Below are 228,894 nucleotides of genomic sequence, written 5' to 3' on the forward strand. Positions count from 1 at the left end.
AGGGGGTCACCCAGGTGCGTGTCAAGCCACCTCACTCTCCTTCCCCCCCTCCCCCCCCCCCTCCCCCCCCCCCCCCCCCCCCCCCCCCCCCCCGGCCCACCCCCCCCCTCCCCCCCCCCCCCCCCCCCCCCCCCCCCCACGGCCGGGGTCTACGTCACCTGAACGTGCGCCCGGCGACACCCGGGCAGGCCGCGGCGCCGGTCACCCGAGCGTCTCCGCGAGCACCCTCGCCGCCCGCTCCACCTCCGCGAACCCCAGATACAGCGGCGTGAACCCGAACCGCAGCACATCCGGCGCCCGGTAGTCACCGACGACGCCCGCCGCGACGAGCCGGCCCATGACCTCGCCCGCGTCGGCGCACCGCAGCGCCACCTGGCTGCCCCGCTCGGCGTGCGCGGCCGGTGTCACCGGCTCGACCCGCCCCGCCGGGACGTACGCGGCGACGCACTCCAGGAAGAAATCCGTCAGGGCGAGTGACTTGGCGCGCACCGCGGCGACGGAGACGTCCGGCCGCGACCACACGTCCAACGCCGCCTCCAGGGCCAGCATCGACAGGATGTCCGGCGTCCCCACGCGACCGCGCAGCGCGCCCTGCGCGGGCTCGTAGGCCGGGCGCATCCCGAACGGCTCGGCATGCGAGTTCCAGCCCGGCAGCGGCGAGTCGAAGGCGGCCTGGTGCTCCTCGCGCACGTACAGGTAGGCGGGCGAACCCGGGCCCCCGTTCAGGAACTTGTACGTGCAGCCGACGGCGAGGTCGACGCCGTGCTCGTCCAGCCCGACCGGCAGCGCGCCCGCGCTGTGGCACAGGTCCCACACGCTCACGGCGCCCGCCGCCCGGACCGCCGCGGTCAGGCCCGGCAGATCGTGCAGCCGCCCGGTGCGGTAGTCGACGTGGTTCAGCAGGACGGCGGCCGTACGGGAGCCGACCGCCCCCGCCACCTCGCCCGGCGCCACCGCGCGCACCGAGCACCCCGTCATTCGGGCCGCGGACGCGGCGATGTAGCCGTCCGTCGGGAAGGTGGCGGCGTCGACGAGGACCTCGTCCCGCCCCTCCCCGGCCAGCCGCACCGCACCCACCAGCGCCTTGAACACATTGACGCTCGTGGAGTCGCCGACCACGATCTGGCCGGGCGCCGCACCCACCAGCGGGGCTATCCGGTCACCGATCCGCTCGGGCGCCGTCCACCAGCCGGACTCGGTCCAGGAGCGGATGCGCAGCTCGCCCCACTGGCGCCGCACCACGTCCTCCACGCGCCCGGGAACGTGCGCGGGCAGCGCGCCCAGCGAGTTCCCGTCGAGGTAGACGACCTCGTCCAGGACGAACTCCTCGCGCACCGCGGCCAGTCGGTCCCCGGCGTCGAGCTTCCGCGCCCGCTCGTACAGGTCAGGGGCGTCAGACATGGGACCTCGCCGTCCACAGCTCGGGGAACACGTTCTTCTGGGCGCGCTTCTCCAGCCACGCCACACCGGCGGAGCCACCGGTGCCGGTCTTCGCGCCCATGGCACGGCGGGTGGCCACCAGGTGGTCGTTGCGCCAGCGCCACACCAGCTCGGCGACGTCCGTCAACGCCTCGCCCAGGCGCGCGAGTTCGGCGCTCTCGTCGCCCGCGTACAGCGCCGTCCAGACGGCCTCCACCTCGGGCGAGGGCTCGTAGCGCCGGGAGACGTCGCGGTCCAGGACGGCCCGCGGCACATCGTGGCCGCGGCGCGCGAGGAGCCGCAGCACCTCGTCGTAGAGGCTGGGCTCGTGCAGCGCCTTCTCCAGCTCCGCGTGGACGCGGGGCGCGCCGCGGTGCGGCACCAGCATCGACGCGGACTTGTCGCCGAGCAGGAACTCCATCCGCCGGTACATCGCCGACTGGAAGCCGGAGCCCTCACCGAGTGAGGACCGGTAGGAGTTGAACTGGGCCGGGGTCAGCCCCGACAGCGGCCGCCATGAGGCGTTCAGGGCCTCCAGCTGGCGCACCGAGCGCTTGAGCGCGGCCACGGCGACCGGCACGTCGTCCGCGGCGACGGCGCGGGCCGCCGTCTCCCACTCGTGCACGATGACGGTGAACCAGAGCTCCATCACCTGGGTCGTCACCAGGAAGACCATCTCGCCGGGGTCGTCCGAGCGAAGGTGCTGGAGGTGGGTGAGGACATCGGCCTGGACGTAGTCCTCGTAGGGCGTGGTGCCCGCGAAGTCGAGATGCGGCGCTGCGGTGGTGTCCGCTCCATGATCCGCGTCGTGGGACATCGCTGTCTCCTGATATGTACTCCGGGTAGCGGTCCGCCCTGCCGTTACCGGCACGGGGCCCCGGTCCCCGCCTCGCATCCTTCCCAATGGTCCCCCGGAACGGCAAGGCCCGCCTGACCACAGGCGGGCCTCACGCACAGTGACCGTCAGCCGAGGGTCTGCGCCGCCGCCGGCGAGGAGTCCTTGAGGAACTGCGAGCAGCGCTCGTACTCCTCCTGCTCACCGATGGACCCGGCCGCGCGGGCCAGGGCGTGCAGGGCGCGCAGGAAACCGCGGTTCGGCTCGTGCTCCCACGGCACGGGCCCGTGCCCCTTCCAGCCGCTGCGCCGCAGCGAGTCGAGCCCGCGGTGGTAGCCGGTACGGGCGTACGCGTACGACTCGACGACGCTGCCCCGCTCGAACGCCTCGTCGGCGAGCTGCGCCCAGGCGAGCGAGGAGGTCGGGTACTTCGCGGCGACGTCCGCCGGGGGCGTCCCGCCCGCGAGCAGCTCGCGCGGCTCCGGGTCGTCGGGCAGGTGGGTCGGGGGCGGTCCCCCGAGCAGGTTCTCGTGAAGGCTCATGGTTTCCAGTCTGCGCCATCCGGGCGGCTGCTCTCCACGCCGGAGCTCAGTCACGCCCGGTGACGGTGCGCACGGCGCGCACGAGCGCGTCGATGCCCGCCTCCGCCTTGGCGCGCGGGCAGCCGACGTTCAGCCGGACGAAGCCGGGCGCCCCGTACGTGCCGCCCGGCATGACGGCGACCTTCTCCTGCTCGACGAGGACCCGCTGGAGCTCGTCGTCCGCGGTGACGCCGAGCGGCCGCAGATCGATCCAGGCGAGGTAACCGGCTTGCGGGACACGCCACTTGAGCTCGGGGAACGCCGCGTCGAGACGCTCCTCGACCATGCGCAGGCTGCCGTACGTGTACGCGCGCAGGGCGTCCAGCCAGGCGCCGCCCTCGCGGTACGCGGCGATGTGGGCGGTGAGCGAGAGCACGGCGGGGGAGGCGAGGCCCTCGCCCGTCTCCATCCGGCGGACGAACGCGGCATGGTCGCCCGGGTCGCCGATGAACCCGTAACTGCCGCTCAGCGCGGGGAAGTTGAAGGACTTCGTGGCGGAGGTGACCAGCGCCCAGCGCAGGCCGTCCGCGTACCGCGTCCACGGCAGGTGCGTGGACCCGTCGTGGGTCAGGTCGGCGTGGATCTCGTCGCTGATCACCGCCACGTCGTGGGCCCGCGCGAGGTCCGCGAACTGCCGCAGCTCGGTGTCGCTCCACACGCGCCCGGTCGGGTTGTGCGGCGAGCAGAGGAGCAGGACACGGCTGTCGGGGCGGGCCAGCTCCCGCTCCAGGGCGGCCCGGTCGTCGAGGCCGACGGTGCGCAGGTCGCGCCCGAGCCCGGTGACCGCCTTGCGGAAACCGTCGTAGGTCGGCGCGTGCACGACGACGCCGTCGCCGGCCCCGGTCCACATGCGCAGCAGCTGCGATATCTGGTTGAGGACGGAGGGGCCGTACACGAGCCGGTCCGTGTCGACCTCGGTGGCGTACCGAGTGCGGAACCAGTCGCGTATCGCACCGCGGAAATCCTCCTGCCGCCAGTCCGTGTAGCCGAACACCGCATGGGCGAGGCGGGTGTTGAGGGCGGCGAGCACCTCGGGCGCGCACGCGAAGTCCATGTCGGAGATGGTGAAGGGCAGCAGGTCCGGGGCCGGGAAGCGGTCCGTGATGCCGTCCCACTGCACGCACCAGGTGCCGTGCCGGTCGACAGGGGTGTCGAAGTCGTACGTCATGGGGAACACTCACGGACCTCCGGGCGGGGCACGGGCATGGCACGGGCCCGGCACCCCCGGGAGGGGGAGGCCGGGCCCGCACACGGTCTTGTACGGGTTACTTGATGCGCGTACCCGTCGAACGCAGGCTCTCGCACGCCTCGACGATGCGGGCGGTCATGCCCGCCTCGGCCTTCTTGCCCCACACGCGCGGGTCGTACGTCTTCTTGTTGCCGACCTCGCCGTCGACCTTCAGGACGCCGTCGTAGTTCTCGAACATGTGGCCCGCGATGGGCCGCGTGAACGCGTACTGCGTGTCGGTGTCGAGGTTCATCTTGACCACGCCGTTCTCCAGCGCGGTGCGGATCTCCTCCAGGGTGGAGCCCGAGCCGCCGTGGAAGACGAAGTCGAACGGCTTGGAGCCGGCCGGCTTGCCGTACTTCGCGGCGATGCCCTCGTTCAGGTCGGCGAGCAGGTCGGGGCGGAGCACCACGTTGCCCGGCTTGTACACGCCGTGCACGTTGCCGAAGGAGGCGGCGAGCAGGTAGCGGCCCTTCTCGCCCAGGCCGAGCGCCTCGACGGTGCGCACCGCGTCGTCGACCGTGGTGTAGAGGTTGTCGTTGATCTCGTGCGAGACGCCGTCCTCCTCACCGCCGGTCGGGGTGATCTCGATCTCCAGGATGATGTTCGCGGCCTTGGCCTTGGCGAGCAGCTCCTGGGCGATCTCCAGGTTGTCGGCGAGGGTCTCGGCCGAGCCGTCCCACATGTGCGACTGGAACAGCGGCAGGCCGCCGGCCTCGACGCGCTTGGTGGAGATGTCGAGCAGCGGGCGCACGTAACCGTCCAGCTTGCCCTTGGGGCAGTGGTCGGTGTGCAGCGCGATCTTGTTCGAGTACCGCGCGGCGGCGACGTGCGCGAACTCGGCCAGCGCCTGGGCGCCGACCACCATGTCCTTCACACCCTGGCCCGACAGGTACTCGGCGCCACCGGTCGAGATCTGGATGATCCCGTCGCTCTCCGCCTCGGCGAAGCCCTGGAGGGCGGCATTGAGGGTCTGCGTCGACGAGACGTTGATGGCCGGGTAGGCGAACTTCCCCGCCTTGGCCCGGTCGAGCATCTCGTTGTACTGATCCGGGGTTGCGATGGCCATCTGTCGACTCCTCGTGAAGCGCGCGATTGCGGGTTTGGGTTGTTCAGGTGTCTCGACCGGTGGTCCGACCCTCACCAGGCACCATGGGGTGACATCATCGTCGCCCCCATCTTTCCAGACTTGTGCGAGTGCCGGGCGGCTGCCGGGGCGCGGGCTCAGTCCAGGCCGAGCTCGTCCTTGGAGAACGCGAAGAGGTACGGCACGCCGGCCCCTTCGGTGATCTTCTCGGCGGCCCCGGTGGCCCGGTCCACGATGGTCGCCACGCCGACGACCTCGCCGCCCGCCTCACGGACCGCCTCGACGGCGGTCAGCGGGGACCCGCCGGTGGTGGAGGTGTCCTCGACGACGAGCACGCGACGGCCCTTGATGTCGGGGCCCTCCACCCGGCGCTGCATGCCGTGCGCCTTGGCGGCCTTGCGGACGACGAACGCGTCGAGCCGCTTCCCGCGGGCGGCGGCGGCGTGCAGCATCGCGCCGGCGACGGGGTCGGCGCCCATCGTCAGACCGCCCACCGCGTCGAACTCCAGCTCCGCGGTCAGGTCGAGCAGCACCTGCCCGACGAGCGGGGCGGCCTCCCCGTCGAGCGTGACGCGCCGCAGGTCGACGTAGTAGTCGGCCTCCAGACCGGAGGAGAGCGTCACCTTGCCGTGCACCACGGCCTTGTCCTTGATCTGCTGGAGCAGCGCGTCGCGCACGTCGTTCGTCGTCATGGCTACGAGCTTAAAGCCGCCGCCACGACCACGTGGTGCTGGCCTCCAGGGGCTCCACGGCGGTGACCAGACGCGGCGCGGTGTTCAGTCCGTTCGGCGGGCCGGTCTGCGGTTCCACGCACACGGCCGCCTCCTGCTCGTCGTAGACGACGGCCCACGGCTCGCGGCTCCTGACGTTCACTTCGAGCGCTCCGGGCCAGGTCAGCGTCACATCGACACCGTCGGGCATGCCGAAGCAGTCGTCCCAGGGGCCGGGCTGTACGTCGATGCGGCGGCCGGTGGGCAGGTGGTCGGCGCCGCGCTCCTCCTGCCAGGCGGCGTCGAAGGCGATCTCGACCTGGGGGCCGCCCGCGATGTCGAGGGTCCGGTTGAACCAGGGGTGCCAGCCGGCCTGCGCCGGGAACGAGTCGCCGTACGTCTCGATGCCGAGCGTCAGGGTCAGCGACTCCTCGGTGAGGGCCACGATCTGCGTGACGCGCCCCGGGTAGGGCCAGGGCTCGGCCAGGTCGTACGTGAAGACGGCCTCGCTCTTCCCGGCCCGCGCGGTGGTCCATTCGGCGTCGCGGGCGAAGCCGTGGATGGCGTGCGGCGGGGAGTTCAGCGGCATCTGGTGGACGCGCCCGCCGTCCCGGAACCGCCCCTCCTCGATGCGCCCGCACCACGGCACCATCGGGAAGCAGCCGTAGCGCTCCCCCTGGCGCAGCAGTTCCATGCCGGCGATCTTCAAGCTGCTCACCCGGCAGCCGTTGCCCGGCGCCACGGTCACTTCCGCGTCGCCCGCGGTCAGCGTCGTCTCCTGAGTCGTCACGACCACTGACCCTATGCGGCCACCGCCTACTGCCGCCTGCGCAGGGCCCGGCCGACGACGATCGCCGAGGCGAGCGCGAGGGCGGCGGCGGGTGCGGCCCAGCGCAGTGTGGCGCTCGCCGTGACGCCCTCCGGCGCGGGCACCGGCGCGTACCGGCCGCGCGGCGGCGCGTGGTCGACCTCCTCGGCGCTGCGGCCGATCATCGTGCGGCGGGCGTGCCCGGCGACGGGCTCGGACGGCAGCTCCCCGGTGCCGCCGTCGGAGGTCCCGGGGTACGTCTCCTCGTCGGACAGGGGGTCGAGGGCGGGTGGCGGCACCTCGGCGTCGTGGACGGACCCGCGCCGCGGCCGGGCCTGAGCCTCGTCGACCGCGTCGGCGGCGTCGATCCCGTCGGTCTCGTCCCCGGCGAGGTCATCGGTCTCGTCGATCTCGTCGATCTCGTCCATCGCGTGGATCTCGTGGTCCGGCTCCTCCGAGCCGGGCTCCTGCCCCGCCGACCCGAGGTTCCCAGCGAAACGGTTCAGCAGCCGGTGGCCCGCCGCGGCCACGGCCGGCCCCGGGAGGTCGGCCACGCGTCCTTCACCGGAGGCGGTGCCGGTGAAGGTGAGCGCGGAGCCGCCGTCGGCCGCGGTGACCCGGGCGGTCAGGGCGAACCGCACGCCGCCCGCGCCGCGCGCCTCGGTCCCCTCGCCGGTCATGGCGAACGAACCATCGGCACCCTCCACGACGCGGACGCTGCCGCGGTACGTGATGGTGTGCCCCTCGATACGCACCTTGAGGCGGCCCCCGTCGCCCGACGCGTCGCGCTGGAACCCGGGCAGCGCCCGGGCCACCCGGAGGGGGTCGCAGAGGACCGCCCGCAGGGACTCCGCCGGAACCGGAACGAACACCTCATGCTCCATACCACCCGAGCGTAGCGACTCCGTCGTGGTTGCGGGGGCCGCCCTGGCATCTGCCGGGGGCCGTCTTCTCTCGGGTGCGGGTCCGGTGGGGGCTGGTCGCGCAGTTCCCCGCGCCCCTGAAAGGCGCACTGCGTGCGCCCTCATGGGGCTCGGGGAACTGCGCGAGAAGCTCCACCGGCCCGCACCCGGCGACAAACCCCACCCCCACGGCGCTCACCCCCCATAACGCGGATGCACAAGCGTCGACGGCGCATACCCCCGCCCAGGCCGAACCACCCGCACCCCTTCCACGGACGGCGGCAGCCGCCCCCGCTCCCCCACCACGAATCCGGCCGCCCCGCCATCACCCTGGTACGCCACCACCCGCAACCCCGCGGACCGCACCGTCGCGGCGACCGTCCAGAACCGCCCCGACACGTCCCCGCCGTGCACCACCACCCGGCCCCGCCCGCTCAGCACCCGCCGCACGAGCCCGTAGAACTCCTGGGAGTACAGCTTCGCGCTGTCCGTGCGGGCAGGGCCGGGCAGATCGCAGATCACCACGTCGTAGGGGTCCTGGGCGCGGGACCGGGCGGCGTCCCGGAGCAGCGCGAACACGTCCCCGGTGGCCACCCGTACCCGCGGGTCGCTCAGCGCCCGCCGGTTCAGCGCGCTCAGCCCGGGATCGGTCCTGGCGAGCCGCACCACCCCGGGGTCGGTGTCGACGACGTCCACCCGCCGCACCGCCGGATCCCGGAGCACCTCGCGCACGGCGAGCCCGTCGCCGCCGCCGAGCACCAGGACCCGGGCGCGCGGGCCGCCGCGCAGCGCGGGGCCGACGAGCGCCGCGTGGTAGCGCGCCTCGTCGCGGCCGCTCACCCGCAGCCGCCCGTCCAGGTACAGGTCGAGGGGGCCCCGCTCGCCCCCGGTCAGGACGACTTCCTGCACCTCGGTCCGCTCGGCGACCCGGACGTGCGCCCCGAACATGGCCTGCCGCGCGGCCCGCTCGAAGTCGTCGACGAGGACCCAGGCGGCGGCGAGCAGGATCAGCACCGTGAGGTTGGCGAGGAGGAGCAGCCGGCGGCCCCGGGCGCTCAGGTCCCGCCGGAGCAGGCCGAGTACGAGTGCGCCGCCCGCCACCGCGTTGACCGCGCCTGTCAGCAGGGCGCCCGTCAGCTGTCCGAGCACGGGCAGCAGCAGGAAGGGGAAGGCGAGGCCGCCGACGAGGGCGCCCACGTAGTCCGCCGCGAACAGGTCGGCGACCGCGCCGCCCGCGTCCTGGCGTCTGATCCGCTGGATGAGCACCATCAGCAGGGGCACCTCGGCGCCGATCAGGACGCCGATGCCGAGCGAGAAGGCCACCAGCAGGCAGCGCGGGCCCTCGGACCAGACCGCGCCCCGGCCGCCGCTCCAGGCGAAGACGGCGTACATGGCTATCGCGCTGCACCCGCCGACGAGGGCGAGCGCGGTCTCGACCAGGCCGAATCCGGCGGCGGCGCGCGGCCGCAGGCGTTTGGCGGCGAGCGAGCCGAGCCCCATCGCGAAGACCATGACGGAGAGCACGACGGAGGTCTGGGTGACCGAGTCGCCCAGGAAGTACGAGGCGAGGGCGACCAGTTCGAGTTCGTAGACGAGGCCGCAGGCCGCGCAGACGAAGACGCAGACGAGCACGAGGAACCGGCCGGTGCCCGGCGTCACCGGGAGAGGGGCCCGGCCGGGCTCACCCCGGGGCCGGGGCAGGCCGGGCCCCGAGGGCGGTGCGGACACGTGCGGTTCGATCACGCGGGGAACGCTACGTCACCGTTCGACCCCGTTTCGTCACCCACACGTGTGGAACAGGCGCACCGTGCGCATAATCCGCCGCCCCCGCGACCCTGGGCCCGGAACCCGATCTAGAGGGCGGCGACGGCGGGCATCCGCGCACCCATCCGGCTGCGGGTGGCGACGAGTTGGCCGTCCTGCGGATAGGCGTGCCAGGTGCGCCATTGCACCTGGCCCTCGTGGTACTGGGCGAGCATCGCCGTGAAGGCGTGCGGGCTGCCGGGGAAGACGCCCGCCAGCCCGTTCGGGTGGTCGGCGACCAGGGCCAGCAACTCCTGGGCGCGTCCGGCGAACTGGCCCTCCGTCAAATGTTCGACGCGGGCCGCGAATTCGTACTCCCAGTCGCCGACGCGCTTCGCGACGCCGAGCGGGAGCGGGGTGCTGCTGCCGGGGATACAGGCGACGGTTTCCGAGCAGTTGCCGTGCTCCTCCTCGAGGAGCACCTGGTGGGAGGCGCCGAGTAGCCTCAACTGGAGCTTTGTACCGGCAAGTTCGAGGTCGAGCGTGGCGAGCGCGGGGAGCGGCTCGCGGCCCAGGGCCCAGGCCAGATCGGCCGCACTCGTGTCGGTGTAGGCGGTGTTCAGGGTCGTGAGCATGGGTCGGCTCCGCTGCACGCAAGGGGAGATGGGGCCGGCTACGTCAAAGGGACCGGCTCGTGCCCACGCGAAGGCGTTGAACACGCAGTACGAGGGCTGAGTTGACGGTTAAAGGGAATCATGGGCGGCGACGCCCTCACAGCGTTTTTACCCAACTTCGGAGGGTTTCCATCCCCCCGAGGGCTCCACAGTTCAACTGTTCAACTGCCGCCGTCACCTTTCGCGCCCAACTCACCACCTGCCGGGTGTCAAGGGGAACGTGCGTACGTGCGGCCCGCGCGGACCGACTGCCCCGTGTCAGTCGCCTCCGTGCGGGCCGCACGCCCCGGGTGCGGCGTCAGCTCCCGCCGCCGCACCCGCCCCCGCCCCCACACGACGAGCCGCCCCCGCACGAGGAGGAGCTGCCGCCGCACGAGGAGCTGCCGCCGCACGACGAGTGGTGCCCGCCGTGGTGCCCGGAAGAACCCGATGAACACGAGGAGCCGCCGACGACACCGCCACCGGTGCCCCCGGCCCACCAGCTGTTCCTGCTGCCCCGCGAAGCGCGCGCGCCTTTCCTGAGGGACGTACGCGGACGGCCCCGCCCGCCCGACCTGAGCGCCGGGACGACGACGACGGCGGCGATCACTGCAACGAAGACCACGATGACGACTGCTCCCATCACCGGTCCCCCTTCCTCTTCCCCCGAATCCCCCGAGGGGCGCCCCGAGCGGGCGTGACAGGGGGATGCCCTCGCCCGCGCACGGCCAAAGCAGAGTTGAGGAACTCCAGAGGTTCGGCGCAGGATGGCCGCCATGACCTCCAGCGCGCGCCCCCTGCTCAACCGCCGACTCGCCGAGTTCGGGACGACGATCTTCGCGGAGATGTCGGCCCTCGCGGTACGGACCGGCGCCATCAATCTCGGCCAGGGCTTCCCCGACACCGACGGACCCGAACAGGTGCGCGAGGCGGCGGTGCGGGCGCTGCGCGACGGGCGCGGCAACCAGTACCCGCCGGGCCCCGGCGTCCCCGAGCTGCGGGCCGCGATCGCCGCGCACCAGGAGCGCCGGTACGGTATCGCGCTCGACGCCGACCGCGAGGTCCTGGTGACGGCGGGCGCGACCGAGGCCATCGCCGCCTCGCTGCTCGCGCTGGTCGAGCCCGGTGACGAGGTCGTCGCGTTCGAGCCGTACTACGACTCGTACGCGGCCTGCATCGCGATGGCGGGCGGCACCCGGGTCCCGGTGACGCTGCGCCCGCACGACGGCTCGTTCCGCCTCGACCTCGACGAGCTGCGCGCCGCGGTCACCCCCCGCACCCGCCTGCTGCTCATCAACACCCCGCACAACCCGACCGGCACCGTCCTGACCCGCGCCGAGCTCACCGCGATCGCCGAGCTCGCCGTCGAGCGGGACCTCCTCGTCGTCACCGACGAGGTCTACGAGCACCTGACCTTCGACGACGCCGAGCACGTGCCGCTCGCCACGCTGCCCGGGATGCGCGAGCGGACGGTGACGATCGGCTCGGCCGGCAAGACGTTCTCGTTCACCGGCTGGAAGGTCGGCTGGGTCACGGCCACGCCCGAGCTGGTCACCGCGGTGCGCTCGGCCAAGCAGTTCCTCACCTACGTCGCCTCCGGCCCCTTCCAGTACGCCGTCGCCGAGGCCCTCGCCCTCCCCGACTCCTACTTCGACGGCTTCCGCGCCGACATGACCGCCAAACGCGACCTCCTCGCGGCGGGCCTCGCCGACGCCGGGTTCACGGTCTTCCGCCCCCAGGGCACGTACTTCGTGACGACCGACATCCGCCCGCTCGGCTTCGACGACGGCTTCGCCTTCTGCCGGGCCCTGCCCGAGCGCTGCGGGGTCGTCGCGGTCCCCAACGCCGTCTTCTACGACGACCGCGCGGCCGGCGCCCCCTTCGTACGGTTCGCGTTCTGCAAGCGGGACGACGTACTCGCGGACGCCGTAGCGCGGCTCAAGCGGCTCTAGGACCGGCCCCAGGGCCTGCCCCGCCCGAGGCCCGCCCGGGGGCTCGCCCGGGGACCCGGACGGGCCCCGCCGCTCGTCTGGCGGCTCCCAACTCGCGGGCCCGGCACGGGTATCGCAGGGTTCGGATGTGACCGAGCCTTCCGCAACCGTCCTCGACGGCCCCCCGGCCACCCCCGCCGGACCCGGGGCCCTGCCGCGCATGCTCGCGTCCGGGGCGGGCGGCGCCGTCGGTCTCTTCGCCGCCGCCCGGCTCACCGGGATGGTCGCCGTCACCGTCGCGGCATGGCTGAGCGGACAACGGCCCCTCACCCTGCTCGGCCGGTCCTGGGACTCGCTCTGGTACCTCCACATCGCGGGCCACGGCTACGGCCGCACCCTGCGCTTCGAGCCCGGCGTCATCCACAGCGACCTGGCGTTCTTCCCGCTCTACCCGGCGCTGATCCGCGCGCTCCACCTGGTCCTGCCGGTCGGCGCCACCACCTGCGCCCTGCTGCTCGCGTGGGCGGCGACGCTCGTCGCCGCCGTCGGCGTGTACCGCGTCGGCGAGCTCCTGCACAGCCGGGCCGTGGCCGCGCTCCTGGTCGTCCTGTGGGGCCTGCTCCCGCACTCGGTCGTGCTGTCCATGGCGTACACGGAGCCCCTGCTGACCGCGCTCGGCGCATGGTCGCTGTACGCGCTGCTGAAGGGCCGCTGGCTCTGGGCCGGCTCCCTGGCCGCGCTCGCCGGACTGGCCCGGCCGAACGGTTTCGCGGTCGCCGCCGCCGTCCTCGCCACCGCCGGGTACGAGATCGTCCGGCGCCGCGGCCGGGTTCCCCCCAGGCTGTGGACGGGCGCGCTGCTCGCCCCGGCGGGCTGGGCCGCGTACGTGCTGTGGGTCGGGTTCCGGAAGGGCGATCCCCTCGGCGGGTACTTCACGGTGCAGCGCGGCTGGGGGTCGCGGTTCGACTTCGGGGCCGGTTCGGTCCGGGTCGCGCGCCGGATGCTGCTGCACGGGGACCGCTTCGTCTTCCCGGCGACGCTGGTCATCGTCCTGGTGGCGGTGCTGCTGTACGCGCTGCTGCTCCTGGACCGCCCGCCCCTGCCGCTGCTCGTCTACAGCGGCGTCCTGCTCCTCGTCACCGTCGGCGGCTCCGGCTTCTTCGAGTCCAAGCCGCGCTTCCTGCTGCCCGCGTTCCCGCTGCTGCTGCCGCTGGCCTGTGCGCTGGCCAGAACGGCGAGAACCCGGCCTGCGCACACCCTCCTGGTGGTGGGCGCGCTGGCCGGGCTCTCGGTGACGTACGGGACGTATCTGATCGCCTACGCCCGTATGCCCCTGTAGCTGTGGCGGCTGCGGGGAGCCGGTCTCACTCCGAGTCGTCCTCGGGCTTCTCCTCGGCCGAGTCGACCTCGGCCTCCAGGCCGAGCTGCTCCACGAGCCAGCGGTCGAACTCGATCGCGGCGCGCACCCAGCTGACGGTCGACGACACGAAGTGCTCCAGGGAGACACCGGTGCCGATCAGCATCTGGGCCTCGCCGATGAGCCGGACCGTGCCGTCGTCGTGCGTGTGGCTGTAGACCTTCGGCCACAGGGTGCGCCGGTTCCAGTCGTCGATGGACTCCAGGAGCTGCGGCTTCAACTCGATGCCGTGCGGCCGGTCGTAGAACGTCCGCACCGAGAAGACCTGCTGGTCACCCTCGCCGCGGAACATGAAGTACGTACGGAACTCTTCCCACGGCGCGGCGAGGTCACCCTCGTCGTCCAGGACGTACTTGAGCTCCATCTGCTCCAGGAGCTGCTTCACCAGATCCTGGTCGGGGATGACGGGGCCTGCCGGTCCCGCTCCCTGCTGCGGTTCGGGCTGTCCCCCGAAATTGGGAATCGAGGACGGGTCGATGCTCACGCGCTTGGTCCCTTCGTATGGCTGAGGCCCATCCTCTCCCATCGGGCCCCCCGGGGGGCAAGCCCGGCAGCTCGTCTGCCGGGTTTTCGCCGTTCGCCGTCTGCGGACACCCCGGGGGACGGGCCCCTACAGCGTCTTGTCGGTGACGGGTCCCACGATCAGGCCGTCGCCGAACGCGTCCACCCGCACCGTGTCCCCGTCCGTGACCTCACCGGAGAGGATCTCCTTGGCGAGGCGGTCGCCGATGGCCGTCTGCACGAGGCGGCGCAGCGGGCGCGCGCCGTAGGCCGGGTCGTTGCCCTCCTCCGCGAGCCAGGTGAGCGCGCTCTCGCTGACGTCGAGCGTGAGGCGCCGCTCGGCGAGGCGCTTGGCCAGCCGCTCCAGCTGGAGCCCGGCGATGCGCCGCAGCTCGTCCTTGTCCAGGGCGGAGAAGACCACCAGGTCGTCGAGGCGGTTGAGGAACTCCGGCTTGAAGGAGGCCCGGACGACTTCGAGGACCTGCTGCTTCTTCTCCTCGGCCGAGGTGAGCGGGTCCACGAGGTACTGGGAGCCCAGGTTCGACGTGAGGACGAGGATCGTGTTGCGGAAGTCGACGGTGCGGCCCTGGCCGTCGGTGAGACGGCCGTCGTCGAGGACCTGGAGCAGGATGTCGAAGACCTCGGGGTGCGCCTTCTCGACCTCGTCGAGCAGGACGACCGAGTAGGGCCTGCGGCGGACCGCCTCGGTGAGCTGGCCGCCCTCCTCGTAGCCCACGTAGCCGGGCGGGGCGCCGACGAGCCGGGCGACGCTGTGCTTCTCGCCGTACTCGCTCATGTCGATGCGGATCATGGCCCGCTCGTCGTCGAAGAGGAAGTCGGCGAGCGCCTTGGCCAGCTCGGTCTTGCCGACGCCCGTGGGTCCGAGGAAGAGGAAGGAGCCGGTGGGGCGGTCGGGGTCGGCGATCCCGGCTCGGGTGCGGCGCACGGCGTCGGACACGGCGCGGACCGCCTCGGTCTGGCCGATGAGCCGCTTGCCCAGCTCGTCCTCCATGCGCAGCAGCTTCTGCGTCTCGCCTTCGAGGAGACGGCCCGCGGGGATGCCGGTCCAGGAGGCGACGACGTCGGCGATGTCGTCCGGGCCGACCTCCTCCTTGACCATGGTGTCCTTGGCGACCTCCTCCTCGACCTCGGAGGCTTCCTCCAGGTCCCGCTCCAGGGAGGGGATCTCGCCGTAGAGCAGCTTGCTGGCGGTGTCGAAGTCACCGTCGCGCTGGGCGCGCTCGGCCTGGCCGCGCGCCTCGTCGAGCTTCTCCTTCAGCTCACCGACGCGGTTGAGGGACTTCTTCTCCTTCTCCCAGCGGGCGGTGAGGCCGCGCAGCTCCTCCTCCTTGTCGGCGAGGTCGCGCCGCAGCTTCTCCAGGCGCTGCCTGCTGGCCGGGTCGGTCTCCTTGCCGATGGCCAGCTCCTCCATCTTCAGCCGGTCGACGGCGCGCTGGAGTTCGTCGATCTCCACGGGGGAGGAGTCGATCTCCATACGGAGCCGGGACGCGGACTCGTCGACGAGGTCGATGGCCTTGTCGGGCAGGAAGCGGGAGGTGATGTACCGGTCGGAGAGCGTGGCGGCGGCGACGAGCGCGCTGTCGGCGATCTGCACCTTGTGGTGGGCCTCGTAGCGCCCCTTGAGACCGCGCAGGATCGCGATGGAGTCCTCGACGCTCGGCTCGGCGACCAGCACCTGCTGGAACCGGCGCTCCAGGGCGGGGTCCTTCTCGATGCGCTCGCGGTACTCGTCGAGGGTGGTCGCGCCGACCATGCGCAGCTCACCGCGGGCGAGCATGGGCTTGAGCATGTTCCCGGCGTCCATGGAGGAGTCGCCGCCCGCGCCGGCGCCGACGACGGTGTGCAGCTCGTCGATGAAGGTGATGACCTGCCCGTCGCTCTCCTTGATCTCGGAGAGGACGGTCTTGAGCCGCTCCTCGAACTCGCCGCGGTACTTCGCCCCGGCGACCATGGCGCTCAGGTCGAGGGAGACGAGCCGCTTGTCCTTGAGGGACTCCGGCACGTCGCCCTTCACGATGCGCTGGGCGAGCCCCTCGACGACGGCGGTCTTGCCGACGCCGGGCTCACCGATGAGCACCGGGTTGTTCTTCGTGCGTCGCGACAGGACCTGGACGACCCGGCGGATCTCCTGGTCCCGTCCGATGACGGGGTCGAGCCGCCCTTCGCGCGCGGCGGCGGTGAAATCGGTACCGAACTTCTCCAGGGCCTTGTACGAACCCTCGGGGTCGGGTGTGGTCACCCGGCGCCCTCCCCTGCTCTTCGTGAATGCCTCGGCCAGCTTCTTCGTACTGGCCCCATTCTCGGCCAGTACGTCACCCGCGGCACCGCCCTTGGCGGCGATACCGATCAGCAGATGCTCGGTGGAGAGGAACTCGTCACCCAGCTCCTTGGCCCGCTCGGCGGCGTCGGCGACGACGGCGAGCAGTTCGCGGTTGGGCTGGGGCGGCGCCACGGTCGATCCGGTGACGCTGGGCAGCGCCCCGACGACCCGCTCGGCCCCGGCCCTGACCTGCGCCTGGTCGGCGCCGACCGCGGCCAGCAGATCAGTGATGTTCTCGTTGTCCTGGCCCCCCAGGAGAGCAAGGAGCAGATGCGCCGGGGTGAGATCCGGGTGTCCCCCGGACACGGCCCGGCTGGTGGCCGCGTTGATCGCGTCGCGGCTCCGGTTCGTCAGCTCGGCGTCCACGTAACTGTCTCCTTCTCCTCCACGTCACGGGCAACTCTGACCTATTCAGCGTACGCAAAGTTGAGTCTATTCCGCTCAAGGTGGCGGGGCGACGGGAAGGATAGATTCCAGGCCATGGCCAAGAAGATCGACCTGGACGCCCCCGGCACCTCCTTCCTCAGCTTCTGGCGGGAACGGCACCTGTGCACCCTGACGACCCTGCGCCCGGACGGCACCCCGCACGTCGTCCCGGTCGGCGTGACGTACGACGCCGGGGAGCGGGTGGCCCGGGTCATCACGAACAAGGCCAGCCGGAAGATCGCCCACATCCTGGCGGCGCCGCCCTCCGCCCCGGCCCGGGCCGCGGTCTGCCAGGTCGACGGGCGGCGCTGGACGACCCTGGAGGGCACGGCCACCGTCCGCACGGACCCGGCGCTGATCGCGGACGCCGAACGCCGCTACGCCGAGCGGTACTCGCGCGCGCCGCGGCCCAACCCGGACCGGGTGGTCATCGAGATCGCGGTGGGCCGGGGCACGGGCAACGGCGTCTTCGACGAGTAGCCCGCCCGGGCCCGCGCACACGGCCCCCGGGCAGAAAACTGCAGCGGCGCCACCGTGTTCAGGTCCACGGTGACGCCGCTGCGGGGGGAAGCACCTGCGCGATCTACTGCGACGGGGGAATCGCGTCAGGCACTGCGGGGGGTGGCAGAGGTGGTACTGCTGTGCGGAACCTCGGGCTCCGCGTCGCCGACCAGCTGGTGATCACGCTGATCGAGGTTGACGAAGATCATCCCGTACCGGACGACGGTCCGCACCGGCTGCGGGGCGCCGCGGGGGCGACGCAGACACCGGTAGGCCCGGAGGTCGTCGTCGTCGTCCCGCACCACGATGATCGGCTCCCCGAACAGGGTGACCATGAGCGAGTCACCCGGGTTCGGGATGGCCGTCACGAGGTCGATCGTGTGCCAACCGGACCGGTAGGCGATCGCCATCTCGCGGCGCAGGGATCTGTCGTCGGGCGGGGTGATCATTCGACCGCACCTGTCGGAGCCGCGTTCCAGCCAAGGTCCGGGGGGGCCGCGGCGACCGATACGGGGCTCGCCGCGGGGGCGTCGTTCCATCCGAGATCGAGTGCGCTCAGCGCACCGACGGTCAGCCCGGCGGAAAAGGCGGCGATCACCACCGAGCGAAGCATGCGCTTCAACATAGTCGGCTTCGTCCTCACTTGGTAAGTTCCTCTCCCCCGGCTGCAACAAGACGATGTCTCAATCCGGCACGTCAAAGCCACAGAGTCGATGCATCATGTTCCTGCACGTTCAGGACCCTGGGGGGTGGAGATTGTTCTCAACAAGCACCAAACCGACACATCCTCACCCCACAGCTCCGCTCTGTGACCAAGGTGCGCGTCTTTACGCGGCTGCTCTGAGCGAGGGCCGGCTGGCACGGACGAAGGCAGAGAACACACCCTGCCTCCTCGAAGCCGCGTTGCTGCACCCGGATCCGGACGACGCCAGCTGGCTCCGCCCGGTCCCCCCCTCGGCGGCCCTCGCACAGTGGCTCCTTCCGCTGGAGCGCGAGATACAGGAGCGGCGGAAAGCCGCCGTCCAGCTGACCGATCTGTTCGAACCCTTCATGGCCATCACGGCGCGAACGGAACCGACCTCACACGCCATCACTGTCCTTGAGGGTGACACTCGCATCAACGCGGCAATAGAGCGCCTCACCGCGGAGTGCCGGTCCGAGGTCCTCACCGTGCAGCCCGGGGGCGGCCGCAGCGAGAACACCCTCAACGTGGCGCTGAAGCGCGGCCAGACGGTCCTGGACCGGGGCGTCGCGATGCGCACCATCTACCAGCACACGGTGCGCCACAGCCAGGGAACGCTCGCCTACGCGGCCCGGATCCACCGGGAGAACGTACAGATACGCACCCTCGAAGAGCTCATCGACCGCCTGATGATCTTCGACGGGAGCACGGCCCTCATCCCCGTCGGCGAGGAGCGTCAGGTCGCGCTGGAACTCCGCCACCCCGGCCTCGTCGACTATCTCGCCAAGGTGTTCGAGGATCTGTGGCGGCGGGCGACCCCCCTCCTGGAGGATCCGCCCTACCCCCCGGCCACCGACGGCATCACGGGCGTCCAGCGCTCCATCGCCAAGCTGCTGATCGAAGGGCATGTGGACGAGGCCATCGCCCGCCGCCTCGGGATGAACGTCCGCACCTGCCGCGCCCACATCGCGAAGATCGCGGCCTCGCTCGGCAGCGGGAGCCGCGCGCAACTCGGTTACCTCATAGCCAGGTCAGGGATCCTGGACCAGGAGACCGGGCCGCCGACCAGAGAGAGCAGCAAGTGACAGGCGGGGCGCACAGACACGGAGTCGAGGAGTTCTGCGACGCGGGCGCACAGCTCTACGCCCACGCGTTGCATTGGGGACGTGTGCGCACGGAGGCCACCGCGGACGCGCCCTGCCTGCTGGAGCACGGCCTGCTCAAGCCCGACCCGGCGGACGCCGAGTGGATGCAGCCGGTCGCGCCCGCGGTGGCGCTGCCCGCCCTGCTGAACAACATCGAGGACGAGATCGCCCGGCAGCGTCACCGTGAGGCACGGCTGGCCAGGGCTTTCGCGCCCCTGATGAACCTGGACGCCGAGCGCGCGGCCGTGCCCAACGCGCCGATGCTCAACGTCATCATGGGGTTCCGCCGCATCAACGCCGCCATCGCCGACGCGATGCTGGCCTCCTCCCAGGAGCTGCTCACCATCCAGCCCGGCGGCTTCCGGCCCCCGGATCTGCTCGCCGATGTTCGCCCGCGCGAACAGCAACTGCTCGCCCGTGGCTGTCGGATGCGCACGCTGTACCAGCACAGCACGCGGCACTCGCCGGCCGTGCGCGCCCACTTCGAGCAACTCGAAGGCGACGTACAGGTCCGCACGCTGGACGAGGTCACCGAACGACTCGTCCTGCTCGACCGCACCGTGGCGTTCATCCCGGCCAACCCCGACCGGACCGTCGCCCTGGAGATCCGCCACCCGGCGCTGATCTCGTACCTGGTGACCACCTTCGAGCGCCTCTGGCGGCTCGCGGCCCCCATGTTCCCCGTCACGGCCCCGGAATCCGCCCCGCAGGGCGACCCGTCGAGCCGCCAGCGCACCATCGCGGCGCTGCTCATAGAGGGGCACACCGACGCCGTCATCGCTGACCGCCTCGGGGTCAACATCCGCACGGTCCGCCATCACATCGCCAAGCTGGCCGCGACGCTCGGCAGCGAGAGCCGCGCCCAGCTCGGTTTCCTCATCGGACAATCGGGGATCCTGACCCAGGAGCGCTGACCGGCAGGGACTACTGCTGACCGGCGGGGATTACTGCTGACCGGCGGGGGCTACTTGAGGCCCGCCTCCGCGCACGCCTGCGCGTACTTCGCCGTGCAGATCTCCTTCACCTTGAAGATCCCGTCCTTGATCACGGTCTGCCTGATGTTGTCGCGGGTCAGGGCGACGACGCTGACGCTCGCCGTGCGGACCTGCTTCGTCGTCGGGCTGTCGGTCCTGTCCATCGCGAGCGCCTCGAACTCGATGGTCCGGCCCTGCGCGACCCGCACCGCCATCTCGGCGGCCGTCGCGGCCTCCTCGGGGTACGGCTTGTAGACGCTCATGTACTGATCGCCCGTCAGAATCCGCTGCACTGCCGCCAGTTCGGCGTCCTGACCGGTGATGGGGGGCATCTTCGTGACCCCGGCCTCCTTGAGCGCCGCGACCACACCGCCCGCCATGCCGTCGTTGGCCGAGTAGACCCCCGCGATGTTGGCGGCGCCGATCGTGGCGATGGCCTGTTCCATGTTGGCCTTGGCGTTCTGCGGCTTCCAGGCGACCGTGTCGTAGGACTTGGCGATGGTGACGGCGTCCGCCAGTTCCGCGCGGGCGCTCTCCTTGAAGTCGATGGCGTTCGGGTCGGTCGGCGATCCGTTGATCATGACGACCTTGGCGCTCTTGGTGGCCTTGTCACCGAGGGCCTGGACGAGCTCCTTGCCCTGGGTCTGGCCGACGAGCCCGTTGTCGAACCCGACGTACGCGTCCACGGGGCCCTGGGCGAGACGGTCGTACGCGATGACGTGGATGCCCGCGTCCTTGGCCCGCTGCACGGCGGCGGTGATCACCTTCGCGTCGACGGCGTCGACGATCAGCGCGTCCACCTTCTTGGAGATCATCTGGTCGACCTGCCGGTTCTGCAACTCGGCATCCTGACCGGCGTTGGCGTACTCCAGCTGCCCCCGCCCGTCGGTCAGTCTCGCTATCTCACTCTTGATGTGCGGGTAGTCGAACTTCTCGTAGCGAGCGGTCTCCTTCTCCGGCAACAGCAGACCGATCTTGACGTCGTTGCCCTTGCGCACGGGCGCGCTGGTGTCACTGTCCCCGCCGGGCAGCACACCACCGCAGGCCGAGACCGAGGCCACTAGGACGGATGCGGCGCCGGCAAGCGCGGCGCATCGCATTCGCGTGTTCATTACGGATACCTCCCTGACGTGGCCGCGACGGTGCGGCCGAGGTGGCTCGAAGCCAACTCGGCCGCCCAAGTCGCGTCAAGAGATGAAGCGACACCGCAACGAAACCGCATCCGTTACTTCCCCACATGAAGCCAGATACGGCGAATAACGGACATGTGTACCCGGCGGTAACACCCTTGGCGTCAGAGTCCGTCAGACTCCGTCGGACTCCGTCAGATCTGCGGTGCGGGGCGGCAGGCCGGGCAGAGGCCCGGTTCGAGGGAGCGGTGGGCCCGGTCGCAGCTGTCGCAGTTCTGGAGCGGGTGCCGGGCGGGTGGTGGCGGCAGGGCGGGGCGCCGGGACGCGGGCGGCCAGGGCGGCAGGCCGGCCATCAGGCGGTGCGCGACGAGGGCCGCCGGGCTGCGGATGGGGCGGTCATCGGGCAGCTCGCGGGTGAGGGCGTGATGCACGGCGGCGGGCGTCAGCTCCCGCTCCAGCCAGGCGACGACGCCGGGGGCGAGGCGTTCGACGTCGCGGGCGGAGAGGGCGAGACGGGCGTCGGCGCGGTGGAGTCCGGCCAGGACGTCGGTGGCGGCCTCCAGGATTCCGGGCCCTGGGGTGTGTTCCGGGTGAGGAACGGCGAGCGGGCGCGGCGGCTTCGGCTTCGGTTTCGACTCCGGTTTCGGCTGGGACTCCGACTTCGGCCCCTCCGGATGCGCGGCGGAGGCGCCCGGCTTGTTGCAGGAGACCGTACGCGTACGGACCCGCCCGTCGGGGGTGCGTCGGCGCTCGCGCCGCAGGTAGCCGTGGTGTTCCAGCTCGCGCAGGGCGGCGGCGATCCGGGTGGTGCCCTCCGGGAAGCGGGCGGCGAGCGTCCTGACGTCGGCGCGGGCCCCGGCCGGGAGGGACTGGATGTGGACGGCGAGGCCGATCGCGAGGCCGGAGAGTTCGCGGTGCTGGGCGAGGTGGTTGCCGATGACCGTGAACCGGGTGTGGTGGCGGGCGTTCTCGTGAGCGATGCCGTACCCGTCCGGGGGGTTGTTGGTGGCAACGCCGGACTGGGCGCGCGAAGGCGCGCTAGGGTTCTGGGTATCCATCAGGAAGGGTCTACTTCCTCGGTGGTCAGGCCCTCGATCGGGATCGCTAGTCCCGGCCGGGGGCCGACGTATGTCTGGGTTGATCTGTCGCGGTGAGCGTAGAGGCCGCAACCGGGCGTGGCGCAAGCTGAGTTGATGATGTTCACCCGACCGTGTCGGCCGGGCCCCGGGAGGAGTCGCGGGCGGCCTCGCGGACGCTGTCGCGGGAGGTGGGGAGGGGCTTGGTCCGGGTTCTTTCCCTCTCAGTCGTTCCTTTGGTGGTGTCGTCCATGCCACCGGCGCACGGGTTCCTGGTCACCGGCCGCCGTACGAGATCGAGTTCGGCCCAGACCGTCTTGCGGGGGCTCGGCCCCGCGACGATGCCCCAGCGGTCGGTGAGTGCGGCCACCAGGACGAGACCCCGGCCCGACTCGGCGTCGGGCGCCGCCACTTGGGGCTCCGGGAGGGCGTCGCCGCACGCGTCGGCCACCTCGACGCGCAGGGCGCCCCCGGTGACGTAGAGGCTGAGCCGGAAGTCGCGGCCGGGCAGCCGGGCGTGGGTGACGGCGTTCGTGGCCAGCTCGGCGACGACGTGCGCCGCCGCGTCGAGTTCGAGGGGTAGGCCCCAGGCCCGGAGCTGTTCGACGGCGAGCAGGCGGGCGAGGCGGGCTCCGCGGGGCGTGGAGGAGAGCTGCACGGTGAAGTGGGTCGCGGGGCGCGGAAGTTCGGCGGTCTTCTGGTTCACGTCACTCAGCGTGGCCATCGCCTCGTACGCTCACCAGTGACATGCCCGTCACGTACGGCGACTGTCCATGGTTTGTCCAGGGCTGTACAGGCTGTCCAGCGGGGCGTGGGGGTACGGACGCTGACGGGACACGGGCGGGGATCGGTGCACTGGAGGGGCGCGGGATGACGGAGACGGCGACGGACGGTGACGGCTGGGAGATCGAGCCCGGCGACGAGCAGGGTGCGGCCGTGATCGCCCTGGTGGGGCGCCAGTTGAGAGCGCGGCGCGAGGCGATGGGGCTACGGGTGCCGGAGCTGGCGGCCACGATGGGGTACGGGGAGGGGATCGTCTACAAGGTGGAGAGCGGGTCGAGGATCCCGCGCCCGGAGTTCCTCGACAAGGCCGACGAGGTGTTGGGGGCGGGCGGGTTCATCAAGGCGATGAAGATGGATGTGGCGGAGGTTCGGTACCCGAAGAAGGTTCGGGACATCGCCGGGATGGAGGCGCGGGCGGTTGAGCTCGCGGTGTACGAGAACCACAATGTGAACGGGCTGCTACAGACGCCCGAGTATGCGCGTGCGCTCTTCGAGATGCGGCTGCCCGCCTACGAGCCCGCCGCCATCGAACGGGCCGTCGCTGCCCGGCAAGCCAGGAAGACCGTCTTCGAGCGCTGCCCGGCTCCCGCGCTCAGCTTCGTCCAGGAAGAGGTGACGCTCAGGCGCCCGCTCGGCGGCAGGATGGTGTTGCGTCGGCAGCTCGAACACCTGCTTGACCTGGGACAGTTGCGAGCAGTTTCCATCCAGGTCATGCCGACAGCGCGTGAGGAACATGCCGGGATGCAGGGCGAGTTGCAGGTGCTGAAGTTCAAGGACGGGACGGCCGTGGGGCGCTCCGAGGGAGCATTCGGCGGGCGGCCGGTCACGGAGGCCAAACAGCTCCGTATCCTCGAACTACGGTATGGCATGATCCGGGCCCAAGCTCTCACGCCAGGAGAGTCGCTGGCCTTCATTGAGCAAGTGCTGGGAGAGACATGATCCGCAAGGTCTCAGTCGGGGAGTCGTCCGAACTGGTCTGGTTCAAGAGCAGCTACAGCAGTAGCAGCAGCGAGGCCGACTGCGTCGAGGTCGCCCACACGCCCGGCGCCGCCCACATCCGTGACTCCAAGAGCCCGGCGGGACCCCGGTTCACCGTCGGCGGCCCTGCCTGGACCCGCTTCCTGGAGGACCTGTGAACCCGTCCGAACTGGTCTGGTTCAAGAGCAGCTACAGCAGCGGCAGCAGCGATCCCGACTGCGTCGAGGTCGCCCACACCCCCGGCACCGCCCATATCCGCGACTCCAAGAGCCCGGCCAGGGCCCGGCTCACCGTGGGCGGCCCCGCCTGGGCCCGGTTTCTCGCGGGTGCGGTCGCCGGGCGCTGACCCGGGTGGTCAGCCCGCGTACTCGGTGAGGTCGATCGCGTAGAGCCGGAGGCCCCCGTCCTCGCCGGTGAAGCCCATCCCCAGCTTGTGCAGCAGCTTCGCCGAGGGCGAGTCGTCCGGGGCGGTGGCCGCGACGACCCGGTCGATGCCGCGGTCCTGGAGGGCGAACTCCAGCGTGGCCTGGGCCGCCTCCGAGGCGTAGCCCTGGTCCCAGAAGACCCGGCCGAGCCGCCACTGGATGCCGATGTGGCCCGCGAGCTTCGGCGGGGCGTCGGGGACGTACAGGCCGACCGCGCCCACCAGTTCGCCCGAGCCGAGGAGTTCGACGGCGAAGAGGCCGAAGCCCTCGTCGTCCCACTCCTCCTCCCAGCGCTCGATGTCCTCGGCGGTCTCGTCGAGGGAGCGCGGGGCGCCGTCGCCGATGCGGTGCATCACCGACGGGTCGGACTGGATCTCGGCGAGCGGTGCCAGGTCGTCGTCGGGCAGCCAGCGGCGCAGGAGGAGGCGGGGGGTGCGGATCTCGGTCATGGGTCCATCCTCCGGCATGGACCGGTGGGGCCGCACAACCCGGCCGGGGTGCCAGTTGTCGTACCGGGCATGACCTTACGCAGATCCGGCCGCATCGCGGCCACCCTCGCCCTCGGCGCCGCTGTCCTGCTCGGCGCCACCACGGCCTCCGCGTCCGCGGCCCCGCACCTCCCCGGCACCGGCACCGGCACCGGCACGGCGTACGCCGACGACCCCGCGCCCGCCGCGCCCGCCGGCCTTCAGGTGCTGTACGACCCGGAAACCGAGACCGCGGCCGTCAGCTGGAACGCGAACACCGAGGAGGACCTCGCCGGGTACCGGCTCTACCGGCGTCTCGTCGAGGACAACAACTGGACCCTGGTCAGCGGTACCGAGCCCCTGACAGCGACCGCCACGACCGACTTCCTCCCGTCCACCGGGGACGTGTACGCCTACAGCGTGCGGGCGGTCGACCGCGCCGGACACGAGTCCGAGCCCGGCATCGACGACTGGTACCTGCAGACCCCGGACTCCTCACCGCCGAGCGTCCCCGCCGACCTCACCGCGCAGGGCACCACCGCGGGCAACACCGTGCGCTGGCAGCCCTCGTCGGACCACGTGGACCACTACGAGGTGTGGGCCGCGCCGGAGGGGCAGGAGGACCAGGACGGACCGGAGACCGTGTACGGCGCCGGCTTCACCGACTCGCAGACCGCGCAGGGCGTGAGCGTCACCTACACCGTCGAGGCGGTCGACGCGTCAGGACAGCGCTCCGGCGTCTCCGCACCGGTGGCCGCCTCGCGGCCCGCGCCGGGCACGGCACCCAGGCCCTCCGGAGTGATGACGCAGGTCCGCGGGGATCGCGTCACCATCTCGTGGGATGCCTCCTCGGGCGACATGGGCCAGAGCTACCGCGTCTACGGCCACAGCTACCCCGGCCCGGCCGCCTGGTCTCTCCTCACTACCGTCCACCCCCACGGCGGGATGGTGGGTGTCCCCGTCTACTCCGGGCCCTTCTACGTGGTGAGCGTCGACGACGAGGGCAGGGAATCGGCCCCCGTCTACGCGTACGCGTACGCGAGCTGAACACACCACACCACGCGAGAGGGGCCCGGGGTTCACGAACCCCGGGCCCCTTCACCTGTTCCGAGCGGAGCGGCTACTGCTCCGACGACCGCTTGGGCCGCCACACCACCAGCGCGCTCGTCTGCTTGACCTCCTGGTACGGGACCAGGTCACGGCGGTACGAGGCGTGCACCGCCGCCTCACGCTGCTGCATGGCCGAGGCGGCACCCTCCACGGCGGCCGACAGCTCGGCCACCCGGGACTGGAGTGCGGCGACCTGGTTCTCCAGCTCGATGATGCGCTTGATGCCGGCGAGATTGATCCCCTCGTCCTGCGACAACTGCTGCACGTTCCGCAGCAGTTCGATGTCGCGGGCCGAGTAGCGGCGGCCACGCCCGGCCGTGCGGCCGGGCGAGACGAGGCCGAGGCGGTCGTACTGGCGCAGCGTCTGCGGGTGGAGGCCGGAGAGCTGGGCCGCCACCGAGATGACGTACACCGGGGTTTCCTCGGTGAGTTCGTACGGGTTGGTACGCCGCCGACCGGGGTGTCCGTCCATCTCTCTCAAGCTCCCTTCGCGGCCTGAAACAGTTCTGCCCGCACGTCGGTGTCCTCAGTCGCCTCGCGGAACGACTCCAGGGCCGAGCGGGCCTCGTCGGAAAGGTCCTCCTCCCGGGGGACGGCCACCTCGACCGTCACCAGGAGGTCTCCGCGGGTGCCGTCCTTGCGGACCGCGCCCTTGCCGCGGGCCCGCATCGTCCGCCCGTTCGGCGTGCCCGGGGGCAGCTTCAGGGTGACGGCGGGACCGCCGAGTGTCGGCACCTTGACCTCGCCGCCGAGCGTCACCTCGGTGAACGTGACGGGCACGGTCACCGTGAGGTTGTCGCCCTTGCGGCCGAAGACCGGGTGCGTGTCGACATGAACCACTACGTACAGGTCGCCCGCGGGCCCGCCCCGCTCACCGGGGGCGCCCTTGCCACGCAGGCGGATGCGCTGCCCGTCCGAGACGCCGGCCGGGATGCGGACCTGCATGGTGCGGGACGACTTGGCGCGGCCCGAGCCCTTGCAGACCTCGCAAGGAGTCTCGGCGATGAGGCCGCGGCCCTTGCAGTCCACGCACGGGTCGGTGAGGGAGAAACCGCCACCGCCGCCCCGCGAGACCTGCCCGGTGCCGACGCAGGTCGGGCACACGCGCGGCGTGCCGTTCTTGTCGCCGGTGCCGGAGCACGCCTTGCAGGGGGACTGGGACGACATGCGCAGCGGAACCGTCGCGCCGTCCACGGCCTCGGTGAAGCTCAGCGACACCTCGGACTCGATGTCCTGGCCGCGGCGCGGCTGGGTACGGGTCCCGGCCCCGGCGCCGCCCCGGTTGAACAGGCCGCCGAAGACATCGCCGATGCCGCCGCCGAACCCGCCCGAGCCGCCGCCGCCCTGGCCCTGGGCGCCGCCTCCGAAGAGGTCGCCCAGGTCGAAGTTGAACGAGCCGCCGCCGGGTCCGCCGGGTCCCGGACGGAACCCGCCGTTGCCGAAGAGGGCGCGTGCCTCGTCGTACTCCTTGCGCTTCTTGGGGTCCCCCAGGACGTCGTTCGCCTCGGAGATCTCCTTGAAGCGATCCTCCGCCTTCTCGTTGCCCTTGTTGGCGTCGGGATGGTTCTCCCGGGCGAGCTTGCGGTACGCCTTCTTGATCTCGGCGTCGGTGGCGTCCTTGGGGACGCCGAGGACCTTGTAGTAGTCCTTCTCGATGAAGTCCTTGGTGCTCATCGGCCTCGACGTCCCTCCTCACTCACATCAGTTATTACGCGGATCACGTCAGCCCTCGTCCGGGCCACCGCTCTCCTTCTCCGCCTCGGCCTCCGGGGCGTCGGCGGCGTCGGACGTGCCCGCCTGCGCGCCCGGCTGCGGCTCGGCCACGGCCACCCGCGCGGGGCGGATGGTGCGCTCGCCGATCCGGTAACCCGGCTGAAGGATCGCCACACAGGTCGTCTCGGTGACGTCCGGCGCGTACGAGTGCATCAGGGCCTCGTGGACCATCGGGTCGAAGGGCTCGCCCTCCTTGCCGAACTGCTGAAGGCCCAGCTTGGCCGCGACCGTCTCCAGCGACTCGGCGACGGACTTGAAGCCGCCGACCAGCTCGCCGTGCTCACGGGCCCGGCCGACGTCGTCGAGGATGGGCAGCAGCTCGGTCAGGAGGTTCGCGACGGCGATCTCCTTGACCTGCACGCGGTCCCGGTCCACCCGGCGCCGGTAGTTCTGGTACTCGGCCTGCAGGCGCTGGAGGTCCGCGGTCCGCTCGGCGAGCGCACTGCGTGCCTGGTCCAGCTGGGCCGTCAGGGCCACGTCGTTCGTCGCTTCCTTGCTCGCGTCCCCGGCCGGGGCCGCCGGGCCCTCCTGGGTGGAGGGCTCGGGGGCCTTCGGCGCGGCGTCATCAGCGGTGGCGCCGGAGGGGACGTCGGGCTGCTCGGCGCTCTCGCCGCCGAGACCCGGGGTCTCCTCCGTCATCAGGCAGCGCCGCCCTTCGCGTCGGGCTTCTCGTCGTCGACGATCTCGGCGTCGACGACGTCATCGTCCTTGGACATGTTCGGCGCCTCGGCGTCGGGGCCCGCGCCCTCGGCGCCACCCGCGGCCTGGGCGTCGGCGTACATGGCCTGGCCCAGCTTCTGCGAGACGGCGGCGACCTTCTCGGTGGCGGTGCGGATCTCGGCCGAGTCGTCGCCCTTGAGCTTCTCCTTCAGCTCGGTGACGGCCTCTTCGACCTCGGTCTTGACGTCGCCGGGGACCTTCTCGGCGTTGTCCGCGAGGAACTTCTCCGTCTGGTAGACGAGCTGCTCGCCCTGGTTGCGCGACTCGGCGGCCTCGCGGCGGGCGTGGTCCTCCTCCGCGTACTTCTCGGCCTCTTCGCGCATCCGGTTGACCTCGTCCTTCGGCAGCGAGGAGCCACCGGTGACGGTCATCTTCTGCTCCTTGCCCGTGCCGAGGTCCTTCGCGGTCACGTGCATGATGCCGTTGGCGTCGATGTCGAAGGCGACCTCGATCTGCGGGACACCGCGCGGGGCCGGCGGCAGACCGGTCAGCTCGAACATCCCGAGCTTCTTGTTGTACGCCGCGATCTCGCGCTCGCCCTGGTAGACCTGGATCTGCACGGACGGCTGGTTGTCCTCGGCCGTCGTGAAGATCTCGGACCGCTTGGTCGGGATCGTGGTGTTGCGCTCGATGAGCTTGGTCATGATCCCTCCCTTGGTCTCGATGCCGAGGGAGAGCGGGGTGACGTCGAGGAGCAGGACGTCCTTGACCTCGCCCTTGAGGACACCGGCCTGGAGGGCGGCGCCGATGGCGACGACCTCGTCCGGGTTCACGCCCTTGTTCGCCTCGTTGCCACCGGTCAGCTCCTTGACGAGCTCGGCGACGGCGGGCATACGGGTCGAGCCACCGACGAGAACGACGTGGTCGATCTCGGAGAGCTGGATGCCCGCGTCCTTGATGACGTTGTGGAACGGCGTCTTGCAGCGCTCCAGCAGGTCGGACGTGAGCTGCTGGAACTGGGCGCGCGTGAGCTTCTCGTCCAGGTGCAGCGGGCCCTCGGCGGAGGCCGTGATGTAGGGCAGGTTGATCGTGGTCTCGGTCGAGGACGAGAGCTCGATCTTCGCCTTCTCGGCGGCCTCGCGCAGACGCTGGAGCGCCATCTTGTCCTTGGCGAGGTCCACGCCGTGGCCGTTGTTGAACTGCTTGACCAGGTAGTCGACGACGCGCTGGTCCCAGTCGTCACCACCGAGGTGGTTGTCGCCGTTGGTGGCCTTCACCTCGACGACGCCGTCACCGATCTCCAGGAGGGACACGTCGAAGGTGCCGCCACCGAGGTCGAAGACGAGGATCGTCTGGTCGTCCTTGTCGAGGCCGTACGCCAGGGCGGCGGCCGTCGGCTCGTTGACGATACGCAGGACGTTCAGGCCCGCGATCTCGCCGGCCTCCTTCGTCGCCTGGCGCTCCGAGTCGTTGAAGTACGCCGGGACGGTGATGACCGCGTCGGTCACCTTCTCGCCCAGGTAGGACTCCGCGTCGCGCTTCAGCTTCTGCAGGATGAAGGCGCTCATCTGCTGCGGGTTGAAGTCCTTGCCATCCAGGTTGACCTTCCAGTCAGTGCCCATGTGGCGCTTGACGGAGCGGATGGTCCGGTCCACGTTCGTGACCGCCTGGCGCTTGGCGACCTCGCCGACGAGCACCTCGCCGTTCTTGGCGAAGGCGACGACGGACGGCGTGGTCCTGGCACCCTCGGCGTTGGTGATGACGGTGGGCTCGCCGCCTTCGAGAACGCTGACGACGGAGTTAGTCGTGCCCAGGTCGATGCCGACCGCACGTGCCATTTCGATTCCTCCAGCTGATACTTGAGTGGAACTGACTCAAGACTGCAACACCATCCCCCTCCTCGTCAACAGACATGAGCCGATCCCACTCAACTTTTATCCTGCGCTTATGGGCAGCCTTGGCTTCGTACGCCCCTGACCTGCTCTTCTACTGCCCCTCTACCCGCCCTCCAGCGAGCCGCGTGACGTAAGGAGCCTCCGTGGAACTGCCCCGGGTAGCTGTCGTGGCCGTCCTGATGACCACCCACAACCGCCGCGCCTCCACGCTCGCCGCCCTCGACGCCCTCGCCGCACAGCGCGATCTGCCGGCCGGTACGCACGTACGGGTGCACCTGGTCGACGCGGGTTCCAAGGACGGCACCGCCGAGGCCGTGCGCCGCGCCCACCCCGAGGTCCAGGTGACGGTCGTCGGCTCCGACGTCTACTGGGGCCACGGCATGCGCCTGGCCAGCCGCAACAGCCGCGCGGCCGGTATCCCCGAGCCCACGCACCAACTGTGGCTCGACGACGACGTCCGGCTCGTCCCGGACGCCCTGGCCCACCTCCTGGAGGTGTCGGCGGAGTTCGACGAGGAGGCCGTCGTCGTGGGCGCCGTCCGGCACGACGGCGCCACCACCCACTCCGGCCGCCGCCGCCACGGCCGCACCCTCACCCTGGTGGAGCCGGCCGACAGACCCGAACCCTGCGACACCTACGACGGCGACGTGGTCCTACTGCCCTGGGCCGTGCGCGAGCGCGTCGGCGACATCGACAAGGTCTTCCGGCACGGCATGGGCGACTACGACCACGGCTTCCGGGCGCGGCACGCGGGCGTCGCCGCCTACGTCGCCCCGCGCCACGTCGGCGACCGCCCGGCGGACCCGGCACCGCACGCGTCCCGCGAACCCGGCATCGGCGTGCGCGAGGCGCTGCGGCGGCGGGTGTCCCAGCCGGAGCTGCCGGTCCGGCAGTGGTGGGTGTACTGCTGGCGCCACGGCGGCGTCCGCGCGCCGGTGCTGATGGTCTCCCCGTACGTGGTGACCGTCGTGCGCGCGGTCACGGCCGGCCGCGCCACCCCGTAGAGCGTTACCCGTACGTCGATCGCTCTCGCGGAGTTCCCGGCAGGGGGGTGAGGGCGGAGTTCCCGGCAGGGGGCGAGGGCGGAGTTCCCGGCAGGGGGTGAGGGGGTTGAGGGGGTGAGGGGGTGAAGCCCGGCCCGTCGTCAGCGGCCCTCAACCCGGCAGAGGGTGAGGCAGGCCCGTCGTCAGCGACCGTCAGCGACCGTCAGTGGCCGTCAGTGCCCGTCACCCGGACGGCCGTGCGCCGCCGCGCGGATGACGGACGCGTACAGCTGCTCCGTCCGCTCGACCCACACCGCCTCCCCGTACCGCTTCGCGTACACCCCGCGGCAGTGCTCGCGCAGGGTGGGGAAGATCCGCTCGGCCGCGTCCAGAGCGGCGGGGAGCGGCGCGTCCCAGGCGGCGACCGTGCCGGTGCCGTCGGCCCGCACGGCGCGCGGCGCGGCCGATCCCTCGAAGGCGAGCACCGGCAGCCCCGCCGCGAGGGCCTCCGGGTAGACCAGCGGCACGGCGCCCGCGACCCAGCGCCCGGGCAGGACCAGGCCGCGGTAACCGGGCAGCGCCCGGCGCAGCGCCGAGCGCTCCAGGGCGCCGAGGAACCGTACGGACGCGGGCGCCGCCGCCCGGCACGCGTGCTCCAGCGGCCCGGCGCCCAGGACGTCCAGGCGCCGCCCGGCGGGCCAGCGGCGCAGCAGGTCGAGGATGTTCCCCCCGGGAGCGAGCCGCCCGACGCACACCCAGACGTCACCGCCGCCCGCGCCCGACTCCCCCGCCACCGGCACCCGCACCGGCACCGGCACGTAGTGGGGCACGACCGCGAGCCGCTCCGGTGGCAGACCGGCCCGCTCGTACCTCTCCCGGCTCAGCTCCGAGAGCACGATCACGCGGTCGGCGCGCCGCAGCAGCGGGTCCTCCCGCACCCCGCCCCGGGACGCCCGCGGGAGCGGCGGCGACGCGAGCCCCGCGCCCCGACGGCAGATGCGGCGGACCCCGGCCCACCGGTCCCCCGCGCCCTCCGCGTCGTCGGCCCCGTACACCGAGCCGTGGTCGTGCAGGGTCGCCACCAGCGGCCGGGTCCACTCGGCGGTCCAGGAGCGGCCGAACCCGGCGGGCAGGTGGTGGACGTGCACCACGTCCGGCGAGAAGGCACGCAGCGCGGAGAGCGGGCCGTCGCCGCGCCGGGTGGCCGCGCCGGCCGTCGCGGCGCACCGGACGAGACGGACCTCGTGACCGGCGCGGTCGAGGGCGGCGGCCTGGTCGAGGACGGCCTCGTCCGCGCCGCCGGACCCGGACGGGCCCCGGAAACCGTGGACCAGCGCGACCCTCACGCGAACACCGCCGCCCGTACGACGCCGGTCCGCACCAGAGCCAGCTCGCCCCCGAACTCGCCCGCCCCGGCCAGCACTTGAGGCAGCTCCGGCTCCGAGTCGACCTGGAGCAGCACCCGCTCGCCGGGCGCCACGACGTCCTCCCACACCCCGTCCAGGCGCCGCAGCCACGCCCCGTCGCGGTGCCCGAGCGCGTACGGCAGCACCCGCCAGTCCAGGTCACGGGCCGCGGCCCTGCGCACCCCGGCCCGGGGCCCGCCGAACGGCTCGAAGGAGACGATCCGCCCCCGGTAGCCGCGGCGCCGCAGCGCCCGCCCGAAGGCGCCGTCCTGCCCGCCGGAGTCCAGCACGAGGTCGATCTCGCAGTGGGCGATCTGCCGCACCAGCTCCCGCATCCGGCCGAGACCCGTCATCCGTCTGCTCCCTTGCGCGTACGTGTCCGTGTGCATGCCTGTTCCTGCGTACGTGGGGTGGGCGCGGATGCGGAGGTGGGCGCGGGTGGGCGAGTGGCGAACCGGGCCGGGGCCGCCTCCCGCGCCGGGCGCGCCATGACCGGGGCCGGGGCCGGGGCCGCCTCCCGCACCGGGCGCGCCGTGACCGGGGCCGAGGCCGCCTCCCGCGCCGGGCGCGCCGTGACCGGGGCCGGGCCCTGCGCGCCGGGCACCGCCCGCATCAGGCGTCGGTCCGCAGCACATCGGCCCCCAGCACATCGGCCCGCGCCCCAGCGGCCTGCGCCACGGCGGCCCGCGCCACGGCGGCCCGCGCGGTCCTGGTCGCCCGGGGCCGTCCGTGCCCCCCGTACACCGGCACCCGCAGCAGCAGCGCCACAGCCATCAGCGCGGCCCCGCCCAGCCACCACGCGGCCGACGCCGGCACGGTCCCGCGGTGCAGCAGTACGCCGGTGGCCGCGCCGAGCCCCGCGGCGGCGCCGAGCACCACGGCCACCCCGGGCACGGTGAGCCCGAGCCGGCGCAACCGGTGCGTGATGTGGTCCGGGCCCCGCCGCAGCACCCCGCGCCCGGCCCGGTGCCGGTCCACGACCACCAGCACCGCGTCGGCGGTGGCCACGACGGTCATCGCGAAGAGCGCGGCCGGCCCCGCAGGGCCCTCATGGCCGTCGTTCACGAGCAGCGCCGCGCAGGCCACCAGGAACCCGGTGAACATCGATCCGCAGGCGCCGGGCAGGACCCGGGCCGGATACCAGTTGTGGGTCAGGAATCCGGTGAGGGAGGCGGCGAGCAGGCCGAGGGCGAGGGCGAGCGAGCCGTTCCCGGCCGCCCCGGCGCAGACGCACAGGCCGAGCGCGGTGACGGCGCCGACCACGCCCATCGCCCCGTCGGAGTCGTCCGCAATGGCGAAGGCGTTCGTGACGAAGAGGATCCACAGCACCGCCAGCGCCCCGGCCACCAGGCCGAGTTGAGTGCCGTGCACCACCACGGTGGCCGCCCCCGTCTGCACGACGACCCGGGCCCGCGCACCGGTGGGCCGCAGGTCGTCGAGGAGGCCGAAGAGGGCGACGGCGCCCGCGGCGAGCAGCAGGGTACTGGTGGCGGAGCCCAGCGGGACGAGACCGGTGGCGGCCCCCGCCCCCGAGACGACGGCCGTGGCACCGGTCACCGCGACCCCGCCGAGGTACGGCGTGGGCCGGGTACCCGCCGGGCGCCCGCCGGACGGCACCCCGAGCCGCCCGTCGAACCGACCCCCGAACCGAGCCCCGAACCGACCCCCGAGCTGCCCGCCGGCCCGCCCGCCGGCGCGGAACGAGGTGTGCAGGGCCAGGGCACGCAGGGCGGCCGTCAGCGCGGCGGCGAGCAGCAGGGCGGTCGCCGCGGCGGCGATCCCGTACAGCACGCTCAGACCCGTGCCGGAGCGGGAACGCCGTCGGCCGCGACGGCCCCCTCGGCGCCGCCGATGTCGACGACCCCGCCGGGCGCGTCCGGCCGGGCGAGCAGCCGCAGGAGCGCGTCGACGACGCCCACCGCGTGCGTGACACCACCCGCGGCGTGCGTGACACCGCCCGGGGTCTGCGTGACGCCGCCCGCCATGTACGTGACGCCACCCGTGGTGTGCGTGAGGCGGGCCACGGTGACCGGGGGAAGTCCGTGCTCGCGGTGCGCGTCGAGCACGAAGGTCTCGTCGCTCTCGCACGACGGGACGAGCAGCAGCGGGCGCCCGTATCGGTGGGCGGCCTCGATGACGTGGCGGGCCTCGGCGGCGGCCAGGTGGATCACCGCGTCGCAGCGTCCGGTCAGCTCGGCGAGGAGGCGGGCGTCGAGGACGGAGCCGCGTACGAAACGCAGCTTCGGGTCGGGCCAGACGGCGGTGAGGTGGGCGTGCCTGCCGGTGGAGAGGTCGTCGAGGACGACGACGGTGTGGCCGTCCGCCAGGAGCGCCTCGGCCAGGTGCGGGCCGATGCAGCCCGCGCCTCCGGTGACCAGGTACGTCAGGGGTGCGGGTGCGGACATCGTGGGCCCCTCCGTTGTGGTGCGGTGCCCTGCCAAGCTATGCCGTTATGTCCCAATATGGCGCGAATAACACGATCTGCTTTTGGCGAGGGCGCGCGCGGACCCCCCTCAGCCACGCAGGGTCCCCTCAGCGACGCAGATCACGACCCCGGCGACTACATTGCGATCGGGTAAGTGGGTAGTCTCAGACGGACTGCATAAGTTACCGCTTAGTAATCAGTACTGGTGAGTCGCTGGTACGCCCCAGTACGTCAAAGAAGAGACCACCTCGCAGGCCCGAGGAGCCCCCAAATGCAACTCGCCGCGATCATCGTGTCGCTGGTTCTGATCGTGGTCGGCGTGGCCCTGTTCGCCCGCGCCCTCCTGCAGATCTACAACTTCATGCGGCTCGGCCAGAACGTGCCCGCGGGCACCCGCACCGACGAGCCCGTTCAGCGCACCGTCACCGTGGCCAAGGAGTTCCTCGGCCACACCCGGATGAACCGCTGGGGCATCGTCGGTGTCGCGCACTGGTTCGTGGCGGTGGGCTTCTTCTCACTGCTGCTGACGATCGTCAACGCCATCGGCCAGCTGTTCAAGGCCGACTGGCTGCTGCCGGTCATCGGCGAGTGGGCGCCGTACAACGTCTTCGTCGAGTTCATCGGCACCATGACGGTCCTCGGCATCCTCGTGCTCATCGTGATCCGCCAGCTGAGCCTGCCGCACAAGCCGGGCCGCAAGTCCCGCTTCGCCGGCTCCAACTTCGGCCAGGCGTACTTCGTCGAGGCCGTCATCCTCATCGTCGGCGTCTGCATCTTCATGCTGCACGCCCTCGAAGGCGCCCAGCACCACGTGGACAGCTACGAGGCGTCGTTCTTCATCTCGTACCCGGTGATCAACTGGCTCGAGGGCATGGACGTCTCCACGCTCCAGAACCTCACCTACTTCTTCGCCGGTCTGAAGATCGCGACCTCCTTCATCTGGATGATCACGGTCGCCCTGAAGACCGACATGGGCGTGGCCTGGCACCGCTTCCTCGCCTTCCCGAACATCTGGTTCAAGCGCAAGGCCGACGGCGGTACGTCGCTGGGCGCGCTGCTGCCGATGACCTCGCAGGGCGAGGCGATCGACTGGGAGGACCCGGCCGAGGACGCCGTCTTCGGTGTCTCCCAGGTCGAGCAGTTCTCCTGGAAGGGCCTGCTCGACTTCTCCACCTGCACCGAGTGCGGCCGCTGCCAGTCGCAGTGCCCCGCCTGGAACACCGGCAAGCCCCTCTCCCCCAAGCTCCTCATCATGTCGCTGCGCGACCACGCGCACGCCAAGGCGCCCTACCTGCTCGCGGGTGGCGGCAAGGACATGGAGGGCAACGAGAAGGCGACCGAGGAGCAGCTCAAGGACGTCCCGGCGGCGGCGATCGCCGAGGCCGAGCGCCCGCTCATCGGCACCCTCGAAGAGAACGGCGTCATCGACCCGGACGTCCTGTGGTCCTGCACCACCTGCGGCGCCTGTGTCGAGCAGTGCCCGGTCGACATCGAGCACATCGACCACATCGTCGACATGCGCCGCTACCAGGTGATGATCGAGTCCGCGTTCCCGTCCGAGGCGGGCACGATGCTCAAGAACCTGGAGAAGAAGGGCAACCCCTGGGGCCTGGCGAAGAAGCAGCGCCTGGAGTGGCTCAAGGAGCTCGACTTCGAGGTACCGGTCGTCGGCAAGGACATCGAGGACCTCACCGAGGTCGAGTACCTCTACTGGGTCGGCTGCGCCGGCGCCCTGGAGGACCGGGCCAAGAAGACCACCAAGGCCTTCGCCGAGCTGCTCCACATCGCGGGCGTCAAGTTCGCGATCATGGGCGGCGACGAGAAGTGCACCGGTGACTCCGCCCGCCGCCTCGGCAACGAGCCGCTGTTCCAGCAGCTCGGCCAGGAGAACGTCATGGCACTGAACATGGCGTTCGGCGAGGAGCTCGACGACGACGGCAAGGTGACCGCCGAGTCCCGCAAGCCGAAGTCGGCGAAGAAGATCGTCGCCACCTGCCCGCACTGCCTCAACACGATCGGCAACGAGTACCCGCAGCTCGGCGGCGACTACGAGGTCATCCACCACACCCAGCTGCTCCAGCACCTCGTCGACGAGGCCAAGCTCGTCCCGGTCACCCCGGTCGAGGGCCTCATCACGTACCACGACCCGTGCTACCTGGGCCGCCACAACAAGATCTACTCGCCGCCGCGCGAGATCATCGGCAAGGTGCCGGGTCTGCGCAACGAGGAGATGCACCGCCACAAGGAGCGCGGCTTCTGCTGCGGCGCCGGCGGCGCGCGGATGTGGATGGAGGAGCGGATCGGCAAGCGCATCAACAACGAGCGCGTCGACGAAGCCCTCTCCCTCAACCCGGACATCGTCTCCACCGCCTGCCCGTTCTGCCTCGTCATGCTGACCGACTCGGTCAACGGCAAGAAGAACGACGGCAAGGCCAAGGAGTCCGTCCAGGTCGTCGACGTGGCCCAGCTCCTGCTCGACTCGGTGAGGACGCCGTCCGACCCGCCCCCCGCGGGCGAGCCGGAACCGGCCGACGCGCCGGAGCCGCAGCCGGTCAAGTAACCGGCTCCTGTACGCCGTTGAGGGCACCCCGCGTTGCGCGCGGGGTGCCCTTTCCGCTGCCCGGGGCCGCCACCGCCCACCGCATTGGTTCCGCGTTCATACAACCTTCATCCGGTCTCGCCGGTCTGAGTCGCCGGTCGGAACACCCCCGATCATCGACCCGTCCGAGGAGCGTCATGCCCAGCGCCGTACCAAGATCCCTGCCCGGCTTCGCGATACGTGCCGGCTGCGCCGCCCTCGCGGCAGGGCTGCTGGCGCTCGGCACGGCTTCGCCCGGCCGGGCCGCCGACGGCGATCCCTCCGTGGAGTTCTCCTTGCCCAGTCACGAGGACGGGATCGTGACCGCCGAACCGTTCCAGGACTACTCCCATGGGTTCCTCGTCCAAGGACGCAACGCCGGTGCCCAGGACGTGAAGAACGTCACGGTGACCATCGACGCGACGGCCCTCAAGGGCCAGATGACCATGGAGAGTGAGTCCTGCACCAAAAAGGGCGACCTGGTGGTCGTCTGCGGGCCGGACAAGGTGAACCAGGGCAAGCCGGTCGCGCCGGGCGCCAAGTTCTACGCGGCCACCCTCAAGTTCACCGCACTGGATGGTGCCCGGCCCGGCTTCACGGGTGAGGTCCGGGTGTCCGCCGAGTCGGGTGGCGCCCTGATCGGGGAGAAGACCTTCAAGGCCGCCGTGGCGGACCTCGGCCTGTACTCCGACCGCAACGCCCCCGACGACGGCGGCTCCGCCCCCAAGCCCAAGCCCGGTACGACGGTCCAGCCCGTGGTGGGCTTCAGGAACTTCAGCACCCGCACCATGAACGACGTCTACTTCTCGCTCCACCTCACCCAGGGCCTGAAGTTCGCCGAGGAATTCAGCAACTGCACGTACGGCAGCCAGTACCTCCCCGAGGACACAGCCATGGTGTGCCACATCAAGGGGACCGTCGAACCCAACGCCGCCTACGACCTGGATGTGTCCGCGCTCAAGGTCGGCGCCACGGCCTGGGCCGAGAACTGGAGCGGGACCATCACCGACAAGGTCCTGACCGGCACCTCCCTCACCGACCCGCACCAGGGCACCGGACGCGAACTGAAGTTGACGAAACGTGCTCAGGGACCCGCGCTGCCGTTGAGCCTGGAGGTGTCCGGCTCGATCCTCGCGGACACCTTCAGGGACGCGGCAGCGGTGGGAGCCACCGTCGACGGCAAGCCCGGCCAGGTGGTCAGGGCCGAACTGGGCCTGCGCAACAGCGGACCCGCCACGTTCAAGAACTGGGGCGAGGAACCGGGGGACGACGCCACCAGCGGCCTCTCGGTGACCCTCCCCCGGGGAACGACCGCGGTGAACGTCCCGCATGACTGCAATCTGATGACCCCCTCCACCAGCGCCACCACGCGCTACTCGTGCCACCAGGACTTGAAGGACTTCTACTTCAACGCGGGCCAGACGACACCGTTCGTCTTCGACCTGCGCATCGACAAGCCCGAGGCCCTCGCCCCGGGGACCGCCAAGGTCATCTACGTGAGTGACAAGCACCCCAAGAACGACTCCGCGCCCATCACCGTGACCGTCGACGGCAAACTGGGCAACGGCTCCACTCCCCCCACAGGCGGTACCGGGGGCTCGACGTCGGGCGGCTCCACGGCCTCCCCCGGCACCAGTGACTCGCCGGCCTCCCCCAGCAGCGGCAGCTCCGCCACCACGGCCTCCGCCGGCACCGGCAACGAGCCCATGGCCGACACCGGAGCCGGCGCCCTCCGCTGGTACGCGGCCGCCGCGGCCGTAGCCCTGGCCGCGGGCGCCGCGCTGTTCACGGTCGCCCGCCGCCGCAAGGCCGGCCGCGCCTGACTCAGGTGTCAGCGCGTGCCGGGCAGCACCGGGCCCGGTGCTGCCCGGCGTCCGGGCGCTCGTTCGTACCCGGCGCTCGTTCGTACCGGGCGCCCGTTCGTACCCGGCGCTCGTTCGTACCGGGCGTGGGAGTGCGGCAGTTGACCCCTAGGGCCTGTCTTCGAACTCCCGTAGGGGATGTCACAGGTCAGCCGCAATGCCGGGTCCAAGCCCCCGGGCCAGGCATTCCCCCCGCCGAAAACAGGTACGTTCGATACGTGGCTGGATTCAGGAACGGACGCGGCCGGGACAACCGCGAAGCGCCGCAAGGACGACCGCAGCAGTACGGGGGCCATCAGTGGCCCCAGGGCGGCAACGGGCACGGTGAGCCGGAGTACTTCGGCGACCCCGGCACGCCCCAGCACCCGCAGGGCGGCTACGACCCGTACGCGGCGAACAACCCGGGCCACACCCAGGCGTTCTCCGTGCACGAGGACCCCTACACCCCGGGCGCCACGTACCAGGCCGGTGCCGCGGCGCCGGGCCCCGTAGGCCCCCGCCTGCACTGGAAGCAGCTTCTGCCCGGGATCGTCCTGCGGCCCGCCCCGACCTACCTCCAGATGCGGGACTACGCGATGTGGGCCCCGGCCCTCATCGTCACGTTCCTCTACGGCCTGCTGGCGGTCTTCGGTTTCGACGGCGCCCGCGAGGACGTGATCGACGCCACGCTCGGCACGGCGATCCCCTACGTCCTGTTCACGGGCGTCGTGATCACGCTCGGCTTCTTCGTGCTCGGCGTGGTCACCCACACGCTGGGCCGCCAGCTCGGCGGCGACGGCGCCTGGCAGCCCACGGTCGGCCTCTCCATGCTGATCGCGTCCCTCACGGACACGCCGCGCCTGATCGTCGGCATGTTCCTCGGCGGCGACGAGGGCTTCGTCCAGATCCTCGGCTGGGTGACGTGGCTGGCGGCGGGCGCCCTGCTCACCACGATGGTCGCCAAGTCGCACGACCTGCCGTGGCCGAAGGCGCTCGCGGCGAGCGCGATCCAGCTGATCGCGCTCCTGTCGATCATCAAGCTCGGCACGTTCTGACCGCTTCGGGGCCGACCTCCCTGCCCGGCCGGAACCGGGCAGGGACACGGATCACCGAGCGGTCGAGTTCTGGTACAGGAGGTCCTTCAGCGGCCGCGAGGTGTGCAGCGAGGCGCTGAACTGCGGGTAGTCCACCGGGTCCATCCCGGCCTCCTTGCCGCGCAGCCGGACCACTCCGGGCACCTCGGCGCTGGCCTTCCGGCCGTCCGAGGGCAGTACGGTCGCCGAACCGTCGCCGTTGTCGTCCCACAGGGAACCGACGGTCACGTCGGCCCGGTGGTCACCGGTCAGGTCGTTCATCAGCAGGCCCGAACCCCACCCCCTGCCGGACTGCCACCCGCCGGGGACACCCGGGCTCGCCTGATGGAAGTACTGAACACGGTCCGTGGTGTCGACACCCTCGGAGTCGCCGTACAGCAGCGTGACCGAGCCCTTCCCGTAGTACATCCGGCCGTCGCTGCCCCGGTAGTCCTCCTGCTGGGCGCCGACCGCCAGGTCCATCCTGCCGTCACCGTCGATGTCACCGAGCGCGACAGCAGCCCCGAACTTGTCCCATTCCTCCGAGTCGCCGGGTATGTTCCCCGACTCCTGCGTGAGGGTCTCCGTACGGTCCGAAACGCCCTTGGCGGAGCCGTAGTTGATGACGACCCGGCCGCCGATCGGGCCGTCCGCCGTGGTCCGCCCCCAATAGGCGCCGATGGCGATGTCGCCGAAGCCGTCGCCGTCGATGTCACCGATGGCCTGGCTCTCACCGCCGGAGAGCCGCTTGCTGCCGACCGCGGTCAGGCCGCTCGGCGAACCGGGCAGGTAGTAGTTGGTGTTGTGGTGGACGCCGGCCTCGTCCGCCTTGTCGCTCAGACCGTCCACGACCAGGTCCGTGCGGCCGTCCTTGTTGACGTCCCCGGCGGTGAGACCCAGGATCCCCGCGTCCGCGGCGCCAAGCAGCGGCAGAGCGCGCGAGGCGATCTCGCCCGGTGTGCCGTCGCGGGTGATACCGCCCTTGTAGATGTCCAGGGTGGCGGAGGAGGAGCCGACCACCAGGTCGGTCTTCCCGTCCCCGTCGAAGTCACCGGCGGCGAGCGCCGCCCCGAAGTGGTCGTGCCGGGTCGGGGCGGGATCCGCGAGGACCGTTCCCCTGCCGAGGCCGTCCGGGGAGCCCCACAGGATCTGCACCTCGCCGCTGTCGACGTCGCCGGGCACGTCCTCGCGCGGCGCGGAGACCGCAAGGTCCGCGAACCCGTCCGCGTCGAAGTCACCGGTCGCGGCCGACGTCCCGAACAGGTCGTACGCCTCCGAGCTCCCGGCTCCGTCGGCCGCGTCCTGGTCCACATAGGTGTGGCGCGCGGGTGACACCCCGTCCGCCCCGCCGTAGTACGCGACGACGGCACCGGCACCGGGGATCCCGTCGCTGCCCTTGCCGAAGACCGCGCCGCCGACCCGGGTGCCCGGCGCGCCGACCGCCAGGTCCTGCACCCCGTCACCGTTGAAGTCGCTGGGGACACCGGACCCCGCCGCGACCGCCGCACCGGGCGCCACGGTCAACAGCCCTCCCGCGACAGCGGCGACGACGGATGCGGCCAGTGCGGCGCGGCGATACCTGTGTTTCACGGGAGTTCTCCTGATGTTCAGGGGACAACAACACCGGCAAGACCGCTGGGGGACGGCGATGGTTGTCCTCTACAGGAACTCTCCCTGGCGCGCGGGGCGCTGGGTGCTGGGTGCTGGGCGCTGGCGCGGGGTGCGGGGCGCTGGCGCGGGGTGCTTTGGTGCTTCAGGCGCTCCGCATGGGGGGCAACCGCTCAGGCGTCGAGCACCTGACCGTCGCGCTTCACGACGGGCTCCTCGACACTCCACGGGAAGTTGATCCAGTCATCGGTCCGCTTCCACACGTACTCACACTTCACGAGCGAGTGGGACTTCTCATAGATGACGGCGGACCGCACCTCGGCCACCGTATCGAGGCAGAAGTCGTGCACGAGCTTCAGCGTCTTGCCGGTGTCGGCGACGTCGTCGGTGATGAGCACCTTCTTGTCGCTGAAGTCGATGACGTTCGGCACCGGGGAGAGCATGACCGGCATCTCCAGGGTGGTCCCCACCCCGGTGTAGAACTCGACGTTCACCAACTGCAGGTTCTTCACGTCCAGCGCGTACCCGAGCCCGCCCGCGACGAAGACGCCCCCGCGCGCGATGCTGAGGATGATGTCGGGCTGGTACCCGTCGTCGGCGATGGTCTGGGCGAGTTCGCGCACGGCGACGCCGAACTTCTCGTACGTAAGGTTCTCGCGCACGTCACTCATGTCGCTGCTCACCTGCTGCTCACACCTGGGTCCGATGGAAATTGAGGAAGGAACGGGAGGCGGTCGGCCCGCGCTGCCCTTGGTAACGCGACCCGTACCGCTCGCTCCCGTACGGGTGCTCGGCGGGCGACGACAGCCGGAACATGCACAGCTGCCCGATCTTCATGCCCGGCCACAGCTTGATGGGGAGCGTCGCGACGTTCGACAGCTCCAGCGTCACGTGGCCGCTGAACCCGGGGTCGATGAACCCGGCGGTCGAGTGCGTCACCAGCCCGAGCCGCCCCAGCGAACTCTTGCCCTCGAGGCGCGAGGCGAGATCCTCGGGAAGCCCGATGACCTCGTACGTGGAGGCCAGCACGAACTCACCCGGGTGCAGGATGAACGGCTCGTCGCCCTCGGGCTCCACCAGCCGCGTCAGATCGCTCTGCTCAACGCTCGGGTCGATGTGCGGGTACTTGTGGTTCTCGAACACCCGGAAGTAGCGGTCGAGACGTACGTCGATGCTCGACGGCTGCACCATGGATTCGTCATAGGGATCGATCCGGACCCGCCCGGCGTCGATCTCGGCCCGGATGTCCTTGTCTGAGAGAAGCACGTAGCGAGGATACGCAGAGCGCGCGGACCCACCCAATCGGCGGCCCCACGCGCTCCGGCTACTACTACAGCTCTTGCTACTACTACTGCTGTCGCTCTGCTACTACTGCTGCTACTGCTGTCGCTCTACTACTACTGCCGCTGCTGCTGTCGCTACCGCTTGCCGGATCCCACAGGAACGGCATGCCGCAGTCGAGCACAGCGCGGACACCGGATGAGCCGGCCGGGACCAAGACGGTCGGCCTGCTGCATCGGGAACGACGCGGTGCTGAACACGTGCCCTTCGGCACAACGGACGACGGTGCGTTCCATCGAGTCCATCAAAGTCCCGGAGTCCCTTCCCCACGAGCCATATGGCCAGTTTCCTGACCGACGACGAAAGGCCACGTTACGGGATGAAAGGGACGGCATTCCAGGCGGCACTCCGCCCCTGGACAACCCTCTGGCGGTGCCCCCACCGTACGCCCCAACTCCCTTCACCCGCAGTCACATCCACACCTCACAACGCAGCCGGGCCCCGGGGTTCGAGCGCCCGGGACCCGGCATGAGGTAGAGTGACGGCCAGTACATCGCCGCTTCGGCGGGCGTACTGTGCGGGTGTAGTTTAGTGGTAGAACATCAGCTTCCCAAGCTGAGAGTGCGAGTTCGATTCTCGTCACCCGCTCCACGACTAAGGTCCTGGTCAGAGACCAGGGCCTTGTTTGTTGTCTAGCCGCCCAGGGTGCTCCGTGCCCTCCCCGTGCCCTAAGTCGCCATTGGGACGCTGTTTCGCGAGCCGTTCGCGGCCCACTCCAGGAAAGACTGATCCGGGCATCTCGGATCACGAGACGTAATCCTTGTGACCTGGGTCACCGTTCGGGCGGTCAAGCGGGAACTCTCCACTCGACATGGACAGCGGTTCGCACAGCCATGTATGAGCAGCCAGCGTCAGAGCGGAGGTCCCGAAGAGAAGAACGTGCTGATGCTTCGCGTCAGACGTGACGCCTCGTTGAGCCCATGCCGCGCCGCCAAAAACACGTATACGGCCACAGGGAAGGCCAGTATCGCCAATGGCACCATCAGCTCCGCCGGCACACCTAGCCCCGCGAGGAGCAGCGAGAAGAGCGTTACGCAGAGTACCGACCACGTGCACGCCTTCGCCAAGCGGAGGCCGTCCACCCGGTCAGGTGCCAACGAGCCCTCTCCAGATTCCCCGCTCGGGAGCAGCGCCTCCGGGAGGATTTCCTGAAAGCGATCGGCAGCGATGCTGCTCGCGGCAGTCGCGGCAAGCAGACCAAGCTTCCGCGCCGCGCCCTCGCGATCCCGCAGAAGTTCGTCCGCCGCCTGCGTAAACGTCGTCTCCACCAGCCGTACGTGGCTCACGAGTTCCTTTCGCATTGCCCGGCTAACCCCGAACGCAGATGCAGCGTCTCCGGCGACCTCCCGCAGAGGGAGACCAACTCTCCAGACCTTCTTTCGGAGTCGCCCTGCATCCGTGTAATGGCTTTCCGCCATACCGACCAGATCCCCACTGGCCGAGAGCAAGCTGAGGAGTGGGTAGAGCGGCTCGTAGCACCGCGCGATGTGCTCCGCGCGCCATGTCGACCACACGAAAACGAGGACCAACGAGGCGCAGACGAAGACCCCAGTCGCCCGCGGGTCGCCCCCGGGTCCGAGAACGTAAGCAGAGTAGGACCCGCAAGACGTGGGGCCAACATCGAGGATCCCGCCAGGTCGACAAGCCGGGCGGTAGGTAACAACGGCTGTAACGCCCAGCACCACGAAGAAGATCAGCACTCGCCGCAGTCTCAGCAGATAGGGGGCCCATCGAAATGCAAGTGCCTTGCGGACACTGTGCGTATCGAAGGCGACACCCAGATCAGCGGCAGCCTTTTCCGCCCGCCCCACATGTTTCTCAACTTGCCGATTGTGCACTCTCTGTACTGGATGCCATCGCTGCGGCGATCCTGCACCACTCACCGTTCCCCCTGTGTCCTCGGTGAGAGGCAGCGTAGATGCAACGTCTGACAGCAAGACCGAAGATGGCTATTCCGGAGGCGTATCCACGTCCGCCGCTGCGGAAGCACGCGGCACGTCGGCCGAACTCCGATACGTATCGAGCTCGGGGCTGTGTTCGGACAGCCCCGAGCCGGTCTGCTCGTTAGGCTTCGCGAGCGCTCTGCGACCCAACGACCTCCGCTGCCTTGATCCGTTGGGCACGGACCAGGTCACTGATGCCGTCCGCGACCTCCTGCTGCCGCTCTCCGTCGGAGTGCTGGTAGGTCAGCGCAGCCTTCTCCGAGGACTGGCCGGCGCGGACCATCGTGTCCTTGAGCGTGGCGCCCGACTGGGTGGACAAGGTGTGGCCGGTGTGCCGGAGGTCGTAGAAGCAGAATCCCTCCGGCAGGCCGACCTGGCTGCGGGCCCTGCGCCACTTGCGGCCGAAGGTGGACCGGCGGAAGGGGGCGCCCCTCTCACCGACGAACAGGAGCCCGTCGGGTTCCTTCTCGGCGTACCAATCGAGGTGTCGCTTCATCTCGATGTACAGGAAGGCCGGGAGGAAGACAGTTCGCCTTCCCGCGGCCGACTTGGTGTCGCCTTCGACGCGACGCCCGGTGGTCAGTCGGGGCACCGGTGTACGACCGGCATTCGCTGACGTTCTCCGCCGGGAACGTGCAGATCCACGCGATCAGCGTGGCCCTGGAGATGGGCAAGCAGGGCAAGGCGCTGGAGATAAACCGCCGTACCAGCCCGGGACTGGTGGGTTCGCTGCCCAACTCCCGCCAGGGACACCACCACATGGATATCGCGCGAGCCTGGTTGTGGGACGGGAACCGGGGAAAGGCCCTGGCCGAACTGGAGACAGCCGAGCGGATCGCGCCCCAGCTCGTACGGAACCACCCCATCGTCCGTTCGACGCTTCGCAGCATCGTCTACGCGGAAAGAGCAGCCACGCGGGAGAAGTTGCGGCGCATGTCCGACCGCTTTCACCTGGACGGATAGGGGTCGTATTCCTCCGGCTCATATTCGAGGGTTGCCCTGTCCCTAACTTCAGGGCATGACGCGACGACGTTCTCCCCCCTTCCCTCGCAGGGATCCGGGTTAGGTACCGCAGCTCCCTTCGTTCCCCGGCTTGGCGACCTCGCCACCGACAGCGCCCGCGAGGACCGTGTGGGGGTCGTGGTCGCTCTCCCCGGTGAGGGCTCCGCCACGACCTACCACCTGCGCCCGCCCGGGGGCGGGACCCAGTGGTCCGCGCCCACCGACGGGACGACGCTCAGGCCCGTGCCGGTGAAGGCCACCCACGCCACGCTGCTGGCCGGCCGGGACGCGGTCTACGACCCGAGGGCCCAGCAAGGGTCGGTTCCTGTCGAGTTCCACTTCGATGACGGCTCGACCCTCGACGGCGCGCTCATTCTCACCTCTGCTGAGCTGGAGCGGTTGTACGCGCAGACCAGCCGCCTCCTCGTCGCCCACGAACGCACCCTCGGCGGCACCTCGTGACCGGGGCACGGCGCCGCCATGCCCGAAACGGCGCGTCCAGAGCCGCACGGTCCGACCACGGCGGCCGAATCGCGCTCACGTTCCTGGCCGTCGCCGGCCTGGTCGGCCCGGCCTGGGCTCTGCGTGAGCACGCCGGCCCGCTCCTCGAAAGCGGTGGCCACCGGCCCTCCGCCGCCGCAACGGACGTGAGCCTTCCTTCCGACCGCTGAGGCCGCTCCCGGCACCGAGCCGTCTGCCTGCGCTCGGCCGCCGGAGCCTCCCACGCTGCTCTCCCGTCGAGCGGCGCTGAAGAACCGTCCCGTGCAGCTCGGCTTCGGCTGCCTGGAGCGGGACGGCCTGCACCTCATCAGCCATCTGGAACATCCACGCGTGATTCTCCAGGGAGGGATCGTGGACATCCCGTACATCGTCATCGACCAGCTCGTCCCCGCGGAGCATGCGGTCGCGGTCGTCAAGGCCGGGGCCAGTGACCCGAGCCGATGCATGCATACTCCAGTATGCTTGGGCTCATGTCCTCAACGACTCGCATCACCGTCACGCTCCCCAGCGACCAGGTGGCGGAGCTCCGCAAGCTCACGGACAACGTCTCCGGCTATGTGGCGGAAGCCGTGACCCGCCAGATCAGACACCAGCTTCTGGGCGACGACCTCCGCCGCCACGAGGAAGAACACGGACACTTCAGCGACGAGGAACTCGCCGAGGCCCGTTCGAAGATCTTCGGTGCCATCGGCTCCTCCAAGGACGCGGACGCCGCGTGAGCGAGCGCATCGAAACCGTCGTCCTGGACTCGGAAGGGCTCTCCGCCTGGATCGCGCAGGACCGCAAGCTCCTCGCCATGCTGCAGGTCTTCCACGACATGGGAGCCGACCTCGTGATCGGGGCCAACACCATCGTGGAAGTCACCCACTCCCGCACCAACATGCCTCGCCTCAACTGGGCCCTGTCCCGTGTCAAGGTGGAGCCCGTCACCGAGCAGGCGGCGAAAACGGCGGCTGAGCTCCTCAAAGGCGCCGGGCTGCACGGGCACAAGTACGCCATCGACGCCACGGTCGCCGAGGTCGCGCTCCGCCAGCCGAAACCCGTCGCCCTGCTGACCTCCGACAGCGACGACATGACCAAGCTCTGCGGCAACCAAGTCCGCAGCATCCCCCTCTGACCAGCCGGCCCGTGCCCAGCCCAGAGCGGACAGCAGTGGTCAGATACGGCTCCCAGAGACCGGGAGCCATCCACCTGCCCGTTCCGAAACCGCAGGTCAGAGCTTTTCCAACAACGTAAGAACCGTTGATTCCCAAGCTGAGAGTTCGAGTTCGATTCTCGTCACCCGCTCCAATGGCACAACCAAGGCCCAGGTCGTCGACCCGGGCCTTTTTGTTGGTAGGGGCCAAAGCGACAGCAGCACCGTTGCGGGAGGTCGCGGGCCTCGCCGTATCCGTGGCTTGAGAGCCTCGGTCGGCCGGGCTCAACAGTGCGGACGATCAGTCCAGGTCCGCTCTGCCGTTTTGGGTTCGCGTACCGCCGCGGGCAGTTCGAGGCACAGGGCAAGGAAAGTTGCGAAGCCGCCTCCACTCGTCAGAACGGCACCAGCAAAGCCAACGCCTGCCCGGGATGTCAGCAGATAGTGCCCGCCGAGCGACCGACGACGGCTCACCCATCTCACGCGCGCCCCGTCTCCTGGCGGAAGCCCACAACGAGCCCCGCCCCAGCAAGGAGCCGCGGCTCAGACCTTCTCCGCTCTCACTCGCGGGTGCCCGGCAGTGAGTATCCCGACGTCTTCCACATCGGAGGTCAGGATCGTCACCCGGCCAGGATGCTGCAGAGCGGTCGCGCACAGCACGGCGTCGATGGCGTACTTGTGGCCATGGAGCCCCGCCGCACGCAACAAAGCGGCAGCGGACAGCGCGAGGGGCTGGGTCACCGGTTCGATGCTCAGGCGGGACAGGGTCCACTTCAGCGCGGCGTCGTTGATCTTCGGGTGGACCACCTCGACCAGTACGGCGGCCGAGGTGATCACCGGCAGGTCCGCGTCGCGAGCCGCCGTCAGCCACTCGTGGATCTCCCGGTCACGCTGTACGGCCTTCGCCAGGCCCTCGCTGTCCAGAACCAGGGCACCGCTCACGCGGCCGCGCCAGCGTTCGAGGCGCCTCCGGTCAGCCGGGCGCGCTTGGCCGTCACGGCCGCGGGGTCGGCCGGGCCGTGCACCGCGTCGAAGTCCGCGATCAGCTCGTCCAGGTTGTCCCGCTCGATCTGGCGCTGGGCCGCCTTCTCCAGGTACGCCGAGACGCCTCGCTTGCCGACCCGCTCACGGATCGCCTGCAGCGTTCCGGCGGTCAGGGTGACAGAGATACCGCTGGTGGGGCCGTCGCCGGGCGGGAAGTCAACGTCGTCGTCAGTCACACGTCGAGTATGCCATTGGGTATGGCATAGCGTGCGACGAGTGGACGCATCGCTGGGCCGCCAGAGGACGTGCGGTGCGTATGTCGCCGTCCAGGAGATGAACCCCGGCTCGGGCGCTGTCGGTGCTGTCGGCGCCGTCGATCCGGATGCCCCGGACCGTGGGGTGTGGGTGGCCGTAGCGGGGAAGGCGCACAGCGCGGTTGCCGACCGGTGGCGCAGGCGACGAGGGCCGGGCTGCCGGGCCAGTCCGGTATGGCCATGCAGGACCCCGTCGTCGTCATGGGCGGATGCAGGGTCCCCAGCGCAGCTCAGGGCTTCGGCGCCCCGGCCAACACGCGTGGGACGGGGGTTCGTTGTGCGGCCCTAATCCTCGTGCGGCGTTCAACGACACCCCAGTACGATCTTCCCGCCGCTCGTACACCAGTGCCCATCAAGGCGCCACGGCGGCATCCAAAGGGGAGGGACCACTTGACCACGTTCTTCGGCGCGAGACCCCGTGCGGTTCTCGCTTCTCTGGGGACTCTCGGCCTGGCGCTGGTCGCCGCCGCGTCGCCCGCGAGCGCCGCCGACGGCACGCCCACCACGCCGACCCACTTGTTCAACGGCTACCGGCACTGCTCGACCGACGCGGCCCGACCCTCGTACCGCGCAGCCCGCGACGGCCTCGTCGTCGAGGGGATCCCCGGTCTCACCGACGCCACCGGCAACGCCCTGGTCGGCGTCCGGTACCAGGTCTGGCCGGTCGACGACCCGACCCGGATCACGACGGTCACCCGGGACCGTCTTCGCCCCGGCTTCGAGGCCCCCGTCACCCTGCCCGCCGACGCGCTCGCCGACGGACAGACATACGCGTGGCAGGCGCAGTCGGTCGTCGGGGACGCGGTCTCGGACTGGTCCGCCCCCTGTTACGTCACGACCGACAACACCCGGCCGGCGAACGCGCCCACCATCACCTCGCCGAACTACCCGTCCGACGACGTGTGGCACGAGGGCGGCGAGCCGGTCGAGTTCGAGTTGGGCGCGGGCGGGGCCGACGACGTCGAGGGGTACGAGTTCACCTGGCAGCAGGACTTCCCGGTCATCGGCACGGACATCGGTGACTACGGCATTCCGCGGCCTGTCGACCCGTACTCCGACACGAGGTACTTCAAGCGTGCCGACGCGCTCGGCGGGTCGACCACGCTCAACCTGGTGCCGCCGACCGGCTCCGGCCCGATGACGCTGTGGGTGCGCAGCCTGGACCGCGCCTACAACCCGTCGGCGACCACCAGCTACACCTTCCGCGTCAGCTCCACCGCTCCCACGGTCACCCCGGCCGTCCCGAAACCCGAGTTCGGGGAGCCGACCGGGTTCACGCTCCGTCCCGACCCCGGCCTCCAGGCCAAGAGCCCGGTCGTGAGCTACTCCGTGGAGACCATGGGCGGTCAGAACGACAGGACCTTCGAGGTCAAGGCGGGGGCGGACGGCACCGCCACCGCCGAGCTCGCCCTGGACGGCCTCTACAGCAACCTCGTCAGCGTGACCAGCCGCAGCGCGAACGGATGGGTCAGCGACGCGGGTCGGTGGAGCATCAGTTACGACACCGCTCCCACCGTCACGTCGGACACCTACCAGGAGAACGAGTACAGCGGCGGCGCCGGCGTCCCGGGCACCTTCACGTTCACGCCGAAGGTGAAGGACGTCGTCAGTTACACGTACACCTTCAACAACGGTGAGCCGGAGGTGACGGTGCCCGCCGACGCCGACCACGCCGCACGCATCGAATGGACCCCCACATCGAGCGACTGGTACGACCTCACGGTCTACGCCACAACGCGGTCCGGCGTTCAACTGGCCTCGTACGACTACTACTTCACCGTGAACTGACAGCCGCCCCCGGGTCTCGGCTCACACGGCCGGGGCCCGGTCGGCGGAGCGCCGGGTCAGGCCCGCCCTCACCGAGCCGCGGTCACCGAACCACCGGGTGCATGTGGATCGCGGTCGGGGGCGTCTTCGTGCTGTCGGCGGTGTTCAACACCGTGGCGGCGATCCTCGCGCTCGTCGGCTGAGCCCACGAGCGCCCGCTCCACACCCATAGGGCGCCTGTCCGGCCCGGCGTGGGGCCTAGCACCCCGAGCCGATCACGAGCCGATCAAGAGCCCCGGCACGGTAGCGGCGGGCGCTAAGCCCCGCCGCCTCACGCATCACATCCCCAAATTGTTCAGATATTTGATTCACGGATACGTACATGAATCTTGACGCGTCCACGACACCCCCTTACCGTCCAGCAAGAGAGCGCTTTCTACCCGCGACTCATGGTGCCGGGAGAGTCGGTCCGGTTCAGGGACAAGAACCGGCCAACTTCGGCACCAGGAGCCATCGAGCACCCCACACATGGAGACCGCACCATGGAATTGAGACCTCTCGTCGCCTCCCTCGGCCTGCTGGCCGGCACCCTCGCCACCGTGGCCACCTGCACCACCGCGCAGGCCGCTGCGCAGGCGTCCACGACGGTGTACGTGGCGCCGGCCGGGACCGACTCGGCCGCCGGTACGCTCGCCGATCCGACGACGCTGGCCTCGGCCGTCAGCCGCGTCGCCGCCGGCGGCACCATCTACCTGCGCGGCGGGACGTACGCGTACGGGCAGACCGTGACCGTGCCGGACGCCGCCGACGGAACCGCCTCCGCGCGCACCACCCTCACCGCCTACCAGAGCGAGAAGCCGGTTCTGAACTTCAGCGCGCAGAGCGAGAGTTCGACCAACCGCGGGCTCCAGCTCTTCGCCTCGTACTGGAACGTCAAGGGCATCGTCGTGGAGCGCGCCGGGGACAACGGCATCTACGTCGGCGGCAGCAACAACATCATCGAGCGGACCGTCACCCGCTACAACCGTGACACCGGGCTCCAGCTCGGCCGGATCGCCTCCACCACGCCCAAGAGCGCGTGGCCCGCCAACAACCTCGTCGTGAGCGCCGAGTCGCACGACAACGCCGACTCCGACGGTGAGGACGCCGACGGGTTCGCCGCCAAGCTCACCACCGGGACCGGGAACGTGTTCCGGTACGCCGTCTCGCACAACAACATCGACGACGGCTGGGACCTCTACACCAAGACCGACACCGGCGCGATCGGGCCCGTCACCATCGAGGACTCGCTGTCGTACTCCAACGGCACCCTCTCCAACGGGACCGTGAACAAGAACGGCGACCGCAACGGCTACAAGCTCGGCGGTGACGACATCGCCGTCAACCACGTCGTGCGGCGCTCCATCGCCTTCGGCAACGGCCACCACGGGTTCACGTACAACTCCAACCCGGGCTCCATGGCCATCTCCAACAACCTCAGCATCGACAACGCGGAGCGCAACTACTCGTTCGACAAGGGCACTTCCGTCTTCAAGAGCAACACCTCGTGCCGCTTCTCCGTCGACGGGTCGAACGACAAGACCGTGGGCAGCGCCGACAGCTCGAACCAGTTCTGGACGGGCACCAACGGCTCCCGCTGCTCCTCCTACAGCGGCGCCCTCAAATGGTCGTACGCCTCGGACGGCAAGCTCGTGACGACGCTCGGCGGCAAGGTGGTGACCCTGTAACGGCTGCCGTGGGGGACCGTCGGGGACAGGGCCGAGCAGCCCTGTCCCCGACGGCACGGGCACACGCCGAACGCCGTCACCCTTGTCGCCGCCCGGCCCGTCTGCTTGACTCCCGCCGCCGAGGCCCGGCCGACCCGGCGTCACCCCGTGTGCGGAGGAGACCGATGGAGATCACGCGTAGACGTCTGCTGAGCGCGCTGGGCGCCACCGGCATCCTGGCCGCCGTGCCCACCGGGTGGGCGAGCGCCGCCGAGGTGGCGGACGGGGTCGCGCGGCTGATCGCCAACACCGTCGCCGTGTTCGCGGGCACCGCCGCGTCCAACTCCCGCCCGGAGACCGCGGGAAAGCTCGCCGCGATCGAGAGAACGGCCCGCGCGAACCTGGCGGCCATGGACGCGGCGTCCGGTGACGGTGAACTCTTCGCCGGGGTGCCGCTCGGCACCAGCGACCCGAACCTCAACACCAGCTACCAGCGGCTGTACGAGATCGCCCTCGCCACCCGCACGCCCGGCGTCTCCCCCGATCTGTACGGGAGCCCCGCGGTGCAGAAGCGCGTGCTCGACGGGCTCGCCTGGCTGCACACGCACTACTACGGCGACCAGTCCGCGGGCTACTACGGCAACTGGTTCTACTGGGAGATCGGCCTCTCCCAGCACATCAGCAGGACGCTCGTCCTGCTCGCCGACCTCGCCCCCGCCGAGCTGGTCACCACGTACATCACCGACATGGACGCCTATCTGCGCAATGGCAAGGACGGTGACGTCGACCTCGATTCACGCTTCCACACCGGCGCCAACCTCGCCGACATCACCACCAACCGCATCCTCCAGGGGGCGCTCACCGCCGACGAGGCCCGTATCCGCAAGGCGCTCACCGACCAGCTGACCGTCTTCGCGACCATCGACCCGTACGCCCTGCGGCACGGGGTGACGGACGGGTACTACGCCGACGGGTCCTTCATCCAGCACGCCTCCGTCGCGTACACGGGCTCGTACGGGAAAGGGCTGCTCAGCCGTGTCGTACAGACGCTGAAGCTGCTCGAAGGGACCGGGTTCGCGCACGGCGGCGAGCTGGTGCCGACGGTGCACGGGTGGGTGCGGGACGGGTTCGCGCCGCTGATCTTCGAGGGCTGGATGATGGAGGCGGTGAAGGGCAGGTCGGTCGCGCGGACCGGCAGCGGGTACGCCGACGTCGCCACGATCGTCGAGGCCGTCGTCGACCTCTCATCCCTGGCCACCGGGGAGACGGCCGACGCGCTCAAGGCGTACGTGAAGCATCTGCGCGCCACCTCGCGGGCCGCGCTCGACCCGGCCGTCTTCGTCTCGCCGCTGAGCATCGTCCGCTACGCCGACCTCCTCGCCGACGCCTCCGTGCCCGCCGCCGACCTCAACCCGGCCGCCCGCTGCGTCGCCTTCAACGCCATGGACCGTACGGTGCACCGCCGGCCCGGTTACGCGTTCACGCTGGCCCGCAGCTCGCGGCGGATCAGCAAGTACGAGTACATGAGCGGGGAGAACCTGCTGCCCTGGTTCCAGGGCGACGGCGCGCACTACCTGTACCTGTCGGGGCAGGACCAGACGCAGGCGTACGGCGTCGACTACTTCACCGCCGTGTCGCCGTACGGGTTGGCGGGTGTGACCGCGCCGGTCGAAGTGCGCTGCTCGGTACCGGAGTTGTACGGCGGCAAGCTGTTCTACGACAACCCGGGCCACCCCCTGGAGTTCACGGCGTCCAGTGAGTCCCAGAACCGTTACGTCTACTTCCCGACGGCCACCCAGGACCACTCGGGCGGCGCCGTGCTCGGGGCGTACGGCGCGGCGGGCTGGGTGCTCTCCGACGACGTGCCGTGGCGCGACAAGCGGGCGGGGATCCTGCCGGACGACTTCGTGGCGTATCGCGGCGCGCGGGCGACGAAGTCGTGGTTCCTGCTCGACGACGAGATCGTGGTGCTCGCGGCGGGCGTCGGGGACGCGCCGGGCGCGGACCGGGCGGTGACGACGACGCTCGACGCGCGGATCGCGGCGGCGGGCGACCGGATCGCCGTGACCGAGGGGCGCGGCTGGGTGCGGTGGGAGAACACGACCCGGGCCGCGGCCGTCGGGTACGTGCTGCTGGACGGGCCGGCGCCGAAGGTCCGGCTCGACACGGTGACGCGCAGCCGCCGCGTCGTACGGACCACGAACCCGGACACGGCCGTCACCCGGCAGGTGTTCTCGCTGACGGTGGAGCGTCCGGCGCGGGCCCGGCCCGTCTCGTTCGCCTACGCCCTGCTGCCGAACGCCGCCGCCGACGCGGTCCGCTCGTACGACGCCGTCCGCGTCCTCGCCAACACGCCCCGCCTCCAGGCCGTACGCCATGCCGGGCTCGGGCTGACCGCCGTCAACACCTTCGCGTCCGGCGCCCATCACACAGCGGGCCTCACGGTCGAGGGCCCGGCGTCCGTCCTGGTCCGCCGGGCCGGGGACGTCACGGTCGCCGTCTGCGACCCGACGACGCTGCGCGACACGGTGACGGTGGTGCTGCGCGGGCGGGCGCTGCGGAAGGTCTCCGGTGACGGCGCGGTGCGGGTGACCCGGGTGCCGGGCGGCACCCGGGTCGACGTGACCACGCGCCACGCGTACGGGCGCACCTTCACGGTGCGGCTTCGGTAGGCCGCTGTGGCATCGTTCGCGCGGGCCCCGTACAGCCTTCCGCCTACTCGTCGGACTCCAGGTCGCCCTCGGTCTCCAGGTAGACCTGGCGCAGGGCCTCCAGGATCCGGGGGTCCGGCTTCTCCCACATGCCGCGGGACTCGGCCTCCAGGAGACGTTCGGCGATGCCGTGCAGCGCCCACGGGTTGGCCTCGGAGAGGAACTGGCGGTTCGTCTCGTCGAGGACGTAGGTCTCCGTGAGCTTGTCGTACATCCAGTCGGCGATGACACCGGTCGTCGCGTCGTAGCCGAACAAGTAGTCCACGGTGGCGGCGAGTTCGAAGGCGCCCTTGTAGCCGTGGCGGCGCATCGCCTCGATCCACTTCGGGTTCACGACGCGGGCGCGGAAGACGCGGGACGTCTCCTCGACGAGGGTGCGCGTGCGGACCGTCTCCGGGCGGGTCGAGTCGCCGATGTACGCCTCGGGGGCGGTGCCGCGCAGCGCCCGTACCGTCGCCACCATGCCGCCGTGGTACTGGAAGTAGTCGTCGGAGTCGGCGATGTCGTGCTCGCGGGTGTCGGTGTTCTTGGCCGCGACCGCGATGCGCTTGTACGCCGTCTCCATCTCCGTGCGGGCCGACTTCCCGTCGAGGCCGCGGCCGTACGCGTAGCCGCCCCACACCGTGTAGACCTCGGCGAGGTCGGCGTCGGTGCGCCAGTCCTTGGAGTCGATCAGCTGGAGGATGCCCGCGCCGTACGTGCCCGGGCGCGAGCCGAAGATGCGGGTGGTGGCGCGGCGTTCGTCCCCGTGTTCGGCGAGGTCGGCCTGGGTGTGGGCGCGTACGTGGTTCTGCTCGGCCGGTTCGTCGAGGGACGCGGCCAGCCGGACCGCGTCGTCGAGGAGGCCGATGGTGTGCGGGAACGCGTCACGGAAGAAGCCCGAGATACGCAGGGTGACGTCGATGCGGGGACGGCCCAGTTCCTCGTACGGGATCGGCTCCAGGCCGGTCACGCGGCGCGAGGCGTCGTCCCAGACCGGGCGGACACCGAGGAGCGCGAGGGCCTCCGCGATGTCGTCTCCCGCCGTGCGCATGGCGCTGGTGCCCCAGAGGGAGAGGCCGACGGAGGTGGGGTACTCGCCGCCGTTGTCCGCCTTGTACCGCTCGACGAGGGATTCGGCGAGGGCCTGGCCGGTCTCCCAGGCGAGGCGGGAGGGGACGGCCTTGGGGTCCACGGAGTAGAAGTTACGGCCCGTCGGCAGGACGTTGACCAGGCCGCGCAGGGGCGATCCGGACGGGCCCGCCGGAACGAAGCGGCCCTCCAACGCGCGTACGGAGTTGTCGAGTTCGGCGGTGGTCCCGTCCAGGCGCGGGACGACCTCGCGGGCGGCGAAGTCGAGGATCTGGTGGACGGGCGAATCAAGCCCCTCCGGCGTTCGAGGAGCGAGGTCCGGGGCGGGCGAATCAAGCCCCTCCGGCGATTGAGGAGCGGGGTCCGGGGCGGAGCCCCGTGGCGTGAGGCCGGCCGACGCCACCGCGTCCGACACCGCGCCCGGGTCCCAGCCGGCCGCCTCCATGGCTTCCACCAGTACCCGGGCCGACTCCTCGGCCGCATCCGCATCGGTGCGCGTCGCCGCGGACTCGTCCAGGCCCAGCGCCTCCCGCAACCCCGGCAGGGCCTGGTTGCCGCCCCAGATCTGGCGGGCGCGCAGGATGGCGAGGACGAGGTTGACGCGGCCGGCGCCGGCCGGGGCCTGGCCGAGGACGTGCAGGCCGTCGCGGATCTGGGCGTCCTTGATCTCACAGAGCCAGCCGTCGAGATGCATGATGAACTCGTCGAAGCCCTCGTCCTCGGGGCGGTCCTCGACCCCCAGGTCGTGGTCGAGCTTGGCCGCCTGGATGAGGGTCCAGATCTGGGCCCGGATCGCCGGGAGCTTCGCCGGGTCCATGGCGGCGATCTGGGCGTGCTCGTCGAGGAGTTGCTCCAGGCGGGCGATGTCGCCGTAGGAGTCGGCGCGCGCCATCGGCGGCACCAGGTGGTCGATGAGTGTGGCGTGCACGCGGCGCTTGGCCTGGGTGCCCTCGCCGGGGTCGTTGACGAGGAACGGGTAGACGAGCGGCAGGTCGCCGAGGGCGGCGTCCGGCCCGCAGGCGGCGGAGAGGCCCGCGTTCTTGCCGGGCAGCCACTCCAGGTTGCCGTGCTTGCCGAGGTGGATCATCGCGTCGGCGCCGAACCCGCCGTCGGCCGAGGACGCCGCGATCCAGCGGTACGCCGCCAAGTAGTGGTGCGAGGGCGGCAGATCGGGGTCGTGGTAGATCGCGATGGGGTTCTCGCCGAAACCGCGCGGCGGCTGGATGAGGACGAGCAGATTGCCGCGGCGCAGGGCCGCGAGGACGATGTCGCCCTCGGGGTTGCGGGAGCGGTCGAGGAACATCTCGCCGGGCGGCGGGCCCCAGTGCCGCTCGACACCGTCGCGCAGCTCCTGCGGCAGCGTCGCGTACCAGCGCTTGTAGTCGGCGGCCGGGATGCGTACGGGGTTGCGTGCGAGCTGCTCGTCGGTGAGCCACTCCTGGTCGTGGCCGCCCGCGTCGATGAGCGCGCGGATCAGCTCGTCGCCGTCGCCGGAGGCGAGACCGGGGATCTCGGCCGTGTCCCCGAAGTCGTAGCCCTCCTCGATGAGGCGCTTGAGCAGGACGATCGCGGAGGCGGGGGTGTCCAGGCCGACCGCGTTGCCGATCCGGGAGTGCTTGGTCGGGTACGCGGACAGGACGAGGGCCAGCTTCTTCTCCCGCGCCGGGATGTGACGCAGGCGGGCGTGGCGGACGGCGATCCCGGCGACGCGGGCGGCGCGCTCGGGGTCGGCGACGTACGCGGGGAGGCCGTCCTCGTCGATCTCCTTGAAGGAGAACGGGACGGTGATGAGGCGTCCGTCGAACTCCGGCACCGCGATCTGGCTCGCGGCGTCGAGCGGTGAGACGCCCTCGTCGTTCTCCGCCCAGTCCGCGCGGGACGAGGTCAGGCACAGGGCCTGGAGGATCGGCACGTCGAGCTGGGTGAGGGCGCCCGCGTCCCACGACTCGTCGTCGCCGCCCGCGCTCGCCTCGGCGGGGCGGGTGCCGCCGGCCGCGAGGACCGTCGTCACGATGGCGCCGACGGGGCGCAGGGCGTCGATCAGCCCCGGTTCGGGGGCGCGCAGCGACGCCACGTACAGGGGGAGGGGGCGGGCTCCGGCGCGCTCGATCTCGTCGCAGAGGGCGTGCACGAAGGCCGTGTTGCCGCTCATGTGGTGGGCGCGGTAGTAGAGCACGGCGACCGTCGGGCCGTCGGCGGTGGACGCGGCGCGCTCCAGCGGGCCCCAGGTCGGCGCGGGCGCCGGCGGTTCGAAGCCGTGGCCGGTGAGCAGCACCGTGTCGGAGAGGAAGAGGGCCAGCTGGGCCAGGTTGGCCGGGCCGCCGTGCGCCAGGTACTTGTGGGCCTCGGCGGCGATGCCGACGGGGACCGTGGAGGCCGCCATCAGCTGGGCGTCCGGCGCCTGTTCACCACTGAGCAGCACCAGCCGCAGCCCGGCGGCGGTCAGCCGGTCGATGCCGTCCTGCCAGGCGCGCACCCCGCCGAGGAGCCGTACGACGACGAGGCCGACTCCGTCGAGAAGCTCCGGCAGCTCGGTCTCGACGTCCAGCCGGGAGGGGTTCGCGAAGCGGTACGTGACCGCGGCGTCGGTGGTGTCCGCGGCGTGGGCGGCGTGGGCGGCGTTCGCCGCGCGGGCGCTGAGCAGGTCCGTGTCGGATGTCGACAGGAGCAGGATCCGCGACGGCTGAGCGGGCTGCGTGAGCTCCGTGGGGTGCTGGGGCATGCGTCGTCTGGCCTTCCTCGGGGTGTCCGCGCCCCGGGTGGTCGTTGGACGGCGGGAGTTCCTGGCTCACCCTCTTCTCGTAAGAGGGCTCACAGTGGCGGGACCGCGCCGGAATCACACCGGGCTTCCTCCCCTGTCGCCGTCGCGGCGATGGCGGCGGGCCGGACAGGACCGCCGCGGCTCATCGTACGGGGCGGGGGCGTGACCTGGTACGGGATGCCCGTCACAGACGGTGGGTATGCTCCGTCGCATGCCCGCCTCCCCCATACCCGGTGATCCCGGTACGCCCGGAACATCCGGAACGTTCCGGGGTGACGCCTGCCCCGGCGCGCTGCGGCTGCACGCGGCGGACGACGGGTTCCTGGCCCGGGTCCGCATCCCCGGCGGGGTCCTCGACGTGGCGCGGGCGCGGGCCATCGGCGACGCGGCCCGGCGGCTCGGGGACGGCACGCTGCACCTCACGTCGCGGGGCAATGTGCAGGTGCGGGGGTTGCGCGAGGGGTGCGGCGCGGAACTGGCCCAGCTGCTCGGCGCGGCCGGGCTGCTGCCGTCCGCCGCGCACGAGCGGGTCCGCAACGTGGTGGCTTCGCCGATGTCCGGGCTCGACGGGGACGGGTTCGTCGACGTACGCGGGTGGTTGACCGGGGTCGACGCGGAGCTCTGTGCGAGTTCCGTCACTCCAGGGCTCTCCGGGCGGTTCCTCTTCGCGCTGGACGACGGGCGCGGGGATGTCGCCGGGCTCGGGCCCGATGTGCTGCTGCGCGGGGTCGCCGGGGGCGGGGCGGTGCTTGCCGTCGGGGGCGCGGAGTTCCGTGTGCGGTACGAGGACGCGGCGCGGGCCGCGGTTGTCGCGGCCGAGGTATTCGTCGGGGCGGCGCGGGGGGTTGCCGGCCGGCGGGTCTGGCGGGTCTCCGAACTCGGCTTGCCCGGGGGCGAGTTGGCCCGCCTTGTCGCTGCCCGACTGACTGAATCGGGGATCGAGGCCGGCCCCGTCAGGGGCGCGTCCGCTTCCGCCCGGGTCGAGACCAGCCCCGTCAGGGGCGCGGGGGACGCGTCCGCTCCCGCCCGGGTCGAGGTCAACCCTGCCAGGGGCGCGGGGAACTGCGCGACCAGCCACGACGCATCCGCACCCGACGACGAGAGCGCACCCGGCGCCGACGCCGAGGCCACGGGGCTCCGCCCCGGACCCCGCTCCTCAATCGCCGGAGGGGCTGAATTTTCCGAACCCAGCGCTTCCATGCGAGCGACCGGAGAGGCTGAATTTGCCGAACCCGGCACCTCCACGCGAGCAGCCGAAGGGGCCGAATTTGCCGGACCCAGCGCCTCCACGCGAGCGACCGGAGAGGCCGAATTTTCCGAACCCGGCACCTCCACGCGAGCAGCCGGAGCGGCTGAATTTTCCGGGCCCCGCGCAACGGACCGGGCCCTCCGGGTCACCGCCCCCCTCGGATCCATCACCGGCCCACAATGGACCGCACTGACCACGCTCGCCGCCCGACTACCACCCGGGGAGATCCGGTTGACCCCCTGGCGGGACATCGTGGTGCCCGGGGCCACGGCGGCGGACGCCGGGGAGCTGGCCCGGGCCGGGCTGGTGACGGATGCCGCGTCCCCCTGGGCCAGGACGGGCGCCTGCATCGGGCGGCCCGGATGTGCCAAGTCCCACGCCGACGTGCGGGCCGACGCCGAGGCCCGCCACCCGCGCCTGCCCACCTACTGGTCCGGCTGCGAACGCCGCTGCGGGCACCCCGTCGGACCGTACGTGGACGTCGTGGCCCGACCGGACGGCACGTACGCCGTCACCGACCCCTCTGCCTCCACCTCGACACCCATCTGAGAGAGCCGAACCCGTGTATGACTACGAGAAGGACGGCGCGGCGATCTACCGCGAGTCCTTTGCCACCATCCGAGCGGAGGCCGCGGAGGGACTCGCGGCGCTGCCCGCCGACGTCGCCCAGGCGGCGGTCCGCATGATCCACGCCTGCGGCCAGGTGGATCTCGTACAGGACATCGGCCACTCGGCCGGCGTCGTGGCGAAGGCCAGGGCCGCCCTGCGCGGCGGGGCGCCGATCCTCTGCGACGCGCGGATGGTCGCCAGCGGTGTCACCCGCAAGCGGCTGCCCGCCGACAACGAGGTGATCTGCACCTTGAACGACCCTGAAGTACCGGCTCTGGCAGCCGAGTTGGGGACGACGCGCAGCGCCGCCGCGCTGGAGCTGTGGGGGGACCGCCTCGACGGGGCCGTCGTCGCCATCGGCAACGCCCCGACCGCCCTCTTCCACCTCCTGGAGATGATCGGCAAGGGCGCGCCGAAGCCCGCGGCCGTGCTCGGCGTCCCGGTCGGGTTCGTCGGGGCCGCCGAGTCCAAGGACGCGCTGGCCGCGAACGAGCTCGGCCTGGAGTACCTGATCGTCCGCGGGCGTCGTGGCGGCAGCGCCATCACCGCCGCCGCGATCAACGCCATAGCGACCGAGGTGGAGATCCAGGCATGAGCGACGCATCCACGCCCAGGGGCCGGCTGTACGGGGTCGGGCTCGGGCCCGGCGACCCGGAGCTGATGACCGTCGCCGCGGTCCGTGCCATCGCGGGGGCCGACGTCATCGCGTACCACTGCGCCCGCCACGGCCGTTCCATCGCCCGTTCGATCGCCGCCGAGCACATCAGGGACGAGCAGATCGAGGAGCGGCTGATGTATCCGCTCACGGTCGAGACGACGGACCACCCGGGTGGCTACCGCGGGGCGCTGGACGACTTCTACGCCGAGGCCGCCGCCACGCTCGCCGCGCACCTCGACGCGGGCCGCACGGTCGCCGTGCTCGCGGAGGGCGACCCGCTGTTCTACGGCTCCTACCAGCACATGCACAAGCGGCTGGCGGACCGGTACGAGACGACGGTCATCCCCGGTGTCACCTCCGTCAGCGCGGCGGCGGCCCGCCTCGGCGAACCGCTCTGCGAGGACAAGGAGACGCTGACGATCATCCCGGGGACGCTCCCCGAGGACGAGCTGACCGCCCGTGTCGCCGCCGCGGACTCGGCGGTGGTGATGAAGCTGGGCCGTACGTTCACCAAGGTCCGCGCGGCGCTGGAGGCTTCGGGCCGGCTCGACGACGCGCGTTACGTCGAGCGGGCGTTCATGGCCGGCGAGCGCACCGGCCGCCTCGCCGACATCGACCCGGAGTCGGTGCCGTACTTCTCCGTCGCGGTCCTGCCGTCGCGGGTCGACGCGGAGCCCACCGAGGGGGAGCCGGGGGCCGGTCGCGGCGAGGTCGTCGTCGTCGGCACCGGCCCCGCCGGGGCGCCCTGGCTGACCCCGGAGTCGCGCGGCGCCCTCGCCAACGCCGACGACCTGGTCGGTTACACCACGTACCTCGACCGCGTGGCGGAGCGTCCGGGGCAGCGGCGGCACGGCTCGGACAACAAGGTGGAGTCCGAGCGCGCCGAGTTCGCCCTCGATCTGGCGCGGCGCGGGCGGCGCGTGGCCGTCGTCTCGGGTGGTGACCCGGGTGTCTTCGCGATGGCCACGGCGGTCCTTGAAGCCGCCTCGCAGGAGACGTACGCCGATGTGCCCGTACGCGTACTGCCCGGCGTGACGGCCGCCAACGCCGCCGCCGCGAAGGCCGGGGCCCCGCTCGGCCACGACTACGCCACGATCTCCCTCTCCGACCGGCTCAAGCCGTGGGAGGTCATCGCGGAGCGGCTGCGCACGGCGGCGGCGGCCGATCTGGTCCTGGCGCTCTACAACCCCGGTTCGCGCAGTCGTACGTGGCAGGTCGGCAAAGCCCGCGAGCTGCTGCTCGAACTGCGTCTGCCGGACACCCCGGTCGTCCTCGCCCGCGATGTCGGCGGCCCCGAGGAGAGCGTCCGCACGGTGCGTCTCGCCGACCTCGATCCGGCCGTCGTCGACATGCGCACGCTGCTGATCGTGGGCTCGTCGCAGACGCAGGCCGTCGTACGCGGCGACGGCCGGACCGTGACGTGGACGCCGCGCCGCTACCCGGAGGCGACGGCACCGGCGACCGCCTGAACCGCTACGGGCGCAACCCGGAGGTGGCGGCACCGGACACCGCCTGAACCCGTACGGGCCCTATCCAGCGGCGGCGTCGGACAGTGTCCGCACCCATGCCGCCGCCTCCTCGACGGTGGTCGCCACCGGCACGCCGCCCGGGACCTGCGGGCGGCGCACCATGATCACGGGGAGGCCCGCCTCCCGTGCCGCCGTCAGTTTGGGGGCGGTCGCGGCGCCGCCGCTGTCCTTCGTCACCAGCACGTCGATGCGGTGGCGGGCGAGGATCTCCCGTTCGCCGTCGAGGGTGAACGGGCCCCGGTCGAGCAGCAGCTCCATGTGCGGCGGGCACGGCGGCTCGGGCGCGTCGACGGAGCGTACGAGGAAGCAGGCGTCGTCGATGTGGGCGAACGCGGCGAGCCCCATCCGGCCCGTGGTGAGGAACACCCGCCGACCCGGTCCTCGTACGGTCCGTACGGCCCGCGCCGCCCCGGCCAGCGAGGTGACCTCACGCCAGTCGTCGCCCGCGCCCGGGACCCAGCCGGGCCGGCGCAGCGCCAGCAGGGGAACATGGGTGGCGGCGGCCGCCTCGGCCGCGTTGAAACTGATCGTCTCGGCGAAGGGATGTGTGGCGTCGATGACCGCGTTCACCGCGTGCTCGCGCAGCCAGGCCGCCAGGCCCGCCGCCCCGCCGAACCCGCCGATCCGCACCTCGCCGGGCGGCAGCCGCGGCGCGGCGACGCGGCCCGCGAGCGAGCTGGTGACGCGGGGCCCGTCCGGTGCGTGCAGGGTCCCGGCGAGGCGCCGGGCCTCGGTCGTGCCGCCGAGGACGAGTACGTGCATCGGGGAGCTCCATGGGTGACATGCCTGAGGCGAAGGGCGGGCGCGGCGCCCAACTCAAGCACACCGGTCTGCGGCCCGGCTGGACGACCGGGGCCTGTGCGACGGCGGCGACGACCGCCGCGTATACGGCGCTGCTCTCCGGCGCGTTCCCCGACCCGGTGACGATCACCCTCCCGAAGGGCCAGACCCCGGCGTTCGCGCTGGCCGTCGAGTCCCGCGACGGGGAGTCGGCGACGGCGGGGGTGGTGAAGGACGCGGGCGACGACCCGGACGTCACGCACGGGGCGCTGGTGCGGGCCACGGTGCGGGCGCTGCCCGCCGGGTCGGGTGTGGTCTTCCGGGCGGGCCCGGGGGTCGGCACCGTCACCCGGCCGGGGCTGCCGCTCGACGTGGGGGAGCCCGCGATCAATCCGGTGCCGCGGCAGATGATCCGGGAGCACGTGGCGCGGGTCGCGGCGGCCTGCGGCGGCACCGGCGACGTGGAGGTCACGGTCTCCATCGACCACGGTGAGGAGATCGCCCGCTCCACCTGGAACCCGCGCCTGGGCATTCTCGGCGGTCTGTCGGTCCTCGGCACGACGGGCATCGTCGTGCCGTACTCCTGCTCGGCGTGGATCGACTCGATCCGGCGCGGCGTGGACGTGGCCAGGGCGGCGGGCCGTACGCACCTCGCCGGGTGCACCGGGTCCACGTCGGAGAAGACGGTCGTACGCGAACACGGCCTGCCCGAGGACGCGTTGCTGGACATGGGTGACTTCGCGGGCGCCGTCCTGAAGTACGTCCGGCGGCATCCGGTGGACCGCCTCACGATCTGCGGCGGCTTCGCGAAGCTCTCCAAGCTGGCGGCGGGCCACCTGGACCTGCACTCGGGCCGCTCCCAGGTCGACAAGGGGTTCCTCGCGGAGCTGGCCGTGCGGGGTGGTGCGGGCCCGGACCTGGCGGCCCAGGTCTCGGCCGCCAACACGGGGCTCGCCGCGCTCCAGTTGTGCGCGGCGGCGGGCGTCCCCCTGGGTGACCTGGTCGCCGCGGAGGCCCGGGACCAGGCCCTGCTCGTGCTGCGCGGGGCACCGGTCGCGGTGGACGTCATCTGCATCGACCGCGCCGGAAACGTGGTCGGCCGAACCTGAACAGGAAGTACCCCGTCCGCGGGCCGACATCGAGCCCCTCCGGCGATCGAGGAGCGGGGGCCGGGGCGGAGCCCCTGGGGTCAGGGGGTGTGCCGGGGGCGCTCCGTGGAGTACAGGTGGCTGTCCCTGAACTGGGAGGCGGCCAGGGTGCGGCCCACCAGGATCACCGCCGTGCGCAGGATGCCGGCCGACTTCACCTGGCCCGCGATGTCCCCGAGGGTGCCGCGCAGCACCAGCTCCTCCGGGCGGCTCGCGTACGCCACCACCGCCGCCGGGCAGTCGGCGCCGTAGTGCGGGGTCAGCTCGGAGACGATCCGGTCGACATAGCGGGCGCCCAGGTGCAGCACGAGCAGCGCCCCGCTCGCACCGAGCGTGGCCAGGTCCTCGCCGGGCGGCATCGGCGTGGCCTGCTGCGCGACGCGGGTGAGGATGACGGTCTGGCCGACCGTGGGGACGGTCAGCTCGCGCTTGAGCGCCGCCGCCGCCGCCGCGAACGCCGGGACACCGGGCACCACCTCGTACGGGATGCCGTGCGCGTCGAGGCGGCGCATCTGTTCCGCGACCGCGCTGAACACGGACGGGTCGCCCGAGTGCAGGCGGGCGACGTCGTGGCCCGCCTCGTGGGCCGCGACCAGTTCCCGTTCGATGGCGTCGAGGTCGAGGTCGGCGGTGTCGATCAGGCGGGCGTCCGGCGGGCACTCGGCCAGGAGTTCGCGCGGGACGAGGGAGCCCGCGTACAGGCAGACCCGGCACGCGGCGAGGGTGCGCGCGCCGCGCACCGTGATCAGGTCGGCGGCGCCGGGGCCCGCCCCGATGAAGTACACGGTCATGGCTGTCCCGCCTCTAGAGTTCCGCTGTTTTCGTCACCGACCACTGCGTGACCGGCATCGCCTGCCGCCACCCCGTGAACCCGCCGACCGGCACCGCGTGCGCGACGGACAGCTTCACCAGTTCGCCGCCATGGCGCCGGTACCAGGTGGCGAGCAACGCCTCCGACTCCAGCGTCACGGTGTTCGCGACGAGCCGCCCGCCCGCCGGGAGCGCGTCCCAGCAGGCGTCGAGGAGACCCGGCGCCGTGAGTCCGCCGCCGATGAACACGGCGTCCGGGGTGGGGAGTTGGGCGAGCGTGTCCGGCGCGGGGCCCGTCACCACGGTCAGTTGCGGCACCCCGAGCCGGGAGGCGTTGCGTCCGATCCGCTCGGCCCGCTCCGGGTCGCGTTCGACGGCGTACGCACGGCACGAGGGGTGCGTGCGCAGCCATTCCACGCCGATCGAGCCGGAGCCGCCGCCCACGTCCCAGAGCAGTTCCCCGGGGGCGGGCGCGAGCGCGGCGAGGGTCGCGGCGCGGACGTGGCGCTTGGTGAGCTGCCCGTCGTTCTCGTACGCGGCGTCGGGCAGGCCAGGGGCCGCACCGAGGCGCAGGGCGTCCGCGGCCCGTACGCACTCGACCGCGATCACGTTCAGGGGGTCGCCCGGCGCGGCCGTCCACTCCTCGGCCACCCCGCCGTACGACGTCTCGGCCGCCGCGCCGAGCTGTTCCAGGACGGTCAGCCGGCTGGGTCCGAAGCCCCGGTCGGTGAGGAGCGCCGCCACTTCGGCCGGGGTGTCCGCCCCCGCCGACAGGAGGAGGATCCGGCGCCCGTCGTGCAGCGCGGCGGCGAGCCGGTCCGCCGGGCGGCCCACCAGGGTGACGACGTCGGTCTCCTCGACGGGCCAGCCGAGCCGCGCGCAGGCGTAGGAGAGGGCGGAGGGGTGGGGCAGTACCTGTACGGCGGCGGCGCCCGCGATCTCGGTGAGCGTCCGGCCGATCCCGTAGAACATGGGGTCCCCGCTGGCCAGGACGGCGAGGCGGCGTCCCGCGTAGCGGGCGAGCAGCCCCGGTACGGCGGGCCGCAGCGGCGACGGCCACGCCACCCGCTCCCCGGCGCACTCGCTCTCCGGTACCAGGGCGAGCTGGCGCGGGCCGCCGACGATCGCCTCCGCGGCCCGCAGGACGGAGCGCGAGCTCTCCGGCAGACCGGGCCAGCCGTCGGCGCCGATCCCGACGACGGTCACCGCGGCCGGGACGGGAGTCGGGGGAGCCGGGGGAGTCACTGCCTGGTACCTCGTACGTCGTGCGTCATGCTCGGGAGGGTTACGTGAAGTTACGGGAGCCGCACTCTATCGGGCGACATCGGCTCCCCCGCCGACACCCCTGGAGGGCCGATGCCCCGCACCGTTCTCACCGGCCGCCTCGCACCGATCATGCCGGGCCGCGACCTGCCGGCGACCATCGCCTTCTACGCGGCTCTCGGCTTCACCGCCGACGCCCACCACCCGGACGACGGCTACCTGATCCTCCTCCGCGACGAGGCCGAACTGCACTTCTTCCACGCCCCCGACACCGACCCGCTGACCACCGCGCACGCCGTGTACCTGCGGCTCGACGGGGGCGCGCCCGTGGTGGACGCGCTGTACGAGGAGTGGCGGGCCACGGGTCTGACCACCGACCCGTACGCGACGCCGCGCCTCGTCGAGCCCGACGACACGGTGTACGGAATGCGGGAGTTCGCCCTGGTCGACCTCGACGGGAACCTGCTCAGGATCGGCGCCGGGCTGGAGGCGACGGAGGGCTGAGCGGGGGCCCGCCGGGGGCCCTGCGACGGCCGGGCCCGACGCGCCGCCCGGCCGCGCGGTACCCGGAGCGGCCTCGCGCACGGTGTTACCTCGGCACCAGGTGACAGCGAGCGGGAGGTACGGGACGACATGACGAGATACGGGGCGGCGCGGGCCTGGGTCGTGTCCGCCGTGGTGCTCGGGGCCCTGGGCGTCTCGGTCCTGCCGGGGTCCCCGGCGCGGGCCGCCGACGCGGACAGCGACGCGGACACCGTGCACGCGGCCGTGGTCTGGCCGGTCACGGCGACCCCGCACATGACGGCGGCGGCCCTCGGTTCGGGGCCCGGCGCGCAGCCCGTCTTCGACGACGACACGCTGGCCGCCCTGTTCGCGGCGGGCGGGCGGCTGCGCGAACTCGTCGACGCGGGCAAGGGCCGTGAGGTCAGCTGGGTCGTCGACCCGGATCTGGTGATCGCCGCGCAGGCGATGGCGAACGGCTACCGCCTCGCGGACAGCGCCGACTCCAGCAACCCGCAGGACAGCACGCGGGGCACCGGGCAGAGCGTCGCGCGGTCCTGGCTGGCCGCGCTGAAGGACGCGGTCGAGGGGCGTGACGTGTGGCTGCTGCCGTACGCGGACACGGACCTGGCCTCGCTCGCCCACCACCCGGGCACCGACGCGGACGATCTGACGGAGGTCGTCGCGGGGATCACGGACGACGCGAAGGAACGGGTCGACCGGGCGCTCGGCACCGGGACCCGGCCGGGCCTCGGCTGGCCCGCCGACGGCGCGCTCGACAGCGAGATCACCCAACTGGGTACGGAGTTGGGGGTGACCCGGCTCCTCACCTCCGGAACGGGACTCGGCCCGGCGGGCAAGGACCCGGTGACGCTCGAAACCGCCGCCCCCACCGACACCACGGCCACCACCACCGACGGCGGGAGCGGGAGCGGGAGCGAAGACGGGAGCGGGAACGACGGGGACGAAAACGGGGACGGGGACGCGGACGGAGACGGGGGCGGCGGCAAGGTCACGGCGCTCCCCTACGACGCGAACCTGACGACGGCGCTGGCCCGCATCAAGGACCCGGGCCCGGACCCGGAGGTCTCCCCGTCGCTCACTCCCTCCCCCTTCCCGTCCGCGACGACCACCGCGACGCCCGGTCCCAGCCCGTCGGGCTCTCCCAGCCCGTCGGGCTCTCCCAGCTCGTCGGGCTCCCCCGGTCCGTCGGGTTCCGCGAGCGGTGACGGGGCCGGTGACACCCCCGACCCCGCGACGGTCGACCGGCTCGCCGCGCTCCTCAAGAAGAACACCCGCCCCGTCCTCGTACCGCCCCGCGACCTGTCAGGTACGGCGGCGCACGCGCTCGGCGCCGCGCTCGACTCCGGCACCGAGGACGGCTGGCTGGACCTGGAGGGCATCCGCACCGCCGACAACGACCCGGTGCCGGGCAAGGCGGCGGCGCCCGCGGCCTACCCCGCGCGGCTGCGTTCCGGCGAGCTGACCCCGGCGCAACTGACGGCTGTGGCGCAGGACTTGGACGGCCTCGCCACGCTCGCGAAGGTGCTGGCCGACCCGAAGGTCACCACGGCGTCCGTGCACGCGGCCATGGCGCGCTCCCTGTCGACGGCCTGGCGCGCGCGGGACGACGCCGCGCAGGAGACCTTCCAGGAGCGCACGTCCGACTTCCTGGCCACCTCCGTGGGGTCGCTGCGCCTCGTCCCGAAGACGACGCTCACCCTCACCTCCGGCGACTCGACGGTCCCGGTGACGGTCGACAACGGTTTGCAGCAGCCGGTGTCGGGGCTCGAACTCCGGGTCTCCTCCAGCGACTCGGAGCGGCTGCGGGTCAACGACGCGCAACTCGCGGTGGAGGCGGCGGGCTCCGCGACCCACACCACCCACATCGACGTCACCGCGAAGGCCAACGGCAAGGCGCGGATCACCGCCCGGCTCTACACGCGCGGCGACGGCAAGCCGTGGGGCGACCCGATGACATTCGAAGTGGACGTCACGTCGGTGTCGACGGGGGCGATCACCGTGGTGGCGGTGGGCGTCGTCCTCATCGTGCTGGCGGCGGCGTTCCGGATGCGCCGCGTCCGCAGGCGCCGGGGGGAGCGGCCGCCGGTGGAGTAGGCCACCGGGTTCCCGCGCCCCTCCTGTTCAGGCGGCCGTGGCGGTGGTGCGCCGCAGCGTCCGCAGGACCAGCCACTGGTCGCCCCACGCCATCACCGTGCCGAGGACGGCCATCAGGATGCCGATGAACAGCCCGCCGGCGGCCGCCCCCAGGGCGAACCCGGCCGCGCCGAGTGCACCCCGCACCGCGAACCGGACGCCGACCAGGCCGAGGGCGAGGAACCGGGTGCGCTTGTTCTTCCACAGGGCCTTCATCAGGCGCATCCGGGTCCGCAGCACCGTCAGCGACAGCGCGATGTTGAGGACCAGGACGACCGGGATCACCCAGTAGACGGCCGGAAAGGCGCGGGCGACATCGAAGGCCCCGGCGAGGCAGCCCATGATCGGGAAGTACCAGGCGGGCAGCCCCTGGAAGTCCGTCCCTCGCGCGATCTGCCGCGCCTGCTCGACCGTCACCTTGTTCGCGCCCATGTGCCGTGCCCCCTGGTTCCGTCTGTTCCCCGGCTGTGCCTGTGGTCGTTTCCGACAGCACTGAGCTTCGCGGAACAAGGGCACCGCCCGGCAGAGCGGGCTGTCCCGACCCTGCCGGTACAAATGTCACTTCACCGGGCGGCCGGGGTCCTGGCCCAGGCGGGGAGCCAGTGTTCGGGCCCGGCCGGTGGGTGGTAGCCGGAGGTCAGGTGGGTGCGCAGGGAGGTGAGGCCCGGGTGCGGGTTGTCGTCGCGCCACAGCACGGAGTGCGGGTAGACCGGCTCCGGGTGGCGGACGGGGATCGTGCGCAGGTCCAGGCCCGCGGGGTACGCGAGCGGGGTGCGCGGGCCCATGAACGTGGCGACCGTCGTCGAGTCCGCCACCGTCTGGAGCAGGTGGTCCGTGCCGAAGTTGGGCCCTGACGCGTCGATGGACAGCCCGAAGTCCGCGGCCAGTTCGGCGTAGTACGCGGCCCATTCGGTGCCCGGCGTCAGGCTCGGCATCCAGATCCGGTGCCCGGCGAGTCCGGCCGGGGCGACGCTGTCCGCACCGGCGAGCGGATGGCCGGGGCCGGTCACGAGCAGGATCGGCTCGTCGGCCACCCGCGTGCTGCGCACCCCGGACGGCAACTGGTCCTCGGGGACGCGGCGGGCCCAGAACGCGGCGTCGACGCTCCCCGTGCGGACGGCGTCGAGCACGGTCTTCCCCGCGGCGCCGAGGGCGACGATGTCCAGCGGCACGTCGGGGTGGGCGCGGTGGAAGCCCTGGATGAGCCCCGCGGTCATGGCGCGGGTGCCCATGACGTCGACGCGGAGCGGGCGCCGCCCCGGCCGGACCGACGCCGCGGCCTTCTCCAGGGCGCGCAGCACGGCTTTGGCGTGCGGCAGGAACGCCTGCCCGTCCAGAGTGAGCCGCGCGCCGCTCGGCACCCGCGTGAACAGCCGCACGCCGAGCTGCCGCTCCAGGGCGGCGACCCGCTTGGAGACGGCCTGCTGGCTGACGCCGAGCTCCTGCGCGGCCACCTGGAACTGGCCCTCGTCGGCGACGGTGACGAAGGTGCGTACGGCTTCGAGATCCACCTCCCCATACAACCACGGGTTGTACGACCACGGGCCTCCGGTTGTTTGCCCGGGGCCCGCCCGCACCGCTTGGATCGCAGGTCATGACGGAGATGCGGATGCGGCTCGGGCGGGATTTCGGCTGGTTGTGGGCGGCGTTCGCGGTGAGCACGGCGGGCACCTGGCTGGCCCTGGACGCGTTCTCGCTGATCGCGGTGCTCGTCCTGGACAGCGGTACGGCGCAGGTGTCCCTCCTGGCGGCGACCGGGCTCGCGGCCGGGGCGCTGATCGCGGTGCCGCTTGGCCCGTGGGTGGAGTTCCGCCGCAAGCGTCCGGCGATGATCGGCGCGGACCTGGTGCGGTGCGCGGCGCTGCTCACGCTGCCGGTGGCGTACGTCCTCGACGCCCTGGGCTTCACCCAGCTGGTGCTCGTCTCCGTGGTCGTCGCGACAGCCGACATCGTCTTCAAGGCGGCGAGCGGCGCCCATCTGAAGGCGCTGGTCCCGGCGGACGGCCTCCTTGTCGCGAGCGCGCGTTTCGAGACGACGATGTGGACGGCCACGGCGCTCGGCCCGCCGCTCGGCGGCGCCGCGATCGGGTTCTTCGGACCGCTGACGACGGTCGTCGGGGACGCCCTGACCTACGTCCTGTCGGCGCTCGGCGTCCGCGCGATCCGCACCCCCGAGCCGGCCCCCGCCAAGGGCGGCACCACCCGCTCCCGCCGGGCGGAGATCGCCGAGGGCTGGCGGTACGTGTGGTGCCACCGGGAGCTGCGCGCCCTCTTCCTGAACTCGGCCCTCAACAACGCCCTGATCATGGTGGGTTCCCCGCTGATGGCCGTCCTCATGCTCCGCGAACTCGGCTTCCCCGTATGGCAGTACGGCCTCGCGTTCAGCGTGCCGTGCCTCGGCGGCCTCATCGGGTCGCGCCTGGCACCCCGCCTGGTCGTTCGGTACGGGGCGCGCCGGGTGCTGTGGGTCAGCGGGGTGGCGCGGGCGTGCTGGCCGGTGGGTCTCGCGTTCACCGGGCCCGGGCTCGGCGGCCTGCTCGTCGTCATGACCGTCGAGCTCGGACTCATCACCTGCTGCGGCGTCTTCAACCCGGTGATGGCACGGGAGCGCCTCCAGCGGACCGAGTCGGACCGGGTGGCCCGGGTCCTCGCGGCGTGGAGCATCACCGGCAGCGTGACGACCGCTGCGCTGACTCTGGCGTGGGGTGGGCTCGCGGCGGCGTTCGGTACGCGGGAGGCGCTGGGCGCGGCGGGTGTTCTTCTGCTGGGTACGCCGGTGCTGCTGCGGCCCTGGGTTACAAAGTCCCCCGCGCCGCAGCCGTCCTGAACGCGTCGAACGCGGCCGGGGCGATGGTGAAGGCGCCGCCTTCGGGGTTCTTGGAGTCGCGGAGAGCTACGAGGTGGCCTCCGGGGGGTGTGGCGACCTCTAGGCACTCGCCGCCGGTGTTGCCGCTGTAGCTGGACTTGTGCCAGGTGGCGCCGTTGAGGGGGGCGCATTCAATGCACTCGCCGCCTTCGTTGCCGCTGTAACTCGACTTACGCCAAGCCGCGTTCATCAGATCCGGTGCGGTCCCCATAACGCTCCTCCATTACGCGGCTGATCAATACCGCCGAATCCTCTACGGAGAGGGCAGCAGCCTGCAAGCGAGCGTAACGGAACGACCCGTCCCTGAATGTGTCCGGGTTGGCGGTCGCGTGACCTTGGGCGAAGTCCTCGGTGTAGACGATTTCCGGGTCGCTCTCGAACCTCATCATCGTGAACGAGCCCGCCAGGCTTGTGTGTTGACCGACCTCGAAGGGGAGTACCTGAATGCTCACGCCCCGACTGTCGCGGAAACTCAACAAGCGCGCGAGTTGCCCCCACATGACCTCACTGCCGCCGACTTTGCGGTGCAGCACCGCCTCATCGAGGATCACCCAGATCTGCGGCGGCCTCTCCTGCTCCAGGATTCGCTGGCGTTCCAACCGAGCTGCCACGAGTTCGTCCAGGCGATCCGGCCGCGCCGAGCTGATCGACGCCCGCGCATACGCCTCGGTCTGAAGCAACCCGTACACAACCTGCGCCTGATACGTCGAGATGTACGCGGCCTTGGCCTCAAGCCCCGCGTACTCCTGGAACCAGGACGGCAACTGACTCCGCAACACCAACCCGGCGAGCCGCCCGAACGCCCCACCCGCCCCCAGGACGGAGTCCACCCGCTCGGCGAAGTCGCGGGTCGGGACCTTGTGGGCGGTCTCGATCTGGCCCACCAAGGACCCGGTACAGAACAGCTTCGCGCCCAGCTGGGGCTGGCTCAGGCCCGCCGCCTCGCGCCAGTGACGCAACTCCGAGCCGAAGTGGTCGAGCGGCGACGCGCTCGGGTCGAGTTGCCGGATGTTGGCCATGGCTCCCCCAACGACAGTGACTGTCCGCTTCCATGCGTAGCCGAGAGTAGCCGTGACCCGGCACTCTCGTACCGCGAACAGCTCAACTCGATCACCTTGGCCAGGAGTTGCCATGAACTGCCATGCCATGAACTTCACCGTCGGCAGCCACTCGGCCCACCACATCCGCCGGATCGTGCGGATCTACCTACGGCAATGGGGCATGGCAGAGCTGACGGACGCGGCCGAACTCGCCGTCACCGAACTGCTCATCAACGTGGTCCGGCACGTACCGGGACGGCATTGTTCGCTGCTCATCCTGCGGCAGGACAGCGGGGTGCGCGTGGAGGTCGGGGACCCGGATCCGCGCCTGCCCGTCATGGGGGAGCCGAACCAGCTGGACGAGGGCGGCCGGGGACTGCTGCTCGTCGACGCGGTCACCGACCGGTGGGGCGTGTATGTCAGCGGGTCGGGCAAGACGGTGTGGTTCGAGTGCGACGCGAAGGCGGCCACCTGACGGCGTGTGCACCGGGCCCGGACGCCGCCGCGCTGTCACAGTGACCACGACCATCCGCCCCGAACACACCAGTTAGGGACCATTCGTGGCGCACGTACACGTGATCCTCAACCAGAAAGGCGGCGTGGGAAAGTCCACGCTCGCCGTGAACCTGGCCGCCGTCACCGCCGACGTCCTCGGCGCCGGCAGCCGGCGGGACGGCGAGCACCCGCCCGTCGTCGCCGTCTCCATCGACCCGCAGGGCTCCGCCGTGTGGTGGTCCGAACGCGTCGGCGAGGGACTGCCCTTCGACTTCGTCCAGGCCCACAACGACCTCGCGGGGCTCGCCGCCCTGTCCCGCATCCCGTCCGTGCAGCACGTCTTCGTCGACACCCCGGGCTGGCTCGACCTCACCGAGAACGACGGCGCCGACCCCCTCGGCAAGGGGGCCGCCGCCGACGCCCTGCGCGCGGTGCTGTCCAGCGCCACCGACGTCATCGTCCCCATCGAGCCCGAACCGCTCGGTTTCCAGCCGACGCAGCGCACGGTGGAACGGGTCGTGAAACCGCGTGGCCTGCCGTTCCGCGTCGTCATCAACAACTGGGACCCGCGCGACGGCAAGGCCGATCTGGAGCAGACCCGCGCCTTCGTCGAGGCGCAGGGCTGGCCGCTGGCCCGTGCCGTCGTACGCCACTACAAGCTGCACACCCGGGCCAGCGCGGACGGCCTGGTCGTCACCCAGTACGGCGCCAACCGGGTCGCCCTCCAGGCCCGCGAGGACTTCTTCCGGCTCGCCCTGGAGGTCGGACTCGCCGCGATCCCGGCACCCGCGAAGCCGCCCGCGCCCGCGAAACCCGTCGCGGCCGAGAAACCCCCCGCTGCCGAGAAGCCCCGGACAGCCCCCAAGCCGCGTACAGCCGCGAAGAAGAACGTGAAGAAGAAGGTGAAGCGCTGATGGGGCGCCGCACCGACCTGTCCTCGCTCCTCTCGGCGGCGGACGCGCCGCAGACGCCCGACGCGCCACGCAGGCCCGACACCACCCCGCTCACCGTCGCCGTCACCGACCTCGCCGAGAACCCGGACAACCCGCGCCACGAACTGCGCGACCTGGACGGCCTCGCCGAGACCGTCCGCGAGCGCGGCGTGCTCCAGGCGCTCGGCGTCGTCCCCGCCGCCGTGTTCCTCACCGCCCACCCGCACCACAAGAAGGCGGTCGGCAGGGCCGCGTACGTCGTGCTGCACGGCCACCGCCGTCTGGCCGCCGCCAAGATGGCCGGCCTCGACGAGGTGCCCGTCCTCGTCCGCGACGACGCCTCCCGCTCCGACGAGGACGCGCTCATCGAGAACGTCCAGCGCGACGACCTCACCGAGCTGGAACAGGCCCAGGCCATCCAGGGCCTGATCACCACCTACGGCTACTCGCAACGCCAGGTCGCCGCCCGTATCGGCAAGACCCAGGGGTTCGTCTCGCAGCGGCTCTCCCTGATGAAGCTGCGCGCCGACCTTCAGGAGGCCCTCGCCGACGGCCGCGTCTCCGTCGAGGACGCCCGGCGCATCGCCCGCCTCCCCCACGAGGACCAGCAGCTGCCGGGGCAGTACGGCGAGCTGCCCGGCCCGTCGGTGCCCGCGGCCCGCAAAGAGGGGCGCGGGCGTGATTACGGCGTAATCAGGATCGACAGCCGGGGCACCCCGCAGGACGTGGCGGACGCCCTGCGCCGCCACCTCGCCCCGGCCACGCTGGAGCGGGTCGTGGAACTGCTGCGCAACTGACCCCGCCCCGGTCGCTTACGGTTGGCCCGTGTCCCCCGTGCCCTCCCCGTCCGTGAGCAAGGCGCCGCCCGCCGAGGCCGTCACCCCGCTCATCCGCGGCCTCGACGTCCTGCGGCGCCTCACGGACGCGGACGGCACCCTCGCCCTCGCCGAACTCGCCCGCGCCACCGGGCTCGCCCGCTCCACCGTCGACCGGATCTGCGCGACGCTGGCCCACCTCGGCCACGTACGCCTCGACGGGCGGGACGCCTCCCTCGCGCCGCCCCTCATGGCCGTCGCCAACGCCTACCTCGACGCCCTGCGCGTGCCCGAACTGCTCGCGCCGCTCGCCGACCGGCTCGCCGACGACCTCGACGAGTCCGTCTCCCTCGCCGTCCCCGACGGCCCCGACATCCGCTTCGTCCACCAGGTGCTGCGCCGCCGCGCCCTCTCCATCAGCTTCCGCGTCGGCGACCGCCTGCCGGGCGACGGCTCCGCGCCCGGGCTCGTCTTCCGCGACGGGGTGCCGTCGGCGGTGGACGACCAGCTGGTCGAGCCCGGGCTGATCGCGGTGGCCGTACCGGTGCGGGGGCCCTCCGGGGGTGTGGTCTGTGCGGTGAGTGTGGTCAGCCATACGAGTCGGCACGGGGTCGACTCACTGTGGGGCGCTGTGCGGGAGCCCCTGGGGGCCTGCGTCTCGGCGATGGAAGAGGTGCTGGCCGCTCCGCCCCCTGCCACGGGGCTCCACCCCGGGCCCCGCTCCTCGAACGCCGGAGGGGCTGTAGGTGGCGGGGCCGGTGCGCCTGTCGTTTCGCTGGCTCGGGGGATGGACGTGCTGGCCGCTCTTGAGGGGACGATGACGCTCAGCGAGGTCGCCGAACGGACCGGGCTCGCCCGGGCCACCGCCCGCCGCGCCCTCCTCACCCACCAGTACCTCGGATACGTGGAGCAGGACGACCGTGCGTACCGGCTCACGCCCCGCGTGCTCGCCCTGGGCTGCGCCCCGCTCTCCCGTACGACGCTGCCGCGCATCGCCGCCCCCCACCTGGCCGCGCTCTCGGAGCGGCTCGGGGAGTCCGTGGGGCTCTCCGTGCCCGACGGGGAGTGGGTGCGGTGCACGGCGCGGGTCGCCCCGCGCCGCGTCATGAGCGTCGACATCGGCGTCGGCTCGCGCCTGCCCGCCGGGGACACGGCCGCCGGACGCGTGCTGCTCGGCGAGGGGAGTGACGGGAACGACGGGAACGGGAGCGCCGCGTCCGGCGCGGGCAGTGCCGTCGGTGCCACCGGTGCCGTCGGTGCCGCCGTCGTGGACGGGCCCGAGGACGGGTTGCGGTCCGTGGCCGTACCGGTGCGCGGCCGGGACGGGCGGACCGTCTCCGCGCTCGACGTCACCGCCCACCGGGGGCGCGGGTCCGCCGACGCCTGGGCCGGGGCGCTGCGCGCGGCGGCCGCGGCGATCGAGGCCGACCTCCACGTGACCTCGCGGTTCGTGACCGTGCCCGGGCACTGATCGCGCGCCGCGTTGCGGAACGTACCCGGGCGGCCGTCAATGGAGGGACGGGACAGGGGGGCACCTGAAAGGAGCCCGTCATGGCTCACGCGGCACCCGCACCGGCCCGTTCCACGCAGGCCGGCCGCCCCGCGACCCCGTCGGTGACGACCACCGCGAAGGTCCTGCCGGTGGTGACCGGCGCCCTCTACGGGTTCTGGGCGGCGAACATCCAGCGCTTCGGCCACGAGGTGACCGGCGGAAACATCGCGCTCGGCCTCGTCACCGGCATCCTTGTCGCGGCGCTCTGCTTCGGCATCCACCACTGGTCCCAGCGGCAGGGCAGCCGCCACATCGGCCTGCGCGCCCTGGTGTGGGGCGCGTTCGCCGGCATCGCCGTCGGTTTCCTGCACAGCCTCGCCAACAGCGCCGTCGTGTGGTCGGTCGTGCTCGGCCTGTTCGTGGGCGCGGCGACGTTCGTCGCCGTGTACTACCGCTACTACTCGAAGAGCGAGTACGGCATCGAGCGCCCCGCGGCCATGGTGCGACGGACCGCCCAGCGCGTCAGTCCATGACCCTGCACCCGACACGGCGGCCCGAGCGGGTGCTGGTTCCGCCCGGGCCGCCGCGCTCCCGCTCCGGGACCTTCCCGGAAGCACCCGTTCGGCTCAACGCTCCACCGGAGCGATCCGCGGGGCTTGCGCGCGTAGCCCGTATGCGGGCGTCCCGGTCGCGGGGCGTGCGGCCGGGGCCTTGCCTGGGAGGGTGATCCGCGCGACTCTCGCCCCCGTCCTCCTCGCCCTCGCCTGTCTCCTGGTCCCCCTCGGCACGCTCTCCACCTGGGCCAGGTACGAGATCGGCGACAGCGACCGCTACGTGTCCACGATGGCGCCGCTCGCCACCGATCCGGGTGTACAGAACACGGCCGGGGACGCCGTGACCACCGGGATCATGCGGACCATCAGCGTGGGCCCGCTCCAGTCCACCGTCGAGCAGTACCTGCACGACGCGGTCGTCTCGTTCACCGGCACCCCCACCTTCCAGAACGCCTGGAACACCGCGAACCGGGCCACCCACGACGCGGTGCAGCGCGCCCTCGACGAAGGCGGCACCGGAGCCGTCACCCTCGACCTGGCACCCGTCACCGAACAGGTGAAGCGGCAACTCCTGGACGACGGCGTGCCCTTCGCGTCCCAGATCCCGGTCGCCCACACCGAGATCACCGTCCTGTCCGCCGGTGACCTCGCCGAGCTGCGCAAGGTGTTCCACCTGCTCCAGCTCGCGGGGCCGTGGCCGCCCCTGGCCTCCCTCGTCCTCACGGTCGCCGGGCTGCTCCTCGCCCCGCGCCGGCGCCGCGCGCTCGTCGCGACGGCGCTCGGCATGGCCCTCGGCGCCGCCGCGCTGCTCGTCGCCCTGCCGATCGCCCGCTCCCTCACCCTCGGCGACCTCGGCACCGACGCGGACAAGGCGACGGCAGGCGCCGTCTACGACGCCCTGACGTCGTCGATGCGGACGGCATCGTGGGTGATCGTCGGCGTGGGCGCGGCGGTGGCGGTCGCGGCCTGGCTGACGGGCCGCTTCGGGTTCGGGCTGCCCGGCCGTCGCTCCCCGGGGACCGTCGGCGAGGCACCCGTTCAGCCGCGCGCGGAGTGCCGCGAGGCCGCGCCGGGCCGAACATTTCCCTGATCTCTGATCCCTGATCCCTGAGACGAGGAGGCGCCCCATGAGTGAGACGACACCCCCGAACACACCCCCCACCCCGCCGCCGAACACGCCGCCCCCGACGCCGGACCCCGGCCCGGCCGCCGGATCGAGGAGCCACCGGGGCCGCACCGCCGCCCCCACCACAGGCGACGCGGGCCCCGACAGCGGCTGGGCCACCGGCGGCTCCGTCTTCGCCGGTGTCCTGATGCTGGTCAGCGGCGTGCTCGGCATCCTCAACGGCATCGCGGGCATCGCCAAGGACGACGTGTACGCCCGGCTCGGCGACTACGTCTACTCCTTCAACCTCACCACGTGGGGCTGGATCCACCTGATCCTCGGCATCCTCGTGGCGCTCACCGGCTGGGGCATCCTCCAGGGCGCGGACTGGGCACGCGGCGTGGGCATCGGCCTCGCGGCGCTGTACATCGTCGAGTACTTCCTGTTCCTGCCGTACGCGCCCGTGTGGTCGGTGATCTCCATCGGCATCGGCGTCTTCGTCATCTGGGCGCTCGCCCACGAACCGAACCGCCCGGCCCGGCCGAAGCGCCCGAACGGACCCGGCGCGGCCAAGCACGCCTGACAACGCGCCCGGCGCGGGCCGGTGACCAAAGATCGCATAATGGCCCCATGCCGTCCCGCCTAGCGCCCCCCGACTGGCTGGTCAGAACGTTGCGGCCGCAGCGCGCGCCCGTGCCGTGGGCCGCCGTCGCCCGGGCCTCGATCGCCATGGCGGCCCCCTTGGCGGTGGGCCTGGCCACCGGTCACGCCGCCTACGGTGCCCTCGCCTCCATGGGCGCCCTCAGCGGGGTGATCGGCGACACCGCGGACGCGTACCGCATGCGCATCCTCAACATCGCCGTCCCCCAGCTGTTCGGCGCCGTGGGCGTGACGGTCGGCTCCCTCGTCAACGGCCAGGGCTGGATCGCCGTGGTGGCCGTCACGGCGATCGCCCTGGTCTCCGGGATGATCTCGACGATCGGCGCGGTCGCCTCCGTCTCCGGGCTGCTGCTCCTGCTCAACTGCGTGGTCGGCGCGGGCCTGCCCATGCCGGGCGAGTGGTGGCTCGCGCCGCTGCTGATGTACAGCGGCGGGCTGCTGGTCCTGCTGCTCGCCCTGCTCGCCTGGCCGTTGCGGGGCGGGGTGCCCGAGCGGGCCGCCGTCGCGTCGACGTACCGCGGTGTGGCGCACCTCCTCGAAGCCGCGGCCCAGGACCCCCTCACGTACGCGGAGACCCGCCTCGCCGTCACCCAGTCCCTCAACCAGGCGTACGACCTCGTCCTCGCCCGGCGGGCCCGCGCCCACGGCCGCAACCCGGAACTGGTGCGCCTGGTCAGCCAGTTGAACGCCGTGACGCCCGTCGTGGAGGCCGCACCCGCCGCCCACCAGTGCGGGGTGCCGCTGCCGCCGCAGGTGCCGGAGGCCGTACGCGCCCTCGCCGACGCCATCGCCTCCGGCCGGCCCGCCGACCGCGCGCCCCTGGAGCTGCCCGAGCCCGACGGGCCCGCGTCGCGCGCCCTCGACCACGCGGTGCGGCACGCCGCCGAGGTCGCGGCGCGGACCGGGGACAGCGAGTTCACCAACGTCGACGACCGGCTCGGCCACCCCGCCGCGCTGCGGGTACGCGCCCGCCGCGGCGCGGCCACCGTGCTCCTGTCCGGCGCCTCCTGGCGCTACGGCCTGCGGCTCGCCCTGTGCATCGGCATCGCCCAGGTCCTCGCGTCGACCGTGCCCGTGCCGCGCTCCTACTGGGTGGCGCTGACCATCACGTTCGTCATGAAGCCCGACTTCGGATCGGTGTTCTCGCGGGCGGTGCTGCGCGCCCTCGGCACGGCGGCGGGCCTCGTCGTGGCGGCGGCCGTCCTCGCCGAGGTGCCGCTCGGCTGGTGGGACGTGCCGGTGATGCTGCTGCTCGCCCCGCTCATCCCCGCGCTCACACCCCGCGGCTACGCCTTCCAGACCGCGGCCATCACCCCGGTGATCCTGCTGCTCTCCGACATCCTCAACCACCAGGGCACGGCGCTGCTCGGGCCCCGGCTCCTGGACAGCCTGATGGGCTGCGCCATCGCGCTGGTGGCGGGCTATCTGCTGTGGCCGGAGAGCTGGCACACCCGGATCGGCGACCGGCTCGCCGACGCGGTCTCCGACACGGCCGCCTACGTGGAGTGCGCGTTCGGGGTCACCGAGGACCCGGCGGCCCGGGCCCGGATGCGGCGCCGCCTCTACCGGGACCTGTCGGTGATCCGCACCGAGTTCCAGCGCGCGCTCACCGAACCGCCGCCCACGGGGAGGCGGGCGGCGGCCTGGTGGCCCCTGGTCGTCGCGGTCGAACGCATCGTGGACGCGACGACCGCGGCGCGGGTGCGGGTCCGGCACGGTTCCCCGCCGCCCGCGCCCGCGGAGGTGACCCAGGTCATCGCGCAGTTGCGGGAGTTGGCGCAGGGGTTGCGGGATTCGGTGGTGCTGGAGGAGGTACGGGCCGACTTCGGGGACGGTCCCGGGCTCCGGGACGGGGTCCTCGAACAGGTCCGTCAGGAGGTGGCGGCGGCCCGGGCGATCGGGGTGCGGGGCGGGCCCACGGCGGACACCGTCCACTCGTAGACCCGCCCGCCACCGCTTACTTGAGCCTGGCTTCGGCCTTCTGCAGGGCCTTGGCGAATCCGTTGGCCCAGAGGGAGTTGACGCGGGAGCGCTCGGTGGCGTTCGGGTACGCGTTGGTGCAGGACGTGCCGGGGCCGCCGCCCGACATCAGCTCACTGCACGGACCCGAGTAGTGGTCCGGCAGGCCGAGCACGTGCCCGGTCTCGTGAGCGGTCACGCGGGTGGAGTTGTACTGCTGGTTCTGCGCGTAGTCCAGGAAGACGTAGCCCCGGCCGTGCCCGTCCGTGGACGCGTACGAACCGCGCGAGTCGTTGCCCTCGTAGTACGCGAAGTTGCCGCTGCCGCTCGTCGCCTGGAGCTTGACGTTCGACACCGACGAGTTCCAGATGGACGTGCTGTTCGCTATCTGCTGGCGGAAGGACGGCGCACGCGAGACGTTGTACGAGACGGTCACCTGCGCGGCGCCGGGGTGCGCGGCGCGCTGCTCGGCGACGGACTTCACGACCGCTTCGAAGAAGGCTTTGTTGGCGGCGGCGTTCTCGGCGGAGCCGTCGTACTGGGCGTAGTCGGCTCTGGCGGTCTCCGCCTGGGCCTGGGTCGGGGTTTGTGCCTGCGGCTGCGCGGTGGCGGGGCCCGCCGCGAGCGCCGTGACGGTGAGTCCCGCGCCGAAGGCGCATGCGAGGAGGCGGACAACTGTGGGGGGTGCTGTCATGGTCATGCAAGAGAGTGTGGGCCCGGGCGGGGCGCCTGGGAATGATGGCACTTGGGGATAGCACCGGGTTATCGACCGCGGGGCGGCGCGACGGGGGCTGGTGCGGGGGGTCTGGTGCGGTGCGGTGCGGTGCGGCGGGGTCTGGTGCGGTCGGGTCTGATGCGGTGGGGTCTGCTGCGGTCGGGTCTGATGCGGTGGGGTCTGCTGCGGTCGGGTCTGCTGCAGTGGGGTCTGCTGCGGTCGGGTCTGCTGCAGTGGGGTCTGCTGCGGTCGGGTCAGATGCGGTCGGGTCTGGCGCGGTCGGGTCTGGCGCGGTCGGGTCTGGCGCGGTCGGGTCAGATGCGGTCGGGTCTGGCGCTGTGGGGTCTGGTGCGTCTTCCGTGCTCGCCTTACGCTCTGCGCCCATGGAGCTGGACGTACGGCACCTGCGCGCCCTGTGCGCGATCGAGGACGCCGGCAGCCTGCACAAGGCGGCCCGCCGCCTCGGCATGAGCCAGCCCGCGCTGACCACCCAACTGCGCCGCATCGAGGACTTCCTGGGCGGCCGGCTGTTCACCCGCGAACGCACCGGCTGCCACCCCACCCCGCTCGGCCGCGTCCTGCTCACCCGCGCCCGGCCGCTCGTCGACGGCCTGCACACCCTGGTCGACGAGGTCCGCGTGGCCGCCGCCGCGACGGCCGAGGGGCCCGGCCGTCTGCGGATCGGCTCCACCGCGAGCCGCGCCCTGCCCGGCTGGCTGCGCCGCCTGCGCTGCAACCCCGCCTTCCCCGGCACGGAACCGACCCTGCGGGTGGACGTCTCCGCGCACGCCCTGCTGCGGCTCGTCGCCGAGGGCGGGCTCGACGTGGCGTTCGTGCACGAGGTGGAGGGCAGCCCGCTGCGGATCCCGCCCGGGCTCGCGTGCCGGGTCCTGGTGGAGCGCGAGCCGCAGTTCGTCTCCCTGGCCACGGACCACCCGGCCGCGCGGCACAGCGTCGTGCGCCTCAGCGACCTGGCCGATGACCGGTGGATGGTCGACCCCACCGTGGACGGCGAGTGGGACGGCCTGCTGCGGGCGCTGCGCTCCGCCGGGCTCGAACCCCGCGTCCTGCACGGCGATTACCTCACCGCCGCCTCCCTCGTCGCGACCGGCGAGGTCGTCGCCCTCTGCCAGCCCACGTCCCGCTCCCGCACCGACATGGCGATCCGGCCGCTGCACGGCGACCCCGTGGGCGTACGGCTGCTGCTCACCGCCCGCACCGAGACCCTGCTCGAAGCGGTGCTGCCGGATCTGTGGGACGCGTACGGAGAGGTGGCGCATCAGGCCCCCGCCTACCGGGAACGGCTCCCGCTCCACCTGGCTCCGGCCTGACAAACGGAGCGTGCCGCGGCGAATCGGCCGGACCCTTCCCAAGATCACGCCCAGCGGCGGCTAACCTTACGTGTCCGCCCTGGCCAGGGGTTCCAGGGACGTTCGGGGACCAACTCATGCGGAAGGTTGCGCACATGGGCATTCTGGATCTGCTGCGGAACGCGTTCGGGCGGTCCCGGAAGGGGGACGCGGAGGTCGCTGCCGCGGAGGAGCCGGAAGCCGCGCCGTCGGCCGGGTCTCCCTCGCCGGGGACGCCGAAGGTACCCGGGCCGTCCCGGGGGGAGGCGGACGACCTGGTGGCGGCGGCGTTCGACAACGTAGCCGTGCCGAAGCCGTCCACCCCGGTGGACCCGGACCCGGCGGCCACCGCCCCGGAGACCGGCGCCGAGGCCCAGGGCCAGATCCCGGCCCAGGCGGAGGCCCCACCGGAGACCGGCTCCCCGGCCCCCCGCACGGACGCCCAGGTCCCGGCGCAGGCGGAGGCGCCGGTGGCGGACGAGGCACCAGTGGCGGAGGCGCCGGTGGAGACGCCGGTGGCGGACGAGGCGCCTGAGGCGAAGACGCCTGCCGAGACGGAGGCTCCGGCCACCGCGTCGGTGGAGACCGGCGCCGAGACCGAGGTTGCGGCTACGGCTGCGGCGGAGCCGGACGCGCCGGAGAAGACCGAGGCGCCTGCCACGGCCGAGACGGACACGCAGGCCAAGTCCGTGGAGCCGCAGGCAAGTTCGGGTGAGGAAGCCGTGCCGGACGAGGCACGGGCCCCGGCACCCGCCGAGAACGAGACCGAGGCCGAGGCCACGGTTGCGGCTGCGACTGCGACTGCGACTGCGGCGGAGTCGGACGCCCCGGAGAAGACCGAGGCGCCCGCCACGGCCGAGACGGACACGCAGGCCAAGTCGGTTGCCGCACAGCCGAGTTCAGGCAAGGAAGCCGCGCCGGACAAGGCACAGGCCCCGGCCACCGCGCCGACCGAGACCAAGACCGAGGCCGAGGCCGAGACCAAGACCGAGGGCAAGGACGAGACCAAGGACGAGGCCGAGGCTGCGACCCCGGCGGAGCCGGACGCCACGGCCAAGTCCAAGGCGAAAACGGCGAAGGCTCCCGCGAAGAAGGCCCCCGCCAAGGCCGCGGAGAACGCTGAGCCTGCCAAGTCCGAGGAACCGGCCCGCACGAAGGCCGCGGCCAAGAAGGCCCCCGCCAAGAAGGCCCCGGCCAAGAAGACGGCGAAGACCGCCGAGGCGCCCAAGGCCAAGGCCACGGTCAAGGCCACGGCCACGGCCACGAAGGCCAAGGCCGCGTCGCAGGACACCGAGGCGGCCAAGTCCGCGGGCCCCGCCAAGGCGAAGGCCCCGGCCAAGGTCGAGGCAACGGCGGCGCAGGGTGCCGAGGCCGACGGGGCCGAGGCGAGCGCCGAGCCCGCGCACGCCGGGGAGAAGATCAAGGCGCTGGCGCCGGGGCTCGTCGCCGCGCACAAGGCGGCCGGTGCCGCCCTTGCCGAGCGGGGTCTCGACGGGACCCGGGCCACGGTGTACCTCGTGCTCGACCGGTCCGGATCCATGCGGCCCTACTACAAGGACGGCTCCGCGAGCGCCCTGGCCGAGCAGACGCTCGCACTCGCCGCCCACCTCGACGGGCGCGAGACCCCGGCCGTCCACACCGTGTTCTTCTCGACGGACATCGACGCCACCGGCGACCTCACCCTGGACGCCGGTTACGAGGGCAAGATCGACGAGTGGCACGCCGCGGCCGGCCGGATGGGCCGCACCAGCTACCACCGCGCCATCGAGGAGGTCGTCGCGCACCACGAGAAGAGCGCGGACCCGGACGCCCCGGCCCTGGTCGTCTTCCAGACGGACGGTCCGCCGGACACCCAGCGCCCGGCGACCGAGGCGCTGGCCGAGGCGGCGAGCCGCCCGCTGTTCTTCCAGTTCGTCGCGTTCGGTGAGCACGACGCGAAGGGGTTCGACTACCTCCGCAAGCTGAAGGCGGAGAACGCCGCCTTCTTCCACGCGGGCCCGGCCCCCCTGGAGCTGACCGACGCCGAGCTCTACGACGGCGTACTGGCCGCCTGGCGCCCGTGACCCGGGTCTCCCGCAGCCCCGGCCGCGACCGCGGGGCCGTGACCCCCGCCTCGTGACCCATGACGACCCGTGGCCGTCCGCGTAGCAAAACACCGCGCGGACGGCCACCCCATGTCGGCTACGATTTCTAGATTCCGCAGCCGAAAACCGTCACTGCGCGCAACACCTCGTCACGACTTGGGAGCAGCCCCCGATGGCTCGACACCTCATCACCAGCGCCCTTCCGTACATCAACGGGATCAAGCACCTGGGCAACATGGTGGGGTCCATGCTCCCGGCCGACGTCTACGCCCGCTACCTGCGCCAGCGCGGCCACGATGTGCTCTACATCTGCGCGACGGACGAGCACGGCACCCCCGCCGAACTGGCCGCGAAGGAGCGGGGCGTCCCGGTCGCGGAGTTCTGTGCGCAGGCGCACGACGCGCAGAAGGCGGTCTACGACGGGTTCGCGCTCGCCTTCGACCACTTCGGCCGGTCCTCCTCGCCGCAGAACGCGGAGATCACCCAGCACTTCGCCCGCAAGCTGCACGAGAACGGGTTCATCGAGGAGCGGTCGATCCGCCAGGTGTACAGCCCGGCCGACGGCCGCTTCCTCCCCGACCGCTACGTCGAGGGCACCTGCCCGCACTGCGGCTACGACAAGGCCCGCGGCGACCAGTGCGAGAACTGCACCCGCGTGCTCGACCCCACCGACCTGATCGACCCGCGCTCGGCGATCTCCGGCTCCACCGAGCTGGAGGTCCGCGAGACCAAGCACCTCTTCCTGCTCCAGTCGAAGCTCCAGGTCGAGGTCGAGGCGTGGATCGACGAGGTCGCCGACGAGTGGCCGCAGCTCGCCTCCTCCATCGCCCGCAAGTGGCTGACCGAGGGCCTGAACGACCGCGCGATCACCCGTGACCTGGACTGGGGCGTCCCGGTCCCCGCGGACACCTGGCCGGAGCTCGCGGCCGACGGCAAGGTCTTCTACGTGTGGTTCGACGCCCCGATCGAGTACATCGGGTCGACGAAGGAGTGGGCGGACCAGGACCCGGCGAACCGTGACTGGAAGTCGTGGTGGTACGAGCCCGACGGCGCCACCGACGTCCGGTACACGGAGTTCATGGCGAAGGACAACGTGCCGTTCCACAGCGTGATGTTCCCGGCCACCGAGATGGGCATCCGGGAGCCGTGGAAGAAGGTCGACTACCTCAAGGCGTTCAACTGGCTGACGTACTACGGCGGCAAGTTCTCCACCTCGCAGAAGCGCGGCGTCTTCACCGACCAGGCCCTGGAGATCCTCCCGGCGGACTACTGGCGCTACTTCCTCATCGCCAACGCCCCCGAGTCGGACGACTCGTCCTTCACCTGGGAGCACTTCACGGCGACGGTCAACAAGGACCTGGCCGACACCCTCGGCAACTTCGTCAACCGCGTCCTGTCCTTCTCCCGCAAGCGCTTCGGCGACGACGTCCCGGCGGGCGGCGAGCCCGGCGAGGCCGAGACGAAGCTGGGCGAGCAGATCGCCGAACTCCTCGCCGAGTACGAGAACCAGATGGAGGCCCTCCAGTTCCGCAAGGCCGCGGCGGCGCTGCGCGCCCTGTGGTCCGCGGGCAACTCCTACCTGGAGGAGAAGGCCCCCTGGCTGGAGATCAAGACGGACAAGGACGGCGCCGCCCTGACCCTCCGTACGGCGATGAACCTGATCCACCTGTACTCGGTGGTCTCCGAGCCGTTCATCCCGTCGTCCGCGGCCGCCATGCGCGCGGCGTTCGCCCTCGCCGACGACACCCGCAACTGGGTGACAGCCGACGAGGCGAAGGCCCTGACCACGGTCCCCGCGGGCACGCCCTTCACGGTCCCGCCGGTGCTCTTCGCGAAGATCACCGAGGAGGACCTGGAGTCGTACAAGGAGCGCTTCGGCGGCGCTCCCGAGTAGTCCGACCCCGCCCTGCCCCTCGGGGGCCGCTCGGGTCCTGACCCGAGCGGCCCCCGGCGGAGACGCCGAAGGGCCCGGAACCGCGGTCGCGGTTCCGGGCCCTTCGTCATGCGCGGGGTGCGGTCGGCGCTACTTCTTCTCGACCGGCTTGCGCAGCTGGATGTTGAGCTCGCGCAGGCGCGACTCGTCCAGCTCGGTGGGCGCGCCCATCATCAGGTCCTGCGCGTTGCCGTTCAGCGGGAAGCCGATGGTCTCCCGGATGTTCGGCTCGTCGGCGAGGAGCATCACGATGCGGTCGACGCCCGGGGCGATCCCGCCGTGCGGCGGGGCGCCGAAGCGCAGCGCGCGGAGCATGCCGGCGAACTCGGCCTCGACGGTGTCGCGGTCGTAGCCGGCGATCTCGAACGCCTTGAGCATGATCTCGGGCTCGTGGTTGCGGATCGCGCCGGAGGACAGCTCCGTGCCGTTGCAGACGATGTCGTACTGCCAGGCCAGGATGTCCAGCGGGTCCTTCTCCTCCAGGTCCTTCATGCCGCCCTGCGGCATGGAGAACGGGTTGTGGGAGAAGTCGACCTTTCCGGTCTCCTCGTCCTTCTCGTACATCGGGAAGTCGACGATCCAGCAGAACCGGAAGACGCCCTCCTCGAAGTGGCCGGCGCGCTTGGCGGCCTCGACGCGTACCGCGCCCATGATCTTGGAGACCTCGTCGAACTCACCCGCGCCGAAGAACACGGCGTGACCGGCCGTGAGGCCGAGGCGCTCGGTGAGGACCTTGACGTTCTCCTCGGTGAGGAACTTCGCGATCGGGCCGGCGAACGTGCCGTCCTCGCCGACGCGGATCCAGGCGAGGCCCCTCGCGCCCTGCTCGACCGCGTAGTCGCCCAGGCCGTCGAAGAACTTGCGGGACTGCGAGGCGGTGTCCGGCACCGGCAGCGCACGCACGTGCTTGCCCGCGAACGCCTTGAACTCCGAGCCCTCGAAGACGTCGGTGATGTCGACGAGCTCCAGCTTGGCGCGCAGGTCCGGCTTGTCGTTGCCGTACTTCAGCATCGACTCGCGGAACGGGATGCGCGGGAAGGGGGAGGTCACCTCGCGGCCGCCGCCGAACTCGGTGAAGATCTCCGTCATGAGCTTCTCGATCGGGCGGAAGACGTCTTCCTGCTCGACGAAGCTCATCTCGATGTCGAGCTGGTAGAACTCGCCCGGCGAGCGGTCCGCGCGCGCGTCCTCGTCGCGGAAGCACGGCGCGATCTGGAAGTAGCGGTCGAAGCCGGAGATCATCAGCAGCTGCTTGAACTGCTGCGGGGCCTGCGGCAGGGCGTAGAACTTGCCCGGGTTGAGGCGGGACGGGACGACGAAGTCACGGGCGCCCTCGGGGGAGGTCGCGGTGAGGATCGGCGTGGCCATCTCGTTGAAGCCGAGGTTGACCATCTTCGAGCGGATCGAGGCGATCACGGCGCTGCGCAGCATGATGTTGCGGTGCATGCGCTCACGGCGAAGGTCCAGGAAGCGGTACTCCAGGCGGCGCTCCTCGCCGACCCCGTCGTCCTGGTTGATCTGGAACGGCAGCTGCTGGGCGGCGCCGAGCACCTCGATCTCGGACGCCTCGATCTCGATCTCGCCGGTGGGCAGCTCCGGGTTGACGTTCTCCGCGCCGCGGGAGACGACCTTGCCGTCGACGCGGACGACCGTCTCCTTCGTCAGCTTGTCGAGGACCTCGGCGGCCTTGGTGCCGGGGCGGGCGACGAGCTGCGTGATGCCGTAGTGATCGCGCAGATCGATGAAGAGGATGCCGCCCAGGTCTCGGCGATTGTGCAGCCAGCCGCTCAGCCGGACGTCGGCGTCGACGTCAGAGGCGCGGAGCTCGCCGCAGGTGTGGGACCTGTACCGATGCATCGTCGTTCATCCAGCCTTTGCGTTTCGGGGTTCCGGGGTGACAACCCGGATCTCCCAAGGGTACCGGCCGCCCCAAGATCGCTGTGCGAACAGTCTCGGTGGCCGTCCCCGATCACCTCTTCCTAAAGTGGGGCCATGCGCACTGGTGAGCCCCTCCCCCCGGTGGAGGAAGTCCTCGCCGCTCTCGCGACCGGCCTGTGGCGGTGGGACAACCGGGCGGGCCTGGTCACGTTCGACGTGGAGGCCGCCCGGCTCATCGGGCTGCCCTCGCCCGACGGGAAGCCGGTCACCCTGACGGAGTCCGGGGTCAGGGCCCGTTTCCACCCGGCCGACTGGAACGAGATCGACGGCGTCGTCCAGCTCGCCGTCGCCGAGGGCACCCTCGCCGAGGCCCGCCTGCGCATCATGGACGAGCAGGGTCGCGTCGTCCGTACCGTGCGCAGCCGCTCCAAGCCGGTGCTGCACGGCGACACCCTGGACTCCTACGAGCTGATCGGCACCCTCCAGGAGGTCAGCGAGCCACAGCCGGGCGCCGCCTCGCGGACCCCGGTGACCGGTGACTGGCGGCGCTCGCGCGAGGCGTTCCTGCTGGACGCGGGGCGGGCGCTGGCCGAGGCCGGGTCGACGGAGGAGGTGCTGCGGGTCGCCGCGGGCCTGTCGATGCCGGGGTTCTCGCCGGAGGGGCTCGCGGTCTTCGGTGTGGCGGGCGACCGGCTCACCGTCATCGGCCACCACGGGCACCAGGCGGGCTCCGAGGGCCCCTTCACCGACATGGAGCTGGTCACGGACTATCCGGCGGCCGAGGTCTGCCGGACCGGGCGTGCCGTCTACCTGTCGTCGCCCGAGGAGTACCAGAGCCGCTATCCGGCGGCGTGGCCGCTGGCCGCGCGGTTCAAGCGGCAGTCGTGGGCGTTCCTGCCGCTGATCGTCGCGGGCCGCACGATCGGCGCGTGGATGGCGGGCTTCGCCTACCCGGTGTCGTTCACGCCCGACGAGCGTTCGGTCCTGACGACGGTCGCGCGGATGCTGGCGCAGGCCCTGTCGCGCGCCGGGGTCGCCGAGTCGGAGCGGGAGCTGACGGACGGCCTCCAGAAGTCGATGCTGCCGAGCCTGGGCCCCGAGATCCCCGGAATGAGCATCGCGGCGCGCTATGTGCCGACCGGCGGCGGCCTCCAGGTCGGCGGCGACTGGTACGACATCATCCCGCTGCCCGGCGGCCCGGCCGGGCAGCGGGGCGGCGGGGGCGGCCGCATCGCCCTGGTCATCGGGGACGTCCAGGGGCACGACGTGCGGGCGGCGGGCCTGATGGGGCAGTTGCGTATCGCCCTGCGCGCGTACGCCTCCGAGGGGCACCGGCCCGACGCGGTCCTCTCCCGCGCCTCACGCTTCCTGCACGGCATCGGCGACACCGCGCACGGCGGAACTCCGCAGGACCCGCGCTTCGCGACCTGCCTGTACGTGGAGGCCGACCCGGCGACCGGCGTCCTGGAGATCGCCCGCGCCGGCCACCCCGACCCGGCGATACGCCTGGCCGACGGCACGGTCCTGATGCGGCCCACGGCGGGCGGGCTGCCGCTCGGCATCGACCCGGACGCGGACTATCCCACGACCCGGCTCGTCCTGGAGCCCGGCGAGACGCTGCTGCTCTGCACCGACGGCCTGATCGAGACGGGCGGCCACGACCTCGACACGGGCTGGTCCCGGCTGCGTACGGCGCTGGAGGCGGGCCCCGCGGAGGCGCTGGAGGAGCTGGCCGACGCCCTCGTCCAGACGGTGCACGGCCCCTCCTCGCACCACACCACGGGCCCGCTCGCCGACCGCCGCGAGGACGACATAGCGTTGCTTCTCCTGCGGCGCGCGCCGCTGACGTCCCGCCCCTCGACGGCCCGCCGCACGGCCATGACGATCGCGCAGGCCGAGCCGGAGCGGGTCGCGGCCGCCCGGCAGCAGCTGCGGGAGCTGCTGCACGACTGGGCCGACCCCGATCAGGTCGACTCGGCGGTGCTGCTCGTCTCCGAGATGGCCACGAACGTGCTGGTGCACACCGACGGCGACGCCCTGCTCGTCGCGGAGGTGGCCAAGAGCGCCGACGGGCCGCGGCGGCTGCGCGTGGAGGTCGCGGACGGCTCGGACGACCTGCCGCACAAGCGCAGACCCGGTGAGCTGGCCTCGTCGGGGCGCGGGCTCGTGCTGATGGAACTGCTCGCCGAGCACTGGGGCGTCGACCCGCAGGGCGAGGGCAAGTGCATCTGGTTCGAGCTCTACGAACCCTCGGCGGCGGGGGAGGACCCGGGGGCTGTTTCACGTGAAACGGTGCCGGGTCCGTAGCGGCCGCGCAGCTCGTTCAGGATGCCGAACGCGGCCGCCGTCAGCGGTACCGCGAGCAGCATCCCGAGGATGCCGGCGACGGAGGCGCCCCCGGTGATGGCGAGCAGCACCACCGCCGGGTGCATCTGCACCGTGCGGGACTGGATCATCGGCTGGAGCACGTGCCCTTCGAGGACCTGCACGGCGAGCACCACGCCGAGCGCCCACAGGGCGATGACGAACCCCCGGTCGGCGAGGGCCACGAGCACGGCGACGGCGCCGGAGATGAAGGCCCCGAGGTAGGGGATGTAGGCGCCGACGAAGACCAGGGCCGCGAGGCCGACCGCGCCGGGTACGCCGAGGATGAGCAGCCCGATGCCGATGCAGGTCGCGTCGATGAGGGCGATGAGCGTGGTGCCGCGCATGAATCCGGCGATCGCGGTGAAGGAGCGGCGCGCGATGGCCTCCAGGATCTCGCCGGAGCCGGGCGCGGCCTGCCGCAGGGCTCTGCGGAAGCGCCCGGCGTCCCGCAGGAAGAAGAAGCAGAGCAGCAGCGCGAGGACCGCCATGGCGACGACCTCGCCGACGACGCTGAGCCCGCTGATGACGCCGGACGCCGCGCTGCCGCCGTACTTCTTGAGGAGGTCCTGGGCGCTGTCGGCGAGGTGGTCGAGGTCGAGCGCGCCGGTGCCGAACCGGTCGGAGAGGTCGGCGGCGGCCTGCTTCACGGAGGCCACGATCTGGTCCCCGGTGTCGATGAGCGCGGCGACCACGATGTATCCGGCGCCGCCGACGACGATCAGGATCAGCGCGCAGGTGAGGCCGGAGGCGAGCGACCGCTGCACCTTGGCGCGGCGCAGGGCGAGGTAGACGGGGCGGAGCAGGGCGGTGCCGAGCAGGGCGAGCAGGACCGGCACCACGGCCGTCTTGAGTTCGACGCAGAGCCGGATCCCGACCCAGGCGACACCGGCGACGAGGAGGGCCACCGCGCACCACGCGGCGACGCGGCGGGCGGGTTCGGGCAGGAGCTGCTGACGAGTCGGCACCCGGCCAGACGATCATGCCCCGGCCGTGCCCACCCGCCGGGCGGGTCCGCCCGGGTGACGAGGCGTCACGGGGCCGGGCCGGTGGATATGAGTGACGGCCCGCCGGGTGCAGAGTCGGCGGGCCGTCACGTTCGGGGGGACGCACACGGCTTACGTGTGCGGCAGGCGCTCCTTGGAGGGGATGACGCCCAGGCGGCCGGCCTGGAAGTCGTCGAAGGCCTGCTGGAGTTCGGCCTTGGTGTTCATCACGAACGGGCCGTAGTGCGCCATGGGTTCGCGGATCGGCTGCCCGCCGAGGATGACGACCTCCAGGTCCGGGGTGTTCCCGTCCTGGGTCTCGTCGGCGCGCACGGTCAGGGACGAGCCCGCGCCGAAGACGGCGGTCTGGCCCTTGTGGACCGGGCGGCGCTCGGCGCCGACGGTGCCGCGGCCCGCGAGCACGTACACGAGGCCGTTGTAGTCCTCGCGCCAGGGCAGGGTCGCCTCGGCGCCGGGGCGGACGGTGGCGTGCACCATCGTGATCGGCGTGTGCGTGATGCCGGGGCCCTCGTGGCCGTCGAACTCACCGGCGATGACGCGCAGCAGCGCGCCGCCGTCGGCGGTGGTGAGCAGCTTGACCTGGCCGCCGCGGATGTCCTGGTAGCGGGGGTTCTGCATCTTGTCCTTGGCGGGCAGGTTCACCCACAGCTGGAGGCCGTGGAAGAGGCCGCCGGACATGACGAGGGACTCCGGCGGTGCCTCGATGTGCAGCAGTCCTGAGCCCGCCGTCATCCACTGGGTGTCGCCGTCGGTGATGGTGCCGCCACCGCCGTGCGAGTCCTGGTGGATGAAGGTGCCGTCGATGATGTAGGTCACCGTCTCGAAGCCGCGGTGCGGGTGCCAGGGCGTGCCCTTGGGCTCTCCCGGCGCGTACTCCACCTCACCCATCTGGTCCATCATGATGAACGGGTCGAGGTGCTTGTAGTTGATCCCGGCGAAGGCGCGGCGCACCGGGAAGCCTTCTCCCTCGAATCCGCCGGGCGCGGTCGTCACGGTGAGCACGGGGCGCGCCACGGCATCCACCGGCGCGGCCACACGGGGCAGGGTCAGCGGGTTCTCGACGGTCACAGCGGGCATCTTGGGGGCCTCCTTGGCGTCCTCGTGCCTCGACTTTAGTTGAACGTAGAACTTTCTGCCACTCAGAACGACGAACGCCCGGAGGAAATTCCCTCCGGGCGTTCGTCGAGCGGGTACAAAAGGGGCGGTCAGCCGTACATGCGGCGCATCGCGAAGTCGACCATCTGCTCGACCGCCTTCGCGTCGAAGACCATCCGGTGCTCGCCCTCCATGTCGAGGACGAAGCCGTACCCGGTGGGCAGCAGGTCGATCACCTCGGCGCCGGTGATGACGAAGTACTTGGACTCCTTGCCCGCGTACCGGCGCAACTCCTTGAGCGTGGTGAACATGGGGATCACCGGCTGCTGGGTGTTGTGCAGGGCGAGGAAGCCCGGGTTGTCACCGCGCGGGCAGTAGACCTTCGACGACGCGAAGATCTGCTGGAAGTCCTCGGCGGACATCGAGCCGGTGGTGAAGGCGCGGACCGCGTCGGCGAGCGAGGGCGGCGACGGCTCCGGGTACAGCGGCGGCGCCTGCTGCCCGTACCCGCCCTGCTGCGGCGGCGCGTACTGCTGCCCGGCAGCGGCTCCCCCGGCGTGCTGCTCGTATCCGTACATGGAGCAAAGAGTACCGAGGGGGCGGGGCGCCGTGGGCCGGGCCGCCCAAGCGGAACACCGGGCTCCTTCGTCACACTTGCCCCGCCGGGGTTGCGTCTTATTACCGGCGGGTAGCATCCTGGTGGTTACCAGTTGGTACGCGTATGTACGAGGACGACCACCACCCCTCAGCGGGACGCTTTCGCGCCGCTGATACCGAATTTACGGAGCCGTCGCCATGGGGCACTACAAGTCGAATCTCCGCGACATCGAGTTCAACCTCTTCGAGGTGCTCGACCGCGACAAGCTGTACGGCACCGGCCCGTTCGGGGAGATGGACGTCGACACCGCCAAGAGCATCCTCGAAGAGGTCGCCCGCCTCTCCGAGAACGATCTGGCCGAGTCCTTCGCGGACGCCGACCGCAACCCGCCGGTCTTCGACCCGGAGACCAACACGGCGCCCGTCCCGGCGTCCTTCAAGAAGTCGTACCAGGCGTTCATGGACGCCGAGTACTGGCGCCTCGGCCTGCCCGAGGAGATCGGCGGCACCACCGCGCCGCGCTCCCTGATCTGGGCCCACGCCGAGCTGATCCTGGGCGCCAACCCGGCGATCTGGATGTACTCCTCGGGCCCGGCGTTCGCCGGCATCCTCTTCGAGGAGGGCAACGAGGCGCAGAAGAAGGTCGCCGAGATCGCCGTCGAGAAGCAGTGGGGCTCGACGATGGTGCTGACCGAGCCGGACGCCGGTTCGGACGTGGGCGCCGGCCGCACCAAGGCGGTCCAGCAGGACGACGGTTCGTGGCACATAGAGGGCGTGAAGCGGTTCATCACCTCCGGTGAGCACGACATGTCGGAGAACATCCTCCACTACGTACTGGCCCGCCCCGAGGGCCACGGCCCGGGCACGAAGGGTCTGTCGCTGTTCCTGGTGCCCAAGTTCGAGTTCGACTGGGAGACCGGCGAGCTGGGCGAGCGCAACGGCGTCTACGCGACCAACGTCGAGCACAAGATGGGCCTCAAGGCGTCCAACACGTGCGAGATGACGTTCGGCGACAAGCACCCCGCCAAGGGGTGGCTGATCGGCGACAAGCACGAGGGCATCCGCCAGATGTTCCGCATCATCGAGTTCGCCCGCATGATGGTCGGCACGAAGGCGATCTCCACCCTGTCGACGGGTTACCTGAACGCGCTGGAGTACGCCAAGGAGCGCGTCCAGGGCCCCGACCTGGCCAAGTTCATGGACAAGACGGCCCCGAAGGTCACCGTCACGCACCACCCGGACGTCCGCCGCTCGCTGCTCACGCAGAAGGCGTACGCGGAGGGCATGCGCTCGCTGGTGCTCTACACGGCCTCCGTCCAGGACGCGATCCAGGTCAAGGAGGCCGCGGGCGAGGACGCCTCGACCGAGCACGCCCTGAACGACCTGCTGCTGCCCATCGTGAAGGGCTACGGCTCGGAGAAGGGCTACGAGCAGCTGGCGCAGTCGCTCCAGACGTTCGGCGGCTCCGGCTTCCTCCAGGAGTACCCGATCGAGCAGTACATCCGTGACTCCAAGATCGACACGCTCTACGAGGGCACCACGGCCATCCAGGGCCAGGACTTCTTCTTCCGCAAGATCGTCCGCAACCAGGGCGCCGCGCTGAACGGTCTGGCCGAGGAGATCAAGAAGTTCCTCGCGGTCGAGACCGGCGGCGAGGAGCTGGGCGCCGCCCGCGACTCCCTCGCCAAGGCCGCCGTCGAGCTGGAGGCCATCGTCGGCGTCATGCTGACCGACCTGGCCGCCACGGAGCAGGACGTCAACTCCATCTACAAGGTGGGCCTCAACACCACGCGCCTGCTGATGGCCTCCGGTGACGTGGTCGTCGGCTACCTGCTCCTCAAGGGCGCGGCCGTCGCCGCGGAGAAGCTCGCCGCGGGCGCCATCGGCAAGGACGTGCCGTTCTACCAGGGCAAGATCGCGGCGGCGAAGTTCTTCGCGGCGAACGTGCTGCCCGGGGTCGTCGGGGCGCGGAAGCTGGCGCAGGCCACCAGTGAGTCCGGCCTCGACGTGATGGAGCTGGACGAGGCGGCGTTCTAGGCTCCGCCGAGCGGGAATGTGGCTCGGGCCCGTCGTCTCCCTCGGGGGGCGGCGGGCCTTTCGTCTGCGGGTGCGTCGTGGCTGGTCGCGCAGTTCCCCGCGCCCCTGGGGCGCACGCAGTGCGCATCTCAGGGGCGCGGGGAACTGCGCGAGAAGCCCCACCGGGCGGTCGGCCGCCGGAACGGGAGGGTGGCACACGAGGGGGCGCCGGGCCGCCGCAGGCAGGCCCCCTGCAACCCGCATTACCCTGACGGCATGGCAAACCCTCCCGGCCCCTTCGATCGCGGGCACACCGACGACCTGATCACTTTCCTCGCGGCGAGCCCCACGCCGTACCACGCCGTGGCGAACGTGGCCGCCCGGCTGGAGGAGGCCGGGTTCAAGCAGGTGGCTGAGGTCGACGCCTGGGACGGCACCAGCGGCGGCAAGTTCGTGACGCGCGGCGGCGCCGTCATCGCCTGGTACGTGCCGAGCGGAGCGCAGCCGCACACCCCGTTCCGTATCGTCGGCGCGCACACCGACTCCCCGAACCTGCGCGTGAAGCCGCAGCCCGACATGGGCGCCGGCGGCTGGCGCCAGGTCGCCGTCGAGGTCTACGGCGGCCCGCTGCTCAACTCCTGGCTCGACCGGGACCTCGGCCTCGCCGGACGGATCTCGCTGCGCGACGGCGGCGAGCGGCTCATCGACATCGACCGGCCCCTGCTGCGCGTCCCGCAGCTCGCCATCCACCTGGACCGGTCCGTCACCGCGGAGGGCCTCAAGCTGGACAAGCAGCGGCACATGCAGCCGATCTGGGGCCTGGGCAGCGATGTGCACGAGGGCGACCTGCTGGGCTTCGTCGAGGACGAGTACGGCCTGGAGCGCCGTTCGATCACCGGCTGGGACCTGATGACGTACTCGGTCGAGCCGCCCGCCTACCTCGGCCGCGACCAGGAGCTGGTGGCCGGCCCCCGGATGGACAACCTGCTCTCCGTGCACGCCGGTACGGCGGCGCTCGCCGAGGTGAGCAGGCGCGCGGAAGCGGGCTCACTGCCGTACATCCCGGTGCTCGCCGCCTTCGACCACGAGGAGAACGGGTCGCAGTCCGACACCGGCGCCGACGGCCCGCTGCTCGGCAGCGTCCTGGAGCGTTCGGTCTTCGCGCGCGGCGGCTCCTACGAGGACCGGGCCCGGGCCTTCGCCGGGACCGTGTGCCTGTCGTCGGACACCGGGCACGCCGTGCACCCCAACTACGCCGAGCGCCACGACCCCACGCACCACCCCCGCGCCAACGGCGGCCCGATCCTCAAGGTCAACGTGAATAATCGTTACGCCACCGACGGCGGCGGCCGGGCCGTGTTCGCGGCGGCGTGCGAGAAGGCGGGCGTGCCGTTCCAGTCGTTCGTCTCCAACAACGCGATGCCCTGCGGCACCACGATCGGCCCGATCACCGCCGCCCGGCACGGCATCAAGACCGTCGACATCGGCGCGGCGATCCTGTCGATGCACAGCGTCCGCGAACTGTGCGGCGCGGACGACCCGTTCCTGCTGGCGAACGCCCTGACGGCCTTCCTGGAGGGCTGAGTCCGGGCCTTCTCGCCCCCCGCCCGTGTGACGCCGGGACCTCCGGGTACCCGGAGGTCTCCAGTACCCGTGCGTCACACAACTTGGGGAGGCGGACCTCATGAGCTTGGGAGGTTGCATCATCCTGGTCGCCGTCGGGGCGATCCTCAGTTTCGCGACCGACTGGCACATGAAGGGGGTCAACCTCGACCTCGTCGGCTGGATCCTGATGATCGTCGGCCTGATCGGCGTCTTCGTGTTCCGCAGTGTCGGACGCCGCAGGAACGTGGTCGTGCCGCCGTCCCAGACGACCGTGGTCGACGACGAGCGGACCCGGCGCATATAAGGGCCCTCGCCCCCGATCTGTACTCACCAGTAGCTCCCTCCACGTACCCTGATCACCAACCGGTTCTCATCGGTTTTCGGGGTATATGGGGGGAGCACTGTCGTGGAGTTCCGGCTGCTCGGCGCGGTCGCCGTGGCCACGGAGAGCGGTGAGCTCCCGCTCGGGCCCGCCAAGCGGCGCAGCCTGCTCGCGGCGCTGCTGCTGCGCCCCAACACCGCGGTACCGCTGGACCAGTTGATCGACGCGCTGTGGCCCGAGGGCCCGCCCGCGCGGGCCAGAACCGTCGCACAGGGCCACGTCTCGCGGCTGCGCGCGCTGCTCGCCCAGGGCGGCGCCGACGTGTGGGGCGTGCGGCTCGTGACCCGCGGCGACGCGTACGTCCTGGAGATGCCCGAATCGCTCCTCGACGCCCACCGCTTCGAGGAGCTCGTCCGGCTCGCCCGCGACCAGCGCACCCCCGACGACGCGGCGGCCCTGCTGCGCGAAGCGCTCGCGCTGTGGCAGGGACCCGCGCTCGTCGGTGTCGCCACGGACGGTCCGCTGCGGGTCGCGGCCGACGGGCTGGAGGAGTCGAGACTCTCGGCGGTCGAGCAACTCGCCCACACCTACGGCGCGTTCGGCGAGCATGCCCGTGCCGCGTCCCTGCTGCACGCGGAGGTCGTCGCGCACCCGATGCGCGAGACGCTGGCCGCGGGCCTCATGCGGGCGCTGTACCGCTCGGGCCGCCAGTCCGACGCCATCGACCAGTACCACCGCACCCGTACGCTGCTCGCCGACGAACTCGGCGTCGACCCCGGCTCCGCGCTGCGCGAGGCGTACGCGGAGATCCTGGCGGGTTGCGAGGCGCCACCGCCCGCCGCCCCGCCGCAGCCGGCGGCCACGGCCGCAGCGGCGCCCGCGCAGGACAGCCCCGATCTGCTGCCGCGGCCACCGCGCGGATTCGTCGGCCGCGAGCAGGAACTCGCCGCGCTCACCGCCGCCGCCCACCGCGAGCACGCCGTCATCGTCATCACCGGACCCGCCGGAGCCGGCAAGTCCGCGACCACCCTGCACTGGGCACACGCCGCACGCGAGCACTACGACGGCGTCCTCTTCGCCGACCTGCGCGGCTTCAGCGACGACGCCGACTCCAGCGGCGGCCCGGAGACCGCCGACGTGCTCCGCGAGTTCCTGATCGCACTCGGCGTACCGCCCCGCGAACTCCCCGACACCCCGGGCGCGCTGGCCGCCGCGTACCGCACACGCACCGAACACCGCCGTCCCCTCGTCGTCCTCGACAACGCCCGCACCGCCGCCCAGGTCCGCCCGCTGCTCCCGGCAGGACCGGGCAGCACCGCCCTGGTCACCTCCCGGCTGCGCCTCGACGGCCTCGCCGTCAGCGAACTCGCCCGCACCATCGACATCGGCGTCCTCGACGGCCCCGCCTCCACCGCGCTCCTCGCCGCCGCCACCGGGGCCGAGGACCGCCTCGCCGCCGAACCCGCCGCCGCCGCCCGGCTCACCGCACTCTGCGCCGGCCTCCCACTGGCCCTGCGCGTCGTCGCGGCCCGGATCAACGCGCGCCCCCAGTGGCCGCTCGGCCCGCTCGCCGACGAACTCGCCGACGAACAGCGCCGCCTGGCACTCCTCGACATCGACGACACCGGGGTCGCCGCCGCCCTGCGCCTCACCCTCCTCGCCCTGCCCGCCGACGCCCGGCGGCTCTTCCACCGGCTCGGCGACCTCCCCGGCCCCGACCTCGACCGCTACGCCGCCGCCGCCCTCACCGCGACCTCCCCCGCCGACGCCGCCACCGCCCTGGACCGCCTCGCCGCGGCCCACCTCGTCACCGAGCGGACACCCGGCCGGTACGGGATGCACGACCTGGTACGCCTCTACGCGCGCGGCCTCGCCCGCGACGACCGCGGACAGGACCCGGCCGAACCCGCGGGAGAACCACTGGCCCGCCTCCTCGACCACTACGTCCGCACCGCCCTGCGCGCCGTCGCCGTCGCCGAACCCGACGACCGGCCCTGCTGCGTCCTGCCCCAGGACACGCGCCCCGACCGGGGCGGACCCCCGATGCCGGACCGGGAGAGCGCCCTCGGCTGGTTCGCCGCCCAGCGCGAGAACCTCGCGGCGGCCACCGGCGCCGCCGTCGCCGCGGGCCTCGACGACCGCGCCTGGCGCCTCGTCGTACTCCAGTGGCCGTCCGTCGTCGGCTACGTGCGCGACGACTGGATGCCGCTCCTCGAACAGGGCCTGGCCGCGGCCGTCCGGCTCGACGACCCGGACGCCGAGGCACGGGTGCGCGCCCTGTGCGGCTGGGTCCTCACCGAGGAGGGCCGGCTCGACGAGGCCCTGGAACACCTGGAGCGCGCCCCGGCACTCGCCGCCCGCGCCGGCGACCCGTCCAGCGAGGCCACCGCCCTGGTCAACCTCGCCGTCGCCCTTGACCGCGTCGGCGCCCGGGGCACCGAACCCCTCGCCCATATGACGCGCGCCGCCGAGTTGGCCGCCGCCGCGGGCGACGTACTGACCGAACTGCTCGCCCTGGAACACCGAGCCCGCCACCTCCTCGCCCTCGACGACCACCCGGCCGTACTCGCCTGCACCGAGCGCGGCCTGACCCTGCACGGCGCGGGACCCGTGGGGCTCGCCCCGCTGCGGCAGACCCTGCTGCGGGTCACGCGCGGCGCCGCCCTGCTCGCCCTCGACCGCACCGAGGAGGCCCGCGCCTGCCTCCGCCGGGCCCACGAGGACGCACTGCGGCAGGGCTTCGAGGAAGGCGCCCGGAAGGCGACGGCGCAGCTCACCCGGGCCGACAGCGGAACGGCGACGGGGCGCTAACGCGTCGGCGACCGGACGGCGACCGCGGCAGGCACCTTGGGAGACACACCAGCCCGCCGGACCAGGCGGGCACGAACCGGGGGAACACCACCATGACCCGCACCATCACCCGCACGTCCGTCCTCGCCGCCGCCGCCGTGGTCCTGGGCCTCACGATGACCGCCTGCTCGGGCAGCGGCGGCAGCGGCACCAAGGACGAGGGCGCCGCGACGACCGCGAGCGGCAGCGCCACCGAGGTCACCGGCGTCGGCACCAGCGCCGCCGAGGCGAAGGCGACCACCGGTACGCGGGCCGGCGGCGCCGCCGACGCGGACGCCGCCAAGAGCTCCGCGACCAAGAGCTCCGCGGCCAAGGGCGGGACGGGCGCCACCGCCACGAAGACGGCACCCGAGTGCAAGGTGACGTCGCTCGGCTACACGCTCCAGCGCAAGAACCCGGAGCAGCAGGGCGACCACCTGCTGATCACCGCGGTCAACAAGTCGGCCACCGCCTGCACCGTGCAGAAGTTCCCGGTCGTCACCCCGGGCGACGCCAACGGCGACGTCCCGCTCGCCAAGGACGACGAGCAGCCCGCCCAGCCGCTGCTCGTCCGCCCCGGCGCCACGGTCTACTCCGCGCTCCCCGTCTACCAGGACATCAAGGCCGAGGACAGCTACTTCACGTCGATCCGGCTCTCCCTGGTGATGAACGACGCCGACGCCTCCGGCGCCTTCGTCACCCTGAAGACGCCCGGCGAGGTCGAGTACGCGGGCAAGCAGGCCGACGGCATCGAGGTGCTCTCCTGGAACACCCGCAAGCCGTACGACTTCTGATCCGCCCCCAGGGCCTGTCTTTCAGCAGGCTTGCTCAGCCCTGCTCAGCCCTGCGACGCGTCCATCCCGGCGAGCACCAGCGGCAGCCGGTCCGCGCCGCCCTCGACGACACGGACCGGGACGCCCCAGTCCTGCTGGTGCACGTGGCACGCCGGATACTCGTTGGCCGGGTCGTCGTCGCAGGAAGCGGCCATCGCCGACACGTGCAGGACACCCTCGGTGACCTCGGGGTTCAGCACCAGCGCCCGGGCCAGGTCGGTGCCCGCGCCGTCACCGGACGCGAGCAGCTCGGGCGGCGTCGCGGAGACGAGCAGCCGGGTCGAGGGACCGTACCGGGTGTCGAGCTTCTGCCCGGCGGGCGCCTGGAAGATGACGTCCAGCTCCAGCGTGCCGCCCGCCACCTCGGTCGCGGCGCGCTGGGTGCGGTGCGCGACGGACTCGACGCGTACGGCCTCCTCGGGCAGGCGCAGGCGGGTCAGCCGGTGCCGGGCCGACTCGACGACGACGATGTCACCCGACTCCCCGTCCAGCACGGCGTCACTGGGCTCACGCAGATCGGTGGCGAGTGTGGTCACCTGACCGGTCGCCGGGTCGAAACGGCGCAGGGCGTGGTTGTACGTGTCGCTGACCGCGACCGAGCCGTCGGGCAGCGCCGTGACGCCCAACGGGTGCTGGAACAGGGCCTGTCCGGCGTCGCCGTCCCGGTGACCGAAGTCGAAGAGGCCGGTACCGACGGCCGTGTGGACGGTCCCGTCGGGGTCGACGTAACGCAGCGCGCTGGTCTCCGGGTCCGCGACCCACAGCCGCTCCTCGGTCGCGGCGAGCCCCGAGGGCTGCGCGAACCAGGCCTCGGCGCCGGGCCCGTCGACCAACCCCTCGTTCGTGGTGCCGGCCGCGACCTCGACCGTCCCCGCCCGCGGGTCGTACGTCCACAGCTGGTGCACACCGGCCATGGCGATCCACACCTTGCCGCCGAAGAGAGCCACGTCCCACGGCGACGACAGGTCGACCTCCAGGGCCGGGCCGCTGGTCGGCGTCCCCTGCCACCACTGCCGGCCGGTGCCCGCGAGCGTGGTGATCGCCCCGCTCGCCAGGTCGACGGCGCGCAGCGCGTGGTTCACGGTGTCGGCGACGACCACGGTGTTCTCGTCGAGCAGCGCGAGTCCCTGCGGCTCGTTGAACGAGTCGGGCCCCAGGCCCCGCTCCCCGTTCCCGATCCGCCGCACGACGCTCTCCCCGTCGGCCGCCAGCTCCACCAGCTGATGCCGGGTGGTGTCGCTGACCAGGAAGTTCCCGGACGGCAGCAGGACCGCCTTGCCGGGGAAGCGCAGATCGGTGGCGACGGGCTCGGGCGCGACGTACGGGCCCTCGCCGCGATGCAGCGTGCCCTTCGCCTCGTGCTCCGCCTCCAGCTCCTCGACCAGCGCGGCGATGGCGTGCGCGTGCCCCTCACCGGCGTGCTGCGCGACGACATACCCCTCGGGGTCGATCACCACCAGCGTCGGCCAGGCCCGCACCGCGTACTGCTTCCAGGTCGCGAGCTCGGGGTCGTCGAGCACCGGGTGCTCCACGCCGTACCGCTCGACGGCGTCGACGACCGCGGCGTGCTCGGCCTCGTGCACGAACTTCGGCGAGTGCACACCGATGATCACCAGGGTGTCCCGGTGCTGCTCCTCCAGCTCGCGCAGCTCGTCGAGGACGTGCAGGCAGTTCACACAGCAGAAGGTCCAGAAGTCGAGAACGACAATGCGTCCGCGCAGGTCAGCGAGGGTGTACTCCTTGCCGCCTGTGTTGAGCCAGCCACCCTTGCCGATCAGCTCGGGGGCACGGACACGGGCACGGCGGGGGGCTGCTGCGGGCGCGGAGTCGTTCATGTTTCAAGGGTGCCACGCGGGCCCGCCGGACGGGTGCCGGGGCGGGGTCGTCCGGTAGACCGGCAGGCTGTCCGTCGCGCCCGTCACGGTGACCCCGGCCTTACCGTTGCCGGTTGCACGCACGTTGCAGAGGTCCCGTAACTGGCTTATAAGCGAGGCGTTTTCACCCGGGCGGCCCCCCGGGAGGGTCCGGAGGGCGGCTTGGGGGCACTCATCGACGTATGCGCTACGAAGTCAGAGAACGGATCTTCGCCATCGGCGAGGACTACTGGATCGAGGACGAGAACGGCCGCAAGGCGTTCCTCGTCGACGGGAAGGCGATGCGGCTGCGGGACACCTTCCAGCTGAAGGGGCCCGACGGACGCGTCCTCATCGACTTCCACAAGAAGATGCTCGCCCTGCGCGACACGATGGTCATCGAGCGCGGCGACGAGCGTCTCGCCACGGTCAAGCACAAACGGCTGTCGCTGCTGCGCAACCACTACCGCGTGGAGCTGGTCGACGGCACCGAACTCGACGTCAGCGGCAAGATCCTGGACCGCGAGTTCGCCGTCGAGTACGACGGCGAACTCCTCGCGGAGATCTCCCGCCGCTGGCTGCGGGTGCGCGACACGTACGGCGTCAACGTCGTCCGGGAGGACGCCGACCCGGCCCTGATCATCGCGGTCGCGGTCTGCGTCATCCACCTCGCGGAGAAGGAACGGGGGGACGACGACGCCGACTGAGACGGCGGCCGGGGCTCGTCGCGTCCCCCTCGGCGGTCAGCGCCGGGGCGGGGTGAGCCCCAGCAGCCGGTCCTTCAGCGCCGGGAACTGCTCCCGGGTCCGCGCGACCCTGGCCGGGTCGAACTCCACCCGCAGCACCTCTTCCCCGGCGCCCGCCTCCGCGAGCACCTCGCCCCACGGGTCGACCACGATGCTGTGCCCCGACTGGGGGACCCCGGCGTGCGTCCCGGCGCCCGCGCAGGCCAGCACGTACGCCTGGTTCTCCACGGCGCGCGCCTGCGCGAGCAGCGTCCAGTGCGAGCGGCGCCGCTCGGGCCAGCCGGCGGCGACGACGAGGGTCTCGGCGCCGCGGTCCACGAGCCCGCGGTACAGCTCGGGGAAGCGCAGGTCGTAGCAGGTGCTGATGCCGAGGACGGTCTCCGGCAGCGGTACGGTCACCAGCTCGTCGCCCGCGCTCATCAGCACGGCCTCGCCCTTGTCGAAGCCGAAGCGGTGGATCTTGCGGTAAGCGGCGGCGAGTTCTCCGTCGGGCGAGAAGACCAGTGCGGTGTTGTAGAGGGCGCCCGCGGGGTCCCGCTCGGGGATCGACCCGGCGTGCAGCCACACACCCGCGTCCCGCGCCGCCTTGGACATCGCGGCGAAGGTCGGCCCCTCCAGCGGTTCGGCCTCGTCCGCGAAGAGGTCGTAGGCGAAGGCGCCGGTCGTCCACAGCTCGGGCAGCACCACGAGATCGGCGAACCCGGCCTGGTCGCGCACGAGCGAACTGACGCGTTCGCGACGCTCGTTGACGGATTCGGCTGCTTCGACGGATTCGGCGGATTCGGCCGTTACTGCCGTCTCTGCCGTCTCTGCCGTTTCTGCCGCTTCTTTGCTGTTTACCGCGATCTGGATGAGGGAGGCGCGCACACTACCACCGTCCTGGCATTCGAGCCGTCGGCTAACGTCAATAACAGCCCTACGATCGTCACACGAAAGCACTGCAGGGGTGCCTGCGGGCAGCGTACTGTGCCATTCCGGGGGAGCCCCCGGACCCCCACCGACGCGACCCGACCCACCCACCGCCCGCGCCGCCGTCTACTTCACCGCCCGTGTACCACACCGCTCGAGGGGTCCCCTTCCGTGAGTCTCCACCCCAGCCTTCAGTCCTACGCCGACGCCTGGACCCACTCCGTGGAAGCGATATCCGAGCTGGTGACACCGCTCGTGGAGGGTGAGTGGAACCGCGCGACGCCCTGCCCCGGGTGGTCGGTGCGGGACATCGTCTCCCATGTCATCGGGCAGGACTGCGAGATGCTCGGCGACCCCCGGCCCATCCACACGCTGCCCCGCGATCTGTACCACGTCAAGACCGAGACGCAGCGGTACCACGAGGTGCAGGTCGACGTCCGCCGCCACCACACGGCGCCGGAGATGGTCTCCGAGCTGGAGTACACGATCATCCGCCGCTCGCGTCAGCTGCGCAACGAGAGCCGCGACCCCGACGCCAAGGTGCGCGGCCCGCGCTCGGTGGAGGAGACCCTCGAATTCGCCATGCGCAGGCGGGCGTTCGACATCTGGGTGCACGAGCAGGATCTGCGCTGGGCCCTCGGCCGGCCGGGCAACCTCGACTCCCCGGGCGCGTACGTCACGCGCGATCTGCTCCTCGCGGCCCTGCCCAAGATCGTCGCGAAGGACGCGGGCGCCCCGCCGAACTCGGCGGTCGTCTTCGACGTGCACGGCCCCGTCGAGTTCCTGCGCACGGTCCGCGTCGACGCGGACGGCAAGGGCACGGTGGACGGCGCCCCCTCACTGGGCCCGGCGGCGACGCTGGCCCTCGACTGGGAGACGTACGTCCGTCTCTCCTGCGGCCGTGTCACACCGGAATCCGTCGCGGACCGCGTCAAGAAGGACGGCGACCTGGACCTGGCCACGGCGATCGTCGCGTCGCTCCGCATCACGCCATAACCACCCGCCCCACCCCGCTGACCCGCCTGCCGGACTCCGCCCCGCCTCACCCGGCAACCCCGGACGACTGACCCGCCCGCCGGGCTCCGCCCCGCCGACCCGCCCGCCGGGCCCCGCCCCGCCCCGCCCGGCAACCCCGGACGACTGCCCCGCCCCGCTGACCCGCCCGCCGGGCTCCGCCCCGTCTTGGGCAATCTGCCGCCAAGGGCGGCAGGGTGGGCAAGGCGGCCCCCCAGCGCCGGGGCAGGCGCCTGAGCGGGCGACCACGACAACCCGGCGAAACACCCCCGGCCCCCGGCCCCCGCCCAGCAGACCCGAGCCGGGGCCCCGCCCCACCCCGCCCCACCCCGCTCACGCGGGAACGTGCACCGACGTCACCCGGGACGCGACAAGCCGCTCCCGCTCGGCGCGAGCCGCCCGCTTACGCAGCCGCAGAATCTGACCGACCCCGAACGCCTGCAACACGTACACCGCCGCGAACGCCACGCGATAGTTGTCCCCGGTGGCGTCGAGCAGCACCCCCACCGCCAGCAGCGTCGTCATCGAGGCCACGAACCCGCCCATGTTGACGATCCCGGACCCGGTCCCTTGCCGCTCCGGCGGGTTCGCGGGCCGCGCGAAGTCGAACCCGATCATCGACGCGGGCCCGCACGCGCCGAGCACCACGCACATCACCACGAGCAGCCACATCGGCGACCGCCCGGGCCAGGCGATCGGCGCCGCCCACACCAGGGCCGTCACCCCGACCGTGCCGAGCGCCAACGGCAGCCGCGCCGAGTGGTGCCGCGCCACGATCTGCCCGTACACGAGGCCCACCATCATGTTGGCCAGCACCACGAGCGTCAGCAGTTCACCCGCGGTACCCCGCGACAGACCCTGCGCCTCGACGAGGAACGGCAGCCCCCACAGCAGCAGGAACACCATCGCCGGGAACTGCGTCGTGAAGTGCACCCAGAGCCCGAGCCGCGTCCCCGGCTCCCGCCAGGCCGCCGCGATCTGCCCGCGCACGAACGCGGCGCCCTTGTGCGAGGCCGGCGCGGGCGGCGGCTCGAACCCCTCGGGGTGGTCCTTCAGGAAGAGCAGCATCAGCACCAGGACGACGACGCCGGCCAGCGCGCTGCCCGCGAACGCCGCCTCCCAGCCGATCCCGTGCAGCAGCCGCGCGATGACCAGCGTGGAGATCAGGTTGCCCGCCATGCCGACGAGCCCGGCGAGCTGCGCGACCATCGGCCCCCGCCGCGCCGGGAACCAGCGGGTGCCGAGCCGCAGCACGCTGATGAAGGTCATGGCGTCGCCGCAGCCGAGCAGCGCGCGCGAGGCGAGCGCCATCCCGTACGACGAGGAGAACGCGAAGCCGAGCTGTCCGACGGTGAACAGGACCACGCCGAACGTCAGCACCTTCTTCGTGCCGAGCCGGTCGACCATCAGGCCGACGGGTATCTGCATGCCCGCGTAGACGAGCAGCTGGAGGATCGAGAACGTGGAGAGCGCGGAGGCGTTGATGTGGAACCGCTCGACGGCGTCGAGCCCCGCCACACCCAGCGACGTACGGAAGATGACGGCGACGAAGTAGACGGCGACGCCGATGGACCACACGGCTATCGCCCGACGGCCGCCGGGCGGATCTCCGGGCAGCGAGGCGGCGGAGGTGCTGGAGCTCATCGCACGTCACCCCGCGCCAGGTTCTGGAACCAGCCCACGTGCCGCTTCACCACGGCGACCGCCGCCTCCACGTCCCCGGAGCGCAGGGCGTCGAGGAGTTCGCCGTGCTCGGCGAGGGTCTTGGCGATGCGGTCGGGGTGGGAGTGCATCACGGCGACGCCCATCCTGAGCTGCCGGTCGCGCATCTGGTCGTAGAGGCGGGACAGGATCTCGTTGCCGCCGCTGCGCACGATCTCCGCGTGGAAGCAGCGGTCGGTGGCGGCGGCGTCCGCGAACGCGCCGGCGGCGGCCTGCGTCCGCTGCGTCTCCAGGAGTCCGGCCAGGCGTTCGAGGAGCCACGGCTGTGCCGGGACGGCCTTGCGCACCGCGTGCTCCTCGACGAGCAGCCGGGTCTCCACGACGTCCGCGATCTCCTGCGCCGAGACGGGCAGCACCAGGGCGCCCTTCTTCGGGTAGAGCCGCAGCAGCCCCTCGACCTGCAGCCTGAGCAGCGCCTCGCGCACCGGGGTGCGGGAGACCCCGACGGCCTCGGCGAGCTCGCCCTCGGTGAGCAGCGTCCCGCCCTCGTAACGGCGTTCGAGCACGCCGCGCTTCACATGGTCGTAGACCCGGTCGGCGGCCGGGGGGCGCTTTTCGGGGGCACGTTTTTCGGTGACGGTCGCGGGCACGCGCACATCATAGATACAACACGTACGCAAGACGGACCACGTCCATCATGCGGGACGCCCGCCCACTGATGCCCACCCACTGATTGCTTGCCCACTGACGCCCGCCCACTGATGTTCGAGTGAATTTCATCCGGCAGGCGTGCAACCCCCCACCCGCTTCAGGAGTCTCACCAGTGCGCGTCCCGCCCAAGGGGCGGTGCATTAGGGGCACTTGGAGCGTTCAACTTGAATACTCGCATAACGGGCATCGCCGTTCTCGCCGTGGGAACCATGCTCACCAGCGGAGCGCTGACCACCTCCGCACAGGCCGCCACGGCGCCGGCCGTACCCAAGGTCGCCGCGGTCGGCGGATTCGTGATGAACAACGGGACCGGCAAGTCCCTGTTCACCAAGGCCGCGGACACCCGCAGGTCCACCGGCTCCACCACCAAGATCATGACGGCCAAGGTGGTACTGGCCACGAAGAACCTCAACCTGAACACCAAGGTCACTGTCCAGAAGGCGTACAGCGACTACATAGTGAAGAACAACGCCTCGTCGGCCCGGCTGATCGTCGGCGACAAGGTCACCGTGCGCCAGCTGCTGTACGGGCTGATGCTGCCGTCGGGCTGCGACGCGGCGTACGCGCTCGCGGACAAGTTCGGCTCGGGCTCGACGCGGGACGCCCGGGTGAAGTCCTTCATCGGCAAGATGAACAAGGCCGCCACCGACCTGGGTCTGAAGAACACCCACTTCGACTCGTTCGACGGCATCGGCAAGGGCAAGAACTACTCGACGCCGCGTGATCTCACGAAGATCGCGTCGTCGGCGATGAAGAACTCCACGTTCCGCTCGGTCGTGAAGACGAAGTCGACGAAGCAGAAGGTCACGACGAAGTCCGGTGGCTACCGGAACATGTCGTGGTCCAACACCAACACCCTGCTCGGTTCGTACTCCGGCGCCATCGGAGTGAAGACCGGCTCGGGCCCGGAGGCCGGCTACTGCCTGGTCTTCGCGGCGACCCGCAGCGGCAAGACCGTCATCGGCACGGTCCTGAAGTCGACGTCGGTCAACGCCCGCACGTCGGACGCGAAGAAGCTCATGGACTACGGCTTCAAGAAGTAGCCACGGTCCAGTACACGGAATCGGAAGCGGGCGGCGCCTTGGGAACCCACGAGGCGCGGTCCGCTTCCGTGCTCCAGTCCGGGACGTCCTCGTAGTAGATCGTGAGCGCCCAGAACCGCTCCTCCTCGTGGAGGATGATGTCGTCCTCGTCGGACAGGTCCTGGCCGTGCCACTGCCGGTTGACCCGCGCGACGGCCTCGGCGCGCGAGATCTTCAGCTCCGTGACCATGAAGTCGACAATGAGCTCCAAGAGCTCGTCCGTCTCGTCGCAGGTGGGCATGGTGTACGTACTACTCGTGATCGACTCCTTCGCTCCGGCTCTCTCAGCAATGACGCGTCGAGCAACGGTCCCGTATTGCCGAAGAAGACGGTCTGGTCCCCGGTCCAGACAGGCGCCTTCCCCTTCTTGAAGGGCCCTGGATTCCTGAGCATGGGCCCCTCGACGACATAGTCCTCGGCCTGCCTGCTGCGCGTCGTGTAGAAACCGTTGCCGAAGTCCATGGGGCGCGGCTTGAACGACGGGTCGACGCCGTGCGTGCGGATCGCCTGCTCACCGGCCCGGTTCGTGGCGTGGTACAGATCCACGCAGGGCGCGAGGCCCAGCGGGTCCGCCATGGCCTGCGGTTAGCGACGTAGGCGAGCGGATTGGGCGCCGGGTCGAGACCGAGCGGGTCGGGGCTGACGTAGCGCCGCCCCCGTTCCCGTCGGCCCGGCCCTTGCCGTTTCCGTTGCCCCGGCCGTTGCCGCCGTTGCCCCGGCCGCCAAAGGGCCGCCGCACTTTCGTGTGCGGCGGCCCTCTCAACCGGCTCTTTCAGGAGAAGGAGCGGTTCTCCGGGGGGAGCAGAAGCGGTTCAGCTCCAGGTGATCAGACGCTTCGGCCGCTCCAGCACCGCCGCCACGTCCGCCAGCACCTTCGAGCCCAGCTCCCCGTCGACCAGGCGGTGGTCGAAGGAGAGCGCCAGCGTCGTCACCTGACGCGGCTTCACCTTGCCCTTGTGCACCCAGGGCTGGAGCTTGATGGCGCCGACCGCGAGGATCGCCGACTCCCCGGGGTTCAGGATCGGCGTACCGGTGTCGACCCCGAAGACGCCGACGTTGGTGATGGTGACCGTGCCGCCCTGCATCGCCGCGGGGGACGTCCTGCCCTCCCGCGCCGTGGCCACCAACTCGCCCAGCGACGATGCCAGTTCGGGCAGCGTCTTCGCGTGGGCGTCCTTGATGTTCGGCACGATGAGGCCGCGCGGGGTCGCCGCGGCGATGCCCAGGTTCACGTAGTGCTTCTGGACGATCTCCTGGGCGGCCTCGTCCCACGACGCGTTGACCGCGGGGTTGCGCTTGATCGCGACGAGCAGCGCCTTGGAGATGAGCAGCAGCGGATTGACCCGCAGCCCCTGCATGTCCTTGTCGGCCTTGAGCTCCTCGACGAGCTTCATCGTCCGCGTCACGTCGACCGTCACGAACTCCGTGACGTGCGGCGCCGTGAACGCCGAGCCGATCATCGCCTGGGCCGTCGCCTTGCGGACGCCCTTCACCGGGATCCGGGTCTCGCGGGCACCGTCGTACGTCGGCGCAGGAACGGCCGCCTGCACGGGGGCCGGGGCCTGCGCGGGGAGCTCGGGAGCCGGCGCGGGCGCCACCGCGGCGTGCACGTCCTCGCGCGTGATGATGCCGTCGGGGCTCGACGGGATCACCGCCGTGAGGTCGACGCCGAGGTCCTTGGCGAGCTTGCGCACCGGCGGCTTGGCCAGCGGACGTCGCTCGACGGCCGGGGCCGCCGTCCCGTTCGCCGTGGTCCCGTTCGCCGCCGTCCCGTTGGCCGTGGCCCCGTTGGCCGCCGGGGTCTCGGCGCCCTTGCGGACCCGCCGCTTGGTCGACGTCTCGGCGACGCCGTAGCCGACGAGCACGGGCTGGCGCCCCTGCGGCTCGGCGGCCTCCGCCTCGGGTGCGGGTGCGGGGGCGGCCTGCGCCACCGGCTCCGGCTCCGGCGCGGGGGCGTCGCCCGCCACGTCCACCGAGATGATCACCTGGCCGACATCGACGGTCGTGCCCTCGGGGAACAGCAGCTCCTTGACCACACCGTCGAACGGGATCGGCAGCTCGACGGCCGCCTTCGCCGTCTCCACCTCACAGACGACCTGCCCGTCCTCGACCGTGTCGCCGGGCTGTACGTACCACTTGAGGATCTCGGCCTCGGTCAGGCCCTCGCCCACGTCGGGCATCTTGAATTCGCGCGCCATGACTCTCAGCCTCCTCAGTACGCCAGCGAACGGTCGACGGCGTCGAGCACCCGGTCAAGACCCGGCAGGTACTCGTCCTCCAGCCGCGCCGGCGGATACGGCGCGTGGTACCCGCCGACCCGCAGCACGGGCGCCTCCAGGTGGTAGAAGCACCGCTCGGTGATCCGCGCGGCCAGCTCGGCACCGGACCCGAGGAAGACGGGCGCCTCGTGCGCGACGACCAGGTGCCGCGTCTTCTCCACCGACTTCTGTACGGCGTCGAAGTCCATCGGCGAGATCGACCGCAGGTCGAGCACCTCCAGCGACTTGCCCTCCTCCGCGGCGGCGGCCGCGGCCTCCAGGCAGACCTTCACCATCGGCCCGTACCCGACGAGCGTCAGATCGGTGCCCTCCCGCGCCACGACGGCCTTGTGCAGATCGCCGGGGACGGCCTCCGTGTCGACCTCGCCCTTGTCCCAGTAGCGCCGCTTCGGCTCGAAGAAGATCACCGGGTCGTCGCTCTGGATGGCCTGCTGGAGCATCCAGTACGCGTCGGACGAGTTCGAGGGGGAGACCACCTTGAGCCCCGACACGTGCGCGAACAGCGCCTCGGGCGACTCGCTGTGGTGCTCGACCGCGCCGATGCCGCCGCCGTACGGGATGCGGATGACGACCGGTGTCTTGACCTTGCCGAGCGCGCGGGCGTGCATCTTCGCGAGCTGCGTGACGATCTGGTCGTACGCGGGAAAGACGAAGCCGTCGAACTGGATCTCCACGACCGGGCGGTAGCCGCGCAGCGCGAGGCCGATCGCGGTGCCGACGATGCCGGACTCGGCGAGCGGGGTGTCGATGATCCGCTCCTCGCCGAAGTCCTTCAGCAGGCCGTCCGTCACCCGGAAGACACCGCCGAGCACGCCGACGTCCTCGCCCATGACGAGGACCTTCGGGTCGTTCTCCAGCGCCGTGCGCAGCGACTCGTTGATCGCCTTGGCGATCGGAAGTTTCTGTACCGCCATGACCTCAGGCCTCCCCAGCCGCTTCGTCGGCGAACGACGCCTGGTAGGCGACGAACTGCGCGCGCTCCTCGTCGACGAGCGCGTGCCCGTCCGCGTACACGTTCTCGAAGATCGCCAAGTGGCCCGGGTCCGGCATGGCCCGTACGACATCACGCACTCGCTTTCCCAACGCCTCGCTCTCGGCGTCGAGTTCCGCGAAAAATCCCTCATCCGTGTCGGTTTCGGACTCCAGGTATGTGCGCAGGCGCAGGATCGGGTCCTTCGCCTCCCACGCGACGCGCTCCTCGTCGGCCCGGTACTTCGACGGGTCGTCGGAGGTGGTGTGCGCGCCCATCCGGTACGTGAACGCCTCGACCAGGGTCGGGCCTTCGCCGTCGCGCGCCCGCTGCAGGGCCCACCGGGTCACGGCGAGACAGGCCAGCACGTCGTTGCCGTCGACCCGGACGCCGGGGAAGCCGAAGCCCTGCGCGCGCTGGTACAGCGGCACCCGCATCTGGCGCTCGGTCGGCTCGGAGATCGCCCACTGGTTGTTCTGGCAGAAGAACACCACGGGCGCGTTGTACACCGCGCCGAAGTTGAACGCTTCCAGGACGTCGCCCTGGCTGGAGGCGCCGTCGCCGAAGTAGGCGACGACCGCCGAGTCCGCGCCGTCCTTCGCGATGCCCATGGCGTAGCCCGTGGCGTGCAGCGTCTGGGAGCCGATGACGATCGTGTACAGGTGGAAGTTGTTGCTGTTCGGGTCCCAGCCGCCGTGGTTCACGCCGCGGAACATGCCGAGCAGATTGGTCGGATCGACCCCGCGGCACCAGGCGACGCCGTGCTCGCGGTAGGTCGGGAAGACGTAGTCGTCCTCGCGGGTGGCCCGCCCCGAGCCGATCTGGGCGGCCTCCTGGCCGAGCAGCGACGCCCACAGGCCCAGCTCGCCCTGGCGCTGGAGGGCGGTGGCCTCGGCGTCGAAGCGGCGGGTGAGGACCATGTCGCGGTACAGGGCGCGCAGCTCGTCGTCGGTGATCGCGTCGACGTAAGCGTCGTACACCGCGGTCTGCGCGTTCTTGACCCGCTTGCCCTCCGGGGTCAGCAGCTGGACCAGCTCGGTCCGGGCCGGGGCGGCGGCCTTGCCGGGGGATTTCCTCGGGGCCTTCTTCGCGGCGGCCCGCTTGCGCTGCGGCTGTGCCTTCTGCGCGGCGGCAGTGCTGTCAGCACTGTCTACGGTCACGTGTGCTCCTCCGTCGGTCCGGCCCCCGGGATTGCCGGATGGCCAGTCGGCTCGGCTCGCCTGATCCGTCCACGCACGGGGTGGGTGCGGTGGAGCCGAATTCAGGCGTGACTAGAAAGAACGAAAAGAACCTGTGCTCCGGCAAGCACCCTTCACCCAGCACGTTACCCAGTGCGACACACATCTGCGAAACCCCATCTGACCTGCGATTTTGCTTGGATTTCCAAGTACCTTGATGGTTGGAACTCCTAGTAACCGCGAGAACGACGAAGCGCCGCAGGTCACAGCCGTGGTCTGAGCCCTGGATCACAGCCTGGCAGGAGGCCGGAACACCGGCACGTTATCCCGGTCACCCGGGGCGCGGGAAGAGCTGGTGTGTGAGACTGAATCCGTGCGCGAAGACGGAAAAATTACGGTATTTCTCCTCGATGACCACGAGGTGGTGCGCCGCGGCGTCCATGAGCTGCTCTCGATGGAGGCCGACATCGAAGTGGTCGGCGAGGCCGGCACGGCCGCCGACGCGCTGGTCCGCATCCCCGCGACCAGGCCCGATGTCGCCGTGCTCGACGTACGCCTGCCCGACGGCAGCGGCGTCGAGGTGTGCCGCGAGATCCGCTCCCAGGACGAGTCGATCCGGTGCCTGATGCTGACCTCGTTCTCCGACGACGAGGCCCTCTTCGACGCGATCATGGCCGGTGCGTCCGGTTATGTGCTCAAGGCCATCCGGGGCGCCGAGCTGCTCACCGCCGTCCGTGACGTGGCGGCGGGGCGCTCGCTGCTCGACCCGGTGGCCACCGCCCGGGTCCTGGAGCGGCTGCGCGACGGCGGCCGCAGCAAGGACGACGACCGGCTCGCGGGCCTCACCGACCAGGAGCGCAAGATCCTCGATCTGATCGGCGAGGGCCTGACCAATCGCGTGATCGGCGAGCGCCTCCACCTCGCCGAGAAGACGATCAAGAACTATGTCTCCAGCCTCCTGTCCAAGCTCGGCATGGAGCGCCGCTCGCAGGCCGCGGCCTATGTGGCGCGCATGCAGGCCCAGAAACAGCACTGACAGTCCTGGCAGTACTGACGGTCCTGGCAGTAACGCCAGTCCTGGCAGGCCCGCTGGCAGCACTGCTGACACCGTCCGCCCCGCCGCGGCAGGTCCGTACGCGCGCGCAAGGGACCTACGTCCCTCGTGCAGGGGGCGGGAGCCCCTTCTCCGGCGCCCCGTCGGCGTCGCACAGTGGTGACATGCCCTCCGAGACGCAGCCGCAGGATGTCGAGCGCGGCTTCGAGCTGCTCGCCCGTGTGCACCACGGCCGGGTGGCGACCAGCATGCGCGCCCTGCCCTTCCTCGCCGTCGCCCGCCACATCGTGGTGAGCGGGCGGCTCCTGCTGCGTCTGCACCGGGGCTACGGCTACCACCTGGCCTGCGTCGGCGGCGTGGTCGCGTACGGGGCGGACAATCTGGGCAGCCAGGCGCCCGGCGCCGCCGACGGCCCGGGGCAGTGGTCGGTGCAGTGCGTCGGCACCTGCGCCCTGGTCGAGCCCACCACCGCCGAACTGGAACTTTTCGGGCCCGCCCCACACTTCGCGGACGACGAACTCTTCGACCCGGTGTACCTCCGCGTGGACCCGCAGTTCGTGACGGTGCACGAACTGCGCGGCGGCTCGGCCGCCCGGAACACACCCCGCGCGCGGGTGCGGCGCTTCTAGACGCGCGGCTGCCAGCTCTCCGGAGCGGCTGAGGGCGGCTCGGGTTGTCCCGAGCCGCCCTCACGCGTCCTTTGCCAAGCTTCAAGCCGCCTCGAAGGCCGGTCCAGCGCCCTCGGACCCTTCAGGTCAGTTGTTGCCGCCGTCGGTGCCGGCCACGACGCCGGTGCCGCCGTCGGTCACGCCGCCGGTCGTGTCGTCGCCGTCGTCGCCCGTCGGGGTGGGCGACGGGGGCGGGGACTGCGGCTGGGACTGCGTGGGCGTGTTCTGGTCCGTCGGCTCGTCGGAGGGCTGCGTCGGCTGGTTCGTCTGCGACTGCGTCGGCGTCTGATTGCCGGCGGTCGGCCGGTAGGACGGCGTGTAGTCGCCCTGGCCGCCCGAGCCGTCGCCCGGGTCCTGCGTCTCGTCCTTGGTCGCCTCGTCGTCGGCCGACTTGCTCGGCTCGTCCGACTTCGCGGACTTGCTGGTGGTCGGGGACTGCGTGGTGCCGCCCCCGCCGCCCGAACCGTTGCTCGCGTTCAGCGCCAGAGCGACGCCCACCGCGATCGCGATGACCGCGAGCACGGCGAAGATCCACAGCTTGCCGCGGCCCGAGCTGTTCCCGCGGCCGTCGAAGCCGCCGTCGTCACCGCCCGGCGGGCGCAGCATCGGCTGTGCGGCCGTGCCCTGGTCGCCCGGGTGCGGCAGCGCGGTGGTGCCGGCCAGACCCATCGCCGGGGTGCTGCCGCCCTCGTGCAGGGCGTCGACAGGGCCGGTGTTCCAGGTGCCGGTGTGGCCGCCCTGCTCGTAGAGCATCGAGAGGCCGTACTGGACGAGGCCGCGCATCTCCTCGGCCGTCTGGAACCGGTCGTCGGGGTCCTTGGCCAGCGAGCGCATGACGAGGCCGTCCAGCTCCGGCGGCGTCGCGTCCGAGACCTCGGAGGGCGGCACGGGGATGTCCTGGACGTGCTGGTAGACGACGGACAGCGGCGTCTCACCGGTGAAGGGGGGCCGCAGCGCGAGGAGTTCGTAGAGCAGGCAGCCGGTCGCGTACAGGTCGGAGCGGTGGTCGACGGCCTTGCCGAGGGCCTGCTCGGGCGACAGGTACTGGGGCGTGCCCATGACCATGCCGGTCTGCGTCATCGTGGACTGCGCGCCGTGCAGGGCGCGGGCGATGCCGAAGTCCATCACCTTCACCGCGCCGGAGTGGGTGATGATCACGTTGGCGGGCTTGATGTCGCGGTGCACGATGCCGTGCTGGTGCGAGTAGGCGAGCGCCTCCAGCACACCGGAGACGATGATCAGGGCCTGCTCGGGGCCCGGCGCCTCCGCGTTGAGGAGGAGGTCGCGGATGGTGCGGCCCTCGACGAGCTCCATGACGATGTACGGAACGGTGGAGCCGTTCACGTAGTCCTCGCCGGAGTCGTAGACCGCGACGACAGCGTGGTGGTTGAGGCCCGCGACCGACTGCGCCTCGCGCGTGAAGCGGGCCTTGGAGACCGGGTCCTCGGCAAGGTCGGAGCGGAGCAGCTTGACTGCGACGGTGCGCCCGAGGCGCACGTCCTCGGCTGCGAACACCTCGGCCATGCCGCCCCGGCCGAGTCTGTGCGTCAGCCGGTACCGGCCGTCGCCGACGAGCCCGCCGTTACCCCACAGCTCCGGCGCATCTGACATACCGCCGCCAGTCGCCTCGGGGTCGGACGGGCCCTGAGCGCGCTGCTGCTGTGCCATCAGTCCTCGCCGTCGTTTCTGTCCGTGCTGCCGTTGCCGCCGGAACCCTGCGTCGGAGTACGCGCGGTGGTGAAATACGGTCTCCGTCGGGCCACGCTACAGGCTTCGGCCGCGGCTCCGTTCCGAGATGGACCGGACATCAAACCCGTTGCCGTGCGGGCCCTGCAAATCGGACGCGCAATTCTCGCACCTGGTCCATGAACATTTCCTGTAACGCTTGCGCGACTCTTCCCGCCCGTACGGTCACGGAACGGGCATCGCGCTTGACGTGCCCGTGCCCTCGGGCAGACTTGGCCGGGAATAGCTGAATTCGATCACCGGCCGCGCCGACGCGGGGCGCTATGGGGGACGTGGAAATGAGCCAAGACGGCGGCGCCGGCGGTCGGTACGCGGGAAGTTCCGTGGCGGGCGGCCGGTATCAACTGCGTGACCTGCTCGGCCAGGGCGGCATGGCTTCCGTGCACCTCGCACACGACACCCGGCTCGACCGCGCCGTCGCCATCAAGACTTTGCACACGGAACTCGGCCGCGAGGACGCCTTCCGCCAGCGCTTCCAGCGCGAGGCCATGTCCGTGGCCAAGCTCACGCACACGAACATCGTCTCGGTCTTCGACTCCGGCGAGGACGACCTCGGCGGGGTCATCACCCCCTACATCGTCATGGAGTATGTCGAGGGCCTCCCGCTCGGCTCCGTGCTCGACCAGGACGTGCGGCAGTACGGCGCCATGCCCGCCGACAAGGCTCTGAAGATCACGGCCGATGTGCTCGCCGCGCTGGAGATCAGCCACGAGATGGGCCTGGTGCACCGCGACATCAAGCCGGGCAACGTGATGATGACGAAGCGGAACGTCGTCAAGGTCATGGACTTCGGCATCGCCCGCGCCATGCAGTCCGGCGTCACGTCGATGACGCAGACCGGCATGGTCGTCGGCACCCCGCAGTACCTCTCGCCCGAGCAGGCCCTGGGCCGCGGCGTGGACGCCCGCTCCGACCTGTACTCGGTCGGCATCATGCTCTTCCAACTGACCACCGGGCGGTTGCCGTTCGAGGCGGACTCGCCGCTGGCCATCGCGTACGCGCACGTCCAGGAGGAGCCGGTCGCCCCGTCCTCCATCAACCGGGCGCTGCCGCCCGCCATCGACGCGCTGGTCGCCCGCGCGCTGAAGAAGAACCCGAACGAGCGCTTCCCGAGCGCGGAGGCGATGCGCGACGAGTGCCTGCGCGTGGCCCAGTCGCTCGCCTCGGCTCCGTCGACGGCGCCGAGCATCGTGCCGGGCGCCCGGACGGCGAGCGGCGCGGGCGTCGGCTCGGCCGTCTTCCCGCCGGTCGACCAGAGCGGGGCGCCTGCCCCGACCGGGCCCGTCCACAGCCCGTACCAGCCGGGCCCGTACGGCCCCGCGACCCCGCAGCCGCAGGCCGGGTACGGCTATCCGCAGCAGCAGAACATGCAGGGCGGCTACCGGACCCCGCCGCCCGCGTCCCCGTACGCGCAGCAGGGCGGGCAGACCCCGCCGCCGTACAACATCGGGCCGCAGCCCGCGGCGAGCGCGCAGCGTCCGGGCGGCGGGGGCCGCAACAAGGCGGTGGTCATCGCCTCGATCGTCGTCGCGCTCATCGCCATCGGCGGTCTGGTCACGGCCCTGACGCTGAACGGCGACGACGACAAGCCCGAAGGTTCGGACAAGCCGTCCGCGTCCGCGGTCGCCGGGCACAAGGGGCCGGATCTGACGAAGACGATCGAGCCGGACGAGTGCACGGAGCCCTACAACGGCTCGGACGACGAGAACAAGATCAAGGTCCCGGACTTCTACCTGAAGAACATCGACTCGGTGAGCGCCTGCTTCCGGGCCGCGGGGTGGACGCGGAAGATCAAGAAGGTCGACGACAACACGTGGGGCGAGGGGACCGTCCTCGACCAGTTCCCCGCCGCCGGTACCGAGGTGGATCCGCAGAACATGCCGCAGATCCAGCTGAACGTCTCGACGGGCGATCCCGTGCAGTGACCCCGGGGACGGGGCCCGCTCCGGTGCCATGACCAGGCGTGGTCGGTGCCGGGGTTCCGCCGGGTGACCGCGTCACCGGAAGGGGCCCGCCGGTACACCGGCGGGCCCCTTCTCGCACCGTCCTACAGGTCCTACAGGGCCTAAAGGTCCTAAAGGTCCTACAGGTGCACCGTCCTACAGGTACGGGCCGCCCGAGCGGCCCATCGTCCGCGGGTCCTCGTCCTCGTCGTCACCGCCGACACCCGGCGGCAGCGCGCGGCGCATCTGCTCCAGCTGGGCGCGGGCCGCCATCTGCTGGGCGAACAGCGTCGTCTGGATCCCGTGGAAGAGGCCCTCCAGCCAGCCCACCAACTGGGCCTGCGCGATCCGCAGTTCCGCGTCGCTCGGCGTCGTCTCCTCGGTGAAGGGCAGGGAGATCCGCTCCAGCTCCTCGACGAGTTCGGGCGCGAGCCCGTCCTCGAGCTCCTTGACCGAGCTGGCGTGGATCTCCTTGAGCCGCTGCCGGCTCGCCTCGTCCAGGGGAGCCGCACGCACTTCTTCCAGCAGCTGCTTGATCATGCTGCCGATACGCATCACCTTGGCGGGCTGTTCCACCATCTCCGTCACCGGGACCTCGCGGGCTTCGTCGTCTCCGCCGCCACCCAGAGCCATTCCGTCCTGTCCCACGACCAGGATCTGGGGGTTCTCCGGCGACCGTTCGTTCCTCGGCATCTCCATGCCGCCATTCTCTCGCACGGAACTGTCACACCTCGGTGGTGCCCCCCTTGTGGACTGATCCACCGTGCCGGGCCGCAACCACCACCCGGAGTGCCCGTTCTGCCCAGCTATGTGAGGCTTGGGCGAAGGCGCCGAGCGAAAGCCGCGCCGAAGCGGAAGGGGACGGGCATGGAGGGGACGGGCGTGCGAGGGCCCCGGGAGGTGAGTGTGCGGGGGCCGCGGAGGGTGCATGCGCGAGGACCCGGGGATGTGCGTGTGCGGAGATTTCGGGACGTGCGGGTGCCGGGGTTTCGGGACGTGCGGGTGCGAGTGCGGGTGCGGGGGTTTCGGGGGCCGGGGCGGCTTCTGGGGGGCCTGTCCGTGAGCGGCCTGCCCAGGCTGGTCGGCCTGTTCGTGCTGGTCGGCCTGTTCGGACTGCTCGGCGTGGTCTGCCCGCTCGTCCCGCTCCCCACGGCCTACGCCACCGAGCCCTCCCCGCACGGCTCGCTCGCCGGCAGCAGGGCAGGCGTGGGACGGACCCCGCCGGGGCGCCCGCTGCCCGTCCCCACCTTCGACGACCCCGGCTTCCCGCTGCCGCCACGGAGCGAACCGTCCGCCTCCACGCCGCCGAACCCGCGCCCCGAACGGCCCGCCGCCGCGCGGAGGCCCACGGCGACGGGCGGGACGGAGTCCCTGGTGAGCGTGGTGCCGCTGGGCGCCGGGCTGCTCCTGACCGGCCTCGGCATCGGCTTTCTGGCCCTGCGCCTGCGCCGGTAGGCCCGGGGGCGGGCGGGGCCCCCGGCTCTGCGACCTGCCGCGGGGCCCGCCGTCGCGACCTACTCTCGGGTGAGCAGCACCTTGCCGATGTGGCCGCTCTCCTCCAGGACCCGATGGCCCTGCGCGGCGTCGCTCATCGGCAGCTCCTGGTCCACGACGGGGCGCACGTGCCCGCCCTCGATCAGCGGCCAGACGTGCTCCCGTACCGCCGCCACGACCGCCGCCTTCTCCGCGAGCGGGCGGGCCCGCAGCGTGGTGGCGGTGATGGCTCCGCGCTTGCCGAGCAACGTACCGATGTTCAGCTCGCCCTTGACCCCGCCCTGCATGCCGATGATGGCGAGGCGGCCGTTGACGGCGAGGGCGTCGACGTTGCGGTTCAGGTACTTGGCGCCCATGTTGTCGAGGATGACGTCGGCGCCCGCGCCGTCCGTGGCCGCCTTGATCTCCTCGACGAAGTCCTGCTCGCGGTAGTTGATCAGGATGTCCGCGCCGAGCCCGGTGCAGAAGTCGAGCTTCTCCTGGGAGCCCGCGGTGACGGCGACCTTCGCGCCGACGGACTTCGCGAGCTGGATCGCCATGGTGCCGATGCCGCTGGAGCCGCCGTGCACGAGGAACGTCTCGCCCGGACGCAGGTGGGCGATCATGAAGACGTTCGACCACACCGTGCAGGTCACCTCGGGCAGCGCGGCGGCCTTGACCAGGCCGATCCCCTTCGGCACCGGCAACAGCTGCCCGGCCGGGACGACGACCTTCTCCGCGTACCCGCCGCCCACGAGCAGCGCGCACACCTCGTCCCCGACGGACCAGCCCGCCACCCCGGAGCCGACCTCGACGATCCGGCCCGCGCACTCCAGACCGGGGTAGGGCGAGCTGCCGGGCGGCGGGCTGTAGAAGCCCTGGCGCTGCATCAGGTCGGCGCGGTTGACGGCGCTGGAGACCACCTCGACGAGGACTTCGCCCTCACCGGGTACGGGGTCGGGGACCTCCGTCCAGACGAGCGCCTCGGGGCCACCGGGTTCCGGGATCGTGATCGCATACATGGCGGCGAGGCTACTCCCGTATCTGCCTTTGTCCGGGTTCAGTCCCGCGGCAGCGGTTTCGAGTCCGGAGCGACCTGCGTCGTCGGGGTGACCCGCACGATGGTGATGAGCCGGTCGGTCAGCTGGAGCGCCCCGATCGCCTTGTCGTCGTAGCCGAGCACGCGATGTCCGCGTACGACGCTGACGACCAGGTCCTCCGTCTCCTTCGGCTTCAGACCCACCTCGGCCTTTATCACCGGGCGCTCGACGAGATCGAGGCCGCTGCCCTTCTGGATGAGGTCCTCCAGGACCATGCCCGCGTGCGGACTGAGCACCGACAGGCCGAGCAGCCGGCCCGCCGCACTGGCGCTGGTGATCACGGCATCGGCGCCGGACTGGCGCAGCAGCTGTGCGTTCTCCTCCTCGCGCACGGCGGCGACGATCTTCGCGCCGCGGTTGAGCTGCCGCGCGGTGAGCGTCACCAGGACGGCGGTGTCATCGCGCTGGGTGGCAATGATGATCTTCCGGGCCCGCTGCACCTCGGCCCGCCACAGGACGTCGCTGCGGGTCGCATCGCCTATGACACCCGCGTACCCGAGGCTGTTCGCCGCCTCGATGACCTTGCTGCTGGGGTCGACCACCACGACCTGTTCGGGCTTCAGACCGGTCGCACAGACGGTCTCCACCGCGCTGCGGCCCTTGGTGCCGAAGCCGATGACGACAGTGTGGTCACGCAAGTTGGACCTCCAGCGGTTCAGGCGCCATTCCTCCCGGGTCCGTTCGGTGAGGACTTCGAGCGTGGTGCCGACCAGGATGATCAGGAAGAGCACACGCAGCGGCGTGATGAGGAAGATGTTGATGAGCCGCGCCCCGTCACTGACCGGCGTGATGTCGCCGTAGCCCGTGGTGGAGAGAGTGACGGTCGCGTAGTAGAAGGCGTCGAGAAGATCGACGCCGCCGTCCGAGTTGTCGTTGTAACCAGTGCGGTCGAACCACACGAGGAGCGCGGTGAGGACGAGCACCGCGAGGGCCATCAGGACCCGGCGGGCGACCTGGCGCAGCGGACGCTCGACGATGCGCCGGGGCAGTTTCACCCGGTACGTCATCGTCTTCTCGTCCGCTTGGCGCGCCATGGCGTCATGGCCGGCCAGTTTCACGTGAAACACCCTTCGTCGCCCGGTGAGTTGCGGCCCGGGGCGTTCCGCATACGGTCCTGCGCCGCGTGCCCGGGGTGCCGGGGCATATGGCTCTCGCGGTTCTGTTCCTTACGGCTCTGCGGCGCGTGACCCGACGTCTTCAGGGGCCCGGTGGGGGCACCGAGGGCGCCGCCGCCCGCCGGCCCCCAGGACCAGGGCAGATCGAGGATCTCGACCTCCTGCCCCTCCTGGGCACCGCCGGGCGGCACGACCGCGAGCCCGTCGGCGGCGGCGATGCCGCGCAGCATGGCCGGGCCGTTGTAGTGCAGCGGCACGGCCCGGTCGTGCCCGCTGCCGCTGTCCTGGCGCAGCACGACGGGGACGAGCCGGGTGTCGTGCGGGTGGCCCTGGACGGAGCTGTGCAGGGGAGCGCCGTACGGAACCACGCCCTCGGCCCGGCCCGCGAGCGCCCGCAGCAGCGGCTCGGCGAGCGTGAGCAGCCCGGAGACGGCGGCCAGCGGGTTGCCGGGCAGGCCGACCAGATACTGGCCGGCCTTGAGGCGGGCCAGCAGCATCGGGTGGCCGGGGCGCACCGCGACGCCGTCCACGAGCAGTTCGGCGTCGAGGGCGCGCAAGGTGGGGTGGACGTGGTCGACGGGGCCCGACGCCGTGCCGCCGGTGGTCACGACGAGGTCCGCCTTGGATCCGCGGACGGCCTTGAGGGTGGCCTTCGGGTCGTCACCGATCCTGCGGACGGCGATCACCTCGACGCCGAGCGCGCGCAGCCAGTGCGGCAGCATCGGGCCCAGCGCGTCACGGATGAGACCGTCACGGGGAAGGCCCGAGGCCAGCAACTCATCGCCCAGCACGAGAACTTCGGCGCGCGGGCGGGGGAAGGTCACCAGCTCGTCGTAGCCCGCCGCGGCCGCGAGACCGAGGACCGCGGGGGTGACCGATCCGCCCGCGGGCAGCAACAGGTCGCCGCTGCGGCACTCCTGGCCGCGCTGCCGAATGTCCTGACCGTGCGTGACGTGGCGCAGCGCGTGCAACTGGCCCTTGTCGTCGGTGCGCCCGTGCTCGCTGCGGATCACCGCGGTGGTGTCGGCGGGGATGCGCGCGCCGGTCGCGACCGTCGCGGCCTCGCCGTCGGCCAGCGACGCCGGCTGCGCGTGCCCGGCGAGGATCCCCTCGTCCCGTACGGTCCACGGGCCCGGGCCCGCCACGACCCAGCCGTCCATCGCGGACGTGTCGAAGGAGGGCAGGTCGGTGAGGGCGGTCAGTGGAGCGGCGAGTACGAGGCCGAGTGCCTGGTCGAGGGGGACGCGGACGGCGCCGCGCGGAAGCAGCCGGGCACTTTCGGCCTCCAGGTCCGACAACAGGGCGTCCGGGAACGGCAGTTGCGCGTCCGGCGCGGTGTCGGGGGTCTCGGCGGCGTCGGCCCGGTGCTGCGCGGCGCGGCGGCCCGCCTCGTGGGCGACGCGGCGGGCGGCGGGCCAGGCCGTCGCCCGGTGGTGCTCGGTGGCGGCGGCCGGGCCCTGGGCGGGATCGGCCGCCGGACCCGGGGCGGGGGCGGGGCGACGGGTTGCCGGGGGCTGCCGGGGGCCGGTGGGGGCGGTGGCCTGGGCGGGGGTACTGGCGGGGACACCACTGCCGGTCCGGGGGCCGCCCCTGTTGTCGTTGGCCAGGGCGAGCGCCTGGTCGACGTCGCCGTCCAAGGGGTCGGCCTGCGCCGCCCGCCCGTCGGGGCCGCTCATTGCGCGTCTCGTCCCGCGTCCGGCGCGGCGCCGCCCGGCTCCGACGTGGTCGGGGTTTCCGGCTCCGACACCGTCTCGGCTTCCGGCTCCGACGTGGTCGGGGCTCCCAGCTCCGACGCGGACTCGGCTTCCCTGGCCCACCGGTCGGCGAGGGCCGCGGCCTTCGCCGCGGCTGCCGCCACCGCTTCGGGGCCGCCGCCCGCCTGCGCCGCCGCGTATCCGACGAGGAACGTCGTCAGCGGCGCCGCGGGGCGCGCGACCCCGTGCGCCGCGTCGCGGGCGAGGTCGAGCAGGACGCCGGTGTCGACGTCCAGGTCGAGGCCCAGTTCGTCCTTGGCTGCGGAAATCCATTCATCCAACACGTGACCATGCTCCCTGATGCGTGACCGGGCGACGGCGATGTCGTCCCAGGTGTCGCAGTCGAAGGACGCGACGGGGTCGGTGATACGGGCGAGTTCCAGGTTCCGGACGAGCCGCCGCAGGGGCAGACCCGTGAGCGCCCCGTGCTCGGCGCGCAGCGCGGCCAGGCCCCGGCGCAGGGCGGCTCCGCGGTACACGGCGACGAGGGGTTGATCGCGCCCGTCGCCGTCGGTGAGCAGCACACCGTCGGCGCCGTGTCGGGTGCCGGGCGTGTTCTCGGTGCCGGGCGTGGCGTGGGTGCCGAGCGTGGCGTCAGTGCCGGGCGTGGCGTCAGTGCCGGGCATGTTCTCGGTACCGGGCGCGGCATCGGCTCCGGGCGTGGCGTGCGGGCCGGTGGTGCTGTGCGGGCCAGTGGTGCCCTGCGGGCCAATGGTGCTGCGCGGGCCAGTGGTGCCGTGCGGGCCGGTGAGGGAGTCGAGCAGCAGGGGAACGGTGTGCTGCCCGAGGAACGGCAGGTCGGCGGAGAGTACGACGACGTACCCGTCCTCGGCGTCGCCCTCCACGTCCAGGGCGTCCAAGGCATCCATGCAGTCCAGGGCATCCAGGGAGTCCAGGGCCGTGATGCCCGCGTCCAGGGCGGCGAGGGGGCCGCCGCCCGTCGGTTCCTCGCGCGCCCAGGTGACGGGGCGGGCCGTCGGCCGCGGTTCGGCGACCACCACGGTGGCGCGGGCCCCGGCGCAGGCCGCGAGAACCCGGTCGAGCAGCGCGCGGCCGCCGACCCGTACCCCGGGCTTGTCCACCCCGCCGAGCCGCCGCGCGGCGCCCCCGGCGAGGACGACGGCGTCGTACGCGGGGCCGTCGTGCGCGGGTTCCTCGTGCGCGGAGCCGACGTGGACGGGGTCGGCGGCTTCGGTCATGCCCCGAGTATGGGCGTACGGGCGATCATTGCCACCCCCGCGGCGCGGGACCCGGGGTGGCTGATCCGGTGACCGGGGCGTACGCCCGGGTCGGTCAGAGGGTGCGCAACAGCAACGCCGGCTGCTCCACACAGTCGGCGACATGGCGCAGGAAACCACCCGCCGTGCCACCGTCGCAGACCCGGTGGTCGAAGGTGAGCGACAACTGGACCACTTGGCGGACCGCCAACTCCCCCTCGTGCACCCAGGGCTTGGGGACGATCCGGCCGACGCCGAGCATGGCCGCCTCGGGGTGGTTGATGATCGGCGTGGATCCGTCGACCCCGAACACCCCGTAGTTGTTCAACGTGAAGGTGCCGCCGGTGAGTTCCCCGGGCGTCAGGGTTCCGGCCCGCGCCGCCTCGGTGAGCCTGCCGAACTCCGCGCTCAGCGACTCCGCCCCGCGCGCGTGCGCGTCCCTGACCACCGGCACGACGAGCCCGCGCTCGGTCTGCGCGGCGAAACCGAGGTGTACCTCGTCGAGCCGCACGATCTCCCGGCGCTCCATGTCCACCGTCGCGTTGAGCTCCGGGTAACGGGCGAGAGCGGCCGTGCAGATACGGGCGAGCAACGCCAGGACGGAGATCTTCGGCCCGGCCGACGGGCCGGTCGCGGAGTTCATCGCCACGCGCGCGTGCATGAGTTCCGTGGCGTCGGCGTCCACCCAGCACGTCGCGTCGGGTATCTCCCGACGGCTGCGGGAGAGCTTGTCGGCGACGGCACCACGAATGCCGCGCAAGGGCGTGCGGTGGCCCTGCGGGGCGGGGGCCTCCGTGCTCTGCGCCGCCTGCGGGACGACGACCGCCTCGGCCCGGGCTGCCATGGCACGTTCCACGTCCGACCTGAGGATGAGGCCCTCGGGCCCGGACCCGGCCACCTCCCGCAGATCGAGCCCGCATTCACGCGCGAGCTTGCGGACGATCGGGGAGATGACGGGTACGGGGCCGGAACCCACGTCCCGCAGCGCGGTCGGAGCGGACGGCACGGTCGGCGCGGAGACGGCACGAGCAAGGGAAGAGTGCGTCACGGGCGCGGGCTGTGCCGCGGATACGGGGTGTGCCGCGGGCGCGGGGTGCCGAGGCGCCGGGTCGAGGGCCGAACCCGCTGTCCCGGTGGCCGCCGATCCCGGGCCCGTCGATCCTGAGCCCGATGTCCCCGAGGCCGCCGTTTCCGAGGCCGTCGGTCCGGAGCCCGCTGTCCCCGAGCCCGCGCGCGCCGGGCTGCCACCCCCGTCCCCTCCGGAACCGACCCGCACCCGCCGACGGCGAGCCGGTGCGGCCGCGGTCCCGTACCCCACCAGCACGTTCCCCGAGCCCTCCGGCTTCGGGGCCGCGGACCGGTCAGGCGCCGTATCCCCGGGCGGGGTCTGCGCGGCGCCGACAGCGACCGTCAACAGAGGTGCGCCGACAGGCATTTCGGTCCCCTCGTCGCCGAAACGGGCCGTGACCACGCCGCCGTAGGGGCACGGCACCTCGACCATCGCCTTGGCGGTCTCCACCTCGACGACGGGCTGGTCGACGGCGACCACGTCACCGACCGCGACCAGCCACCGTACGATCTCCGCCTCGGTGAGCCCCTCCCCGAGGTCCGGCAGCTTGAACTCCAGAACCTGCGCCATCAGCCCGATCCCCTCACTGATCCCACTGGAGCCGTGCGACCGCGTCCAGCACCCGGTCCACGCCGGGGAGATGGTGCCGTTCCAGCATCGGCGGCGGGTACGGGATGTCGAACCCGGCCACGCGCAGCACCGGCGCCGCCAGGTGGTGGAAGCAGCGCTCGCTCACGCGCGCGGCGATCTCCCCGCCGGGCCCGCCGAAGCCGCCCGACTCGTGCACGACCACCGCGCGCCCGGTGCGGCGTACCGACGCGGCGACCGTCGCGTCGTCGAACGGCACCAGCGAGCGCAGGTCGACCACTTCGAGGTCCCAGCCCTCCGCGCGGGCCGCCTCGGCCGCCTCCAGGCAGACGGGCACGGACGGTCCGTACGTGAGGAGCGTGGCGCTGGTCCCGGGGCGGCGGACCACTGCCGTGCCTATCGGCTCGACGTCCGCAGGCCGCTCGGGGTTCCAGGCGTCCTTCGCCCAGTAGAGCCGCTTGGGCTCCAGGAAGACCACCGGGTCGTCGGAGGCGATCGACTGCCGCAGCAGCCCGTACGCGTCCGCGACGGTGGCGGGCGTGACGACGGTCAGGCCCGGCGTCGCCATGTAGTACGCCTCGGAGGAGTCACTGTGGTGCTCCACGCCGCCGATGCCGCCCCCGTAGGGCACTCGTACGGTGATGGGCAGCGGCATGGCTCCCCGCGTACGGTTCCGCATCCGCGCGACATGCGAGATCAGCTGTTCGAAGGCGGGGTACGCGAACGCGTCGAACTGCATCTCCACGACCGGCCGCAACCCGTACATGGCCATGCCGACGGCGGTGCCGAGGATGCCGGCCTCCGCGAGCGGCGTGTCCGTGCAGCGGTCCTCGCCGAACTCCTTGGCGAGCCCGTCGGTGACGCGGAAGACGCCGCCGAGCGTGCCCACGTCCTCCCCCATGACGTGCACCGCCGGGTCCTCGGCCATGGCGTCCCGCAGCGCGCGCCCGAGCGCCTGCGCCATGGTGGCCGGTCTCGTCACCGGCTTCTCGGCGACATCGGCGACAGTGGTCACGACAGGCCCCCCTCGGACGCCGCGGAGGCGGCAGCCTCCGCCTCGGCGTCGAGTTCGGCCCGCAACTGTGCGGCCTGCTCCCGCAATTGGGGTGTCTGCTCGGCGTATACGTGGGTGAACAGGTCCATCGGGTCGAGCTCCGGGTCCTGGTTCATGCGCTCGCGCAGGGCGGCCGCCATCGTCTCGGCGTCGTCGCGCACGGCCTGGATGCCGGCCCGGTCGATCAGGCCGCGCTCCGTCAGCTCCCGCTCCAGGAGCAGGACCGGGTCGTGTCCGCGCCACGCCTCGACCTCCGCGTCGCTGCGGTAGCGGGTCGCGTCGTCCGCGTTCGTGTGCGCGTCCAGCCGGTACGTGACGGCCTCGATCAGTGTCGGACCGCCGCCCCCGCGCGCGCGGGTCACGGCGTCGGAGAGGACCTCGTGCACCGCCAGCGCGTCGTTCCCGTCGACCAGGCGGCCCGGCATCCCGTACCCGACGGCCTTGTGGGCCAGGGACGGGGCGGCGGTCTGCTTGGACAGCGGCACGGAGATGGCGAACCCGTTGTTCTGCACGAGGAAGACGACGGGTGCCTGCCACACGGCGGCGAAGTTCAGCGCCTCGTGGAAGTCGCCCTCGCTCGTCCCGCCGTCGCCGACCATGGCGAGGGCCACCACATCGTCGCCCTTGAGGCGTGCGGCGTGCGCCAGGCCCACGGCATGCGGCAACTGGGTCGCGAGGGGGGTGCACAGGGGCGCGATGCGGTGTTCGCGCGGGTCGTACCCCGTGTGCCGGTCGCCGCGCAGCAGGGTCAGGGCCTGGACCGGGTCCAGGCCCCGGGCGACGGCGGCGAGGGTGTCGCGGTAGCTGGGAAAGAGCCAGTCGCGCTCCTCCAGGACGAGCGCCGCGGCGACCTCGGCGGCCTCCTGGCCGGTCGTCGAGGGGTAGACGGCGAGGCGGCCCTGCTTGGTGAGGGCGGTCGCCTGCGCGTTGTACCGGCGCCCGCGCACCACCTCCGCGTACAGCCGGCGCAACAGCGCGGGGTCGGCCTGGGCGGCCGCGCCGGTGCCCAGGACCCGGTGGGGCGCCGCGTCGGGCAGCAGCGGCGCGGGGTCCGTGCGGGGCTGCCAGGCGGGCGGCGGCGCGGTGACGCGGTGGGCGTCCCGCTGCTCCGTGACCGTCATGAGCACCTCCTCGTGGGAGCGGCTTCGAGGGCGCTTCGGTGTGATGCGCCTCACCTACCGATTGTTCGGTCGCCGACGCATTTTGGCTACAGGCACCTCCAGCCTGTGGACAAACGGTTCTCCACAGCCTGTGATGAACGCAGTACGTCCATGGTAGGGAGGCGGGGGCGCATGGCATCTGAACAAATGGCCGACGGCTCCGGTGGCCGGGATCCCGAGAGTCCCGACGCCACCGCCCGGCCGCTGGACGCCATCGACCGCGACATCCTCCAGATGCTCCAGAGGGACGGACGGGCGTCGATACGCTCCGTCGCCGAGCGTGTCCATGTGTCACGGGCGAACGCGTACACCCGCATCAACCGCCTCATCGAGGACGGCGTGATCCGTGGTTTCGGCGCGCGCGTCAACCACGAGAGAGCCGGGCAGGGCGCGTCCGCGTACATCACGCTGAAGATCGTCCAGAACTCCTGGCGCACGGTCCGCGACCGGTTGCGCCGCATGCCGGAAGCCGCGCACATCGCGCTGGTCAGCGGCGATTTCGACGTCCTGATCCTGGTGCACACCCGGGACAACCGCGCGCTGCGGGAGCTGGTCCTCACCAAGCTCCAGGCCATTCCCGAGGTGCTCAGCACCCGGACCCTGCTGGTCTTCGAGGAGGAGGACCTGGGGCCGGACAACCCGTAGACCCTCCCCGGGCCAGCCTGAACCTCCCTGGACCGTCCCGGCCCGTTCACCCCTCCTTGCGCAGTCCTCCGAAGACCAACTGCACGACCGCGTCGGCCACTTCACGGTCCCGCAGGCCACCTCCGTCGGGCCGGTACCACTCCGCGACGGAATTGATCATTCCGAAGACGAGCCTCGTGGCGAGGCGCACCGGTATGTCGCTCCGTACGTCCCCGTCGGCGGCGGCCGCCTTCAAGAGTTCGGCGACCTGGTGGTCGAACTCCCTGCGCCGCTCCATGGCCCATCGCTCGGTGTCGGTGTTGCCGCGCACGCGCAGCAGGAGGGTCACGTAGGGGAGTTCGGAGGTCAGGACCTCGACCATGCGCCGGGTGACGTACTCCAGGCGTTCCACCGCTCGCCCCACGCGCGCGTGCTCCTCGCCGAGGATGCCGAAGAGGCCGTCGAGCGCGCGGCTCACGGCGCGGCGCAACAGCTCCTCCTTGCCCGCGACGTGGTGGTAGATCGAGGACTTGGAGATGCCGGCCGCCTTGGAGAGGTGCTCCATGGACGTGCCGTCGTAGCCGCGCTCGTTGAAGACGGTGACCGCGACCGCGAGCAGGGTGTCGGGCGTGTAGGTGTCGCGTCGTGCGCCGTTGTCACGTCGTGCGGTGGTCATGCGGAGCCCTCCCGCTTCTCCGGGGCGTACGAATGACGGTAGAGCGCGAGGGACGGCGCGTAGCGGCCCGAGGGATCGCGCAGATGCAGGTCGTCGAGGAGGGCGTACGCCCAGTTCTTGCCCAGCTTGCGGCTCCATTCGAAGGGGCCCAGCGGGTAGTTGACCCCGAGCCGCATAGCGGTGTCGACGTCCTCCTCGGTGGCCACGCCCTTGGCGACGGCGTCGTGCGCCAGGTCGATGATGCGGGCCACGGTGCGGGCGACGATCATGCCGGGCACGTCGCCGATGACGCTGACGTCCTTGCCGAGCGCCTGGAAGAGGCCGATGGCCTCGCTCATCGTGCGCTGGTTCGCGTCCTGGGCGGTGGCGAGCGCGATCCGGGTGGCGCTCCGGTAGTCGAGGGCGAGGTCGAAGTAGACGACGTCCCGGTACTCGATGGACGTCTGCCCGTCCCCGAGGGCGAGCTGGCCGCCGCTGGGCAGCACCAGGCGGGTGCCGTTGTCCTCGTCCTCCTCGCGCACCTCGATGCCCGCCTCGCGGATGAGGGTGAGCAGCTCGCGCGCGGGGCCGAGTTCGCCTTCCGCGACGACATAGGCGGGCTTCTCGGCGGGCCCCGCCGTGTGCGGCTCGGGGCGCTCCTCGCCCTCCCCGTACGCGTACCAGCCCTGGCCCGACTTGCGGCCGAGGTGCCCCGCCTCGACCAGACGGCGCTGAGCCAGCGAGGGCCGGAACTTCACGTCCTGGAAGAAGCCTTCCCACACGGAGCGCGTCACCGCCTCGTTGACGTCCTGGCCGATGAGGTCGGTCAGTTCGAAGGCGCCCATTTTGAAGCCGCCGCTCTCGCGCAGCACGGCGTCGATGGTGGCCGGGTCGGCGCCCTGGTCCTCGTGGACGGCGAACGCCTCCGCGTAGAAGGGGCGCGCGATGCGATTGACCAGGAAGCCGGGGGTGTCGGCGCAGGCGACCGGGGTCTTGCCCCAGGCGCGGGCGGTCTCGTACGCGCGCGTGGCCGCGGTGACGTCGGTGGCGGAGCCGGAGACGACCTCCACCAGGGGCAGCAGCGGAGCGGGGTTGAAGAAGTGCAGGCCCACGAAGCGGCCGGGCAGCCGGAGGGCCCCGCCGATCGCGGTCACGGAGAGGGACGAGGTGTTCGTGGCGAGCAGACAGTCGTCCGCGACGATGTCCTCCAGGTCGCGCAGCAGCTGCTGTTTGACGTCCAGCCGCTCCAGGACCGCCTCGATGACGAGAGCGGCGTCCGCGAGCTCGTCGAGCGCCTGCGCGGCCGCGAGACGGGCGCCTGCGGCCGCGCGCTCCGCGGCGCTCATACGGCCCTTCTGGACGAGCCGGTCGAGCCGTGCGGCGATCGACTCCGCGGCCGACTCCGCCCGCCCGGGCACGGCGTCGTAGAGCCGGACGGGGTGCCCCGCGACCAGGGCGACCTGAGCGATGCCCTGGCCCATGGTGCCGGTGCCGACCACGCCGACGAGACGGTCATGTGCTGTCATGCGCGCGATCCTTCCGCATGCAGCCGCGTTTCAGGGCGCCGGGGCCCACCGGGTCGGTTTTCCACAGGTTCCACGCACCCTCTTGTACCGACCGATCGTTCGGTTACTCTAACTCTCACTGGTCGTTCCTGCCCAGCCCTGCCCAGTACCGCCCAGTCCCGCCCCAGCTCGCCGGCTCGATGAGGAGCCGCAGCCCAGGAGGAGTTGGTCCGCCATGGCCGCCGCCGAACGCCCCGCGCACGACCTGATCACCCAGCACCGGCCGACGCTCGACAAGGCGCTTCAAGCGATCCGCACGCGCGCGTACTGGTCCCCCCACCCCGAGCACCCCAAGGCCTACGGGGAGAACGGGAGCCTGAGCGCCGCCGAGGGCAAGGCCGCCTTCGACGCGCTGCTCGGCACCCGGCTCGACCTCGGCCAGGCGGGCACGGACGGTTTCGTCGGCGGTGAGGTCTCGCCGTACGGGATCGAGCTGGGCATCACCTACCCGCACGCCGACGTCGACGTGTTGCTGCCGTCCATGCGCGCGGGCATGCGCGCGTGGCGCGATGCGGGCGCCGAGGTGCGCGCGGCCGTCTGCCTGGAGATCCTGGCCCGGATCAGCGCGCGTACGCACGAGTTCGCGCACGCGGTCATGCACACCAGCGGCCAGGCGTTCATGATGGCGTTCCAGGCGGGCGGCCCGCACGCGCAGGACCGCGGCCTCGAAGCGGTGGCGTACGCGTACGCGGAGCAGGTGCGCACGCCGGACGCGGCCCGGTGGTCCAAGCCCCAGGGCAAGCGCGACCCGCTGGTCCTGACCAAGGAGTTCACCCCGGTCGCCCGCGGGATCGCGCTGCTGATCGGCTGCAACACGTTCCCGACGTGGAACGGGTACCCGGGCCTGTTCGCCTCCCTGGCGACAGGCAACCCGGTCCTGGTGAAGCCGCACCCGCGCGCGGTGCTGCCCCTCGCGCTCACCGTGCGGGTGGCCCGCGAAGTCCTGGCCGAGACCGGCTTCGCCCCGGACCTGGTGGCGCTCGCGGCCGAGCGGGACGGCGAGGGCATCGCCAAGACGCTGGCCGTACGCCCGGAAATCAAGATCATCGACTACACCGGGTCGACGGCCTTCGGCGACTGGCTGGAGACGCACGCCCGCCAGGCGCAGGTGTACACGGAGAAGGCCGGCGTCAACACCGTCGTGATCGACGGAACCGACGACTACAAGGGCATGCTGGCGAACCTGGCGTTCTCGCTCTCCCTGTACAGCGGCCAGATGTGCACGACCCCGCAGAACCTGCTGGTGCCGCGCGAAGGCATCACCACCGACCAGGGCGCCAAGTCCTACGACGAGGTCGTCGCGGACCTCGCGCGCTCGGTGGGCGGCCTGCTCGGCGACGACGCCCGGGCCAACGGTCTGCTGGGCGCCCTGGTCAACCCGGACGTGAAGGCCCGCCTGGAGGCGGCTCCCGGGCTCGGCGAGGTCGCGCTGCCCTCCAAGGAGGTCACCAACCCGGAGTTCCCGGACGCCGTCGTGCGCACCCCGGCCATCGTGAAGCTGGACGGGGCGCGGAAGTACTGGGACGCCGCCGACTCGGAGGCTGCCTACATGAGCGAGTGCTTCGGCCCGGTCTCCTTCGCCGTCGCCGTGGACTCCACGCGGGACGCGGTGGACCTGCTGCGGCGCACGGTCCGCGAGAAGGGCGCCATGACCGTCGGCGCGTACACCACCTCCGAAGAGGTGGCCGGGGCGGTCGAAGAGGTCTGCATGGAGGAGTGCGCCCAGCTCTCGCTCAACCTCACGGGCGGTGTCTACGTGAACCAGACGGCCGCCTTCTCCGACTTCCACGGCTCGGGCGGCAACCCGGCGGCGAACGCGGCCCTGTGCGACGCCGCCTTCGTGGCCAACCGCTTCCGCGTGGTGGAGGTGCGCCGGGAAGCCGTCTGAGGCTCCCCTACGGCGCGTTCGTGCTGTGCGCGCTCCAGTGGAAGAGCGTCATGCCGACGCTGGTGGCCAGGTTGTAGCTGGAGACCTGGGACCGCATCGGCAGGGACACCAACTGGTCGGCCCGCGCCCGCAGTTCGGGGGAGAGGCCGCTGCGCTCGGACCCGAAGGCGAGCAGCGCGTCGTCGGGCAGTTTCAGGCCGCGGATGTCCGCGCCCTCGGGATCGAGCGCGTACAGCGGGCCGTCCGGCAGTTCCTCGACGGCGAGCCGCTCCACGGCGGTCGCGAAGTGCAGCCCGGCCCCTCCCCGTACGACGGTGGGGTGCCAGGGGTCGAGGCTGCCGGTCGTGACGACCCCGGTGGCGCCGTACCCGGCGGCGAGACGGATGACGGCGCCGGCGTTGCCGAGGTTGCGCGGGTTGTCGAGGACGACGACCGGGGCGGTGCGCCGCCCGTGCCGCAGGGCGGCGAGGTTGCCGTCGCGGTCGGGGCGTCCGGCGAGGGCGGCGACGCCGGTCGGGTGCAGCCGGGGCACGAGGGTCCGCAGGGCGGCCTGGTCCACCTCCACGAGGAGCGCGTCCAGGGCCTCCACCACGTCAGGGGCGAGGTCGGCGGCGAGGGCGAGCGTGGCGGTCCGGTCCACGGCGAGCGCGGCGGGGACGTGGGCGCCGAAGCGTACGGCGTGCTTGAGGGCGTGGAAGCCGTCGAGCAGCACCGCGGCGTCGGCGCGGCGCCGCCAGGTCCGCAGGGCGCCCTCGGGGCCCTCTGGCGCCCCCTCCTCCGGCCTGTCGTCCGCGCCGCTGTCCGTGCTCGTCCCGCTCATGGCTGGAAGCCTACGTGCGCGCCACGGACGTCTGCTCCGCCGGCGCTTCGTCGTCCTGCGCCGGACGCGGCCCGGGCACTTCCGCGCCCTTCTCTTCGGCAAAAACGCGGCTACGCGCGCGTGCGGCCCACCCGCCGAGTCGCCGCAGGAAGGAAGTCGGCAGGAACACCGCGTCGGCGGCGATCATCGCGAGCGAGAAGAAGGGCAGTCCGAGCACGATGGCGATGACCGCGTGCTCCAGCATCATGAAGACCAACAGGGCGTTCTTCATCCGCCGGTTGAAGACCGTGAAGGGGAAGGCGACCTGCACGGCGACCGTCGCGTACGTCACCAGCAGCACCATCGGCCCGAACGCGCTCAGCAGGTCGCCGAGGGCGGGCCACGGCGAGAAGTAGTCCAGGTGCAGCGGGTAGTAGACCGCGGTGCCGTCCTGCCAGCGACTGCCCTGGATCTTGTACCAGCCCGCGGTCGCGTAGATCAGACACGCCTCGACCATGATCACCAACAGGGCCGCGTTGTGCACGGTGTTGGCGACGACGTCGCACAGCAGCCGCGGATCGCCCGAGCGTGCGCGGCGGTCGGCGTACCACCACACCCCTTGGGCGGCCCACAACGCCCAGAAGAGGGTGAGCCAGCCGCCGGGCATCTCGCCGGTGAACGTGACGGCCGCGAGCGCGAGCCCCGCGACCCACCACAGGACGATCCCGCCACGGTCCTCGGGCGCCGCCCCTGTCAGGGACTTCCGCGCGGCACGCGCGCGTGCGCGGCGCGCGTCCAGCGACCACACCTGCCCGCAGCGGGTGAAGACCAGGTAGATCGACATGAGGTGGAGGACGTTGTCGCCGCCGTCCCCCACGAAGACGCTGCGGTTCTGGAGCGAGAGCACGCCGATCATGAACAGCACCGACATGGCACGGCTGTGCCAGCCCAGCATCAGCAGGACGGCCGACAGCACGGCGAGCCCGTAGACGAACTCGAACCAGCCCTGGCCGTCGGACCACATCAGCACGGTGAAGGCGTGGTTGTCGGCGATGAGCCGCTGCGCCAGATCCCAGCTCCACGGACCGTCCGGCCCGTACAGCTCCTGACGGTGCGGGAACTCGCGCAACAGGAACAGCAGCCAGGTCGCGGCGAACCCGATGCGGATCACGGCGCTCTGGTAGCGGCCCAGCGGGGCGGCGGTGATCCGCTGGAGACCGGCGCGCACCCTCTCCTCGACGCGGCCAGGACCCTCGCCCTCTTCCGGGCGGCCGGCTCGCTCTTCGACGTGGCTCATCGGGCACCGCCCGTCGCGGCCTTGACCCGCAGATGCGTGCCCTTGCCGAGTGACGCGTCCCGTGACGTCACTGTCCACCAGGGCACCTGCCGGTAGACCGGCTTCTGGTTCACCTTCTCGGCGCTCCACTTCGGAGGCTCGACCACGGTCGACTGCGAACGGACCTGGACGCGTTCGATGACGGCTCCCTCACCGGCCACGTCGAGCCGGTCGAGACGCAGGACGAGTACGCGCCGCAGGTACTGCTGGGTGAGCGTCCCGCGCAGGCCGGTGGGCCGGTTCTGTGCGTCGTGCGTGGAGACGTAGACGTCCCAGGCGCGGCGCAGTTCGTTCTGCTGGGTGTGGCTGGGCACCGGGTTCCGGTCGATGGCGGCGCCGTCCTGCGCGGACAGGTCGTACCAGCGGGTGGTGCGCAGCTCGCCGCCGGCCGCGCGGATCTCGGCCCGGACCTGGACGGCGACGTTCTGCTGGAGCGGGTTCGGGGCGAACAGTTTCCAGTTCTGCTCGAACTCGGGGTAGATCCAGGCGTCGAGCATGGCGCCGTGCTGCTTGGACACGGTGTTCGCGGGCGCGACGTGCAAGAACACCATGAAGATGTGGATACCGGCGACGAGGGTGACACCCGCGAGGGCCAGCGCGGCGACCACCTGATAGCCGGGGGAGAGCCCCGCGATGCCCTGTCGCCCGGCCGCCTGGGCCGGCTCGGCCGGCTCGGCCACCTCGGACGGAACAGGGTCCGGCGGGTCCGGTGGTGCGGGAGTCGCCTCCTGTGGCGTACGCCGGGCGGCCTCGTCCGCGGCGCCTGCTTCCGTCTGCATCGGTGCTCCCCGTTTCCCCGGTCCCGTCATTCCCCCGGCCCGTCTCGCCCGGCCGCCCGGCGGCGAACCGATTCCGCGCCGTCCCGCCCAGCGGGTGCGACGCACCGGCACGGTACTGGGGAGTGGCCGCTCAGCACAGCTGCCCGAGGTTATCCACAGGCTCGGCGACCCAGGGTTGACACCCTACGGCGCCACGTCCCACCATTGAATCCGACGAACCGAACGATCGGTCGGGAGCGGGCGAGGGCCCGGCCGGGATTCGGGTGACCGAGGTCGAGGGGATCGGGAATGGCGACAGCAGCCCCGCAGCACCGGGCAGCCGGGACGGACACGGACCGCACCGGCGGGTTCCAGGCCGCGTTCGACGCCGCCGTGGCGGCGGACGAGCGCATCGAGCCCCGCGACTGGATGCCCGACGCCTACCGCGCCACGCTGGTGCGCCAGATCGCCCAGCACGCCCACTCCGAGATCATCGGCATGCAGCCCGAGGCCAACTGGATCACGCGCGCGCCCTCCTTGCGGCGCAAGGCGATCCTGATGGCGAAGGTGCAGGACGAGGCGGGACACGGCCTGTATCTCTACGGCGCGGCCGAGACCCTCGGCACGAGCCGCGACGAGCTGCTCGACAAGCTGCACAGCGGCCGCCAGAAGTACTCCTCGATCTTCAACTACCCGACGCTGACCTGGGCCGACGTAGGCGCCATCGGCTGGCTGGTGGACGGCGCGGCGATCACCAACCAGGTCCCGCTGTGCCGCTGCTCCTACGGTCCGTACGCCCGCGCGATGGTCCGCGTCTGCAAGGAGGAGTCCTTCCACCAGCGTCAGGGGTACGAGCTGCTGCTCGCACTCAGCCGGGGCACCGACGCCCAGCACGCCATGGCACAGGACGCCGTGGACCGCTGGTGGTGGCCCTCCCTGATGATGTTCGGCCCGCCCGACGACGAGTCGGCCCACTCCGCGCAGTCCATGGAGTGGAAGATCAAGCGCCACTCGAACGACGAACTGCGTCAGCGTTTCGTCGACATCTGCGTCCCCCAGGCGGAGTCCCTCGGACTGACGCTCCCCGACCCGGAGCTGAGGTGGAACGAGGAGCGCGGTCAGCACGACTTCGGCCCCATCGACTGGGCGGAGTTCCGCGAGGTCCTCCAGGGCAAAGGCCCCTGCAACGAACAGCGCATAGACCAGCGCAGGCGCGCCCACGACGAGGGCGCCTGGGTCCGCGAGGCCGCCGCGGCGCACGCGGCCAAGCACACCGCGGCAGCGACTCCGGAAGGAAGGGCGGCATGAGCGAGACCACGACCCCGAAGGCGCCCGGAGGCAGCGGCGGCTGGCCTCTCTGGGAGGTCTTCGTACGCTCCCGCCGCGGCCTGTCCCACACCCACGCCGGCAGCCTGCACGCCCCGGACGCGGAGCTGGCCCTGCGCAACGCGCGGGACCTCTACACCCGCCGCGGCGAAGGCGTCTCGCTCTGGGTCGTGCCGTCCACGGCGATCACCGCCTCGTCCCCCGACGAGAAGGACCCGTTCTTCGAACCCGCCGCGGACAAGCCCTACCGCCACCCCACGTTCTACGAGATCCCCGAGGGGGTGAAGCACCTGTGACCAGCACCCGCGACACCCTCAGCCCCACCGACGCGGCGGCACTGGCCCTCGGCGACGACGCCTTGGTGCTCTCGCACCGCCTCGGCGAATGGGCGGGCCACGCCCCGGTCCTGGAGGAGGAGGTCGCCCTGGCGAACATCGCCCTCGACCTGCTCGGCCAGGCCCGCCTCCTCCTGGGCATGGCCGGCGACGAGGACGAGCTGGCGTACCTGCGCGAGGAGCGCGCCTTCCGCAACCTCCAGCTCGTCGAGCAGCCGAACGGGGACTTCGCCCACACCATCGCCCGCCAGCTCTACTTCTCCACCTACCAGCAGTTCCTGTACGAGCAACTCGCCGGCGGGGACAGCGACTTCGCCCCGCTCGCCGCGAAGGCCGTCAAGGAAGTCGTCTACCACCAGGACCACGCCGTGCAGTGGACACTGCGCCTGGGCGACGGCACCGAGGAGAGCCACGCCCGGATGCAGCGCGCGGTCGACGCACTGTGGCGCTTCACCGCCGAGATGTTCCAGCCCGTCCCCGCCCTCGACCTCGACCGGCCGCGGATGCGGAGCCGTTGGACGACCACAGTGACCGGCGTCCTGCACCGCGCCACGCTGACCGTCCCCGACGGCCCCCAGGACGGAGCCTGGCGCGCCGGAGCCGGACGCCAGGGCCTGCACACCGAGCCGTTCGGCCGGATGCTCGCCGAGATGCAGCACCTGCACCGCAGCCACCCGGGGGCGTCATGGTGACCCTCGCCCACGACGAGGAGACACCCCTCGAAGCCGAGTTGCGCAGGCTGGCCGGCTCCGTGCCCGACCCCGAGCTGCCCGTCCTGACCCTGGAGGAGCTGGGCGTGCTGCGCGCCGTGCACACACGGGGCCCCGGCCGCGTCGAGGTCGAACTGAGCCCGACCTACACCGGGTGCCCGGCGATCGAGACCATGGCCGACGACATCGAGCGCGTCCTGCACGAGCACGGTGTCCCGGAGGTCACCGTCCACACCGTCCTCGCCCCGGCCTGGTCCACGGACGACATCACGCCCGAGGGCCGCCGCAAGCTGAGGGAGTTCGGGATAGCGCCGCCGCGCACCACCCGCCCGTCGGCGGGCCCCGTGCCCCTCGCCCTGGGCCCGACCCGGCACTCGACCGCTCCGGCGCCCGACACGACGGAACCCATCGCCTGCCCCCACTGCGGCGCGACCGACACCGAGCTGCTCAGCCGCTTCTCCTCCACCGCCTGCAAAGCGCTGCGCCGCTGCCTCGCCTGCCGCGAACCCTTCGACCACTTCAAGGAGTTGTGATGGCTGAAGGAGGAGGGCGGGCCCGCTTCCACCGCCTCCGCGTCACGGCGGTCGACCGGCTCACCGACGACTCCGTGGCCCTCACCTTCGCCGTGCCCCCGGAGCTGGGCGAGGTCTACCGCCACGCCCCGGGCCAGCACCTCGCCCTGCGCCGCACCACCGACGGCGCGGAGATCCGGCGGACGTACTCGATCTGCTCCGCGGCCCCGGCCGACGAGGCGCCGCGGGCACTGCGGGTCGGCGTACGCCTCGTCGACGGCGGCGCCTTCTCCACGTACGCCCACAAAGAGATCGCTACCGGGGACGAGGTGGAGGTCATGACCCCGGCGGGGCGTTTCACCCTCGACCCGGCGCCCGGGCACTACGCGGCCGTGGTCGGCGGCAGCGGTATCACCCCGGTCCTGTCCATCGCCACGACACTGCTGGAGCGCGCGCCCCGGGCCCGGTTCTGTCTGATCCGCAGCGACCGCACCGCCGCCTCGACGATGTTCCTGGAGGAGGTGGCCGACCTGAAGGACCGCTACCCGGACCGGTTCCAGCTCGTCACCGTGCTCTCCCGGGAGGAGCAGCAGGCCGGCCTGGCATCGGGCCGACTCGACCAGGAGCGGATCGCGGCGCTGCTGCCCGCGCTGCTCCCGGTGGACACGGTGGCGGGATGGTTCCTGTGCGGGCCGTACGGACTGGTGCAGGGCGCCGAGCGGGTGCTGCGCGGCCTGGGGGTGCGGCGCGACCGCATCCACGAGGAGATCTTCCATGTGGACGACGGCCCCGCCCCACTCCGCGCCGCGGCGGTACCGGCACCCGCCCACAGCACGGTGACCGCACAGCTCGACGGCCGCTCCGGCACCTGGCCCGTCGAGGACGGCGAGTCCCTCCTGGAGGCGGTGCTGCGCAACCGGCCGGACGCGCCCTACGCCTGCAAGGGCGGCGTGTGCGGGACCTGCCGCGCCTTCCTCGTCTCGGGATCCGTGCGGATGGACCGCAACTTCGCGCTGGAACCCGAGGAGACCGAGGCGGGTTACGTGCTGGCCTGCCAGTCCCGTCCGTCCACGGAGACGGTGGAGGTGGACTTCGACCGCTGAGCCCCGGGCCGCCCCCGCCCCCGCCCCCGGACCCGGGACTCGCCCCGCCAGGCCCGAGGCCCCGGACCGGCCCGACCCCGGAACCCGCGTAGGCGCTGGCCGGCCCATGGCATCAAGGCTCCGGGCTCCGGGCTCCGGGCTCCGGGCTCCGGGCTCCGGGCTCCGGGCTCCGGGCTCCGGGCTCCGGGAGCATCCGTGCACGTTGTTCCCTTCTCGTAGAACCTGTTCTATCTTGACGCCCCGTCAGGTCACGGTGCCGTGTGCCGCACCCGGGTCCGACCGGCCCCGTCGGACCAGGGGCCGGGGATCGCCCGGACAGGCGCGGAAGGAACGGGAGGACAGCCCGGTGGACTTCACCTTCTCCGAGGAACAGCAGGCGGCCGTCGAGGCGGCACGGGCCGTGTTCGCACCGGTCGCCCCCGACGGTGTGCCCAGCCCCGCGCTCACCTCCGGCGCCGTGGCCGACGACTTCGACCGCGCCCTGTGGTCCAAAGCCGCCGACGCCGACCTGCTGAGCCTGCTGATCGCACCGGAGCACGGTGGTGCGGGCCTCGACGCCATCACCCTCTGCCTCGTCCTGCGCGAGGCGGCGAAAGTCCTGGCCCGGATACCGCTGCTCGAACACCTCGCGGCCACCGCGGCCCTCCAGGCTTACGCAGAACAGGAGTTGAGCCGGGCGATCCTCCCCGACGCGGGGCGCGGCGCACTCGTCCTGACCGTCGCCTCGGCCGGCCGCACCGGCCACGACGGGGCGGAACTCTCGGTCACCGCCCGCCGCGCACCCGACACGGAAGGCGGCGGCTGGATCCTGGACGGCGCCCAGACAGCCGTCCCCTGGGCGCTGAACGCGGACCGGATCATCGTGCCCGCCCACACCCCCGACGGCGCCACCGTGCTCGCGCTGCTGCCGGGGCCGGCCGCGGACCTACCGGGCCGGGACCTCGCCGAACAGATCTCCACCACCGGCGAGCGCCTCGCCGAACTCCGCCTCGACGGCGTCCGCCTCACCCCGCACGACATCGTCGAGTCCCCCGCCGCCTGGCCCCTGCTGCACAGCCTGCTCACCACCGGCACCTGCGCGCTCGCCCTCGGCCTGGGCGAGGCCGTCCTGAAGATGACCAGCGACTACGCGAGCAAGCGCGAACAGTTCGGGCACCCGATCGCCACGTTCCAGGCCGTCGCCGTGCAGGCCGCCGACCGCTACATCGACCTGCGCGCGATGGAAGCGACCCTGTGGCAGGCCGCCTGGCGACTGAGCAGCGGCGCCACCGGCCCGCTGCCGCTCGCCGCGGACGTGGCGGTCGCCAAGACCTGGGCCTCCGACGGCGTACGCCGCGTCGTGCAGACCGCCCAGCACCTGCACGGCGGCTTCGGCGCGGACACGGACTACCCGCTGCACCGGTATCACGCCTGGGCCAAACACCTGGAGCTGTCGCTCGGCCCGGCCGCCGCACATGAGGAGACCCTCGGTGACCTTCTCGCGGCCCATCCGCTGGGCTGAGCGGCGGCTCAGATCACAGCGCCCGGCTGCCCGTTGTCATCGACGACGGGTCGGCCGGCCGCTTCCCAGGCCTGCATACCACCGGCCACGTTCACCGCGTCGACGCCCTGCTGCACCAGGTACTGCGTCACCTGCGCGGAACGTCCGCCGACCCGACAGACCACGTGGACGCGGCCGTCCTGCGGCGCCGCCTCGGTCAACTCGCCGTACCGGGCGACGAACTCGCTCATCGGGATGTGCAGCGCCCCCGAGGCGTGACCCGCCTGCCACTCGTCGTCCTCACGGACGTCGAGGAGGAAGTCGTCCGCCTTGAGCTCGTCGACACCGACCGTAGGCACACCAGAACCGAAGACCATGCCCCGACGCTACCCGACCGCGCCCCCGGTCCGGCGCGCCGCACCCCGGCACCCGCGCCCCGCGCGTACGTTGCGGCACACCCGGCGCCCTCGCCCGCGCGGAAGTTGCGGCGTACCCGGCACCCGCGCCCCGCGCGAGCGTCGCGACGCACCCCGCGCCCGCGTCCCGCGTCCCGCGTCCCGCGTCCCGCGCAAGGGTTCAGGAAGCGGTCAGCCGCTCCAGTTCGGCCTCGCGCTCGGCGACCTGCGCGAGCAGCTGCTCGGCGATCTCCTCCAGCAGCGCGTCCGGGTCCTCCGGCGCCATCCGCAGCATCGCGCCGATCGCGCTCTCCTCCAGCTCCTGCGCGACCGCGGCCAGCAGCTCCTTGCGCTGCGCCAGCCATTCGAGGCGGGCGTACAGCTCCTCGCTCGGCGTCGGCTGCGGCTCGGGCGGTACCGGGCCCGCCGCCCACTCCTCGGCCAGTTCCCGCAGCAGGGGCTCGTCACCGCGCCCGTACGCCGCGTTCACCCGGGCGATGAACTCGTCACGTCGGCCGCGTTCCTCCTCGTCCCTGGCGAGGTCCGGGTGCGCCTTGCGGACCAGCTCCCGGTAGAGCTTGCGGGCCACGTCGCTGGGGCGCACCCGCTGCGGCGGCCGCACCGACTGCTCGGTCAGCATCGCGGCGGCCTCCGGGAACAACCCTTCCCCGTCCATCCAGCCGTGGAACAGCTCCTCGACACCCGGCATCGGCATCACCCGCGCCCGGGCCTCGTCCGCCTTGCGCCGGTCCTCCGGATCACCGGTGCGCGCCGCCGTCGCCTCGGCGATCAGCGCCTCCAGCTCGTCGAGGCGCGTGTACATCGGCCCGAGCTTCTGGTGGTGGAGCCGGGAGAAGTTCTCCACCTCGACCCGGAACGTCTCCACCGCGATCTCGAACTCGATCAGCGCCTGCTCGGCAGCGAGCACAGCCCGTTCGAGGCGCGCCTCGGGCCGCTCCCGAGGCTGCTCCTCCGGTTGGTCCGCCACATGGGTCTCCGGGGTCGTCACCCATCCAGCCTAGGGCACGCCCTCCTCCCGGCCCCGAACCTCAGCTCCCCCAGCCCCGGGCCCCTTGCCGGCCCCCGGCCCCGGTCCGTCCCCGGCCCGCCGACGAGCGCCCGCCTCACACCCCGGTCTCCGCCGCGACCCTCCCCTTCCGCACCGCCCGCACCAGCTCCCCGTGATCGGCCTCGGTCCGGTCCGCGTAGGTCACCGCGAAGGACGCCACGGCCTCGTCCAGCTCCTCGTTCTTCCCGCAGTACCCGGCGATCAGGCGCGGGTCGGCGCTGTGGGCGTGGGCGCGGGCGAGCAGGGCGCCGGTCATCCGGGCATAGTCGTCCACCTGGTCGGCGGCGAGCGCGGCCGGATCGACGCTGCCCTTGCGGTTCCTGAACTGCCGTACCTGAAAAGGCAGTTCGTCGACCGTGGTCCAGCCGAGCAGAATGTCGCTGACCACCTGCATCCGCTTCTGCCCGAGCACCACGCGCCGCCCCTCGTGCTCGACGGCGGGCGCGTCGAACCCGACGGCGGGCAGATGCGGCAGCAGCGCGGACGGCCGCGCCTCCTTCACCTGGAGCACGAGCGCCTCGCCCCGATGGTCGAGCAGCAGCACCACGTACGACCGGGTGCCCACGCTGCCGGTGCCGACGACGCGGAACGCCACGTCGTGGATCGCGTACCGCCCGAGCAGCGGCAACCGGTCCGGCGACAGGGTCTCCAGGTACGCGGCGAGCGAGGCGGCGACGGCCCCGGCCTCCGCGTCGGGTACCCCCCGCAGTACCGGCGGCGCGTCCACGAACCGCCGTCCGCCGCCCTCGACCTCTTCCGTGGACCTGGCGGCGAAGCGCCCGCTGGTGTTGTTCCGCGCCTTCTCGGACACCCGCTCCAGGGTGCCCAGCAGGTCATGGGCGTCGGTGTGCGAGACGAGCTCCTCGTCGGCGATCGCGTTCCAGGCGTCGAGCGCGGGCAGCTTCGCGAGCAGCCGCATCGTGCGCCGGTAGGCACCGGCCGCGTCATGGGCCGCTTTCCGGCAGGTGTCCTCGTCCGCCCCGGCCTCACGCCCGGCGAGCACGAGCGAGGCGGCGAGCCTCTTGACGTCCCACTCCCAGGGCCCGTGCACCGTTTCGTCGAAGTCGTTCAGGTCGATGACGAGGCCGCCGCGCGCGTCGCCGTACAGCCCGAAGTTGGCGGCGTGGGCGTCGCCGCATATCTGGGCGCCGATGCCGGTCAGAGGGGTGTGCACCAGGTCGTGGGCCATCAGGCCGGCGGAGCCGCGCAGGAAGGCGAACGGGGTCGCCGCCATGCGCCCGACGCGTATCGGGGTCAGCTCGGCGAGACGGCCCCGATTGGACTCCTCCACGGCCCGCACGGCATCCGGCCGGTCCCCGCTCGACGCGAACTCGGCGTGCGAGGACCTCGGCACCTGATGCCGCAGCGCCTTCCCGGCCGCTTTCGGCGACGCCCCCGAGCCGCCCGCTCCCGAGCCCCGCGCCCCCGAACCGCCCGGCCCCGCTCCCGAACCGCCCGGCCCCGAACCGGACCGCCCCGCGAACCCAGCCACGCGCGGCAACCGCCGCGCTCCCCGGGCCCCGCCCTTCCGCGCGCCCGTCACCACCGCGTCGCCGTCTCCGAGCTCGCCCATGCCGCTCGCCTCCCCGCCCCGTACGAGACGGCGTACACCCCACCCCGCCGTCCCATTGCTGTGACCGGACACGACCGTACCGCCGCGAGGAAAACCCCGTCAGAGCCTGTGGACAACCCGCCGCCTGTGCACAAACCCGCGCCCCCACAGACCCACCCCGGCTACGTCCAGACCCGCGCCGGTTACGTCCGGGCCCGCCCCACCTACGCCCGGACCCCTCCACCTACGCCCGGGCCCACCCCACCCACGACGCGCTCACGTCCGGAACTCCTTCGGGCACGTCCCGCCCTCGGCCCCCAGATACTTCTCGGCCCAGATCCCGAGTTCGGTCAGCGAGGGCTGGAGCGCCGAGCCCGCCGTGGTGAGCCGGTACGAGACGCGCAGAGGCGGGCCCTCATCGACCTGGCGCACGACAAGACCGGCCGTGCCCAGCTCGGTGAGGCGGTCGGACAGCATCCGCTCGCTGATCCCGGGGATCGCCCTGCGCAGGTCCGCGAAGTGCACCGGCCCCTGCAACAGGACCGAGACGATCAGACCGGTCCAGCGCTTGCCCAGCAGCCCGAAGACACGCGTCATCCCGACGTCGACGCCGGTGCATCCCTGGGGAGCCACGGCGGCGTCGGCCCCCGTGCACGCCCCGCTCGTCTCTTCCCCGTTGCCTGCCATGCGTCCAGAGTACTGCGCTCCCGTATGGAGGTGAGAAAAAGTAAGCTACTGTGTTATTACTAGTTACGCACTCAACTGCACCCCATAAGAAGTACAGCGAACCGCAACGAACCGGCGCCGAGTTCGCAGATTCAGACCCCGGACTCAGACCCCGGACTCAGACCTCAGACCCCAGTGGAGACACCCATGGCCACGCTGCTGCACGTCGACTCGTCCCTCTTCTCCGGACCCGCCTCCGCCTCGCGCACCGTCACGGACGCGTTCCGCCAGGCATGGCAGGAGCAGCACCCGGAGGGCACGGTCGTCCACCGTGATCTGAACGCGGAGCCGGTGCCCCACATCACCGCCGACGCCCACCTCGCCGGCTTCGCCGACCCGGCCACGCACACGCCCGAGCAGAGCGCCGCCTTCGCCGCGCGCGTGCGGCTCATAGAGGAGCTGGAGCAGGCGGACGCCCTCGTGATCGGCGCCCCGATGTACAACTTCACGATTCCGTCGACGCTGAAGGCGTGGCTGGACAACGTGCTCCTCATCGGCCGCACCGCCGGCGTCGAGAACCCGTCCGCCAAGGGCACCCCGGTCATCGTCGTCGCCAGCCGCGGCGGCTCCTACGCGCCGGGCACCCCGCGCGCGGGCATGGAGTACGTACAGAACTACCTGGCGGCGATCCTGCGCGACGCGCTCGCCCTGGACCTCCACTTCATCGTCCCCGAGCTGACGATGGCCCCGAGCAACCCGGCCATGTCCGAGCTGGTCCCGCTCTACGAGGCCTCGCGCGACGCCGCCCTGGAGGCCGCCCGCGCGAAGGGCAAGGAGTTCGCCGCGCGGTTCGCCGCATGAAGGTGACATAAACCACAGGGCGCTGTCGGCCGACAGCCTGCGGCGCCCTTCCGGGCAACGCAAAAGCCCCGCAGGTCCGAAGACCTGCGGGGCTTTCAGCTGTGCGCGAGGGGGGAGTTGAACCCCCACGCCCTTTCGGGCACTGGAACCTGAATCCAGCGCGTCTGCCTATTCCGCCACCCGCGCATTGGGCGTGTCTTCCGGTCCCTCGCTTTGGGGGGCGAGCGCCTTCCGACATGCAGAAGATTAGCACGGTGCGGAGGGTGGATTCACATCCGTTTCTCCGGGCCCCGGGCGGGCACCTGACACGGCGGACCTCGCCGGACCTCGTCCGACTCCGGCCTCCCCGGCCCGGCTCAGCCGGACCTCGACGTCTCCACAGCCGCGTACGGGACACTGTCCACAGGCCACCTCTACGATCCTTCACAAGAGGGGCTGTGAGCGTCGACACTCATCGTCCGGGCAGGCAGGGGGAACCAGCCGATTTCCCGGCGCGTGGATACGATCAGTAAGCAGTACCGAGAAGGCGGCCGAGAGGCAGCACGAGCAACCAACGCAGCAGCGGCAAGCAGGGCGGCTACGAAGGAGGAGGTGCCCCATGGGAGTCCTGAAGAAGTTCGAGCAGCGGCTTGAGGGTCTGGTCAACGGCACCTTCGCCAAGGTCTTCAAGTCCGAGGTGCAACCCGTCGAGATCGCGGGCGCACTGCAGCGCGAGTGCGACAACAACGCGACGATCTGGAACCGCGAGCGGACCGTCGTCCCCAATGACTTCATCGTGGAGCTGAGCGCGCCGGACTACGAGCGCCTGAGCCCCTACTCCGGACAGCTCGGCGACGAGCTGTCCGGCATGGTGCGCGACTACGCGAAGCAGCAGCGCTACTCCTTCATGGGCCCCATCAAGGTGCACCTGGAGAAGGCGGACGACCTGGACACCGGCTTGTACCGCGTACGCAGCCGCACTCTCGCGTCGTCCACCAGTCAGGCCCAGTCCGCCCAGCCCGAGCGCTCCGCCGCGGCCCGGCCGAACCAGGCGCCCGGCGGCTACAGCTACCAGCAGCAGCCCTCCGCCGCCCCGCCGATGCCGTCCGCTCCGCCGCCCGGCCGCCCGGCCGCGGTGACGCCCGGCCCCGGCCCGGTGCCGTCCGCGTCGGCGCAGCGCCCCGGCGCGGGCCCGATGCCCGGCGGCCGCGTCCGGCACTGGATCGAGATCAACGGAAACCGCCACCAGATCTCCCGGCCGACCCTCGTGCTCGGCCGTTCCACCGAGGCGGACGTACGGATTGACGACCCCGGCGTCTCGCGCCGGCACTGTGAGATCCGGACCGGAACGCCCTCGACGATCCAGGATCTCGGGTCCACCAACGGCATCGTGGTGGACGGACAGCACACCACCCGCGCTACGCTCCGCGACGGCTCGCGGATCGTCGTGGGTCAAACCACCATCGTTTATCGGCAAGCCGAAGGGTGAAGCGGGGGCAATGTCAGAGCTGACCCTGACGGTCATGCGGTTGGGTTTCCTGGCCGTTCTGTGGCTGTTCGTGATCGTGGCCGTCCAGGTCATCCGTAGCGATCTGTTCGGTACGCGCGTCACGCAGCGCGGTGCGCGCCGCGACAGCGCGCGTCCGCAGCAGACCGCCCGGCAGGCGGCCGCCGCGCCGCCTGCACCCCAGCGCCAGCAGCAGGGCGGTGGGCGGCAGCGCCGCGGTGCCCCCTCCAAGCTGGTCGTCTCCGAAGGCACCCTCACGGGTACGACGGTGGCGCTGCAGGGACAGACGATCACGCTCGGCCGCGCACACGACAGCACGATCGTCCTGGACGACGACTACGCGTCCAGCAGGCACGCCAGGATCTATCCGGACCGGGACGGCCAGTGGATCGTCGAGGATCTCGGGTCCACCAACGGCACGTATCTCGACCGGACCCGTCTCACGACCCCCACGCCGGTCCCGCTGGGCGCACCGATCCGCATCGGCAAGACCGTCATCGAGCTGCGGAAGTAGTGCTACATCATGAATGAGCGCGAGCGGAGCGAGCGAGCCGACGCGGCGGTCCACGACCAGGACACCGGCGCGCTCCCGACCGGAGGGTGGGCACCGTGCGGATGTACCCGGAGTCAGAGTCAACGGGGCAGGTGCGCATGAGTCTGTCACTGCGTTTCGCCGCCGGATCACACAAAGGCATGATCCGCGAGGGCAACGAGGACTCCGGTTACGCCGGGCCGCGGCTGCTCGCCATCGCGGACGGCATGGGGGGCCAGGCCGCAGGTGAGGTGGCCTCGTCCGAGGTGATCTCGACCATCGTCGCGCTCGACGACGACGTGCCGGGCTCCGACATCCTGACCTCGCTGGGCACCGCCGTGCAGCGGGCCAACGACCAGCTCCGGATGATGGTCGAGGAGGACCCCCAGCTCGAAGGCATGGGGACCACCCTCACCGCCCTCCTGTGGACCGGCCAGCGCCTCGGACTCGTACACGTCGGCGACTCGCGCGCGTACCTGCTGCGCGACGGCGTCCTCACGCAGATCACGCAGGACCACACGTGGGTGCAGCGCCTCGTCGACGAGGGCCGCATCACCGAGGAGGAAGCCACCACGCACCCGCAGCGTTCGCTGCTGATGCGCGCGCTGGGCAGCGGCGACCACGTCGAGCCCGACCTCTCCATCCGTGAGGTGCGGGCCGGCGACCGGTACCTGATCTGCTCCGACGGCCTGTCCGGCGTCGTCTCCCACCAGACGATGGAGGAGACCCTCGCCAGCTACCAGGGCCCGCAGGAGACGGTCCAGGACCTGATCCAGCTCGCCCTGCGCGGCGGCGGACCCGACAACGTCACGGTGATCGTCGCCGACGTCCTGGACATTGACAGCGGGGACACCCTCGCCGGTCAGATGTCCGACGCCCCGGTCATCGTGGGCGCGGTCGCGGAGAACCAGCACCAGCCGCACGACGGCGGCGCCATGGAGACCCCGGCCGGCCGCGCCTCCGGCCTGGGCCGGCCGGTGCCGGGACAGGGCGGCGGCGGGGGCGAGTTCGGCCCGCCCGGCAGCGGGGAGAGCAACGGTTACGTGCCCGAGGAGGGCTTCGGCGCGTACGCCGACGAGGACTTCGTCAAGCCGCGCCGTGGCCGCAGGTGGGTCAAGAGATCGCTCTACACCGTGCTCGCCCTCGCGGTCATCGGCGGCGGTCTGTACGGCGGCTACCGCTGGACGCAGACCCAGTACTTCGTCGGTTCGAACGACGAGCACGTGGCGCTCTACCGCGGCATCAACCAGGATCTCGCCTGGGTGAGCCTGTCCAAGGTCGAGAAGGACCACCCGGAGATCGAGCTCAAGTACCTGCCTCCGTACCAGCAGAAGCAGGTCGAGGAGTCCATCGCCGAAGGCGATCTGGCGGCCGCCCAGGCCAAGATCGTGGAACTTTCCGCGCAGGCCGGCGCGTGCAAGAAGCGGGCCGAGCGCCAGCAGGCCGCGAACGAGAACAACGCGAGGACCGGCGAGGGCGAAGCCGGCGGCACCACCTCCAAGGCGTCGTTCCGCAAGGCACCGCCCACGCCGAACCCGTCGAACTCGCCCGACCCGTCAAACTCGCCGTCCGGCAAGGCGAAGTCACCGTCATCTCCCACGCCCACCCCTGGCCCCACTCTTTCCGAGGAAGAGCAGCAGCTGGCCAAGGCGTGCGCACAGCAGTAGAAGCCGTTGGGGGCCACAGCACGCCATGAGTAGTAGTTCCACGACCCATACGTCGACCATCGGCGCCATCGGCGCACCAAGCCGGCGCAACACCGAGCTGGCGCTTCTGGCGTTCGCCGTGGTCATCCCCGTCTTCGCGTACGCCAACGTCGGCCTCGCCATCGACGGTGAGCTGCCCGCCGGCCTGCTCGGCTACGGCCTCGGCCTCGGCCTGCTCGCCGGCGTCGCCCACATCGTCGTACGCAAGTTCGCGGCGTACGCCGACCCGCTGCTGCTGCCGCTGGCCACGCTCCTCAACGGGCTGGGGCTGGTGATCATCTGGCGGCTCGACCAGTCGGAGCGTCTCCAGCTGCGGTCCACGTTCAGCCCGGCGGCGCCCAAGCAGCTGTTGTACTCGGCCATCGGCATCGCCCTGTTCGTGGGCGTACTGATGCTGCTCAAGGACCACCGCATCCTTCAGCGCTACACGTACATCTCGATGGTGGGCTCCATCATCCTGCTGCTGCTCCCGCTGGTGCCCGGCCTCGGCATGAACGTCTTCGGTGCCAAGATCTGGATCCACATCGGCGGCTTCTCCATCCAGCCGGGTGAGTTCGCGAAGATCGTCATCGCGATCTTCTTCGCCGGTTATCTGATGGTGAAGAGGGACGCCCTCGCGCTCGCCTCACGCCGTTTCATGGGCCTGTACCTGCCCCGCGGCCGTGACCTCGGACCGATCGTCGTCGTCTGGGCGATGTCGATCCTGATCCTCGTCTTCGAGACCGACCTCGGTACGTCGCTGCTGTTCTTCGGCATGTTCGTCGTGATGCTGTACGTCGCCACCGAGCGCACCAGCTGGATCGTGTTCGGTCTGCTGATGTCCGCCGTCGGCGCGGTCGGCGTCGCCACGTTCGAGCCCCACGTGCAGCAGCGTGTGGACGCCTGGCTGCACCCGTTCGGCGAGGCGACCCTCGCGCAGACCGACCAGATCGCCCAGTCGCTGATGGCGTTCGGCTCCGGCGGCGTCCTCGGCACCGGCCTCGGCCAGGGCAACTCCGACCTCATCGGCTTCGCCGCCAACTCCGACTTCGTCCTCGCCACCTACGGCGAGGAGATGGGCCTGGCCGGCGTCATGGCCATCCTGCTCATCTACGGGCTGATCGTGGAGCGCGGCGTGCGGACCGCCCTCGCCGCCCGCGACCCCTTCGGCAAGCTGCTCGCGGTCGGCCTGTCCGGCGCCTTCGCCATCCAGGTCTTCGTCGTCGCCGGCGGTGTCATGGGCCTCATCCCGCTGACCGGTATGACCATGCCGTTCCTCGCCTACGGTGGCTCCTCCGTGATCGCCAACTGGGCCCTGGTCGGCATCCTCCTGCGCATCAGCGACACCGCACGCCGCCCGGCCCCCTCGCCCGCCCCCAACCCCGACGCCGAGATGACCCAGGTGGTCCGACCGTGAACAAGCCCCTGCGCCGCATCGCGATCTTCTGTGGTCTGCTCGTGCTCGCCCTGCTGATCCGCGACAACTGGATCCAGTACGTCCAGGCCGACTCCCTCCGGACGCACGAGAAGAACCGCCGCGTCGCCATCGAGCGCTACGCCCAGCCGCGCGGCGACATCATCGTCGACGGCAAGCCCGTCACCGGCTCCAAGGCGACCACCGGCACCGACCTCAAGTACAAGCGGACCTGGAAGAACGGGCCCATGTGGTCGCCCGTCACCGGCTACGCCTCGCAGATCCTCGGCGCCACCCAGCTGGAGTCCATCGAGGACGGCATCCTCACCGGCAACGACGACCGGCTCTTCTTCCGCCGCACCCTCGACATGATCACCGGCAAGAAGAAGGAGGGCGGCAACGTCACGACCACCCTCAACGCCGCCGCGCAGAAGGCCGCCTACGACGGCCTGAAGAACCGCGGCAAGGGTGCCGTCGCCGCCATCGAGCCCTCCACCGGCAAGATCCTCGCGCTCGCCTCCACGCCGTCCTACGACCCCTCGGTCTTCGCCGGCAACTCCACCAAGGACAGCGAGACGTTCCAGAAGCTCGACAAGAACAAGGACAAGCCGCTCCTGAACCGGGCGCTGCGCGAGACGTACCCGCCCGGTTCGACGTTCAAGCTGGTCACGGCCGCGGCCGCGCTGGAGAACGGCAAGGTCACCGACCCGGACGCCAAGACCGACTCGCCGGTGCCGTTCATCATGAAGGGCACCACGACGCCGCTGAAGAACGAGGGCTCCATCCAGTGCAAGAACGTCTCCCTGCGTGAGGCGCTGCGCGTCTCCTGCAACTCGGTGTTCGGCAAGCTCGGTCAGGACCTCGGCCTCGACGCGATGCGTGAGGAGGCCGAGAAGTTCGGCTTCAACGAGCAGCAGTTCGTCCCCGTCCGCTCGAACGCGTCGCGCTTCGACGAGAAGATGAACGACTCGCAGGTCGCCCTCTCCTCCATCGGCCAGTACGACACCGCTGCCACGCCCCTGCAGATGGCGATGGTGGGCGCCGCGATCGCCAACGACGGCAAGCTCATGCAGCCGTACATGGTCGACGAGCTGAAGGCCCCGAGCCTCGACACCATCGAGAAGACGGAGCCCAAGGAGATGAGCCGCCCGCTCTCCGAGGAGAACGCGCAGAAGCTCCAGTCGATGATGGAGACCGTCGTGAAGACGGGTACGGGCACCAGCGCCCTGATCCCCGGCGTCACCATCGGCGGCAAGACCGGTACCGCCCAGAACGGTGTGAACAACGAGGGCACCCCGTACGCCTGGTTCGTCTCCTACGCGAAGACCAGCTCGGGAGGAACGCCCGTGGCCGTCGCCGTCGTCGTCGAGGACAGTGCCGCGGACCGGGGTGACATCTCCGGTGGCGGTCTGGCCGCCCCGATCGCCAAGGACGTGATGAAGGCGGTCATCGACAACAAGTAGGGGACGAGCGGGAGACACGGGCCACAGGTGAGGTTCGCCTCCTCTTGTGAGCCCGGTCACCTGGCCTTCACATAGACGCACGTGGCGATACCGGTCCTGTCACGGGTCACGGTGATGGCCAGGTCACGCCGTACAAGCCGGGTACGGTATGCCCGGACAGCACACCGCCCGACCCCGCACGGGACGGTCGGGACCGACGGAGAGGGCTGGTAGGTAACCATGGAAGAGCCGCGTCGCCTCGGCGGCCGGTACGAGCTGGGCCAGGTGCTCGGCCGTGGTGGCATGGCCGAGGTCTACCTCGCGCACGACACCCGGCTCGGCCGCACGGTGGCGGTGAAGACGCTGCGGGTCGACCTCGCGCGTGACCCGTCGTTCCAGGCCCGGTTCCGCCGGGAGGCCCAGTCGGCCGCCTCGCTCAACCATCCCGCGATCGTGGCGGTGTACGACACGGGCGAGGACTACGTCGACCAGGTCTCCATCCCGTACATCGTGATGGAGTACGTCGACGGCTCGACGCTGCGCGAGCTGCTGCACTCCGGCCGCAAGCTGCTGCCGGAGCGCTCCATGGAGATGACCGTCGGCATCCTCCAGGCCCTGGAGTACTCGCACCGGGCGGGCATCGTCCACCGCGACATCAAGCCGGCCAACGTCATGCTGACCCGCAACGGCCAGGTCAAGGTCATGGACTTCGGCATCGCCCGCGCCATGGGCGACTCCGGCATGACGATGACGCAGACCGCGGCCGTCATCGGCACCGCGCAGTACCTCTCGCCCGAGCAGGCCAAGGGCGAGCAGGTCGACGCCCGCTCGGACCTGTACTCGACGGGCTGCCTGCTCTACGAGCTCCTCACGGTGCGGCCGCCGTTCGTCGGCGACTCCCCGGTCGCGGTCGCGTACCAGCACGTACGCGAGGAGGCGCAGCCGCCGAGCGTCTTCGACAACGAGATCACGCCCGAGATGGACGCGATCGTCCTCAAGGCGCTCACCAAGGACCCGGACTACCGGTACCAGTCCGCGGACGAGATGCGCGCCGACATCGAGGCGTGCCTCGACGGCCAGCCCGTCGCCGCCACCGCCGCCATGGGCGCGGTCGGCTACGGCGCGGGCAACGGGTACGGGGACGACCAGCAGACCGCCATGCTGCGCCCGCAGAACGGCTCAGCGCCCACCTCGATGCTGCCCCCGGTCAACCCGGACGACGGCGGTTACGGCTACGACGACCGCCCCGACCGCCGCAAGCAGGCCAAGAACCGCACGTCGACGATCCTGCTGGTACTCGCGGGCATCCTCGTCCTGGTCGGCGCCATCCTCATCGGCAAGTACGTCTCCAGCGGCGACGGTGGCAGTGACGACGACACGGTCCAAGTTCCGTCCCTGGTCGGCCTGACGTTCCAGGACGCGCAGCAGAAGGCCGAGAACGTCGACCTGAAGGTCGTCCGCGGCGACGGCATGCCCTGCGACGACCAGGCCGCCAAGCATGTCTGCAAGCAGGACCCGCAGGACGGCGAGCTCGACAAGAACGGCACGATCACCGTCAACATGTCGACGGGCGCGCCGAAGGTCACGGTCCCGGACGTGAAGGGCCTGTCCTACGAGGACGCCGTGCAGGAGCTCAGCGACAAGGGCTTCACCAACGTCAGCAAGAAGACGCAGGAGTCCGACCGGACCCCGGGCAAGGTCATCGACCAGGACCCCAGCCCCGAAGGCGGCACCAAGCTGGAGAAGGGTGCCGAGATCACCCTGACGGTCGCCAAGGAGAAGCAGACCAGCCAGGTCCCCGACGTCTCCAGCGGCAAGAACCTCACCTGCGAGCAGGCCACGTCTCAGCTCAAGGCCAACAACCTGAAGGCCGGCTGCACCGAGGTGGAGAACGCCGAGGTCGAGGCGGGCAAGGTCTTCGAGCAGAACCTCGCCGCGGGCACCACGGCCGACCCCGGATCCACGGTCCAGCTGAAGGTGGCGAAGGCGCCCGAGCAGGTCCAGGTACCCGCGGACCTCGGCGGCAAGAAGCTCAAGGACGTGCAGCAGCAGCTGACCGACCTGGGTCTGAAGGTGCAGGTGTCCGGCTCCTCCGACGAGAACGCCACGGTCGTCACGAGCCAGCCGACTCCCAGTAGCACGGTGAAGAAGGGTGACACCGTCACCCTGCTCACCACACCGCCGGCCGGCGGCGACAACGGCGGTGACAACGGCGGCGGTAACAACGGCGGTGGCGGCGACAACGGCGGCTTCATCGGAGGCTTCGGCAACCACGACTGACCCGCCACCACCCGCACACGACGGAGCCCCGGCCCCCTGCAGAACAGGGGGCCGGGGCTCCGCTCTTTCGTCCGCCTACCGGAGTTCGGTGGGCGGCGTCCGCTCGCTGTCCACCTTCTCGACCCGCTCCAGCTCGCCCCAGACCACGTACCGGTACCGCGACGTGTAGACGGGCGTGCACGTCGTCAGCGTGATGTAGTGGCCGGCCTTCTTCTTGCCCGACTCCGCGGGGATCCGGCCCAGGACGTCCACGTTGTACTTCGTCGTCTCCGGGAGGATGTCGTAGACCTTGTAGACGTACCACTTGTCCCGGGACTCGTAGACGATCGCGTCGCCCTTTTTGATCTTGTCGATGTCGTGGAACTTGGCGCCGTGCCCGTCCCGGTGCGCGGCCAGCGAGAAGTTGCCCTCCTTGCCGGTGGTCGGCAAGGACGCCTTCACGGGGTCCGTGTAGTAGCCGGCGACCCCGTCGTTGAGGACCTTGGACGACGTGCCCTTCTCGACCAGCACCTCACCCTTGCCCATCGCCGGCACGTGCAGGAACCCGATGCCGTCCTTCGTGTCCAGCGCGCCCGGGCCGGTCGCCTGCGACCAGTGGTCACGGACCTTGTCGCCCTGCTTGTGCGCGGCCCGGTCGGCCACCACGTTCGTCCACCACAGCGAGTAGACGACGAACAGGCCGAGCAACAGGCCGGCCGTGATGAGCAGTTCACCGAAGGTGCTGACCGCCATCGCCACACGTCCGCGCCGCAGCGGCGGCGGACCGGCCTTCTCGTCGGCCTCTTCCTCGTGGTCGGTCGTCGCTGCCACTGCCTCGTGCCCCGTCCCTGTGCTGATGTGCCCGATGCCGCCGCCGGTCAGCCGACGAGCGCGTCCGGCTTGCCCTTGCTGCGCGGCCGCTCCTCGACCATCTTGCCCCAGACGATCATTCGATACGTACTGGTGAATTCGGGGGTGCAGGTCGTCAGCGTGATGTAACGGCCCGCGTCGGTGAAGCCCGAACCCACCGGAACCGGGTTGATCACCGCGGTGTTCGACGGAGGCGTCTGCGGCAGAGCGCTCGACATCTTGTACACGTAGTACTTGTCCTGCGTCTCGACCACGATCGGATCGCCCGGCTGGAGCCGGTTGATGTACCGGAACGGCTCGCCATGCGTGTTGCGATGCCCCGCGAGCGCGAAGTTCCCCGTCTTCGCGTCGGGCATCGCCGTCGGGATGCTGTCCTTGTCGTAGTGCCCGACCATGCCCTTGTCGAGGACCTTCGTCTTGCTGATGCCCTCGGCGATCGGCACGACGACATCCAGCTTGGGAATGTAGAGGATCGCGAAGCCCTGACCTGGCTCGAACGAGTCCGGCTTGCCCTTGCCGTTCGCCCAGTCGTCCTCGAGATGGTGGCGCGCACTGCCCGCGAGGTTGTGGGCCCGGATGTTCGACCACCACAGCTGATAGGTCACGAACAGCAGCATCAACACCCCGATGCTGATGAAGACTTCACCGACCGCGCGGCTCACCATGACCCCGGCCGTGGGCTTCGCCGCCCGCGCGGCCCGCCGCGCCTCGACACGGCTCAGGGGCCTGCCGTCGCCGTCCTGGGCGTCCCCGGCGGCCTGCGTCACCCCTCGCTGGGGCTGCTCTCCCGCCCGCCGCCTGCCACCGCCGCCCTTCTTGGCGGCCTTCCTCCGTGCGGCCCGTCCCCCGGTGACGACAGGCGCCGCCGCCCCCGACTCCCGCGCGGACTCCTGCGCGGACTCCTGCTCCGCTCCGGACGCGCTCCGGGGCCGCGGCTCGGGCTCGACTATTCGCCGAGTGTCAGCGGTGCGCAGTGCCACCGTCTCGTCGTCCCGTACGGGGGCCTGCGGCGCGGGGGCGGGCGCTTGTGGCGCGGGGGCCGGGGCTTGTGGCGCGGGGGCTTGTGGCGCGGGGGCTTGTGGCGCGGGTACAGGTGCGGGTGCTTGTGGTGCGGCGGCGGCGCTCCCGCCGTACCAGTCCTGGGCGTACCCCTCGGGGTCGTACCACTCCGGCTCCAGCTCTGTCCGCTCCGGGGTTGGCCGTGGGGTCTGCCGCGGGGCCGCGTGCTCCGCCTCCTGCTGCGCGTCCGCCGCCCGGAACCACGGCGAGGGGTGCTGCCCCGGCAACGGGTCGTTCAGCGGGTCGTGGAGGCCCCTGACGGCATCCTCGAACCCGCCGGCGCCGTCCTGCTCGGGGCGCAGCGCGGTCACGCCGAGGCCCTGCCCACAACCGGCGCGAGCCCGGCCGACCGGCCCACCGCCTCCTCGTCCCCGCACTCGGCGAGCCAGTTCGCCAGCATCAGGTGCCCGTGCTCGGTGAGAACGGACTCCGGATGGAACTGCACGCCCTCGACCGGCAGTTCACGGTGGCGCAGGCCCATCACGATGCCGTCCTCGGTCCGCGCGGTCACTTCCAGCTCACCCGGTACCGTGCCGGGCTCGGCGGCCAGCGAGTGGTAGCGGGTCGCCGTGAACGGGTCGGGCAGCCCCGCGAAGACGCCCCTGCCCTCGTGCCGCACGAGCGAGGTCTTGCCGTGCAGCAGCTCGGGCGCCCGGCCCACCACGCCGCCGTACGCGACCTGCATCGACTGCATGCCGAGACAGACGCCGAAGACGGGCACGCCGGTCGCCGCGCAGTGCCGCACCATCTCGACGCACACCCCGGCCTGCTCGGGGGCGCCAGGACCGGGGCTGAGCAGCACGCCGTCGAAACCGTCCTGCGCGTGCGCCGTGCTCACCTCGTCGTTGCGCAGCACCTCGCACTCGGCGCCCAGCTGGTACAGGTACTGGACGAGGTTGAAGACGAAGCTGTCGTAGTTGTCGACGACGAGAATGCGGGTCCTACGGGTCTCGCGCGTACTCACTGGCCGTCCACCGTCACATCGTTGAAGGGCAGCAACGGCTCGGCCCACGGGAAGACGTACTGGAAGAGGACGTAGACCACGGCCAGGGCGAGCACGATCGAAGTCGCCGCCCTCAGCCACGCGTTCCCCGGCAGATGCCGCCAGATCCAGCCGTACATGCCGGTCGCTCCCTTTGACAGTCCCTCAACACCATCGCCGCACAGCATCAGCCGTCGCCGTACGCCACCAGACTAACGGCGCAACGCCTCCGGTTTCCCGGCCTCCACAGGCTGAGTGGCGTCCAGATGCGCCCAGACGATCAGCCGGTGGCTGTGCCCCCACTCCGGCTCGCACGTGGTGAGGGTCAGATAGCGGCCGGGCTCCGTGTAACCGGACTTGCGCGGCACCGGATCGATGACCGCGACATCACCGGGAAGCGTCCTGTACGGCTTCGTGTCGACGCGGTACGTGAACCAGGTCGTCCCGTCGGTCAGCACCACCGCGTCCCCGGGCCGCAGCCTCGGAAAGTCCTTGAACGGGTCCCCGTACGTGCGCCGGTGCCCGGCGACCGCGAAGTTCCCCTTCTGCCCGAGCCGGGCCGTGCCGGAGTAGTGCCCGAGCCCCTTCTTCAGGGTCCCGACCTTCGTGTCCTCGAGCACGGGCTTGTTCCACGTGAAACCAAGCCGCGGGACGTACATCACGGCGAACGGCTTCCCGTCCCTGTACGCGGCCGGCTCCGGCGGTGAGGAGTCCGCGGGGGCGCCGGGTTCGGCCGAGGGCGCCGCGGTGGCCACGGGCCGGCTCGCCCACTGGTCCTGGAGATCGTCGATCTGGTGGTCCATCGCGCTGTCGGCCTTCACGCCGGTCCAGAAGAGGACGTACACGACGAACAGCACGATCACGGCGCCGACGGTGATGCACAGCTCGCTCAGTGACCTGACGACGAATCGCACCGACACCGACGGCCTCCCCCGGCTCGGGTCCTACTGCACCGGCTTCGCGTAGTGGAGATCCACTGTGCCCGAGTAGGCGGGAAGAGTCACCGCCCCGTCGTCCTCGACTTTCCAGCCGAGCCCGTACGCGTTGACGTAGAGCATGTAGTTCTGGATCTCGGGGGAGGCCGCGACGGCCTGCTTGAGCTTCTCCGCGTCACCGACCGCGGTGATCTTGTACGGGGGCGAGTAGACGCGGCCCTGGAGGATCAGGGTGTTGCCCACGCAGCGCACGGCGGAGGTGGAGATGAGGCGCTGGTCCATGACCTTGATGCCCTTGGCGCCGCCGTGCCACAGGGCGTTCACCACCGCCTGGAGGTCCTGCTGGTGGATGACCAGGTCGTTCGGCTGGGGCTCCGGGTAGCCGGGAAGCTTGGCGGTGGCGTTGGGCGGGGCGTCGTCGAGCGTGACGGAGACGGCCTCGCCCTTCAGTTTCTTCGTCCCCGAAGCCTTCTCCAGGGCGTCCAGCTTCGCGTCCTCGGCCTTCGTCGACCCGTCGTCGCGCTCGGCCAGCGCCTCGACGTCATCACGCACCCCGCTGTTGCCCTCTTCCAGCTCCTTGTTCTTGTGGCTGCGCTCCTGAATGAGGTCGGAGAGCTTCAGAAGGGAGGCATCCGTACGGATATTGGTGCCCTTGGCCGTATTGAAACTGGTGAAGAAGATGAGCCCGGCGAGGGCGAAAACGCCCACAGTGAGCAGCCGCACGGGCCGGAAACGCCACCGTGCTGACCTGGCCTCGGGGCCTACGCCAGGGTCTTTGTCAGGGTCGGCAGAATTGCTCAACGTACCCTTATCTCCTTCGACGCCGCGGAAGCACTACGCTAACGGACGCCCGGGGGAGCGATCGGATTCCGCAGAACTTCCCCTTGTACCCTGCTCCGGAGCCAGCCCACGTCCCCTGCGCGGCCACGCAGCGCATCGACAGGAGAGACCCTCGTGCCGAAGTCACGTATCCGCAAGAAGGCCGACTACACGCCACCGCCGGCGTCGAAGCAGGCAGCCAATATCAAGCTGACCAACCGCGGCTGGGTCGCCCCGGTGATGCTCGCGATGTTCCTCATCGGACTCGCCTGGATCGTGGTCTTCTATGTGACCGACGGCTCCCTGCCGATCGACGCCCTCGGCAACTGGAATATCGTCGTGGGCTTCGGTTTCATCGCCGCCGGCTTCGGTGTCTCCACTCAGTGGAAGTAGCCACAGAGCGTTATCCACAGGCGTTTTCCACAGCGTGTTGAAAAGGTCAGACGATCTGTGGATAACCCCTCGCTCGTTGACGCCGGTGTGACCGGCGAGGTTACGCTCGACCATCTGTTCGCCCCTTGTCTCTCCTGGGAAATCCCAGGTCAGAGGCGAGGGGCACAGTTGTTCTCCACGCCATGCACAAGATCCGGCACACGCTGTGGACAACATCGGTCGTCATCGGTGGACGACCGGGCTCAAGTGAGCTGTCCGGTCCTGATCACGACGGTGACGAGCACGGCCAGGAGGAGCAGCGCGCAGCCCCCGTACTGCACCAGGGCGCGGTGCTCCCGCGGCGCGTGGATCATGGCGTACCCGGCGACGAGACCACCGGCCAGGCCGCCGATGTGAGCCTGCCAGGAGATACTGAAGGCCGGGTTGAACGTGAAGATCAGGTTGATGACCAGCAGGGCGATGATCGGCCGCAGGTCGTAGTTGAGCCGCCGCATCAGGATGGCCGTGGCGCCGAAGAGTCCGAAGATCGCGCCCGAGGCCCCCAGAGTCGCTCCGCTGGGGTTGCCGAAGGCATAGGCCACAGCGCTGCCCGCCAGGCCCGAGACGACGTACAGCGCCAGATAGCGGGCTCTGCCGAGCGCCGCCTCCAGGGGCCCGCCGAGCCACCACAGGCCGAGCATGTTGAACGCGATGTGCCACACCTCGTTGTGCGTGAACACCGTCGTCACCAGCCGGTACCACTCTCCGCCCGCCACGCCCTGGTCGGGCGTGAAGGGGGCGGGCGGCAAGGTGCCGACCAGCACGAGCCGGTCGAGGAGCGTGTCGCTCACGTGGACCGCGATGAACACCGCCACGTTGATCGCCACGAGGATCTTGGTCACCAGGCGGGGGTCCGCGGCGACCGTGCCCCCGGCGACGGTCCGCGGCCGAGCGGCGCGCGCCGGGTCACCCGCCCCGGACCCGCCGCGGACGCACTCGGGACACTGGAACCCGACCGGCGCGTCGACCATGCACTCCGGACAGATGGGCCGCTCGCAACGGATGCAGCGGATGCCGGTCCGCTGGTCCGGGTGCCGGTAGCAGCCGGGCAGATCCTGGGCGCCCTGCGGTTCCTGCGGGCTGCCGGGCGCCTGGTCCATGACGGTCGTCCCCTCGGGTGAAGCGGTCTCCTGGGCGGGCAGGCTCCGACGCCGTGCGGGCAACGCGGCGCCCCGCACCATCCTTACGGACGGGCGGGGCGGATTGGTTCCCTCGTGGCCGGGCCGGGCCGCCTCAGCGGGTCTCGACGACGACCGACTCGATGACGATGTCCTGGACGGGACGGTCCGTACGCGGGTTCGTCTGCGCGGCGGCGATGGTGTCGACGACCTTCTGGCCGGCCTCGCCGACGACCTCGCCGAAGATGGTGTGCTTGCGCGTCAGCCAGGCCGTGGGCGAGACGGTGATGAAGAACTGCGATCCGTTCGTCCCCGGGCCCGCGTTGGCCATGGCCAGCAGATACGGCTTGGTGAAGGCCAGGTCGGGGTGGAACTCGTCCTCGAACTGGTAGCCCGGGCCGCCCGTGCCGTTCCCCAGCGGGTCGCCGGCCTGGATCATGAAGCCACCGATCACACGGTGGAAGATCGTGCCGTCGTAGAGCGGTGCCTTGGACTTCTCGCCGGTCTCCGGGTTGGTCCATTCACGCTCGCCCCTGGCGAGCTCCACGAAGTTCTTGACCGTTCTGGGCGCGTGGTTCGGCAGGAGCCGGACCTCGATGTCGCCCTGGTTGGTCTTGAGTGTGGCGTACAGCTGCTCGGCCACGGCCTGCCTTCCGTCGTCTTCCATACCCCGGCGATCCTCCCACGGCTCAGATGAAGGCCGGAGGTTTCAGCAGCCCAAAACCGGTCTACTCGTAACCGAGGAGGCGCGCCTCGCCACGATCCGTGGCATTGTCGTCGCCAGGCTCTTTACCGCTGCTTACCAAGTCTTAACAAGCCTTACCACCGCATTGAGCTTCTGGCAGGCATGATCCGCGAAAGGGTGGAAAGGTGAAAAACCTGTACGCCACCGAGGAGGAGGATCCCGTGACCCGCATCGACAGCGTGCGCGCCGCGACCGGCTCGGCGAAGGACAGCGTGCTGCACGCCGCGGACGTGGTGGCGCCCTACGCAGAGACGGCCAAGGACCGTGCGACGCAGTACGCGCACGACGCGCGTGTCGTACTCGGCCCCAAGGTCTCGCAGGCCGCCCAGCAGGCGCGGGCCCAGTACGGTGCACACCTGGCTCCGCGTATTGAGCAGGCACGCACTCATGTCCCGCCGAAGGTCGACCACGCCGCGCATGAAGCGGCGGTTCGTACCCGCCAGGCCGCGCGGCAGGCCGCCGAGTATTCGAAGCCGCGCATCGAGCAGGCTGTGGCCTCGGCCCAGCCGGTGCGCGAGGAGGCGACGGCCCGCAGCGTCGCCGCACTCGCCGCACTGCGCGGCCAGGTCTCCCCGAAGGAGATCCAGAAGCTTGTCCGCAAGCACGAGCGCCGCGCCCGCGCGGGTCGCCTCGCCAGGGGCCTGGCGGTGCTGGGCATCCTGGCGGGCGGCGCGTTCGCCGCGTACAAGTGGTGGGACAAGCAGGCGAACCCGGACTGGCTGGTCGAGCCGCCGGCGGCCACCGAGGTACCTGACGGCGCTCCGCTGACCTCGGTCGACGGCACCGGCCAGGACGTCCTCGACCCGGAGGTGCAAGCCAAGCAGGCCGAGGCCGAGGCGGGCCCGGAAGAGACCCGCTGACCGCCGCGCGACAGGCACCGCACGGTTCCCGTGCACGACGAAGCCCCTCCAGCCAGGGAGAACCTGGCTGGAGGGGCTTCGGGCTGTGGAGCCTAGGGGAGTCGAACCCCTGACATCTGCCATGCAAAGACAGCGCTCTACCAACTGAGCTAAGGCCCCGAAACGGGTGCGTGCCACCGAAGGAATCACGCCTCTGGCGAGCACCGCAGACCAGAGTACCGGGTCTCCCCCCGGATCTCGCAAAAGGATTGGGGGTCCCGGCAAGCGACCACTCTCCGTAAGATGCCCCACGTGCTTCGCGGCAGCGAAGCACCGTATTTGGGGAAGCGATGGGGAGACGCAATGGACGCCGCACAGCAGGAAGCTACCGCAAGAGCCCGGGAGCTCCAGCGGAGCTGGTACGGAGAGCCGCTGGGGGCGCTCTTCCGTAGGCTGATCGAGGATCTCGGCCTCAACCAGGCCCGCCTGGCGGGTGTCCTCGGGCTCTCCGCGCCCATGCTGTCGCAGTTGATGAGTGGTCAGCGCGCCAAGATCGGCAATCCGGCGGTGGTGCAGCGCGTGCAGCTTCTGCAGGATCTGGCGGGTCAGGTCGCCGACGGCAGTGTCAGCGCCGCCGAGGCCACGGAGCGCATGGACGAGATCAGGAAGTCGCAGGGCGGGTCCGTGCTCACCAATACCGCTCAGACGGCGTCCGGTTCGGGTGCGCCGACCGTGAAGCGCGTGGTGCGTGAGATCCAGTCGCTCCTGCGCTCCGTCTCGGCGGCCGGTGACATCATCGAGGCCGCGGACTCCCTCGCCCCCACCCACCCGGAACTGGCAGAGTTCCTCCGGGTGTACGGCGCGGGGCGCACCTCCGACGCGGTCGCCCACTACCAGGCGCACCAGAGCTGACCCCGACCGGGCACAGCATGGGGTCCGGCTCCGTGACCGCCGCGTGCGGCGGCCGCGGGGCGGACCGGACGTCCTCGCGTGACGTCCTTGGGGGTCTTCCGCATCGCGGGCCCGAGGGGAGCGACGCACGACCATGGGTGAGGTCTTCGCCGGCCGGTACGAACTGGCCGACCCGATCGGACGCGGGGGAGTGGGCGCGGTCTGGCGGGCCTGGGATCACCGGCGCCGGCGCTATGTGGCGGCCAAGGTGTTGCAGCAGAGCGATGCGCACACACTGCTGCGCTTCGTGCGCGAACAGGCGCTGCGCATCGATCACCCGCATGTCCTGGCCCCGGCGAGCTGGGCCGCGGACGACGACAAGGTCCTCTTCACCATGGATCTGGTCGCGGGTGGTTCGCTGGCCCATCTGATCGGCGACTACGGGCCACTGCCGCCGCAGTTCGTCTGCGTCCTGCTCGACCAACTCCTTTCCGGGCTCTCCGCCGTGCACGCCGAGGGCGTGGTGCACCGCGACATCAAGCCCGCCAACATCCTTCTCGAAGCCACCGGTACCGCTCTGCCGCATCTGCGCGTCTCCGATTTCGGCATCGCGATGCGCAAGGGCGAGCCGCGCCTCACCGAGACCAACTACGTGGTGGGGACCCCCGGTTATTTCGCGCCCGAGCAGGCGATGGGCGCCGAGCCGGACTTCCCCGCTGACCTTTTCGCGGCGGGCCTTGTCGCGCTCTACCTCCTCGAAGGCGCCAAGCCGGACGCCAGGGCCCTGATCGAACACTTCGCGGACCACGGCACCCCGGGCGCCCCCGCGGGCGTCCCTGGGCCGCTGTGGAGCGTCCTCGCCGGACTGCTGCAACCGGACCCCGAGGCGCGTTTCCGTACGGCCACGGGGGCGCGCAAGGCGCTCCTCGACGCCGCGGAGCTGCTGCCCGAGCCCGGCCCCGACGATGAGTTGATCGAGGTCTTCGACCAACTCGGCCCGCTGCCGCCGGGGTTCGCCCCGAGCGGTCCCGCGGTCAGGGGCCGCAGGGCTCGCCCCCTGCATGCCACGGCGTCGACCCCGGTCATGCCCGCGCCGCCTGATTACGAGCCCGGCACCGGCACCGGCTCCGTCCCCCGGTCCGACTTCGAGGCCGGACACGGGTCGTCGTCGACCTGGCAGCCCGCGCCTGGGTCGGCCCAGCAGCCCGTATCGCGGCCGGAGTTGTGGCCAGAATCCGAATCGGGGCCGACTCGGCGCCCGAAGCCGGATCCGCAAACGGAATCGGGGCCGACCCCACAGCCGGATCCGGGTCCTGAGCCCGAACCGACCCACACCTCGATGCCGGAGACAGGCAGCTTCCACCTTCCGCCCCCGGCTCCCACCCCCACTTCCGCCTCCGCCTCCGCCTCCGTCGACGAGTGGCTTCCGCCACCACCCCCGCCACCGTCGGTACCGCCGATGCCGTCGGCCCACCCCGTCACCGCGATCCCACTGCCCGAGCCGCCTCGCCACCGGCCGCCGGCGCAACCGCCCGCGGAACCGGTGCACGAACCCCGGCCCCTCCCCAACACCCCTGTCTCCCACTCCCATGACCTCTCCCCGGCTCCCCACCCGGCCCATGCCCTGACGACTGTGGTCCCGTACGAACGGGGTCGTCACTCTCTGTACTCATCTCGCGCCCGAGAAGTTCCTCAGCAGAGCGAAGAAGTGCCTCGCCGCCGGCCAGGACCACCCCTGAGGGTGACAGTGCCGGTCCTGTTGATCGCTGTGCTCTGCTTCGCAGTGGGCATCTGGGCTCTGACGCGGGCCTGAGCGCGGCGGAGAGAGACTGGCTGGGCCGGGTGAGGTGCGCCGAGCCGGACTGGGCTGATCTGAGCCGGGCTCGGCTGAGGCTGGGCCGGGCGGGGCCCAAGCGGGGCGGGCCGAGCCGAGCCGAGCTGGGCCGAGCCGGACCGACCTCAACCGGGCGACCGGCCGAACCCGGCGACAGGATCTGCAGGATCTAGTGGCCGATCTCCGCCCGGACCCGCCGCACCGCCACGACCCGCCACACCCCGAGCCACAGCACCAAGGCGGTCCCCGTCCCCACTCCCGTCACTCCGAGCAGCATCATCCGGCCGTTCCCCGGCGTCGTGGACGAAGCCGTCGAGGAGGGAGAGGTACCGGACGAGCCCGCAGCAGACGCCCCGGCGCTGGAGTCACCCCCACCGGAACTCACGCCGCTGGGTGCCTCGCCACCAGGCCCTCCCCCGGCATCACCGTCTGCCGAGCCCGAGCCCGAGCCCTCCCAGACGGCGCCGCCTTCCCCCTGCTCGGCGTCCTCCCGGTCCTCGGCGGTGACCTGGAACTCCCCCGGATCCCGCACATAGTCGGGCGCCTGCCGTTCATCGCCGTCGACAGTCACCCGCAGCGTCAGCCCCGACTCCTTGTCCCCGAATTTTTCCGCCATCACCGGATTGACGGTGACCTTCAGGTAGTACCAGCCGGCCAGCCGCATCGCCGCCTGGTCGTCGCGCAGCAGATAACGGTTCTCGTACGCCACAGGTGGCAGCGGCGCGAACGCGGCGGACGTCGGATCACCCGCGTAGGACGCCTCCTTCGCCGCGACCGCGGCCCGCGCAGGGTTGTACAGCTCCATGTCGAGCGCGCCCGTCACGATCCCCCGACGTGACCCGTCCCCCGCCGAACTGCCCAGCTCCGCGTCGAGGAACAGCTGCTGCCCCCAGTCCACCGTCACCCGGTAGAAGCGGCTCTGCCCCGGCCGGACACCGTCCTTCCACACCCCGGTCCGCAACGCCACCGCGTCGTTGAAGCCCGTGCCTCCGATACGCCGGGCCGCCTCCGCCGTCGGAGGCTGCACCGAGGCAGACGGCCAGGCCCTGGGCCCTTCGGTAGGTGCCGCGGACACCAGCCCCGGTTCGGTGGCCACTCTCAGTTCGAGGCCCCACGCCTCCTGTGTCGCCTCGGCGTCCGCTTTCCGCTCCACGGCTACGTAGTACGTCCCCGCCGCCTGGCACCGCAGGGACCCTGCCCGTACGAGGCGCTCGGCGACGGCCGCGACGGGCCGGGGGTAGGCGCCGGAGCGGAACGTGGCGCGCTCGGAGTCGCAGCGGTTGCCGTTGCGATCCTGAAGCGTCACGGTGATGCCGTCCGAGGAGGCGGCCTTCACCCGGGGCCCGAGCGGGGGCACGGCGACCACGGATGCGTACGCGTTGGCGGCACCGTCCAATTCGACGCCGTAGTACGCGACGCCACTCATCCCGGTGCCGAGCGAACTCCGGTACGTACCGCCCGTCCTGAGCCGGGGCGCGTCCGTGCTGTTCTGCGCCCCGGAAACTCTCTGGGCGCCCTTGGCGTAGACGTACGGATCGGACTCGCCGGCCGCCGCTGCCGTCCCTGCCCCAGGCAGCACGAGCACCGCACACAGCCCGGCCCCGGCCGCGACCGCCGACACCCCTCGGCCCCGCCATTCCTCCACCAGCCGCCTCATGAGTCTCCCCATGGGGGGCCATCCTGCCGTTCCGGGGCGCGAACTGTCCGCCCTGCGCCGGAATCCCGCCACTCATTCACCGCTGTACGAAAAGGGCGTCGCCGCTGTGAACCCGGGCAGCACAAAGCCCCGGCCGCTGTTGCGACCGGGGCTTGCGAAGAGACTGTTGGCGATACTCACGAACCCGTGGGCACGGAGTCAGTCGCCTCCGTCCACAGATCCTGCTCGGCGCGATCCGCCTGGATCTGGCGGTACACGAGGAGCCCGCCGATGGCGGCCAGTGCGACCAGGAGAAGCTTCTTCACCGCGCGACCTCGTCTTTCCTTGACGTAGGGGACTTCTGGCGCCCGACTATACACACCGACCGATACCGATCGGTGACCTGGATCCCCCCAACTCCCGTCCGGAACAGAGCAGTAGAACCGGATGATCACACTCCACAGATCACCCCCCATCTCGCCCTGAAACGGTAGATTCTCCGTTCCAGGGCGTATTTCGGTCCTCTTACGTCCATCCGAGTGGTGTTCATCGGAAGATCGACGCGCCACGAGCGTCGGTCCCGCACTACCGACACCGCGTACACATCATGAGGAAAGTACGCAAATCGCCCAACCCGAAAGTGAGGGACCATGACCAAGAACCGGGTCATGACGCTGTGGACCATCGTCATCTCAGCCTTCATCGCGCTCTTCTCCGCGCTCGGACTCGTCGCCCCGGCCGCGGCGGCCGCCCCCGTCCAGCGGACGGAGGAAGCGCACAGCACCGCGGTGAGCGCCCCCGCCGCCACGTCGGCCCGTCCCTCCTGGACCTTCAAGAGGTCCCTGCCACCGACGATGAAGCAGCGCATCCGCGCCGAGGCCCACGGTTCGTCCCCCAGCTGCCGCCACCGCCCGCCGGCCGACGCCGAGCAGTCCGACAGTGACACCGCCCTGTCGACCGAGGCTCTGACGGCCCAGCCGTAGCCGGCACCACCGTCCGGTCAATGAGCAGGACACCAGCAGGAACAGCAGTGCCAGTACCGCCAGTACCACCAGCGATTCCAGCAGCACCAGTAACAGCAACACAGCACCAACAGCACCAACAGCACCAACAGCACCAACAGCAGTACGACGTACCCAGAACTACAGGACGTACCTAGATCCACAGGACGTGCTGAGCACTACAAGGACGCGCCTAGAGCTACAAGACGCTCCTAGTAGCAGCCACGTACCTAGCGGCAGCCAGCACACCAGCAGCTAGCTATCAGTAGCTGGCACAGACGAGCACAACCCAGCCGGCAGGCGGCAGGCGGCACCCGATCCGCCGCCCACGCAGGCCACACAGAGACACACCACGCAGAGACACACCGCACAAAGCCGCGTAAGCCGCATAGCCGCGTAAGAGACAGCCCCACTGACAAACGAGGCCCCAGCCAGCACTTTCGGCTGAGAGGGCCCTTTTGTCGTGCCCGGAGCCAGGCCAGCCGCGCCTCAGCAACCCGATCGGCGCCAACGTCGGCCATACACGTCAAAGACCCCCAGCCGGATCGACTGAGGGTCTTATCGCATGTGGGGCTAACAGGATTTGAACCTGTGGCCTCATCCTTATCAGGGATGCGCTCTAACCAACTGAGCTATAGCCCCGCCGCGCTCTGCGGTGTGTGTCCCGCGCGCTGACCTCTGAAGATTAGCGCACCTGGGGGCCAGTCCCAAAATCGATAGTCCTGGCCCGCCCACCAGCGGCGTTCATGAGCCGGTGGGACCGCTCACTCGTCCTCGGCGAGCGTGAGCTCGATGCCGCCGACGAAGCCCGCGGAGAGGTTGTAGATGAACGCGCCGAGGGTCGCGAGCGCCGTCGCCAGGACGACGTCGATGACCGCGATGACGGTCGTGAACATCAGCACGCGCGGCAGCGAGAGGAACGACTGGAGGTCGAAGCCGTTGGACTCGTTGGAGCCCGTGGCCTCGGAGAGCGTGCCGCCGACCGTCGAGAAGACGCCCATGGCGTCCATGACCATCCACAGCACGGCGGCCGCGATGATCGTGCAGATACCGAGCGCGATGGACAGCAGGAAGCTGACCTTCATCACCGACCACGGGTCCGCCTTGGCGACGCGCAGGCGGGCCTTGCGGGTACGCGGGGTGGTGCGTGCCCCGGTGCGTGGTCTGCGCACCGCTCCGGCCGGCGCGTTCTGGTACGCCTGCGGCGGGTGGTACGGCTGAGCCGTCTGCTGCGGCTGCTGCCTCTCTCCGGGCAGGGCACCGCCACCGTCCGCGTACTGCTGTGCCTGCGGACCTCGGGTGTCCGTCACAGTTCCCCCCTGGGATCCATGAGACTCGTACGAGTCCTTCGAGTCATGAGCGGGGCCACGGCCGCCCTCGGTTTCCTTACCGGTGGATGTTCCGGTAGAGCCTGCGCCCGTGGCTCCGCTCACGATGACTCTCTCCTCGTGCTACTCGGCCGGGGACTGCTCGCCCTCGTCCGTTCCGACGGCTGTCTCGTCCTGGGCCGCTACCTCGGTCTCGGCGCCGTCCGCGTCCGCGGCGTCACCGTCGACCTCCTCGGCCTCGCGACCGGCCTCGGCGTTACGAGCGATGCCGACGACGGCATCGCGCTTGCCCAGGTTGATCAGTTGGACGCCCATGGTGTCACGGCCCGTCTCCCTGACCTCGTTGACTCGCGTACGAATCACACCGCCGGACAGCGTGATGGCAAGGATCTCATCGGTCTCCTCGACCACCAACGCGCCCACGAGCGAGCCGCGGTCCTCCACGATCTTGGCAGCCTTGATGCCGAGGCCACCGCGACCCTGGACGCGGTACTCGTCGACGTTGGTCCGCTTCGCGTACCCACCGTCGGTGGCGGTGAAGACGAACGTACCCGGCCGGACGACATTCATCGAGAGCAGTTCGTCGCTCTCGCGGAAACTCATGCCCTTCACACCCGAAGTGGCACGGCCCATCGGGCGCAGTGCGTCGTCCGTCGCGGTGAACCGGATCGACTGCGCCTTCTTGCTGATGAGCAGCAGGTCGTCCTCGGCCGAGACCAGCTCGGCGCCGATCAGCTCGTCGTCGGAGCCGTCCGGCGTCTCACGGAGGTTGATGGCGATGACACCGCCGGAGCGCGGCGAGTCGTAGTCCTTGAGGGACGTCTTCTTCACGAGGCCCCCCTTGGTGGCGAGGACCAGGTAAGGCGCCGCGTCGTAGTCGCGGATCGCGAGGATCTCGGCGATCGCCTCGTCGGGCTGGAAGGCGAGCAAGTTCGCCACGTGCTGCCCACGTGCGTCGCGGCCGGCGTCCGGGAGCTCGTACGCCTTGGCGCGGTACACGCGGCCCTTGTTGGTGAAGAACAGCAGCCAGTGGTGCGTCGTCGACACGAAGAAGTGGTCGACGATGTCGTCTTCCTTGAGCTTCGTGCCGCGTACGCCCTTGCCGCCGCGCTTCTGGGAGCGGTAGTCGTGCGTCTTGGTGCGCTTGACGTACCCACCGCGCGTGATGGTGACGACGATGTCCTCTTCGGCGATCAGGTCCTCCATGGACATGTCGCCGTCGAAGGGCACCAGCTTGGAGCGCCGGTCCTCGCCGAACTTGTCGACGATCTGCTGGAGTTCCTCGCTGATGATCTGGCGCTGCCGCTCGGGCGAGGCCAGGATCGCGTTGTACTCGTTGATCTTCTGCTGGAGTTCGTCGTGCTCGGCGACGATCTTCTGGCGCTCCAGGGCGGCGAGCCGGCGCAGCTGCATCTCGAGGATGGCGTTGGCCTGGATCTCGTCGATCTCCAGGAGGCCCATGAGGCCCCCTCGCGCGATCTCCACGGTGTCGCTGCGCCGGATGAGGGCGATGACCTCGTCGATGGCGTCCAGGGCCTTCAGGAGGCCACGCAGGATGTGTGCGCGCTCCTCGGCCTTGCGCAGCCGGAACTTGGTGCGCCGGACGATGACCTCGACCTGGTGGGCCACCCAGTGGCGGATGAACGCGTCGAGGGACAGCGTGCGCGGTACGCCGTCGACGAGCGCCAGCATGTTGGCGCCGAAGTTCGTCTGAAGATCGGTGTGCTTGTAGAGGTTGTTCAGCACGACCTTGGCGACCGCGTCGCGCTTCAGGACGATGACCAGGCGCTGACCCGTACGGGACGACGTCTCGTCGCGGACGTCCGCGATGCCGCCGACCTTGCCGTCCTTCACGAGGTCGGCGATCTTCTGTGCGAGGTTGTCCGGGTTGACCTGGTAGGGCAGCTCCGTGACGACCAGGCACTGGCGGTTCTGGATCTCCTCGACCGCGACGACGGCGCGCATCGTGATGGAGCCGCGTCCGGTGCGGTACGCCTCCTCGATGCCCTTGCGGCCGACGACGAGGGCGCCGCTCGGGAAGTCGGGGCCCTTGATGCGCTCGATGAGGGCGTCCAGGAGCTCCTCGTGCGAGGCCTCCGGGTTCTCCAGGCACCACTGGGCGCCGGCGGCGACCTCGCGCAGGTTGTGCGGCGGGATGTTGGTCGCCATACCGACCGCGATGCCGGCCGAACCATTGACCAGCAGGTTCGGGAAGCGGGCCGGCAGGACGGTCGGCTCCTGGGAGCGGCCGTCGTAGTTGTCCGTGAAGTCGACGGTGTCCTCGTCGATGTCACGGACCATCTCCATGGACAGCGGCGCCATCTTGCACTCGGTGTACCGCATGGCGGCCGCCGGGTCGTTGCCCGGGGAGCCGAAGTTGCCGTTGGAGTCCACCAGCGGCATGCGCATCGACCACGGCTGGGCCAGGCGGACCAGGGCGTCGTAGATCGAGGAGTCGCCGTGCGGGTGGTAGTTACCCATGACGTCACCGACGACGCGGGCGCACTTGTAGAAGCCCTTCTCGGGCCGGTAGCCGCCGTCGTACATGGCGTACAGGACGCGGCGGTGGACGGGCTTGAGCCCGTCGCGCACGTCCGGCAGCGCGCGGGACACGATGACGGACATCGCGTAGTCGAGGTAGGAGCGCTGCATCTCCGTCTCGAGCCCGACGGGCTCGATCCGCATCGCGATGTCGGTGCCCTCTTCAGGGACGCTCGGGGTGTTCTCGTCGGCCATTGCTGGTGAAGATCCTTTCTGCGGCGGTCAGCTGAGACCGACTCAGATGTCGAGGAAGCGGACGTCCTTGGCATTGCGCTGGATGAACGAGCGGCGTGCCTCGACGTCCTCGCCCATGAGGACGGAGAACAGGTCGTCGGCCTGGGCGGCGTCGTCCAGGGTGACCTGGCCGAGGACGCGGTGCTCCTGGTCCATCGTGGTGATGCGCAGCTCCTCGGCGTTCATCTCACCGAGACCCTTGAATCGCTGGACCGAGTCGTCGCGGATGCGCTTGCCGTTCTGGCGGCCGAGCTCGATCAGGGCGTCGCGCTCGCGGTCCGAGTACGCGTACTCGAAGTCCTCACGGCCCCACTTGATCTTGTAGAGCGGCGGGCGCGACAGGAAGACGTGCCCGGCCTCTACGAGGGGCCGCATGAAGCGGAAGAGGAAGGTCAGCAGCAGGGTGTTGATGTGCTGGCCGTCGACGTCGGCGTCCGCCATCAGAATGATCTTGTGATAGCGGAGCTTCTCGATGTCGAAGTCCTCGTGGACCCCGGTGCCGAAGGCGGAGATCAGTGCCTGGATCTCCTGGTTCTGCAGGATCTTGTCGATCCGCGCCTTCTCGACGTTGAGGATCTTGCCTCGGATCGGGAGGATCGCCTGGTACTGCGGGTTACGGCCGGACTTGGCCGAGCCACCGGCGGAGTCACCCTCGACGATGAAGATCTCGCACTTGATGGGGTCGTTCGACTGGCAGTCGGAGAGCTTGCCCGGCAGGGACGCCGACTCCAGCAGGCCCTTGCGCCGGGTCAGGTCACGCGCCTTACGGGCCGCCACGCGCGCGGTGGCCGCCTGGATGGACTTGCGGATGATGTCCGCGGCCTCGACCGGGTTGCGGTCGAGCCAGTCCGTGAGGTGCTCGTGCACGACCTTCTGGACGAAGGTCTTCGCCTCGGTGTTGCCCAGCTTGGTCTTGGTCTGGCCCTCGAACTGCGGCTCGCCCAGCTTGACCGAGAGGATCGCGGTCAGACCCTCGCGGATGTCGTCACCCGTGAGGTTGTCGTCCTTCTCGCGCAGCAGCTTCTTGTCGCGCGCGTACCGGTTGATGAGACCGGTCAGCGCGGCGCGGAAGCCTTCCTCGTGCGTGCCGCCCTCGTGCGTGTGGATGGTGTTCGCGAAGGAGTAGACGCCCTCGCTGTAACTGGTGTTCCACTGCATCGCGACCTCGACGGAAAGGAGCCTCTCCTTGTCCTCGGCCTCGATGTCGATCACGGTGGGGTGGACGACCTCGCCCTTGCGGGAGTTGAGGTACTTCACGAAGTCGACGATGCCGCCTTCGTAGTGGTACGTCACCGAACGCGCTTCGCCGGTCTCGGGGGCGTCGGCGGTGTCGGCGCCCACGACGGCCTTGGCCGAGTCGCGCTCGTCCGTGAGCTTGATCGTCAGGCCCTTGTTGAGGAAGGCCATCTCCTGGAAGCGCCGCGACAGCGTTTCGAAGGAGTACTCGGTGGTCTCGAAGATGTCGCCGTCGGCCCAGAAGGTGACCGTGGTGCCGGTCTCCTGGGTGGCCTCGTGCTTGGCGAGCGGGGCGGTCGGGACGCCCGCCTTGTACTCCTGCGTCCAGCGGTGGCCCTCGGTCCTGATGTCGACGGAGACCTTGGTGGACAGCGCGTTCACCACGGAGACGCCCACGCCGTGCAGACCACCGGAGACGGCATAGCCGCCGCCGCCGAACTTGCCACCCGCGTGCAGGACCGTCAGCACGACCTCGACGGCCGGCTTGCCCTCGGACGGGATGATGCCCACGGGGATACCGCGGCCGTTGTCGATGACGCGGACGCCACCGTCGGGAAGGATCGTGACGTCGATCGTGTCCGCGTGGCCGGCCAGGGCCTCGTCGACGGAGTTGTCCACAACCTCCTGCACCATGTGGTGCAGGCCACGCTCACCGGTCGAACCGATGTACATGCCGGGTCGCTTGCGGACCGCGTCCAGCCCTTCGAGGACGGTGATCGCACTGGCGTCGTAGGAGCTCTCTGTAGCCCCTACGCGCGCGTGCGCGCCGGCGTCGGTGGACGGAATGTTCTCGTTGGGGTTGCCGGAATCGGCCACGAAGCGCCCTTTCTGGCACAGCACAAGCCAAGCTCCCGGTTGGTGGCCGGTGCGGCTGCGGCGTGTTGGTTCGGTAAGCCCTAGTCAGCGTTGCTCGGTGCGTCCCACAAGTGGGGCGGGATTAGCTCCCAGTCTACCGGTAGCGCTGACAGTGATGGGGGTTTGGCGGTACCTGAGTCCTCATGTGCCGCCCTCAACCGGTCTCGCCCGACTCCCCATATGCGGAGCGGGGCTCCAAGAGGCTCACAGCGGCACTCAGCGCTTCGGGGTGTCAACCCCCAGCGACTGTGGGCGCGCTCTCACCCGTAGGTGTCGCCGTGCCCTGTGCTTCCGGGGGCCCGCAAGGGGCCGTAGCGGCGGGGGCCACCGCCGGGGTTCTTGATGTCGATACGCCGAACCGTGCCGTGTCCGAGGTCCTCGTTGAGGCGCTTGACGAGCTGTACGGCCAGCATGCGGACCTGCGTCGCCCACGCCGTCGAATCGCACTGCACCACCAGGACGCGCTCGTCCTCGTCGTACTTCTGCGGCACACAGTGCCGGGCGAGCTCCTCGCCGACGATCTGCGGCCAGCGGCCCATGACACCGCCGACCGCGGCCGGCGTCTCCCAGCCGCGCTCGGTGATCAGCCGGTTGATGGCGGGGCCGAGTCCCATCGGGTCGCGTCCGTCGGCGCGTGCTCCCGATCGCAGCCCGCCACCGCGTCGGACGTGCTTCTTCTGCTGCGCCGCCGCCCCACGCGCGCGTGCGGCCTCTCTCGCCGCGCGCAGGGCGACGCGTGCGAGGTCGACCCCGGAGGGCTCCGGAACCGCGTTCGGGTCCTGGGGGTCCCCGGAGGCCCCGGGCTTCCCGCCCCCTCCGGTTCCCGCCGCTCCTTCGTCAGGCGCTCTCTCGCTCACAGCCGCTCCACCGTCCCCTCGGAGACGGCGTAGCGCGTACCCGTGAGCACACCCGGTACGTCGTCGTCGACCGCCGCCGTCACCAGGACCTGCTCCCCGGGCGCCACAAGCTCCGCGAGCCGCTCCCTGCGGCGCGCGTCCAGCTCCGCGAAGACATCGTCGAGGACGAGCACCGGCTCGTTCCCCTCGGCCCGCAGAAGGTCGTACGAGGCCAGCCGCAGCGCCAGCGCGAACGACCAGGACTCGCCGTGGCTCGCGTACCCCTTGGCCGGCATCTGGCCGAGCCGGAGGAGCAACTCGTCGCGGTGCGGGCCGACAAGGGTGACCCCGCGTTCGATCTCCTGCTTGCGGGCGCTCTCCAGGGCGGCGAGAAGCTCCTCGTAGAGCGCCTCGCGCGCGTGCCCGACGATTTCCGGTGAGGACGGCTTGTAGTCGAGGGCGATCGGTCCGCCGCCGGGCGCCAGTTGCTCGTACGCCTTGTCGGCCAGCGGCTGCAGTGTCGCGATCAGGTCGAGCCGCTGCGCGAGCAGCTCCGCGCCCACGCGCGCGAGGTGCTGGTCCCACACGTCGAGCGTGGACAGGTCCATGGAACGGCCGCCGTGCCGCCGGGCGAGCGCCGCGGATTTCAGCAGCGTGTTGCGCTGCTTCAGGACGCGGTCGTAGTCGGACCGTACGCCGGCCATGCGCGGGGAGCGGGCGGTGATCAGCTCGTCGAGGAACCGGCGCCGCTCGCCGGGGTCGCCCTTGACCAGGGCGAGATCCTCCGGGGCGAACAGCACGGTTCGCACGATGCCGAGCACGTCCCGCGGCTTGACCTGCGAGGACCTGTTGATGCGGGCGCGGTTGGCCTTCCCGGGGTTCAGTTCGAGCTCGATGAGCTGCTGGCGCTCCCCCTGCCGCACCTGGGCCCGCACGACAGCGCGCTCGGCGCCCATTCTGACGAGCGGGGCGTCCGAGGAGACGCGGTGGCTGCCCAGAGTGGCGAGATAGCCGACGGCCTCCACGAGGTTCGTCTTGCCCTGCCCGTTCGGACCGACGAACGCGGTGACGCCCGGGTCGAGAGGGACCTCGGCCCGGGCGTACGAGCGGAAATCGGCCAGCGACAGATGCGTGACGTGCATGGTCGTGGGCCGACCTCCCCCAGAATTCGCTTACCGCTGTGGATCAGCTGGTGGTTCAGTGATTGAGCTCGTGCGTCGGACGCGGATCGGCTGTGGTTCAGCTCTTCTCGACGGCGTGGCCGCCGAACTGGTTGCGCAGCGCGGCGATCATCTTCATCTGCGGCGAGTCGTCCTGTCGCGAGGCGAAGCGGGCGAAGAGCGACGCGGTGATCGCGGGCAGCGGGACCGCGTTGTCGATCGCGGCCTCCACGGTCCAGCGGCCTTCACCGGAGTCCTGTGCGTAACCGCGCAGCTTGTTCAGGTGCTCGTCCTCGTCGAGGGCGTTGACCGCCAGGTCGAGCAGCCAGGAGCGGATGACCGTGCCCTCCTGCCAGGAGCGGAAGACCTCGCGGACGTCGGTCACCGAGTCCACGGCCTCCAGGAGCTCCCAGCCCTCGGCGTAGGCCTGCATCATCGCGTACTCGATGCCGTTGTGGACCATCTTGGCGAAGTGGCCCGCGCCGACCTTGCCCGCGTGCACCGAACCGAAGTCGCCCTCCGGCTTCAGGGCGTCGAAGACCGGCTGCACCTTCGCCACGTCCTCGGCGGAGCCGCCGTACATCAGCGCGTAGCCGTTCTCCAGGCCCCAGACGCCGCCGGAGACGCCGCAGTCGACGAAGCCGATGCCCTTGGTGCCCAGCTCGGCGGCGTGCTTCTCGTCGTCCGTCCAGCGCGAATTGCCACCGTCGACGACGACGTCACCAGGCTGCAGGTACTCGGCCAGCTCGTCGATCGTGGACTGGGTCGCCGCACCGGCGGGCACCATCACCCACACCACGCGCGGACCCTTGAGCTTGCCCACAAGCTCTTCGAGGCTGTGGACATCCGCGAGGTCCGGATTGCGGTCGTAGCCGATGACGGTGTGGCCTGCGCGGCGGATGCGCTCGCGCATGTTGCCGCCCATCTTGCCGAGGCCGACGAGACCGAGCTCCATCAGTGGTTCCTTACGTTGCGACGGGGCGTGAGGGGTACGTACTGGCACGTGGCCGTGCGTCCGTACCTGCGTCCGAGACTAAACCTGGGTGCACCACCCACGCCTTTCGGGCGAGGGGTCGGCTCACGCACAGCCTGTGGGTCCAGGTCGCCCGGGCGGGCCCGGGCGACCTGGCCGAAACGCTCAGCCCGACAGTCGCACCGGCATGATCAGGTACTTGTACGCGTCGTCCGCCTCGGCGTCCACGGCCGGCTTGCCACTGAGCAGCGCGGGCTTGGTGGACGTCGTGAACGACAGCTGGGCGACCGGGGAGTCGATCGCGCTGAGGCCGTCCAGCAGGAAGGTCGGGTTGAAGGCGATCGAGATGTCGTCGCCCTCCAGGTTGGCGTCGACCCTCTCCACAGCCTGTGCGTCGTCGCTGGAACCGGCCTCCAGGATGAGCACGCCCTGCTCGAAGCTGAGCCGCACCGGGGTGTTGCGCTCGGCCACCAGGGCCACGCGCTTGACGGCCTCCACGAAGGGGGCGGTCTCGATGACGGCCACGGAGTTGAACTCCGTCGGGAACAGCGTCCGGTACTTCGGCAGGTCGCCTTCGAGAAGGCGCGTCGTGGTGCGGCGGCCCGCACCCTCGAAGCCGATGAGGCCCTCGCCCGCACCCGAGCCGGACAGGGCCAGGGTGACCGTGTCGCCGCTCGTGAGCGCCTTGGCGGTGTCCAGGAGCGTCTTGGCGGGCACCAGGGCCACCGCGGACGCCTCCGGGTCCTCCGGCTTCCACAGGAACTCGCGGACCGCGAAGCGGTAGCGGTCGGTGGAGGCCAGCGTCACCCGGTCGCCCTCGATCTCGATGCGCACACCGGTGAGGACGGGCAGCGTGTCGTCCCGGCCGGCGGCGATGGCCACCTGCTGGGCTGCCGAGGCGAAGACCTCACCGGGAACGGTGCCCGTGGCGGTCGGCATCTGCGGCAGCGCCGGGTACTCCTCCACAGGGAGGGTGTGGAGTGTGAACCGCGAGGATCCGCAGACCACCGTCGCTCGTACACCGTCTGTGGAGATCTCCACCGGACGGTTGGGCAGAGCCCGGCAGATGTCGGCGAGAAGGCGGCCCGAGACGAGCACCGTGCCCTCTTCGTCGATCTCCGCGTCCACCGAGACGCGTGCCGAGACCTCGTAGTCGAAGCTCGACAAGCTGAGTGCGCCCTCCTCGGCCTTCAGGAGAAGGCCCGCGAGGACAGGCGCAGGCGGTCGTGCCGGGAGGCTGCGCGCCGCCCAGGCCACTGCCTCCGCGAGTACGTCGCGTTCCACCCGGATCTTCACCGTAAGCCGCCTCCTGCGTATTGCTGGCTGCTCTCGCCCTGCGTTGGTCATCGGTCTCGTCGTCAGACGTGGTGTCGCTCGGCCCACCGATGGGGAGAACACCGGGGACCAGTCTGACGCACCGCACTGACAGTCGGTGCCTGTCGGGGTCAAGTCGTACCGAGCGGCAGACGAGCCGCCGGGAGCGAGTTGTGCACAGCCCCCACTTCGAAACGGATTCCCAGCTCTCTCTAGTTGGGAGTAGTAGTAGGGGCTGTGGAAACCGTGGATAACCGTTGGTTCGCAGGTCAGAGGCGGTTTTTTGTCCACCGTGCCTGTGGGCGGAGCCGGTGGACAACCGGCCTTTTCTGTGGACGGCGAAAAGTTCTGCACACCCGATGCACAGGCAAGGGGTAGTTCTCCCCAGGTCCGTCCCCAGCTTTACCCACCTTCCCCACAGGCCAACCGACCCTCTTGGTGTGACGCCTTTCACTCGCCGAGGTGATGGGGCGCGTCACGTTGCCGAACAGTGGACAGCGGTGTGGAGAAGCTCCTGATCACTGTGCACAACAGCTGACATCCTGTGGGGCGGCGGTGGACAACGGGACGCACAGGCTGTGGAGGAAAAGTCTGTCCACAGCCTGTGGAGATCTTTTTTCCACCAATCCACACCCCTCTGACCTGCCCTGATGGGTTGTCACCAGGCTGGCCTGTGGACACAGTCTGGACAACTTCCTAGTCCCCAGGCTGTGGAGCAAAGAAATCCGGCACATCTGTGGAGAACACCCGTAACGCGGCAAGTAATCGAACACCGCCGCCGTGCGCACGGGTTCGGATCGATGGCCGCGACCCTCCCCGCACATGAAGAAGGGCGCTCCGGGAGTCGATCCCGAAGCGCCCTGAGGTCCGTGACGGGGCTGGTGTCAGCCGTTCTTGATGCGGTTGGTGAGCTCGGTGACCTGGTTGTAGATCGAGCGGCGCTCGGCCATCAGCGCGCGGATCTTGCGGTCGGCGTGCATCACGGTGGTGTGGTCGCGGCCGCCGAACTGGGCGCCGATCTTCGGCAAGGAGAGGTCGGTCAGCTCGCGGCACAGGTACATCGCGATCTGGCGGGCCGTCACCAGGACGCGGCTGCGGGAGGATCCGCAGAGGTCCTCCACCGTCAGACCGAAGTAGTCGGCTGTCGCCGCCATGATGGCCGTCGCCGTGATCTCCGGGGACGCGTTCTCGCCGCCGGGGATCAGGTCCTTGAGGACGATCTCCGTAAGGCCCAGGTCCACGGGCTGCCGATTGAGCGACGCGAACGCCGTGACCCGGATCAACGCCCCTTCCAGCTCACGGATGTTCCGTGAGATGCGGGACGCGATGAACTCGAGCACCTCCGGCGGCGCGTTGAGCTGCTCCTGCACCGCCTTCTTGCGGAGGATCGCGATACGGGTCTCCAGCTCGGGCGGCTGGACGTCCGTGATCAGGCCCCACTCGAAGCGGTTGCGCAGCCGGTCCTCCAGAGTCACCAGCTGCTTGGGCGGCCGGTCGCTGGAGAGCACGATCTGCTTGTTGGCGTTGTGCAGGGTGTTGAAGGTGTGGAAGAACTCCTCCTGCGTCGACTCCTTGTCCGCGAGGAACTGGATGTCGTCGACGAGAAGGATGTCCATCTCGCGGTAGCGCTTGCGGAAGCTGTCGCCCTTGCCGTCGCGGATGGAGTTGATGAACTCGTTGGTGAACTCCTCGGAGCTCACGTACCGCACGCGCGTGCCCGGGTAGAGACTACGGGCGTAGTGCCCGATGGCGTGCAAGAGGTGCGTCTTGCCGAGCCCCGACTCCCCGTAGATGAACAAGGGGTTGTACGCCTTGGCCGGCGCTTCGGCGACAGCGACGGCGGCGGCGTGCGCGAACCGGTTCGAGGCGCCGATGACGAAGGTGTCGAAGAGGTATTTGGGGTTCAGGCGGGCGGTGGGCTCGCCGGGCCCCGTCGCCGGTGCGGGCTGCGCCGCGAGTGGGCCGGGGGCGCCGCTGGGCACCCCGCGCCCACCCGGGCCGCCGGAGGGGCCACTGTCCTGGCTGTGACGGCCGCCCATCGGCAGCTCGCCCGGGTCGCGCCGGTGCTGGCGCTCGCGGGGCGAGTCGTAGGAACCGCGCTCCTCATAAGAAGGCCGCTCGTCATAGGGAGGCCGCTCTTCATAAGCAGGGCGCTCCCCTTGCTTCTGCTCATAGGGGGAGCGCTCCGGCTGCTGGTTGTAGCGGCGCTCGGATTCGTACGACTGCTGGTCGTAGGGCGAGCGGTCCTGCTGCCGGTAGTCGTGCTGCTGCGGGGGCGACGCGTACGGGTCACGCTCCGGGAAACCGAGCCGCTGCTGCTGCCAGCTGTACTCGTCCTGCTGCGGCCGGGGCCAGGCGCCCGGCTCGGGGCGCTGGTAGTCCGGATAGGCGGGACGGGCCGTCGGGAGCTGATCGGCGCGCGAGGACTGCGGCTGCTCGCCGCGGGGGCCCTGGCCGTGCTCGTCGGGGCCGCGCCGGTCGTAGCCGTCGTAGGTGTCGCGTTTCTCGTACGAGTCGCGCGTGTCGCGGGCGTCCCGGTTCTCGTACGCGTCACGGGACTGGCCGGGGGCCGAGGACGGCTCGGATTCCTCGTAGCGGTGCTGCTGGACCGGCGGGGGCGGCGGCGCGGGCGTCTCGCCCACGGTGTCGTCGACCGCGATCGCGATCCGGATGGGGCGCCCGCACTCACGGCTCAGCGTGTCGCCGAGGACCGGGGCGAGCCGGCCCTCGAGTACGCCCTTCGCGAATTCGTTGGGCACCGCGAGGAGAGCGGTGTCGGCGACCAGCGCCAAGGGCTGGCAGCGCCGGATCCAGTGTTCGTCCTTCGTCTCGACGCCCTGCCCGCGCCCTTCCCCGAGGAGTTTCTCCAGAACTTGTGGCCACACTGCGGCAAGATCGGCAGGTACATCAGCCACAGGGCACGCTCTCTCGCTGGTCCCACGAACGTGTGGTTCTGGGACGTGTCGGGAAGAAAATCGGGTGGGGCGGTGAGAAGGGAACGAATCGGAGTTCAGCCACGGTAGTCAGCGCGACCGCTGCGGTTCAAGTTGTTGTCCCCAGCCTGTGGATAGTGTCTCGCCCGTGAACCCGGTTTGACCGGATGGCGCAGCCGCGCGTACCGTAACCAGGTCGAGTTGTCGATGGCTGCTGCCGCCTGCCTCCGATGGGCAAGATCACGCTTCCCTCGCTTTTGAGGGGCGTGGAGCGGTGCACTCGGGCGTATTGCGAGCTACTCGTGGGCGCACGGTGACAGCCAGGCGATCTCCCGCCACCACCCGATTTCTGGAGCCCCCGAGTGAGCAAGCGCACCTTCCAGCCGAACAACCGTCGTCGCGCCAAGACCCACGGTTTCCGCCTTCGCATGCGGACCCGCGCCGGTCGTGCGATTCTCGCCAACCGTCGTGGCAAGGGTCGCGCCAGCCTGTCCGCCTGATCTCGTAATCAGGTCATGACGTGCTGCCTACCGAGCATCGGCTGAGGCGGCGCGAGGACTTCGCGACCGCGGTACGACGAGGACGCCGGGCCGGCCGCCCGCTCCTCGTCGTCCATCTACGCAGCGGTTCAACGGACCCGCACGCGCCTGGGGAGAGCGTTTCCCCGTCGCGTGCGGGTTTCGTCGTGAGCAAAGCCGTGGGTGGAGCCGTCGTACGGAACGCGGTCAAGCGCAGACTCCGCCACCTCATGCGAGACCGAATGGCCTTGTTGCCCCCAGGTAGCCTGGTAGTCGTACGCGCGTTGCCCGCAGCGGGCGACGCCACCCACGCACAGCTGGCCCGAGACCTGGACGCCGCCCTTCAGCGGCTGCTGGGAGGGGGCGCGCGATGAAGTACCCACTGCTCGCTTTGATCAAGATCTATCAGTGGACGATCAGTCCGCTGCTCGGTCCGGTGTGCAAGTACTACCCCTCGTGCTCCCACTACGGCTTCACGGCCATCGACCGGCATGGTGCGATCAAGGGAACAGCCCTCACCGCCTGGCGCATCCTCCGGTGCAACCCCTGGTCGCCCGGCGGTGTCGACCACGTTCCACCACGCAAGCGTCCGCGCTGGCACGAGATGCTCCGCGACGCCTTGCGCGGGGACAAGAAAGCGGCCTCGGTCGTTGAGGGCGACAGCCCCTCTGCCCAGGACAGCCCGTCCGCAGCGACTTCGCCCAATGCCCAAGGAGCCTGATCAGGGACATGATTTCCGATATCGTCAACGCGATTTCCGGTGTCTTCGCGTTTCTCACGACCCCGGTGTCCTGGGTCATCGTCCAGTTCCACAAGGTCTTCGGGGCAGTCTTCGGCCCTGACACCGGCTGGGCCTGGGGTCTGTCGATCGTCTCCCTGGTGGTGCTGATCCGGATCTGTCTGATCCCGCTCTTCGTGAAGCAGATCAAGGCGACCCGGAACATGCAGCTGCTCCAGCCGCAGATGAAGGCGATCCAGGAGCGCTACAAGAACGACAAGCAGCGTCAGTCCGAAGAGATGATGAAGCTGTACAAGGAGACGGGTACCAACCCGCTCTCCTCGTGCCTTCCCATCCTCGTGCAGTCGCCGTTCTTCTTCGCGCTCTACCACACGCTCTCGGGCATCGCCGACAACAAGAAGATCGGCGTCATCGACCAGTCGCTGCTGGACAGCGCGCAGAAGGCGCACATCTTCGGCGCCCCGCTGGCCGCCAAGTTCACGGACAGCGCCGGCGAGCTCGCCAAGATGGGCGCCTCGCTGACCGACGTCCGTGTGGTCACCGCCGTCATGATCATCCTGATGTCGGCGTCACAGTTCTACACGCAGCGCCAGCTGATGACCAAGAACGTCGACCTCACGGTGAAGACGCCGTTCATGCAGCAGCAGAAGATGCTGATGTACGTCTTCCCCCTGATCTTCCTGTTCATGGGTATCAACTTCCCCGTCGGTGTCCTCGTCTACTGGCTGACCACCAACGTGTGGACCATGGGCCAGCAGATGACCGTGATCACCAGGAACCCCACGCCGGGCAGCAAGGCCCAGGAGAAGATGCTCGAGGGGCTCCAGAAGCACGTCGTCACGCACAGCGCCACCCGCACCAAGCGTGAGCGCAACATCGTCAAGGGCATCGTCGCCAAGGGCCGCGACCGCAACGAGTACGAGCGCAAGTTCATCAACGGTCTGAGCAAGGCCGGTCTCGCGGCGCAGGCCGACGGCACCGTGGTGAAGAGCTCGGCCGTCACGGAGGTCCTGGACGAGGACGGCACGCCCGCCGGTACCCCGAAGCGTCAGCAGCCCAAGCGTCAGTCCAAGTCGCGGCGTCAGACGGGTGTCAGCCCCGCCCCGGGTGCCAAGCCCGAACCCTCCTCGCCGGTGAAGACCTCGCTGGAGAAGAAGGCCGAGCTCCAGGACGCTCCTCCTGCGGCCAAGCAGACCGGCGCCAAGCCCGCGGGTTCGAACGGCCGGAGCAAGGCCAAGTCCGGCAAGGGCCAGCAGCGATCCAAGTCCTCGTCCAAGAAGTAACCCTCGACGTAAGAAGGAGTCCATCCCGTGACGGAAGGCACCATCTCCGCTGCTCCTGAGGGTGGCGACACCCTGACCCGCCTCGAGCAGGAGGGTGAGATCGCTGCGGACTACCTCGAGGGCCTGCTGGACATCGCCGATCTCGACGGTGACATCGACATGGACGTCGAGGCCGACCGTGCCGCCGTCTCCATCGTCAGCGACGCCAGTGAGCGTGATCTGCAGAAGCTGGTCGGCCGTGACGGAGAGGTTCTCGAAGCGCTCCAGGAGCTGACCCGTCTCGCCGTGCACCGTGAGACCGGTGACCGTAGCCGCCTGATGCTGGACATCGGCGGGTACCGCGCCAAGAAGCGCACCGAGCTCACCGAGCAGGGCGCCAAGGCCGCGGCCGAGGTGAAGAGCTCCGGTGAGCCGGTCAAGATGGAGCCGATGACGCCGTTCGAGCGCAAGGTCGTGCACGACGCCGTCAAGGCCGCCGGTCTGCGCAGCGAGTCCGAGGGCGAGGAGCCGCAGCGCTTCGTCGTCGTGCTTCCTGCCTGATCGGCACGTCGCTTCCCGGCCCCGTCTGTTCGCAGGCGGGGCCGATCTTTGTCAGCCTGTTAGTCAGCCACCCAGTGCGGTAGTGCGGTACGGAAGGACGGTCCCCGTGACGGAGGCAGCAGAACTCCCCCCGGCCCCGGAGCAGGCGCGGACGGTATTCGGTGAGCGTTTCTCCGATGCCGTCCGGTACGCGGAGCTTCTCGCCGACGCGGGGGTGCAGCGCGGCCTCATCGGCCCTCGTGAGGTGCCGCGTCTGTGGGAGCGGCACATTCTCAACTGTGCTGTGCTCTCCGAGGTGGTCCCGGAAGGCGTCACCGTGTGCGACGTCGGTTCGGGTGCCGGCCTGCCAGGCATCCCGCTGGCCCTGGTCCGCCCGGACCTCAAGATCACGCTCCTTGAGCCGCTCCTGCGGCGTACGACGTTCCTGACCGAGGTGGTCGAGCTGCTCGGGCTCGACCACGTGACGGTGGTACGGGGCCGGGCCGAGGAAGTCCTGGGCAAGCTGACGCCTGTCCACGTCGTCACGGCGCGAGCTGTGGCCCCGCTGGATCGGCTCGCCGCCTGGGGTGTGCCACTTCTCCGGCCGTACGGCGAGATGCTGGCCCTCAAGGGCGACACGGCCGAGGAGGAGCTCAAGGGTGCGGGCACGGCGCTGAGCAAGCTCGGTGCCGTGGGCACATCGGTGCTGCACGTCGGTGAGGGTCTCGTCGATCCGCTCTCCACGGTGGTGCGTGTGGAGGTGGGCGAGAGCCCGGGTGGTGTGCGTTTCGCCGCCAAGCGCGCCAAGGCGGCCCGCACGAGCCGTACTCGCCGCAGGCGCTGATCACAGGGCCGTCGCGGGAACGCGTCCTGTCTACCGCTGGTCCGTCCCTGACGAACAGCGGTACTCCACAAAAGCTGCCAAACGTGCGCATGTCGGGGTGTCGCGCACGGGTGGGCGGGGCCGCCGTGCATCGTGTTTCACGTGAAACGTCGCTCACTGCTGCATGGGATCATCAGTCGCGGCCGCACAGCGGCCGCTCCCCGCGACCGTAGACCTCTCGGATCCCTCGATTCGGGCACCGAGTTGTCCACAGAAGGGGATTCATCCACAGAAGACCGGGCCTCGCTGGTTCTCGACCCCGACGGCATGGGAGGCTCTGTTCATTGCGAGCCTGAAGTCGAGGAGAGTGAATCCTTGCGGTCCGACGCCAACATCGCGGGACCGATGACCGATCCGGTCCCCGGTCCCCGCACCGAATCGGCGGGGGAGGATGTTTCACGTGAAACACCGCCCCCGATGGACGACACACCCATCGGTCGCGCTGCCCAACTGGCAGTAGAAGCTCTCGGTCGCGCAGGCGAAGGCCTGCCCCGTCCGGAGCGGACCCGCGTCATGGTGGTGGCCAACCAGAAGGGCGGGGTCGGTAAGACCACGACGACGGTCAACCTTGCGGCCTCGCTCGCGCTGCACGGCGCACGCGTCCTGGTGGTCGACCTGGATCCACAGGGCAACGCCTCCACGGCTCTGGGCATCGACCACCACGCTGACGTGCCGTCCATCTACGACGTGTTGGTCGAGAGCAGACCGCTCTCGGAAGTGGTCCAGCCGGTCGCCGATGTCGAGGGCCTTTTCTGCGCTCCCGCCACGATCGACCTCGCCGGGGCGGAGATCGAACTGGTCTCCCTGGTGGCACGTGAGAGCCGACTGCAGCGAGCCATCCAGGCGTACGAGCAGCCGCTGGACTACATCCTCATCGACTGTCCCCCCTCGCTCGGGCTCCTGACGGTCAACGCGTTGGTCGCCGGGGCCGAGGTACTCATCCCGATCCAGTGCGAGTACTACGCGCTGGAGGGGCTCGGACAGCTCCTGCGTAACGTGGAACTCGTGCGCGGGCATCTCAACCCCACCCTGCACGTCTCGACGATCCTGCTCACGATGTACGACGGACGTACGCGGCTGGCCTCCCAGGTCGCCGAGGAGGTCCGGAGCCACTTCGGTAAAGAGGTCCTGCGCACGAGCATCCCCCGCTCGGTCCGCATCTCGGAGGCACCGAGCTACGGGCAGACGGTGCTGACCTACGATCCAGGGTCGAGCGGTGCGCTCTCCTACTTCGAAGCGGCGCGGGAGATGGCGCTGCGCGGGGTCGGGATCCACTACGACGCCCAGCAAGCCCACGCGGGCACCCCACTTGACCAGCACAGCACGCCGGAGGGTATTCAGTGAGTGATCGACGGAGGGGACTGGGCCGTGGGCTCGGCGCGCTGATCCCGGCTGCCCCCACGCCGGAGAAGACGGCATCGGCGGGCCAGGCAGGAGGAGCCCCGGCTTCCCAGGTGGCGGTGCCGGTGTTGACAGCGGAGCGTGGAGTGGCGGCGGCCAAGGTGGCCTCACTGCCACAGGCCCAGGTTTCCCGTGAGAACGCGGAGCCGACCAGCCACGCGGCGGACAGCTCCGAGAGCCCGGCGAGTGCGTACTTCGCCGAGCTGCCGCTGGACGCCATCACGCCGAACCCCCGGCAGCCGCGCGACGTGTTCGACGAGGACGCCCTCGCCGAGCTCATCACTTCCATCAAGGAAGTCGGCCTGCTGCAGCCGGTCGTCGTACGGCAGGTAGGGCCCGGGCGCTACGAACTCATCATGGGTGAGCGCCGCTGGAGGGCCTGCCGCGAGGCGGGACTCGAGCGGATCCCGGCCATCGTGCGGGCCACGGATGACGAGAAGCTTCTGCTCGACGCCCTCCTGGAGAACCTGCACCGTGCGCAGCTGAACCCGCTGGAAGAGGCTGCCGCCTACGATCAGCTGCTCAAGGACTTCAACTGCACGCATGACCAGCTGGCGGACCGTATCGGCCGCTCCCGACCGCAGGTGTCCAACACGCTGCGGCTGCTGAAGCTCTCGCCGGCCGTACAGCGCCGGGTCGCGGCAGGCGTCCTGTCCGCCGGCCACGCCCGAGCGCTGCTCTCCGTCGACGACTCGGAGGAGCAGGACCGACTCGCCCACCGCATCGTGGCCGAAGGGCTGTCGGTGCGGGCCGTCGAGGAGATCGTGACCCTCATGGGATCGCGGCCCACGAGCACGGCGCGGGCGAAGGGCCCGAGGGCCGGCGGACGGGTGTCCCCGGCCCTGAACGTCCTCGCCACGAGGCTCTCGGACCGGTTCGAGACGCGGGTGAAGGTCGACCTGGGCCAGAAGAAGGGCAAGATCGTCGTCGAGTTCGCGTCGATGGACGATCTGGAGCGCATCCTCGGTACGCTCGCCCCGGGCGAAGGTCCGGTCCTTCAGAACGGCCTTTCCGAGGGCAGCGAGGGCGACGAACAGGGCTGACCACCCAGGTGCGAGTAGAGAGCGGGCCGTGTCCGGTGTGTACCGGAACACGGCCCGCTCTTTGCTTTCTTACGGTATCGATGGAATCGCATCGTGGTTACGATGCGACCGGGAAGAGCGCATTCACCTGACAGCACATGACAGGGGAGGCGGGGTCATGCGAGCGGTGAGTCGCACCGGACTGATGACCGCAGGTCTCGGGCTGGGCGTCGTCGGTGGATTCGTCGGCAGCCTGCTCAGGGAGCGGGACGCTCTGACAGCCGCCCGCACCGCAGCGGGCGAAGGAAGCGAGGATCTGCCTACATGGGGCGTCGGCTCGTACCGCTCACGCTGGACAACCTTCCGGACCTTCCCCAGCGTTGCCGGTCGTGTGTCTTCTGGGAGCTGGACCCGGTCAGCGGTCAGGCCGCGGTAAGAGCGGGCACACCGGAGCTCGAGAAGGAAGCGTGGATCTCCGGGGTCCTGTTGGAGTGGGGCTCCTGTGGCCGCGTCGTCTACGTGGACGACGTCCCGGTCGGCTTCGTGCTCTATGCCCCGCCCGCTTACGTCCCTCGCTCCACGGCGTTTCCCACCAGTCCGTTGTCCCCCGACGCCGTTCAGCTGATGACAGCCTGGATCATGCCGGGCTACCAAGGCCAAGGACTTGGCCGAGTCATAGTGCAGACCGTCGCCAAGGATCTGTTGCGCCGGGGCTTCAAGGCGATCGAGGCATTCGGTGATGCTCAGTGGAAAGAGCCGGCCTGCCTGCTTCCCGCCGATCACCTGTTGGCCGTCGGCTTCAAGACGGTCCGGCCCCACCGCTCGTATCCGCGGCTGCGCCTGGATCTGCGGACGGCCCTCTCGTGGAAAGAGGACGTCGAGATGGCCCTGGACCGGTTGCTGGGGGCAGTGCAGAAGGAACCTGCCTTACGCCCGTTGTAGAAGGGCCTCACTGGACGACGAAGGGCCAACCCGGTTGGGTTGGCCCTTCGTGTTTCACGTGAAACAGCGTCGCCGAACTACTCGGCGATGAAGTCTTCGAGGTCGCGCACAATGGCGGCCTTCGGCTTGGCACCGACGATGGTCTTGGCGACCTCGCCACCCTGGTAGACGTTCAGGGTGGGGATCGACATGACGCCGTACTTGGCGGCGATGGCCGGGTTCTCGTCGATGTTGAGCTTGACAACCTCGATCTTGTCGCCGTACTCGGAGGCGATGGCCTCGAGCGACGGCGCGATCTGACGGCACGGACCGCACCAGGCGGCCCAGAAGTCGACCAGGACGGGCTTGTCGCTCTTCAGGACATCCTCGTCGAAGGAGGCTTCCGTCACGTTCTTCAGGTTGCCGGCCACAGCGGGCTCCTTATTTCCTATGGGGGTTGCTGAGGGGAAGTTCGAGATCAGACGCTGGCGGTCGGCGTCTTCTCCGGCTCGGGGGACTCGCCGTCGGTGAGCGCGGCAAGGAAACGCTCGGCGTCGAGGGCGGCGGAGCAACCGGTGCCGGCCGCCGTGATCGCCTGACGGTAAGTGTGGTCCACGACGTCACCAGCGCCGAAGACGCCGGTCACGTTGGTACGCGTCGACGGAGCCTGCACCTTCAGGTAGCCCTCGTCGTCCAGGTCGAGCTGCCCCTTGAAGAGCTCCGTCCGCGGGTCGTGACCGATCGCGATGAACAGGCCCGTCACCGGCAGCTCGGACAGCTCGCCCGTCTTGAGGTTGCGCAGCGTCAGACCGGCGAGCTTCGGGTCACCCTTGATCTCGGCGATCTCGCTGTCCCAGACGAACTTGATCTTCGGGTCGGCGAAGGCGCGCTCCTGCATCGCCTTGGAGGCGCGCAGGGTGTCGCGGCGGTGCACGATCGTCACGGACTTTGCGAAGCGCGAGAGGAAGGTGGCCTCCTCCATTGCGGTGTCGCCGCCACCGATCACGGCGATGTCCTGGTCCTTGAAGAAGAACCCGTCGCAGGTCGCGCACCAGGAGACGCCGCGGCCGGAAAGGGCGTCCTCGTTGGGCAGGCCGAGCTTGCGGTGCTGGGAGCCGGTGGTGACGATGACGGTCTTCGCGCGGTGCACGGTACCCGCGGTGTCCGTCACGGTCTTGATGTCGCCGGTCAGGTCGACGGCCACCACGTCGTCGGGCACGAGCTCGGCGCCGAAGCGCTCGGCCTGGCCGCGCATGTTGTCCATGAGCTCGGGGCCCATGATGCCGTCCTGGAAGCCGGGGAAGTTCTCCACCTCGGTCGTGTTCATCAGCGCGCCGCCGGCGGTGACTGCGCCCTCGAACACAAGCGGCTTCAGCGACGCGCGCGCGGTGTAGAGCGCCGCCGTGTAGCCGGCGGGCCCGGAGCCGATGATGATCACGTTTCGGACGTCGCTCACGGCTTGTTTCCTCGTCTCTGCGGGACTGCTGCGTACTGCCGGGGGAGTCTCTTCTCAGGACTCTCACCCCACCCAACGGATCCTACGGGGCGCGCATTCCCGACGTGTCCGGGTGCACGTCGGGGATGCGTTCGGGTGCCCCTCAGCCGCGGTCGTAGTCGTGGGTGTACAGCAGCTTGCCCGCGGAGGTGGCCTGCTTCATACAGGCGGAATCCACGATGAAGGCGGTGACGCGGTGAGCCGGATCCGTCTTGTGGGGCAGCACGACGAGGTAGACGTTCTTTCCTTCGTACGTGCCCTTCTCCGCCGCGAGCGGATCCTCATTGCGATGTGTTCCGAGCTGGATGCAGGCCGGAACCGTGACGGCCCGCTTCGGCAGGGGGATCGACTGCGGCGACTTCGGTCCGCTGTCCTGCGTGCCGAAAGACGGCACGTCCGCGGAAGGGGGTGCGGCCGTCTCCCCCTCGGTGCCGAGCATCGCGGAGACCTTCGCGTCCAGCGATCCTTCGGCGAAGGTGTCCGCGGTGTGGCTCTCTCCGGCAGTCGGCGTTCCACCCCCGTTCTGCAGGAGCAGTGCCCCTACGCCGAGCGCGGCCGCTGTGAGCACCGCCCCGAGTGCGGCGCTCGTGCGCCGACGCGTGGTGCGCGGCTTGCGCCCTGGTCCGGCGGCGGCGCGAGGGTGACCCGAAGGCCGGTCCCGGTCCGCAGGACGAACGGTGAGGGGAGAGGCGGTCGCTGTTTCACGTGAAACAGGCTCACGTGTTTCACGTGAAACTCCTGCCGTCTCTGCTGCGGAGGAGGGTGTGAGGGCGGGCGCCGTCTTTTGCTCGGCGTCTACCGGCGCGAGGCTGTCCAGGAGCGCTTCGGCGGCCAGCGCCGCGTCGATACGACCGGCGATGTCCTCGGGCATGCGCGGTGGTCCCGGCAGAGTGCCGAGCATGCCGCGGATCTCCTCCAGCGAGGCGTAGACATCGGCGCACAGGGCGCAGCTGTCGAGGTGTCGTCGGACGTCGGTTGTCCGGGACGTGGGCAGCAGCCCTTCGGCCAGGTCGGAGATCTCGGTGACGTCCGGGTGCTCTGCCGTGTCGGTCGTGGATGTCACGCTCGCCCACCTCCGCCCTTCACCGCAGCCGAATCATTTGGTCCTGCCCCGTCCCGAGGCCCCGCTGCGGGTGGGACGGATGCCCTTCGCTCACGGTTCCTTGCGGGAGGTGGCTTCTCGCCATTCTCCTGGTCACCGGGTTCCGTGCGGAGATGTGTCAGGAGTGGCAGGAGCCTGGCTCTGCCGCGGGCGCAGCGACTTTTGACGGTGCCGGTGGGGATGTCGAGGATCTGGGCGGCCTCCGCCACGGGATACCCCTGCATGTCGACGAGGACGAGGGCGGCCTGCTGATCCGTCGGCAGCGACCCCAGGGCTTCCAGGAGCTCTCGGTGGAGGTCATTGCGCTCCGCGGGGGCCGCCGCGGACTCGTGCGGCTCCATGAGCTGGTCGAGGCGCTCGGCGTCGTCCACGGGCGAGGTCTTCCGGGAGGCGGTCTTCCGGGCCCGGTCCAGGCACGCGTTGACGGTGATGCGGTGCAGCCACGTCGTCACAGCGGACTGGCCGCGGAAGGTGTGTGCGGCGCGATAGGCGGAGACGAGGGCGTCCTGCACAGCGTCGGCGGCCTCCTCACGGTCGCCCAGCGTCCGCAGGGCCACGGCCCACAACCGGTCGCGGTGGCGACGGACTATCTCCCCGAAGGCGTCCTTGTCCCCCGCGACATGACGGGTGAGGAGGTCCTGATCGCTCGCGTCGCCGTAGGCGTCGTCCACGGTCGAACCCCCTCCCCCTGCGAGCCCGGAGTCGTCAGCCGGTGAACTTCACGTCCGTGATGCCCTGCTTGTAACCGGCGTTGCTGTACCCATCCTTGCCCGCGTGGGGCAGGGCAGTCAGCCAGACGAGCACATAGCGTGTATTGACCGGTTTCTGGGCCTTGACGCCGGCCGACTGGGCCGTGGTCCGGGTCTTGGACCCGATCTGCTTGAGGCCGTCCACCGAGGTCGGCGAGAGCGAGTCCGCCGCGTACAGCGAGACCGTGGTGTGGTCTCCGCCGTAACGGAGCCCTATCGAGGCCGCCGACACGTCCTTGGCCGAACCGAGGTCGTAGACGATGCCGACCCCGGGCTTTATGACCATCTCGGGGCCGTCGAGGAACGACTTGGTGCGCCAGAAGGTGGAGCTGTCACCGTCGTACGTCTGCGCGACGTTCTCCGGCGCCTGAGCACCGCCCTGGGCGACGAACTCCTTGGCGTCCGCGATGGTGATCGGCTTCACGGGCTTCTTGTCGTCCTTGCCGCCGTCGCCGTCCGTGGTGTGCGTGGTCTCGGAGTCCCCGCCGGAGCTGCCCCGGTCCATGAGGGCGTCCGCGAGCTGCCAGCTGCCGAGGCCCAGTGCGGCGATCAGCAGCGCGGAGACGGCCCACTTGAGGACTTTCCCGGTACGGCTCTGCAACGGAGGCGGCGGGGTCGGCACGGGCTGCGTGACGCTGGGAGCGGCAGGGCGTCCGTACGTCCCCTGCTGGTACGTGGTCCGCTGGTACTCCGGTGGTGCGGTGAACGCGGGCTCGGGCGGACGGATCTTCGGCATGTCGCCGATGGCCTTCACCAGATCCTCCGGCGTGGTGCACGGAGGTTCCTGGCGGGAGGCGGTCGCCCCGTCGTTCGCGAGCGCGCGCATGGCGAGCTCCGCGAGGCCGCGGTGGACGCCGGCCCGCACCTGGTCGGGGGCGATGAGCCCGACGCCCTTGGGCAGCCCGGACAGCCCGTACGCGTCGTTCTCGTAGGGCCAGCGCTGGGTCAGGGCGGCGTACAGGAGCGCGCCGATCGCCTCGGTGTCGGTGCGCTGCGGCGTCTCGGAGGTGATGCCGCGCAGCGCGGAGTTCACGGCGAGGCCGCGGATGCGCCACTGCCCGGTGGAGGTGCGCAGCACGGCGCTGGGGGTGAGCCGCAGGTGGGCCAGGCCCTCGCGGTGTGCGGCAGCCATCGCGTAGGAGACCTGGCTGACCATCTGGTACGCGTCGTGGGCCTCGAGAGAGCCCACCGCGAGCAGGGCGGTCAGTTCCGTCGCGTCGGGCAGCCACTCGTGCACGACGTAGACGAGATCGTTCTCCTCGACCGCGTCCAGGACCTGTACGAACCGCGGGTCGCCGAGCAGCGCCGACGAGCGGGCCGCGGCCAGCACCGAGCGCGCCCGCGGGTGGTCGGCAGGCAGGAGATGCACGCCGACGGCGCGACGCAGTTTCTCGTCGACCGCACGCCAGCTGCTGAAACCGTCCAGACGAGTGACGCATTCTTCGAGTCGGTAGCGTCTGGCGAGCTTGTGACCGCTGTGCAGCTCGGGCGGCGCGGTCGTGGGGGGAGCAACGTGTGTCCCCGTCTCCGCGGTGTCCGCGCGCTCCTTACGTGCCGTGATCTGTCGCTCCCCGATCTCGGCCACTCCGTCGGCCGTGGCCTGATCCGCCTTGTCCGCCTTGGCGGTCAGCGGTTCGTCACCGCCGTTGTCGGCCACATCGACGGCAGCCGTGCTCCGTTCCGCCACCGTCGTTCCTGCCTCCCCATTCGTTGCACTCACTCCGACGCCAATGCCAATTGTGCCCACAGTCCGGCGCTATCCACGACACACGGTGGGCACCGAAGGTTGTGCGCGATTGCGGCCGGGTCAGCGGCCGAGTCGACCGCGGACCATTCCGACCATCGAATTCAGCTCCTCGATCCGCATTTTGCGGGCGGCCACATAGAAGGAGCCCAGCAGGGCCGCGCTGCCGACGACCAATGCCGCGATCGACCCGAACACGCCGTGGCCGAGCACCATGGTGAGCGCGTACCCGATTCCGCCGCCGATGATCGCGGCGGGCACGGAAGCGAGACAGAGCCGGGCGTACGTACGGACGACGTTCGCGCCGTCCAGGTCGCCGCCGAGCCGCTTGCGCAGTCGCTGCCACGCGACACCGACACCGATCGCGTACGCGAGACCGTACGAGAATGCCATCCCGACGACCGCCCAGCGGGCGGGCAGGATCACGTAGCACAGCGCGGAGGCGGCGGCGTTGACCGCGGCGACGATGACCGTGTTGTAGAAGGGCGTCCGAGTGTCCTCGTACGCGTAGAAGCCGCGCAGCACCACGTACTGCACGGAGAACGGGATGAGGCCGAGGCCGAACGCCATCAGGATGTAGCCCATCGACTGGGCGGCGTCGGGACCGCTGGAGCCGAAGAGCAGGGTGCACATCGGGACGCCGAGGGCGACGAACATGAACGCCACCGGGACGATCGCCACGGCCGAGGTGCGCAGGCCCGAGGAGATGTCGTCGCGGACGGCACCGGGGTCGCCGTCGTGGGCGGCACGGGAGATGCGCGGCAGCATGGCGGCCATGACGGAGACGGTGATGATGGCCTGGGGCATGCCCCAGATTAGCTGGGCGTTCGAGTAGCCCATGATGCCGGTGCCGTTGACGTCGGAGGCCTTGCCCGCCGCCGTGGCGAGCTGGGTGACGACCAGGACGCCCGCCTGGTTGGCGAGCACGAAGAGGACGGTCCACTTGGCGAGTTTCACGGCCTTGCCCAGACCGTGGCCCTTCCAGTCGAAGCGCAGCCGGAAGCGGAAACCGGTCTCCCGCAGGTACGGGATCATCGCGAGGGCCTGCACGGTCAGACCGAGCAGCGTGCCGATACCCAGCAGGCGGACCCCGTCCGGCGGGATGTTGGTCACCTGCATACCGGAGTCGGCCGCTGTCCCGTAGACCCAGATGAACAGCCCGAACGTGCAGATCATGACGATGTTGTTGAGGACCGGGGTCCACATCATCGCGCCGAACTTCCCGCGGGCGTTCAAAATCTGGCCCATAACGACGTGCACGCCCATGAAGAAGATCGTGGGCAGGCAGTAGCGGGCGAATGTGATGCCGACGTTGTTGGCGGCGGGGTCACTGGCGACCGGCACCGACATCAGCTTGATCAGCAGTGGGGCCGCGAAGACCACGACCGCGACGATGGCCGCGAGCGCCACCATGACGAGGGTCAGCAGGCGGTTCGCGTAGGCCTCGCCGCCGTCCTCGTCCTCCTTCATGGAGCGGACGAGCTGCGGCACGAACACCGAGTTCAGGCCGCCGCCGACGGTCAGGATGTAGATCATCGTCGGCAGCGTGTACGCGACGGTCCAGGTGTCACCGAGCATTCCGGAGCCCAGCGCCGCGGTGATGATCACGGTCCGGACGAAGCCGGTGAGCCGGGAGACCAGGGTGCCCGCCGCCATCAGCGCGCTAGATTTCATCAGGCTCGAGGCCCGCCCGCCCTTCTTCGGGGCGGGAGCCGGTGCCGCAGCGGGCGGCGGGGGCGGCGGTACCTGGCCGAGGACCCGGGTCGGGTCGTCGACCGGCGGTTCGACCGGGGCGTAGCCGCCGCTGTAGCCGGGCTGCTGGTCGCGGAAGAGGTGGGCGAAGGCGTCCGGCTCGTGGCGTTCCTCGCCGGCCTGCGTCACCAGGTCGTCGACGCCGACGAACTGGGTCGTCCGCGCGTCGTCGCCGTACGGCAGGTACTGGGAGGGGCCCTCCGGCTCCGGCGCCGGCGTCTGTGCCCAGACGCGGGGATCGGGCTGGTACTGGCCCGCGGGCGGCGGCGCGTACAGGGGCTGCGGTGCCTGGTAGGTGCCCGGGGGTGGCGGCGGATGGGCGGCGCGGTCGTACAGCGCCTCGGTCACCGGGTCCTGGGCGGAGAGGTCGTGCGCCCGGTACGGATCCTGCCGGTACGCGTCCTGGAGGTAGGCGTCCTGCGGATAGGCGTCAGGGGCGGGCTGGGGCGGCGGGACCTGCCCGCCGGCCTCATGAGGGTCTGTGTACGGGTGGCCATCGCCCGAGGCAGAGCCACCCGAGCCCTGACCACGGTCACCGTTGTACGGCGCGTTCATGGATACCCCACCTCATCGTCCCCGGCCGACCGGCCACGACATCGCTCAACGGTCCACTCTCTCACCCGTGCCCGACGGGGCCGCGCTTTCCGAGGAGGTGTCAGCCGTCGGGTCACTCGGCTGCTGCGGAACGTCCGCTCCCGCGGTGGGGGCCGACGCGTCCTGCGGCTCGCTGTGTGCCACCGCCGCTTCGTCGTCCTGCGGCCCGTCCTGCGGCGGCTGGGCGGCCGCGGCGCGCTTGCGCTGGGTGTACATCCGGAACCCGGCCAGGACCAGCAGCAGGACTCCGCCGCCGATGACGAGCATCACGGTCGGCGTGATCTCCGTGGCGTCCACCTTGAAGGCGATCTTCTCGCCGTAGGGCTGGTTGTCCTCGGTGTACAGCTGGGCGTAGACGGTGATCGGCCCCGTGGCCTTGGCCGTGGTGGTGAACTTCACCGACTGGCTGTGCCCGCTGGCGATCTTCACCGCCTTGTCCTCGGAGATACCGTCGCCGATCTTGAGGCGGGTGCCGTTGGCGGACGTGAGACGCAGCACCAGATGGTCGACGTCCTGCCACAGGTTGTTCTGCACGGACACCGGGATGGTCGCGCTGCGCCCCGACAGCCGTACTCGGGACTTCTCGATCAGCGTGACCTGGTTGGTGATGTCGGAGAGGTACGTCGAGACGCCGTCACGGAACGTGGCGGAAATCCTCGGCCTGCCGCGCCAGGACGTGGACATCTCCCGGTCCATCGCGCGACCGAACGGGGTCACCACCCGGGACCGGTCGGTGAGGACGACCTTGAAGTTCTCCAGATCGCTCTGGGTGCCCTGGATCTGCTCGAACGCCGCATCCGAGAGTTCCTGCTTGCGCAGGGAGGCCGGGTAGGCCCGGGTCGACGGGACGCGCGTGGTCGCGCCCGGGTCGGGCTTCGCCGTGGTGGCGGCCGACAGGGTCTGGGGCCGTGACCAGGTGCCGTCCTGCAGCGCGTGCAGCGCCTGGGCGAGCGCGTGGGCCTGGCTGCTGGTGGGTGTCCGCTGGGGGGCCACGACGACGCTGCGCTGCTTGTCCGTCTGCATGTTGAGCATCAGGCTCTGGGCGAGGAACTCCTGGACGGCGAGCGTGGAGTTCTCGGCGCGCGCCATGTCACCGCGGAACGCGGTCGACAGCCTGGCGTCGGCGACGACGGCCGTGGCGCCGCCGCCGATGGGGCGCGCGGCGGACGGGGTGTACGACAGGCTGCCGGTCTCCCGGAACGAGTCGCTGCGCGCGATGATCTTGTCGGCGCCGGCGGAGGTCGCGACCTTGACGATGTCGGGGTCGACAGCGCCCTCGGCCGGCCACGCGTAGGAGGTGTCGGCCTTCACATGGAGGATCGTGTCCACGGTCTTCACGGCGGCGTCCGTGGCGTCCTTGAGGTGGCCGAGCGATCCGGTGACCTTCGTCCCGTTGTGCGCGAGGGACGCCAGGTCGGGATCGGCGAACGGCAGCGTGACCACCTTCTGGCCCTCGACGGCCGTCTGAAGGTCGTTCAGCCACTCCTTGGCGACTGCCTGGTCCTTGCCGGACGTGAACTTCCCGTCCGCACCCTTGATCGTGTACGCCTCCGTCATCGCGTCGACCGAGGCCAGCAGGTCGGGGTCGAGCACCCAGGTGACGTCGAGGTCGTCGCCGAGCGCCAGCATCTGCTGGAGGCGACCGCCCGGTGCGATCTGGCGGGCCAGGCTGTCGTCGTTGAACACGGGCGTCTGCTGCTCGTTCGTGCCCGTCTCTGCGGTGAGGTGCGTGTCCGAGATCAGGGGCCACAGAGCGGTGGTCCTGGTCCTGGTGGCCGCTGCGGAGGGCTGCCAGGGCAAGAAGGTTCGCTGGATGCCGAGGGTCTGCGAGTACGGCTGGTCGGCGGTCTGGCCCATGAGGGCGACGCTGATCTGATAGACGCCGTCGGCGCCGAGGTGCAGCTCCTTGACCGGCACCGAGAGTGTGAAGTCCTGAGTGGCGCCGGGCGCCAGCCTTGTGACCTTCTCGGCGTACTTGGTCGCGACCTCCGTGCCGTCGGGAGCGCCGCCCGTGCCACTCTTCGCGGCGTCGTCGATCGCCGAGCGCCCGCTGTAGGAGGTGCCGAGCCGCAGGCCCACATGGGCGTCGGTGACGGCCTGCCTGCCCCTGTTGGTGATCTTGCCCTGCACCGTGAGGGTGTCCTGGGCCGACGGCGCGACCGGCGAGAGCTGGTTCACCGCCACGTCGACCGTCTTCGTGCCGGTCGCGTCCGCGGCGGCGGTCGTCGCGGTGGACGCCGACGCGGACGCCGCGCCGGGCAGCAGCGGAAGCGCTGCCAGGAGCGGCGCCGCGGCGAGCAGAACGCCGGTGCGCCGCAGCAGACGGCGGGCAGGTGAGGGACTCATCCCTGGGAAGTCTGCCGCCTCGGCCACGCGTTCGTCCGTCCCTCGTCGTCGTCAGTGGTCGCAGATGTGTCCACGCATGGTAACGAGGAGCGCTGTGGCTCAGTGCCACGGTCCGCTCCACAAGATCGTGGAGCCAGGGTAGGGGGCCGGGTTCACGAGCTCTCCGCGACCCCGGCAAACGGTTCGGCCGGGGCGCCCGGGGCCACGTACCCTTTCCTGTTGTGCCGAACGCCAATGAAGACAACCCCAGCGCCCTGAGCCAGGTGCAGCGCCGCGCGGTCAGCGAGCTGCTGCGGGTATCGCCTGTCGCGGACGAGCTCGCCCGCCGATTCCAGGAGGCCGGGTTCTCCCTTGCCCTGGTCGGTGGTTCGGTCCGGGACGCGCTGCTCGGCAGGCTCGGCAACGATCTGGACTTCACCACCGATGCCCGACCCGAGGACGTACTGAAGATCGTTCGCCCGTGGGCCGACGCGGTGTGGGAGGTGGGGATCGCCTTCGGCACCGTCGGCTGCCAGAAGAACGCCCGCGTCGACGACGTCGAGCAGAGCTTCCAGGTCGAGGTCACCACGTACCGCTCCGAGGCGTACGACCGCACCTCACGCAAGCCTGAGGTGTCCTACGGCGACTCCATCGAGGAAGACCTCGTCCGTCGCGACTTCACCGTGAACGCGATGGCCGTCGCCCTTCCGGAGAAGGACTTCGTCGACCCGCACGGCGGCCTCGACGACCTGGCGGCGCGCGTCCTGCGCACCCCGGGCACGCCCGAGGACTCCTTCTCCGACGATCCGCTGCGGATGCTGCGGGCCGCGCGCTTCGCCGCCCAGCTCGACTTCGAGGTGGACCCCGGGGTCGTCGCCGCGATGAAGGCGATGGCCGGCCGGATCGAGATCGTCTCGGCGGAGCGCGTCCGGGACGAGCTGAACAAGCTGATTCTCTCGGCACATCCGCGCAAGGGCCTCACCCTCCTCGTCGACACCGGTCTGGCCGACCACGTCCTGCCCGAGCTGCCCGCGCTGCGGCTGGAGCGTGACGAGCACCACCGGCACAAGGACGTCTACGACCACTCGCTGATCGTGCTCGAACAGGCCATGGCGCTGGAGACCGACGGACCGGACCTGACGCTGCGCCTCGCCGCCCTGCTGCACGACATCGGCAAGCCGCGCACGCGCCGCTTCGAGGAGGACGGCCGCGTCTCCTTCCACCACCACGAGGTGGTCGGCGCGAAGATGACGAAGAAGCGCATGACCGCGCTCAAGTACTCCAACGAACTCGTGAAGGACGTCTCGCGCCTGGTCGAGCTGCATCTGCGCTTCCACGGTTACGGCACCGGTGAGTGGACGGATTCCGCCGTACGCCGCTATGTGCGCGACGCGGGCCCGCTCCTGGAGCGGCTGCACAAGCTGACCCGGTCCGACTGCACGACGCGCAACAAGCGCAAGGCGAATGCGCTCTCCCGCGCCTACGACGGCCTGGAGGAGCGCGTCGCCCGGCTTCAGGAGCAGGAGGAGCTGGACTCGATCCGCCCGGACCTCGACGGCAATCAGATCATGGAGATCCTGGGTGTGCGGCCGGGCCCGGCCATCGGTCAGGCGTACAAGTTCCTGCTGGAGTTGCGCCTGGAGAACGGGCCGATGGAGTACGACGCGGCGGTGGCCGCCCTCAAGGAGTGGTGGGCCGAGCGCCCTCAGGACTGAGGCGCGACACGTATGGCTCGGGGCTCTGTTTCACGTGAAACAGAGCCCCGAGCCATACGCGAAGGCGGACTGCGCTGCGCGGTGTTTCACGTGAAACACCGCGCATGCGCCGGAAGCCGTTCAGGCCGCGTCCTTCACCGGCGTCCGGAAGCGGGACATGGTCAGTGCGACTGCCCCGTAGAGAGCCGCGACGAGAACCACCAACGGGGCGGAGCGGCCGTCGGCCGGCAGCATCAGCGCCGCGACCCCGGCGGCGCCGACGAACGAGATGTTGAACAGCACGTCATAGACGGAGAAGACACGGCCCCGGAAGCCGTCGTCCACCGAGGACTGCACGAGGGTGTCGGTGGCGATCTTCGCTCCTTGCGTGGTGAGCCCCAGGACGAACGCGGCCACCAAGGTCGGAGCGGGGGCGAAGGGGAGCCCCAGGACGAGTTCCAGGACGGCCGCCACGCCGGCACAGACCACGATCCAGCCGCCCGCTCCGAAACGGTTCGCGGCCGCGGGCGTCACGACCGCGGCGACGAAGAACCCGGCTCCCGAGACACCCACCGCGAGCCCCAGCATGGCCAGGCCCTCGGACTCCGTGGACGACCACGCGTACCGGCACAGCATGAGCACCATGACGAGCAGGGCGCCGTAGCAGAACCGCATCACCGTGATGGCGGCCAGGGCGCGCGCCGCGGGTCGCCGGGAGACGAGGTGGTGTACGCCGGCGAGCAGATCCCGTGCGGTACCGGCGAGGGCGGCGCCGAGCCGCGGTTGCACGGACTCCTGGCTCGGCCCGAGCAGTTGTACGTCCATGCGGAGCGAGGCGAGCGCGGCGCAGAGATAGAGAGCCGCGCCGAGCAGGACGACCGCCGCGTCCGAGTCCGAAGCAACGAGCCGCACGAGAAAGGCGAGGCCGCCGCCAACGGTCGCGGCGAGCGTGCCGGCCGTGGGCGAGAGCGAGTTGGCGAGGACGAGCCGGTCGTCGTCGACGACCCGCGGCAGCGCGGCTGACAGCCCGGCCAGGACGAAGCGGTTGACCGCGGTGACGCAGAGAGCGGACGCGTAGAAGAGCCAGTCCGGTGCGTGGCTCAGCATGAGGGCGGCCGTCGCCGAGGCCAGCAGCACCCGCAGGAGGTTGCCGTAGAGGAAGACCTGTCGGCGGCGCCAGCGGTCGAGGAGGACGCCGGCGAACGGGCCCACGAGGGAGTACGGCAGCAGGAGGACGGCCATCGCCGAGGCGATGGCACCGGGCGATGTCTGCTTCTCCGGGGAGAAGACGACGTACGTCGCGAGCGCGACCTGGAACACGCCGTCCGCGCCCTGGGAGAGCAGCCGCAGGGCGAGCAGGCGCCGGAAGTCGCGCAGGCGCAGCAGGACGCGCAGGTCACGTACGACAGCCATGGGCACAGCCTCACATACGGGCAAGGCCCCCGGACGCACGATGTGTGCGAGCCGGGGGCCTTGGGAGCCTTCAGGCACGGCGGTGTTTCACGTGAAACACCGCCACGGAAGGAAGGTCAGCGCTCGACCTCACCCTTGATGAACTTCTCGACGTTCTCGTAGGCCTCGTCGTCGAAGTACTGCACCGGCGGGGACTTCATGAAGTACGAGGACGCGGAGAGGATCGGGCCGCCGATGCCGCGGTCCTTGGCGATCTTCGCGGCGCGCACGGCGTCGATGATGACACCCGCGGAGTTCGGGGAGTCCCAGACCTCGAGCTTGTACTCCAGGTTCAGCGGAACCTCACCGAAGGCACGGCCTTCGAGGCGGACGTACGCCCACTTGCGGTCGTCGAGCCACGCGACGTAGTCGGACGGGCCGATGTGGACGTTCTTCTCGCCCAGCTCGCGGTCGCGGATCTGCGAGGTGACGGCCTGCGTCTTCGAGATCTTCTTCGACTCGAGGCGGTCACGCTCCAACATGTTCTTGAAGTCCATGTTGCCGCCGACGTTGAGCTGCATGGTGCGCTCAAGACGGACACCGCGGTCCTCGAACAGCTTCGCCATCACGCGGTGCGTGATGGTCGCGCCGACCTGCGACTTGATGTCGTCGCCGACGATCGGGACGCCCGCCTCGGTGAACTTGTCAGCCCACTCCTTGGTGCCGGCGATGAAGACCGGAAGGGCGTTGACGAAGGCGACCTTGGCGTCGATGGCGCACTGGGCGTAGAACTTCGCCGCGTCCTCGGAACCCACGGGCAGGTAGCAGACGAGAACGTCGACCTGCTTGTCCTTGAGGATCTGGACGACGTCGACCGGGGCCTCGTCGGACTCCTCGATCGTCTCGCGGTAGTACTTGCCGAGCCCGTCGAGCGTGTGGCCACGCTGGACCTGCACGCCCGAGTTCGGGACGTCGCAGATCTTGATCGTGTTGTTCTCGGACGCGCCGATGGCGTCCGCGAGGTCCAGACCGACCTTCTTCGCGTCGACGTCGAACGCGGCGACGAACTCGACGTCGCCCACGTGGTACTCGCCGAACTGGACATGCATGAGGCCGGGGACCTTGGTCTCCGGGTCAGCGTCCTTGTAGAACTCGACGCCCTGCACCAGCGAGGCGGCGCAGTTGCCCACGCCAACGATGGCTACGCGAACCGAACCCATTCCGGTTGCTCCCTGTGTGTACTGGTGAAGTCCTGACCGGACTTCACGTGGCGGTGTCGTCGGACGGATCCGGCCGGGTGCTGTCCCGGTGCCGGGGCAGGCCGCCCGTCTCTCCAGATGTGTCTTGCTGAGCTGTGTCCCCCGGGCCCGGCTTTCGCTGGTCGCGTCCCGCGCGCTCGCTCTCGATGAGCTCGTTCAGCCAGCGCACTTCGCGCTCCACGGATTCCATGCCGTGCCGCTGCAGCTCGAGTGTGTAGTCGTCCAGGCGCTCCCGGGTGCGGGCGAAGGAGAGGCGCATCTTTTCGAGTCGCTCCTCCAGCCGGCTTCGGCGGCCTTCGAGGACGCGCATGCGCACATCGCGTGATGTCTGCCCGAAGAAGGCGAATCGCGCGGCGAAGTGCTCGTCCTCGTAGGCGTCGGGGCCGGTCTGCGAGAGCAGATCCTCGAAGTGCTCCTTACCTTCTGCCGTCAGCCGGTAGACGATCTTGGCGCGACGTCCTGTGAGTGCGGCAGGAGTGTCGGCGGGGCCGGCACTCGGCTCCTCGATCAACCAGCCGTTCGTGACCAGCGTCTTGAGGCAGGGGTACAGCGTCCCGTAGCTGAAGGCGCGGAAGACCCCCAGCGACGTATTGAGTCGTTTGCGCAGCTCATAGCCGTGCATCGGGGACTCGCGAAGCAGTCCGAGTACGGCGAACTCAAGGATGCCGGAGCGCCTGCTCATCGTCGCCTCCTCGCTGTCGCGGTCCCATGTATCGACTCTTTATGTCGTGCTGATGTATCGGCTCGATACATCTCGACGATAGAACGAGCCTGCGGCTGCGACAAGAGGGATCACGGTGAACGGCGTCACATCGCTGATTCCTAGGAAGCAACTTGCCTGGTTTGGGGTGAACTTCGGTGCTCGATGGGTTTTGACGGTGCGTAGTCTGTCCGCCATGCAGACCACCGGGAACCGAGTGACGCCCGGGGGCGTCGTTGCCCCGGGTGCAGTGCGGGTGAGTGCCGGAAGTGGCGCATCCGTACTTCGGGGGGACCGGAAACCAGACGCCGTTTCCAGGCGCGCGTGGCCGCGCCTGCCCGAGGAGTAGTCGTTCGATGAGCGAGCACCGTCGCAAAGCGCCGCAGCCGCAGGGGCGCGCCGCGGCCCGTCGTGGAGCGTCAGGAGAACCGTCGGGCCGCCGCGCGGCACCGCGCGGCAGTACCGCGTCACCTTCTGGTTCGTACGATCCCCCGAGTTCCTCGGGCTCGTACGACAATCCGGGCGAGGACCGCCCCTGGGGAGGCCGCGCGGAGGCCCGCCGCGCCGCTCAGCGCGGCAGCGGGGGCAGGCGCAAGGCCCCCGAGAGCGGCGGTACCGGAGGCGGTGGCGGCGGCGGAAGGGGACGCCGGGGCGGAGGCCCGGGCGGCCCGGGTGGGCCGAACGGCCCTGGGCGTGGCCGTGGCCGCGGTCCGGAGAAGAAGCAGGCCATCGATTACCCGCGCGCGAACCGGTACGGCTGGCGCCGCTGGGTGCCGTCCTGGCGGCTCGTGACCGGCGCGGGCGTCGGGCTCCTCGGCAGCATGATGCTGGTGGCGGGGATCGCGTACGCGATGGTGGGCGTGCCGAAGATGGCGGACACGGCCAAGGCGCAGAACAACGTCTACTACTGGTCCGACGGCAAGCAGATGGTCGCTACCGGTGGTGAGACCAACCGCCAGATCATCAAGTTCGCGGAGATCCCGAAGTCCATGCGTTACGCCGTCATGTCGGCGGAGAACAAGACGTTCGAGTCCGACAAGGGCGTCGACCCGATGGGCATCGCCCGCGCCGTGTTCAACATGGCGAAGGGCGGGGAGACGCAGGGCGGCTCGACGATCACCCAGCAGTACGTGAAGAACGCGATGCTGGACGACCAGTCACAGACCGTCACCCGCAAGATGAAGGAACTCCTCGTCTCCATCAAGGTCGGCCGCACCGTCGACAAGGACGACGTCATGGCCGGGTACCTGAACTCGGCGTACTACGGCCGCGGCGCCTACGGCATCCAGGCCGCCGCCCGCACCTACTTCGACAAGGACGCCTCCAAGCTCAACGCGAGCCAGACGGCCTTCCTCGCCGCCGTGCTCAAGGGCGCCACGTACTACGACCCGGCCGGCTCTCCTGAGATCGACCCGGTGAACGCCACCAAGGAGAAGAACACCGAGCGGGCCACGGCGCGCTGGAAGTGGATTCTCGACGAAGAGGTCAAGGACGGCCGCCTGTCCGCCTCGGAGCGGCAGGGGTACACAGCGTTCCCGAAGCTGCAGAACCCGCGCTCCAACGCCCAGCTCGGTGGCCAGATCGGCTATCTCGTCGACCTTGCCAAGGCGTACGTCATCAACAACAGCGGCGGGAAGATCACGGCCGGCGCCCTCCAGCGTGGCGGTTACGAGATCCACACCACCTTCGACCGCAAGAAGGTGGGTCAGCTCGAAGCGGCCGTGAAGAAGGTCCGCAAGGAGAACCTCGACGAGAAGCGCCAGTACAACGGGGAGTACGTCGACAAGTACGTCCAGTTCGGCGGCGCGTCCGTGAGCCCCAAGGACGGCGCCATCGAGGCCATCTACGGCGGTGCGGACGCGACGAAGCACTTCACCAACAACGCCGACGTGACCGGCGCCCAGGTCGGCTCCACCTTCAAGCCCTTCGTGCTGGCCGCCGCTTTCAAGGACGGCGTCAAGGACCCCTCCGGTCCGGAGGTGCAGGACGCCAGCCAGCGCACTGTCGTCTCGCCGAAGAGCCTGTACAGCGGTAAGAACAAGCTCAAGATCCAGGAGTACAACGGCCGGCCCTGGACCGACAAGGAAGGCAAGGAGTGGCTGCAGACGAACGACGGCGGCGACTCCTACAACGCGCCGAGCTTCCAGATCGATCTGCGTGAGGCCATGCGCGAGTCCGTGAACTCGGCCTACGTGCAGCTGGGCATGGACGTGGGCCTCGACAAGGTGAAGGAGGCCGCGCAGAAGGCCGGCATCCTGGACAACAGCTTCGCCAGCGCCAACTACCCGTCGTTCTCCCTCGGTACGTCCGACCCGAGCGCGATCCGTATGGCAGGCGCCTACGGGACCTTCGCGGCCAGCGGCCAGCAGAACGACCCGTACTCGGTGAAGTCCGTCAAGCACGAGGGCGAGACCGTCTACACGCACCAGGCCCAGCCCGAGCGCGCCTTCGACTCCAAGGTCGCCGACAATGTCACCGACGTCCTCAAGACGGTCGTCGACAAGGGAACCGGTACGAAGGCCGCACTTCCGGGCCGCGACGTGGCCGGCAAGACCGGTACCACGGACGGCAACAAGTCCGCCTGGTTCGTGGGTTACACCAAGCAGCTCTCCACGGCGATCACGATGTACCGGATGGACGACAACGAGAAGGCCAAGGACCGCAAGTTCCTGGAGATGTACGGAACGGGCGGCCAGCGGAAGATCCATGGCGCCTCGTTCCCGTCGGAGATCTGGCACGACTACATGTCCAAGGCCATGGCGGGCGAGCCGAACGAGTCGTTCCCCGAGCCCGAGCCCATCGGCAAGGTCGTCGGTGAGACGCCGAGCCCCACGCCGACGCCGACCATCACGACACCACCGTCCTCGTCGGCTCCGGCCAGCCCGAAGCCGAGCAAGACCTCGGCCGACCCGACACCTTCGACCAGCGAGTCCTGCAACAAGTGGACGGACTGGACGTGTGAGACCGACGGTGGGACGACGGAAGGCGATACGACCGACGGCGGCACCACGGACGGCGGCACGACGGACGGAGGAGCGACCGACGGCGGCGTGACCCCGGATCCGAGCGAAGGGGCCACCACCAGAGGAAATGAGAACGGCGGAGGTCTCTTCGGAGGCGGCGGCTGACAACCACCTCCCTCGCGCAGCGTGTTTCACGTGAAACGCTGCGTGCACCCCGGCCGACGAGGGCCGTCGCACCGTACTGGTGCGGCGGCCCTCGCCCCGTTCTCAGCGACGTACGGCAGGATGTGCGGCATGCCCAGTGCAGAGACGACGCATGCGAACCGGCCGGAGCCGGAGCCGGTACGGCCGACCAGGGAGGACGAGGTCGCGGCGGCCGGCAGCGAGCTCATCGGCGGACCCCTCGGGCGGCGGGCGCTGCTCGGCCGGTCGTGGTGGAGTCCGGTCCGCGTCATCGCCCTGGTGATGCTCGGCATGTTCGCGCTGGGCATGATCCAGAAGTACCCCTGTTACGACGGCTCGTGGTTCTACGGAGCGAGCTCCCAGTACACGCACGCCTGCTACTCGGACATCCCGCACCTCTACCAAGGCCGCGGATTCGCCGATGGGCTCGTGCCGTACTTCGACAGGTTGCCCGGCGACATGGAGTACCTCGAATACCCGGTCCTCACCGGTGTGTTCATGGAGGTCGCCTCGTGGCTGACACCCGGCAGCGGCTCCATCCAGCACCAGGAACAGGTGTACTGGATGGTCAACGCCGGGATGCTGATGATCTGCGCCGTGGTCATCGCCGTCTGCGTCACCCGCACCCACCGCCGGCGCCCCTGGGACGGGCTCCTGGTGGCTCTGGCGCCCGCGTTCGCGCTGACCGCCACCATCAACTGGGATCTTTTCGCGGTGGCGCTCACAGCGGCCGCGATGCTGATGTGGTCGCGCGGTCGCGCCCTCGCCTTCGGCGTGCTGCTCGGACTCGCGACCGCGGCCAAGCTCTACCCCGTCCTGCTGCTCGGCCCGCTGTTCGTGCTGTGCTGGCGGGCCGGGAAGTGGCGGTCGTTCGCCGTCGCGACGTTCGGCGCGGCCGTCTCGTGGCTGGTGGTGAACCTGCCCGTGATGTTCCTCGCCTCCGACGGGTGGTCGAAGTTCTACACGTTCAGCCAGGAACGCGGCGTCGACTTCGGCTCCTTCTGGCTGATCATCTCCCAGCACATGGACACGCCGCTCGACACCGATGTCGTCAACACCCTGGCCACGGCCCTGATGGTGCTGGCCTGTCTCGGCGTCGCGGCCCTCACGCTGACCGCGCCGCGGCGGCCGCGCTTCGCGCAACTGGCCTTCCTGGTGGTCGCCGCCTTCATCCTCACCAACAAGGTCTACTCGCCGCAGTACGTCCTGTGGCTGATCCCGCTGGCCGTCCTGGCTCGCCCCAAGTGGCGGGACTTCCTGATCTGGCAGGCCTGCGAGGTCGCGTACTTCCTGGGGATCTGGCTGTACCTCGCGTACACGACCAGTGGTGACAAGCATCAGGGTCTGCCGACCGACGGCTACCAGGTGGCCATCGCGGCGCACCTCGTGGGCACGCTGTACCTGTGCGCCGTCATCGTGCGCGACATCTGGATGCCCGACCGGGACGTGGTGCGCCGCTCTGGTGAGGACGATCCGTCGGGCGGGGTGCTGGACGGCGCCGAGGACGTCTTCGTGCTCGGATACGCGGCCCATCCCCCGCGGCACGCGGCCCATGGCGACGAGCAGCCGCTGCCGGTGAACTGGGGCAAGGAGACCGGCGGTTCACTCTGAGAGCCTGCAGGGAACGAATTCGGGGCCGGGCACCTCATAGGTGCCCGGCCCCGAACCGTACGTCTTCAGTGGACGGCGGCTCAGCGGTCCACGATCCGGTCGAACTGTGTGGTGGTGTGCCGCAGATGGGCCACCAGTTCCTCGCCGACCTTGGGCTCGGCGGCGTCCGACGGCACGAAGAGGATCGACACCTGCATGTGCGGCGGCTCGGCGAACCAGCGCTGCTTGCCCGACCAGACGAACGGGGCGAGATTCCGGTTCACCGTCGCCAGACCGGCCCGGGCGACACCCTTGGCGCGCGGCATGACGCCGTGCAGCGCCTTCGGGGCCTCCAGGCCCACGCCGTGCGACGTGCCGCCCGCGACGACCACGAGCCAGCCGTCGGAAGCCGCCTTCTGCTGCCGGTAGCCGAACCTGTCGCCCTTCGTGACGCGCGTGACGTCGAGGACCGCGCCGCGGTACTCGGTCGCCTCGTGGTCGCCCAGCCACAACCGCGTGCCGATCCGCGCGCGGAAGCGGGTCTGCGGGAACTGCTGTTGCAGACGGGCCAGCTCATCGGCCTTGAGGTGGCTGACGAACATGGTGTGCAGCGGCAGCCGTGCCGCGCGCAGCCGGTCCATCCAGCCGATGACCTCCTCGACCGCGTCCGAACCATCGGTCCGGTCGAGCGGCAGGTGGATCGCGAAGCCCTCCAGACGCACGTCCTGGATGGCGTGCGCGAGCTGGGGCAGGTCCTGCTCGGTCACACCGTGCCGCTTCATCGAGGACATGACCTCGATGACGACGCGGGCGCCGACGAGACCGTGCACGCCGTCGACGGAGGAGACGGAACGGATGACACGGTCGGGCAGCGGAACCGGTTCTTCGCCCCGCCGGAACGGGGTCAGGACCAGCAGATCACCGCTGAACCAGTCCTTGATCCGGGCGGCCTCGTACGTGGTGCCGACGGCGAGCACGTCGGAGCCGAGGCGGGTGGCCTCTTCGGCGAGCCGTTCGTGGCCGAAGCCGTAACCGTTGCCCTTGCAGACGGGTACGAGCCCCGGAAACTGCTCGAGCACGTGCTTGTGGTGTGCCCGCCAGCGCGCGGTGTCGACGTAGAGCGTGAGCGCCATGGCCGGTCCCGGAACCTTTCTCGTGGCTGCGGTGAAGCAGGGGTGTGGAGAGATTTTGGAGCTACGTGAATTGTGCCGGGTCCGCGGGGAAAGCGGAGCTGGTGTGCCGGGACGGGTCGCTGGGACGCCGAGCCCGGCTCACGGTCAGCGCCGCGACATGTAGATGTCGAGCGCCTTGTGCAGCAGCTTGTTGAGCGGGAAGTCCCACTCGCCGAGGTACTCGGCGGCCTCGCCACCCGTGCCGACCTTGAACTGGATCAGGCCGAAGAGGTGGTCGGTCTCGTCGAGGGAGTCGCTGATGCCGCGCAGGTCGTAGACGGTGGCGCCGAGCGCGTAGGCGTCCCGCAGCATCCGCCACTGCATCGCGTTCGAGGGCCGGACCTCGCGGCCGATGTTGTCGGAGGCGCCGTAGGAGTACCAGACGTGCCCGCCGACGACGAGCATCGTCGCCGCCGAGAGGTTCACGCCGTCATGGCGCGCGAAGTACAGCCGCATGCGGTTGGGGTCCTCGGAGTTGAGGGCCGTCCACATGCGCTGGAAGTACGAGAGCGGGCGCGGCCGGAAGTGGTCGCGCACGGCCGTGATCTCGTACAGGCGCTGCCATTCGGGGAGATCCTGGTAGCCGCCCTGGACGACCTCGACACCGGCCTTCTCGGCCTTCTTGATGTTGCGGCGCCACAACTGGTTGAAGTTCTTGTGGACCTCTTCCAGGGAGCGGTTCGCGAGCGGCACCTGGAAGACATAGCGCGGCTGTACGTCACCGAAGCCGGCGCCGCCGTCCTCGCCCTGCTGCCAGCCCATACGGCGCAGCTTGTCGGCGACCTCGAAGGCGCGGGGCTCGATGAAGTCGGCCTCGATGTCGCGCAGCCGCTTCACATCCGGGTCCTGGATGCCCTTCTTGATCGAGACGGCTTCCCAGCGCCGGATGACGACAGGCGGGCCCATCTTCACCGAGAAGGCACCCTGCTGCTTCAGGTGGGCGAGCATCGGGCGCAGCCAGTCGTCCAGGTTGGGCGCGTACCAGTTGATGACCGGGCCCTCGGGAAGGTACGCGAGGTACCGCTTGATCTTGGGGAGCTGGCGGTACAGGACGAGGCCCGCGCCGACCATCTCGCCGGTGCGCTCGTCGAACCAGCCCATGTTCTCGGAGCGCCACTCCGCTTTCACATCAGCCCACGCCGGGACCTGCATGTGGCTAGCCGCGGGCAGGCTCTGGAGGTATGCCAGATGCTGCTCTCGGCTGATGGTCCTCAGGGTCAGGCTCATTCGGGGCGCTCCTCGGGCTGGTGTGTCCCCATGGGTACAGGGGCTCCGGCTCTCGCGCGAAGCCTACTGCGCCCTGTGAGCGCCCCGACTGGCCGTATGGGGGGTCGGCCCCCCTGAGGGTGCTGACCTCAGCCGATGACGCCGCCGAAGAGGCCGCCATGGGCCATTCCGATGAAGAACCCGACAGCCGAGGCGCCGAGGCCGAGGACCAGGGCGAAGCGCTCACGGGTCGTCTCCGAGACGAACTGCCCGTAGGCGCCGGTCAGGATCCCGACGAGGCCGGTCCAGGAACTCAGGAGATGGAGACCGCTCCAGATCGAGGTGACGGCGGCGATCAGTCCGAGCACCGCGGTCACCGCGACCAGCGTGTCGGGGAGTGGATGGGACTTCCCGTCCGAGGCGAAGAGGGAGCCGGCGCTGGTGCTGTTCGGTCGCATTGCTTGTGCCATGAGGCACCTCCTGCGGAAGACGGCGCATCGTAGCGCCATAGACACCCGACGTATACAGATTGTGGACCTCTGCTGTCGGATTTCAACCCGAAGCCGGGGTGCGGGTAGTCTGTACCGTCTGCATCAGTGTCTGCCCACGTCCCGACAAGGGACTGGTACCCCCCTGGCTCGCGTGGCTCCCCTCCGGGAGGCCCGATTGTCAGTGGCGGCCGATACCGTTGCTACGCATAACAACCCTCCTGCCACGGAACGACCGTGGCCGCTGAGTCCAAAGGAGGTGGGTTCCACATGCGTCACTACGAGGTGATGGTCATCCTCGACCCCGATCTCGAGGAGCGTGCTGTCTCCCCCCTGATCGAGAACTTCCTCTCCGTCGTCCGCGAGGGCAACGGAAAGGTCGAGAAGGTCGACACCTGGGGCCGTCGTCGTCTCTCGTACGAGATCAAGAAGAAGCCCGAGGGCATCTACTCGGTCATCGACCTGCAGGCCGAGCCTGCGGTCGTCAAGGAGCTCGACCGGCAGATGAACCTGAACGAGTCGGTCCTCCGGACCAAGGTCCTCCGTCCCGAGACCCACTGAACTTCCTAGTTCAGCGGTACTTGGGATCCGAGTAGCAGCAAGCAGTCCGCAGCAAACCCGCCGAGAGGTACCCCATGGCAGGCGAGACCGTCATCACGGTCGTCGGCAATCTTGTCGACGACCCCGAGCTGCGCTTCACCCCCTCCGGTGCGGCGGTCGCGAAGTTCCGTGTCGCGTCCACTCCCCGCACCTTCGACCGGCAGACCAACGAGTGGAAGGACGGCGAGAGCCTGTTCCTGACCTGCTCGGTCTGGCGTCAGGCGGCGGAGAACGTCGCGGAGTCGCTCCAGCGAGGCATGCGCGTCATCGTGCAGGGCCGGCTGAAGCAGCGGTCCTACGAGGACCGTGAGGGCGTCAAGCGCACGGTCTACGAACTGGACGTCGAGGAAGTCGGCGCCAGCCTTCGCAGTGCCACGGCCAAGGTCACCAAGACCAGTGGTCGCGGTGGCCAGGGTGGTTACGGCGGCGGCGGTGGCGGCCAGCAGGGCGGCGGCTGGAGCGGTGGCTCCGGCGGCGGTCAGCCGCAGGGTGGCGGCGGCGGTACTCCCGCCGACGACCCCTGGGCGACCAGTGCGCCGGCCGGCGGCGGCAGCCAGCAGCAGGGCGGCGGCGGTGGCAGCTGGGGCGGAAGCTCCGGCGGCTCCGGCGGCGGCTACTCGGACGAGCCCCCCTTCTAAACCCCGGGGCCTTCGGGCCGGAGGGCGAGGGTGGGCCGTACCCCCACTTCTTGATCACACAGGAGATACACCATGGCGAAGCCGCCTGTGCGCAAGCCGAAGAAGAAGGTCTGCGCTTTCTGCAAGGACAAGGTCACGTACGTGGACTACAAGGACACGAACATGCTGCGGAAGTTCATTTCCGACCGCGGCAAGATCCGTGCCCGCCGCGTGACCGGCAACTGCACGCAGCACCAGCGTGACGTCGCCACGGCCGTGAAGAACAGCCGTGAGATGGCGCTGCTGCCCTACACGTCCACCGCGCGATAAGGAAAGGGTGACCGAAGAATGAAGATCATCCTGACCCACGAGGTCTCTGGCCTCGGCACCGCCGGTGACGTCGTCGACGTCAAGGACGGGTACGCCCGCAACTACCTGGTCCCGCGTGGTTTCGCGATCCGCTGGACCAAGGGTGGCGAGCAGGACGTGGCGCAGATCCGCCGCGCCCGCAAGATCCACGAGATCGCCACGATCGAGCAGGCCAACGAGATCAAGGCCAAGCTCGAGGGCGTGAACGTCCGTCTGGCCGTCCGCTCCGGCGACGCCGGTCGTCTCTTCGGCTCCGTCACCCCGGCCGACGTCGCTTCGGCGATCGAGGCTGCCGGTGGCCCGAAGATCGACAAGCGTCGTGTCGAGCTGGGCTCGCCGATCAAGACGCTGGGCGCCCACCAGACGTCCGTGCGTCTGCACCCCGAGGTGGCCGCCAAGGTCAACGTCGAGGTCGTCGCTGCCTGAGCCCTGCATTAGCAGAGCTTGAAGCACATGTGGGGCCGCACCCTTCGGGGTGCGGCCCCACACGCTTGCTGTCGTGCCGTGGCGTTGTCCCACGGTTCACGTTCCACGGTTCACGGTTTCACGTGAAACGGGGTTCGCGGAGGTACGGCCGGGCGGTCTCCCGGTTGTGTCACCGCGTGGCACCCGTGACGGCCCAGCGGCCCGAGCGGTAGCGCACCCAGAGCGTCACCATGCGCATCACCATCATCAGGGTCATCGCACCCCACACAGTGGTGAGACCGCCGCCGAGGACCGGTACCAGCAGGGCGACCGGGGTGAAGACCGCCAGGGTGAGCAGCATGGCCCAGGCCAGGTACGCCCCGTCGCCCGCGCCCATGAGGACGCCGTCGAGGACGAACACGATGCCGCAGACGGGCTGGGACAGCGCCACCACGAGCAGCGCGAGCAGGGCCGCGTCCTGGACGGTCGGATCGCTGGTGAACAGCGGCACGTACAGGGGGCGCGCCGCGATGACCAGCACGGCGAGGACCACTCCCGCGGCGATCCCCCACTGCACCATGCGCCGGCAGGCATCGCGGGCGCCCGGGGCGTCGTCGGCGCCGAGGTAGCGGCCGATGATGGCCTGCCCGGCGATCGCGATGGCGTCCAGAGCGAAGGCCAGCAGGTTCCACAGGGACAGGATGATCTGGTGTGCGGCCACGTCCGCGTCGCCGAGCCGGGCCGCGACCGCTGTGGCGATCATCAGGATGGCGCGCAGCGAGAGCGTGCGGACGAGGAGGGGCGCGCCGGCCTGGGCGCAGGCGCGGATGCCCGCTGCGTCGGGGCGCAAGGAGGCACCGTGGCGCCGGGCCCCGCGGACGACCACCACCAGATAGACAGCGGCCATGCCCAGCTGGGCGATGACGGTGCCCCAGGCGGAGCCGGCGATACCGAGATCGGCGCCGTAGACCAGGCCGACGTTGAGCGCGGCGTTGGCGATGAAGCCGGCGACGGCGACGTACAGGGGGGTCTTCGTGTTCTGGAGGCCGCGCAGGACGCCGGTGGCGGCCAGGACCACGAGCATGGCGGGGATGCCGAGCAGCGAGATGCGGAGATACGTGACCGCGTACGGCGCGGCCGTGTCCGAGGCGCCGAAGAGTTCGATCAGGGACGGTGCGGTGGGCAGGACGATCGCGATGACGGCGACGCCGAGGAGGAGGGCGAGCCAGATGCCGTCCATGCCCTGTTGGATAGCAGCCCGCAGATCACCGGAGCCGACCCGGCGCGCGACGGCGGCCGTGGTCGCGTAGGCGAGGAAGACGAAGATGCTGACCGCGGTGGTCAGCAGGGCCGAGGCGATGGCGAGTCCCGCCAGTTGCGCGGTGCCGAGATGGCCGATGATCGCGCTGTCGGCCATGAGAAAGAGTGGCTCTGCGACGAGTGCGCCGAAGGCGGGAACGGCGAGGGCGATGATCTCGCGGTCGTGCCGTCTCCGGGCGGATCTGGAGGTCGCGGAAGCCTGTGTCATAGGCACCAATCTAATCTTCCACAGGTAAGAGATGCAATGCCTCTAAGACCCTTACTTGCGACGGGGTTGTGCCCATCGTGGGACCGGGCTTGTGAAGAAGTTGGGCCGACCGGAAAAGTTTTTCTTCTGCACAGCCGGTGGACGGGATAACCGCAGGTCAGAACCATTGGGCGAAGGGGCGTGAGGGCTTGTTCACAGGGCTGTCCACCGGGTCGTGCACAGGTTTGGCCGAGTTCTCCACAGCGAGAGGCCCGTCATCCACACCGCCTGTGGATAACCAGATTGGCTGAAGGTGCCGACGGGCCTACCGTGGGGCGGCGCCCAGCGTGTCGTCCGGTCTCGGAAACCTCGCGGAACCGACGCGTCAGAACCGGAATCGGGCCCCCATATTTGTCAGTGTCGTGCCCTAGGAATGAGTGGCACGGCGAGGTCCGCTCGGCGGACGGGAGGAGGTGGCCCGGTGAGTATCTCCGAGCCCTTGGACGACCCCTGGGCCGACAGCGGTCCCAGTGACCGTCTACCCCCTTCCCGGCAGAGCCGTGGCGGTGGTCGCGACCGGAGCGACGAGCACGAGCGGGGTCGTGAGGGGGGCGGCTGGGACGACGGCCCGGCCACCTTCGAGCGCGTGCCGCCCCAGGATCTGGACGCCGAGCAGTCGGTGCTCGGTGGCATGCTCCTGTCGAAGGACGCGATCGCCGACGTCGTCGAGGTCCTCAAGGGGGCCGACTTCTACAAGCCGGCCCACGAAACGATCTTCCAGGCGATCCTCGACATCTACGCCAAGGGTGAGCCGGCCGACCCCATCACCATCGCCGCCGAGCTCACCAAGCGCGGCGAGATCAACAAGGTCGGTGGCGCATCGTATCTGCACACCCTCGTCCAGACCGTCCCGACCGCGGCGAACGCCGAGTACTACGCGGAGATCGTCCACGAGCGGGCCGTGCTGCGCCGACTCGTCGAGGCGGGCACGCGGATCACGCAGATGGGGTACGCGGCCGACGACGACGTCGACGAGATCGTCAACAGGGCGCAGGCCGAGATCTACGCGGTCACCGAGCAGCGCACCAGTGAGGACTACCTCCCCCTCGGCGACATCATGGAGAGCGCGCTCGACGAGATCGAGGCGATCGGCTCGCGCAGCGGCGAGATGACCGGTGTGCCGACCGGTTTCACGGACTTCGACTCGCTGACCAACGGCCTGCACCCGGGTCAGATGATCGTCATCGCGGCCCGGCCCGCCATGGGTAAGTCGACGCTCGCGCTGGACTTCGCCCGCGCGGCATCGATCAAGCACAATCTGCCCAGCGTCATCTTCTCCCTCGAAATGGGGCGCAACGAGATCGCGATGCGTCTGCTGTCGGCCGAGGCGCGGGTGGCCCTGCACCACATGCGGTCCGGCACGATGACGGACGAGGACTGGACACGGCTCGCGCGCCGGATGCCCGAGGTCTCGGCGGCGCCGCTCTACATCGACGACTCCCCGAACCTGTCGATGATGGAGATCCGCGCGAAGTGCCGCCGCCTCAAGCAGCGCCAGGACATCAAGCTCGTGATCATCGACTATCTGCAGCTGATGCAGGCCGGCGGATCGAAGCGCTCCGAGAGCCGCCAGCAGGAGGTGTCGGACATGTCCCGAAACCTCAAGCTGCTGGCCAAGGAGCTCGAAGTCCCGGTGATCGCGCTCTCCCAGCTGAACCGTGGCCCCGAGCAGCGCACGGACAAGAAGCCGATGGTCTCCGACCTGCGTGAGTCCGGCTCCATCGAGCAGGACGCCGACATGGTCATCCTGCTCCACCGCGAGGACGCCTACGAGAAGGAGTCACCCCGCGCGGGCGAGGCCGACATCATCGTCGGCAAGCACCGTAACGGCCCGACAGCCACGATCACGGTCGCCTTCCAGGGCCACTACTCGCGCTTCGTGGACATGGCGCAGACCTGATCGGAGCGGGCTGCGTCGTCGGAGCGGGCCGCGTCGTCGGAGCGGGCCGCGGCGTCGGACCGGGCGAGATCCGGAGGGCCTTGATCAGCCGCGGGTGAAATCGGCTCGACGCGGTACGGCGCGCATTGTGGACTGTGCGCATGACGTCACCCTCGAAGTTGTTGCCCACCACTCGCCGCGCCCTCCTGCACCGCATCGCCGTCGCGCAGAGCGAAGGGCGGGCTCCGTCGCTCGTCGCGGCGATCGCGCGGGACGGGGAGCTGGTGTGGACCGGCTCGCGCACGTCGGTCGACGGGCACGGACCCGACGAGACCGTGCAGTACCGGATCGGTTCGATCACGAAGACCTTCACCGCCGTGCTCGTGCTGCGTCTGCGTGACGAGGGACTGCTCGACCTGGGGGACCCGCTGGAGAAGCATCTCCCCGGGACCGGGGCGGGGGAGGTCACCATCGCCGAACTCCTCGCGCACACCGGGGGCTTGGCAGCCGAGACACCGGGCGAGTGGTGGGAGCGCTCGTCCGCCACGCTCCGCCCGACCCTCGCCCACGTCCTCGGTGAGCAGCCCTTCCGGCATCCGGTCGGCCGCCGCCACCACTACTCCAACCCTGGCTACACGCTGCTCGGTTCGCCGGTGGAGGCGGTGCGTGGGGTCACGTGGGAGGAAGCTCTGCGCGGCGAGATTCTGGAACCGCTCGGCCTGAGCCGTACCACCGTCAAGGCCCTGGCCCCGCACGCGGGCGGCTGGGCCGTGCATCCGTACGCCGATGTGCTGCTGCCGGAGCCCAGTGAGGACCTCGGCCTGATGGCACCCGCCGGTCAACTCTGGTCCACCGCCCGGGACCTGGCGGTCTTCGGGGCTTTTCTCGTCACGGGCGACGACCGCGTGCTGAGCGCGGAGTCCGTACGGGAGATGCGGACGCCGGCAGCGCCGACCCTGCCGGGCGACTGGGACGCCGCGTACGGGCTGGGGATGCAGGTGGTGCGTCGGGACGGCAGGATTCTGGCGGGTCACACCGGCTCGTTGCCGGGGTTCGTGGCGGGGCTGTGGCTGAGCGAGGAGGACGGGCTCGTCTCCGTCACGCTGGTCAACAGCACCTCGGGGGTGCCCGCTGCCACGGTGGCCGCCGACCTCCTGAAGGTCGTCGCCGAGGCCGAACCGCGGATCCCCGAGCCGTGGCGTCCGCTGCCCGAGGTCGACGCCTCGGCCCTGGAGCTGACCGGCCCCTGGTACTGGGGGACGCAGATCGTGGCCCTGCGTCTGACGGCCGACGGCGGTGTGGAGCTGGGGCCCGCGGCCGGTGGTGGGCGCCGATCCCGGTTCCGGACGAACGGCGACGGCACCTGGACCGGCCTCGACGGCTATTACGCGGGGGAGACGCTCCAAGCGGTGCGGCGGCATGACGGCGCGGTGAGCCATCTGGACCTGGGGTCGTTCGTCTTCACGCGGGAGCCCTACGGCATGGACGCGCCGGTGCCGGGCGGAGTGGACCCGGAGGGATGGCGAGGGCTGCCGCAGTAAGAGCGGTACGGCCTCCCGAGGAGGGTTCGTTTCACGTGAAACGGACTCTCCTCGGTGGTTTCACATGAAACCCGAGCTGTACTGCCCAGCACTGCCGGGTGGCCCGTCACAGTTGGAGCTTGAACCCCACGTGTGATGCCGAGAAGCCCAGACGCTCGTAGAAGCGGTGAGCGTCCTTCCGGGTCGCGTCGGAGGTCAGCTGCACCAACTGGCAGTCCTGGCGCCGTGATTCCTCGACGGCCCATTCGATGAGTTGGGTCCCCAGACCGCTGCCGCGCTCGTCGGCGTGGATACGCACGCCCTCGATGATCGAGCGGGTCGACCCTTTCCGGGAGAGGCCCGGAATGACGGTGAGCTGGAGGGTGCCGACGACCCGGTCCGCCCGGACGGCGACGACGAGGTGCTGGTTCGGGTCGGCGGCGAGCCGTGCGTGGGCGGCGAGGTACGGGGCGAGGTCCTCCGGCGACTCCCGTTGCGCACCCAGCGGATCGTCGGCCAGCATCGCGACGATCGCCGGGATGTCCTCGGGCACGGCCGCTCTTATCTCAAGATCTCCCATGGCGGCAGCCTAAACGGGACGCCCCGGGGCGGGGCTGGATCAGGCGGGAACGCGCAGCGCTTCGACGGCCCGGACGAGAGGGGCGAGCTCGGGGTTCTCGGCCGCGGTGTCCAGTGCCTCGCGCAGTGCCGACTCGTTCGTCGGGCGGGCTTCCCGAAGGAGTGCGAGGCCCGCGTCGGAGACGTTCGTGTAGATGCCGCGCCGGTCGGTGGGGCACAGGTAGCGGAGCAGCAGGCCGCGGTCCTCAAGGCGCGTCACGAGGCGGGTGGTGGCGCTCTGGCTGAGGACGACGGCGTCGGCGACCTGCTTCATCTGCAGGTGTCCGCCCTCTCCGTCGTGCTGTCGGCTCAGGACGTCGAGCAGGGAGTACTCACGCACGCTGAGGTCGTGCTTGGCCTGCAGGGCGCGCTCGATGTGGGCCTCGATCTTCCCGTGGAGCAGGGAGAGCGCGCACCAGCCCTGGGAAAGGGCGGTAAGTGCGGGGTCTGTCGCAGTCATGGCTTGAGGATCCTCCGTCCCGGACCGGCTGAACACCAGGGTAGTCGATGCGTGAAATTGCCCGCGCTTGCAATTAGTCAGCGTCTGCAATTATTGTGAGGTCTCGTTAAACGCACCCGCAACATTCTGGAAGGTGAACCCCATGCCTCTCGCGCTTCTCGCCCTGGCGATCGGGGCCTTCGGGATCGGAACCACCGAATTCGTGATCATGGGACTGCTCCCAGAGGTCGCGGGTGACTTCGGCGTCTCGATCCCCACGGCCGGATTCCTCGTCACCGGCTACGCGCTCGGCGTCATGTTCGGCGCCCCGCTCATGACCGTCCTCGGCACCCGCATCTCCCGCAAGCGGATGCTGATGCTGCTGATGGGCCTCTTCATCGTCGGCAACCTGATCTCCGCCGTCGCGCCCGTCTTCGCCGTGATGCTGATCGGCCGTGTCGTGGCCTCGCTGGCCCACGGTGCCTTCTTCGGCATCGGCTCGGTCGTCGCGGCCGAGCTGGTCGCCCCGCAGAAGAAGGCCGGTGCGATCGCCATGATGTTCACCGGTCTGACCGTGGCCAACGTCGTCGGCGTCCCGCTCGGCACCCTCATCGGCCAGTCCGCCGGCTGGCGCGTCACCTTCACGGTCGTGGCCGCACTCGGTGTGATCGGGCTCCTCGGCATCGCCAAGCTCGTGCCCGACCTGCCCAAGCCCGAGGGCGTACAGCTACGCCATGAGCTGGCCGCGTTCAAGAACGTGCAGGTCCTGCTCGCCATGGCGATGACCGTGCTCGGCTTCGGCGGTGTCTTCGCGGCCATCACCTACATCGCGCCGATGATGACGCACGTCGCCGGTTTCGCCGACGGCTCGGTGACCTGGCTGCTGGTCCTCTTCGGCCTCGGCATGGTCGGTGGCAACCTCGTCGGCGGCAAGTTCGCCGACCGTGCCCTGATGCCGATGCTGTACATCTCCCTGGGCGCCCTCGCGATCGTGCTCGCCCTCTTCACGGTCACGGCACACAACAAGGTCCTGGCCGCCGCCACCATCGTGCTGATCGGCGCGCTCGGCTTCGCGACCGTGCCGCCGCTCCAGAAGCGGGTCCTCGACCAGGCGTCCGGCGCACCCACGCTCGCCTCGGCCGTCAACATCGGCGCCTTCAACCTCGGCAACGCCCTCTCCGCCTGGCTCGGCGGCCTGGTGATCTCCGCGGGCCTCGGCTACACCGCCCCGAACTGGGTCGGCGCCGTGCTCGCCGCGAGCGCCCTCGTCCTGGCCCTCGTGTCGGCCGCACTGGAGCGCCGCGCACCGGCGCCGAGCCTGGTCGTCACCGGTGCAGGGCAGCGACAGGCCGAGCCGGTCCACCACTGAGCCTGCCCACCGCCCTCGACCGGCCGTTGCTGTTCATCGCGGGCGGTGTGCCGGTCCACCGCGACGGAGGTCTCATCGGCGCGATCGGCGTCGGCGGAGGCGCCCCCGAGCAGGGCCACGGCTTCGCCACGGCGGCCGTGCGGTCGCTCGCCCGACAACCGGACACGCCAACGGGCCCGCCCCTGAGAAGCCGCATTGCCGCGGCGCTCGGGAGCGGGCCCGTCCGCGTTCCTCAGCCGGCCGCGACCGTCAGCGGGGCGAAGCGGCGGGTCCAGTCGCCGGGCAGGTCCGGGGCGCCGTAGTTCATCACCGCGTTCAGGGCGACGCACTCCACACCGCGCTCCTTCAGCCAGGCCAGCAGCTCTTCGTGGCGTACGTCGATGTCGGTCCGCAGCGGCCGGTCCGTGCCCGCAGCGAGGCCGGTGATCAGGGCTTTCGCGGTCTCGGTGTCACGTGCGACCAGCGGGCCGACGACGTGGGTGTCCATATTGGGCCAGGCGGCGGCGTAGCCGATGAGCGCGCCACCGTCCTCGGCGACGCGCAGCTGGTCCGAGAAGGCCGGAAGGCGGGCGATGATGTGCGTCCGGTCGGGCCCGAACACTTCGGCGTCCAGGCGCAGGATCGCCGTCAGGTCCTCGGCGGTGGCCGGGCGCGTGGTCACCGCGGGCGGCGTGCCTCCGGCGACGAATCGGCCGCACACCATCTCGGATTGCCCGGTGACCTTGAAACCCAGCTCCTCGTAGAGCGGCCGGCCGTACGGCGTCGCGTACAGCGTCAGCGGTGTGGTGCCCGCCCGCTCGACGACGTAGCGCATCAGGCGTCGGCCGACCCCTCGGCGGGCGTGCCGCTCGGCGACCAGGAGCATGCCGATCGCGCCGAGTTCGGGCCGTTCCCGGGGCCCGTACTCGGTCACCACACAGGCGGTGATCAGCCCGCCGTCAGGGTCGTCGATGCCGTAGCCGGTGCCGGCCGCGAGCAGCAGGCCCCATTTGTGCTCCTCGCGGGGCCAGCCCCGGTTCTCGGAGAGGTCGGCGCACGCGCGCACGTCACGCGGGGTGAGGCGGCGGATGGGCAGATCGGAGAGGGAAGGTGTCGACACGCAGGTCAGGCTGTCGGACGGAGCCCGGTGGCGTCCACCGCTTTGCGGGGAGTGGTCCGGTGGTTTCGGCCACGTCGGGTCAGCCCCCAGGGCTTGAGCACCGAGATCGCTGTCATGAAGACGTACGCGGTCAGGGAGACGAGGGGCCCGGCCAGCAGATCGGCGGCGCGGGGCAGCGGAGCACCGGACGCCAGCGCCGTCACCGCATGGTCGACGCCCGGCCGCAGGGCGAAGATCGACGCGGCGGTCGTGGCGAGGGTCAGCCAGAACTTGACGTAGACCCATCGGTGGCGGGCCAGCCCCCACTGCGTGCCGAGGGAGAGGAGCAGACCGCTCAGCAGAGTCAGCAGAGCGAGCGGGATCACCAGCCAGTCCGCGAAGAGTTTCATGGCGCGGGCCGATGCCTCGACGGCGGCACCGGCCCCCGTGGTCGTAGCGGTGACCGCGAGTGCGAGCAGACCGAGTGTGAGGCCGAGCCAGCAGGCGGAGACGGCCACGTGGACGACGAGGAGGGCCCGACGGGGGCGGCGCTGAAGTTTCACGTGAAACACGGTCCCGGGAACGGCCCCCGAAGGCGTCTGACGGCGGGAGTATCCGCGTGTACTGGCCTCGGCGTACAGGGGTGGCGGAACCGGCGGAACCCCCTCATCGGGAGCCCAGGAGGCCCGCCCGCAGGCCGCCGTAGCCTAACCGGACGGAAAGATCGAAGACCCGGACTTTCCGGTTTGCGTTCGACGCGCCGGAGTCCGGTGACACGCTGCGACGAGGGGGCTGTACGCAGACCGTCCAGAGATGTTCGAGGCGAGGCACAGCATGGACGCTCCGACCACCACGTCGGCCGATTCCGGGCCAGGCGGTGGCGACGGCTGGTTCACGCCGCACACCACCCCGGCACCGTCCCCTTGCGATCCCGACCCCGGCCGGGAGTCGGGTGACGGACGAATACCTCCGCCCCGCCTCGCCCCGGAGCCTCACCCGGCACGGTCCGTCCGGGAGAACGCCTCCCCCGAGGCGCTGCTCGTCCGCCGCACGATGGACGAAGTGGGCCCGGTCGCCGACAAGGTCACCGCGTACTTCTATGCGCTGCTCTTTCTCCGCCAGCCCGAGCTGCGCCCACTCTTCCCCGTCGCGATGGACACCCAGCGGGACCGGCTCCTCAAGGCACTGCTGACGGCGGCGGAGCACGTCGACAACAAGCTCGTCCTGGTTCCGTACCTGAAGAATCTGGGCCGCGGCCACCGCAAATACGGCACGCGCGCCGAGCACTACCCGGCCGTCGGCGAATGTCTCATCGCGGCGCTCAGCAGATACGCCACCGCCACTTGGGACGCGCCCACCGAGGCCGCCTGGGTCCGTACGTACACGACGATCTCGCAAGTCATGATCGACGCGGCCGCCGAGGACGAGCTGAAGGCCCCCGCATGGTGGTTGTCGGAGGTCGTGGCGCACGATCTGCGCACGCCCGACGTCGCGGTCGTTACCGTCCGGCCCGAGCAGCCGTACCCGTTCCTGGCCGGTCAGTACACGACGTTGGAGACGCCGTGGTGGCCGCGGATCTGGCGGCACTACTCGTTCGCGGCGGCGCCCCGTCCGGACGGGCTGCTGTCGTTCCATGTGAAGGCGGTCCCGGCGGGCTGGGTCTCCAACGCTCTGGTGCACCGCGCCCGCCCAGGTGACGTGCTGCGGCTCGGGCCGCCCGCCGGCTCCATGACCGTCGACCACAGCACTGACAGCGGTCTGCTCTGCCTGGGCGGAGGTACCGGCATCGCGCCCATCAAGGCGCTCGTCGAGGACGTGGCCGAGCACGGGGAACAGCGGCCGGTCGAGGTCTTCTACGGCGCTCGCACCGGCCACGACCTGTACGACATCGACACGATGCTGCGGCTCCAACAGAACCACCCCTGGCTGGCGGTGCGCCCGGTCATCGACCAGCAGGGCCACCTCCAACTCCCGGACGCCGTGCGGGGATACGGCCCCTGGAACGAGTACGACGCCTATCTGTCCGGGCCGCCCGGCATGATCCGCAACGGTGTCGACGCCTTGCTCGACATCGGTATCCCCGGCAACCGCATCCGCCATGACTCGGTGGAGGAACGGATCGCGGCGGTGGACTGAACTTTGTGAGGGAGGTCAGCCCAGATCCGGCGCGTGCATCGCCCTTACACCCTCGATGTTGCCGTCCAGGTAGTGCCGCAGGGACAGCGGCACCAGATGGACCGAGGCGATACCGATGCGTGTGAACGGCACGCGCACGATCTCGTACTCACCGCACGGTTCATCGATCTCGGGACCGTGCCGCTGGTCGAGGTCCATCGATTCGAGTCGGCAGACGAAGAAATGCTGGACCTTCACGCCGGTCGTCGCGGCGTCCTCACCGATGTGCTCGACGGTGTCCACGAAGCAGGGCACCACGTGGGTGACCTTGGCGCCCAATTCCTCGTGCACCTCGCGATGGAGGGCGTCGACGACAGTGGTGTCCTCCGGCTCGACTCCGCCCCCCGGCGTCAGCCAGTACGGATCGACGCCGGGCTTGGTCCGCTTGATCAGGATGAGGTCGTCACCATCGAGCAGAACGGCGCGTGCGGTGCGCTTGACCACGGGTCGGACGGTCATGGGAGAAATGTGGCCCCGCCGGTTCCACGTGAAACATTCCGCACCGGGTCAGTCCTCGCTCACGACCAGTCGACAGCGGCGCGCAGCAACCACTCGTGCGCCCGCGCGATGTGCGGCAGAGCGAGTGTGCCGGTGCGTACGACGAGGAAGTACGTGCGCAGCGGAGGCACCGGCGGGTCCAGCAGTGCCACGACTTCGCCGCGCTCCAAGGCGGCCGCGCACAGATAGCGCGGCAGAACGGCGAGGCCCGCCCCGGTGATCGCGCAGGCCAGCACGGCGCGCAGATCCGGCACGACGACCGTGCCGGCGACGGCGGGACGGGAATCGAAGACGGAGGCCCAGTAGCGCGAGACCAGCGGCAGCGACTCATGGACCTCGACCATTGGGAACTTCTCCAGGGAAGGCGCCGCGTCGCGGTGCAGCTTGCCGGAGCCGATCCGGGCAGCCCAGCGAGGGGAGGCGACCAGCACATGCTCCTCGTCGCAGAGCGGAGTCGCCGTCAGCAGGGTGCCACGTGGGCGGGCCGTCGTGATGGCCAGATCATGATGTCCGGCGGCGAGCCCCTCCACGGTCTCCTCGGCGGTGCCGAAGGAGGCGCGTAAGGCGATGCTCTGGCCGTCGTCCCTGGTCAGTGCGGTGAGCGCGGGCAAGGCCCGTTCCGCTGTGAACTCCGGGGGCCCCGCCAGATGCAAGGTGCGTACGGCCGACTCCCCGTCGAGTCCGGTCTCGGTGATCTCCACGAGGGCGTCGAGATGCGGGGCCACCTTGTGTGCCAGCTCGTCGCCGATGGTCGTGGGCGTGACACCGCGAGCCTGACGCAGGAAGAGCGGGCGGCCCAACTGCCGCTCCAGCGTGCGGATCTGTGAGGTCACCGCGGGCTGGGAGAGACCGAGCAGCGCGGCGGCGCGGGTGAACGACCCGGCGCGATGGACTGTCACAAAAGTGCGCAGCAGAGCCAGGTCCATGGCGAGATCCTCCCCTCGGGCTCGGGTCGCGGCCCACTATAAATATGTCGATAGGTCTCTGTCGCTACCGTGATTGGACACTGACACAGAGTCAACTAGCCTTGATTGCGCGGTTCTTCGCGCGCAGAACCGGGACGGTCCGAGCCACGAGGGGGGAGGCTCGGGCCGTTCGTTGTGCGTAGACCGGCTGGTGAAACGCTTGGGGGACAGGTCGGTCCCATGTCCCTTCCCGCGCCCGCGGCACATCCGTCACTGGGCTCCCGGAGTTCTCGGTGCCGAGTGGAAACCGGGTGCATCCGCCCGTGTGGCCAGGTGTCCGCCCGGCCCGGCGATGGACCCTACGCCGCCGATGTCCACCCCGCCGACCAGCGGGGGCGGCGCGCGAAGGAGGCGCCCGCCCCGGTCACGCCGCCCGCCCCTCCACCGCGTCGCGCACGGCGCCGAGCAGACCGCCGCTCGCCGCCTCGACCAGCCGCAGGCACTCCTCGAAGCCGTCCAGGTCGCCGTAGTAGGGATCAGGGACGTCCCCGTCGTCACCGTCGGCCGCGGGATCGTAGGAGCGCAGCAGCCGTACCTTCTCCGCGTCCTGCGGGGTCGGTGCCAGCCGGCGCAGCGCACGCAGATGCCCCGCGTCGAGGGCGATCACCAGATCGAGGCGGCCGAACCAGTCGCGGTGGAACTGCCGGGCCGTGTGCGTGGCCGGGTAACCGGCTTCCTGGAGGACGTGGACGGTGCGCGGATCGGCACCGTCGCCCACGTGCCAGCCGTCGGTGCCCGCGCTGTCGATCTCGACGTCGCCGGAGAGGCCGGCCTCCTCGACGCGAGTGCGGAAGACGTGCTCGGCCATGGGCGACCGGCAGATGTTGCCGGTGCAGACGAAACAGACACGGTAAGTCATGGCAGGGGCTCAGTCCTTCTCGGGCAGGACGACGTTCAGCGCCCAGGAGACGACCGAGATGATCAGGCCGCCGAGGACGGCGGTCCAGAATCCGTCCACGTGGAAGCTGAGGTCCAGCTTGTCGGCCAGCCACGAGGTCAGCAGCAGCATCAGGGCGTTCACGATGAGCGTGATCAGGCCCAGGGTGAGGACGAAGAGCGGAAAGGTGAGGACCTGCACGAGCGGCTTCACAAGGAAGTTGACCAGGCCGAAGATCAAGGCGACCAGGATCAGTGTGCCGATCTCCTTGCCCGT

Annotated in this window: 201 protein-coding genes, 4 tRNA genes, 3 pseudogenes and 1 riboswitch (1 of these 209 running past the window's edge); of the genes and pseudogenes, 93 read left to right on the forward strand and 115 right to left on the reverse strand. The window is 70.7% G+C overall.

All coding sequences use genetic code 11. The features are described 5' to 3' along the window. Positions 1-201: 201 nt before the first annotated feature. From ACZ45E_RS09285 to ACZ45E_RS09330, 10 genes are all read right to left on the reverse strand, one after another. Positions 202-1,401, reverse strand: a complete 1,200-nt coding sequence (locus ACZ45E_RS09285) for a kynureninase (RefSeq protein WP_468218481.1) — start codon at positions 1,399-1,401, stop codon at positions 202-204. After that, complete coding sequence (locus ACZ45E_RS09290) at positions 1,394-2,236, reverse strand: tryptophan 2,3-dioxygenase family protein (RefSeq protein WP_468218484.1); 843 nt, start codon at positions 2,234-2,236, stop codon at positions 1,394-1,396. The genes ACZ45E_RS09285 and ACZ45E_RS09290 overlap by 8 nt, the downstream gene beginning before the upstream one ends. A 146-nt stretch (positions 2,237-2,382) precedes the next feature. Continuing rightward, on the reverse strand, positions 2,383-2,796 hold the full coding sequence (locus ACZ45E_RS09295; protein WP_468218486.1) for a DUF3151 domain-containing protein: 414 nt from the start codon (positions 2,794-2,796) through the stop codon (positions 2,383-2,385). Between the two features lie 46 nt (positions 2,797-2,842). Next, on the reverse strand, positions 2,843-4,003 hold the full coding sequence (locus ACZ45E_RS09300) for a MalY/PatB family protein (protein ID WP_468218488.1): 1,161 nt from the start codon (positions 4,001-4,003) through the stop codon (positions 2,843-2,845). A 97-nt stretch (positions 4,004-4,100) separates the two neighbouring features. Next, on the reverse strand, positions 4,101-5,132 hold the full coding sequence (gene fbaA / locus ACZ45E_RS09305; protein ID WP_468218491.1) for a class II fructose-bisphosphate aldolase: 1,032 nt from the start codon (positions 5,130-5,132) through the stop codon (positions 4,101-4,103). Between the two features lie 155 nt (positions 5,133-5,287). Continuing rightward, positions 5,288-5,842 carry an orotate phosphoribosyltransferase gene (gene pyrE / locus ACZ45E_RS09310; protein WP_468218493.1) on the reverse strand — a complete coding sequence of 185 codons (555 nt, stop codon included), beginning with the start codon at positions 5,840-5,842 and terminating at the stop codon, positions 5,288-5,290. A 10-nt stretch (positions 5,843-5,852) separates the two neighbouring features. Beyond that, entirely contained in the window at positions 5,853-6,650 is a 798-nt protein-coding gene (locus tag ACZ45E_RS09315; RefSeq protein WP_468218495.1) for an aldose epimerase family protein, read from the reverse strand. A 26-nt stretch (positions 6,651-6,676) separates the two neighbouring features. After that, on the reverse strand, positions 6,677-7,552 hold the full coding sequence (locus tag ACZ45E_RS09320) for an SRPBCC family protein (protein WP_468218498.1): 876 nt from the start codon (positions 7,550-7,552) through the stop codon (positions 6,677-6,679). Between the two features lie 213 nt (positions 7,553-7,765). Continuing rightward, entirely contained in the window at positions 7,766-9,313 is a 1,548-nt protein-coding gene (locus tag ACZ45E_RS09325) for a polyamine aminopropyltransferase (RefSeq protein ID WP_468218500.1), read from the reverse strand. 110 nt (positions 9,314-9,423) lie between these two features. Next, positions 9,424-9,948 (reverse strand): DUF2617 family protein, encoded by a 525-nt coding sequence (locus tag ACZ45E_RS09330; RefSeq protein ID WP_468218503.1) that lies wholly within the window; start codon positions 9,946-9,948, stop codon positions 9,424-9,426. 785 nt (positions 9,949-10,733) lie between these two features. Here ACZ45E_RS09330 and ACZ45E_RS09335 point away from each other — a divergent pair. Together ACZ45E_RS09335 and ACZ45E_RS09340 are read left to right on the forward strand one after the other, a co-directional pair. Next, the gene (locus tag ACZ45E_RS09335) at positions 10,734-11,918 is read left to right on the forward strand and encodes a pyridoxal phosphate-dependent aminotransferase (protein WP_468218505.1); all 1,185 of its coding nucleotides are present in this window, start codon (positions 10,734-10,736) and stop codon (positions 11,916-11,918) included. A gap of 127 nt (positions 11,919-12,045) precedes the next feature. Further along, positions 12,046-13,236, forward strand: a complete 1,191-nt coding sequence (locus tag ACZ45E_RS09340) for a mannosyltransferase family protein (RefSeq protein ID WP_468218507.1) — start codon at positions 12,046-12,048, stop codon at positions 13,234-13,236. Positions 13,237-13,261: 25 nt separating this feature from the next. Here the strand turns inward: ACZ45E_RS09340 and ACZ45E_RS09345 are convergent, their stop codons facing one another. Both ACZ45E_RS09345 and clpB read right to left on the reverse strand, forming a co-directional pair. Then, positions 13,262-13,798, reverse strand: coding sequence for a YbjN domain-containing protein (locus tag ACZ45E_RS09345; protein ID WP_468218509.1), 537 nt, complete (start codon positions 13,796-13,798; stop codon positions 13,262-13,264). 126 nt (positions 13,799-13,924) lie between these two features. Beyond that, positions 13,925-16,522 carry an ATP-dependent chaperone ClpB gene (gene clpB / locus ACZ45E_RS09350; protein ID WP_468218511.1) on the reverse strand — a complete coding sequence of 866 codons (2,598 nt, stop codon included), beginning with the start codon at positions 16,520-16,522 and terminating at the stop codon, positions 13,925-13,927. 114 nt (positions 16,523-16,636) lie between these two features. On the opposite strand from clpB, the gene ACZ45E_RS09355 reads away from it, so the two are divergent. Continuing rightward, a complete protein-coding gene (locus tag ACZ45E_RS09355; protein WP_468218513.1) occupies positions 16,637-17,062 on the forward strand; it encodes a pyridoxamine 5'-phosphate oxidase family protein in 426 nt (141 codons plus the stop codon). Positions 17,063-17,187: 125 nt separating this feature from the next. Here ACZ45E_RS09355 and ACZ45E_RS09360 read toward each other — a convergent pair whose 3' ends face one another. Further along, a complete protein-coding gene (locus ACZ45E_RS09360; protein WP_468218515.1) occupies positions 17,188-17,532 on the reverse strand; it encodes a hypothetical protein in 345 nt (114 codons plus the stop codon). Next, entirely contained in the window at positions 17,529-17,708 is a 180-nt protein-coding gene (locus tag ACZ45E_RS09365; RefSeq protein ID WP_468218517.1) for a hypothetical protein, read from the reverse strand. Before ACZ45E_RS09365 ends, ACZ45E_RS09360 begins: the two co-directional genes overlap by 4 nt. 95 nt (positions 17,709-17,803) lie before the next feature. Between ACZ45E_RS09365 and ACZ45E_RS09370 the strand changes: the two genes are divergently transcribed. Together ACZ45E_RS09370 and ACZ45E_RS09375 are read left to right on the forward strand one after the other, a co-directional pair. Then, positions 17,804-18,850: a helix-turn-helix transcriptional regulator gene (locus ACZ45E_RS09370; protein ID WP_468218518.1), complete on the forward strand. Its 1,047-nt coding sequence runs from the start codon at positions 17,804-17,806 to the stop codon at positions 18,848-18,850. Beyond that, positions 18,847-19,824, forward strand: a complete 978-nt coding sequence (locus tag ACZ45E_RS09375; RefSeq protein WP_468218519.1) for a helix-turn-helix transcriptional regulator — start codon at positions 18,847-18,849, stop codon at positions 19,822-19,824. Before ACZ45E_RS09370 ends, ACZ45E_RS09375 begins: the two co-directional genes overlap by 4 nt. A 50-nt stretch (positions 19,825-19,874) precedes the next feature. On the opposite strand, the gene ACZ45E_RS09380 is transcribed toward ACZ45E_RS09375, so the two are convergent. The 3 genes from ACZ45E_RS09380 to ACZ45E_RS09390 form a co-directional block, all read right to left on the reverse strand. Beyond that, positions 19,875-20,996 (reverse strand): sugar ABC transporter substrate-binding protein, encoded by a 1,122-nt coding sequence (locus tag ACZ45E_RS09380; RefSeq protein ID WP_468218522.1) that lies wholly within the window; start codon positions 20,994-20,996, stop codon positions 19,875-19,877. Between the two features lie 212 nt (positions 20,997-21,208). After that, positions 21,209-22,072: a helix-turn-helix domain-containing protein gene (locus ACZ45E_RS09385; RefSeq protein ID WP_468218523.1), complete on the reverse strand. Its 864-nt coding sequence runs from the start codon at positions 22,070-22,072 to the stop codon at positions 21,209-21,211. A gap of 142 nt (positions 22,073-22,214) precedes the next feature. After that, positions 22,215-22,796 (reverse strand): ATP-binding protein, encoded by a 582-nt coding sequence (locus ACZ45E_RS09390; protein ID WP_468218525.1) that lies wholly within the window; start codon positions 22,794-22,796, stop codon positions 22,215-22,217. A 164-nt stretch (positions 22,797-22,960) separates the two neighbouring features. On the opposite strand from ACZ45E_RS09390, the gene ACZ45E_RS09395 reads away from it, so the two are divergent. Genes ACZ45E_RS09395 through ACZ45E_RS09405 form a run of 3 tightly spaced genes read left to right on the forward strand, consistent with a single transcriptional unit; the run spans position 22,961 to position 24,197 of the window. Beyond that, a complete protein-coding gene (locus ACZ45E_RS09395; RefSeq protein WP_468218529.1) occupies positions 22,961-23,812 on the forward strand; it encodes a helix-turn-helix domain-containing protein in 852 nt (283 codons plus the stop codon). Then, complete coding sequence (locus ACZ45E_RS09400; protein ID WP_468218530.1) at positions 23,809-24,009, forward strand: DUF397 domain-containing protein; 201 nt, start codon at positions 23,809-23,811, stop codon at positions 24,007-24,009. The genes ACZ45E_RS09395 and ACZ45E_RS09400 overlap by 4 nt, the downstream gene beginning before the upstream one ends. Then, positions 24,006-24,197, forward strand: a complete 192-nt coding sequence (locus ACZ45E_RS09405; protein ID WP_468218532.1) for a DUF397 domain-containing protein — start codon at positions 24,006-24,008, stop codon at positions 24,195-24,197. Before ACZ45E_RS09400 ends, ACZ45E_RS09405 begins: the two co-directional genes overlap by 4 nt. A gap of 9 nt (positions 24,198-24,206) precedes the next feature. Here ACZ45E_RS09405 and ACZ45E_RS09410 read toward each other — a convergent pair whose 3' ends face one another. Continuing rightward, positions 24,207-24,725, reverse strand: coding sequence for a GNAT family N-acetyltransferase (locus ACZ45E_RS09410; protein ID WP_468218534.1), 519 nt, complete (start codon positions 24,723-24,725; stop codon positions 24,207-24,209). A gap of 69 nt (positions 24,726-24,794) precedes the next feature. Between ACZ45E_RS09410 and ACZ45E_RS09415 the strand changes: the two genes are divergently transcribed. Then, complete coding sequence (locus tag ACZ45E_RS09415; protein WP_468218536.1) at positions 24,795-25,790, forward strand: fibronectin type III domain-containing protein; 996 nt, start codon at positions 24,795-24,797, stop codon at positions 25,788-25,790. Between the two features lie 73 nt (positions 25,791-25,863). Here the strand turns inward: ACZ45E_RS09415 and ACZ45E_RS09420 are convergent, their stop codons facing one another. Genes ACZ45E_RS09420 through dnaK form a run of 4 tightly spaced genes read right to left on the reverse strand, consistent with a single transcriptional unit; the run spans position 25,864 to position 30,124 of the window. Next, positions 25,864-26,325 carry a heat shock protein transcriptional repressor HspR gene (locus ACZ45E_RS09420; protein WP_468218539.1) on the reverse strand — a complete coding sequence of 154 codons (462 nt, stop codon included), beginning with the start codon at positions 26,323-26,325 and terminating at the stop codon, positions 25,864-25,866. 5 nt (positions 26,326-26,330) lie between these two features. Beyond that, entirely contained in the window at positions 26,331-27,527 is a 1,197-nt protein-coding gene (gene dnaJ, locus ACZ45E_RS09425; protein WP_468218540.1) for a molecular chaperone DnaJ, read from the reverse strand. 48 nt (positions 27,528-27,575) lie between these two features. After that, positions 27,576-28,265, reverse strand: a complete 690-nt coding sequence (gene grpE, locus ACZ45E_RS09430) for a nucleotide exchange factor GrpE (RefSeq protein WP_468218542.1) — start codon at positions 28,263-28,265, stop codon at positions 27,576-27,578. After that, complete coding sequence (gene dnaK, locus ACZ45E_RS09435; RefSeq protein WP_468218544.1) at positions 28,265-30,124, reverse strand: molecular chaperone DnaK; 1,860 nt, start codon at positions 30,122-30,124, stop codon at positions 28,265-28,267. The genes grpE and dnaK overlap by 1 nt, the downstream gene beginning before the upstream one ends. A 236-nt stretch (positions 30,125-30,360) precedes the next feature. Between dnaK and ACZ45E_RS09440 the strand changes: the two genes are divergently transcribed. Further along, the gene (locus ACZ45E_RS09440; protein ID WP_468219190.1) at positions 30,361-31,185 is read left to right on the forward strand and encodes a glycosyltransferase; all 825 of its coding nucleotides are present in this window, start codon (positions 30,361-30,363) and stop codon (positions 31,183-31,185) included. A gap of 212 nt (positions 31,186-31,397) precedes the next feature. Here ACZ45E_RS09440 and ACZ45E_RS09445 read toward each other — a convergent pair whose 3' ends face one another. From ACZ45E_RS09445 to ACZ45E_RS09460, 4 genes are all read right to left on the reverse strand, one after another. After that, positions 31,398-32,510 carry a glycosyltransferase gene (locus tag ACZ45E_RS09445; RefSeq protein ID WP_468218546.1) on the reverse strand — a complete coding sequence of 371 codons (1,113 nt, stop codon included), beginning with the start codon at positions 32,508-32,510 and terminating at the stop codon, positions 31,398-31,400. Then, positions 32,507-32,959 carry a class I SAM-dependent methyltransferase gene (locus ACZ45E_RS09450; RefSeq protein WP_468218549.1) on the reverse strand — a complete coding sequence of 151 codons (453 nt, stop codon included), beginning with the start codon at positions 32,957-32,959 and terminating at the stop codon, positions 32,507-32,509. The genes ACZ45E_RS09445 and ACZ45E_RS09450 overlap by 4 nt, the downstream gene beginning before the upstream one ends. A gap of 223 nt (positions 32,960-33,182) precedes the next feature. After that, positions 33,183-34,361, reverse strand: coding sequence for an MraY family glycosyltransferase (locus ACZ45E_RS09455; RefSeq protein WP_468218550.1), 1,179 nt, complete (start codon positions 34,359-34,361; stop codon positions 33,183-33,185). A 2-nt stretch (positions 34,362-34,363) separates the two neighbouring features. Then, on the reverse strand, positions 34,364-34,975 hold the full coding sequence (locus ACZ45E_RS09460; RefSeq protein ID WP_468218552.1) for an NAD-dependent epimerase/dehydratase family protein: 612 nt from the start codon (positions 34,973-34,975) through the stop codon (positions 34,364-34,366). Between the two features lie 291 nt (positions 34,976-35,266). Between ACZ45E_RS09460 and ACZ45E_RS09465 the strand changes: the two genes are divergently transcribed. The 3 genes from ACZ45E_RS09465 (at position 35,267) to ACZ45E_RS09475 (ending at position 40,469) form a co-directional block, all read left to right on the forward strand. Next, on the forward strand, positions 35,267-37,555 hold the full coding sequence (locus ACZ45E_RS09465; RefSeq protein ID WP_468218555.1) for a (Fe-S)-binding protein: 2,289 nt from the start codon (positions 35,267-35,269) through the stop codon (positions 37,553-37,555). Positions 37,556-37,731: 176 nt separating this feature from the next. Continuing rightward, positions 37,732-39,396 (forward strand): hypothetical protein, encoded by a 1,665-nt coding sequence (locus ACZ45E_RS09470; protein ID WP_468218557.1) that lies wholly within the window; start codon positions 37,732-37,734, stop codon positions 39,394-39,396. Positions 39,397-39,653: 257 nt separating this feature from the next. After that, the gene (locus ACZ45E_RS09475) at positions 39,654-40,469 is read left to right on the forward strand and encodes a YIP1 family protein (RefSeq protein WP_468218559.1); all 816 of its coding nucleotides are present in this window, start codon (positions 39,654-39,656) and stop codon (positions 40,467-40,469) included. A 51-nt stretch (positions 40,470-40,520) separates the two neighbouring features. Here ACZ45E_RS09475 and ACZ45E_RS09480 read toward each other — a convergent pair whose 3' ends face one another. From ACZ45E_RS09480 to dcd, 3 genes are all read right to left on the reverse strand, one after another. Beyond that, positions 40,521-42,077, reverse strand: coding sequence for an FG-GAP and VCBS repeat-containing protein (locus ACZ45E_RS09480; RefSeq protein ID WP_468218562.1), 1,557 nt, complete (start codon positions 42,075-42,077; stop codon positions 40,521-40,523). Between the two features lie 191 nt (positions 42,078-42,268). Beyond that, the gene (locus ACZ45E_RS09485; protein WP_468218564.1) at positions 42,269-42,766 is read right to left on the reverse strand and encodes a phosphoribosyltransferase; all 498 of its coding nucleotides are present in this window, start codon (positions 42,764-42,766) and stop codon (positions 42,269-42,271) included. A 19-nt stretch (positions 42,767-42,785) separates the two neighbouring features. Beyond that, positions 42,786-43,361, reverse strand: coding sequence for a dCTP deaminase (gene dcd, locus ACZ45E_RS09490; protein WP_468218566.1), 576 nt, complete (start codon positions 43,359-43,361; stop codon positions 42,786-42,788). Between the two features lie 592 nt (positions 43,362-43,953). Here dcd and ACZ45E_RS09495 point away from each other — a divergent pair. Then, positions 43,954-44,027: transfer RNA gene (locus ACZ45E_RS09495), tRNA-Gly, on the forward strand. A 260-nt stretch (positions 44,028-44,287) separates the two neighbouring features. Here the strand turns inward: ACZ45E_RS09495 and ACZ45E_RS09500 are convergent. Both ACZ45E_RS09500 and ACZ45E_RS09505 read right to left on the reverse strand, forming a co-directional pair. Continuing rightward, positions 44,288-44,722, reverse strand: coding sequence for a hypothetical protein (locus tag ACZ45E_RS09500; protein WP_468218569.1), 435 nt, complete (start codon positions 44,720-44,722; stop codon positions 44,288-44,290). A 778-nt stretch (positions 44,723-45,500) separates the two neighbouring features. Beyond that, positions 45,501-45,980, reverse strand: a pseudogene (locus tag ACZ45E_RS09505) (tyrosine-type recombinase/integrase); the annotation flags it as partial. Between ACZ45E_RS09505 and ACZ45E_RS09510 the strand changes: the two are divergent. From ACZ45E_RS09510 to ACZ45E_RS09525, 4 genes and pseudogenes are all read left to right on the forward strand, one after another. Continuing rightward, positions 45,965-46,342, forward strand: a pseudogene (locus ACZ45E_RS09510) (helix-turn-helix domain-containing protein); the annotation flags it as partial. The pseudogenes ACZ45E_RS09505 and ACZ45E_RS09510 overlap by 16 nt on opposite strands. A gap of 177 nt (positions 46,343-46,519) precedes the next feature. Next, positions 46,520-46,843 carry a hypothetical protein gene (locus tag ACZ45E_RS09515; protein WP_468218571.1) on the forward strand — a complete coding sequence of 108 codons (324 nt, stop codon included), beginning with the start codon at positions 46,520-46,522 and terminating at the stop codon, positions 46,841-46,843. 509 nt (positions 46,844-47,352) lie between these two features. Next, positions 47,353-47,601, forward strand: coding sequence for a type II toxin-antitoxin system CcdA family antitoxin (locus ACZ45E_RS09520; RefSeq protein WP_468218572.1), 249 nt, complete (start codon positions 47,353-47,355; stop codon positions 47,599-47,601). Continuing rightward, complete coding sequence (locus ACZ45E_RS09525; RefSeq protein ID WP_468218575.1) at positions 47,598-47,999, forward strand: DNA-binding protein; 402 nt, start codon at positions 47,598-47,600, stop codon at positions 47,997-47,999. The genes ACZ45E_RS09520 and ACZ45E_RS09525 overlap by 4 nt, the downstream gene beginning before the upstream one ends. A 561-nt stretch (positions 48,000-48,560) precedes the next feature. On the opposite strand, the gene ACZ45E_RS09530 is transcribed toward ACZ45E_RS09525, so the two are convergent. After that, positions 48,561-48,959 carry a PIN domain-containing protein gene (locus tag ACZ45E_RS09530; protein WP_468218577.1) on the reverse strand — a complete coding sequence of 133 codons (399 nt, stop codon included), beginning with the start codon at positions 48,957-48,959 and terminating at the stop codon, positions 48,561-48,563. After that, positions 48,956-49,237 carry a hypothetical protein gene (locus tag ACZ45E_RS09535; RefSeq protein WP_468218579.1) on the reverse strand — a complete coding sequence of 94 codons (282 nt, stop codon included), beginning with the start codon at positions 49,235-49,237 and terminating at the stop codon, positions 48,956-48,958. The genes ACZ45E_RS09530 and ACZ45E_RS09535 overlap by 4 nt, the downstream gene beginning before the upstream one ends. A 468-nt stretch (positions 49,238-49,705) precedes the next feature. On the opposite strand from ACZ45E_RS09535, the gene ACZ45E_RS09540 reads away from it, so the two are divergent. The 3 genes from ACZ45E_RS09540 (at position 49,706) to ACZ45E_RS09550 (ending at position 55,460) form a co-directional block, all read left to right on the forward strand. Then, positions 49,706-51,103, forward strand: coding sequence for a hypothetical protein (locus ACZ45E_RS09540; protein ID WP_468218581.1), 1,398 nt, complete (start codon positions 49,706-49,708; stop codon positions 51,101-51,103). A gap of 428 nt (positions 51,104-51,531) precedes the next feature. Further along, the gene (locus ACZ45E_RS09545; RefSeq protein ID WP_468218583.1) at positions 51,532-52,809 is read left to right on the forward strand and encodes a right-handed parallel beta-helix repeat-containing protein; all 1,278 of its coding nucleotides are present in this window, start codon (positions 51,532-51,534) and stop codon (positions 52,807-52,809) included. 164 nt (positions 52,810-52,973) lie between these two features. After that, the gene (locus ACZ45E_RS09550) at positions 52,974-55,460 is read left to right on the forward strand and encodes a polysaccharide lyase family 8 super-sandwich domain-containing protein (RefSeq protein ID WP_468218584.1); all 2,487 of its coding nucleotides are present in this window, start codon (positions 52,974-52,976) and stop codon (positions 55,458-55,460) included. A 43-nt stretch (positions 55,461-55,503) separates the two neighbouring features. On the opposite strand, the gene cobN is transcribed toward ACZ45E_RS09550, so the two are convergent. Next, complete coding sequence (gene cobN, locus ACZ45E_RS09555; protein WP_468218586.1) at positions 55,504-59,292, reverse strand: cobaltochelatase subunit CobN; 3,789 nt, start codon at positions 59,290-59,292, stop codon at positions 55,504-55,506. 36 nt (positions 59,293-59,328) lie between these two features. Further along, positions 59,329-59,483: riboswitch (cobalamin riboswitch) on the reverse strand. A 59-nt stretch (positions 59,484-59,542) separates the two neighbouring features. Here cobN and ACZ45E_RS09560 point away from each other — a divergent pair. The 3 genes from ACZ45E_RS09560 to ACZ45E_RS09570 are packed head-to-tail and all read left to right on the forward strand — an operon-like array spanning position 59,543 to position 63,316. Then, positions 59,543-61,129, forward strand: a complete 1,587-nt coding sequence (locus tag ACZ45E_RS09560; protein WP_468218588.1) for a cobalamin biosynthesis protein CobG — start codon at positions 59,543-59,545, stop codon at positions 61,127-61,129. Positions 61,130-61,142: 13 nt separating this feature from the next. Further along, positions 61,143-61,784, forward strand: coding sequence for a precorrin-8X methylmutase (locus tag ACZ45E_RS09565; RefSeq protein WP_468218590.1), 642 nt, complete (start codon positions 61,143-61,145; stop codon positions 61,782-61,784). Then, complete coding sequence (locus tag ACZ45E_RS09570) at positions 61,781-63,316, forward strand: precorrin-2 C(20)-methyltransferase (protein ID WP_468218592.1); 1,536 nt, start codon at positions 61,781-61,783, stop codon at positions 63,314-63,316. Before ACZ45E_RS09565 ends, ACZ45E_RS09570 begins: the two co-directional genes overlap by 4 nt. A 60-nt stretch (positions 63,317-63,376) precedes the next feature. On the opposite strand, the gene ACZ45E_RS09575 is transcribed toward ACZ45E_RS09570, so the two are convergent. Further along, positions 63,377-64,138 (reverse strand): cobalt-precorrin-6A reductase, encoded by a 762-nt coding sequence (locus ACZ45E_RS09575; protein ID WP_468218594.1) that lies wholly within the window; start codon positions 64,136-64,138, stop codon positions 63,377-63,379. Positions 64,139-64,149: 11 nt separating this feature from the next. Here ACZ45E_RS09575 and ACZ45E_RS09580 point away from each other — a divergent pair, with 11 nt between their 5' ends. Then, on the forward strand, positions 64,150-65,265 hold the full coding sequence (locus ACZ45E_RS09580; RefSeq protein ID WP_468218596.1) for a cobalt-precorrin-5B (C(1))-methyltransferase: 1,116 nt from the start codon (positions 64,150-64,152) through the stop codon (positions 65,263-65,265). Between the two features lie 80 nt (positions 65,266-65,345). On the opposite strand, the gene cobM is transcribed toward ACZ45E_RS09580, so the two are convergent. Continuing rightward, complete coding sequence (gene cobM, locus ACZ45E_RS09585) at positions 65,346-66,095, reverse strand: precorrin-4 C(11)-methyltransferase (protein WP_468218598.1); 750 nt, start codon at positions 66,093-66,095, stop codon at positions 65,346-65,348. Between the two features lie 13 nt (positions 66,096-66,108). Then, entirely contained in the window at positions 66,109-67,359 is a 1,251-nt protein-coding gene (cbiE, locus tag ACZ45E_RS09590) for a precorrin-6y C5,15-methyltransferase (decarboxylating) subunit CbiE (RefSeq protein WP_468218600.1), read from the reverse strand. A 111-nt stretch (positions 67,360-67,470) separates the two neighbouring features. On the opposite strand from cbiE, the gene ACZ45E_RS09595 reads away from it, so the two are divergent. Continuing rightward, positions 67,471-67,881 (forward strand): bleomycin resistance protein, encoded by a 411-nt coding sequence (locus ACZ45E_RS09595; protein ID WP_468218602.1) that lies wholly within the window; start codon positions 67,471-67,473, stop codon positions 67,879-67,881. 129 nt (positions 67,882-68,010) lie between these two features. Then, positions 68,011-69,996 (forward strand): hypothetical protein, encoded by a 1,986-nt coding sequence (locus tag ACZ45E_RS09600; protein ID WP_468218604.1) that lies wholly within the window; start codon positions 68,011-68,013, stop codon positions 69,994-69,996. Between the two features lie 27 nt (positions 69,997-70,023). On the opposite strand, the gene ACZ45E_RS09605 is transcribed toward ACZ45E_RS09600, so the two are convergent. Both ACZ45E_RS09605 and ACZ45E_RS09610 read right to left on the reverse strand, forming a co-directional pair. Beyond that, a complete protein-coding gene (locus tag ACZ45E_RS09605) occupies positions 70,024-70,467 on the reverse strand; it encodes a hypothetical protein (protein WP_468218607.1) in 444 nt (147 codons plus the stop codon). 131 nt (positions 70,468-70,598) lie between these two features. Further along, positions 70,599-71,546: a LysR family transcriptional regulator gene (locus ACZ45E_RS09610; protein WP_468218608.1), complete on the reverse strand. Its 948-nt coding sequence runs from the start codon at positions 71,544-71,546 to the stop codon at positions 70,599-70,601. Positions 71,547-71,629: 83 nt separating this feature from the next. Here ACZ45E_RS09610 and ACZ45E_RS09615 point away from each other — a divergent pair, with 83 nt between their 5' ends. Next, positions 71,630-72,862 (forward strand): MFS transporter, encoded by a 1,233-nt coding sequence (locus tag ACZ45E_RS09615; protein WP_468218610.1) that lies wholly within the window; start codon positions 71,630-71,632, stop codon positions 72,860-72,862. Here the strand turns inward: ACZ45E_RS09615 and ACZ45E_RS09620 are convergent. Both ACZ45E_RS09620 and ACZ45E_RS09625 read right to left on the reverse strand, forming a co-directional pair. Then, positions 72,831-73,112, reverse strand: a complete 282-nt coding sequence (locus ACZ45E_RS09620; RefSeq protein WP_468218612.1) for a DUF397 domain-containing protein — start codon at positions 73,110-73,112, stop codon at positions 72,831-72,833. The two genes, ACZ45E_RS09615 and ACZ45E_RS09620, sit on opposite strands and share 32 nt — an antisense overlap. Continuing rightward, the gene (locus ACZ45E_RS09625) at positions 73,072-73,920 is read right to left on the reverse strand and encodes a helix-turn-helix domain-containing protein (RefSeq protein WP_468218613.1); all 849 of its coding nucleotides are present in this window, start codon (positions 73,918-73,920) and stop codon (positions 73,072-73,074) included. The genes ACZ45E_RS09620 and ACZ45E_RS09625 overlap by 41 nt, the downstream gene beginning before the upstream one ends. Positions 73,921-74,032: 112 nt before the next feature. Between ACZ45E_RS09625 and ACZ45E_RS09630 the strand changes: the two genes are divergently transcribed. The 8 genes from ACZ45E_RS09630 to ACZ45E_RS09665 all read left to right on the forward strand — a co-directional run bounded on the left by ACZ45E_RS09630 (position 74,033) and on the right by ACZ45E_RS09665 (position 81,935). Then, positions 74,033-74,416: an ATP-binding protein gene (locus ACZ45E_RS09630; protein ID WP_468218615.1), complete on the forward strand. Its 384-nt coding sequence runs from the start codon at positions 74,033-74,035 to the stop codon at positions 74,414-74,416. Between the two features lie 85 nt (positions 74,417-74,501). After that, entirely contained in the window at positions 74,502-75,350 is an 849-nt protein-coding gene (locus ACZ45E_RS09635) for a nucleotide-binding protein (protein ID WP_468218616.1), read from the forward strand. Beyond that, positions 75,350-76,165, forward strand: coding sequence for a ParB/RepB/Spo0J family partition protein (locus ACZ45E_RS09640; RefSeq protein ID WP_468218617.1), 816 nt, complete (start codon positions 75,350-75,352; stop codon positions 76,163-76,165). The genes ACZ45E_RS09635 and ACZ45E_RS09640 overlap by 1 nt, the downstream gene beginning before the upstream one ends. 28 nt (positions 76,166-76,193) lie before the next feature. Continuing rightward, entirely contained in the window at positions 76,194-77,654 is a 1,461-nt protein-coding gene (locus ACZ45E_RS09645) for an IclR family transcriptional regulator domain-containing protein (RefSeq protein ID WP_468218619.1), read from the forward strand. 80 nt (positions 77,655-77,734) lie between these two features. Further along, positions 77,735-78,208 carry a hypothetical protein gene (locus tag ACZ45E_RS09650; protein ID WP_468218621.1) on the forward strand — a complete coding sequence of 158 codons (474 nt, stop codon included), beginning with the start codon at positions 77,735-77,737 and terminating at the stop codon, positions 78,206-78,208. 190 nt (positions 78,209-78,398) lie between these two features. Then, positions 78,399-79,319, forward strand: coding sequence for a hypothetical protein (locus ACZ45E_RS09655; RefSeq protein ID WP_468218624.1), 921 nt, complete (start codon positions 78,399-78,401; stop codon positions 79,317-79,319). A gap of 37 nt (positions 79,320-79,356) precedes the next feature. Continuing rightward, positions 79,357-79,917 carry a DUF7144 family membrane protein gene (locus tag ACZ45E_RS09660; RefSeq protein ID WP_468218625.1) on the forward strand — a complete coding sequence of 187 codons (561 nt, stop codon included), beginning with the start codon at positions 79,357-79,359 and terminating at the stop codon, positions 79,915-79,917. Between the two features lie 47 nt (positions 79,918-79,964). Continuing rightward, positions 79,965-81,935 (forward strand): FUSC family protein, encoded by a 1,971-nt coding sequence (locus ACZ45E_RS09665; RefSeq protein ID WP_468218629.1) that lies wholly within the window; start codon positions 79,965-79,967, stop codon positions 81,933-81,935. Positions 81,936-81,951: 16 nt separating this feature from the next. Here ACZ45E_RS09665 and snpA read toward each other — a convergent pair whose 3' ends face one another. Further along, on the reverse strand, positions 81,952-82,647 hold the full coding sequence (gene snpA / locus ACZ45E_RS09670) for a snapalysin (protein ID WP_468219192.1): 696 nt from the start codon (positions 82,645-82,647) through the stop codon (positions 81,952-81,954). A gap of 404 nt (positions 82,648-83,051) precedes the next feature. On the opposite strand from snpA, the gene ACZ45E_RS09675 reads away from it, so the two are divergent. The 3 genes from ACZ45E_RS09675 to metG all read left to right on the forward strand — a co-directional run bounded on the left by ACZ45E_RS09675 (position 83,052) and on the right by metG (position 87,995). Then, the gene (locus tag ACZ45E_RS09675) at positions 83,052-83,999 is read left to right on the forward strand and encodes a LysR family transcriptional regulator (protein WP_468218631.1); all 948 of its coding nucleotides are present in this window, start codon (positions 83,052-83,054) and stop codon (positions 83,997-83,999) included. Between the two features lie 134 nt (positions 84,000-84,133). Continuing rightward, positions 84,134-86,080: a VWA domain-containing protein gene (locus ACZ45E_RS09680; protein WP_468218634.1), complete on the forward strand. Its 1,947-nt coding sequence runs from the start codon at positions 84,134-84,136 to the stop codon at positions 86,078-86,080. 193 nt (positions 86,081-86,273) lie between these two features. Continuing rightward, positions 86,274-87,995, forward strand: a complete 1,722-nt coding sequence (metG, locus tag ACZ45E_RS09685; protein WP_468218635.1) for a methionine--tRNA ligase — start codon at positions 86,274-86,276, stop codon at positions 87,993-87,995. 129 nt (positions 87,996-88,124) lie between these two features. Here the strand turns inward: metG and aspS are convergent, their stop codons facing one another. After that, positions 88,125-89,891, reverse strand: a complete 1,767-nt coding sequence (gene aspS / locus ACZ45E_RS09690; RefSeq protein ID WP_468218637.1) for an aspartate--tRNA ligase — start codon at positions 89,889-89,891, stop codon at positions 88,125-88,127. Positions 89,892-90,026: 135 nt separating this feature from the next. Between aspS and ACZ45E_RS09695 the strand changes: the two genes are divergently transcribed. After that, on the forward strand, positions 90,027-92,219 hold the full coding sequence (locus ACZ45E_RS09695; protein ID WP_468218640.1) for an ATP-binding SpoIIE family protein phosphatase: 2,193 nt from the start codon (positions 90,027-90,029) through the stop codon (positions 92,217-92,219). Here the strand turns inward: ACZ45E_RS09695 and ACZ45E_RS09700 are convergent. The 3 genes from ACZ45E_RS09700 to ACZ45E_RS09710 all read right to left on the reverse strand — a co-directional run bounded on the left by ACZ45E_RS09700 (position 92,153) and on the right by ACZ45E_RS09710 (position 94,956). Continuing rightward, on the reverse strand, positions 92,153-93,244 hold the full coding sequence (locus tag ACZ45E_RS09700) for an AI-2E family transporter (RefSeq protein WP_468218642.1): 1,092 nt from the start codon (positions 93,242-93,244) through the stop codon (positions 92,153-92,155). The two genes, ACZ45E_RS09695 and ACZ45E_RS09700, sit on opposite strands and share 67 nt — an antisense overlap. A gap of 150 nt (positions 93,245-93,394) precedes the next feature. Next, complete coding sequence (locus tag ACZ45E_RS09705; RefSeq protein WP_468218644.1) at positions 93,395-94,360, reverse strand: pirin family protein; 966 nt, start codon at positions 94,358-94,360, stop codon at positions 93,395-93,397. Between the two features lie 128 nt (positions 94,361-94,488). Beyond that, positions 94,489-94,956 (reverse strand): SseB family protein, encoded by a 468-nt coding sequence (locus ACZ45E_RS09710; protein WP_324771220.1) that lies wholly within the window; start codon positions 94,954-94,956, stop codon positions 94,489-94,491. Positions 94,957-95,173: 217 nt separating this feature from the next. On the opposite strand from ACZ45E_RS09710, the gene ACZ45E_RS09715 reads away from it, so the two are divergent. From ACZ45E_RS09715 to ACZ45E_RS09735, 5 genes are all read left to right on the forward strand, one after another. After that, positions 95,174-97,012 (forward strand): acyl-CoA dehydrogenase, encoded by a 1,839-nt coding sequence (locus ACZ45E_RS09715; RefSeq protein ID WP_468218646.1) that lies wholly within the window; start codon positions 95,174-95,176, stop codon positions 97,010-97,012. Positions 97,013-97,267: 255 nt separating this feature from the next. After that, entirely contained in the window at positions 97,268-98,575 is a 1,308-nt protein-coding gene (locus ACZ45E_RS09720) for a M18 family aminopeptidase (RefSeq protein ID WP_468218648.1), read from the forward strand. Positions 98,576-98,675: 100 nt separating this feature from the next. Beyond that, on the forward strand, positions 98,676-98,900 hold the full coding sequence (locus ACZ45E_RS09725) for a DUF6458 family protein (protein WP_468218650.1): 225 nt from the start codon (positions 98,676-98,678) through the stop codon (positions 98,898-98,900). A gap of 102 nt (positions 98,901-99,002) precedes the next feature. Next, complete coding sequence (locus ACZ45E_RS09730) at positions 99,003-101,729, forward strand: AfsR/SARP family transcriptional regulator (protein ID WP_468218652.1); 2,727 nt, start codon at positions 99,003-99,005, stop codon at positions 101,727-101,729. A gap of 92 nt (positions 101,730-101,821) precedes the next feature. Next, on the forward strand, positions 101,822-102,541 hold the full coding sequence (locus tag ACZ45E_RS09735; RefSeq protein WP_468218654.1) for a DUF4232 domain-containing protein: 720 nt from the start codon (positions 101,822-101,824) through the stop codon (positions 102,539-102,541). Between the two features lie 44 nt (positions 102,542-102,585). Here the strand turns inward: ACZ45E_RS09735 and ACZ45E_RS09740 are convergent, their stop codons facing one another. Next, complete coding sequence (locus ACZ45E_RS09740) at positions 102,586-104,415, reverse strand: NHL domain-containing thioredoxin family protein (protein ID WP_468218657.1); 1,830 nt, start codon at positions 104,413-104,415, stop codon at positions 102,586-102,588. 221 nt (positions 104,416-104,636) lie between these two features. On the opposite strand from ACZ45E_RS09740, the gene ACZ45E_RS09745 reads away from it, so the two are divergent. Continuing rightward, positions 104,637-105,140, forward strand: a complete 504-nt coding sequence (locus ACZ45E_RS09745) for an LURP-one-related/scramblase family protein (RefSeq protein WP_468218658.1) — start codon at positions 104,637-104,639, stop codon at positions 105,138-105,140. 36 nt (positions 105,141-105,176) lie between these two features. Here the strand turns inward: ACZ45E_RS09745 and ACZ45E_RS09750 are convergent, their stop codons facing one another. Next, complete coding sequence (locus tag ACZ45E_RS09750) at positions 105,177-106,046, reverse strand: carbon-nitrogen family hydrolase (RefSeq protein WP_468218660.1); 870 nt, start codon at positions 106,044-106,046, stop codon at positions 105,177-105,179. 213 nt (positions 106,047-106,259) lie between these two features. On the opposite strand from ACZ45E_RS09750, the gene ACZ45E_RS09755 reads away from it, so the two are divergent. Continuing rightward, positions 106,260-107,084, forward strand: coding sequence for a maleylpyruvate isomerase family mycothiol-dependent enzyme (locus tag ACZ45E_RS09755; RefSeq protein ID WP_468218663.1), 825 nt, complete (start codon positions 106,260-106,262; stop codon positions 107,082-107,084). Between the two features lie 351 nt (positions 107,085-107,435). On the opposite strand, the gene ACZ45E_RS09760 is transcribed toward ACZ45E_RS09755, so the two are convergent. Together ACZ45E_RS09760 and ACZ45E_RS09765 are read right to left on the reverse strand one after the other, a co-directional pair. Continuing rightward, complete coding sequence (locus ACZ45E_RS09760; protein WP_468218664.1) at positions 107,436-108,746, reverse strand: MFS transporter; 1,311 nt, start codon at positions 108,744-108,746, stop codon at positions 107,436-107,438. Beyond that, positions 108,743-109,414: a GntR family transcriptional regulator gene (locus ACZ45E_RS09765; RefSeq protein WP_468218666.1), complete on the reverse strand. Its 672-nt coding sequence runs from the start codon at positions 109,412-109,414 to the stop codon at positions 108,743-108,745. Before ACZ45E_RS09765 ends, ACZ45E_RS09760 begins: the two co-directional genes overlap by 4 nt. A gap of 270 nt (positions 109,415-109,684) precedes the next feature. On the opposite strand from ACZ45E_RS09765, the gene ACZ45E_RS09770 reads away from it, so the two are divergent. After that, positions 109,685-110,518: a D-alanyl-D-alanine carboxypeptidase family protein gene (locus ACZ45E_RS09770; RefSeq protein ID WP_468219195.1), complete on the forward strand. Its 834-nt coding sequence runs from the start codon at positions 109,685-109,687 to the stop codon at positions 110,516-110,518. Here the strand turns inward: ACZ45E_RS09770 and ACZ45E_RS09775 are convergent. The 4 genes from ACZ45E_RS09775 to pdhA (ACZ45E_RS09790) all read right to left on the reverse strand — a co-directional run bounded on the left by ACZ45E_RS09775 (position 110,508) and on the right by pdhA (ACZ45E_RS09790) (position 114,966). After that, positions 110,508-110,798 carry a hypothetical protein gene (locus ACZ45E_RS09775; RefSeq protein WP_468218668.1) on the reverse strand — a complete coding sequence of 97 codons (291 nt, stop codon included), beginning with the start codon at positions 110,796-110,798 and terminating at the stop codon, positions 110,508-110,510. The genes ACZ45E_RS09770 and ACZ45E_RS09775 overlap by 11 nt on opposite strands. A 571-nt stretch (positions 110,799-111,369) precedes the next feature. After that, positions 111,370-112,755, reverse strand: coding sequence for a dihydrolipoamide acetyltransferase family protein (locus ACZ45E_RS09780; RefSeq protein ID WP_468218670.1), 1,386 nt, complete (start codon positions 112,753-112,755; stop codon positions 111,370-111,372). A gap of 14 nt (positions 112,756-112,769) precedes the next feature. Next, the gene (locus ACZ45E_RS09785; protein ID WP_468218671.1) at positions 112,770-113,750 is read right to left on the reverse strand and encodes an alpha-ketoacid dehydrogenase subunit beta; all 981 of its coding nucleotides are present in this window, start codon (positions 113,748-113,750) and stop codon (positions 112,770-112,772) included. A 4-nt stretch (positions 113,751-113,754) separates the two neighbouring features. Then, positions 113,755-114,966 carry a pyruvate dehydrogenase (acetyl-transferring) E1 component subunit alpha gene (pdhA, locus tag ACZ45E_RS09790; protein ID WP_468218674.1) on the reverse strand — a complete coding sequence of 404 codons (1,212 nt, stop codon included), beginning with the start codon at positions 114,964-114,966 and terminating at the stop codon, positions 113,755-113,757. Between the two features lie 391 nt (positions 114,967-115,357). On the opposite strand from pdhA (ACZ45E_RS09790), the gene ACZ45E_RS09795 reads away from it, so the two are divergent. Together ACZ45E_RS09795 and ACZ45E_RS09800 are read left to right on the forward strand one after the other, a co-directional pair. Continuing rightward, positions 115,358-116,020, forward strand: coding sequence for a response regulator (locus ACZ45E_RS09795; protein ID WP_468218675.1), 663 nt, complete (start codon positions 115,358-115,360; stop codon positions 116,018-116,020). 182 nt (positions 116,021-116,202) lie between these two features. Next, a complete protein-coding gene (locus ACZ45E_RS09800; protein ID WP_468218677.1) occupies positions 116,203-116,667 on the forward strand; it encodes a pyridoxamine 5'-phosphate oxidase family protein in 465 nt (154 codons plus the stop codon). Between the two features lie 126 nt (positions 116,668-116,793). Here ACZ45E_RS09800 and ACZ45E_RS09805 read toward each other — a convergent pair whose 3' ends face one another. After that, positions 116,794-118,374 carry a protein kinase domain-containing protein gene (locus ACZ45E_RS09805; protein WP_468218680.1) on the reverse strand — a complete coding sequence of 527 codons (1,581 nt, stop codon included), beginning with the start codon at positions 118,372-118,374 and terminating at the stop codon, positions 116,794-116,796. A 356-nt stretch (positions 118,375-118,730) separates the two neighbouring features. Here ACZ45E_RS09805 and ACZ45E_RS09810 point away from each other — a divergent pair, with 356 nt between their 5' ends. Then, the gene (locus ACZ45E_RS09810) at positions 118,731-120,377 is read left to right on the forward strand and encodes a protein kinase domain-containing protein (RefSeq protein ID WP_468218682.1); all 1,647 of its coding nucleotides are present in this window, start codon (positions 118,731-118,733) and stop codon (positions 120,375-120,377) included. A 174-nt stretch (positions 120,378-120,551) separates the two neighbouring features. Here the strand turns inward: ACZ45E_RS09810 and ACZ45E_RS09815 are convergent, their stop codons facing one another. After that, the gene (locus ACZ45E_RS09815; protein ID WP_468218685.1) at positions 120,552-121,094 is read right to left on the reverse strand and encodes a bacterial proteasome activator family protein; all 543 of its coding nucleotides are present in this window, start codon (positions 121,092-121,094) and stop codon (positions 120,552-120,554) included. A gap of 360 nt (positions 121,095-121,454) precedes the next feature. On the opposite strand from ACZ45E_RS09815, the gene ACZ45E_RS09820 reads away from it, so the two are divergent. Further along, a complete protein-coding gene (locus ACZ45E_RS09820; protein WP_468218687.1) occupies positions 121,455-121,850 on the forward strand; it encodes a hypothetical protein in 396 nt (131 codons plus the stop codon). 59 nt (positions 121,851-121,909) lie between these two features. Here the strand turns inward: ACZ45E_RS09820 and ACZ45E_RS09825 are convergent, their stop codons facing one another. The 7 genes from ACZ45E_RS09825 to pdhA (ACZ45E_RS09855) form a co-directional block, all read right to left on the reverse strand. Continuing rightward, a complete protein-coding gene (locus ACZ45E_RS09825; protein ID WP_468218689.1) occupies positions 121,910-122,890 on the reverse strand; it encodes an NAD(P)H-quinone oxidoreductase in 981 nt (326 codons plus the stop codon). 38 nt (positions 122,891-122,928) lie between these two features. Then, complete coding sequence (locus ACZ45E_RS09830; RefSeq protein WP_468218691.1) at positions 122,929-124,002, reverse strand: potassium channel family protein; 1,074 nt, start codon at positions 124,000-124,002, stop codon at positions 122,929-122,931. Positions 124,003-124,022: 20 nt separating this feature from the next. After that, positions 124,023-125,759: a molybdopterin molybdotransferase MoeA gene (locus ACZ45E_RS09835; RefSeq protein ID WP_468218693.1), complete on the reverse strand. Its 1,737-nt coding sequence runs from the start codon at positions 125,757-125,759 to the stop codon at positions 124,023-124,025. Then, positions 125,756-127,036 carry a DUF6457 domain-containing protein gene (locus ACZ45E_RS09840; protein ID WP_468218695.1) on the reverse strand — a complete coding sequence of 427 codons (1,281 nt, stop codon included), beginning with the start codon at positions 127,034-127,036 and terminating at the stop codon, positions 125,756-125,758. Before ACZ45E_RS09840 ends, ACZ45E_RS09835 begins: the two co-directional genes overlap by 4 nt. 94 nt (positions 127,037-127,130) lie before the next feature. Beyond that, positions 127,131-128,693, reverse strand: coding sequence for a dihydrolipoamide acetyltransferase family protein (locus ACZ45E_RS09845; RefSeq protein WP_468218698.1), 1,563 nt, complete (start codon positions 128,691-128,693; stop codon positions 127,131-127,133). Positions 128,694-128,706: 13 nt separating this feature from the next. Next, entirely contained in the window at positions 128,707-129,675 is a 969-nt protein-coding gene (locus ACZ45E_RS09850; protein ID WP_468219197.1) for an alpha-ketoacid dehydrogenase subunit beta, read from the reverse strand. Between the two features lie 47 nt (positions 129,676-129,722). After that, positions 129,723-130,886 (reverse strand): pyruvate dehydrogenase (acetyl-transferring) E1 component subunit alpha, encoded by a 1,164-nt coding sequence (gene pdhA / locus ACZ45E_RS09855; protein ID WP_468218700.1) that lies wholly within the window; start codon positions 130,884-130,886, stop codon positions 129,723-129,725. A 171-nt stretch (positions 130,887-131,057) separates the two neighbouring features. On the opposite strand from pdhA (ACZ45E_RS09855), the gene ACZ45E_RS09860 reads away from it, so the two are divergent. Continuing rightward, positions 131,058-131,570, forward strand: a complete 513-nt coding sequence (locus ACZ45E_RS09860; RefSeq protein ID WP_468218703.1) for an Lrp/AsnC family transcriptional regulator — start codon at positions 131,058-131,060, stop codon at positions 131,568-131,570. Positions 131,571-131,616: 46 nt separating this feature from the next. Here ACZ45E_RS09860 and ACZ45E_RS09865 read toward each other — a convergent pair whose 3' ends face one another. After that, complete coding sequence (locus ACZ45E_RS09865) at positions 131,617-132,225, reverse strand: TetR/AcrR family transcriptional regulator (RefSeq protein WP_468218704.1); 609 nt, start codon at positions 132,223-132,225, stop codon at positions 131,617-131,619. Next, positions 132,222-133,730, reverse strand: a complete 1,509-nt coding sequence (locus tag ACZ45E_RS09870) for a 3-hydroxyacyl-CoA dehydrogenase (RefSeq protein WP_468218706.1) — start codon at positions 133,728-133,730, stop codon at positions 132,222-132,224. The genes ACZ45E_RS09865 and ACZ45E_RS09870 overlap by 4 nt, the downstream gene beginning before the upstream one ends. A gap of 214 nt (positions 133,731-133,944) precedes the next feature. On the opposite strand from ACZ45E_RS09870, the gene paaN reads away from it, so the two are divergent. After that, positions 133,945-135,657, forward strand: coding sequence for a phenylacetic acid degradation protein PaaN (gene paaN, locus ACZ45E_RS09875; RefSeq protein WP_468218708.1), 1,713 nt, complete (start codon positions 133,945-133,947; stop codon positions 135,655-135,657). A gap of 7 nt (positions 135,658-135,664) precedes the next feature. Here paaN and ACZ45E_RS09880 read toward each other — a convergent pair whose 3' ends face one another. The 3 genes from ACZ45E_RS09880 to ACZ45E_RS09890 are packed head-to-tail and all read right to left on the reverse strand — an operon-like array spanning position 135,665 to position 138,571. Continuing rightward, entirely contained in the window at positions 135,665-136,477 is an 813-nt protein-coding gene (locus ACZ45E_RS09880; RefSeq protein ID WP_468218710.1) for a TrmH family RNA methyltransferase, read from the reverse strand. A 10-nt stretch (positions 136,478-136,487) separates the two neighbouring features. After that, positions 136,488-137,753, reverse strand: coding sequence for an HTTM domain-containing protein (locus ACZ45E_RS09885; protein WP_468218712.1), 1,266 nt, complete (start codon positions 137,751-137,753; stop codon positions 136,488-136,490). Further along, positions 137,750-138,571, reverse strand: a complete 822-nt coding sequence (locus tag ACZ45E_RS09890; protein ID WP_468218714.1) for a DUF5819 family protein — start codon at positions 138,569-138,571, stop codon at positions 137,750-137,752. Before ACZ45E_RS09890 ends, ACZ45E_RS09885 begins: the two co-directional genes overlap by 4 nt. 288 nt (positions 138,572-138,859) lie before the next feature. Here ACZ45E_RS09890 and paaA point away from each other — a divergent pair, with 288 nt between their 5' ends. The 6 genes from paaA to ACZ45E_RS09920 all read left to right on the forward strand — a co-directional run bounded on the left by paaA (position 138,860) and on the right by ACZ45E_RS09920 (position 144,037). Next, entirely contained in the window at positions 138,860-139,858 is a 999-nt protein-coding gene (paaA, locus tag ACZ45E_RS09895; RefSeq protein ID WP_468218716.1) for a 1,2-phenylacetyl-CoA epoxidase subunit PaaA, read from the forward strand. Then, on the forward strand, positions 139,855-140,172 hold the full coding sequence (paaB, locus tag ACZ45E_RS09900; RefSeq protein WP_468218718.1) for a 1,2-phenylacetyl-CoA epoxidase subunit PaaB: 318 nt from the start codon (positions 139,855-139,857) through the stop codon (positions 140,170-140,172). Before paaA ends, paaB begins: the two co-directional genes overlap by 4 nt. After that, positions 140,169-140,903 carry a 1,2-phenylacetyl-CoA epoxidase subunit PaaC gene (gene paaC, locus ACZ45E_RS09905; protein WP_468218721.1) on the forward strand — a complete coding sequence of 245 codons (735 nt, stop codon included), beginning with the start codon at positions 140,169-140,171 and terminating at the stop codon, positions 140,901-140,903. Before paaB ends, paaC begins: the two co-directional genes overlap by 4 nt. Further along, positions 140,897-141,454, forward strand: coding sequence for a 1,2-phenylacetyl-CoA epoxidase subunit PaaD (paaD, locus tag ACZ45E_RS09910; RefSeq protein WP_468218723.1), 558 nt, complete (start codon positions 140,897-140,899; stop codon positions 141,452-141,454). The genes paaC and paaD overlap by 7 nt, the downstream gene beginning before the upstream one ends. Further along, positions 141,454-142,536 (forward strand): 1,2-phenylacetyl-CoA epoxidase subunit PaaE, encoded by a 1,083-nt coding sequence (gene paaE / locus ACZ45E_RS09915; RefSeq protein ID WP_468218726.1) that lies wholly within the window; start codon positions 141,454-141,456, stop codon positions 142,534-142,536. The genes paaD and paaE overlap by 1 nt, the downstream gene beginning before the upstream one ends. Before the next feature lie 346 nt (positions 142,537-142,882). Then, complete coding sequence (locus ACZ45E_RS09920; RefSeq protein WP_468218728.1) at positions 142,883-144,037, forward strand: acyl-CoA dehydrogenase family protein; 1,155 nt, start codon at positions 142,883-142,885, stop codon at positions 144,035-144,037. A gap of 8 nt (positions 144,038-144,045) precedes the next feature. Here ACZ45E_RS09920 and ACZ45E_RS09925 read toward each other — a convergent pair whose 3' ends face one another. The 4 genes from ACZ45E_RS09925 to ACZ45E_RS09940 all read right to left on the reverse strand — a co-directional run bounded on the left by ACZ45E_RS09925 (position 144,046) and on the right by ACZ45E_RS09940 (position 147,719). Beyond that, complete coding sequence (locus tag ACZ45E_RS09925; RefSeq protein ID WP_468218729.1) at positions 144,046-144,393, reverse strand: rhodanese-like domain-containing protein; 348 nt, start codon at positions 144,391-144,393, stop codon at positions 144,046-144,048. A 199-nt stretch (positions 144,394-144,592) separates the two neighbouring features. Further along, entirely contained in the window at positions 144,593-145,420 is an 828-nt protein-coding gene (locus ACZ45E_RS09930; protein WP_468218732.1) for a J domain-containing protein, read from the reverse strand. Positions 145,421-145,535: 115 nt separating this feature from the next. Then, positions 145,536-147,053, reverse strand: a complete 1,518-nt coding sequence (locus ACZ45E_RS09935; RefSeq protein ID WP_468218734.1) for a DUF2252 domain-containing protein — start codon at positions 147,051-147,053, stop codon at positions 145,536-145,538. 255 nt (positions 147,054-147,308) lie between these two features. Next, positions 147,309-147,719, reverse strand: coding sequence for a winged helix-turn-helix transcriptional regulator (locus ACZ45E_RS09940; protein WP_468218736.1), 411 nt, complete (start codon positions 147,717-147,719; stop codon positions 147,309-147,311). 186 nt (positions 147,720-147,905) lie between these two features. Between ACZ45E_RS09940 and ACZ45E_RS09945 the strand changes: the two genes are divergently transcribed. Beyond that, positions 147,906-148,559, forward strand: a complete 654-nt coding sequence (locus tag ACZ45E_RS09945) for an FMN-dependent NADH-azoreductase (RefSeq protein WP_468218739.1) — start codon at positions 147,906-147,908, stop codon at positions 148,557-148,559. A 102-nt stretch (positions 148,560-148,661) separates the two neighbouring features. Here the strand turns inward: ACZ45E_RS09945 and ACZ45E_RS09950 are convergent. Beyond that, positions 148,662-148,745: transfer RNA gene (locus tag ACZ45E_RS09950), tRNA-Leu, on the reverse strand. A gap of 412 nt (positions 148,746-149,157) precedes the next feature. On the opposite strand from ACZ45E_RS09950, the gene ACZ45E_RS09955 reads away from it, so the two are divergent. From ACZ45E_RS09955 to pknB, 6 genes are all read left to right on the forward strand, one after another. Beyond that, the gene (locus ACZ45E_RS09955; protein WP_468218741.1) at positions 149,158-150,027 is read left to right on the forward strand and encodes an FhaA domain-containing protein; all 870 of its coding nucleotides are present in this window, start codon (positions 149,158-149,160) and stop codon (positions 150,025-150,027) included. 10 nt (positions 150,028-150,037) lie between these two features. After that, a complete protein-coding gene (locus ACZ45E_RS09960; RefSeq protein WP_468218744.1) occupies positions 150,038-150,559 on the forward strand; it encodes an FHA domain-containing protein FhaB/FipA in 522 nt (173 codons plus the stop codon). Positions 150,560-150,696: 137 nt separating this feature from the next. After that, positions 150,697-152,244 (forward strand): Stp1/IreP family PP2C-type Ser/Thr phosphatase, encoded by a 1,548-nt coding sequence (locus ACZ45E_RS09965; RefSeq protein WP_468218746.1) that lies wholly within the window; start codon positions 150,697-150,699, stop codon positions 152,242-152,244. 25 nt (positions 152,245-152,269) lie between these two features. Then, on the forward strand, positions 152,270-153,679 hold the full coding sequence (locus ACZ45E_RS09970) for an FtsW/RodA/SpoVE family cell cycle protein (protein ID WP_468218749.1): 1,410 nt from the start codon (positions 152,270-152,272) through the stop codon (positions 153,677-153,679). Further along, positions 153,676-155,139: a peptidoglycan D,D-transpeptidase FtsI family protein gene (locus ACZ45E_RS09975; RefSeq protein ID WP_468218751.1), complete on the forward strand. Its 1,464-nt coding sequence runs from the start codon at positions 153,676-153,678 to the stop codon at positions 155,137-155,139. Before ACZ45E_RS09970 ends, ACZ45E_RS09975 begins: the two co-directional genes overlap by 4 nt. 219 nt (positions 155,140-155,358) lie before the next feature. Then, positions 155,359-157,398, forward strand: coding sequence for a Stk1 family PASTA domain-containing Ser/Thr kinase (gene pknB, locus ACZ45E_RS09980; protein WP_468218754.1), 2,040 nt, complete (start codon positions 155,359-155,361; stop codon positions 157,396-157,398). A gap of 75 nt (positions 157,399-157,473) precedes the next feature. Here the strand turns inward: pknB and ACZ45E_RS09985 are convergent, their stop codons facing one another. The 6 genes from ACZ45E_RS09985 to ACZ45E_RS10010 form a co-directional block, all read right to left on the reverse strand. Next, the gene (locus ACZ45E_RS09985; protein ID WP_468218756.1) at positions 157,474-158,208 is read right to left on the reverse strand and encodes a class E sortase; all 735 of its coding nucleotides are present in this window, start codon (positions 158,206-158,208) and stop codon (positions 157,474-157,476) included. A gap of 47 nt (positions 158,209-158,255) precedes the next feature. Then, positions 158,256-159,617, reverse strand: coding sequence for a class E sortase (locus ACZ45E_RS09990; protein ID WP_468218758.1), 1,362 nt, complete (start codon positions 159,615-159,617; stop codon positions 158,256-158,258). Further along, positions 159,614-160,270, reverse strand: a complete 657-nt coding sequence (locus tag ACZ45E_RS09995; protein ID WP_468218760.1) for an aminodeoxychorismate/anthranilate synthase component II — start codon at positions 160,268-160,270, stop codon at positions 159,614-159,616. Before ACZ45E_RS09995 ends, ACZ45E_RS09990 begins: the two co-directional genes overlap by 4 nt. Continuing rightward, the gene (locus tag ACZ45E_RS10000; protein WP_468218763.1) at positions 160,267-160,428 is read right to left on the reverse strand and encodes a hypothetical protein; all 162 of its coding nucleotides are present in this window, start codon (positions 160,426-160,428) and stop codon (positions 160,267-160,269) included. Before ACZ45E_RS10000 ends, ACZ45E_RS09995 begins: the two co-directional genes overlap by 4 nt. Before the next feature lie 72 nt (positions 160,429-160,500). Then, positions 160,501-161,202, reverse strand: a complete 702-nt coding sequence (locus ACZ45E_RS10005; RefSeq protein WP_468219199.1) for a class E sortase — start codon at positions 161,200-161,202, stop codon at positions 160,501-160,503. A 30-nt stretch (positions 161,203-161,232) separates the two neighbouring features. Next, complete coding sequence (locus tag ACZ45E_RS10010; protein WP_468218765.1) at positions 161,233-162,024, reverse strand: DUF881 domain-containing protein; 792 nt, start codon at positions 162,022-162,024, stop codon at positions 161,233-161,235. Between the two features lie 153 nt (positions 162,025-162,177). Between ACZ45E_RS10010 and crgA the strand changes: the two genes are divergently transcribed. Further along, positions 162,178-162,435, forward strand: a complete 258-nt coding sequence (crgA, locus tag ACZ45E_RS10015) for a cell division protein CrgA (RefSeq protein ID WP_356489939.1) — start codon at positions 162,178-162,180, stop codon at positions 162,433-162,435. Positions 162,436-162,677: 242 nt separating this feature from the next. On the opposite strand, the gene ACZ45E_RS10020 is transcribed toward crgA, so the two are convergent. Further along, positions 162,678-163,574 carry a rhomboid family intramembrane serine protease gene (locus ACZ45E_RS10020; protein ID WP_468218767.1) on the reverse strand — a complete coding sequence of 299 codons (897 nt, stop codon included), beginning with the start codon at positions 163,572-163,574 and terminating at the stop codon, positions 162,678-162,680. A 133-nt stretch (positions 163,575-163,707) separates the two neighbouring features. After that, the gene (locus tag ACZ45E_RS10025) at positions 163,708-164,235 is read right to left on the reverse strand and encodes a peptidylprolyl isomerase (RefSeq protein WP_468219202.1); all 528 of its coding nucleotides are present in this window, start codon (positions 164,233-164,235) and stop codon (positions 163,708-163,710) included. 263 nt (positions 164,236-164,498) lie between these two features. Here ACZ45E_RS10025 and ACZ45E_RS10030 point away from each other — a divergent pair, with 263 nt between their 5' ends. Further along, a complete protein-coding gene (locus ACZ45E_RS10030; RefSeq protein ID WP_468218769.1) occupies positions 164,499-165,197 on the forward strand; it encodes a DUF5324 family protein in 699 nt (232 codons plus the stop codon). 86 nt (positions 165,198-165,283) lie between these two features. Here the strand turns inward: ACZ45E_RS10030 and ACZ45E_RS10035 are convergent. Further along, positions 165,284-165,356 (reverse strand) — tRNA-Ala (locus ACZ45E_RS10035). A 183-nt stretch (positions 165,357-165,539) separates the two neighbouring features. Between ACZ45E_RS10035 and ACZ45E_RS10040 the strand changes: the two genes are divergently transcribed. Together ACZ45E_RS10040 and ACZ45E_RS10045 are read left to right on the forward strand one after the other, a co-directional pair. Next, positions 165,540-166,088, forward strand: coding sequence for a helix-turn-helix domain-containing protein (locus ACZ45E_RS10040; protein WP_468218770.1), 549 nt, complete (start codon positions 165,540-165,542; stop codon positions 166,086-166,088). Positions 166,089-166,221: 133 nt separating this feature from the next. After that, on the forward strand, positions 166,222-167,880 hold the full coding sequence (locus ACZ45E_RS10045; RefSeq protein WP_468218773.1) for a serine/threonine-protein kinase: 1,659 nt from the start codon (positions 166,222-166,224) through the stop codon (positions 167,878-167,880). Between the two features lie 190 nt (positions 167,881-168,070). Here the strand turns inward: ACZ45E_RS10045 and ACZ45E_RS10050 are convergent, their stop codons facing one another. Both ACZ45E_RS10050 and ACZ45E_RS10055 read right to left on the reverse strand, forming a co-directional pair. Then, on the reverse strand, positions 168,071-169,570 hold the full coding sequence (locus ACZ45E_RS10050) for a hypothetical protein (RefSeq protein WP_468218775.1): 1,500 nt from the start codon (positions 169,568-169,570) through the stop codon (positions 168,071-168,073). Positions 169,571-169,734: 164 nt separating this feature from the next. After that, a complete protein-coding gene (locus tag ACZ45E_RS10055) occupies positions 169,735-169,863 on the reverse strand; it encodes a DLW-39 family protein (protein ID WP_003999697.1) in 129 nt (42 codons plus the stop codon). Positions 169,864-170,187: 324 nt separating this feature from the next. On the opposite strand from ACZ45E_RS10055, the gene ACZ45E_RS10060 reads away from it, so the two are divergent. Then, a complete protein-coding gene (locus tag ACZ45E_RS10060) occupies positions 170,188-170,520 on the forward strand; it encodes a DUF6344 domain-containing protein (protein ID WP_468218777.1) in 333 nt (110 codons plus the stop codon). Between the two features lie 586 nt (positions 170,521-171,106). Here the strand turns inward: ACZ45E_RS10060 and ACZ45E_RS10065 are convergent. The 9 genes from ACZ45E_RS10065 to dnaA form a co-directional block, all read right to left on the reverse strand. After that, positions 171,107-171,180: transfer RNA gene (locus tag ACZ45E_RS10065), tRNA-Ile, on the reverse strand. Positions 171,181-171,302: 122 nt separating this feature from the next. Next, a complete protein-coding gene (locus ACZ45E_RS10070) occupies positions 171,303-171,971 on the reverse strand; it encodes a DUF3566 domain-containing protein (protein ID WP_468218780.1) in 669 nt (222 codons plus the stop codon). Positions 171,972-171,989: 18 nt separating this feature from the next. Further along, on the reverse strand, positions 171,990-174,602 hold the full coding sequence (gene gyrA / locus ACZ45E_RS10075; protein WP_468218781.1) for a DNA gyrase subunit A: 2,613 nt from the start codon (positions 174,600-174,602) through the stop codon (positions 171,990-171,992). A 42-nt stretch (positions 174,603-174,644) separates the two neighbouring features. After that, positions 174,645-176,717: a DNA topoisomerase (ATP-hydrolyzing) subunit B gene (gyrB, locus tag ACZ45E_RS10080; RefSeq protein ID WP_468218783.1), complete on the reverse strand. Its 2,073-nt coding sequence runs from the start codon at positions 176,715-176,717 to the stop codon at positions 174,645-174,647. Between the two features lie 275 nt (positions 176,718-176,992). Then, positions 176,993-177,589, reverse strand: coding sequence for a DciA family protein (locus tag ACZ45E_RS10085; protein ID WP_468218785.1), 597 nt, complete (start codon positions 177,587-177,589; stop codon positions 176,993-176,995). Then, positions 177,586-178,710: a DNA replication/repair protein RecF gene (gene recF, locus ACZ45E_RS10090; protein WP_468218787.1), complete on the reverse strand. Its 1,125-nt coding sequence runs from the start codon at positions 178,708-178,710 to the stop codon at positions 177,586-177,588. Before recF ends, ACZ45E_RS10085 begins: the two co-directional genes overlap by 4 nt. A gap of 97 nt (positions 178,711-178,807) precedes the next feature. Then, positions 178,808-179,683, reverse strand: coding sequence for a phosphogluconate dehydrogenase (NAD(+)-dependent, decarboxylating) (gene gnd / locus ACZ45E_RS10095; RefSeq protein WP_468218789.1), 876 nt, complete (start codon positions 179,681-179,683; stop codon positions 178,808-178,810). 183 nt (positions 179,684-179,866) lie between these two features. After that, positions 179,867-180,997, reverse strand: coding sequence for a DNA polymerase III subunit beta (gene dnaN / locus ACZ45E_RS10100; RefSeq protein ID WP_468218791.1), 1,131 nt, complete (start codon positions 180,995-180,997; stop codon positions 179,867-179,869). A 902-nt stretch (positions 180,998-181,899) separates the two neighbouring features. Further along, the gene (dnaA, locus tag ACZ45E_RS10105; protein WP_468218793.1) at positions 181,900-183,930 is read right to left on the reverse strand and encodes a chromosomal replication initiator protein DnaA; all 2,031 of its coding nucleotides are present in this window, start codon (positions 183,928-183,930) and stop codon (positions 181,900-181,902) included. Between the two features lie 380 nt (positions 183,931-184,310). Here dnaA and rpmH point away from each other — a divergent pair, with 380 nt between their 5' ends. The 9 genes from rpmH to ACZ45E_RS10150 all read left to right on the forward strand — a co-directional run bounded on the left by rpmH (position 184,311) and on the right by ACZ45E_RS10150 (position 191,255). Further along, a complete protein-coding gene (gene rpmH, locus ACZ45E_RS10110; protein WP_006381191.1) occupies positions 184,311-184,448 on the forward strand; it encodes a 50S ribosomal protein L34 in 138 nt (45 codons plus the stop codon). Between the two features lie 20 nt (positions 184,449-184,468). Beyond that, a complete protein-coding gene (gene rnpA, locus ACZ45E_RS10115; protein WP_468218796.1) occupies positions 184,469-184,840 on the forward strand; it encodes a ribonuclease P protein component in 372 nt (123 codons plus the stop codon). Then, complete coding sequence (yidD, locus tag ACZ45E_RS10120; protein ID WP_468218798.1) at positions 184,837-185,187, forward strand: membrane protein insertion efficiency factor YidD; 351 nt, start codon at positions 184,837-184,839, stop codon at positions 185,185-185,187. The genes rnpA and yidD overlap by 4 nt, the downstream gene beginning before the upstream one ends. 8 nt (positions 185,188-185,195) lie before the next feature. Beyond that, positions 185,196-186,488: a membrane protein insertase YidC gene (gene yidC / locus ACZ45E_RS10125; RefSeq protein WP_468218800.1), complete on the forward strand. Its 1,293-nt coding sequence runs from the start codon at positions 185,196-185,198 to the stop codon at positions 186,486-186,488. Positions 186,489-186,515: 27 nt separating this feature from the next. Beyond that, positions 186,516-187,028: a Jag family protein gene (locus ACZ45E_RS10130; protein WP_468218802.1), complete on the forward strand. Its 513-nt coding sequence runs from the start codon at positions 186,516-186,518 to the stop codon at positions 187,026-187,028. Between the two features lie 106 nt (positions 187,029-187,134). Further along, positions 187,135-187,851 (forward strand): 16S rRNA (guanine(527)-N(7))-methyltransferase RsmG, encoded by a 717-nt coding sequence (gene rsmG / locus ACZ45E_RS10135; RefSeq protein ID WP_468218805.1) that lies wholly within the window; start codon positions 187,135-187,137, stop codon positions 187,849-187,851. Positions 187,852-188,157: 306 nt separating this feature from the next. Then, the gene (locus ACZ45E_RS10140) at positions 188,158-189,234 is read left to right on the forward strand and encodes a ParA family protein (protein WP_468219204.1); all 1,077 of its coding nucleotides are present in this window, start codon (positions 188,158-188,160) and stop codon (positions 189,232-189,234) included. Then, a complete protein-coding gene (locus tag ACZ45E_RS10145) occupies positions 189,231-190,334 on the forward strand; it encodes a ParB/RepB/Spo0J family partition protein (RefSeq protein WP_468218807.1) in 1,104 nt (367 codons plus the stop codon). Before ACZ45E_RS10140 ends, ACZ45E_RS10145 begins: the two co-directional genes overlap by 4 nt. 303 nt (positions 190,335-190,637) lie before the next feature. Further along, the gene (locus ACZ45E_RS10150; RefSeq protein WP_468218809.1) at positions 190,638-191,255 is read left to right on the forward strand and encodes a GNAT family N-acetyltransferase; all 618 of its coding nucleotides are present in this window, start codon (positions 190,638-190,640) and stop codon (positions 191,253-191,255) included. 77 nt (positions 191,256-191,332) lie between these two features. Here the strand turns inward: ACZ45E_RS10150 and trxA are convergent, their stop codons facing one another. From trxA to ACZ45E_RS10185, 7 genes are all read right to left on the reverse strand, one after another. After that, positions 191,333-191,665: a thioredoxin gene (gene trxA, locus ACZ45E_RS10155; protein WP_468218812.1), complete on the reverse strand. Its 333-nt coding sequence runs from the start codon at positions 191,663-191,665 to the stop codon at positions 191,333-191,335. Positions 191,666-191,712: 47 nt separating this feature from the next. Further along, entirely contained in the window at positions 191,713-192,690 is a 978-nt protein-coding gene (trxB, locus tag ACZ45E_RS10160) for a thioredoxin-disulfide reductase (protein ID WP_468218814.1), read from the reverse strand. A 142-nt stretch (positions 192,691-192,832) separates the two neighbouring features. After that, positions 192,833-193,792: an anti-sigma factor gene (locus ACZ45E_RS10165; RefSeq protein ID WP_468218816.1), complete on the reverse strand. Its 960-nt coding sequence runs from the start codon at positions 193,790-193,792 to the stop codon at positions 192,833-192,835. After that, positions 193,789-194,502, reverse strand: coding sequence for an RNA polymerase sigma factor SigM (sigM, locus tag ACZ45E_RS10170; RefSeq protein ID WP_468218818.1), 714 nt, complete (start codon positions 194,500-194,502; stop codon positions 193,789-193,791). The genes ACZ45E_RS10165 and sigM overlap by 4 nt, the downstream gene beginning before the upstream one ends. Positions 194,503-194,536: 34 nt before the next feature. Continuing rightward, positions 194,537-196,267 carry a protein kinase family protein gene (locus tag ACZ45E_RS10175; RefSeq protein WP_468218820.1) on the reverse strand — a complete coding sequence of 577 codons (1,731 nt, stop codon included), beginning with the start codon at positions 196,265-196,267 and terminating at the stop codon, positions 194,537-194,539. Positions 196,268-196,387: 120 nt separating this feature from the next. Continuing rightward, a complete protein-coding gene (murJ, locus tag ACZ45E_RS10180) occupies positions 196,388-198,631 on the reverse strand; it encodes a murein biosynthesis integral membrane protein MurJ (RefSeq protein ID WP_468218823.1) in 2,244 nt (747 codons plus the stop codon). A 45-nt stretch (positions 198,632-198,676) separates the two neighbouring features. Next, a complete protein-coding gene (locus ACZ45E_RS10185; protein WP_468218824.1) occupies positions 198,677-201,016 on the reverse strand; it encodes a DUF6049 family protein in 2,340 nt (779 codons plus the stop codon). Positions 201,017-201,237: 221 nt separating this feature from the next. Here ACZ45E_RS10185 and ACZ45E_RS10190 point away from each other — a divergent pair, with 221 nt between their 5' ends. Beyond that, on the forward strand, positions 201,238-202,710 hold the full coding sequence (locus tag ACZ45E_RS10190; RefSeq protein WP_468218826.1) for a CCA tRNA nucleotidyltransferase: 1,473 nt from the start codon (positions 201,238-201,240) through the stop codon (positions 202,708-202,710). 120 nt (positions 202,711-202,830) lie between these two features. Here ACZ45E_RS10190 and ACZ45E_RS10195 read toward each other — a convergent pair whose 3' ends face one another. From ACZ45E_RS10195 to ACZ45E_RS10205, 3 genes are all read right to left on the reverse strand, one after another. Continuing rightward, the gene (locus ACZ45E_RS10195) at positions 202,831-204,102 is read right to left on the reverse strand and encodes an MFS transporter (protein ID WP_468218829.1); all 1,272 of its coding nucleotides are present in this window, start codon (positions 204,100-204,102) and stop codon (positions 202,831-202,833) included. Between the two features lie 116 nt (positions 204,103-204,218). After that, positions 204,219-205,301, reverse strand: a complete 1,083-nt coding sequence (locus ACZ45E_RS10200; protein WP_468218831.1) for an inositol-3-phosphate synthase — start codon at positions 205,299-205,301, stop codon at positions 204,219-204,221. A 43-nt stretch (positions 205,302-205,344) separates the two neighbouring features. Next, the gene (locus ACZ45E_RS10205; RefSeq protein ID WP_468218833.1) at positions 205,345-206,022 is read right to left on the reverse strand and encodes a PadR family transcriptional regulator; all 678 of its coding nucleotides are present in this window, start codon (positions 206,020-206,022) and stop codon (positions 205,345-205,347) included. Positions 206,023-206,396: 374 nt separating this feature from the next. On the opposite strand from ACZ45E_RS10205, the gene ACZ45E_RS10210 reads away from it, so the two are divergent. Next, positions 206,397-209,168 (forward strand): transglycosylase domain-containing protein, encoded by a 2,772-nt coding sequence (locus ACZ45E_RS10210; RefSeq protein ID WP_468218835.1) that lies wholly within the window; start codon positions 206,397-206,399, stop codon positions 209,166-209,168. A gap of 120 nt (positions 209,169-209,288) precedes the next feature. After that, on the forward strand, positions 209,289-210,797 hold the full coding sequence (locus ACZ45E_RS10215) for a glycosyltransferase family 87 protein (protein WP_468218838.1): 1,509 nt from the start codon (positions 209,289-209,291) through the stop codon (positions 210,795-210,797). Positions 210,798-210,877: 80 nt separating this feature from the next. Here ACZ45E_RS10215 and ACZ45E_RS10220 read toward each other — a convergent pair whose 3' ends face one another. From ACZ45E_RS10220 to ACZ45E_RS10230, 3 genes are all read right to left on the reverse strand, one after another. Continuing rightward, entirely contained in the window at positions 210,878-211,909 is a 1,032-nt protein-coding gene (locus ACZ45E_RS10220; protein ID WP_468218841.1) for an alanine racemase, read from the reverse strand. Between the two features lie 144 nt (positions 211,910-212,053). Further along, on the reverse strand, positions 212,054-213,175 hold the full coding sequence (gene femX, locus ACZ45E_RS10225; RefSeq protein ID WP_468218844.1) for a peptidoglycan bridge formation glycyltransferase FemX: 1,122 nt from the start codon (positions 213,173-213,175) through the stop codon (positions 212,054-212,056). 128 nt (positions 213,176-213,303) lie between these two features. Continuing rightward, positions 213,304-213,624, reverse strand: coding sequence for a hypothetical protein (locus tag ACZ45E_RS10230; protein WP_468218846.1), 321 nt, complete (start codon positions 213,622-213,624; stop codon positions 213,304-213,306). 288 nt (positions 213,625-213,912) lie between these two features. Between ACZ45E_RS10230 and rpsF the strand changes: the two genes are divergently transcribed. From rpsF to rplI, 4 genes are all read left to right on the forward strand, one after another. After that, positions 213,913-214,203 carry a 30S ribosomal protein S6 gene (rpsF, locus tag ACZ45E_RS10235; protein ID WP_006604399.1) on the forward strand — a complete coding sequence of 97 codons (291 nt, stop codon included), beginning with the start codon at positions 213,913-213,915 and terminating at the stop codon, positions 214,201-214,203. 74 nt (positions 214,204-214,277) lie between these two features. Further along, positions 214,278-214,880: a single-stranded DNA-binding protein gene (locus ACZ45E_RS10240; RefSeq protein ID WP_468218848.1), complete on the forward strand. Its 603-nt coding sequence runs from the start codon at positions 214,278-214,280 to the stop codon at positions 214,878-214,880. A gap of 72 nt (positions 214,881-214,952) precedes the next feature. After that, a complete protein-coding gene (gene rpsR, locus ACZ45E_RS10245) occupies positions 214,953-215,189 on the forward strand; it encodes a 30S ribosomal protein S18 (RefSeq protein WP_003949403.1) in 237 nt (78 codons plus the stop codon). Positions 215,190-215,207: 18 nt separating this feature from the next. After that, on the forward strand, positions 215,208-215,654 hold the full coding sequence (gene rplI / locus ACZ45E_RS10250; protein ID WP_468218850.1) for a 50S ribosomal protein L9: 447 nt from the start codon (positions 215,208-215,210) through the stop codon (positions 215,652-215,654). 169 nt (positions 215,655-215,823) lie between these two features. Here the strand turns inward: rplI and ACZ45E_RS10255 are convergent, their stop codons facing one another. Next, the gene (locus tag ACZ45E_RS10255) at positions 215,824-217,170 is read right to left on the reverse strand and encodes an MATE family efflux transporter (RefSeq protein ID WP_468218852.1); all 1,347 of its coding nucleotides are present in this window, start codon (positions 217,168-217,170) and stop codon (positions 215,824-215,826) included. Positions 217,171-217,621: 451 nt separating this feature from the next. On the opposite strand from ACZ45E_RS10255, the gene dnaB reads away from it, so the two are divergent. Further along, the gene (gene dnaB / locus ACZ45E_RS10260) at positions 217,622-219,100 is read left to right on the forward strand and encodes a replicative DNA helicase (RefSeq protein WP_468218853.1); all 1,479 of its coding nucleotides are present in this window, start codon (positions 217,622-217,624) and stop codon (positions 219,098-219,100) included. 140 nt (positions 219,101-219,240) lie between these two features. Further along, positions 219,241-220,620, forward strand: coding sequence for a serine hydrolase domain-containing protein (locus ACZ45E_RS10265; protein ID WP_468218856.1), 1,380 nt, complete (start codon positions 219,241-219,243; stop codon positions 220,618-220,620). A gap of 106 nt (positions 220,621-220,726) precedes the next feature. Here ACZ45E_RS10265 and ACZ45E_RS10270 read toward each other — a convergent pair whose 3' ends face one another. Both ACZ45E_RS10270 and ACZ45E_RS10275 read right to left on the reverse strand, forming a co-directional pair. Further along, the gene (locus ACZ45E_RS10270; protein WP_468218857.1) at positions 220,727-221,179 is read right to left on the reverse strand and encodes a GNAT family N-acetyltransferase; all 453 of its coding nucleotides are present in this window, start codon (positions 221,177-221,179) and stop codon (positions 220,727-220,729) included. Positions 221,180-221,218: 39 nt separating this feature from the next. Then, complete coding sequence (locus ACZ45E_RS10275) at positions 221,219-221,677, reverse strand: MarR family winged helix-turn-helix transcriptional regulator (protein WP_468218859.1); 459 nt, start codon at positions 221,675-221,677, stop codon at positions 221,219-221,221. A 142-nt stretch (positions 221,678-221,819) separates the two neighbouring features. On the opposite strand from ACZ45E_RS10275, the gene ACZ45E_RS10280 reads away from it, so the two are divergent. Further along, positions 221,820-223,025, forward strand: a complete 1,206-nt coding sequence (locus ACZ45E_RS10280; RefSeq protein WP_468218860.1) for an MFS transporter — start codon at positions 221,820-221,822, stop codon at positions 223,023-223,025. Further along, positions 223,025-223,177 (forward strand): annotated as a pseudogene (locus tag ACZ45E_RS10285) (heme-binding protein); the annotation flags it as partial. The gene ACZ45E_RS10280 and the pseudogene ACZ45E_RS10285, both read left to right, overlap by 1 nt. A gap of 80 nt (positions 223,178-223,257) precedes the next feature. Here the strand turns inward: ACZ45E_RS10285 and ACZ45E_RS10290 are convergent. Then, positions 223,258-224,124 (reverse strand): GNAT family N-acetyltransferase, encoded by an 867-nt coding sequence (locus tag ACZ45E_RS10290; RefSeq protein ID WP_468218862.1) that lies wholly within the window; start codon positions 224,122-224,124, stop codon positions 223,258-223,260. Between the two features lie 5 nt (positions 224,125-224,129). After that, positions 224,130-224,666: a DUF2269 domain-containing protein gene (locus ACZ45E_RS10295; protein WP_468218864.1), complete on the reverse strand. Its 537-nt coding sequence runs from the start codon at positions 224,664-224,666 to the stop codon at positions 224,130-224,132. A 271-nt stretch (positions 224,667-224,937) separates the two neighbouring features. Between ACZ45E_RS10295 and ACZ45E_RS10300 the strand changes: the two genes are divergently transcribed. Then, entirely contained in the window at positions 224,938-226,239 is a 1,302-nt protein-coding gene (locus ACZ45E_RS10300; RefSeq protein ID WP_468218866.1) for a globin domain-containing protein, read from the forward strand. 15 nt (positions 226,240-226,254) lie between these two features. Here ACZ45E_RS10300 and ACZ45E_RS10305 read toward each other — a convergent pair whose 3' ends face one another. From ACZ45E_RS10305 to ACZ45E_RS10320, 4 genes are all read right to left on the reverse strand, one after another. After that, positions 226,255-226,737 (reverse strand): NUDIX domain-containing protein, encoded by a 483-nt coding sequence (locus ACZ45E_RS10305; protein WP_468218868.1) that lies wholly within the window; start codon positions 226,735-226,737, stop codon positions 226,255-226,257. 59 nt (positions 226,738-226,796) lie between these two features. Beyond that, positions 226,797-227,702 carry a LysR family transcriptional regulator gene (locus ACZ45E_RS10310; protein WP_468218870.1) on the reverse strand — a complete coding sequence of 302 codons (906 nt, stop codon included), beginning with the start codon at positions 227,700-227,702 and terminating at the stop codon, positions 226,797-226,799. A gap of 403 nt (positions 227,703-228,105) precedes the next feature. Beyond that, complete coding sequence (locus ACZ45E_RS10315) at positions 228,106-228,600, reverse strand: low molecular weight protein-tyrosine-phosphatase (protein WP_468218872.1); 495 nt, start codon at positions 228,598-228,600, stop codon at positions 228,106-228,108. Positions 228,601-228,609: 9 nt separating this feature from the next. Further along, positions 228,610-228,894 carry the 3' portion of a phage holin family protein gene (locus tag ACZ45E_RS10320; protein WP_468218875.1) on the reverse strand. Its footprint extends 93 nt past the window's final position, so 285 of the gene's 378 nt are visible here — the last part of the coding sequence; its start codon lies off the right edge, out of view — the gene reads right to left on this strand; the stop codon is at positions 228,610-228,612.

This window comes from Streptomyces sp. NPDC030991 (genome assembly GCF_055571235.1).

Coding starts and splice junctions, on each gene's coding strand:
- ACZ45E_RS09380 (WP_468218522.1), bottom strand. CDS start 20,996: ATGAACACGCGAATGCGATGCGCCGCGCTTGCCGGCGCCGCATCCGTC.
- ACZ45E_RS09580 (WP_468218596.1), top strand. CDS start 64,150: ATGGGTGACATGCCTGAGGCGAAGGGCGGGCGCGGCGCCCAACTCAAG.
- ACZ45E_RS10310 (WP_468218870.1), bottom strand. CDS start 227,702: ATGGACCTGGCTCTGCTGCGCACTTTTGTGACAGTCCATCGCGCCGGG.
- ACZ45E_RS09460 (WP_468218552.1), bottom strand. CDS start 34,975: ATGTCCGCACCCGCACCCCTGACGTACCTGGTCACCGGAGGCGCGGGC.
- ACZ45E_RS10150 (WP_468218809.1), top strand. CDS start 190,638: ATGGGGCGTCGGCTCGTACCGCTCACGCTGGACAACCTTCCGGACCTT.
- ACZ45E_RS09290 (WP_468218484.1), bottom strand. CDS start 2,236: ATGTCCCACGACGCGGATCATGGAGCGGACACCACCGCAGCGCCGCAT.
- ACZ45E_RS10045 (WP_468218773.1), top strand. CDS start 166,222: ATGGGTGAGGTCTTCGCCGGCCGGTACGAACTGGCCGACCCGATCGGA.
- ACZ45E_RS09780 (WP_468218670.1), bottom strand. CDS start 112,755: ATGGCGCGCGAATTCAAGATGCCCGACGTGGGCGAGGGCCTGACCGAG.
- rpsF (WP_006604399.1), top strand. CDS start 213,913: ATGCGTCACTACGAGGTGATGGTCATCCTCGACCCCGATCTCGAGGAG.
- yidD (WP_468218798.1), top strand. CDS start 184,837: ATGAAGTACCCACTGCTCGCTTTGATCAAGATCTATCAGTGGACGATC.
- ACZ45E_RS10200 (WP_468218831.1), bottom strand. CDS start 205,301: ATGGGTTCGGTTCGCGTAGCCATCGTTGGCGTGGGCAACTGCGCCGCC.
- ACZ45E_RS10215 (WP_468218838.1), top strand. CDS start 209,289: ATGTGCGGCATGCCCAGTGCAGAGACGACGCATGCGAACCGGCCGGAG.
- ACZ45E_RS09785 (WP_468218671.1), bottom strand. CDS start 113,750: ATGGCGGTACAGAAACTTCCGATCGCCAAGGCGATCAACGAGTCGCTG.
- ACZ45E_RS10040 (WP_468218770.1), top strand. CDS start 165,540: ATGGACGCCGCACAGCAGGAAGCTACCGCAAGAGCCCGGGAGCTCCAG.
- gnd (WP_468218789.1), bottom strand. CDS start 179,683: ATGGAGCTCGGTCTCGTCGGCCTCGGCAAGATGGGCGGCAACATGCGC.
- dnaK (WP_468218544.1), bottom strand. CDS start 30,124: ATGGCACGTGCGGTCGGCATCGACCTGGGCACGACTAACTCCGTCGTC.
- cobM (WP_468218598.1), bottom strand. CDS start 66,095: ATGACCGTGTACTTCATCGGGGCGGGCCCCGGCGCCGCCGACCTGATC.
- pdhA (WP_468218700.1), bottom strand. CDS start 130,886: ATGACGGTCACGGAGCAGCGGGACGCCCACCGCGTCACCGCGCCGCCG.
- ACZ45E_RS09735 (WP_468218654.1), top strand. CDS start 101,822: ATGACCCGCACCATCACCCGCACGTCCGTCCTCGCCGCCGCCGCCGTG.
- ACZ45E_RS09600 (WP_468218604.1), top strand. CDS start 68,011: ATGACGAGATACGGGGCGGCGCGGGCCTGGGTCGTGTCCGCCGTGGTG.
- ACZ45E_RS09935 (WP_468218734.1), bottom strand. CDS start 147,053: ATGGGCGAGCTCGGAGACGGCGACGCGGTGGTGACGGGCGCGCGGAAG.
- ACZ45E_RS09770 (WP_468219195.1), top strand. CDS start 109,685: ATGCTCACCAGCGGAGCGCTGACCACCTCCGCACAGGCCGCCACGGCG.
- ACZ45E_RS09835 (WP_468218693.1), bottom strand. CDS start 125,759: ATGAGCGGCCCCGACGGGCGGGCGGCGCAGGCCGACCCCTTGGACGGC.
- ACZ45E_RS09300 (WP_468218488.1), bottom strand. CDS start 4,003: ATGACGTACGACTTCGACACCCCTGTCGACCGGCACGGCACCTGGTGC.
- ACZ45E_RS10240 (WP_468218848.1), top strand. CDS start 214,278: ATGGCAGGCGAGACCGTCATCACGGTCGTCGGCAATCTTGTCGACGAC.
- ACZ45E_RS10305 (WP_468218868.1), bottom strand. CDS start 226,737: ATGACCGTCCGACCCGTGGTCAAGCGCACCGCACGCGCCGTTCTGCTC.
- paaA (WP_468218716.1), top strand. CDS start 138,860: ATGGCGACAGCAGCCCCGCAGCACCGGGCAGCCGGGACGGACACGGAC.
- fbaA (WP_468218491.1), bottom strand. CDS start 5,132: ATGGCCATCGCAACCCCGGATCAGTACAACGAGATGCTCGACCGGGCC.
- ACZ45E_RS09960 (WP_468218744.1), top strand. CDS start 150,038: ATGTCAGAGCTGACCCTGACGGTCATGCGGTTGGGTTTCCTGGCCGTT.
- paaB (WP_468218718.1), top strand. CDS start 139,855: ATGAGCGAGACCACGACCCCGAAGGCGCCCGGAGGCAGCGGCGGCTGG.
- ACZ45E_RS09720 (WP_468218648.1), top strand. CDS start 97,268: ATGGCAAACCCTCCCGGCCCCTTCGATCGCGGGCACACCGACGACCTG.
- grpE (WP_468218542.1), bottom strand. CDS start 28,265: ATGACGGAGGAGACCCCGGGTCTCGGCGGCGAGAGCGCCGAGCAGCCC.
- pknB (WP_468218754.1), top strand. CDS start 155,359: ATGGAAGAGCCGCGTCGCCTCGGCGGCCGGTACGAGCTGGGCCAGGTG.
- ACZ45E_RS09335 (WP_468218505.1), top strand. CDS start 10,734: ATGGCCGCCATGACCTCCAGCGCGCGCCCCCTGCTCAACCGCCGACTC.
- ACZ45E_RS09365 (WP_468218517.1), bottom strand. CDS start 17,708: ATGTTGAAGCGCATGCTTCGCTCGGTGGTGATCGCCGCCTTTTCCGCC.
- ACZ45E_RS09705 (WP_468218644.1), bottom strand. CDS start 94,360: ATGCCCGCTGTGACCGTCGAGAACCCGCTGACCCTGCCCCGTGTGGCC.
- ACZ45E_RS09420 (WP_468218539.1), bottom strand. CDS start 26,325: ATGGACGGACACCCCGGTCGGCGGCGTACCAACCCGTACGAACTCACC.
- ACZ45E_RS10195 (WP_468218829.1), bottom strand. CDS start 204,102: ATGGCTGTCGTACGTGACCTGCGCGTCCTGCTGCGCCTGCGCGACTTC.
- ACZ45E_RS09545 (WP_468218583.1), top strand. CDS start 51,532: ATGGTGCCGGGAGAGTCGGTCCGGTTCAGGGACAAGAACCGGCCAACT.
- paaN (WP_468218708.1), top strand. CDS start 133,945: ATGGCCGCCGCCGAACGCCCCGCGCACGACCTGATCACCCAGCACCGG.
- ACZ45E_RS09285 (WP_468218481.1), bottom strand. CDS start 1,401: ATGTCTGACGCCCCTGACCTGTACGAGCGGGCGCGGAAGCTCGACGCC.
- aspS (WP_468218637.1), bottom strand. CDS start 89,891: ATGCATCGGTACAGGTCCCACACCTGCGGCGAGCTCCGCGCCTCTGAC.
- paaE (WP_468218726.1), top strand. CDS start 141,454: ATGGCTGAAGGAGGAGGGCGGGCCCGCTTCCACCGCCTCCGCGTCACG.
- ACZ45E_RS09925 (WP_468218729.1), bottom strand. CDS start 144,393: ATGGTCTTCGGTTCTGGTGTGCCTACGGTCGGTGTCGACGAGCTCAAG.
- ACZ45E_RS09355 (WP_468218513.1), top strand. CDS start 16,637: ATGGCCAAGAAGATCGACCTGGACGCCCCCGGCACCTCCTTCCTCAGC.
- recF (WP_468218787.1), bottom strand. CDS start 178,710: ATGCACGTCACGCATCTGTCGCTGGCCGATTTCCGCTCGTACGCCCGG.
- ACZ45E_RS09575 (WP_468218594.1), bottom strand. CDS start 64,138: ATGCACGTACTCGTCCTCGGCGGCACGACCGAGGCCCGGCGCCTCGCC.
- ACZ45E_RS09740 (WP_468218657.1), bottom strand. CDS start 104,415: ATGAACGACTCCGCGCCCGCAGCAGCCCCCCGCCGTGCCCGTGTCCGT.
- ACZ45E_RS09370 (WP_468218518.1), top strand. CDS start 17,804: ATGTTCCTGCACGTTCAGGACCCTGGGGGGTGGAGATTGTTCTCAACA.
- ACZ45E_RS09695 (WP_468218640.1), top strand. CDS start 90,027: ATGCGCACTGGTGAGCCCCTCCCCCCGGTGGAGGAAGTCCTCGCCGCT.
- ACZ45E_RS09945 (WP_468218739.1), top strand. CDS start 147,906: ATGGCCACGCTGCTGCACGTCGACTCGTCCCTCTTCTCCGGACCCGCC.
- ACZ45E_RS09410 (WP_468218534.1), bottom strand. CDS start 24,725: ATGACCGAGATCCGCACCCCCCGCCTCCTCCTGCGCCGCTGGCTGCCC.
- ACZ45E_RS09965 (WP_468218746.1), top strand. CDS start 150,697: ATGAGTCTGTCACTGCGTTTCGCCGCCGGATCACACAAAGGCATGATC.
- ACZ45E_RS09450 (WP_468218549.1), bottom strand. CDS start 32,959: ATGCACACGGACACGTACGCGCAAGGGAGCAGACGGATGACGGGTCTC.
- ACZ45E_RS10000 (WP_468218763.1), bottom strand. CDS start 160,428: ATGTACGGCTGGATCTGGCGGCATCTGCCGGGGAACGCGTGGCTGAGG.
- ACZ45E_RS09520 (WP_468218572.1), top strand. CDS start 47,353: ATGTCCTCAACGACTCGCATCACCGTCACGCTCCCCAGCGACCAGGTG.
- ACZ45E_RS09385 (WP_468218523.1), bottom strand. CDS start 22,072: ATGGATACCCAGAACCCTAGCGCGCCTTCGCGCGCCCAGTCCGGCGTT.
- ACZ45E_RS09465 (WP_468218555.1), top strand. CDS start 35,267: ATGCAACTCGCCGCGATCATCGTGTCGCTGGTTCTGATCGTGGTCGGC.
- ACZ45E_RS09830 (WP_468218691.1), bottom strand. CDS start 124,002: ATGGCGCGCCAAGCGGACGAGAAGACGATGACGTACCGGGTGAAACTG.
- ACZ45E_RS09825 (WP_468218689.1), bottom strand. CDS start 122,890: ATGTATGCGATCACGATCCCGGAACCCGGTGGCCCCGAGGCGCTCGTC.
- ACZ45E_RS10315 (WP_468218872.1), bottom strand. CDS start 228,600: ATGACTTACCGTGTCTGTTTCGTCTGCACCGGCAACATCTGCCGGTCG.
- ACZ45E_RS09640 (WP_468218617.1), top strand. CDS start 75,350: ATGGGGCGCCGCACCGACCTGTCCTCGCTCCTCTCGGCGGCGGACGCG.
- ACZ45E_RS10280 (WP_468218860.1), top strand. CDS start 221,820: ATGCCTCTCGCGCTTCTCGCCCTGGCGATCGGGGCCTTCGGGATCGGA.
- ACZ45E_RS09940 (WP_468218736.1), bottom strand. CDS start 147,719: ATGGCAGGCAACGGGGAAGAGACGAGCGGGGCGTGCACGGGGGCCGAC.
- ACZ45E_RS09665 (WP_468218629.1), top strand. CDS start 79,965: ATGCCGTCCCGCCTAGCGCCCCCCGACTGGCTGGTCAGAACGTTGCGG.
- ACZ45E_RS09775 (WP_468218668.1), bottom strand. CDS start 110,798: ATGCCCACCTGCGACGAGACGGACGAGCTCTTGGAGCTCATTGTCGAC.
- ACZ45E_RS09810 (WP_468218682.1), top strand. CDS start 118,731: ATGAGCCAAGACGGCGGCGCCGGCGGTCGGTACGCGGGAAGTTCCGTG.
- ACZ45E_RS09395 (WP_468218529.1), top strand. CDS start 22,961: ATGACGGAGACGGCGACGGACGGTGACGGCTGGGAGATCGAGCCCGGC.
- ACZ45E_RS09400 (WP_468218530.1), top strand. CDS start 23,809: ATGATCCGCAAGGTCTCAGTCGGGGAGTCGTCCGAACTGGTCTGGTTC.
- ACZ45E_RS10140 (WP_468219204.1), top strand. CDS start 188,158: ATGGGAGGCTCTGTTCATTGCGAGCCTGAAGTCGAGGAGAGTGAATCC.
- yidC (WP_468218800.1), top strand. CDS start 185,196: ATGATTTCCGATATCGTCAACGCGATTTCCGGTGTCTTCGCGTTTCTC.
- ACZ45E_RS09870 (WP_468218706.1), bottom strand. CDS start 133,730: ATGACAGCACATGACCGTCTCGTCGGCGTGGTCGGCACCGGCACCATG.
- ACZ45E_RS10060 (WP_468218777.1), top strand. CDS start 170,188: ATGACCAAGAACCGGGTCATGACGCTGTGGACCATCGTCATCTCAGCC.
- ACZ45E_RS09550 (WP_468218584.1), top strand. CDS start 52,974: ATGGAGATCACGCGTAGACGTCTGCTGAGCGCGCTGGGCGCCACCGGC.
- ACZ45E_RS09650 (WP_468218621.1), top strand. CDS start 77,735: ATGGCTCACGCGGCACCCGCACCGGCCCGTTCCACGCAGGCCGGCCGC.
- ACZ45E_RS09880 (WP_468218710.1), bottom strand. CDS start 136,477: ATGAGCGGGACGAGCACGGACAGCGGCGCGGACGACAGGCCGGAGGAG.
- ACZ45E_RS09715 (WP_468218646.1), top strand. CDS start 95,174: ATGGGGCACTACAAGTCGAATCTCCGCGACATCGAGTTCAACCTCTTC.
- ACZ45E_RS10300 (WP_468218866.1), top strand. CDS start 224,938: ATGGACGCTCCGACCACCACGTCGGCCGATTCCGGGCCAGGCGGTGGC.
- ACZ45E_RS09330 (WP_468218503.1), bottom strand. CDS start 9,948: ATGCTCACGACCCTGAACACCGCCTACACCGACACGAGTGCGGCCGAT.
- ACZ45E_RS10275 (WP_468218859.1), bottom strand. CDS start 221,677: ATGACTGCGACAGACCCCGCACTTACCGCCCTTTCCCAGGGCTGGTGC.
- pyrE (WP_468218493.1), bottom strand. CDS start 5,842: ATGACGACGAACGACGTGCGCGACGCGCTGCTCCAGCAGATCAAGGAC.
- snpA (WP_468219192.1), bottom strand. CDS start 82,647: ATGACAGCACCCCCCACAGTTGTCCGCCTCCTCGCATGCGCCTTCGGC.
- ACZ45E_RS09850 (WP_468219197.1), bottom strand. CDS start 129,675: ATGGCGCAGGCGCTCGGGCGCGCGCTGCGGGACGCCATGGCCGAGGAC.
- ACZ45E_RS09360 (WP_468218515.1), bottom strand. CDS start 17,532: ATGATCACCCCGCCCGACGACAGATCCCTGCGCCGCGAGATGGCGATC.
- ACZ45E_RS10050 (WP_468218775.1), bottom strand. CDS start 169,570: ATGGGGAGACTCATGAGGCGGCTGGTGGAGGAATGGCGGGGCCGAGGG.
- ACZ45E_RS09890 (WP_468218714.1), bottom strand. CDS start 138,571: ATGCAGACGGAAGCAGGCGCCGCGGACGAGGCCGCCCGGCGTACGCCA.
- ACZ45E_RS09570 (WP_468218592.1), top strand. CDS start 61,781: ATGAGCGACGCATCCACGCCCAGGGGCCGGCTGTACGGGGTCGGGCTC.
- ACZ45E_RS09470 (WP_468218557.1), top strand. CDS start 37,732: ATGCCCAGCGCCGTACCAAGATCCCTGCCCGGCTTCGCGATACGTGCC.
- ACZ45E_RS09440 (WP_468219190.1), top strand. CDS start 30,361: ATGACCACCCACAACCGCCGCGCCTCCACGCTCGCCGCCCTCGACGCC.
- ACZ45E_RS09955 (WP_468218741.1), top strand. CDS start 149,158: ATGGGAGTCCTGAAGAAGTTCGAGCAGCGGCTTGAGGGTCTGGTCAAC.
- ACZ45E_RS09485 (WP_468218564.1), bottom strand. CDS start 42,766: ATGAGTGACGTGCGCGAGAACCTTACGTACGAGAAGTTCGGCGTCGCC.
- ACZ45E_RS09760 (WP_468218664.1), bottom strand. CDS start 108,746: ATGAGCTCCAGCACCTCCGCCGCCTCGCTGCCCGGAGATCCGCCCGGC.
- ACZ45E_RS09725 (WP_468218650.1), top strand. CDS start 98,676: ATGAGCTTGGGAGGTTGCATCATCCTGGTCGCCGTCGGGGCGATCCTC.
- ACZ45E_RS09860 (WP_468218703.1), top strand. CDS start 131,058: ATGGCATCTGAACAAATGGCCGACGGCTCCGGTGGCCGGGATCCCGAG.
- ACZ45E_RS10020 (WP_468218767.1), bottom strand. CDS start 163,574: ATGGACCAGGCGCCCGGCAGCCCGCAGGAACCGCAGGGCGCCCAGGAT.
- ACZ45E_RS09845 (WP_468218698.1), bottom strand. CDS start 128,693: ATGGCGCAGGTTCTGGAGTTCAAGCTGCCGGACCTCGGGGAGGGGCTC.
- ACZ45E_RS10185 (WP_468218824.1), bottom strand. CDS start 201,016: ATGAGTCCCTCACCTGCCCGCCGTCTGCTGCGGCGCACCGGCGTTCTG.
- ACZ45E_RS09815 (WP_468218685.1), bottom strand. CDS start 121,094: ATGGAGATGCCGAGGAACGAACGGTCGCCGGAGAACCCCCAGATCCTG.
- paaD (WP_468218723.1), top strand. CDS start 140,897: ATGGTGACCCTCGCCCACGACGAGGAGACACCCCTCGAAGCCGAGTTG.
- ACZ45E_RS09865 (WP_468218704.1), bottom strand. CDS start 132,225: ATGACCACCGCACGACGTGACAACGGCGCACGACGCGACACCTACACG.
- ACZ45E_RS10205 (WP_468218833.1), bottom strand. CDS start 206,022: ATGAGCAGGCGCTCCGGCATCCTTGAGTTCGCCGTACTCGGACTGCTT.
- ACZ45E_RS09675 (WP_468218631.1), top strand. CDS start 83,052: ATGGAGCTGGACGTACGGCACCTGCGCGCCCTGTGCGCGATCGAGGAC.
- ACZ45E_RS09320 (WP_468218498.1), bottom strand. CDS start 7,552: ATGGAGCATGAGGTGTTCGTTCCGGTTCCGGCGGAGTCCCTGCGGGCG.
- rplI (WP_468218850.1), top strand. CDS start 215,208: ATGAAGATCATCCTGACCCACGAGGTCTCTGGCCTCGGCACCGCCGGT.
- ACZ45E_RS09680 (WP_468218634.1), top strand. CDS start 84,134: ATGGGCATTCTGGATCTGCTGCGGAACGCGTTCGGGCGGTCCCGGAAG.
- ACZ45E_RS10265 (WP_468218856.1), top strand. CDS start 219,241: ATGACGTCACCCTCGAAGTTGTTGCCCACCACTCGCCGCGCCCTCCTG.
- ACZ45E_RS09660 (WP_468218625.1), top strand. CDS start 79,357: ATGAGTGAGACGACACCCCCGAACACACCCCCCACCCCGCCGCCGAAC.
- rpsR (WP_003949403.1), top strand. CDS start 214,953: ATGGCGAAGCCGCCTGTGCGCAAGCCGAAGAAGAAGGTCTGCGCTTTC.
- ACZ45E_RS09710 (WP_324771220.1), bottom strand. CDS start 94,956: ATGTACGGATACGAGCAGCACGCCGGGGGAGCCGCTGCCGGGCAGCAG.
- ACZ45E_RS09615 (WP_468218610.1), top strand. CDS start 71,630: ATGACGGAGATGCGGATGCGGCTCGGGCGGGATTTCGGCTGGTTGTGG.
- femX (WP_468218844.1), bottom strand. CDS start 213,175: ATGAGCCTGACCCTGAGGACCATCAGCCGAGAGCAGCATCTGGCATAC.
- metG (WP_468218635.1), top strand. CDS start 86,274: ATGGCTCGACACCTCATCACCAGCGCCCTTCCGTACATCAACGGGATC.
- ACZ45E_RS09595 (WP_468218602.1), top strand. CDS start 67,471: ATGCCCCGCACCGTTCTCACCGGCCGCCTCGCACCGATCATGCCGGGC.
- ACZ45E_RS09295 (WP_468218486.1), bottom strand. CDS start 2,796: ATGAGCCTTCACGAGAACCTGCTCGGGGGACCGCCCCCGACCCACCTG.
- ACZ45E_RS09605 (WP_468218607.1), bottom strand. CDS start 70,467: ATGGGCGCGAACAAGGTGACGGTCGAGCAGGCGCGGCAGATCGCGCGA.
- ACZ45E_RS09415 (WP_468218536.1), top strand. CDS start 24,795: ATGACCTTACGCAGATCCGGCCGCATCGCGGCCACCCTCGCCCTCGGC.
- ACZ45E_RS09805 (WP_468218680.1), bottom strand. CDS start 118,374: ATGGCACAGCAGCAGCGCGCTCAGGGCCCGTCCGACCCCGAGGCGACT.
- cobN (WP_468218586.1), bottom strand. CDS start 59,292: ATGCCCCAGCACCCCACGGAGCTCACGCAGCCCGCTCAGCCGTCGCGG.
- ACZ45E_RS09970 (WP_468218749.1), top strand. CDS start 152,270: ATGAGTAGTAGTTCCACGACCCATACGTCGACCATCGGCGCCATCGGC.
- ACZ45E_RS10210 (WP_468218835.1), top strand. CDS start 206,397: ATGAGCGAGCACCGTCGCAAAGCGCCGCAGCCGCAGGGGCGCGCCGCG.
- ACZ45E_RS09800 (WP_468218677.1), top strand. CDS start 116,203: ATGCCCTCCGAGACGCAGCCGCAGGATGTCGAGCGCGGCTTCGAGCTG.
- ACZ45E_RS09745 (WP_468218658.1), top strand. CDS start 104,637: ATGCGCTACGAAGTCAGAGAACGGATCTTCGCCATCGGCGAGGACTAC.
- ACZ45E_RS10220 (WP_468218841.1), bottom strand. CDS start 211,909: ATGGCGCTCACGCTCTACGTCGACACCGCGCGCTGGCGGGCACACCAC.
- ACZ45E_RS09840 (WP_468218695.1), bottom strand. CDS start 127,036: ATGACCGAAGCCGCCGACCCCGTCCACGTCGGCTCCGCGCACGAGGAA.
- ACZ45E_RS09560 (WP_468218588.1), top strand. CDS start 59,543: ATGCCCGCCTCCCCCATACCCGGTGATCCCGGTACGCCCGGAACATCC.
- ACZ45E_RS09630 (WP_468218615.1), top strand. CDS start 74,033: ATGAACTGCCATGCCATGAACTTCACCGTCGGCAGCCACTCGGCCCAC.
- ACZ45E_RS09885 (WP_468218712.1), bottom strand. CDS start 137,753: ATGAGCCACGTCGAAGAGCGAGCCGGCCGCCCGGAAGAGGGCGAGGGT.
- ACZ45E_RS10270 (WP_468218857.1), bottom strand. CDS start 221,179: ATGGGAGATCTTGAGATAAGAGCGGCCGTGCCCGAGGACATCCCGGCG.
- gyrA (WP_468218781.1), bottom strand. CDS start 174,602: ATGGCCGACGAGAACACCCCGAGCGTCCCTGAAGAGGGCACCGACATC.
- murJ (WP_468218823.1), bottom strand. CDS start 198,631: ATGAACGCGCCGTACAACGGTGACCGTGGTCAGGGCTCGGGTGGCTCT.
- ACZ45E_RS10230 (WP_468218846.1), bottom strand. CDS start 213,624: ATGGCACAAGCAATGCGACCGAACAGCACCAGCGCCGGCTCCCTCTTC.
- ACZ45E_RS09620 (WP_468218612.1), bottom strand. CDS start 73,112: ATGGGGACCGCACCGGATCTGATGAACGCGGCTTGGCGTAAGTCGAGT.
- dnaJ (WP_468218540.1), bottom strand. CDS start 27,527: ATGAGCACCAAGGACTTCATCGAGAAGGACTACTACAAGGTCCTCGGC.
- ACZ45E_RS09625 (WP_468218613.1), bottom strand. CDS start 73,920: ATGGCCAACATCCGGCAACTCGACCCGAGCGCGTCGCCGCTCGACCAC.